Source organism: Rhizobium sp. BK512 (genome assembly GCF_014194915.1).
GTDB lineage: Bacteria > Pseudomonadota > Alphaproteobacteria > Rhizobiales > Rhizobiaceae > Rhizobium.
The window spans coordinates 169,674-332,022 of sequence record NZ_JACIAS010000009.1; the positions used below are offsets into that span (position 1 = coordinate 169,674).

At 60.2% G+C, this 162,349-nt stretch carries 154 protein-coding genes and 2 pseudogenes (1 of these 156 running past the window's edge); 82 read left to right on the plus strand and 74 right to left on the minus strand.

Annotation, left to right across the window (positions count from 1 at the left end):
• The 4 genes from FHX06_RS28340 to FHX06_RS28350 all read left to right on the plus strand — a co-directional run.
• Positions 1-56 carry the end of a flavodoxin family protein gene (locus FHX06_RS28340; RefSeq protein WP_183881667.1) on the plus strand. 1,036 nt of this gene lie to the left of the window's left edge, so the window shows 56 of its 1,092 coding nt (coding positions 1,037-1,092); its start codon lies beyond the left edge, outside the window; it ends in the stop codon at positions 54-56.
• 3 nt (positions 57-59) lie between these two features.
• The gene (locus tag FHX06_RS28345) at positions 60-1,340 is read left to right on the plus strand and encodes a cation:proton antiporter (protein WP_112543663.1); all 1,281 of its coding nucleotides are present in this window, start codon (positions 60-62) and stop codon (positions 1,338-1,340) included.
• A gap of 493 nt (positions 1,341-1,833) precedes the next feature.
• Entirely contained in the window at positions 1,834-1,965 is a 132-nt protein-coding gene (locus FHX06_RS36105) for a hypothetical protein (protein ID WP_281413458.1), read from the plus strand.
• Positions 1,966-2,059: 94 nt separating this feature from the next.
• Positions 2,060-2,206 (plus strand): hypothetical protein, encoded by a 147-nt coding sequence (locus tag FHX06_RS28350; RefSeq protein WP_162728617.1) that lies wholly within the window; start codon positions 2,060-2,062, stop codon positions 2,204-2,206.
• A 235-nt stretch (positions 2,207-2,441) separates the two neighbouring features.
• Here FHX06_RS28350 and FHX06_RS28355 read toward each other — a convergent pair whose 3' ends face one another.
• Positions 2,442-3,614: an SMP-30/gluconolactonase/LRE family protein gene (locus FHX06_RS28355; protein ID WP_183881669.1), complete on the minus strand. Its 1,173-nt coding sequence runs from the start codon at positions 3,612-3,614 to the stop codon at positions 2,442-2,444.
• A 430-nt stretch (positions 3,615-4,044) separates the two neighbouring features.
• Between FHX06_RS28355 and FHX06_RS28360 the strand changes: the two genes are divergently transcribed.
• Positions 4,045-4,230 (plus strand): hypothetical protein, encoded by a 186-nt coding sequence (locus tag FHX06_RS28360; RefSeq protein WP_112543666.1) that lies wholly within the window; start codon positions 4,045-4,047, stop codon positions 4,228-4,230.
• Here the strand turns inward: FHX06_RS28360 and FHX06_RS28365 are convergent.
• Positions 4,208-5,275 carry a PAS domain S-box protein gene (locus FHX06_RS28365; protein WP_183881671.1) on the minus strand — a complete coding sequence of 356 codons (1,068 nt, stop codon included), beginning with the start codon at positions 5,273-5,275 and terminating at the stop codon, positions 4,208-4,210. The two genes, FHX06_RS28360 and FHX06_RS28365, sit on opposite strands and share 23 nt — an antisense overlap.
• A 150-nt stretch (positions 5,276-5,425) precedes the next feature.
• Between FHX06_RS28365 and FHX06_RS28370 the strand changes: the two genes are divergently transcribed.
• On the plus strand, positions 5,426-6,874 hold the full coding sequence (locus FHX06_RS28370; protein ID WP_183881673.1) for an ATPase domain-containing protein: 1,449 nt from the start codon (positions 5,426-5,428) through the stop codon (positions 6,872-6,874).
• Positions 6,875-6,892: 18 nt separating this feature from the next.
• Positions 6,893-7,249, plus strand: coding sequence for a response regulator (locus tag FHX06_RS28375; protein WP_112543669.1), 357 nt, complete (start codon positions 6,893-6,895; stop codon positions 7,247-7,249).
• Positions 7,250-8,815: 1,566 nt separating this feature from the next.
• On the opposite strand, the gene FHX06_RS35735 is transcribed toward FHX06_RS28375, so the two are convergent.
• The 5 genes and pseudogenes from FHX06_RS35735 to repA (FHX06_RS28395) all read right to left on the minus strand — a co-directional run bounded on the left by FHX06_RS35735 (position 8,816) and on the right by repA (FHX06_RS28395) (position 18,241).
• The gene (locus FHX06_RS35735; RefSeq protein ID WP_112543819.1) at positions 8,816-11,497 is read right to left on the minus strand and encodes a GAF domain-containing protein; all 2,682 of its coding nucleotides are present in this window, start codon (positions 11,495-11,497) and stop codon (positions 8,816-8,818) included.
• A 51-nt stretch (positions 11,498-11,548) separates the two neighbouring features.
• A pseudogene (locus tag FHX06_RS35740) lies at positions 11,549-14,161 on the minus strand (response regulator); the annotation flags it as partial.
• A gap of 373 nt (positions 14,162-14,534) precedes the next feature.
• Complete coding sequence (gene repC, locus FHX06_RS28385; RefSeq protein ID WP_112543671.1) at positions 14,535-15,824, minus strand: plasmid replication protein RepC; 1,290 nt, start codon at positions 15,822-15,824, stop codon at positions 14,535-14,537.
• 155 nt (positions 15,825-15,979) lie between these two features.
• Positions 15,980-16,960: a plasmid partitioning protein RepB gene (gene repB, locus FHX06_RS28390; protein WP_112543672.1), complete on the minus strand. Its 981-nt coding sequence runs from the start codon at positions 16,958-16,960 to the stop codon at positions 15,980-15,982.
• 72 nt (positions 16,961-17,032) lie between these two features.
• Positions 17,033-18,241, minus strand: coding sequence for a plasmid partitioning protein RepA (repA, locus tag FHX06_RS28395; protein WP_112543673.1), 1,209 nt, complete (start codon positions 18,239-18,241; stop codon positions 17,033-17,035).
• A gap of 371 nt (positions 18,242-18,612) precedes the next feature.
• On the opposite strand from repA (FHX06_RS28395), the gene FHX06_RS28400 reads away from it, so the two are divergent.
• From FHX06_RS28400 to trbI, 11 genes are read left to right on the plus strand one after another with little or no spacing between them, the layout of a single operon-like run.
• Positions 18,613-19,242 (plus strand): acyl-homoserine-lactone synthase, encoded by a 630-nt coding sequence (locus tag FHX06_RS28400; RefSeq protein ID WP_112543674.1) that lies wholly within the window; start codon positions 18,613-18,615, stop codon positions 19,240-19,242.
• Positions 19,243-19,252: 10 nt separating this feature from the next.
• Positions 19,253-20,212, plus strand: a complete 960-nt coding sequence (gene trbB / locus FHX06_RS28405) for a P-type conjugative transfer ATPase TrbB (protein WP_112543675.1) — start codon at positions 19,253-19,255, stop codon at positions 20,210-20,212.
• A complete protein-coding gene (locus FHX06_RS28410; protein WP_183849198.1) occupies positions 20,202-20,573 on the plus strand; it encodes a TrbC/VirB2 family protein in 372 nt (123 codons plus the stop codon). Before trbB ends, FHX06_RS28410 begins: the two co-directional genes overlap by 11 nt.
• Positions 20,570-20,869, plus strand: coding sequence for a conjugal transfer protein TrbD (locus tag FHX06_RS28415; protein WP_112543677.1), 300 nt, complete (start codon positions 20,570-20,572; stop codon positions 20,867-20,869). Before FHX06_RS28410 ends, FHX06_RS28415 begins: the two co-directional genes overlap by 4 nt.
• A 6-nt stretch (positions 20,870-20,875) precedes the next feature.
• Positions 20,876-23,308 carry a conjugal transfer protein TrbE gene (locus tag FHX06_RS28420; RefSeq protein ID WP_112543678.1) on the plus strand — a complete coding sequence of 811 codons (2,433 nt, stop codon included), beginning with the start codon at positions 20,876-20,878 and terminating at the stop codon, positions 23,306-23,308.
• Positions 23,295-24,086 (plus strand): P-type conjugative transfer protein TrbJ, encoded by a 792-nt coding sequence (trbJ, locus tag FHX06_RS28425; protein ID WP_112543679.1) that lies wholly within the window; start codon positions 23,295-23,297, stop codon positions 24,084-24,086. The genes FHX06_RS28420 and trbJ overlap by 14 nt, the downstream gene beginning before the upstream one ends.
• A gap of 29 nt (positions 24,087-24,115) precedes the next feature.
• A complete protein-coding gene (gene trbL / locus FHX06_RS28430) occupies positions 24,116-25,282 on the plus strand; it encodes a P-type conjugative transfer protein TrbL (protein ID WP_183881774.1) in 1,167 nt (388 codons plus the stop codon).
• Positions 25,283-25,292: 10 nt separating this feature from the next.
• Entirely contained in the window at positions 25,293-25,952 is a 660-nt protein-coding gene (gene trbF / locus FHX06_RS28435) for a conjugal transfer protein TrbF (RefSeq protein WP_183849190.1), read from the plus strand.
• Between the two features lie 14 nt (positions 25,953-25,966).
• On the plus strand, positions 25,967-26,794 hold the full coding sequence (trbG, locus tag FHX06_RS28440; RefSeq protein WP_183881677.1) for a P-type conjugative transfer protein TrbG: 828 nt from the start codon (positions 25,967-25,969) through the stop codon (positions 26,792-26,794).
• 1 nt (position 26,795) lies between these two features.
• Entirely contained in the window at positions 26,796-27,224 is a 429-nt protein-coding gene (locus FHX06_RS28445) for a conjugal transfer protein TrbH (RefSeq protein ID WP_183849186.1), read from the plus strand.
• Positions 27,225-27,234: 10 nt separating this feature from the next.
• Positions 27,235-28,548: an IncP-type conjugal transfer protein TrbI gene (gene trbI / locus FHX06_RS28450; protein ID WP_112543684.1), complete on the plus strand. Its 1,314-nt coding sequence runs from the start codon at positions 27,235-27,237 to the stop codon at positions 28,546-28,548.
• Between the two features lie 269 nt (positions 28,549-28,817).
• On the opposite strand, the gene FHX06_RS28455 is transcribed toward trbI, so the two are convergent.
• Positions 28,818-29,516, minus strand: a complete 699-nt coding sequence (locus FHX06_RS28455) for an autoinducer binding domain-containing protein (protein ID WP_162710059.1) — start codon at positions 29,514-29,516, stop codon at positions 28,818-28,820.
• A gap of 125 nt (positions 29,517-29,641) precedes the next feature.
• On the minus strand, positions 29,642-30,343 hold the full coding sequence (locus FHX06_RS28460; protein ID WP_112543686.1) for a response regulator transcription factor: 702 nt from the start codon (positions 30,341-30,343) through the stop codon (positions 29,642-29,644).
• Between the two features lie 199 nt (positions 30,344-30,542).
• Between FHX06_RS28460 and FHX06_RS36215 the strand changes: the two genes are divergently transcribed.
• Positions 30,543-31,241, plus strand: a complete 699-nt coding sequence (locus FHX06_RS36215) for a winged-helix domain-containing protein (protein WP_162710060.1) — start codon at positions 30,543-30,545, stop codon at positions 31,239-31,241.
• A gap of 15 nt (positions 31,242-31,256) precedes the next feature.
• Positions 31,257-32,648: an amidohydrolase family protein gene (locus FHX06_RS28470; protein ID WP_183881679.1), complete on the plus strand. Its 1,392-nt coding sequence runs from the start codon at positions 31,257-31,259 to the stop codon at positions 32,646-32,648.
• Between the two features lie 459 nt (positions 32,649-33,107).
• Here FHX06_RS28470 and FHX06_RS28475 read toward each other — a convergent pair whose 3' ends face one another.
• The 3 genes from FHX06_RS28475 to FHX06_RS28485 form a co-directional block, all read right to left on the minus strand.
• Positions 33,108-33,440 (minus strand): hypothetical protein, encoded by a 333-nt coding sequence (locus tag FHX06_RS28475; protein WP_112543689.1) that lies wholly within the window; start codon positions 33,438-33,440, stop codon positions 33,108-33,110.
• A 197-nt stretch (positions 33,441-33,637) separates the two neighbouring features.
• Complete coding sequence (locus FHX06_RS28480) at positions 33,638-34,984, minus strand: MmgE/PrpD family protein (RefSeq protein WP_183881681.1); 1,347 nt, start codon at positions 34,982-34,984, stop codon at positions 33,638-33,640.
• Positions 34,972-36,048 (minus strand): ornithine cyclodeaminase, encoded by a 1,077-nt coding sequence (locus FHX06_RS28485; RefSeq protein WP_112543691.1) that lies wholly within the window; start codon positions 36,046-36,048, stop codon positions 34,972-34,974. Before FHX06_RS28485 ends, FHX06_RS28480 begins: the two co-directional genes overlap by 13 nt.
• Before the next feature lie 632 nt (positions 36,049-36,680).
• Here FHX06_RS28485 and FHX06_RS28490 point away from each other — a divergent pair.
• Positions 36,681-36,944 carry a DUF982 domain-containing protein gene (locus FHX06_RS28490; protein WP_112543692.1) on the plus strand — a complete coding sequence of 88 codons (264 nt, stop codon included), beginning with the start codon at positions 36,681-36,683 and terminating at the stop codon, positions 36,942-36,944.
• A 65-nt stretch (positions 36,945-37,009) separates the two neighbouring features.
• On the opposite strand, the gene FHX06_RS28495 is transcribed toward FHX06_RS28490, so the two are convergent.
• From FHX06_RS28495 to FHX06_RS28525, 7 genes are all read right to left on the minus strand, one after another.
• The gene (locus tag FHX06_RS28495; RefSeq protein ID WP_183881683.1) at positions 37,010-37,903 is read right to left on the minus strand and encodes a carbon-nitrogen hydrolase family protein; all 894 of its coding nucleotides are present in this window, start codon (positions 37,901-37,903) and stop codon (positions 37,010-37,012) included.
• Positions 37,900-38,553, minus strand: coding sequence for an RraA family protein (locus tag FHX06_RS28500; protein WP_183849176.1), 654 nt, complete (start codon positions 38,551-38,553; stop codon positions 37,900-37,902). The genes FHX06_RS28495 and FHX06_RS28500 overlap by 4 nt, the downstream gene beginning before the upstream one ends.
• A gap of 24 nt (positions 38,554-38,577) precedes the next feature.
• A complete protein-coding gene (locus FHX06_RS28505) occupies positions 38,578-39,441 on the minus strand; it encodes a TauD/TfdA dioxygenase family protein (protein ID WP_183881685.1) in 864 nt (287 codons plus the stop codon).
• Between the two features lie 112 nt (positions 39,442-39,553).
• Positions 39,554-40,636 (minus strand): ABC transporter ATP-binding protein, encoded by a 1,083-nt coding sequence (locus tag FHX06_RS28510; RefSeq protein WP_113207821.1) that lies wholly within the window; start codon positions 40,634-40,636, stop codon positions 39,554-39,556.
• A complete protein-coding gene (locus FHX06_RS28515; protein WP_112543697.1) occupies positions 40,633-41,436 on the minus strand; it encodes an ABC transporter permease in 804 nt (267 codons plus the stop codon). Before FHX06_RS28515 ends, FHX06_RS28510 begins: the two co-directional genes overlap by 4 nt.
• On the minus strand, positions 41,433-42,332 hold the full coding sequence (locus FHX06_RS28520) for an ABC transporter permease (RefSeq protein ID WP_409564439.1): 900 nt from the start codon (positions 42,330-42,332) through the stop codon (positions 41,433-41,435). Before FHX06_RS28520 ends, FHX06_RS28515 begins: the two co-directional genes overlap by 4 nt.
• A gap of 9 nt (positions 42,333-42,341) precedes the next feature.
• Positions 42,342-43,388, minus strand: a complete 1,047-nt coding sequence (locus tag FHX06_RS28525; RefSeq protein ID WP_113207823.1) for an ABC transporter substrate-binding protein — start codon at positions 43,386-43,388, stop codon at positions 42,342-42,344.
• Between the two features lie 374 nt (positions 43,389-43,762).
• Here FHX06_RS28525 and FHX06_RS28530 point away from each other — a divergent pair, with 374 nt between their 5' ends.
• Entirely contained in the window at positions 43,763-44,461 is a 699-nt protein-coding gene (locus FHX06_RS28530) for an autoinducer binding domain-containing protein (RefSeq protein WP_113207824.1), read from the plus strand.
• Positions 44,462-44,489: 28 nt separating this feature from the next.
• Here FHX06_RS28530 and FHX06_RS28535 read toward each other — a convergent pair whose 3' ends face one another.
• The 3 genes from FHX06_RS28535 to traF are packed head-to-tail and all read right to left on the minus strand — an operon-like array spanning position 44,490 to position 46,870.
• On the minus strand, positions 44,490-45,098 hold the full coding sequence (locus tag FHX06_RS28535; protein WP_210300651.1) for a conjugal transfer protein TraH: 609 nt from the start codon (positions 45,096-45,098) through the stop codon (positions 44,490-44,492).
• Between the two features lie 16 nt (positions 45,099-45,114).
• Positions 45,115-46,275, minus strand: coding sequence for a conjugal transfer protein TraB (locus FHX06_RS28540; RefSeq protein ID WP_183881776.1), 1,161 nt, complete (start codon positions 46,273-46,275; stop codon positions 45,115-45,117).
• A 25-nt stretch (positions 46,276-46,300) separates the two neighbouring features.
• Complete coding sequence (gene traF, locus FHX06_RS28545; protein ID WP_113207826.1) at positions 46,301-46,870, minus strand: conjugative transfer signal peptidase TraF; 570 nt, start codon at positions 46,868-46,870, stop codon at positions 46,301-46,303.
• Between the two features lie 372 nt (positions 46,871-47,242).
• Here traF and FHX06_RS28550 point away from each other — a divergent pair, with 372 nt between their 5' ends.
• Both FHX06_RS28550 and traG read left to right on the plus strand, forming a co-directional pair.
• Positions 47,243-47,383 carry a hypothetical protein gene (locus FHX06_RS28550; protein WP_162735839.1) on the plus strand — a complete coding sequence of 47 codons (141 nt, stop codon included), beginning with the start codon at positions 47,243-47,245 and terminating at the stop codon, positions 47,381-47,383.
• Positions 47,373-49,283: a Ti-type conjugative transfer system protein TraG gene (gene traG / locus FHX06_RS28555; protein ID WP_113207827.1), complete on the plus strand. Its 1,911-nt coding sequence runs from the start codon at positions 47,373-47,375 to the stop codon at positions 49,281-49,283. The genes FHX06_RS28550 and traG overlap by 11 nt, the downstream gene beginning before the upstream one ends.
• 105 nt (positions 49,284-49,388) lie before the next feature.
• Here the strand turns inward: traG and FHX06_RS28560 are convergent, their stop codons facing one another.
• The 3 genes from FHX06_RS28560 to FHX06_RS28570 all read right to left on the minus strand — a co-directional run bounded on the left by FHX06_RS28560 (position 49,389) and on the right by FHX06_RS28570 (position 51,224).
• A complete protein-coding gene (locus tag FHX06_RS28560) occupies positions 49,389-49,700 on the minus strand; it encodes a DUF736 domain-containing protein (RefSeq protein ID WP_113207828.1) in 312 nt (103 codons plus the stop codon).
• Between the two features lie 707 nt (positions 49,701-50,407).
• The gene (locus FHX06_RS28565; RefSeq protein WP_113207829.1) at positions 50,408-50,686 is read right to left on the minus strand and encodes an HU family DNA-binding protein; all 279 of its coding nucleotides are present in this window, start codon (positions 50,684-50,686) and stop codon (positions 50,408-50,410) included.
• Positions 50,687-50,939: 253 nt separating this feature from the next.
• The gene (locus FHX06_RS28570) at positions 50,940-51,224 is read right to left on the minus strand and encodes a hypothetical protein (RefSeq protein ID WP_183881687.1); all 285 of its coding nucleotides are present in this window, start codon (positions 51,222-51,224) and stop codon (positions 50,940-50,942) included.
• A gap of 273 nt (positions 51,225-51,497) precedes the next feature.
• On the opposite strand from FHX06_RS28570, the gene FHX06_RS28575 reads away from it, so the two are divergent.
• The gene (locus FHX06_RS28575; RefSeq protein ID WP_162735823.1) at positions 51,498-51,698 is read left to right on the plus strand and encodes a hypothetical protein; all 201 of its coding nucleotides are present in this window, start codon (positions 51,498-51,500) and stop codon (positions 51,696-51,698) included.
• 458 nt (positions 51,699-52,156) lie between these two features.
• On the opposite strand, the gene FHX06_RS28580 is transcribed toward FHX06_RS28575, so the two are convergent.
• The gene (locus FHX06_RS28580; protein ID WP_113207832.1) at positions 52,157-53,986 is read right to left on the minus strand and encodes an EAL domain-containing protein; all 1,830 of its coding nucleotides are present in this window, start codon (positions 53,984-53,986) and stop codon (positions 52,157-52,159) included.
• Positions 53,987-54,740: 754 nt separating this feature from the next.
• On the opposite strand from FHX06_RS28580, the gene FHX06_RS28585 reads away from it, so the two are divergent.
• Positions 54,741-55,655, plus strand: coding sequence for a recombinase family protein (locus FHX06_RS28585; RefSeq protein WP_113207833.1), 915 nt, complete (start codon positions 54,741-54,743; stop codon positions 55,653-55,655).
• Between the two features lie 755 nt (positions 55,656-56,410).
• On the opposite strand, the gene FHX06_RS28590 is transcribed toward FHX06_RS28585, so the two are convergent.
• Entirely contained in the window at positions 56,411-57,037 is a 627-nt protein-coding gene (locus tag FHX06_RS28590) for a BA14K family protein (RefSeq protein ID WP_113207835.1), read from the minus strand.
• 63 nt (positions 57,038-57,100) lie between these two features.
• Positions 57,101-57,499: a DUF1236 domain-containing protein gene (locus FHX06_RS28595; RefSeq protein ID WP_112543709.1), complete on the minus strand. Its 399-nt coding sequence runs from the start codon at positions 57,497-57,499 to the stop codon at positions 57,101-57,103.
• Between the two features lie 478 nt (positions 57,500-57,977).
• On the opposite strand from FHX06_RS28595, the gene FHX06_RS28600 reads away from it, so the two are divergent.
• Positions 57,978-58,181, plus strand: a complete 204-nt coding sequence (locus FHX06_RS28600; RefSeq protein ID WP_112543710.1) for a cold-shock protein — start codon at positions 57,978-57,980, stop codon at positions 58,179-58,181.
• Positions 58,182-58,275: 94 nt separating this feature from the next.
• Here the strand turns inward: FHX06_RS28600 and FHX06_RS28605 are convergent, their stop codons facing one another.
• From FHX06_RS28605 to repA (FHX06_RS28615), 3 genes are all read right to left on the minus strand, one after another.
• Positions 58,276-58,569: a DUF2934 domain-containing protein gene (locus FHX06_RS28605; protein ID WP_113207836.1), complete on the minus strand. Its 294-nt coding sequence runs from the start codon at positions 58,567-58,569 to the stop codon at positions 58,276-58,278.
• Between the two features lie 678 nt (positions 58,570-59,247).
• Positions 59,248-60,255 carry a plasmid partitioning protein RepB gene (repB, locus tag FHX06_RS28610; protein WP_113207838.1) on the minus strand — a complete coding sequence of 336 codons (1,008 nt, stop codon included), beginning with the start codon at positions 60,253-60,255 and terminating at the stop codon, positions 59,248-59,250.
• A 4-nt stretch (positions 60,256-60,259) separates the two neighbouring features.
• Complete coding sequence (repA, locus tag FHX06_RS28615) at positions 60,260-61,453, minus strand: plasmid partitioning protein RepA (protein ID WP_112543714.1); 1,194 nt, start codon at positions 61,451-61,453, stop codon at positions 60,260-60,262.
• 833 nt (positions 61,454-62,286) lie between these two features.
• Between repA (FHX06_RS28615) and FHX06_RS28620 the strand changes: the two genes are divergently transcribed.
• The 7 genes from FHX06_RS28620 to FHX06_RS28650 all read left to right on the plus strand — a co-directional run bounded on the left by FHX06_RS28620 (position 62,287) and on the right by FHX06_RS28650 (position 69,810).
• A complete protein-coding gene (locus tag FHX06_RS28620) occupies positions 62,287-63,042 on the plus strand; it encodes an ImuA family protein (protein ID WP_183881690.1) in 756 nt (251 codons plus the stop codon).
• Positions 62,963-64,477, plus strand: a complete 1,515-nt coding sequence (locus FHX06_RS28625; RefSeq protein WP_183881692.1) for a DUF6504 family protein — start codon at positions 62,963-62,965, stop codon at positions 64,475-64,477. Before FHX06_RS28620 ends, FHX06_RS28625 begins: the two co-directional genes overlap by 80 nt.
• Positions 64,474-67,740 (plus strand): error-prone DNA polymerase, encoded by a 3,267-nt coding sequence (locus FHX06_RS28630; protein WP_183881693.1) that lies wholly within the window; start codon positions 64,474-64,476, stop codon positions 67,738-67,740. The genes FHX06_RS28625 and FHX06_RS28630 overlap by 4 nt, the downstream gene beginning before the upstream one ends.
• Positions 67,741-67,856: 116 nt before the next feature.
• Positions 67,857-68,222: a VOC family protein gene (locus FHX06_RS28635; RefSeq protein ID WP_112543719.1), complete on the plus strand. Its 366-nt coding sequence runs from the start codon at positions 67,857-67,859 to the stop codon at positions 68,220-68,222.
• A gap of 105 nt (positions 68,223-68,327) precedes the next feature.
• Positions 68,328-68,591, plus strand: a complete 264-nt coding sequence (locus FHX06_RS28640; protein ID WP_183849156.1) for a DUF6894 family protein — start codon at positions 68,328-68,330, stop codon at positions 68,589-68,591.
• Between the two features lie 77 nt (positions 68,592-68,668).
• The gene (locus FHX06_RS28645) at positions 68,669-68,950 is read left to right on the plus strand and encodes a hypothetical protein (RefSeq protein ID WP_183849154.1); all 282 of its coding nucleotides are present in this window, start codon (positions 68,669-68,671) and stop codon (positions 68,948-68,950) included.
• Complete coding sequence (locus FHX06_RS28650; RefSeq protein WP_183849152.1) at positions 68,950-69,810, plus strand: alpha/beta fold hydrolase; 861 nt, start codon at positions 68,950-68,952, stop codon at positions 69,808-69,810. The genes FHX06_RS28645 and FHX06_RS28650 overlap by 1 nt, the downstream gene beginning before the upstream one ends.
• Before the next feature lie 31 nt (positions 69,811-69,841).
• Here FHX06_RS28650 and FHX06_RS28655 read toward each other — a convergent pair whose 3' ends face one another.
• Positions 69,842-70,039, minus strand: coding sequence for a hypothetical protein (locus tag FHX06_RS28655; RefSeq protein WP_183849149.1), 198 nt, complete (start codon positions 70,037-70,039; stop codon positions 69,842-69,844).
• Between the two features lie 187 nt (positions 70,040-70,226).
• On the opposite strand from FHX06_RS28655, the gene FHX06_RS28660 reads away from it, so the two are divergent.
• Entirely contained in the window at positions 70,227-70,604 is a 378-nt protein-coding gene (locus FHX06_RS28660; RefSeq protein ID WP_112543722.1) for a response regulator, read from the plus strand.
• A 17-nt stretch (positions 70,605-70,621) separates the two neighbouring features.
• On the opposite strand, the gene FHX06_RS28665 is transcribed toward FHX06_RS28660, so the two are convergent.
• Positions 70,622-70,903 (minus strand): hypothetical protein, encoded by a 282-nt coding sequence (locus tag FHX06_RS28665; RefSeq protein WP_183849147.1) that lies wholly within the window; start codon positions 70,901-70,903, stop codon positions 70,622-70,624.
• A 210-nt stretch (positions 70,904-71,113) separates the two neighbouring features.
• On the opposite strand from FHX06_RS28665, the gene FHX06_RS28670 reads away from it, so the two are divergent.
• The 9 genes from FHX06_RS28670 (at position 71,114) to FHX06_RS28710 (ending at position 83,389) form a co-directional block, all read left to right on the plus strand.
• Positions 71,114-71,398 (plus strand): hypothetical protein, encoded by a 285-nt coding sequence (locus FHX06_RS28670; protein WP_183849145.1) that lies wholly within the window; start codon positions 71,114-71,116, stop codon positions 71,396-71,398.
• 122 nt (positions 71,399-71,520) lie between these two features.
• Entirely contained in the window at positions 71,521-71,928 is a 408-nt protein-coding gene (locus FHX06_RS28675) for a response regulator (protein WP_183881695.1), read from the plus strand.
• Between the two features lie 158 nt (positions 71,929-72,086).
• Complete coding sequence (locus FHX06_RS28680) at positions 72,087-75,293, plus strand: maltotransferase domain-containing protein (RefSeq protein WP_183881697.1); 3,207 nt, start codon at positions 72,087-72,089, stop codon at positions 75,291-75,293.
• 1 nt (position 75,294) lies between these two features.
• A complete protein-coding gene (treS, locus tag FHX06_RS28685) occupies positions 75,295-78,588 on the plus strand; it encodes a maltose alpha-D-glucosyltransferase (protein ID WP_112543727.1) in 3,294 nt (1,097 codons plus the stop codon).
• Complete coding sequence (glgB, locus tag FHX06_RS28690) at positions 78,585-80,819, plus strand: 1,4-alpha-glucan branching protein GlgB (protein ID WP_183881699.1); 2,235 nt, start codon at positions 78,585-78,587, stop codon at positions 80,817-80,819. The genes treS and glgB overlap by 4 nt, the downstream gene beginning before the upstream one ends.
• A 184-nt stretch (positions 80,820-81,003) precedes the next feature.
• On the plus strand, positions 81,004-81,714 hold the full coding sequence (locus tag FHX06_RS28695) for a Crp/Fnr family transcriptional regulator (RefSeq protein WP_112543729.1): 711 nt from the start codon (positions 81,004-81,006) through the stop codon (positions 81,712-81,714).
• 59 nt (positions 81,715-81,773) lie between these two features.
• A complete protein-coding gene (locus FHX06_RS28700; protein WP_112543730.1) occupies positions 81,774-82,004 on the plus strand; it encodes a DUF6894 family protein in 231 nt (76 codons plus the stop codon).
• Between the two features lie 111 nt (positions 82,005-82,115).
• Positions 82,116-82,985, plus strand: coding sequence for a TIGR02587 family membrane protein (locus FHX06_RS28705; RefSeq protein WP_113207927.1), 870 nt, complete (start codon positions 82,116-82,118; stop codon positions 82,983-82,985).
• An 8-nt stretch (positions 82,986-82,993) separates the two neighbouring features.
• On the plus strand, positions 82,994-83,389 hold the full coding sequence (locus FHX06_RS28710) for a hypothetical protein (RefSeq protein ID WP_113207855.1): 396 nt from the start codon (positions 82,994-82,996) through the stop codon (positions 83,387-83,389).
• A gap of 85 nt (positions 83,390-83,474) precedes the next feature.
• On the opposite strand, the gene FHX06_RS28715 is transcribed toward FHX06_RS28710, so the two are convergent.
• Complete coding sequence (locus tag FHX06_RS28715) at positions 83,475-85,016, minus strand: sensor histidine kinase (protein WP_183881701.1); 1,542 nt, start codon at positions 85,014-85,016, stop codon at positions 83,475-83,477.
• Positions 85,017-85,242: 226 nt separating this feature from the next.
• Between FHX06_RS28715 and FHX06_RS28720 the strand changes: the two genes are divergently transcribed.
• Together FHX06_RS28720 and FHX06_RS28725 are read left to right on the plus strand one after the other, a co-directional pair.
• The gene (locus FHX06_RS28720) at positions 85,243-86,904 is read left to right on the plus strand and encodes an alpha-amylase family protein (protein ID WP_112543732.1); all 1,662 of its coding nucleotides are present in this window, start codon (positions 85,243-85,245) and stop codon (positions 86,902-86,904) included.
• Between the two features lie 127 nt (positions 86,905-87,031).
• On the plus strand, positions 87,032-87,421 hold the full coding sequence (locus FHX06_RS28725) for a response regulator (protein WP_112543733.1): 390 nt from the start codon (positions 87,032-87,034) through the stop codon (positions 87,419-87,421).
• On the opposite strand, the gene FHX06_RS28730 is transcribed toward FHX06_RS28725, so the two are convergent.
• The 3 genes from FHX06_RS28730 to FHX06_RS28740 are packed head-to-tail and all read right to left on the minus strand — an operon-like array spanning position 87,418 to position 91,067.
• Complete coding sequence (locus FHX06_RS28730) at positions 87,418-88,425, minus strand: sensor histidine kinase (protein ID WP_112543734.1); 1,008 nt, start codon at positions 88,423-88,425, stop codon at positions 87,418-87,420. The two genes, FHX06_RS28725 and FHX06_RS28730, sit on opposite strands and share 4 nt — an antisense overlap.
• Positions 88,412-88,870 (minus strand): response regulator, encoded by a 459-nt coding sequence (locus FHX06_RS28735; RefSeq protein WP_112543826.1) that lies wholly within the window; start codon positions 88,868-88,870, stop codon positions 88,412-88,414. The genes FHX06_RS28730 and FHX06_RS28735 overlap by 14 nt, the downstream gene beginning before the upstream one ends.
• Positions 88,863-91,067 carry an ATP-binding protein gene (locus FHX06_RS28740; RefSeq protein ID WP_183881703.1) on the minus strand — a complete coding sequence of 735 codons (2,205 nt, stop codon included), beginning with the start codon at positions 91,065-91,067 and terminating at the stop codon, positions 88,863-88,865. Before FHX06_RS28740 ends, FHX06_RS28735 begins: the two co-directional genes overlap by 8 nt.
• 243 nt (positions 91,068-91,310) lie before the next feature.
• Between FHX06_RS28740 and FHX06_RS28745 the strand changes: the two genes are divergently transcribed.
• The 5 genes from FHX06_RS28745 (at position 91,311) to FHX06_RS28765 (ending at position 97,113) form a co-directional block, all read left to right on the plus strand.
• Entirely contained in the window at positions 91,311-92,378 is a 1,068-nt protein-coding gene (locus FHX06_RS28745) for a YihY/virulence factor BrkB family protein (protein ID WP_183881705.1), read from the plus strand.
• A 97-nt stretch (positions 92,379-92,475) separates the two neighbouring features.
• Positions 92,476-94,188: a circadian clock protein KaiC gene (gene kaiC / locus FHX06_RS28750; RefSeq protein ID WP_246715664.1), complete on the plus strand. Its 1,713-nt coding sequence runs from the start codon at positions 92,476-92,478 to the stop codon at positions 94,186-94,188.
• Between the two features lie 11 nt (positions 94,189-94,199).
• On the plus strand, positions 94,200-94,496 hold the full coding sequence (locus FHX06_RS28755; protein ID WP_113207929.1) for a circadian clock KaiB family protein: 297 nt from the start codon (positions 94,200-94,202) through the stop codon (positions 94,494-94,496).
• A complete protein-coding gene (locus FHX06_RS28760) occupies positions 94,493-95,974 on the plus strand; it encodes a sensor histidine kinase (protein ID WP_183881707.1) in 1,482 nt (493 codons plus the stop codon). The genes FHX06_RS28755 and FHX06_RS28760 overlap by 4 nt, the downstream gene beginning before the upstream one ends.
• A 338-nt stretch (positions 95,975-96,312) precedes the next feature.
• Positions 96,313-97,113, plus strand: a complete 801-nt coding sequence (locus tag FHX06_RS28765) for an SDR family NAD(P)-dependent oxidoreductase (protein WP_183881709.1) — start codon at positions 96,313-96,315, stop codon at positions 97,111-97,113.
• Positions 97,114-97,147: 34 nt separating this feature from the next.
• Here FHX06_RS28765 and FHX06_RS28770 read toward each other — a convergent pair whose 3' ends face one another.
• Complete coding sequence (locus FHX06_RS28770; protein WP_112971358.1) at positions 97,148-97,873, minus strand: endonuclease/exonuclease/phosphatase family protein; 726 nt, start codon at positions 97,871-97,873, stop codon at positions 97,148-97,150.
• A gap of 84 nt (positions 97,874-97,957) precedes the next feature.
• Here FHX06_RS28770 and FHX06_RS28775 point away from each other — a divergent pair, with 84 nt between their 5' ends.
• Positions 97,958-98,920 (plus strand): lysylphosphatidylglycerol synthase domain-containing protein, encoded by a 963-nt coding sequence (locus FHX06_RS28775; RefSeq protein WP_183881711.1) that lies wholly within the window; start codon positions 97,958-97,960, stop codon positions 98,918-98,920.
• Here the strand turns inward: FHX06_RS28775 and FHX06_RS28780 are convergent, their stop codons facing one another.
• The 5 genes from FHX06_RS28780 to FHX06_RS28800 all read right to left on the minus strand — a co-directional run bounded on the left by FHX06_RS28780 (position 98,921) and on the right by FHX06_RS28800 (position 104,216).
• Positions 98,921-100,357 carry a phospholipase D-like domain-containing protein gene (locus FHX06_RS28780; protein ID WP_112543741.1) on the minus strand — a complete coding sequence of 479 codons (1,437 nt, stop codon included), beginning with the start codon at positions 100,355-100,357 and terminating at the stop codon, positions 98,921-98,923.
• Between the two features lie 939 nt (positions 100,358-101,296).
• Positions 101,297-103,081, minus strand: coding sequence for a thiamine pyrophosphate-requiring protein (locus FHX06_RS28785; protein ID WP_113115997.1), 1,785 nt, complete (start codon positions 103,079-103,081; stop codon positions 101,297-101,299).
• Positions 103,082-103,167: 86 nt separating this feature from the next.
• On the minus strand, positions 103,168-103,434 hold the full coding sequence (locus FHX06_RS28790) for a hypothetical protein (RefSeq protein WP_113115998.1): 267 nt from the start codon (positions 103,432-103,434) through the stop codon (positions 103,168-103,170).
• 30 nt (positions 103,435-103,464) lie between these two features.
• Complete coding sequence (locus FHX06_RS28795; protein ID WP_112971355.1) at positions 103,465-103,731, minus strand: hypothetical protein; 267 nt, start codon at positions 103,729-103,731, stop codon at positions 103,465-103,467.
• Between the two features lie 32 nt (positions 103,732-103,763).
• Positions 103,764-104,216 (minus strand): hypothetical protein, encoded by a 453-nt coding sequence (locus tag FHX06_RS28800; RefSeq protein WP_112543744.1) that lies wholly within the window; start codon positions 104,214-104,216, stop codon positions 103,764-103,766.
• A 185-nt stretch (positions 104,217-104,401) separates the two neighbouring features.
• Here FHX06_RS28800 and FHX06_RS28805 point away from each other — a divergent pair, with 185 nt between their 5' ends.
• Entirely contained in the window at positions 104,402-104,884 is a 483-nt protein-coding gene (locus FHX06_RS28805) for a pyridoxamine 5'-phosphate oxidase family protein (protein WP_112543745.1), read from the plus strand.
• Positions 104,885-105,237: 353 nt separating this feature from the next.
• Here the strand turns inward: FHX06_RS28805 and FHX06_RS28810 are convergent, their stop codons facing one another.
• From FHX06_RS28810 to FHX06_RS28825, 4 genes are all read right to left on the minus strand, one after another.
• On the minus strand, positions 105,238-105,738 hold the full coding sequence (locus FHX06_RS28810) for a ferritin-like domain-containing protein (RefSeq protein ID WP_112971354.1): 501 nt from the start codon (positions 105,736-105,738) through the stop codon (positions 105,238-105,240).
• A gap of 211 nt (positions 105,739-105,949) precedes the next feature.
• Positions 105,950-106,222 (minus strand): hypothetical protein, encoded by a 273-nt coding sequence (locus FHX06_RS28815; protein WP_112543748.1) that lies wholly within the window; start codon positions 106,220-106,222, stop codon positions 105,950-105,952.
• Between the two features lie 154 nt (positions 106,223-106,376).
• Positions 106,377-106,712 carry a hypothetical protein gene (locus tag FHX06_RS28820; protein WP_113207873.1) on the minus strand — a complete coding sequence of 112 codons (336 nt, stop codon included), beginning with the start codon at positions 106,710-106,712 and terminating at the stop codon, positions 106,377-106,379.
• A 758-nt stretch (positions 106,713-107,470) separates the two neighbouring features.
• Complete coding sequence (locus tag FHX06_RS28825) at positions 107,471-107,866, minus strand: CBS domain-containing protein (RefSeq protein WP_246715665.1); 396 nt, start codon at positions 107,864-107,866, stop codon at positions 107,471-107,473.
• 227 nt (positions 107,867-108,093) lie between these two features.
• Between FHX06_RS28825 and FHX06_RS28830 the strand changes: the two genes are divergently transcribed.
• Positions 108,094-108,687 carry a cysteine hydrolase family protein gene (locus tag FHX06_RS28830; RefSeq protein WP_281413465.1) on the plus strand — a complete coding sequence of 198 codons (594 nt, stop codon included), beginning with the start codon at positions 108,094-108,096 and terminating at the stop codon, positions 108,685-108,687.
• Positions 108,688-108,750: 63 nt separating this feature from the next.
• On the opposite strand, the gene FHX06_RS28835 is transcribed toward FHX06_RS28830, so the two are convergent.
• Entirely contained in the window at positions 108,751-109,281 is a 531-nt protein-coding gene (locus tag FHX06_RS28835) for a DUF4142 domain-containing protein (protein WP_112543752.1), read from the minus strand.
• Between the two features lie 113 nt (positions 109,282-109,394).
• On the opposite strand from FHX06_RS28835, the gene FHX06_RS28840 reads away from it, so the two are divergent.
• The 8 genes from FHX06_RS28840 to FHX06_RS28875 all read left to right on the plus strand — a co-directional run bounded on the left by FHX06_RS28840 (position 109,395) and on the right by FHX06_RS28875 (position 116,674).
• On the plus strand, positions 109,395-109,640 hold the full coding sequence (locus FHX06_RS28840; protein ID WP_112543753.1) for a hypothetical protein: 246 nt from the start codon (positions 109,395-109,397) through the stop codon (positions 109,638-109,640).
• A gap of 38 nt (positions 109,641-109,678) precedes the next feature.
• Positions 109,679-109,942: a hypothetical protein gene (locus tag FHX06_RS28845; RefSeq protein ID WP_112543754.1), complete on the plus strand. Its 264-nt coding sequence runs from the start codon at positions 109,679-109,681 to the stop codon at positions 109,940-109,942.
• Between the two features lie 27 nt (positions 109,943-109,969).
• Complete coding sequence (nadE, locus tag FHX06_RS28850; protein WP_112543830.1) at positions 109,970-110,797, plus strand: ammonia-dependent NAD(+) synthetase; 828 nt, start codon at positions 109,970-109,972, stop codon at positions 110,795-110,797.
• Between the two features lie 132 nt (positions 110,798-110,929).
• Positions 110,930-111,241, plus strand: coding sequence for a hypothetical protein (locus FHX06_RS28855; RefSeq protein WP_112543755.1), 312 nt, complete (start codon positions 110,930-110,932; stop codon positions 111,239-111,241).
• A 309-nt stretch (positions 111,242-111,550) separates the two neighbouring features.
• Positions 111,551-111,739, plus strand: a complete 189-nt coding sequence (locus tag FHX06_RS28860; protein ID WP_112543756.1) for a hypothetical protein — start codon at positions 111,551-111,553, stop codon at positions 111,737-111,739.
• A gap of 498 nt (positions 111,740-112,237) precedes the next feature.
• On the plus strand, positions 112,238-115,303 hold the full coding sequence (locus FHX06_RS28865) for a DEAD/DEAH box helicase (protein ID WP_246715666.1): 3,066 nt from the start codon (positions 112,238-112,240) through the stop codon (positions 115,301-115,303).
• A gap of 19 nt (positions 115,304-115,322) precedes the next feature.
• Complete coding sequence (locus tag FHX06_RS28870; RefSeq protein WP_246715667.1) at positions 115,323-115,589, plus strand: SemiSWEET family sugar transporter; 267 nt, start codon at positions 115,323-115,325, stop codon at positions 115,587-115,589.
• Between the two features lie 2 nt (positions 115,590-115,591).
• Positions 115,592-116,674: an exo-alpha-sialidase gene (locus FHX06_RS28875; RefSeq protein ID WP_112543758.1), complete on the plus strand. Its 1,083-nt coding sequence runs from the start codon at positions 115,592-115,594 to the stop codon at positions 116,672-116,674.
• Between the two features lie 21 nt (positions 116,675-116,695).
• Here FHX06_RS28875 and FHX06_RS28880 read toward each other — a convergent pair whose 3' ends face one another.
• On the minus strand, positions 116,696-116,914 hold the full coding sequence (locus tag FHX06_RS28880) for a hypothetical protein (RefSeq protein ID WP_112543759.1): 219 nt from the start codon (positions 116,912-116,914) through the stop codon (positions 116,696-116,698).
• A 281-nt stretch (positions 116,915-117,195) separates the two neighbouring features.
• Here FHX06_RS28880 and FHX06_RS28885 point away from each other — a divergent pair, with 281 nt between their 5' ends.
• Together FHX06_RS28885 and FHX06_RS28890 are read left to right on the plus strand one after the other, a co-directional pair.
• Positions 117,196-117,729: a response regulator gene (locus FHX06_RS28885; protein WP_112543832.1), complete on the plus strand. Its 534-nt coding sequence runs from the start codon at positions 117,196-117,198 to the stop codon at positions 117,727-117,729.
• A 499-nt stretch (positions 117,730-118,228) separates the two neighbouring features.
• The gene (locus tag FHX06_RS28890; protein ID WP_112543760.1) at positions 118,229-118,549 is read left to right on the plus strand and encodes a hypothetical protein; all 321 of its coding nucleotides are present in this window, start codon (positions 118,229-118,231) and stop codon (positions 118,547-118,549) included.
• A gap of 270 nt (positions 118,550-118,819) precedes the next feature.
• Here FHX06_RS28890 and FHX06_RS28895 read toward each other — a convergent pair whose 3' ends face one another.
• On the minus strand, positions 118,820-119,023 hold the full coding sequence (locus tag FHX06_RS28895) for a hypothetical protein (protein WP_183881719.1): 204 nt from the start codon (positions 119,021-119,023) through the stop codon (positions 118,820-118,822).
• 487 nt (positions 119,024-119,510) lie between these two features.
• Between FHX06_RS28895 and FHX06_RS28900 the strand changes: the two genes are divergently transcribed.
• Complete coding sequence (locus FHX06_RS28900; RefSeq protein WP_112543762.1) at positions 119,511-119,870, plus strand: response regulator; 360 nt, start codon at positions 119,511-119,513, stop codon at positions 119,868-119,870.
• A gap of 530 nt (positions 119,871-120,400) precedes the next feature.
• On the opposite strand, the gene FHX06_RS28905 is transcribed toward FHX06_RS28900, so the two are convergent.
• From FHX06_RS28905 to FHX06_RS28915, 3 genes are all read right to left on the minus strand, one after another.
• Positions 120,401-121,009, minus strand: coding sequence for a general stress protein (locus FHX06_RS28905; protein WP_112543833.1), 609 nt, complete (start codon positions 121,007-121,009; stop codon positions 120,401-120,403).
• A 29-nt stretch (positions 121,010-121,038) separates the two neighbouring features.
• Positions 121,039-121,350 carry a PepSY domain-containing protein gene (locus FHX06_RS28910; protein WP_112543763.1) on the minus strand — a complete coding sequence of 104 codons (312 nt, stop codon included), beginning with the start codon at positions 121,348-121,350 and terminating at the stop codon, positions 121,039-121,041.
• Between the two features lie 382 nt (positions 121,351-121,732).
• On the minus strand, positions 121,733-121,888 hold the full coding sequence (locus tag FHX06_RS28915; RefSeq protein ID WP_183881721.1) for a hypothetical protein: 156 nt from the start codon (positions 121,886-121,888) through the stop codon (positions 121,733-121,735).
• Between the two features lie 211 nt (positions 121,889-122,099).
• Between FHX06_RS28915 and FHX06_RS28920 the strand changes: the two genes are divergently transcribed.
• Positions 122,100-124,100 (plus strand): putative bifunctional diguanylate cyclase/phosphodiesterase, encoded by a 2,001-nt coding sequence (locus tag FHX06_RS28920; protein WP_246715668.1) that lies wholly within the window; start codon positions 122,100-122,102, stop codon positions 124,098-124,100.
• 257 nt (positions 124,101-124,357) lie between these two features.
• Here the strand turns inward: FHX06_RS28920 and treZ (FHX06_RS28925) are convergent, their stop codons facing one another.
• Together treZ (FHX06_RS28925) and glgX are read right to left on the minus strand one after the other, a co-directional pair.
• Positions 124,358-126,160, minus strand: coding sequence for a malto-oligosyltrehalose trehalohydrolase (gene treZ / locus FHX06_RS28925; RefSeq protein ID WP_183881723.1), 1,803 nt, complete (start codon positions 126,158-126,160; stop codon positions 124,358-124,360).
• Positions 126,153-128,246 carry a glycogen debranching protein GlgX gene (gene glgX / locus FHX06_RS28930; protein ID WP_183881725.1) on the minus strand — a complete coding sequence of 698 codons (2,094 nt, stop codon included), beginning with the start codon at positions 128,244-128,246 and terminating at the stop codon, positions 126,153-126,155. The genes treZ (FHX06_RS28925) and glgX overlap by 8 nt, the downstream gene beginning before the upstream one ends.
• Before the next feature lie 152 nt (positions 128,247-128,398).
• On the opposite strand from glgX, the gene FHX06_RS28935 reads away from it, so the two are divergent.
• Together FHX06_RS28935 and FHX06_RS28940 are read left to right on the plus strand one after the other, a co-directional pair.
• Positions 128,399-128,572: a hypothetical protein gene (locus FHX06_RS28935; RefSeq protein WP_183881727.1), complete on the plus strand. Its 174-nt coding sequence runs from the start codon at positions 128,399-128,401 to the stop codon at positions 128,570-128,572.
• Positions 128,573-128,609: 37 nt separating this feature from the next.
• Positions 128,610-129,260 (plus strand): annotated as a pseudogene (locus FHX06_RS28940) (Crp/Fnr family transcriptional regulator).
• 60 nt (positions 129,261-129,320) lie between these two features.
• On the opposite strand, the gene FHX06_RS28945 reads toward FHX06_RS28940, so the two are convergent.
• Positions 129,321-129,887, minus strand: a complete 567-nt coding sequence (locus FHX06_RS28945; protein WP_312866602.1) for a Crp/Fnr family transcriptional regulator — start codon at positions 129,885-129,887, stop codon at positions 129,321-129,323.
• Here FHX06_RS28945 and FHX06_RS36220 point away from each other — a divergent pair, their 5' ends adjacent.
• Positions 129,888-130,118, plus strand: a complete 231-nt coding sequence (locus FHX06_RS36220) for a hypothetical protein (protein ID WP_312866603.1) — start codon at positions 129,888-129,890, stop codon at positions 130,116-130,118. It abuts the gene before it with no gap.
• Between the two features lie 75 nt (positions 130,119-130,193).
• Here FHX06_RS36220 and FHX06_RS28950 read toward each other — a convergent pair whose 3' ends face one another.
• The 3 genes from FHX06_RS28950 to FHX06_RS28960 all read right to left on the minus strand — a co-directional run bounded on the left by FHX06_RS28950 (position 130,194) and on the right by FHX06_RS28960 (position 131,803).
• Positions 130,194-130,499, minus strand: coding sequence for a hypothetical protein (locus FHX06_RS28950; protein ID WP_112971342.1), 306 nt, complete (start codon positions 130,497-130,499; stop codon positions 130,194-130,196).
• A 134-nt stretch (positions 130,500-130,633) separates the two neighbouring features.
• A complete protein-coding gene (locus FHX06_RS28955) occupies positions 130,634-130,918 on the minus strand; it encodes a hypothetical protein (RefSeq protein ID WP_162733332.1) in 285 nt (94 codons plus the stop codon).
• A 15-nt stretch (positions 130,919-130,933) separates the two neighbouring features.
• Positions 130,934-131,803 carry an SDR family oxidoreductase gene (locus FHX06_RS28960; protein WP_112971340.1) on the minus strand — a complete coding sequence of 290 codons (870 nt, stop codon included), beginning with the start codon at positions 131,801-131,803 and terminating at the stop codon, positions 130,934-130,936.
• A 105-nt stretch (positions 131,804-131,908) separates the two neighbouring features.
• On the opposite strand from FHX06_RS28960, the gene FHX06_RS28965 reads away from it, so the two are divergent.
• On the plus strand, positions 131,909-132,802 hold the full coding sequence (locus tag FHX06_RS28965) for a LysR family transcriptional regulator (RefSeq protein ID WP_113116002.1): 894 nt from the start codon (positions 131,909-131,911) through the stop codon (positions 132,800-132,802).
• Between the two features lie 695 nt (positions 132,803-133,497).
• Here the strand turns inward: FHX06_RS28965 and treZ (FHX06_RS28970) are convergent.
• Positions 133,498-135,468, minus strand: a complete 1,971-nt coding sequence (gene treZ, locus FHX06_RS28970; protein WP_183881729.1) for a malto-oligosyltrehalose trehalohydrolase — start codon at positions 135,466-135,468, stop codon at positions 133,498-133,500.
• Positions 135,469-135,522: 54 nt separating this feature from the next.
• Positions 135,523-137,184, minus strand: a complete 1,662-nt coding sequence (locus FHX06_RS28975; RefSeq protein WP_183881731.1) for a glycoside hydrolase family 13 protein — start codon at positions 137,182-137,184, stop codon at positions 135,523-135,525.
• Positions 137,185-138,146: 962 nt separating this feature from the next.
• Between FHX06_RS28975 and FHX06_RS28980 the strand changes: the two genes are divergently transcribed.
• The 3 genes from FHX06_RS28980 (at position 138,147) to FHX06_RS28990 (ending at position 141,131) form a co-directional block, all read left to right on the plus strand.
• On the plus strand, positions 138,147-138,671 hold the full coding sequence (locus FHX06_RS28980) for an RNA polymerase sigma factor (RefSeq protein WP_162710063.1): 525 nt from the start codon (positions 138,147-138,149) through the stop codon (positions 138,669-138,671).
• 414 nt (positions 138,672-139,085) lie between these two features.
• A complete protein-coding gene (locus FHX06_RS28985; RefSeq protein WP_183881733.1) occupies positions 139,086-140,714 on the plus strand; it encodes a putative bifunctional diguanylate cyclase/phosphodiesterase in 1,629 nt (542 codons plus the stop codon).
• 3 nt (positions 140,715-140,717) lie between these two features.
• The gene (locus FHX06_RS28990; RefSeq protein ID WP_183881735.1) at positions 140,718-141,131 is read left to right on the plus strand and encodes a BLUF domain-containing protein; all 414 of its coding nucleotides are present in this window, start codon (positions 140,718-140,720) and stop codon (positions 141,129-141,131) included.
• A 656-nt stretch (positions 141,132-141,787) separates the two neighbouring features.
• On the opposite strand, the gene repC (FHX06_RS28995) is transcribed toward FHX06_RS28990, so the two are convergent.
• From repC (FHX06_RS28995) to repA (FHX06_RS29005), 3 genes are all read right to left on the minus strand, one after another.
• Positions 141,788-143,005: a plasmid replication protein RepC gene (gene repC, locus FHX06_RS28995; protein ID WP_112971333.1), complete on the minus strand. Its 1,218-nt coding sequence runs from the start codon at positions 143,003-143,005 to the stop codon at positions 141,788-141,790.
• A 155-nt stretch (positions 143,006-143,160) separates the two neighbouring features.
• The gene (repB, locus tag FHX06_RS29000) at positions 143,161-144,138 is read right to left on the minus strand and encodes a plasmid partitioning protein RepB (protein WP_183881737.1); all 978 of its coding nucleotides are present in this window, start codon (positions 144,136-144,138) and stop codon (positions 143,161-143,163) included.
• Positions 144,135-145,370 carry a plasmid partitioning protein RepA gene (gene repA, locus FHX06_RS29005; RefSeq protein WP_183881780.1) on the minus strand — a complete coding sequence of 412 codons (1,236 nt, stop codon included), beginning with the start codon at positions 145,368-145,370 and terminating at the stop codon, positions 144,135-144,137. The genes repB (FHX06_RS29000) and repA (FHX06_RS29005) overlap by 4 nt, the downstream gene beginning before the upstream one ends.
• 538 nt (positions 145,371-145,908) lie before the next feature.
• Here repA (FHX06_RS29005) and FHX06_RS29010 point away from each other — a divergent pair.
• The gene (locus FHX06_RS29010; RefSeq protein WP_112971330.1) at positions 145,909-146,355 is read left to right on the plus strand and encodes a hypothetical protein; all 447 of its coding nucleotides are present in this window, start codon (positions 145,909-145,911) and stop codon (positions 146,353-146,355) included.
• A 32-nt stretch (positions 146,356-146,387) separates the two neighbouring features.
• Here the strand turns inward: FHX06_RS29010 and FHX06_RS29015 are convergent, their stop codons facing one another.
• The 5 genes from FHX06_RS29015 to FHX06_RS29035 all read right to left on the minus strand — a co-directional run bounded on the left by FHX06_RS29015 (position 146,388) and on the right by FHX06_RS29035 (position 150,326).
• On the minus strand, positions 146,388-146,996 hold the full coding sequence (locus FHX06_RS29015) for a J domain-containing protein (protein WP_112971329.1): 609 nt from the start codon (positions 146,994-146,996) through the stop codon (positions 146,388-146,390).
• 405 nt (positions 146,997-147,401) lie between these two features.
• On the minus strand, positions 147,402-147,932 hold the full coding sequence (locus FHX06_RS29020) for a lipocalin family protein (RefSeq protein WP_183881739.1): 531 nt from the start codon (positions 147,930-147,932) through the stop codon (positions 147,402-147,404).
• Positions 147,933-147,961: 29 nt separating this feature from the next.
• Positions 147,962-148,504, minus strand: coding sequence for a hypothetical protein (locus FHX06_RS29025; RefSeq protein ID WP_113116006.1), 543 nt, complete (start codon positions 148,502-148,504; stop codon positions 147,962-147,964).
• Positions 148,501-149,544, minus strand: a complete 1,044-nt coding sequence (locus FHX06_RS29030; RefSeq protein WP_183881741.1) for an SAM-dependent methyltransferase — start codon at positions 149,542-149,544, stop codon at positions 148,501-148,503. The genes FHX06_RS29025 and FHX06_RS29030 overlap by 4 nt, the downstream gene beginning before the upstream one ends.
• Positions 149,541-150,326, minus strand: coding sequence for a DUF1295 domain-containing protein (locus tag FHX06_RS29035; RefSeq protein WP_113116008.1), 786 nt, complete (start codon positions 150,324-150,326; stop codon positions 149,541-149,543). Before FHX06_RS29035 ends, FHX06_RS29030 begins: the two co-directional genes overlap by 4 nt.
• Before the next feature lie 163 nt (positions 150,327-150,489).
• Here FHX06_RS29035 and FHX06_RS29040 point away from each other — a divergent pair, with 163 nt between their 5' ends.
• From FHX06_RS29040 to FHX06_RS29050, 3 genes are all read left to right on the plus strand, one after another.
• Positions 150,490-151,875, plus strand: coding sequence for an NAD(P)/FAD-dependent oxidoreductase (locus FHX06_RS29040; protein WP_183881743.1), 1,386 nt, complete (start codon positions 150,490-150,492; stop codon positions 151,873-151,875).
• A 237-nt stretch (positions 151,876-152,112) separates the two neighbouring features.
• Positions 152,113-153,345, plus strand: coding sequence for an SAM-dependent methyltransferase (locus FHX06_RS29045; protein WP_112971324.1), 1,233 nt, complete (start codon positions 152,113-152,115; stop codon positions 153,343-153,345).
• Positions 153,346-153,369: 24 nt separating this feature from the next.
• Entirely contained in the window at positions 153,370-153,741 is a 372-nt protein-coding gene (locus FHX06_RS29050) for a DUF2147 domain-containing protein (RefSeq protein WP_112971323.1), read from the plus strand.
• A gap of 573 nt (positions 153,742-154,314) precedes the next feature.
• Here FHX06_RS29050 and FHX06_RS29055 read toward each other — a convergent pair.
• From FHX06_RS29055 to FHX06_RS29075, 5 genes are all read right to left on the minus strand, one after another.
• Complete coding sequence (locus FHX06_RS29055) at positions 154,315-154,749, minus strand: hypothetical protein (protein ID WP_162728622.1); 435 nt, start codon at positions 154,747-154,749, stop codon at positions 154,315-154,317.
• 210 nt (positions 154,750-154,959) lie between these two features.
• A complete protein-coding gene (locus FHX06_RS29060) occupies positions 154,960-155,406 on the minus strand; it encodes a transposase (protein ID WP_112971321.1) in 447 nt (148 codons plus the stop codon).
• A 164-nt stretch (positions 155,407-155,570) separates the two neighbouring features.
• On the minus strand, positions 155,571-155,882 hold the full coding sequence (locus FHX06_RS29065; RefSeq protein ID WP_112971320.1) for a DUF982 domain-containing protein: 312 nt from the start codon (positions 155,880-155,882) through the stop codon (positions 155,571-155,573).
• Between the two features lie 773 nt (positions 155,883-156,655).
• A complete protein-coding gene (locus FHX06_RS29070) occupies positions 156,656-157,054 on the minus strand; it encodes a type II toxin-antitoxin system VapC family toxin (RefSeq protein ID WP_183881744.1) in 399 nt (132 codons plus the stop codon).
• The gene (locus tag FHX06_RS29075; protein WP_112543314.1) at positions 157,051-157,302 is read right to left on the minus strand and encodes an AbrB/MazE/SpoVT family DNA-binding domain-containing protein; all 252 of its coding nucleotides are present in this window, start codon (positions 157,300-157,302) and stop codon (positions 157,051-157,053) included. Before FHX06_RS29075 ends, FHX06_RS29070 begins: the two co-directional genes overlap by 4 nt.
• Positions 157,303-157,791: 489 nt before the next feature.
• Here FHX06_RS29075 and FHX06_RS35755 point away from each other — a divergent pair, with 489 nt between their 5' ends.
• The 5 genes from FHX06_RS35755 (at position 157,792) to FHX06_RS29100 (ending at position 162,225) form a co-directional block, all read left to right on the plus strand.
• The gene (locus tag FHX06_RS35755) at positions 157,792-158,592 is read left to right on the plus strand and encodes a transposase (protein WP_183881746.1); all 801 of its coding nucleotides are present in this window, start codon (positions 157,792-157,794) and stop codon (positions 158,590-158,592) included.
• A gap of 1,209 nt (positions 158,593-159,801) precedes the next feature.
• Positions 159,802-159,945, plus strand: a complete 144-nt coding sequence (locus FHX06_RS29085) for a hypothetical protein (protein ID WP_162738570.1) — start codon at positions 159,802-159,804, stop codon at positions 159,943-159,945.
• 105 nt (positions 159,946-160,050) lie between these two features.
• Complete coding sequence (locus FHX06_RS29090; protein ID WP_183881749.1) at positions 160,051-160,635, plus strand: hypothetical protein; 585 nt, start codon at positions 160,051-160,053, stop codon at positions 160,633-160,635.
• Positions 160,636-161,469: 834 nt separating this feature from the next.
• Positions 161,470-161,643 (plus strand): hypothetical protein, encoded by a 174-nt coding sequence (locus FHX06_RS29095; protein WP_183881751.1) that lies wholly within the window; start codon positions 161,470-161,472, stop codon positions 161,641-161,643.
• Between the two features lie 216 nt (positions 161,644-161,859).
• Positions 161,860-162,225 (plus strand): hypothetical protein, encoded by a 366-nt coding sequence (locus FHX06_RS29100; RefSeq protein ID WP_162738572.1) that lies wholly within the window; start codon positions 161,860-161,862, stop codon positions 162,223-162,225.
• The last annotated feature ends 124 nt before the right edge of the window (positions 162,226-162,349 follow it).

Consider the following 162,349-nt stretch of genomic DNA (forward strand, 5'->3'; position numbering starts at 1 on the left):
AGGACGGCAGGCAGTTTGCGGCCGGATCGCGCCTGAAGCAGGCGAGAGAGAAGTAGGATTTGAATACCTATGTCGTCACGCTCTTCATTCTCGGCGCCGTCATCCTCCTGACCGCATGGCTGCCGATGGCGTTGCGGCGTCTGCCATTGTCGCTACCGATCTGCTGTGTCGGGATCGGCGTCCTGTTGGCATGGTCGCCTCTCACGCCCCTTCCGAGGATGAACCCGCTCGACAATGGCGCAATCACCGAGCATCTGACGGAGTTCGTCGTCATCGTGGCCTTGATGGGCGCGGGCCTGAAGATCGATCGGCCGCTCGGCCTCCATCGCTGGGCAACAACCTGGCGGCTGCTTGGACTAGCCATGCCGATCTCCATCGCTGCGATCTCTTTTCTCGGTTGGCAGTTCCTCGGCCTGAACGCGGCGTCGGCCCTGCTTCTGGGTGCCGCTGTCGCGCCGACCGATCCCGTGCTCGCCGCCGATATCCAGGTCGGGCCTCCCAAGACCGGCGAGGAAGACGACATCCGCTTTGCTTTGACATCGGAAGCCGGCCTCAACGATGGTCTCAGTTTTCCCTTCGTGCTGGCGGCGGTCGCACTTGCCTCGGCCGGCGACAGCCCATTCGGGTGGACCGCCCACTGGCTCGTGTTCGACGTCTTGTGGAAGCTTGCATCGGGCATCGCCATGGGCTGGATTGTCGGCAGGGTCCTCGGCTACTTCACGTTCAAATTGCCGAAGGCGGGCCGTATCGCCAGGACGGGTGACGGCCTGGCGGCGCTTGGATTTACCTGCATTGCTTATGGCGCAACCGAGATCGTGCATGGCTACGGCTTTGTCGCCGTCTTCGTAGCGGCGCTGACCCTACGCAACGTCGAGCGCAATAGCGACTTTCACGGCGAACTCCACGACTTCGGTGAACAAATCGAGCGGATGCTGACCATGGTCCTCCTGGTGTGCTTCGGCTCCGTCCTCGCAGAGGGCACGCTCCTTGCCCATGTCGACTGGCGCATCGTCACCGTCGCCGTCGTCGCGCTTGCCATCGTCCGGCCGGTGGCAGCCTGGACGAGCCTTATCGGCTGTGAACGCCCTCAGGCTGAAAAGCTTATCGTGTCAGTGTTCGGCATTCGCGGCATCGGGTCCATCTATTATGTCGCCTACGCGTCCGGGCATGCGTCCTTCGACAAAGCTGAGGTGGTATGGGCGACGGTGTTCGTCATCGTCTTGATTTCTATCGTGGTGCACGGAATTGCTGTCACACCGGTCATGAATTGGATCGACCGGCGCCGCGGCGTCGACAGCGATAGACCAATGGAGACGACCGAAGTGGGCGGATCCGGCTGAGGTTCTCCCGACGCCGTCAGACAGAGACGGACCTATCACGCTCGCCAGCACGACCTGATTTCCGCTCGACCGCCTCGCCTTGATGGTTGCGCCGAAACAGGTGTCTCTCAAGACAGTACCAAACCCGGGAGAAACCAGAAGACGTGTCGATCGATTCAAAATCGTGTTGGTGGTGGTAGGCTTGAGCGGGCCATCAGGAACGATCCAGCTTGCGGATGATTTCAAGAGCCCAATTAATGGATATCACTTCAGCGGTCTGATCTTAGACCCATCCTTGTTGTTCCTGACATCTCGGGCAAGGTCTTTCACTCTGATCTTTTCCCTCGGTTCGACATCCAAGCCCGGAACAATTCGGCGCGAAGGAAATTGATTGGCGGACAGAACGATTTCAGGAAATCCGTCACGCAAACCGTCGTGATTGCGTTGCTGCCTAAACGATCTGTCAAATTTTCTTTGATATAGCGCACGATCGGTTACCTCAGGGTAGGACAACATGAGCATTCATCGAAAACTGTTTGCCGCGTCCGCATTGGCGATCTTGGCCGTATTGGTTGCCATCAATCCGTTCGGCAGGAACCTTGTCGACGTCCGCCCCGTGCCGTCCATGGTCGAAACCGTCCATTAACGGTCACGTATGCGTGCGTTCCCCATCGCATCGTAACGGTCCGTTAAGCGGGGTGGCCTAGCCTTTCGACTTTCTTGGATCTCGGGATGCCGAAATGGCCGCCAATGATAACAGACCTGCTTGCTTGCCCCTGGATGCGAAAGAGGTCGAAGACATTCTGGCGAAAGCGCGAAGCATAAAGGAAATGCTGGAGATCGCCATCGCCACCGCAAAGCAGCATTTTCAGGGGCAGCGTCGCTAACGCCCATTGCTGACTGACGGCCGCTGGCCTCGCACGGGATTGCAACCGAGCCTTTGCCGAGAGCGTTCGATAGCCGGGGGGGACGAAAGGCTGGGCTTGGCCGTAACGTTGCCTTGATCCGCCGCCTTATTTCAAGTCAAACGACAGAAGGATGATGTGGGCGACGCAGAGGCAATCGATAGGCGGCAACACGTCTTGCTGCTGCCGCCAACCCGTTTTCCCAGACCAACCAGCCTCACTTCGGAGGGGCGAACTTGAACAGCGTGAACGACGTGTCGGTCCAGCCCTCGTTGAACCAGGGCGAATCCTGGATGTGGGAGGCCGTGATGTAGAGCGCACCATCCGGGCCCTGCGCGAATGTATCTGGCCAGCGCAGCCGGCTGTCTTCCAGGAAGGGCGTGACCTTGCCGTCCGGGCCGAGAACCTTCACCCCATTATTCTCCATCGTACTGAGATAAATGCGATTCTGATCGTCGATCCAAAGACCGTCGGTCGGCTCGGTATCTGCGAATTTCTCCGCTTTGACTGCGGCAGGATCGGTTGCTGCCTTCTCAAGGGCATCTGTCGAAACCTTGTACATCGTCTTGCCCGTCAGCGCCTGGAAGTAGAGCGTCCTGTCGTCCTTGGAAAGGGCAATCCCGTCGGCGTTGAACTGTGGCTGGCGTCCATCCGGTCGGCGCAGCGGCTTGCCGTCGGTGTGGATGACGACCTCTTTTTCGAACTGCGTCGAGGGATCGTCGCTGAGTGCCCGCCACGCCTTGCCCGAAATGAGATCGAGAACGACCAGGCCGCCTGGCGAGCCGGAATCGGTAATGTAGGCGAATGCGCCGTCAGAGGCGATGCGGACGTCATTGAGATAGCTTGCCGGCCCGGCGACGTCCGGGGTAAAGGGGTAGACGCGCTTGACTGCGTTCGACCCGAGATCGATCTGCACGAGCTTCGGGCCGTCCTTGACGGTTTTCTCGCTGTTTGGTGCCGCCGGGTCAACGACCCAAAGCGAGCCCCTGTTGTCGGTGACGACGCTTTGGACGGTGACGAAGTGATCTTTCGGCGAGATCTCGTTCATCCTGGCGTTTCGCCAGGCATTCCATTCCTTGTTCGGGTACGGCTTGATAGAACCATCCTTCATGACCTCGGCGACGGAAACGGGCACGTCCTGCGACCAGCGCGGGAAGTTGACGAAGATGCGTCCATCTTGCGAAACGGTGACGCCGGTCACCTGATGGTCGAAGGTTGCAACTGTCTCGAGACGATCATCGGTCTTGCCCGTGATCGGCGCGACGAGCTTCCTCGCCTTGTTGGCGAGATTTTCCATCGTCTGCGTGTGGCCGATGGCGGGCTGCAGGACTGCGATAACGGCAGCGGCCGTCAGGAAGGTGGAAGTCTTGCGCGGGTGCGTGTTCATCATGGCCTCTTTGATGTTTAGGCTTTGAACAATGACGCCGTCGAAGTTCCTGCGCGAAACCGCATGGGACCAATATGATGCGCATCAGGTTGCCTTTGCTGATAGCCAGCCTCGATGAGCACGAATGGGCCATTGCAGTCGAAGATCGGACAATGGTGGTCATGCCATGCTGGACGGGTGGCCCGATGACGCATGACCCGAATGCTGCGACATCGCGTCTGAAGGGCCGGGGTCGGCGTCACTGTCGAAACAGGTTCTCTTCTTGATTGTCGCAGGTTTTCGAGGGCCATTCGATCGCACAGGTACGAGACCAGACACGAAACTCCTCGACCTCATGAACTTCAGATCGCTTGGCAGGGCCGATTGCTTTGATCGCCGCGAACGGTTCGTGCCGACATTTGGAACCAGCATCGCTTGATCAAGTTATAGTGGCATGACCGTACCCGCTGAAGCACTCGCCAAGTTGATCGCCCATTACGCCACGAACGAGGCGGCCTCGCGTCAAATGCGCAGGTTGCCAGCGTTTGCCGTTCCGCAGGAGGGCAATGATCGTCTCGGTTCCCTGCTGAAAAAGCTGGATGAAAAGCAAGCGGCTCTTACGGCTGCTGCTCAAGCCTGACGGAAAGGGTTAAGCAAAGCCCGTCCGGCAACCACTCCCGATCGATCTCTCCCGCCAGGCTGCGGGCTACCGTCTGCTCCAGCCGAGTGCCGAAGCCGACATGGGTGGAAGCCGGCGACTGCCCCGGCCCATTCTTTTCCAGCCAACGGAGCTTTAATGCTTCGCCGGTAACATCGACTTCGATCTCCAGCCGGCCATCAGGGACCGACAGGGCCCCATATTTTGCGGCATTGGAGGCAAGCTCGTGAAAAAGAAGGGCGAAGTTGGTGACGTCCTTGGCGGCAATCTCGAAGTCGCTCCCTTTCAGCGCCCAACGTCCCTCCCCCACCTCGGAGAACGGCTCGAGGATGGTGGACAGCAGCTGGAGAAGCGTCATTGCGCGCTCTTGGAAAGCATCATCTCCCGTGAAGCTTGGAAGCGTCATCTCGTGAGCACGAGAAAGCGATACCAGCCTGTTCCGCATGTCTGCGGCGAGCGCCGCTGCAGACGTGGCGTTGCGAGCCGCGACCGTAATGATGCTGCTTGTGATCGCAAACAGGTTCTTGACCCTATGATGCATTTCGCGAAGAAGCAGATCCTGGTGCTGCGCCGCCCGTCGCCGTTCGGAAATGTCCCGAGCTATCTTCGAAGCGCCAATGATCTTGCCCTCACGGTTCCTGATCGGTGAGATCGTCAGCGAGATGTCGATCAGGGACCCGTCCTTGTGGCGCCGAACGGTCTCGAAATGCTCAATCCGCTCGCCGGCGCGGATGCGTCCGAGGATACTTGGTTCTTCATCAAGCCGGTCATCCGGGATCAACAGGGTCACGGGTTGTCCAACCGCCTCGGACGCAGGGTAGCCGAACAGTCTTTCCGCAGCCTTGTTCCATGTCGTGATAATGCCTGTCAGGCTCTTGCTGATAATGGCGTCCTCGGACGATTCCACAATGGCGGCCAGGAAAGCTGCCGCATCATGACCGGGGCGCGCATTCCTTACGCTTTCCTCGAGCTCCAGGAAGCGTCCTTCAAAATCTGGATGATGGGATTGGTCGTTGAGAGCTGGCATTCAGTCATTGCCTCATGGCCATGGTTTGGAATTACGAAACAGAGAAACTTTAGCGTCTTATAACAATGATGGTAGCCCTGAGGCGATAACCAGTTGCAAAATTACGTGACGATCCTACGGTGCGCCTTCCACCAAGACAGGGCAGTCGCTTTGACACATACGCTTCCACGACTAACCACCGGAATCACGGGCCTTGACACCATCCTCGGAGGAGGATTGGTGGAAGGTGCTTCCTACATCCTTCAAGGCCATCCGGGCGCCGGCAAGACGATCTTTGCCAACCAGATGGCCTTCGCCAGCGTCACGAACGGCCGTAAAGTACTTTACGTTACCCTTCTGGCCGAAACCCATGATCGCCTTTTCCAGGCGCTCGGCACGCTCGATTTTTTCGACCGGGCCTGCCTCGGGACGAGTATCTCCTATATCAGTGTCTTCCAGACCTTGAAGGAAGAGGGCTTGCCGGCTGTCGTCAAGCTCATCAGGCAGGAGATCAACCGTCAGGGCGCGACCCTTCTCGTTTTCGACGGGCTCCTGAACGCACGAGACCGAGGCGAGACCGACATCGACGTCAAGACATTCATTGCAGAGGTGCAAAGCCAGGCGGCCTTTGTCGGCTGTTCCGTCTTGTTTCTGACAAGCACCAGGGTCGCCGAAGACAGTCCCGAGCATACGATGGTCGACGGCGTGATCGACCTGCATAACGAGCTGGTCGGGGTCCGTTCGGTGCGACGCCTGCAGATACGCAAGTCGAGAGGCACTGCTGCGCTTGGTGGTCACCACCAATTTGAAATCACGTCGGCGGGTATCGTCGTCTATCCGCGAATTGAAGCGGTACTGGCAACGAGCAGTGTCATCGATCAAGGGTCTTCCGATCTCATCGCATCGGGAACCGAAGGGTTGGACGCTGTTATGGGCGGCGGGCTGCAGGATAGCTCGGTGACACTCGTTTTCGGCCCCTCCGGCTGCGGCAAGACTTCGCTTGGCGTTAATTTTCTGGCACGGGCCAGCCAAAGCGAGCCGGCCTTGCATTTCGGGTTCTATGAAACGCCTGCGAGGTTGATGAGCAAGGCTCGCGCGCTCGGCGTCGATCTCAATGGCCCCGTAAGCTCGGGAGCGCTCAAAGTCATCTGGAGCCCGATGACAGAAAACCTGCTCGACAAGCTCGGGCATCGGCTCCTCGACGAGGTGCGCGCGCAAGGTACAAAGCGCCTTCTCATGGATGGATTGGGTGGTTTCGAGCGAGCTGCCGTTTACCCGCCCCGGCTGGTCGAATTTTTTGCCGCGCTCACGAACGAACTGCGCGCGCTTGGCGTTACGACAATTGCGACATGGGAACTGCGCGACCTTTTCGGGCCGACGGTAACGGCTCCGGGGTCGGAAATCTCCAGCCTACTGGATAATCTCGTGATGCTGCGCCATGTAGAGATCAATTCGCGCTTCAAGCGCACCATTTCAGTTCTCAAAGTTAGGGACAGAGCCTACGAGCCGGTCATTCATGAGGTGGGGTTTGGCTCGAACGGGATGCTGATCCAGCAGCCGCTGGAACCAGTTTCCGGCGCGGCGACGGGAGTGGCAGCCCCGGTCGAACGAGAGCATTAAAAGGGAAGCATAAACCGCATGCCACTCATCGTGATCGCAGAGGACGAATACCTCATCGCCGAAGTTCTGGTCATGATGCTGGAAGACGCCGGATATGAGGTTGCGTCGGCTCCGCACGGCAAGGCCGCGCTGGCGCTTGTGCGGGAGAAGAGCCCTTCCCTGGTGGTGACGGACTTCATGATGCCGCTGATGACGGGACTCGAACTGGCGCAGACGATGAGGTCGGACAAAGATCTCGCAGGTATTCCAATCATCCTGGTAAGCGGTGCTCAGGGTAGCATTGGTCGAGCTCATCCCGATGTCTTCGACGCCGTATTGGACAAACCGTACAACGAAAAAAAGCTGATTGAGACGGTCTCTCGCCTGATCCAATAGTTGTAGGGTTTAGTGGCGGGAAGGACGGTTCCTAAAATTTCGGCCGCTGCCGAGCTCTTCAAGTTACCAAGGCGGGCTCGGTGGAACCCGGCGATTGACCTTACGGTGCCCCCGAAAGGCCCCCGACAAAACTGCCGGGGCTCCACGCAGAAGGCTTGACCATAAGGCTGCTTCTTCTACGCGTTTGCCGCAATCGTCAGCGCCTTTCCTTGCTGTTCAAGGAGCACGGCTTGGACGAACGGATCTCTAACTGAACCCTGCTTGCGCGAAACGACGGTAGATCAAGTACCGGCTCTCCGAGATTTGGACTCACGGGTTCAATGTGACAATGATCCGCGATCAAGACATCTCGAAGCCGGCCACTATCAGGCAGCCTCAAGGCCCGTTCGGGCGACTGCGGCTGCAGTGTGGGATGGCCGATATCGTCGATCCCCATTGACCGACCCCGAGGTGGCAACCGACCGGCGTCTTGATGGAACAGGCTGTTTCCCAAAAAAACTTTAGCATTCACAAAAATAAAAAAATATCTTTCGATAAACGTTGATATGGTGCATCTGTAGAATAATTTTTTAGCGGAAGAAAATCATGCAATATTATTTTCCAGGCCTTACGGGAAGGCAAATCGCGATGTTTCTCATCGAGACATCGGTCCTTACAGCTGCGCTAGCTGCCATCCTTGCCGTTACCATACCTATGATCTGAGCCAAACGTGCACGAGCGCTAAGATGTTTCGGCGTGAGCAAAAAAAGGTCAGGGCAGTTATTCGGCCGAGTTCACTTGCTCGGCTACTCATAGCGGAGCAACTTCAACTTCGATCCAGCAACCGGCGTGGACAATATGCCGGATAACGAGCTAGATCGGCTGCTCTTTGATCGAATTTGGGCTATGGGCGCAAAGGCAGTGCACGACAATCACATATGGACGCTCGCCGGTGCCACCCTCAGCACCCCTACCTTTGAAGAATATCAGAGTAGCGGCGGCGAGCGGTTGAGCGATTTGATCGAGATCGTTAAACTCGGAATCGCGCAACTCCGCTAACGCCTATTGCTGATCTTGGTATTGAGGATCAGGCCAAGATGCTCCCCAGGAACCGATGGAAGTGATCGCACGTGGGGCCTGGTCCGCGTGTTCAGAAACGCATCGCCAACTCATCCTTTCTTCCAGTCAAAGCAGGAGGTCGTTCGATGAATGAACGCAGTCAGATGGCTTTCTCAGCAATCAAGCAGGCGAAAAATCACCGTCGCCAAAAGAAAGATCTAAGGTTCGCCGAAAACAGGGTCGACAAGATAACCCGGATGCTTGTCACTCAGACGGCGATTGTCAAAGCACGCCAGGCCAACCGCGCTTCAGCCACTGATGACCGGCCTCGAGCTTGCTCAGGCGATGCGCAGGGATGCCGCTCTTTCTTCCATTCCGATCGTGCTCGTGAGTGGCGGGCAGGCGAGCATTGGCCGAGGGCGTCCACAGCTGTTCGATGCGGTCCTAGATAAGCCATCATGAGAAGATACTCATCGCTACCGCTCCAGGCAATCGGTGGCGCCTGACCACTCACTCAAAGAGCTCCCCTCAGACTTGACGCGACTGCTTGGAAACGCGTGCGAGTGCCTGCCGCAGATCCTCCACGCGGAACGGTTTCCTGAGCAAGGTAGCCGTCGACGGACCTGGAAGATCAGGCGCCTTATCCCTTCCTGTGGCAAAGACGATCGCGACCTGCGGCCATCTCTCGCGCACGCGAGCACCCAACTCTTCGCCGGACATGCCCGGAAGGCCGAGATCCGTCAGCAGGATGTCCACGTTCTCTTTCTCCAAGATCGCCAGAGCCTCCGCGCCGGAGTTCGCTTCCAGAACCTCATGCTGCAGCTCCTCCAGCATATCGACCGTGTTCATACGTATCAGAGCATCGTCCTCAACAGCGAGGACCCGCAGACGCGACGCCTCTTCGGGCGAGGCCGACACAAGCTGAGCCGGGGCGGGATTGACTGTCGAAGTTGAACGCTGCTTCTGGTTACTCAGTACGTGACGCAGCTTTCTGGCAAGCGCATCACGCGTGTAAGGCTTGGACAAAAGTTCGACGCCGGCGTCGAGCTTTCCACCATGGACGATCGAGTTCTCGGTGTATCCGCTGGTAAAGAGCACGGCGAGGTGCGGCTGGCGCACCTTCGCCTGTCTTGCCACGTCCGCGCTCTTTAAGGCGCCAGGCATCACCACGTCGGTGAAGAGAAGATCGATGTGGATGCCGCTTTCGATGATCGTCAGCGCTGCAGCGGCGTCTTTGGCCTTCAGGACGCGGTAACCGAGATCGACCAACATCTCGACAACGGTATCGCGAACCTGTTCGTCGTCTTCGGCGACGAGAATGGTTTCCGACCCACCTGTCACCGGCCCCGTGTCAGAACCTGCGAGTTGATCTTCCTGCTGATGGACCCGCGGGAAGTAGAGCTTGATCGTCGTTCCGTGACCGACCTCGCTATAGATCTTGATGTGGCCAGCGGACTGCTTGACGAAGCCGTAGACCATGGATAGTCCGAGCCCGGTTCCCCTTCCAACCGGTTTCGTGGAAAAGAACGGCTCGAAGACCTGGTCTATGATCTCTGCGGGCATGCCGGAGCCGGTATCGGTCACGGCAAGCATGACGTACTGGCCCGCCTTAACGTCGCTCTGGAGGCGCGCGTAGTTGTCGTCCAGGAATGCATTGCCGACCTCGATGGTCAACTTCCCCTGCCCTTCCATGGCATCGCGGGCATTGATCGCGAGATTGAGGATGGCGTTTTCGATCTGGGTCGGATCGACCGAAACATTCCAAAGCCCCCCGCCACGAATGGTCTCGATTTCGATCCCCTCGCCCAGCGTGCGCCTCAGCATGTCTTCGATGCCGGAGACAAAATGACCAATATTGACAACCCTCGGCTCGAGCGCCTGTTTTCGGCCGAAGGCCAGGAGCTGGCTGGCGAGCTTTGCGCCCCGCTCGACACCTGCCAGGGCGTTTGTAATCCGCCGCCTTGCGTGCTCGTGACCCACCAAATCCTTTGACAAGAGCTGGAGATTGCCCGCGATCACCTGCAGGAGGTTATTGAAATCATGGGCAACGCCGCCCGTGAGCTGGCCGATCGCCTCCATCTTCTGAGCCTGGCGAAGGGCCTGCTCGGTTTCGGCGCGCCGCGCGATCTCCTCGGCCACCTGTTCCTCAAGATGCGCATTCAGGAGACTGAGCTTTTCTTCTGCCGCCCGACGCTGATCGATCTCCGTCTGGGCCGTGCGGAACAGCCTTGCATTGTCAAAGGCAATCGCAGCTTGTCCGGCAATGCCGCCCATCAGTGTTTCGTGATGTGCGGTGAACTTGCCCGTATCCGGATGGCCGAAGAACAGTCCTCCAATCACCTCGCCGCTGCCAAGGGTAATCGGCACGGCAAGATAGCTCCTGACCGGCAAATGTCCCTTCGGCATCCCATGGTGCGGCGCGCTTTGTCCGTACCGGGGATCGGCCATGATGTCGTCCGATCGCACGATCCCCTCCCCCCCGAATGTCGGCGCGAAGACCTTCGTGTTTCGCGGCATCGGGAACTTGGAGAATGCCTCGCGGGGCACACCCGACAGAGTATAGAGCATGTAGCTCTCGCCGGCATTATCAACGACGTTGTAGAAGAAGGCGCCAAACTGGGCGCCTGTCAGCTCGACACCGGCATCCGTGACCGTCTGTACGAGGCGCTCGAGGTCTAGCTCGCCGGCAAGGGCTTCACCGGTCCGGTTGAGGGCCTCAAGCCGTCTCGTCTGCTGTCTGAGCGCCTCCTGCGCGTTGCGCCGCTCGATGATGAGCGCAGCCGATCCCGCGACGAGATCAAGCAGATCGCGGTCCGATGACGGGGCTTCCAGCGCATGGGGGTAGTAGAGCGCGAATGTGCCGAGGACCTCTCCCTCGGTCGACAGGATCGGCGCCGACCAGCAGGCGCGCAGACCATGTGACAAGGCGAGATCGCGATAGTCGGCCCATAAAGGATCGTTGGCGATATCGTTGACGTAAACGGCCTCTTTCCGGTAGGCCGCGGCGCCGCATGAACCGACGTTCGGACCGATCTCGATGCCATCGACAGCGTCGTTGAAATCTGCCGGTAAATTTGGCGCCGCGCAGTGGCAAAGCCGGCGTCGATCAGGATCCGTGAGCAAGATTGAGGCGATAACGCCATGGGAAGAAAGACCTTCCACCATGGTGACAAGGCTCTCCAGCAACCCCTGCAGCGGCACGTCCTGCATTGCCGCCTCCAGCAACCGTGCCTGCGCGGCCTGCAATCCCTCCGTCCGTTTCCGATCGGTAATGTCGATGACGGATCCGACGAACCCGAGGAAAGACCCGTCCTCGCCAAAGCGGGGGGCGCCGGCATCAAGCGCCCAGCGATATTCGCCATCGGCCCGCCGCAACCTGTATTCGAACCGAAAGGGCTCGCGTCGCCGGTTCGCCTCCAGGAAAATCCGCTCGGCTTGCGCCACGTCATCGGGATGGGTCGCTCGTAGCCAGCCGAACCCAAGCCCATCTGCCTCCGTCTGACCGGTGAACTCGTACCATATTCGGTTAAGGTAGGTACACGCCGCCTCCTCGTCGGTCACCCACATCATGACGGGCGCATGATCGGCCATGTTTCGGAAGCGCGCCTCGCTTTCGCGAAGGGCTGCAGTGGTCTCCCGACGCAGTCTGGACAGTTCGAGATTTGACTGGACGGTGGCGACAAGCTCTCTGGCTGAAAATGGTTTGACGAGGTAATCGTCAGCCCCTGCATCGAGGCCCTCCACACGGGCTTCCTCACCTGCCCTTGCGGAGAAGGCGATGACCGGAAGATCACGAAGCGCGGGGTCTTTCCTGATCTCTCTGATCAGGCCGAAGCCATCGAGCCGTGGCATCATGATGTCGGTCAGGACGAGATCGGGACGCTCCCGGCGTATGGCCGACAGCGCGGCTTGTCCGTCCTCGACGGCATCGACCTGATATTGCGCCGACAGCAGGCGCCGCACATAGGAGCGCATGTCTGCATTATCATCGGCCAGAACGATCCTGATCGACGATGTGCCGGTGGCCGTTGCCGGTTCTGGTTCAGGTTCGGGGGCGGCGACGTCAGGGCCGTTGTCCTCTTCCTCCGGAAGCCACCGCAGTGCCTCCTGCACGTAGGAGTCGGCACGAACCGCCGTCAGCGCGATCGGCCGCTCTTGTAACGCGTCGGACGCGCTCTGCCGTGGATCGTCGAGCGGAATGGTCACGATGAACTCGGTTCCCTTGCCGAGTTCGCTCTCGGCTCGAACGTCTCCGCCGTGAAAGCGTGCCAGTTCCTGGACAAGAGCAAGCCCGATCCCTGATCCCTCGATCGAACGGCCATGAGCTCCCTCAACCCGATGAAAACGCTCGAAAAGTCGCGGAAGCTCCTCCTCGGGTATTCCAGTTCCCGTATCGCGCACGCGCAGTATCGCATTGCCACCGGCTTCGGAAAGTTCAACGGCGACTTCACCTTCAAAAGTGAACTTGAACGCATTTGAAAGGAGATTGAGAACGATCTTTTCCCACATCTCGCGATCGACACATACTGCCCGGGAAAGCGGCGCGCAGTTTACGCTGAAGGTCAGACCAGCCTTCTCGATCGCAGAGCGGAAGTTGCTCGCGAGCTCCCGTGTCAGAACGGCCAGATCCGTTGGCTCGACATTTGCCTGGGTCCGGCCGGCTTCGATCCTTGAAAAGTCCAGGAGGGTGTTTACGAGCTTCAGGAGACGCAGCCCGTTCCTGTGGATCACCTCGATCCGTTCGCGCTCGCGCGGGATCAGATTGTCACGGTCGGCAAGTGCATCCTCGATCGGTCCGAGCATAAGTGTCAGCGGCGTGCGGAATTCATGACTGACGTTCGAAAAGAAGGCCGTCTTGGCTCTGTCGATCTCTGCAAGAGCCTCGGCTTTTCGCCGTTCCTCCTCGTAGGCGCGAGCGTTGGCAAGGGCGGTACTCACATGCGCGGCGGCACGCTCCAGGAATGAGACATATTCGGTATCGAGCTCGCGTCTCGGGCTGATGCCGCAGGTAAGAAAACCGAATGGGGCGTGGGCGCTGGCATTCACGCCGATCGGTATCATCAGAGCCCGCTCGACCGCTTCCGGCCAGGCGCGGCTTGCCGGCTTGTTCCGGAACAGGTCGTTGACGTTATCGACGATAACAGGGACTTCGCTCGCAACCAGCCTGTCTATCGACCAAAGTGCTGCGCTATCGCCGGCGGCAATAGCCGAGGGCGCGTAGGCTTCGACATCCAGGCCCGCCCTTGCAACCAGTTCAGCTTGCGAGCCGTCCCCCTTCAGCCGGTAAAACAGGCAGAAGGGTACGTCTTCTGGGCGTTTTCCCAGGACTTGTGCCGCGAGCGTCATAACGTCTTCCTCGGACCGAGCCGACGCGATGCGCTCGGCAAGCTCGCGCAGGGTCTTTTCCCGGCGCTCCTCGATAACCCTGTAGGTGGTTTCGACAACGGCATTGAAGATACCTTCGACCGTGCCGTTTTCGCCGCGAATGGGACTGAAGGTGAAGTTGAAGTAACATTCCTCGGTGTAACCGTGACGGTTCATCGGCAGGAGCTGGTCTTCCTGCCACACGCCCTCGCCTGTCCGCTGGACCGCCTCAAAGAGCGGCCCGATCGCGTCCCATATTTCCGGCCACACCTCGCGACCCGGGCGTCCCATCGCCCAGGGGTGTTTTTCGCCCGGAATGTCGCTCCAGGCATCGTTATAGAGAAGTGCAAGTTCTGGGCCCCAGTAGATGGCGATCGGGAAATTCGTACCGAGACAGATGCTGATGGCCGATCTGAGGCTCTGGGGCCACTCCTGCGGCAGGCCAAACGGCGTATGTTGCCAGTCAATCTGCCTCATCAGGGCGCCTGCAGTACCGCCACCGAAGAACATGTCGAAATCGAGACCCTGGTCTGAAGTGGTATCGGTGTCATTGGTGGTATTGGCGTCAGTCACGGTCACCTCTAACGGCAGAACTCAATGCTTTCCTACCAAGACGGCGGAAAGACATAGCGCCCATAACTAGATGACCGCTCAAACAGGACAAGGGGATATGCCTAACCAAGACTTACCCGTTGCAGAGCAGATACAGCGCGGCATCCGTCGAGCTGGGCTACTCAACAAAATTCCCGGGCCGAACTCGCTTACGCGCCACGATCCCCCGCCTGCGCAACGACCTCAACGAAGTTTTTTCTCCGCTTTCCGTCTTTGCCAGACTCCCAGGCGGTATTTACCTTGCCCAGTTCGAGAGGCCGGATGACGGCGGTTAACCATACGGGGGCCTGTTCCGGCCGTCATCTACCTGGAACGCGGAAGGCTGCGCGCATCCGCCCCGCCTTTTGTCGCCGGCACTGCGCCCCGCGGCGTTCGAACGATAGAGCGCCATCAGCATCGCGGCGAGCGAAAACTCACCGCGCGCCGCCTTGCCAGTCAGGTCGCGGAGGTAACCGCCGGGCGAAGTGATATGCGCTGCCCGCTCCAGGATACAGGCCATTGCAACGGCTGCATTTTCAGGCCCCATGATCTCGCAGGCACGCTGATAGGCCGACGGGCTGACCCCTAGCATGGAGCGCACGATGATGCCGGCCGCCATAATTTCGCGCCAGCTGCCGATACTTCCCCCTCCTCCTGGAGCGTAGTCGGAAATGGTCGGGCAGGCCTGCAGCACCAATTCAAGCGGGAAGACTTTCATCGGCTTGGCGGATGGCCTCATATCGGTTGGGTTTGGCCCCTCCTCCCTTTCGCAAGCGGGTTCAAGTTCATGGCTGGATTCGGTATCTGAATTCTGTAGGTGGCGGCCAAAACGGACAGCATTGCCATCCGGCTTTCCGGAATTTCCTTTCAAATCCAGCTGGTTGAGTATTTCCTCACGCAGCATTTCCATGTTCTCAAGTATCGGTTCGAGATCGGCAAGGAGCGGCGTGCGCGGAATGCGGGCAAGAAGGGCGCGAAACCGGCTCTCGATCAGCGCCCAGTCCCCGTGAACCCCCTCCTGGATCGCCATGCAGATCAGCTTGCGGATGTCGCGCCGGCAAAGCGACAGGTTCTCCTTGGCGATCTGAAACCTCCGCCGCTCGGCGGCAACCGACTGGGCAAGCTCCGCCAGTTCCTCGGCACGCGACAGAAGCGGCGCCAATGAGAAACCAAAGGCCTGTTCGAGCTTGCCTGTCCGGCTGCGTCTTGCGTAGCGCTTGCCGTTCGGGCTGTCCTTGCGCACGATCAGACCGGCCTCGACAAGCGCTGCCAGGTGACGGCGAAGTGTCGTGCCGGCGATCCCGTGGGCCCTGACGCTGAGTTGAAGGTTGGAGGGAAAAACCACGAGCCCGCCCTCTTGCGTCAGTTCGTTGCACGGCAGGAAGGTCAACAATGCATCGAGCACGGTCAGGGCACGGTCGGGAATGCCGATCGTCGACCGCGCCTGGCAGACGTCGCGAAACACCTTCCATTTGTCTATCGATTTGCCCTCTTTGATCGAGGACGTCTCAAGCTGCCCTTTCACCAGGGCAAGCGTCATCGGCCGCCGCCCGAAAGGCGTCGTGATCCTATGCGTCTGCATTTTCCTTCACCTTCTGTCAGGCAAAAGAAAACCGTCCACCAAAACGGTGCCAAACTGTCTTGACTGTGATTCGAGGAAGTGCGATTCTCGGGCTGCTAGACTTCGAGAGAGGCTTCCACGACGGCGACGTTTAGGGGGCCTTTTTCTTTTGCGGTTCAGTCTCCTTTGTTTCCCTCGTCCTCGGCCAGGAATTGCTCATAGAGCGCATCCAGTCGGCTGGAGAGGAATTCACCGAAACGGCTGGCATTCTTTGCCTTCATCGACATCGAAAATACCTTGCCGCTATTCTTGATCTCGGCCTGAACGGCCCGGTCGCGCGGTTGCCAGCTCGCCTTTCCGGCTGCCGGCTCGACTTTGCGGACCGGCCTTGCCGATCTGTTGAGAGCGCCATAAAGACGCGAGAATCGCTCATCCGAGGGCAGCTCTTCGAAACCCGCAGAGTTCACGACCTCGGAAACCCTTGCGCCATTCGACGCCTTGCCGACGAGCAGCGACAGCTCGATCCAGCGCTCGCGTCCGACGCCTGGTGCGGCACCCAGTTTCTGAATCGTCGCTGCCGGAATGCGTTCGGTCACCGTCATCATCTTTGAGATGGAAGCCGCGTTAGCGGCGAGCGCCGCCGCAATCACGTCGCGGTCGTATCCGAGGTCGTCCAGGCGCCGTGCAAACAGGGCCCGCTCGATGAAGGTGAGATTGGCGCGAGCGGAATTTTCCTGTCCCTGCGCGATCACGTGGGTGCGGTCGTCGATCTGCTTGACGACCGCCTTGATCTTCAACCCGAGATCGCGGGCAGCTCTGAGACGCCGATGGCCGAAAACGACCTGATAACGGCCGTCGACAGACGGGTGGGGACGAACGAGAATGGGGCTGTCCTGTCCGCGGGCGCGGATCGCTTCCTTGAGCTCCTCGAATTCCGCTTCGTCGCCGAGGATACGGTCCTGAACGAAGGAGGCATCGACCTGATCAGGATCCAGCTCGACGATGACCTGGCCTTCCAGATACTTGTTGGCCTGTTGCGCCAGATCGTCGAGCGAGCGGACCATGGACTTGCCGGCGCCACGCATCGGATAGGACGGGCTCGTCGCCGGATCGCTCGGAAGATCGGCCAATCCCGTCAGCAGGCCTTTTCGCGCCATCTCACGGCCTCCACTTGATGGTTAGAGAATTGAATTTCCGATGGAAAAGTCGATTTTTGTCGGCTGACAACTTCAACGCCCCCATGATTGGTGGATCAGAGCGGCGATTTCGCCATTGACGGCGTCGAGCGAGTCGAGCGCGCGGTCATAGGTTGCGCGGTTCATGGTAGCGCGGTCGACCTCGTAAAGCGTCTGCTTGGTGATGCCCGCATCGGAGACTGCCGTCGACTTCAGCATCTCGTTCTTCAGCATGAACTCGTGAAACATGGTCCGCATGAAGGCGACCATCTGCGCCTGCGGCACGTCGCCTGGTTCATAACGCGTGATCAGGTAGCGATACCAGGACAGATTGACCTCTGCGCCGGCGTTGCGGATAGGCTTCAGGATGCCGCCCAGCATCAGGAGGAACTGACCCATCGACATGACGTCGAGCATCTGCGGATGGATGGTGATCAAAACGCTTGTCGCTGCCGTCAGCGCCGTCAGCGTCAGATAACCAAGCTGCGGCGGGCAATCGATGACGACGACATCATAGCGATCGTCCACGTCTGCGAGCGCCCGCGACAGACGGGTGAAGAAAGTCTTGCCCTCGTTGGACGACTTGTCCGCCATCGCCAGCGGCGTGTCGTATTCATATTCCTGCAAATCGAGATTGGCCGGCACGATGTCGAGGCCTGGAAAATTCGTGGCACGAATAAGGTCCGACAGAGGCTTCCTGTCGCCGTCGTAGCGAATGGCCTCATAGAGCGAGGAGGCCTGATCGAACTCCGGCTGGAAGCCGTGCAGGGACGACAGCGACGCCTGCGGGTCAAGGTCGACGGCAAGGACGCGGTGGCCGGTCAGCGCAAGGTACTGGCCAAGGTGGGCTGCCGTCGTCGTCTTGCCGGAACCGCCCTTGAAATTGACCACAGCGATGACCTGCAGCTTCTCGCCCGGCCGGCGATGGGGAACATACATGCGGCTTTCCGAACGCCCATGCGCATCGAGATGCTGTCGCAGCTCAAGCATCTGCTCGGCGCTATAGGAACGGCGGCCGGAGGACGAGGTCCTGGGGGAGGGGCCTTTGCCCTCCAGGTGTAACTTTTTCAGCGTGCTCTGGGAGACGCCGACATAGGAGGCGACCTCGGCAAGCGAAAAACTGCGCAGGGTCTTCTGGGCGTTCGGCGGAAATCGCTGCACGCTCAAAAGGTGTAGCTTCTGCGAAATCAGATCTCCCTGTTCGAGAATCTGATCCTCGAAACTGACAGGCCGATTCGCGGAAGGCATCGAATTAGCGTTCATGGCGATCGATCTTCCAGATAACGATTTTAGGGCTAAATTCCCCTCATAACCGTTATTATCTCCGATTTCGTTCAGCCAGCAAGGAGTTTAAGGTTAACAGAGTTTTAACCGGGCTGCCGAAACAGCCGGAGGGGTCGATCCGTCTCTGCCTAAATCATGTGATTTCTTAGAGATTTAGCCTGGGGGCACGATCGGGCGCGTGGCAATTTTTCGCCCCCCTTATCGACCGGGTCTTCGAGGCTAAAATCAGCGTTTGTCGCCGACCGTTTCCGAAAACAGTGCGACTCAGTGCCCCCCCGCATGCGGGGGTCTGACAAGACGCGTGCTTCATGCTCACCATAGCGCATCTGAATTTGGCGCGGAGAACGACCATGTTTGTAAGGGCGATTGGACCTGCGGATAGAGCATCGCACGCTTCTCTTCTCGACAGCATGTTCCGTCTGAGGGCGCGCGTTTTCGCCGGCCGGCTCGCATGGCGCGTCTCGGTCGAGGAGGGGAGGGAGCGCGACCGTTTCGATGCGTTCGATCCCCATTACATCATCGTTGTCGGCGACGATGGCGAGGCGATCGCCTCAGCGCGGCTGCTTGCCGCCTCGGGACCGACCATGTTGGCAGATGTCTTTTCGGTACTGCTTGCTGGCAATCCCTTCATGGCCCATCCCGACATGGTGGAAAGCTCGCGCTTCTGCGTCGACACGCAGGCGGAGGCTGCAAAGCGCGGATCGTCCGGCTTGAACGAGGCGACGCTCTTCCTGTTTGCCGGTATTCTCGAATGGTGCCTTGCAAACGGCAAGACAGAGATCGCAACGGTGACCGACGTCAGGTTCGAACGCATCCTGAAACGCGTGTCCTGGCCGCTGCGGCGCTATGGCGAGCCCCGTCTGATCGGCGAGGTCAGGAGCGTGGCGGGATGCCTGCCGGTCTCGCGGGAGCTTTTCCAAGCCATACGCCCGCCCGCCTACCGCTCGAACCTTTCGCACAGGTTTTGCAGTGCCGCCTGAGGGGGACGACATGAACGCCCTTTCTTTACCCCGGCTCGTGCGCAAGCTGGAGGAGGCGCTCGGCCCGCCGCTCATGACGGCGCTCTCAGACCCGTCGGTCATCGAGATCATGCTCAATTCGGATGGTCACCTGTTCATCGAACGCCTCGGGGCCGGCATCGTTCATGCCGGCAGCATGGCCGAAGGGCCGGCCGAGATCGTAATCGGGGCCGTCGCTCACGTCCTCGACACGCAGGTCGATCGCGCTCACCCCATCATTTCCGGGGAGCTGCCGATCGGCGGCCATCGGTTCGAAGGCCTGCTGCCTCCCATCGTTTCGGCGCCTTCTTTCTCGATCCGCCGACACGCCGGACGGCTGATTGCGCTCGACGACTATGTGGCCTCCGGCATCATGAAGGAATGCCAGGCGGAGATCTTGCGCCGGGCCGTGCGCGCGCGGCTGAACGTCGTCGTCTCGGGCGGTGCCGGGTCTGGCAAGACGACGCTGTCGAACGCAATCTTGACTGAAATCGCCGCTCAATGCCCGCAGGAGCGGCTTGTCATGCTCGAAGATACACGCGAGCTGCGCTCTTCATCGGCCAATGTCTTGTCGTTGCGAACGAGCGATCACGTCGACATGGCGCAGCTGCTTAAAAGCACCCTGCGGCTGCGGCCCGACCGCATCATCGTCGGCGAAGTGCGCGACGGCGCGGCACTTACGCTTCTGAAGGCCTGGAATACCGGTCATCCGGGCGGCGTCACCACCCTTCACGCCAACAATGCGCGCTCGGCACTCCAGCGCCTCGAGCAACTGACCGGCGAGGCCAGTCGTCAACCGATGCGGGAGGTTATCGGCCAGGCGGTTGATCTCATCGTCTCGATCGAACGCACGAGCGCCGGACGACGCATTGAAGATCTCCTTCATGTGAAGGGGTTTTCGAACGGCAGCTATCATCTCCAATCCGAAACGGAGGAACCTCATGCAGCCTAGTTATCGTGTCGGGCTCGCCGGCCTCGTCGTTCTGGCAGGCATCAGCCTTTGCAACCCGGTCCTTGCAAGCAGCGGCGGCGGTCTTCCATGGGAAGCGCCGCTCGAACAGATCCAGGAATCGATCACCGGCCCGGTTGCAGGGTTCATCGCGCTTGCCGCGGTTGCGGTTGCCGGCGGCATGCTGATCTTCGGCGGCGAACTCAACGATTTCGCGCGACGCCTCATGTATCTGGTTCTCGTCGCCGGCGTCCTGCTTGGCGCCACCCAGATCGTTGCCCTTTTCAACGCTACGGGCGCCTCGGTCGGACTGTCGATGTCGATCGATCAGAAAGCAGCGGAGAGGGGAGGGGAGCGCTCATGACCGCCACAGTCCCTGCACTTGACGTCAATCGCATTCATCGTGCGCTGTCGCGGCCAAACCTGCTGATGGGTGCTGACCGCGAGCTCGTCCTCATGACCGGACTTGCGGCCATTATCCTCATCTTCGTCGTTCTGACGGTCTACTCGGCCATTATCGGCGTTGCGATCTGGGTTACGATCGTCGGTATGCTGCGCCGAATGGCGAAGGCCGATCCCTTGATGCGCAAGGTCTATCTGCGCCATCTTCGCTACCGCGCCTATTACCGCGCAACCTCCACGCCGTGGCGAAGGAGCTGAGGGGCCATGGTAGCGCTTCGCTCTTTCCGCCACGCTGGACCATCCTTTGCCGATCTCGTCCCCTATGCCGGTCTTGTCGCAGACGGCGTCCTCCTGTTGAAGGATGGCTCATTGATGGCCGGCTGGTATTTCGCCGGTCCGGATTGCGAAAGTTCGACCGAGACCGAGCGCAACGAGATTGCGCGCCAGATCAACCAGGTGCTGGCACGGCTCGGCTCCGGATGGATGATCCAGGTCGAGGCCATTCGCCTGCCGACGGACGATTATGCACCCGCCGGCCGGTCGCATTTTCCCGATCGGGTGACGCGGGCGATCGATGAGGAGCGGCGACGCCATTTCGAAGCCGAACGCGGTCATTTCGAAAGCCATCACGCCATCATCCTGACCTACAGGCCGCCCGAGCCCCGCCGCTCGACGCTGAGCCGATACGTCTATTCCGACGCTGCCAGCCGCAAGCAGAACCATGCCGACATCGCCCTTGCCAGTTTCCAGACGGCGGCCCGGGAGATCGAGCAATATCTTTCGATCACATTGTCGATCCGCAGGATGAAGACGCAAAGCGCGTCGAACGACAGCCATGATGGCGCCCGATATGACGATCTCCTGCAGTTCATCAGGTTCTGCATCACCGGCGACAATCACCCGGTCCGCCTTCCGGACGTGCCCATGTACCTCGACTGCATCGTGACGGGAGAACTGCAGCACGGTCTGACGCCGAAGATCGACAATCGCTACATCGCGATCGTGGCGATCGACGGGCTGCCGGCGGAAAGTTCGCCGGGCATCCTCAACAATCTCGACCTGATGGGACTATCCTATCGCTGGTCCTCTCGCTTCATCTTCCTTGACGCCGGCGAGGCGAGGGATCGTCTGGAGCGCACCAGAAAGAAATGGCAGCAGAAGGTCAGGCCGTTCTTCGACCAGCTGTTCCAGACGCAGAGCCGGTCCATCGATCAGGACGCGCTGTCGATGGTGGCGGAGACAGAAGAGGCGATTGCCGAGGCTGCCTCAGAGCTTGTCGCCTACGGATACTACACGCCGGTCATCGTGCTCTTCGACGATCGTGTCGAGAGGCTTGAAAACAAGGCCGAGGGCGTTCGCCGCGTGATCCAGGCCGAAGGCTTCGGCGCCCGGATCGAAACGCTCAACGCCACCGACGCCTATCTCGGCAGTCTGCCCGGCAACTGGTATTGCAATGTTCGCGAGCCGCTGATCACGACGCGCAATCTTTCCGACCTCGTGCCGTTGAATTCGGTCTGGACGGGCGATCAGAACGCACCTTGTCCCTTCTACGACAAGAACGCGCCAGCCCTGATGCAGGTTGCCTCCGGCTCGACGCCGTTTCGCCTCAACCTGCATGTCGATGACGTCGGGCACACCCTGATCTTCGGACCGACCGGGTCCGGAAAATCGACATTGCTCGCTCTGATCGGCGCCCAGTTTCTGCGCTACAGGCAGGCGCAGCTCTTCGTCTTCGACAAGGGCGGCTCGATGATGCCGCTCACGCTTGCGGCAGGCGGCGATCATTACGAGATCGGCAGCGATGGGGAGGTCAGGACGCCAGGTTTTTGCCCGCTGGAGACGCTTTCGAGTGAGTCCGACCGCGCCTGGGCCTGCGGCTGGATCGAAATGCTGGTCGGCCTGCAGGGTCTTGCCGTCACCCCGGACCATCGCAACGCCATTGCCCGCCAGGTCGGGCTGATGGCCCGCGCACCCGGCCGGTCGCTGTCGGACTTCGTCAGCGGCGTGCAAATGCGCGACATCAAGGAAGCGCTTTACCACTTCACCGTTGATGGTCCGCTCGGACAGCTTCTCGATGCCGAGAGCGACGGACTGAGGCTCGGGCATTTCCAGACATTCGAGATCGAAGAGCTGATGGCAATGGGCGAACGCACCCTGCTTCCCGTCCTGACCTATCTCTTCCGGCGCATCGAAACGCGGCTGACGGGAGCCCCGAGCCTGATCATTCTCGACGAGGCCTGGCTGATGCTCGGCCACCCGACCTTTCGCGAGAAGATCCGCGAGTGGCTGAAGGTGCTGCGCAAGGCCAATTGCGCCGTCGTGCTTGCGACCCAGTCGATCTCGGACGCAGAAAGATCGGGCATTGTCGACGTCCTGAAGGAAAGCTGCCAGACGAAAATCTGCCTGCCGAACGGTTCGGCCCGCGAGCAGGGAACGCGCCAATTCTACGAGCGGATCGGCTTTAACGAGCGCCAGCTGGAGATCGTCGCAACGGCAATCCCCAAACGCGACTACTACGTCGTCTCGCCCGAGGGCCGGCGCCTCTTTGACATGGCCCTCGGCCCCTTGGCGCTCTCCTTCGTCGGCGCTTCCGGCAAGGACGATCTGAAGCGGATCCGCGCCTTGGCCGAGGAGCATGGCAGCGCCTGGCCGTCGATCTGGCTCAAGGAGAGAGGGATATCAGATGTCACGATCTAGATACCGACTGGCCATCGTCCTTTCAATCCTTCTTGCCGCCGGCAGGCCACTTCCGGTCGCGGCAGGGGCTGCGACCGGAGCTGCGACCGAATTCACGCAGCTTGCCAACAACGGGGAGCTCATCAAGCTGCTCGAAAGCTCAGGCGTTCAGGTCGACAACCAGCTGACGCAGATCACCCAGCTTGCCGAACAGATCGAAAACCAGCTGAGGATCTATCAGAACATGTTGCAGAACACGGCCCTTTTGCCTGCCCATGTCTGGGGCGAGGTCGAGAGCGACCTCAATCAGCTGCGAGGAATCGTTGCGGACGGCCAGGGCGTTGCCTTCTCCATGGCCAATGCCGATGATGTCCTGCGGCAGCGTTTCCCGAGCTTTGCAAGCCTGAAGACGAGGATTGCAGATGAAGACAGCTTCTCGACCAGCTACCAGGCCTGGTCTGACACCAATCGTGACACAATCGCCGCTTCTCTTCGTGCTGCCAGCCTCACGGCCTCGCAGTTCGATAGCGAGGAAGCGACCATGGCAACGCTTCGCGCGCTGTCTGAAAGCGCAGATGGCCAGGTGAAGGCGCTTCAGGTCGGCCACGACATTGCCGCCCAGCAGGTCGCCCAGATGCAGAAGCTGCGCGGGCTCGTCTCCCAGCAGATCACGATGATGGGAACCTGGCTTCAGACCAACCAGACCGACAGGGATCTGGCGCAGGCGCGTCGCGAGCTATTCTTCCGCGGCACCGTTCCGCCCTTGAGTGGCGGCCGAACCATGGAGCCGCGCTGGTGAGCCGCCCATCTTCTCTCGTAACGCCTGCCATGACGCGGCCTGCCGTTGCGGCAATGGTAATCTTGGTGCTTCTCGTCGTTCCGGTTCGTGCCCAGGAAGGCGCCCTGATCACCACCTTGCAGGACGAGATCGCCAGGGCGGCGCAGGGGTGGGAGCAGACGGTCCTGAACGCGGCGCGATCGCTCTTCTGGATCCTCGCCTCGATCGAGATCGGCCTTGCTGCGATCTGGCTCGCGCTGCAGGCGCCGTCGCTGCAGGAATGGTTCGCAGAACTCGTGCGGCGCATCATGTTCGTCGGCTTTTTCGCGCTCCTTCTCGATCAGGGGCCGGCCTTTGCCAGAGCCGTCGTCGACAGTCTCTTCCAGATCGGCGCCTCGGGCGGCGATGCCTCGCCGGCCGATATCTTCAATGCGGGGCTCGCTGTCGCAGCCAAGATGGCAGAAAAGATCCGCTTTGGCCTCTTCGAGGACAATGTGTGGGCGATTGCGGCCGCCTTCGCGATGATCGTCGTCGTCATCGCCTTTTCGCTCGTCGCGGCGATCTTCGTATCGATCATGGCGGAGATGTATATCGGGCTACTGGCCGGCATGATCATGCTCGGGCTCGGCGGGTCATCCTTCACCAAGGATTTCGCCATCCGCTATCTGGTCTACGCCTTCGGCGTCGGCATGAAGCTGATGGCGCTGGTGATGATCGCCCGCATCGGATCGGAGGTGCTGATCGGGCTTGCCGGCAGCCCGGAGATCGGTGAGCAGTTCCAGACGCTGCTTGCCATAGCCGGCATTGCCGTCGTTGTCTTCGTCATCGCGATCTATGTGCCGAACATCATCCAGGGCGTCGTCCAGGGCGTCTCGGTCGGAAACGGAATGGAGGTGATGCGTCATGGCGGCCAGGCTGCCTCCTTTGGCCTGGGCGCCTTATTCCTGATGATCGGCGGCGCTGTAAAGGGGGCGGAGGCGGCCGGGTCCGCGCGGGCCCAAGGCGCATCGATCAGCGAAGCCGCCATGCGCGGCCTGACGGAAGGTATAGGCGCCGCCGGGTCTGCCACGGCTTCGGCCATGAAGGACAAGGCGATCGGAGCCCCTGGCGCGCATGCAAGTTCCCTGCTTGGTCTGGCCAATGCCAAACTGGACCAGACAAGGCCAGGGGCGGCCGGACCGTCTTCGTCGTCGCTCCGGTCGGGCCAATCGAAATGAGGATTTCGCCATGACGCCAGACTCTTCGGAAAATCCTTATCTCGCCGCGCGCAACGAGTGGAACGAGCGGTATGGATCATATGTGCGGGCGGCAGCAGCCTGGCGCATCGTCGCCATGCTTGCGCTTCTTCTTGCAATCGTCGGGGTGGGCTATGCCTTGTTCCTCAGCACGCAGGTCAAGCTTGTTCCCTATATTGTCGAGGTCGACAGATTGGGCACGCCGGTTTCGGCGGGCTTTCCCGAACATATCGAATATGCCGACGCCCGTGTGGTGCGCGCCACGCTCGGTGGTTTCGTCACCAGCTTTCGTTCGGTTACGCCCGACGCGGTCGTTCAAAAGCAATATATCGACCGGACCTATGCGCTGCTGCGCACCGCCGATCCGTCGACCGAGAAAGTCAATGCCTGGTTTCGCAGCAATTCCCCTTTCGAGAAGGCGAAGGCCGCCACTATTGCCGTCGAGGTGAACAATATCGTCGCGCTGTCGAACCAGTCCTACCAGATCGACTGGACGGAGTTCGAACGCGACCGGCGCGGCAAGGAAACCGGCACGCGGCGTTTTCGCGCGATTGCCACGGTGACGATCACCGCCCCCCAGGATGAGGCAACGATCAGGCTCAATCCGATCGGGCTTTATCTCAAGGATCTCGACTGGACCGCACAGCTATAGAACGAGGACACGCCATGAGACACGTGACATATCGAGCGGTCGCCGGTTGCTGCGCGATGCTCGCAACGCTCGCCTCCACAAGGATCGCGCCGGCCCAGTCGATGAGCGACAACGAGACGAAGGCGACGCGCCTGTCTTCGCAATGGCGCGACGGCGCCGGCCTCGTCACCAAGGGGGCCGACGGAAAAGTCATCTTCCTTTACGGCCAAAGCCAACCCTTTGTCGTCTGCTCGCCTCTGCAGGTGTGCGACATCGAGCTCGAGACCGGGGAGGTGGTGCGCGACGTGCTTGTCGGCGACACGGTCAGATGGAAGGTCGAGCCGGCAACCTCCGGGCCAGTCGGTGGCCAGGCAATCCATCTGATCGTCAAACCGGCAGAAGCCGGCCTGTCGACATCGATGGTAGTGACGACGTCGCGGCGAACCTATCATATCCAGTTGAAGTCCCATTCGAGCCGCTACATGGCCCGGGTCGGCTTTTCTTATTCGCAGGACGTCACCGAAAAACTCGCCGAGGCAAACGCGCGCCTTGACTTCAGGGGAGCGCCCGGCACGGCAACGCCTCCCGACCAGCTCGACTTTTCCTATTCGGTAAGCGGCAGCGCTGCCTGGAAGCCGACACGCGTCTATTCGGATGGCCTGAAAACCTACATCCAGTTTCCTCGCTCTGTGGCCGGAGAGGATGCACCCGTCCTCTTCATCGTGTCGGGGGGCAAGAACCGTATCGTCAACTATCGCATGACAAGGAACATGATGGTGGTCGACTACAATGTCGATCGCGCCGTGCTCGTCTCGGGGGGCGGGTGGCGACGCCAGAAGATCACGATCCGCCGGAGCAGCTGAGATGGGCCGCCTTGTTCTTCTTATCCTTTATTGCGCCTACCTCTGCGGCTGCCAGACGTCGACTGCGGGAGGAAGTGCCGACGCGCCAGCTGCATCGCTGCCGGCCGATGTCGCCGCTTTGATTGCAAGCGACATGGCGAGCCGCCTGAGCGAACAGCTTCCCCGATCGTCCGGCCCGCTGAAGCTTGCAGACGAGGCCTCAGATTTTGCCATTGCGCTTGCAACATCTCTCAAGACATCGGGCTATCGGATCGCAAGCGGCACGCAGCCGCAGCCACAGACAATCGCGCTCGCCTATCGTCTTGATCGATCGGGCTCAGAGCTTCTCGCAAGTCTTTCGACGCCGCGGCTGCGGCTTGCCCGGCTCTATCTCGTCTCAGGGTCTCAGGCCACGCCGGCAAGCCCACTCTCCGTGATGATACTGCAATAGGAGGCCTCGCATGGCCCAGTCGCTGCAACTTGGAAGCCCGCAAAGCCAACAGGCGCAGACCATGCGTCGTCTCAACAGGTTGCCGATCCTGATCGCGATCGGCCTGCTGGTCCTGTTTTCTGCGGTGATCATTTTCGGTCTCTCCGGGCGCGGATTTCCCTTCAGGCAATCCGCGCCGGTCACGGGCGCCGGTCTTCCGGCATCGACCTATGGCGACCAGCTGAAGCGCGGCATTGAAGACGGCATCATCGGTGAGGCTCAGCCGGTCGGTCCGTTGGAGCCGAAGGCCGCCGCCGACCCGGCACCGGCGCGCGAAACCTTGTCCAGCCGGCCTCCCGAGCAGCCAGGCCTTGCCAACCCTGTGGGGCAGGCGCTGCCGGAGGTCGATTTCGAAACCCGGCTCGCCAGAGAAGGGCGCGAACGCTATCTGCGTGAACTGCAGCGTCGCAGGATGGCGCGCCTGCAGGCTGCCGACGCCGCATTGGATTCGCCGCTTCAGGTCGACATCAGTCACGCCGAGGCCCGTGACGCGCCGGCCGATAACTCTGCCCCATCAGGCGAAGGCGCCAAGACAGGGCCGCTCGATCTTTATCAGGCCGCGCTGCAGGCCGGGTCCCTCGCACAGAACGCCGATCCGAACGGGCAGGTCTTGAAGGAGGATTTTTTCAACAAGGACATTAAGGAGCTCGGCTATCTGCCAAACAGGGTCGTGCCGCAGATATCGCCCTTCGAACTCAAACGCGGTTCGGTCATACCGGCGACCTTGATCTCGGGCATCAATTCCGACCTTCCTGGACGCATCATCGCTCAGGTCAGCCAGAACGTCTACGACAGCACGACCGGCTACCGGCTCTTGATCCCCCAAGGGGCCAGGCTTTTCGGGCGTTATGATTCCAAGGTCGCCTTCGGCCAGGCACGCGTGCTGGTCGTCTGGACCGATCTGATCTTACCAAACGGCCAGACGCTGCAGATTGGCGGGATGGCAGGTTCGGATCCGGAGGGCTATGGCGGCTTTCGCGACCGCGTCAACAATCACACGATCCGCACGTTCACCGCGGCCGCTCTCATCGCTCTGATCGGCACCGGCATCGATGCCTCCATGCCGGAAAGCTCGACCAGGGCGACCCAGGACACGGCCTCGGACGCGGCAAGGCGTAATTTTGCCGAAAGCTTCGGTCGCGTGGCGGAGCGGACGATCGACAGGAACCTCAACGTGCAGCCAACCCTCGAAATTCGCCCCGGCTACAGGTTCAATGTCCTGGTCGACCAGGACATCATCTTCCCCGGAGCCTATGTCGAGCGCGACGGAGGGGTGAGCAGATGACTCGATGTCCAGCTCTGACCTCTAGGTTGTCTTCGAGATGAATGGCGTCCAGCCAAACCTCATACACGAAAGGCACTGAGAGGCGATCGCAAGCGGCTGGCCGTTTTCTGGTCAGACCAACGCGAGAAGGTCGTTGATACCGGCTTCTGGCGACTGGCCGAATATAAGGCGTCTGGCAGGCGTTCCCCGGCGAACGCAACATCCAGCCGAGGTTTCGGCGCGATACCCATGGCCGGCATCACGCTGCCTTCAAGACCGCGGCCAATGGCTCAGATCAATCCATGGCGCGCCGCCAGATAGACTGCGTTCACCGTGTTGTGGGCACGCAGCTTCCGCCTCGCCTTGCCGAGGTAGTAGCGAACGGTATGGTGGTTGATGCCGAGGATGTCAGCCGTCACCGGTATGGTTTTGCCGAGCGCGGCCCAGTTGAGGCATTCCTTCTCCCGTCCCGACAACTGGACCCGTGGCCTGGCCATGACGCTTCGGCCCTTCAATTTGGCATGGACGAGTGTCGTGGCCGTGATCGCCTGTATGTCGTCGATTATTCCCTCCCCTTTAAACGCGGGCAGGTGCGAGGCGAGCGTCAGGATGGCGGTTCGACCGAAGCCGATGCGTATCGGGATGGAAAGGCCGGACACGATCCCGTACCGACTGGCGTGCTTGTAAAATTCGCGCTCTTCCGACATGGGCTCGGGGCGCTGGGGCGGGGCTGACCAGTAGAAGGGCTTCAAGGCGCGCCTGGCTGCCGTGACGACCGGATCAATCCGCTGGTAGTCGTTGGAAAGATAGATCTCCTGCCATTCCTGCGGGTAGTTGGAAAACGCTTCCGTATCGCCGTAGCGCAGGTTGACATAGGCGAACTTCTCGAAGCCGCATTGCTGCGCAAACGTCAACAAGGCCAGCCGTATTGAGTGTTCATCGGACGAAAGGCTCAAGACGTCAATCAGATGATCCAGTCTCTTCTTCAAGACACATCGCTCCCTTAAACGGCCGCGACGTTCAAGCGAGGTCGGCGACCGAAGCTGAAATCTCAACGGACATATGCATGCGGCTCCAAAGTAAACACCTATGAGAAGCAAATTGGAACCCTTACTTATTCAGGGTTGATTGGCGAAACGAGAACATAGCCGCCAAGACGCACGGTCTGGATCAGCTCGCCCCCGTTGCCGGCCTCCGTAAGCTTGCGGCGAAGCCGGCAGACGTGGACATCGACGCTGCGTTCGAGCGGCCTGCCAAGACCGATATGGGTTGCCTCCAGCAGCACCCGGCGAGAGAGTACTGTTCCAGGGCTCCGGCAGAAGGCGACCAGGAGATCGAATTCGGCAGCGAGCAGCCTGACCTTCGATCCGTCGGGCGCCGTGACGGCGCGGCGATGGGTATCAACGCGCCAGCCTTCGAAGGTCAGCACGCGCAGTCTTTGCCGCTCGCCGCGCTCCAGTCCGCGCAAACAGGCGCGAACCTCGGCCATCAGATGGTGAGGATTGGCACTGCCTGGCAGGCAATGGTCTGCACCGGTATCGATCCCGGCGAGCTGGCGAACATCCGGGGCAAGGAGAATGATCGGTATCGCGCTCGATTTGCGGATGTCTCGACAGAGATCGACGCTCAGATCGCCTGAATCGCCAGTCGCAATGACGAAGATAAGAAAGCCGTGATCGGCGCTGACCTGATGCGCTGCAAGAGCGGTTTGAACCACCCTGCTTTGAAAGTTTGCAACCTCCAGCGCATCGACGATCGGCTTGGCGAGCGTGACGTCCTCGGTGACGACCAGAATGGCTGGTTCTCGTGTTTCCATCGCGGGAGAAAAACACACTAGACCACCGCTTCAAGTCACAGATCTGGGAGGATGTTCCTCGCTGTGCGGGGAAGCGGAGACCCCGCCCGTCAGGAAACGAAATTTAACATCATTGCCTTTGCGGTCCCACGCTCTCCGTGGCATCCTGCAGCCATGAGTTGTCGAACTCGAGAGCATGTCGATTTGTCGTGGTTGCGTCGTGAAACCCACCGTCGTCATAAGTTCGCTTGATGCCGACTTCTCGCTGTCTCTTCGACATATACTTGAGGCAGAAGGCTTTGCCACCGACCTTGTCATGAGCTCGGCAGAAACGGCTGCGGCGATTAGGGACAAGATGCCCGTCGGGCTCATCGTCGACGGCAGGAGCGCGTTTGCAATCGATTTGTGCAGAGCGCTGAAGGAGGATGCGGCGACAGACCATGTTCGTATTGTCACGCTTGTCCCTGTCGAGGCCGAACACCGCTTTGAAGCCTTCTTGAGAGCGGGCGTCGACGAGGCCTTTATGCGACCGATAGCGCCCGATCGCTATCTGCGTGCGCTAAACCGTCTTCTCGGCACCGAGGCGCGCCAGATGCCGCAGCAGGAGCGGCCGGAGGTGCTCCACCATGATGGATTGAGCATCGATGCCCGCGCCCATCGCATCATCTATGACGCGCGTGACGTCCATGTGGGTCCGATCGAATTTGCCCTTTTGCACCGGATGATGAGCGAGCCGGGTCGCGTCTTCCGCCGTGACGAGCTTGCTCGCCTTGCCTGGCCGAATGGGGTCTTCGTCGATCCGAAAACAGTCAATGTCCATATCGCCAGACTGCGCAAGGCGCTTGGCCTGGTCATGAAGACAGACATCGTGCGCACGGTTCGCGGCATTGGCTATGGCCTGGAAGCCGGAAAGGATTAGAGAAGGGTTGAACGCATGAGCCAGATCCGTCCGATCGCCATCATCAATGCAGCGTGTGTCATCACCGGTGACGGTGTCACCTCGCTCGAACGGGCGAGCGTGCTTCTTGCCGAGGGCCGCATCGAGGCTGTCGTCCAGACGGAGAGGCCGTCGCTGTCAGAAGACTATGCGCTGATCGATGCTGCCGGATGTACGGTTCTGCCAGGCCTCATCAATGCCCACGCCCATGGCTGCGTCTGCGGCCCGACGATGCCGAGCGGATCCGCCTCCTTCGACCGTCAGGAAATCGACTATCAGAAAAACCGCCATCTTCTATCCGGGACGACGACCCTTCTCAACGTTTGCGGGCTCGCCCTTGCCGAGGACGTCGACGACATCGCGCAACATCCCCATCCGCTCGACATCCATATCAGCACGGCCCATACGCCGGCGAGCCTTGCGGCGGCGCAGGCGGCCGATGGAAGCGGGCTTTCACCCCGTCACCTCGCCGCAAGGATCGACCATCTGCTCGAAGCTGGTGCCAAGGCGCTCGGTGAAGCGGGCGGCGGCCAGACACTCGGCGGCGGCGCCCAGGACTACCGGTTCCTGCCGGAGGCGATCGAGAAAGCCAGCGGTCTCGTCGTCCATCCCAATCTTGCGCGAAAGCTCAAGGAGGCTGCACTCGGACGCAGGCTGGAGGCAAACACCAATCCCGACGGCGCAACCCTGTTGTCGCTGTTGAAGGAGAACGGGCTTGAAGGGCATTTTGCGATCGAGAGCATAACAAGCCTCGTGCGCAAGACCGTAATGACGTCCGTTGCGCTTGCCCGTCAGGGTCTTGCCGAAATCGCCGCGGAAGCTGCGCGCACCGGCATGCCGGCGATCTTTCACAATGCCCCGCCGACGGCAGCCCAGCTCATCGAACTTGCCGGAAGGTTTCCAAGGGCAAGAATGGTCGCCGGCCACAGCAATCATCCGTCGTTCACGCGTGCCGAAGCGGTGGAAACGGCTGCCGCGCTTCGCACCCTCGGCGTGGGCATTGATGTCTCGACACTCGACTGCATCGCGACCCGCTGGCGCAACGGCCCCGACAATCTTGACTGCCTCATCGATGCAGGGCTTGTCGATACGATTTCGACCGACTTCGGCGGCGGCGATTGGGATATGATCCTGGAAGCGATCCACCGGATGATTTGCCGCAAGCTCCTGACGCCGGCCGCTGCTATCGCCAAGGCGACGGGGAACGTCGCAAGGATCTTTCCGGAGCTCGCTGGCGACCGTGGCATGATTGAAAGCGGAAAGCGTGCCGATATCGTTATCAGCCAGTCCCACAATCTTGCCCGCGTCCGTCATGTCATTTGCCGGGGCAGGATCGTTGTCAAGAACGGCAGTATCGTTGTCGCTCCCAGACCAGAAACGGATCGCTAGCGAGCCCGGACTTGCTCCAGGCCCGCGATGACGAGAGACGCTCGGCTCTTCAGGCCGGCACATGCAATTTCCAGATCGCCTCGCGCCCTGTTTTCCCGTGCAGATCTTTTTCTCGAATGAGACAAGCGACGCAGGCCGGAGGTCCAACCCCTCAGATCAAAGAAAAAAGCCCGCCGAAGCGGGCAATTTAAGGGGTGCAACGGGAACTGGATCGCGCGATTTCTGCGGGGCCGCAGGATTGAACTGTCGCGCGATCCAGGCCTCCAACCAGGATGCGGAAGAAATGTTCCAGGCTAATTATCGCCGCTTTCGGCGCCGGCGCGCTGCGGTCGAGATTGGTCCAAGGGCAGGGCCGGAGAGGATGCCGAACGACACATGCAAGAAAGATGCGCCTTGTCGCCGACCAGCAAACGAGCCGCAGTGGCGGGCCAGGCGTGGCTCTCCTACTGAGGATGGTGTCTATCGGTGATCCGTGCTGCCAAATTGGGTGGAGAGCACATCACTCGCTTGCGACTGCGCCTGGCAATGCACGTCCTTCAACCTGTCGTAATGTACCTCAGCCATGCGTGAGGCCGCTCGCGCTGTCTCCGCCCACCCCTGCTGCGGCATGACCCTCCGTCTCACAAAGGAGGCAAAACCGCCGTTCCAGCGCCATAAGCCGGTTTTGGTCGCAGTGGTCGTGTCCAACCTGACGCGGCCCACAATTTCCTTTCCGTCATAGCCGACGAAATCCGGCTTGCCCTCGCCCGGCCAGGTTTCGCGCCACTTGTATCGGGGTTGGTCGTTGGTCATGGGCCACGCGATGCGATTGGACGTAGGACAAGGCGGAACCTCACGGCCCACCTGTACGTCGTTCTCATTATGTTCTTGCAAGGATCAGAGTCAAGCGCGCAAAGATTCGTCGATTGCAACGTATCGAGCGCTGATGGCCAGGATGACGCTTGTCCTCAACAGGCCCGTCCGTTGGACGGCACCGTTTTCGCCGCTTCTCATGCAACCGCGCTTGCGGGCTCAAGTGCGGCGATCAGCGCCGCCGGAGCGCCGCAGGGCAGGGCCGAGACCGCCTCGATGATCCGGCGCTGTTCTTGCTGCCGCAAGCGATGACGCGTCACAATCTCGAACTTGTTGCAGATGGCCTTCCAGTCCATGGGCCGCGTCTTTTCGCCCCGTGGTGTATGAACGGCAGACCCAAGCTCGAGCGTCCTGGTGCGAAGGATCACCCGCGCAAGCGTCTGCGCGGGAAAGGACCGGTCGAGGTCAGGTTCGATGCTGATCCTGACCTTGCCCGCCAGCATCTGCAGCTCCCTGCGCCCCAACACGCCTTCATCGACCGGCGCAAGCGCCTGTGGGCCGTCGACCGCAATCAGTGCCATGCAATAGGGCAGGCTGTATTGCACGTCGACCAGGGTCTGCGGATCGGTACGGTTGGCCAGTCTCCCCGCCCAGGCGAAAGTCTGGACCTCGATCTCGAGGATGTCATCAGCACCGATCATATCGTCGCCCGCGATTTCACGATAGGCGTCCAATGCCGGATGGATATAGCGGCAACAGCCGTAGGGCTTGAAATAGGTGTCGGCTATTTCCCAGCGCTGGCCGAGTGAGCCGACGATCCGGCCGGAGTAGTAATAGTCGCCATGGTCGAGGAGGTCTACCGGTCCGGTGAAGCCGCTTTCGGCAAGTCGTGCGGCCGTCAAGCCAAGAACGCTCGCCCAGGCGATACCTTCCTTCACATCGTTGCCGGTCATCCGCGAATATCCCGAACTTCCGTTGGCAAGCTGGTTTGGCGCAAGCACGCCGGCGATCGCCAGGGCGTGGGCGAGGCGACCTGGCTCGAGCCGAAGTAGGCGCCCGGCCGTTGCGGCGGAAGCAAAGGATGCCCATCGCCCCGACTGACGGGTCCGGATGCCCTCGGCCGTCTGCGCAGCCGCAATCCTGACGCCGACGTCATAGCCGCAGATGATCGCGTTCATCAGGTCGCAGCCTGTGGCGCCGAGCTCGGCGGCAAGCAGGAGTGCGGTCGGAATGACCGCTGCTCCGGGATGCCCCCTGGCTGCGCGATGCCCGTCGTCGATGTCGAGCGCGGTTGCCGCCATCACGTTGCACAATAACGCGCCGCCCGGCGCACTCGTTGCGCCGAGCCATATGCGGGCATTACCGGCTCCGAAGACGGGCCCAACCATATTGCATGCGGCAACAGCGCTTGCCCTTTCGGATCCGGCAATTGCCGCGCCGACAAGATCGAGGACGCAGCGCCGAACCATATCGACGAGATCGGCGGAATGATCGCGTGGGCCGGCAAAGACGTGTTCGGCGAGCATTTGGGTCAGGGGAGACATGCGGCGATCCGATCGCGATCGGCGTTGATCCGGCAGTATTTCTCGTAGCTCGCCTCGGCGACGAAGAGATCGAGGACGCCAAGACCAACGCAGGTAATGCAGGTCGGGCCGTCGACAGGCTCGTACCACTCCTTGGGCTCGGACAATGAGCGGATGCCGATCAAGGGGCCAATGCTCTCCAAGGAGAGGCCGTTTCGCGAAAAATGAAGAGCGATGCTTTGCGAGTTGCGGCGCGAAACCGTCGCAAGGTCGTCGCAGACGACGAGGCCGGTCCGCAGACAGCGCTGCAGGTATGCGCCCGGGACTTCGTCGCCACCGAGATGAAGCGTGGTCGCATGTCTTTCCAGCTCCTCGTCGTCAAAGACCGGCTGGCGCGCGTTCGTGGCAGTGATGACGAGCGAGCAGCTGGCCATCATCCGGTTGTCTTCGACGCAGGAAAGCGGGATGCTTGTCTCTTCTGCCAAAGCGATTGCGAGCGCTCGGGCATTTTCGATCCTGCGACTGCGGATGAAGATCTGCTCGATCCTGTCGCCACAGGAGCAGGAAAGCGATCGGATGACGCTACGGGCGACCGGCCCGGATCCGATCAGGAAGACGCGGGCCATGCCGGCCTTGGCAAGGCATCGATCGGCAACGATCGAGGCATAGGTTCCGGTGCGTGCCGCAGACAGCCCGGTTTCGTCCAGAATGGCGATGGGCCGCAACGTATATTTATCGAGAAGCAGGAAGGTGGAGGTCGACCTCGGCAGACCGAGACGTCGATTGAAGGCATTCGCTCCGATGATCTTCACCCCGCCATGCGTCGAGCTGACGCTGTAGAGGGATGACAATTTCCAGCCGAGCCGTTCGTCGGCAAATTCTTCCCTGAAGGCGGCAAAGTCGGGCGTCGACCAGAACTCCTCTTCGCCAAGGGAAAGCACCGCCTTTCCGCCGCGCGCTTGGCCAGAGCGGATTTCGGTCCAGGCGCGCGATACGGCCTGATGAATTTCTCCCATCGTCAGCGCCTGCTGGGTCGCCTCCAGATCGGCTGCCTTCAAATAGGTTATGTTGGCGGTTGCATCCATCGTCGTCTCCTCCTCTGCTCGACCCTGGTGTAGGAGCGTGCAGTCTATGGATTTAAGCGACTTCTGCGGGTGAATATTCGGAGACGTTTGGGTTTGCCGCCCGCTTGTTTGGCAACAAGCGGGAAACAATTCGATGACGTTTGCGTCCGCAGCCGCAAACAGGTGACACGATATGTCTGCCGCCCGTCACGTGGACAGGAAACTGGGCCACTCGCTTCGACTGGCTTCAGGTCCGTGCGGCAAAGGCTTTGGCACCTAATCATGGCAGTGACATGTGTTGGGCGTCGGCGCCCTATGATAGGAAAGTGGTCGCCGTGAAGACCCCGGCCGCCGACATCGATCACCGTCCAGCTTTCATCAAGACACTCGCCCTTTGTCAAAGCCAGGCACTGGTGGGGGAACATGGGTGGACGTTAGCCCCTTTGGATGAATTGATATCGAGCATTCGTACGCTATCCTGACGCTCGCCCGAGCTCGCTTCAAGGCTTGAGACCCATTTCAAGAGGCTCGCGCATTGAGCCACCCTTTGCTGGCTCGCCATTCGAGAGCCGTGCAATTTGAAACCCGTCGTCATGACCCTCGATGAGATCGTGGCGTGGGCTCGAGCAGTATTGCGCTTCGGAGAGAGAGCCATGACCTGGAACAGGATGACGGAGTTTGCTCCCATCGGCCTGGTTTTCGCAGACCGTCGACGCAGCAGGATCATTCGCACCCTTGGTGATGCGGCAGCCACTCTCCTTCGAGACTGGCCGTCCGACGACGGCGAGGAATATAAGACTGCGGTCAAGGCCTGCGCGGACGCAATCAGCGGCGAGATCGAGCCGGCCGAATTCCGCAAACGTCTTATTCGCGCCGCCGGCGAGGCGGGCATTACGGCATTTTCGATCGTCCATTGATCCGCGTTCGGCGGGTTGCTCCGCAGAAGTTCCGATCCAGACGCGTCACCGGGACTGGATCGGTTCTAAGACTTGTCTTGCGTTGCGACCAACAGTTCGCGCTTCGGACCGGCCTTGGCCGTCGCAACCGGAAAGACGTCAAGATCGAGACGGTGTGCCTCCATGGGAATCCACGATCGCACCTGCCGCAAGCGGTCAGGGTCGATTCGGGCACTGAAGACGCCGGGCGTGTCCTGCGCTCGCACCAGGATCTGTCCCCAGGGATCGCAGATCATCGAATTCCCAAACATGTGCCGTTCCTCGCCCGCAGGCGTCGTGTAGGACCCGCATTGACCGCAGGCGACCATGAAAGCCTGGAACTCGATGGCGCGCGCGCGGCAAAGGACCTCCCAATGAAATTTCCCGGTCTGTGTCGTGAAGGCTGCCGGCAGGATGAAGACGTCTGCTTTCTCGGCTGCCAGTCGATCGAACAATCGCGAGAAACGCAGATCATAGCAGATGCAGCAGGCAATCCTGAATCCGCGGAGCTCGTAGATCAGCAGCTGGTTGCCGGGCGCAACCGTCTCCGATTCGGCGTAGCGTTTCCCATCCGGGGCGATGATGTCGAAGAGATGGACCTTCCTGTATGTTCCGATCTGGCTTCCATTGGCATCGAAGATGACGCTCGTATTGAAGATCCGGTCATGGCCCGGCACGCTTTCCAATATGCTGCCGGCATGGATCGCAACCCCATGTTCGGCAGCGAAGCGCTGGATCATCTGGTGGGCCCGCCCGCCGGGCACGAGATCGGCAGCGGCCGTCTTCTCGGCCACCGTTCCCCCTGTCCAGTCGAAATGTTCCGGCAGCACGATCAGATCCGGTTTTTCCTTCTGGACGGCCTTCAGCATCAGGCGCCGGGCCTCGGCGAGATTATAGGCGCGGTCGGGGCGGGAATTCAGCTGGATCATCGAGATTTTCATGCAAGGTCCTCATGCTCGAAGGCAAAGATGGAGCGGCCGGCGGCAAGGTGCTTGCGCAGCACAGCCGACCGCCGCTGGCGGGCAATCGCCAGGTCCGCCAGTTCGCGCATGCGCTCGACTTCGGCGGCGAAGACGCCTTCACTATCGGCGAGAACCGCATAACCGGGCAGGATTGCCGCCGTCCCGCAGGCGATCGGAACATTGATCGAGCCGCCGACGGAGACGGCCCGGTTTGTCGTGCGCGACGATACACCGCGGCACCAGACGGGCAGGCCGAGCGCAGCGATCTCCTCGATATCGGTACAGGGCCCGTCGATGACGATACCGCTGGCGCCTTTCGCCTTTGCGGCCGTCGCCACGCCGCCGCCGACGCAGGCGATTTCGTCGCGATCGACCCGCGAAATGACCAGCATGTCTCCCGGTCTCAGCATGTCGATTGCCCGGTAGATGATGGTGCCGTCGCGGCCTGGCGCCGCGACGGTCAAGGCCGGGCCGAACGCCCGGCAGGGAAAGACGGGACGGACATTGTCACCCACGAAGCCCAGATGCTCCACATGTCCGATCGTGGCGGTTTCGACGGCCGGAAGCATGTCGAGGAGATCCGGGGGTAGGCTTAGCAGGTGTTCATGGGCCCGGTAGAAGGGTGTCATGTCACGGTCTTTCCTGAAACGATGTCAGATGGGGCGTTCGCCGGACGTGGTCGTGCGGTGCATGATGCGGATCGACGCCGGGTCGAAGGAATCGCGCCGATGCATCGTGCATCGGTTGTCCCACATCATGATGTCGCCCTCCTCCCATTGCTGAACGAAGACCTCCTGCTCATTGGTGGTGTGATCCCAAAGCTCGGCCAGCAGCGCCTCGCTCTCGTCGAGCGGCATGCCGACGATCCAGGCCTTGTCGGCGGTGCCGCCGAGATAGAGTGCCTTTCTGCCGGTTTCGCCATGGGTGCGCACAAGCGGATGGACCATGCCGCTCCATTCGCGGAAATCCTTGCTCGTCGGCTCGGTCTTTCCAAGCCTGAGCTTGCCGGTCTTGTCATAGACGTTCTGGAAGAAGATCTGCCGGCCGTCGACGAGCTTTCGCAGGGCAGCCGGCAACGTCTCGTAGGCCATGTAGGTGGAGAGGAAATAGGTGTCGCCCCCCGACGGCGGGATCTTGACGGCACGAAGAATTGCCCCGGCAGGTGGCCTTTCGTAAAACCAGGTATCGGTATGCCAGGTCGCCTCGCTGTTGCCCATGGCGCCGGTCGGCTTGCCGTCCTGCGTCGCATTGCTGATGACGAGGATTTCCGGATGGGTCGGATGGCCGCCTTCCTGGAGCTGCTTCGGGTGAATGACGAACTCGCCGAAATTACGCGAGAAGGCCACCTGGTCGGCATCGGTGATGCGTGTGTTCTTGAAGCGCAGGACACCATATGTGAGCCAGTAGTGGCGCACTTCGTCGATATCATGTGCATCGTAATCGTTAAAATCGAACCCCGCGATGTCGGCGCAGACATTACTTTGCGCCTGCTCCGCCTTCAGTCTTTTCTTCAGCATTTCCATTCTCCTTCTGTTGCCCCCTGTCGAGGTCATCATGACGCTACGTCTGCTCAGTGCCGGGCTCCAACGTCATTGCCCGGTGATTGATGGCGACGACCGATAGATGCCCTCAGACTGCCAGGAGGCGCACATCGGACGGATTGACGGCGAGCGTCACCATCTGACCAGGTGCCAGAGCGTGTCCGGCGGCGATCGGGGGATGCTGCAGGACCAGCCGGTGCCCAAGGCCGATGACGACCTCCAGTTCCTGATGGGCACCGAAGTCCGTCACCCGCCGCAACGTGGCTTCGAGCCGGTTCATGCCGGGCGGCACGTCGTCGACGCCGACCAGCCTTACATTCTGGGGTCTGACCGAGCAGAAGCCGACAGAGGCGGGACTGTCAGCGCCCGCGCCGGCGAGGATGACCGGACCACCTTCTATCGAGAGTTTGTAGCCCGCCGCTGACCGGGAATAGGCCGATACCGGCAGGATGTTCGACTGCCCGATGAATTCGGCAACGAAGCGTGAAGCGGGATGGCGGTAGATGTCGCCTGGTACGCCCTGCTGGGCGATCGTTCCACCCTCCATGACGACGATACGGTCGGACATGGCCATGGCCTCCTCCTGATCGTGCGTCACATAGACGAATGTCATGCCGAGCCTTTCGTGGATCTCCTTGAGTTCAGCGCGCATGGCCTCCCTCAGCTTGAGGTCGAGATTGGACAGGGGCTCGTCGAGCAACAGCACCGAGGGCTGGGGCGCGATCGCCCGGGCGAGCGCAACACGTTGCTGCTGTCCGCCGGAGAGCTCCCTGGGATAGCGGTCGGAAAAACCCTCGAGATGGACACTGCGAAGCGCGCTCTCGACAATGGCCTTCATCTCGGGACGGGCGACGCCACGCATGCGCAGTCCGAAGCCGACATTTTCGGCGACGGTCATGTGGGGAAAGAGCGCGTAGTTCTGGAACACCAGGCCGAGATTGCGCTTTTCCGGCGGCACCTTCATCTGGCTGCGTCCGCGGATGCGGATATCGCCGCGACTGGGCATGCTGAAGCCGGCGATCATGTTCAGGGTGGTCGTCTTGCCGCAGCCCGAAGGGCCGAGAATACTGACGAATTCGCCTTTGGGGATCTGGAGGTCGATATCCCGGACCACAGAAACCTGACCGAAGGACTTTCTCACCTGCTGCAGTTCGATATCGAATTCGCTCATTTGCTTCCTCCATGAAGTTGCGCCGAAAAGCCACCAAGTTTTTCGAAGGCCAGGATCACCACGAGGATAAAAACCATCGAAGCGACATTGACGGCCGCCATGATCGGATCGAGGCTGTATTCGAGGTGATTGATGACGGCGATCGGCAGAGTCGTGTCTCCGGGGCGCACCAGGAAGACCGACAGCGGAATGTTGTTGAACGAGATGATGAAGGCGAAGGTCACGCCCGACAGCACACCCGGCTTGATCAGGGGCAGGACGACATAGAACAGCCGCTGGGCCCTGCTTGCACCGAGGATCTGTGCCGCCCGATCGAGATTATCGTCAAAGTTTACGAGCGCGCCAACCGCCATTCGCATCACGAAGGGCAGCGCGAGCACGACATGGGCTGCAATCAGGGCCGGCGTGCCGAGCAGGTTCTGCAGGCCGATGATCGACAGGAACAGGACGATTGCCACCCCCTTGACGATCTGTGGAACCGAAAGGGGCGATAGCAGCGCCGCCATGATGACGCTCGAGCCCGCAACCCGCTCATAGACGAGGGCGAGGGCTGCGAGGGTTCCAAGCACCCCGCTGATGGCTGCGACGAGCACGGCGATCCTGACGCTCAACAGGAAAGGCTGGACCCAGCGCTCGTCGAAAAGGCCGCCATACCAGATCGGCGTCCAGTCCCATGGCCGAAAGCTCACGGCCGCGGTCGGGCTCAGCGACGCCGCGACGACGACAACGAGCGGGAGCGTGATGAAGGCCAGCACCAGTGCCAGCGTGAGCCAGAAGCCGAATGCGATTGTCCTGGTCATTTCCCGTCTCCCTCTCGTTGTGACCGGCGCTTTTTGAGACGCGCCTCAAGGCCGAGTCCGGCAAGCGAAACGGTGAGCATCATCGCCAGCAATGCGATCGCCATGACGCTTGCAAACGGCCAGTCGATGTAGAACAGGACCTGTTCCGAGATCATCGTCGCCAGGACCTTGAAACGCGCGCCGCCAAGCAGAGCCGGCGTCGCATAGGCGCTGGCCGCCATGGTGAAGCTGATCAGCAGCGAGCTGACGATGCCGGGCACCGACAGCGGCAGGACGATATGGCGCATAACGGAGGCCCTGGAGGCGCCCAGCATCTGCGCTGCCCGTTCCAGGTTGACGTCGATGCCCTGGATGCTTGTCATCAGCGACAGGATGCCAAAAGGCAGCACGACATGGGTAAGCCCGACGACGACGGCAAACAGGCTTTTCGACAGGGGAAGAGGCGCCGTTATCAGGCCGACATGGATCAGGACATCATTGATGAAGCCGCGATCTTCCAGAATGATCAGCCAGCCATAGGTGCGCAGGACGACGCCTGCGAGTTCGGGCGTCAGCGCCAGGGCAAAAACGAGCGTGCGCCAGCGTGATCGCGAGCGGGCGAGGAAATAGGCCACGGGATAGCCGAGAAGCGTAACGGCGACGGCAACCAGGGCGGACATGACGGCTGTGCGGGCAAATCCGGCGAGAGACAGGCCATCAACGAAGAAGCGCTCGTAGTTTGCAAATGTTGGCGTCAGCGAACGGCTGTCGAGAAAGCTCATGCCGATCATCACGCCCATTGGAAGGGCAAAGAAGACCGTCAGCAGCAGACAGGAGGGGGCCAGCAGCATCGGTGCCGTGGCTCGGACGGAAAGACGCCCGGGTGAGGGCGGGGCGGTTGCGACAAACACTGTCATGACACGTCCTCACCGGGCCTGCGAGACGACGTCCCGCTCCCATCGTTGGCCCCATTCGGCAAGCCTGTCGCCCAGCACCGTCAGATCCGGCAGCCGGAGCGATCTCATGGCCTCGGGGGTTGTGACCTGGCGGCTGCGAAGTGCCTCGGGCACCTCGATATCCATGCGCGCGCTGCCGACCTTGTAGCCTGCTACCCAGGCCTCCTGGCTGGTCTTTTCGAGAAAGAAATCGATGAAGGACCTCGCTGCCGCCTTGTGTTCGGAGCCGGCAGGTATGTTCAATGTCGCCAGAAGCGGGATCGTCCCTTCCTTCGGCCGGACATAGTCGACCGGCAGGCCCTCGTCCACCAGCAGCTGGGCGCGACCATTCCAGAACGGCATTGCCCAGACGGTTGCGTCCTTGATATAGCTTTCGAGAATGGCGGAAGACTGCTCGAAGCCGATCGACTGCCCGGAAAGCTTGGCCATTGCCGCAAAACCGGGATCGATATTGTCGATGAGTCCACCGCCCTCGGTGACGGACATCATCTCCAGGAGGTAGACGGCCATGATGTTCTGGAAGGTCGGCAGAACCACCTTTTTCTTGAGATCGGGCGAAAGCAGATCGGCCCAGGACGTCGGCGCAGCGGCCAATTTGTCGGTCCTGTAGAGCAGCGCCATGTACTGGACTTCATGCACGGCGCCGCAGGGGCCGGCGGCGTTCTGAAGGCTTCGCGTCAGCGACCCGAGATTGGGGATCTCGGAGACGTCCAGCTTGTCCAGCAAACCGTCGCGGCAGCCCTGCAGCGACTGGGAGGCCGTCATGACGACGACATCGAAACCCGGATGTCCATCGCTCGCCTTGATCTTGGCGTAGTCCTGGGAAGCAGAGCCGACAGCATCGTAGACGACATCGATGCCGGTCTTGCGTTCGAAGGGCTCGATAATGGCCTGCCGGATGATCGCTTCATAGGGGCCGCCATAACTGTTGACGACAAGTGTCTCGGCATTGGCAAGCTCAGGCAGGCAGATCGCCAGGGCTGCATAGAATATGGCTGAGGACTGGATGGTCGGCACGTCTGTTCTCCCGGTTGGATGAGTTCCCGGAAAAAGAGTGACGGTACGGACTCCACTGGTCTAATCGGAACCGCCAGGAATTAACGGCTGATCTCCATTGATAACAGAGGCTCGAAGCAGCAGGACTGCGGCCGAGCGCCCCATGCGGCGAAGAAGAACGCAGCCTGTGACATCACATGAGCATCCCCGCGTGCTTCCGCCTTGAGCGGACAACAGCCGTCGGCGTCGCGCGACGCAGGCGGTGGTGACGGGCCCGTCGAGCTTTCAACGCCGGACTGAGGTCTCCCCCTCGGTATCAGAGGTTGCAATTTTGACGAAAAACATCCTATGCTGTTGCAAGGGGCCCGGGTGCAGCGTCAGTGAGGGACGCGACGATGGAGATCTGGTTCGACAGGTTGACGGAAGGGCTTTCTCTTGCCCGTGACGAAGTCAGTGCCACATCGGTCCTTGCGCGGCTGACCGCTGAGGCGGGCTTTACTTTATATTCCTATCTCGTCCTTCGTGCCGATCACGCGGCGGCGCTTTCCAACTATCCTTCCGAATGGCAAAGGCGATATCTCGAGCGATGTTACGCCCATGTCGATCCGGCGATCCGGGGCGCCAGAGCAGGGATGAAAGCCTTCCGTTGGTCGAGCACGACCTTCGACGGTGCCAAAGAGCAGCGCCGGTTCATGGCCGAAGCGGTCGAGTTCGGGATCCGGTCCGGCCTCACCATCCCGGTGCATACCGGCTATGGCGGTCTTGCATTGTTTACACTGGCCTCGGGCGAAGGCGACGCCAGTCAGCTACCCGGCCTCGATCCCGTTATCGCCGCCGCAACGATCGCGCAGCTCCACGTCCGCCTCAGCATGCTCAAGCTTCACACTACGACCAGGCCCGATATCAGGCTGAAGCTCGAAGAACTTTGCTGTCTGCGCTGGTCGGCGGAGGGCAAGTCGATGGAAGCAATCGCCGTCATCGAGAACATGGCCTACGCCAATGTGGTCTTCCATCTTCGAAACGCCAAGGCAGCACTGGGGGCGACCACGTTGCCGCAGGCAACGGCACTCGCCAAGGAATTCGGATTGATCTGAGGCACGAGCCCGTGCCCCAAGATGGGCTCTAGCGTCTTTCGTCAAGCCTGGAGAGGTCCACACGCATGACCGCGCCACCGATGTCGCCCTCACGCAGAGGATCATCTGTCGGCGCCAGGGGAGGGGCCGGTTGGCGACTGGCGTCTTCGTCGGGAGCGAGTGCTTTTGCCGGTGCACGCTCGGCTGTTTTGACGCCCTCGAAAACCTTCAAACCCTCGAAATATCCGGATTTCCACGAAAGCACCGCGTCCTCGAAGATCAACCGGGACGCTTCCCTTCCTTGCGGATTTCCATACCAAGCCGCAACGACGCGCATCACATGGCTGAAAAGGCCCGAGCCGCGCTTCAGGTTCTGGCACGGGTCGAAAAGATCCGCATCGATCTCCTCGACCTGCCTCGCGCCAAGTCCGGCCGGCATCTGCGTTACGCCGACCCTGACGACGGCGTGACCGGCATACTGGCGCACCAGGGATATCGCCTGGCCGATATCGGCCGGCTTTGGCAGCACCAGTAGCCGGTCTCCGGACATGACCGTGACCGCGAGCGGATCCGCAGATCCTGCTGCCGCCAGAAAATGCTCGACGACGGCAGGTGTCAAAGTAGGGTCGGCACATTGCGCAATCAGGCTGGCGTCCATGATGACAGTCCCTGAATCATGTGTTGAAGGAAAAGAGGGCCGGCTTGCCGAAGAGCCTCGCCCAGGCCAGGATGGTCGCGCGCTGGACTGCAACGATCGACGTGCCCGACGTCCACCAGCCGTTGCCGATCGCCACCACCAGATCGGGGTCGGACCACATGGACTGCAGGATCGGCCAGATCAGCAGCTGTTCGTAGCAGATCAGGATGGTCACGCGTTGACCGGCTACCGTCTGCTCGGCCTTCCCAAGCATATGTGCATGGGCGCCGCCGCTTTCTCCCATCCAGCCTCGCCAGGGTGCCCACATGGCAATCGGCACCGGCATGCGCTGGCGGTAGACGACGCGGCTTTCGGCCTTGCCGATGCTGACGACGACATTGTCGTAGCCTGATGCGTCGGCGAGGGAGGCGCCGGCAAGGACGGTGACGTTCCAATCGGCAAGCGCGTTGCGCCACAGGTGATCGACGGCCGGCGTCCAGAAGCCCAGCGCGCCTTCCGGCAGGACGACGACGCTGCTGGCGCCAGCCTGCGCCTTGCCAACCGTCGCGATGAGATGCCGCTGCAACGGCAGAGAGAGGTCGCGGCCGAGGGCAGATCCCAATTGCAGGTCGACGCCCTGCCAGCCCACCGGTACCGGCCTGTCCTTCCAGGTAGAGGCCGACCAGAGCCAGGCACCGGCAAGCACGATCGCGCCGAGCGGGCGAAAACGCGTGGCAAGAACCGCAAGACCGGCAGCGCCGGCCACCAGCCCCGCAAGGCCCCAGCCTGCAAAGAGAACTCCGGCCGCGGTCAACGGGCTCGCCCAACCGCTGATCCCGAAGGGCGGGACCATCATGAGGGTGGTGGCGAAAAGGTAGCGGCAGGCTCTCCTCCATCCTGACGCCTGCGTCCAGGAGAGCATGTGGATGCCGACGAAGAGGATCGAGGCTGCAAGCCACAGGAAAAGTCCCGGCCAGAGGTCGGTTGCGTAATAGGTTGCCACGCCTTGCGGCAGGGCGCGCGACGCCGACAGGAAATATAAGCAGGATACGGCGCCGGCCTGCCGGCGGTCGCGGCAGAGCGACCAGATCGCCGGAAACGCCATGGCCGCAGGAAGCATGTCGACGGCACCGCACCAGCCGATCCAGCCCGCCGCGATAGAGGTGACGACGAGTAGGGGAAAGCGCAGCGGTTCCATGCGCGAGCGCAAGCGGCGCTTTCGGTCAGGGCGCACAGGTTGCGACCTCTCTTGCCAGCCCCAGAATGCCTGAGGCCGGGACCGGCCCGAAATAGCGCGAATCAAAGGAGGCTTCGAAAGGCGAGTGGAGGAAGACCTGACCGGCCGGCACCGGCCCTCCCGGCCAGGCCGTCAGGGGCCTGCCGCGTCCATCGGCCGCCATCGGCCGGGATTGTTCGAGCAGGGCGCCGTCGATGACGACGCCGCCGCTGAGCTTGATTGTCTGGCCGGCGGTTGCGACGACAGACTTGATGAGCGGCGCGTAGCCTCCAGGGCACGGGCCTGGCCGCAGGTAACCGCGCCTTCTGGCCTCGCGCATGTCCGCGCGCTGCGGCGGGCAGATGAAGACGCGCGCGCCGGCGAGCGCCTGCCTGTCGAGCGGTGCGATACGCCAAAGGCCGATCGGCTCGCTCGGGGTCAGATTGAGCCGCAGCCCGAACTGATGGAGAAGGGCGAGACCCGCGGCCAATCCGACGAACACCGAAATTGCGTGGATGCCACGAGCCCATGCGATAGGAAAATTGTGACCGCCGATCGACCTTGCCTCCTGGGTCATCGTGAACCTGCCTCGGCACCTCGCAGGATCTCCTGCCCTAAAACGCTGAGGCGGCGTTCGGTGCGCGGACTGTCGTCACCGGACACCGCGTCAGGTCGGGCAGATTTCATCATTCCGGCTACCATCGGTTAAGCCTCCTTCTCCGACATGAGTTCGTTCCAGCTGACGGGCTTTCTCGGCGCGATCCTGACTGCGACAGCCGCAAGACGGCATTTTCGGTCAGTCTGGCGCGCCCTTTGATCTGTCCCTTCGCTACGGTCCGGATCATGGCCAAAGCGGTCGACTGGGCCAACTCGCATTTCTGTCAGTAGATGGGCGGGCCGATCTGAAGGATCGTCGCAGGGTCGAAACTGCCCGACAGGAGCATCTCGAATGAGGAGGCCATCCTGCACGATCCGCGCCGCGGTTGCCGGCCTGCGGAACGATGTGAAACAAGCCGCGATCGGCAAAGACGAGGGCATCGGCCGTCTTGCGGCGGCAATCGGCGGCAAGGTCGTCTGCGATGGCACATAGGATCATCCTGCCGGTTCTTGCCCTTGGGCTGATGCTGAGCGCAACGCTCCTGACGATGGGGATGGATGTGACGCTTGCCGATTTGGGCAAGACCGGCGCCAGCCGGCGCGCTCTGGCAGGCATCGGCCTGGCTCTGCCCTTTGTCTCTGCCGCGGCGACAGGTCTTGCCCTGCTCTTTGCCTGTGCCGGGTCGGCGGCAATCCGGCACGCCGGCGCGGGTGTCGTTACAGGCGCCATGTCGAGCCTCGCTATCGCAGCGTTCGAGCAGGCCGCGCGACACGCCACAGTCATGCCATCAGCCAGGTCAGTCGCATCCTATATCGATCCCCCGACGATGATCGGCGCTTGTGCGCTTCTGCTCTCGGCTGCTTTCGGCCTACGGGTCGTGGTTGCAGGCAACGCAGCTTTTGTCCGCCCGATCCCGAGGCGGACGCGTGGCAGACGTGCAGTTCACGGCGAGGCCGAGTGGATGTCATTGTCCCAAGCGCAAGCGCTCTTTACCCCGACCGGTGGCATCGTCATCGGCGAATGTTATCGCGTGGATCGGACCGACGTTGCCGGCCGGCCATTTCAGGCAAGCGACAAGGAGAGCTGGGGTCCCGGCGGCAGGCAGCCCCTTCTCTGTTTTGATTGCTCGTTCGGTTCGACCCATGGAATCGTCTTTGCCGGATCCGGCGGTTTCAAGACGACGTCGGTGACCATCCCCACCGCCCTCAAATGGGGCGGCACGCTCGTCCTGCTCGATCCTTCCAACGAGGTAGCCCCGATGGTAGCAACGCACCGGCAGGCAGCAGGTCGCCGGATCAAGATCCTCGATCCGCATCAGCCCGCTGTCGGCTTCAACGCGCTCGACTGGATAGGCCGCTTCGGCGCGTCGAAGGAGGAGGATATAGCAGCGATCGCCTCCTGGATCATGAGCGACAGCGGACGGAGCGGCGGCCTTCGCGACGATTTCTTCCGCGCATCGGGGCAGCAGCTGCTGACCGCAATGATTGCCGATGTCTGCCTGTCGGGGCAGACCGACGGGGACCGGCAGACGCTGCGGCAGGTGCGCGCCAATCTTGCCGAACCCGAACCGCAACTGCGCCGGCGCCTGGAGGGGATCTACGAGAGGTCGGGTTCCGAATTCGTGCGAAGCAACGTCGCCGTCTTCGTCAACATGACGCCGGAAACCTTTTCCGGCGTCTATGCCAATGCCGTCAAGGAAACGCATTGGCTTTCCTATGAAAATTACGCAGCCCTGGTGTCCGGCTCGAGTTTTTCGACCGATGAGCTCGCCTCCGGGACAACCGACGTCTTCATCAATATCGACCTGAAGACGCTCGAGACGCATGCCGGACTCGCGCGCCTGATCATCGGCTCCTTCCTGAACGCGATCTACAACCGCGACGGCGTCGTGAGCGAACCTTCGCTTTTCCTCCTCGATGAGGCGGCCCGTCTCGGCTATATGCGCGTCCTGGAAACGGCAAGGGACGCCGGCCGCAAATATGGCATCACGCTGGCGATGATCTACCAGTCGATCGGCCAGATGCGGGAAACCTATGGCGGTCGGGATGCTGCGAGCAAATGGTTCGAGAGCGCGAGCTGGATTTCGTTTGCGGCGATCAACGATCCGGAGACCGCCGACTATATTTCGCGCCGCTGCGGCATGACGACCGTGGAGGTCGACCAGGAAAGCCGCAGCGTGCAGGCGAGGGGATCGTCGCGCACGCGCTCGAAACAGCTGGCGCCACGCCCGCTGATCCTGCCTCACGAAGTGCTGCAGATGCGCGCCGATGAGCAGATCATCTTCACAGCGGGCAACCGCCCGCTCCGCTGCGGGCGAGCGATCTGGTTCCGAAGAGCCGACATGCGCGTCTGCGTGCACGAAAACCGTTTCCACAGAAACACGCCGCGATAGTTCGGGGGCCGTTGGCCGTTACCAACGAGGAACTGCTGACGCGATCGCCGCTTCGACATCCTGATGGTGCAGGCAAGGCCCCGCCTTTCGGCGGGGCGCTCGGTCTCAGTCCTGGCTGACGCGGCGCGACCAGATCAGCTGGTATCCCCCTTCCCCCTCGATCTCCGAGAGCGTTGCGTAGATCGGAGCTGAGAAGCTCGGATCGTCGAGCTTGACCGAGAGATAGTCGCGGCCCTGTTCGGAGGTTTTCTTCCAGGCGGCGCCGAGTTCGACGGGACCGGCCAAGACGCGGTAGTGCGGGCCCTTGTCTGTGGGATTGTCGATCCGGGCGATGCGGGCCTTGACGTTGAGGGCGAGGGTGCGGATCGAGCCGGAGAAGCCATTTTCGATGCTGGTGAAGGTACCGATGCTTGCCATTTTCCTGTTCCTTTCGCTGTTTCGGGCCGCGCCCATCGCGGCCTCGATGGCTGTCGAAAAGACCGGGAACGAGCGGACCGCACCCATAGGGCCGAAATGCAATGGAGGACGGCAAGTCGCAATTTTGTGAGTGGGTGCGAAATGACGGCGATAGCCGGCAGGGGTCAGAAAATTGCGACTGCCGTTGCGGCTGGACGATCGAGGCGTAGCCGCTTTCCGGTCAGACAGGGGCATCGAGCCCGCGCATGGGGCGACAAAAAACAATCCGGCAACGGGCATTGGCAAAGCCTGCGCCTGCGCCTGCGCCGAAGCGGCGCGGCGGCAGCACCAGATACGCTCGACAGCAGAGAGGCAGCCTCGGCCGACCCTTCCCGTCACAAGCCTGCGTTGCCCGCTCCTGGCTGATCGGCGCAGCGGGGCTGCGTCTGACGTTAGAGCAAACGACACCCCGGCCAGTTTCGACGCGCTACGGCTAACCTGTCGGTCTCATGCGGCGGACACGGGAACGAAAACTCGGAAAGGCAATGGATGACGCGATCGGCTTCAGATGGCGATTTTCGATCGCATTGCCTAGTCGCAATGCGGTGGATGCTTGACGCAGGACGGCAGCAGCGGCTGCTGTCAGCTGGAGTGTCTGGGACGAAACGGTGCCTCTGCCCCCGGCATTGCCGCGGGCAGAGGTGGCGCGTTTGCCCCTCAGGCTCGCATCACTTGTTCATCGCATCCTTGAGGGCCTTGGCCGGCTGGAAGCTCAGCTTCTTTGCGGCCGCAACCTTGATCGTGGCGCCGGTCGAGGGATTGCGCGCCTCGCGTTCCGGCGTCGCCTTTACCTTGAACTTGCCAAAGCCAGGCAGCGATGTCTCGTTTCCGGCAAGGGCCGCCTCGGTGATCGAAGCCAGGACGGCCTCGACGATCGCTTTGCCCTGGACCTTTGTCAGGCCGTGCGCGCCGGCGATCTTGTCTGCGATTTCATTTGTCGTCGTCATGTCGGTCTCCGCGTCATCTGTGGGACAAGATCTCTGCCATCGGCAAATCTCTTTGTCATGAGGCCGGGGCTGATCCTTAGGCCGGCAGCCGGATTTTCCACAGCTTCCGGCCCATGCGTCGTCGCCAGCTGTTCGTGTCGCATGGCCGAAAAATATGGGTGATGATGCCCGACCGGCCGAAGCCAAGGAGCGAGCGCCCCCAAGAGGAGGTTTTTCCCTTGCGAAGGAGGCGATCAGGATAAACCCCGTGGTCTCAGTTATGCTCATGCGCCATGGACAGCATGTGGCGCCAGCGTATGACGTATCCGGCCACGATAAGATGATGCAGCCCCGCCAAGATAAGCCGCCTAGACAGGAAATCGGGGTCGAAAGTGACCATGGGCGTCTCGCGGGTGTAGTGCCGTAGCGTGAAGGTGAACATTTCCTCCCAGCTGCGGCGGACAGCAGAGGTCTCGCAGGCAAGGCCCGGCCGGTATCGATCCATCAATTCTCCGAGCGTCACTTCGCGTCCTCCCGATCGTTGCGGCATCAAAGACATGATACCAATCCAGGTAAGTTGTCCCGCGGCGCTTTCTGGCGGGCGATCCTTACTCAGGCAGCTTTTCCCAACCTTGACGATGAGATCGTCATCGCTGGCTATCATTGGTCCGTCACGTGACTCTGAGGGCCATCGCCGTCGCCGCCGTCAGTGGCGTCTTTGACAAATCCGGCGCACCCAGCCAAGCTGGTCTGGCCATATCGGACTGAAGTCCGGGGCCGGGAACGAACCGGTGGCTCTGGTGTTGATCACTTGTCACGTCAAGGAACCAAAATGCCCGCGTCCGACAAAAACGACCTGGATCTAAGGACGACACCGCATCGACTTTATGGCAAGCGCGCGGTCTGGTGGTCGTTGCTTGCAGTCCTGATATCCGTATTGATCGTGGCCTGCGCCTATTATGAGCTGCGACCGATGATCAATGGGCAGCCGGCGACGCCGGCACCCGTGGAGAACCCGACGGCAAACCAGTGAGCTGCCTCCTCATCGCCTGACTGGTGCTGCAAAGCTCGGATGCGACATTTCGCGTCGGCCTTCGCGGGCCTGCAGCGGGGGACCGTCAGCGTATCGACAATGCCCTGTGCCTGTACGTGACTGGTTTTCAGAAGGCGGTAGAGGTCTTCGAGCATCATGGGAGGATCCCCCTAATCGATAGGGCAGCGTCAGCCTGACTGTCGGCCGACAGATGTTACTCGCGAAGTTCGACATGTAAACTCAAATGCGCCTATACCGAGCGCGGGGGAGTCTTGCGCGGGCGTCGAAAGAGCGATTCCTTTGCACTTGCATGCCGCCAATCAGCGAGCGCAGCGATGCGTCGCGAACTGAAGCTCTTGGCCATTGCAGATCAGGCCTGATCGGCGTCTCCCGTTGGAACGCTTACCGCTTCAGTTCCTCGCAGCCCGCACGCATTTACCGGCTCGCTTGTGGTCAGGCTAGACAGCCGTTCCGTCATGATTGCCTTTGGCGAACCCGGGTCGCTGCGCCGAGGTGCTCAGCAAATGCTTTGCGGTTAGCGGGTCGACAGCCTTGGAAAAGAGATAGCCTTGGCCGAGCAGGCATCCGAGCGATCGCAGATGATCGGCCTGGGCCTGTGTTTCGATGCCCTCGGCGACCACCCGGATGCCGAGCTTCGTCGCAATCGACATGACCCCCTCGACGATGACTGTGCCCGCGTCGGCCGGTACCAGCCGATCGACGAACGACTTGTCGATCTTGATAATGTCTACCGGCACAGTCAAGAGATGGGTCAGAGACGCAAAACCGGTTCCGAAATCGTCGAGCGCGACGCGAAATCCCATCGATCTCAGAACCTTGATCTCGTCGGCCACCACATGGTCTCGTTCGCCGAGATAAACCGACTCGGTCACCTCCAGGATGACGTGACGAAGCGGCACGCCGGCAGCGGCAAAGGCTGCGGTCAACCGGGAGTGGAGATCGTCGGACCGGAAGTCGGCCGCAGACAGGTTGATCCCGACATGCTGCAAAGGCAATCCCATGTTGAGCCATCGTCGCATATCCGCCGAGACCAGGGACAGCATGCGATCGGTCAGCTGTGCGGCGACATGGGCGTCGAGCGTCGCTTCATGAAAATGAGCCGCCGACAGTCGCTCGCCCTTACGGGTTCGCATGCGTGCGAGCGCTTCGAAGCCAACGATTTCTCGCGTATCGAGGCGCAGGATTGGTTGATAATGAGCTTCGATCCTGTTTTCCGACAGTGCGACACCGACATCCCGGATGGCTCGGAAACGGCGGGTGAGGGCCGTCCCCATGCCGACAAAATAGCCGGTATACTGGCCACGGCAGCGCTCCTTGCCGTGATAAAGCGCAATGTCGGCATCGCGCTGCACCTGACTTGCGGAAACGGCGTTTGCCGCCAAGGCACCGCCGATCGTTGCTGCCGGAAAGACGACATGGCCATCGCACTCAGCCGGGCGCTTGATCTCCCGGATCAACGCTTCGGCCTTCGCGGCGAGAGCCGGCATATCGTCTGCATCAACGATCGCCGCAAATTCGTCGCCGCCCAGCCGGAAGCTGTTTTCCATCGAGACGGCAGTCGCCAGTCTGCGCGCCACGGTCTGGAGAAGGGCGTCGCCGGCTGCGTGCCCGAACGTGTCGTTGACAAGCTTGAGATTGTCGAGGTCGGCGAGAAGCAGGCCCCAGGGCCGCACGCCGTTTGCGCCTTCGGACAATTTCCTTTCCGCCAAAACCTTGTTGAAACGGGCCCGGTTGGCGAGAGCCGTCAGCGCATCGGTATAGGTCAGCCTTTCGCGTTCGCAAACACGCTCGTCCCGTTCGATGGCGATCGCACAGAGGTGGACACATGCATTGACGATCTCGCGTTCGCCGTCCGTGGGCTCCCGACCCTCCCGGAAATAAAAGGCGAAGGTCGCGACGACCTTGTCTGCCGCCACGATCGGTGTCGACCAGCACGCCTTGAAGCCGATCGGCACAACGAACTGCTTGTAGTGTTGCCATCGAACGTCGATCTCGATGTCGGTCACGGTGACGGGGATCCCGTAATAGGCGGCAGCGCCGCAAGACCCGACCATCGGACCGATCGGGACGCCCACAAGCCTGCTGGTGTAGCTGGCCGGTAAAGAGGGTGCAGCGATCGGATAGAGTTTTGCGTCCCTGACGGACAGGACGGAGCAGGCAATACCTGGAAAGCGCGCCTCCACCCGCCGGCACAGGTCCTCGATCGTGGCCTGCAATTCTTCGCCCCTGGCGATCATCTCGAGAATGGAATTTTGAAATTGGAGCATATGACCTACCCGCGTCCGATCGCAAGGTTCCCAGATTCGGGTTCATTTGTCGTTTTCGCAATTGCTAAATTTCTAATTTAAACGTGTTGAATTCCGCTCAGGGCAACCCGCACATCGGCCACGAAATCCTTTTCGTACGCTGGCGTACCTTGGCTCGACAGTGTCGCAGGGGACGTTAGATCCGAATGGCTGATGCTGCATCATCAGTGGGAGAAGGGGCTTATTCCATCCTGTTGCGGCCCCTTCTCTATTCCACCTCCGCCTGTTTCGCGCCCGCGGCGGCGCTGTCACTGCAACGCGTTGCCTGCAACGGCCCGGCTCGGGCTTGCCAATCGATCCGACGCTTTTTTTGCACAAGACAAGTGACGGGTATCCAACGGCTATTTCCGCACATGGAAGTTAACTAGAGGATTACTTCTCTCACACGACGGGAGCCACGATCTGGCTTTCTCGAATGGTAAGTCCGCAATGTACTTCGGTAAGACACTAGCAGGATAACGTGCGTCTGCCAAAAAGGCTTGATGAGCTCTTCCCGGAACCCTTTCGGCGAATACTTCTACATACTGCCATTGTTCGCTGATTTCCGGCACAGAAGCCCGCTGACGGGCATGGAGTAACTGGAAGGCTAGTTGCTCGCGGCTGGCCGAACTTCACCTCCGGCGGCCTCGCATTGCGACGATAAAACACGCTTGCAAATGGTCATTTTCTCCTGCAGTTCTTGTTTGTACAAGCGACTGCGAACGGACCGTCCAACATGGTAAAAACATTCGATGGCGTACGGCCGCCCCCAAGCCGGCTCATCGGCTACGCCCGCGTCTCGAGCGAGGATCAGGTCCACGACGCACAGGTGGAGGAACTGCGCGCCGCAGGCTGTCATCGGATCTACGAGGAACATGGCTCCGGCGCATCGCAGGCGCGACCGGTGCTGACAAGGCTGCTTGGCGAACTCACCGCCGGGGACGTGCTCGTAATTGTTCGTCTTGATCGCCTGGCGCGCTCGATAGGCCATCTGATGACGGTGCTCGAGAATCTGGAGAGCCGCGGCGTCTATTTCCGGTCGATCGGCGATCCGATCGATACCGCAGCGCCTCAGGGCGGGTTTTCCCTCCAGGTGCTCGCCGCGGTGGCGCAGCTCGAACGCGCGCTGGTCTCCGAACGGACCAAAGCCGGCATAAAGGCGGCAAAGTCGCGGGGCAAGCGTCCCGGGAACCCCGGCCTGCGAGAGCGGCGCCCGGAAGCGATCAGGGCCGTCTCGCAGGCGAGACAAAAACTTTACCTCGACGAACTGACGGCATCCGCGCAAACATGGCTGCCAGTCGTGCGGCAACTTCGGCCCCAGCACAGCTGGGACAATGTCGTACAGGTACTCAGTCGCCGCGGCCAGGACTGGAGTGTGGAACGCCTGCGTCGCGCCGTGCATCGCATGGTTGGCGAAAAACTGGCAGAACAGGAACTCCTGGCGCGCGCTCCCCGCCGGCCTGCAGAGGACCGTCTGATGAAGTTGGTCGCGGCGATTGCGATCGCTGACCCGGATCTCTCGCTTCGAAAGATCGCAGCGCAGCTCGATCAGATGGGGGAGCGCCCAGCTCGCGGTGGCCAGAAATGGCAGCCGTCCTCGGTTCGCCATTTGCTCGACGAAGCCCATCGGTTCGGCCTCATGCCGCGCTGAAGGCAGCCTCATCGATCGACCTGTTGCACTCGCTTCTCAGGGAACGAGCGCAAGGGCGGGCTCGTGTTGTTTCTCATGTCCCGCAGGCTTGGAACCTGAAGCATGCCTGGCAGTTAGAAACCCCTGTCTCGCAGGAGGATCGTCGATGCATGTTCGCGAAATGATCGAAAACCACCCTAATGTCCACGGCCGATCGGCAGACGCTCTGCTCAGGTGCATCCAAGAATGCTACGCCTGCGCTCAGGCTTGCACGAGCTGCGCGGATGCCTGCCTTGCAGAACCATCCCCGGCCGGACTTGCCCAATGCATACGCCTCAACCTCGATTGCGGCGATATCTGCGCGACGACCGGCATGATCGCATCTCGGATGACCGGCTCCAATATGGAGGTCGTCCACAAGCTCATCGATACCTGCGCCGAGGCATGTCACGCCTGCGAGAGCGAATGCAACGAACATGGCGAAATGCATCGACACTGCCGGATCTGCGCACAGGCATGCAGGCGCTGCTACGAAGCCTGCTTATCCGCCCTGCCGCTTGCGCATTGAGTTTGGTCCAGCTGCAATTGAAAAACGGAAAATTATAAGCGTTCAGCTGCGCGTCCAATCTTGGGCGCAGGCAGGCCGGATCGAGCTTTTAGGAGTTGCATGCCGTTCGAGCCGATCATTGATGAAGCCCCGCGCGTCGCCTGCCTTCAGAGAGCGCCGCCGTCCTCAAGCCTGCAGGATCTTTGCCCTGTCAGCCCGGCGCTCGGTCTCAGTTCGACGCCAATGTGCTTGCCTCATTCCCGTTTGAACCTGCCGTCGAGGCCACGACCTGCCGCGTCGGCGGCACACAGGCTCTACGCGGCCCGTCATAGGGCTGGTAGCTGTTGTCCTCGGCGCGATAGGACTGGTAGCGGGCGGCACACCATGCCGCCGCGGCGCTATCTGCACCATTCGATACCGCCCCGGTCGCGACAACCGTGCCTGAAGAAGCGGCAAAGGGCGACATACAGGTCTTCATCTGTCCGCTATAGGCCCGGTAACTGTTGGTGGCGGCATCAAAAGAGCGGTAATGGCCGGCGCACCAGTTGAGATGCTCCGCCGAAAGCGTCGGCGCCGTTGCCTCGGGTTCCTGGGGGAGCGTCGCCTTCGCGCGAGACGCCACCGCGACCTTCGGCGCGTCGGTGACATAGCTGGAATAGACGGCGGGGATGCGCTCGTAATTCTGGTGGGCAATGTCGACACGAACCGGTTTGGTTGTCCAGAGATCGGGTTGCGAGAGGCTTTCGAACGTGTGAGTCTCGGAATTGGCCAGCACAACGGAGGCGAGCGAGCCGGCTGCAATGCATATGCCGATAGAGCTCGCAATGCCGAACGCGGCGGAAGCGATGGCCTTCATGATCCAATATCCTGCTTGTTTGGAAGGAGATGGACGCGGCGCAAGCCGCGTCCTGGCGCCAGATCAGTTGATGACCTGAATGACCTTGCGGGAAGACGGTTCGACGATGACGCGTTCGTCGTTCACGATCGCATAGGCGTATTTCGGGTTTTCGGGCACTGGCGTCACGACCACCGTTTCGGGCAGCGCCTGGCCGACAACAACCTTCTCCTTGACGACGACTCGCGTGGACGGGGCCGGCGCTTCCTGGACATAGGTGACGACCTTCTGCGGCGGCGGGTCGATCGCGGTACCGACGATTGCACCGGCCACGCCGCCGACGGCTGCGCCGACCGGACCGCCGACGATCGCGCCGGTGACCGCACCGCCTGCTGCCCCATTGACGGTAGACGACTGGGCGAAGGCTGCGCCCGACATGAGGGCAGCCGACACGGCCGCACCGATCATGATCTTATGAAACATCTTATCCTCCTTTGACTGATACCGGTCTGGCGACCGTGGTCAAAGAACGGGCCAATGCTCACCCTGTTCCACGTATCGGACTTTAGTCCGGGGTGAAAATCGCTGCTTTGCCTATCAACCCAAATATCTGCCTTGCCTGCTCTTGCAGTCACTTGCACTGACGGCCCGCTTCTTCGCCGGCTTTGCGGCCGCACGCAAAGCGGCATACCGAGAAAAGATTGACAAGCCAGAGGCTTGGTCAGGGAAAGGTCTATTTCTGACGACCAGACAAGACGGCGCTGCAAGCGGGCACCTGAGTAAACGCTGCGCAACCCCTCTGCGTCCCATGAAGCGTTGAGCCATGGCAACGACCCGCCTGCGCCATCCCCCCTCCGCTGGTTATGGCTTGCAGACGGGCCCAACCTGCGACAGGTCCGGTTGAACAGGGCGTGTTTGGTTGCTAGGCTGCCTCAAGCAACGAGCAGCCAAGGGTACCGTCATGCCGACTGGCACAGTAAAGTTTTTCAATGCCGACAAGGGGTTTGGCTTCATTACCCCGGAAACGGGCGGACCGGATATCTTCGTCCATGTGACCGCCTTGCTATCGGGAAACCTCCTCAAGGAAGGCCAGAATGTCTCCTATGAGGTTGGGCAGGATCGCAGGACCGGCAAGTCCAAGGCCGAAAACGTCAGATTGCTGTAAAGCGTCCCTCAAGGACGTTTTCGGAGCGCCCTGTCGTTGGCGCGCTCCGCCCACACAATCGCCGCCAATCGGCCAGCCGCTCAAGAGCGGCTTGTCAATGCTTGGTCGCGCCGGTCGTCGTTCGCGTTGTTTTTTCCGGCGGCTTTGTCATCGTTGCGCTCTGGGCGCCTGCTTTTGACGTTCCCGCCTGTTTGGCCTTGCCGGATACGTTCGGAACCGCTGCCTTCTTCGTCGCTTTCTTCCTGACCGCCTGACCGCTCGTCGCAGCGCCTGCGGCAATTTCCTCAAACGCCTGCAGCCAATGTTTCATGTCCTCCCCGTGCGGCCGACCCTCCTGCTCCCAGATTTCATAGGCCCGTTGTCTGATACGATCTTCATTCGCTGCCATGCGTCTTCTCCTCGGTAAACTCTTTTCGAACGACGTAAATGGCGCGATCAGACATAACGACAACGGTATGGTCGTGTTTTTGGTGATGGCGCGACTTCGAAGCCCAATGCAGCTTCGCAATGGCAGATCCGCCTTTCTCTCTGGCCCGCCGCCAACGGCCTGTTTCCTTCACCTAAGGAGGAGCGCGAACGTCATGTGTTCTTGGGGGAACGCGTCTTCTCGAGAGGAAGGCGCAGCTTGGAACCCGAAGCCCCCGGTCCGCATTATCAGCCAACTTCACGGGGATATTTTATGGATCACGAGACACTTCTGGCAACGACCTTCGCCTTCGCCTCCTTTGCTCTCGTCTGGTGGCAGATCAAATTCTGAAACGACTTTCCCAAGAACCGGCCAAAGCCGGCGCCCGCGCCAACCCAGGCCCTGGCGGGCATGTCGTCTATTGTCCTCGGCCCAGTTGCCGCTTGCCCGCCGTTTGTGCGTAAAAGCGTCGTCCGCCTCGCCTGCGGCTTCATGATCTGCCAGTCATTGAGTTGAAGCGCTGCATCCGGCCTTACGCGGGGCAACAACCGCGCTCATCAGGCGCTGGCGTGAGATGCAAGTGCGTTCATAGAATGCGATTGCCGATCTTATCGCGCAAAAAGCTCGCACGCCTGAAAGGTAGGAGAGCCTGCCTCGGGCCTAACCCGCGTCCCGTTCCTGCCGGTATTGTGCATAGAGGCTCTCCAGTCTCTCCTGCACGAATTCGTCGAAACCGGGCGCCACCTTGTTGTCGAAGACAAAGGTGGCGGTTGTCGGCGTGCGTTTGAACTTCACTGGAAGATCAGCGATCTGTGCGGCCGAACTCGCCTTCAGGGCAGCTTGCTTTGCCGTTGCGAAGGCAAATGCTCGCTGAAACCGGTCATCGCTCGACAATTGGCCAATGTTGTCCGCGGACAACATCTCGATAAGCGCATCGATGTCGACCTTTTCCAGATGCTCACCAAACTGCATCCATCGGCGGCGACCGATCGCCGGCGCAGAGCCGATTGCGGTGATCAGAGCAATCGGGACCTGGCGTGTGACAGCGCGCATTTTGGCCAGCGCCGCCCTGTCTATATTGAGAGCTGCGGTGATCACGGCCCCGCCGAAGCTCTTCTCCTCCAGCCGATGGGCGAAAAGAGCGCGCTCGATATAGGACAGATCGGCGCGCGCATTGTTCTCCTGGCCCTGGCTGACGACGAGCTGCTCGTCGGTCAAGGCGCGCACGACTGCCTTGATCTTGATCTTGAGCGCCTTGGCCGCTGCCAGGCGCCGGTGACCGAAGGCGACCTGATAGCGGCCCTTGGCCTGCGGGTGCGGCCGCACCAGGATCGGAACCTGCTGTCCGTGTTCCCGGATCTGCTCCGTCAGCTGCGCAAGCTCCGCCGCGTCGATATCGAGGCGGTCGGCGACAAAGGAGGCATCAATCAAGGCCGTATCGATTTCGACGATTGTGCGACCCTCGGCGAGCTGGCGCTCCAGATCGTTGGCCCGCTCGACCTTTTCGGTGATGCTGCCAAGCGTCTTGGTAATCCCCCCGACGAGGCCCGCACTCCTTGTCTGCGGGATGAAGCCGGCGATCGGCCGGCTGTCGCGCGCTGGCGACACTGACGGATCGGGCCGGGCTTCGTTCGCGTTCGAGATTTCGATGAGATTTTTGCGCGCCATTGAGCTATCTCCTGCCCCAGGTAGAACGGATATGCGCCTCGACCTCGCCGTTGACGAGGTTCATCGATTCCAGGGCGCGGTCGTAGGTTCCTCGAATAAACTGTGCCCGATCGACCTCATAAAGCGTTTGCTTGGTGACGCCGGCGTCCGAGATTGCGGTGGATTTCAACATCGCGTTCTGCAGCATGCGGTTGCCGAAGATCGCCCGCATGAAACCGGTCATCTGGCTCTGCGGTCCGTCATTGGGTTCAAAGCGGGTCACGAGGTAACGCATCCAGTCATAGCTCGTGCGCCCGCCCGCCCGCTCGACGACCGACATCAGTTCGCTTGTCATCGTCAGGAACTGCGACATCGACATGACGTCAAGCATCTGCGGGTGCACGGTGATCAGCACGGAGGTCGCAGCACAGAGCGCCGACATCGTGAGAAAGCCGAGCTGCGGCGGGCAATCGATGACGACAATATCGTAAAGACTTTCGATATCGGTCAGCGCCTGACCGATCCGGGCAAAGAACAGGGATTCGGCAGTACCACCCGCCATGGCCTTCGGTGTCTCATGTTCGAACTCCATGAGTTCGAGATTGCCGGGAATGATGTGAAGGTTCGGCGTATAGGTCGAGCGCACCACTTCCGAGATCGATACCGGGCTCTCGTAGCGGATGGCGCCGTAAATCGTTTCTCCCTCGCCGACGTCGAGTTCCGGCTGGTGGCCGAAGAGCGCCGATAGCGACGCCTGCGGGTCGAGATCGATGGCAAGCACGCGGTAGCCGCGCAGTGCCAGATATTGGGCGAGATGCGCTGAGGTCGTCGTCTTGCCGGATCCGCCCTTGAAATTCATGACGGAGACGACCTGCAGTTTTTCAGCGCCACGTCGCACCGGTACATATTTCGGCGTACCGTTGCGTTCGTCGAGTGCCTGACGGATGCGGTTCATGTCTTCGGCACCATACTGCCGCCGGCCGTTGGCAAGGGGGTCCGGTCCGTGGCCCTCCTTGGCGATCTGGCGGAGATAACCCTCGCCGATGCCGATGAAGCCGGCGGCTTCCGTGGGGGAAAACAGCCGCATCGTCTTTCGAGACAGCGGCGGGAAAATTTTCGCCTGGTGCTGCTGGAGCTGATAGGCGAGCTCCTGAGCATCCGCTGCCAAAAGCGACGGAAGGTGCTCTTGATCGTCTTTCAGAACTGGATTCGCTAGCATCGTGGTTTCCAATCGAACTGCGCAATTTTCGATAATGAGAGGCCAACTGCGCAGTTATATTATCGCCCGATTCGTTACAGTTTCACAAACCCTTAACCACGCGCCTATCCACAGGGACCTGTGACAGGCACCTTACCTGGCGATTGCCGCTGCATTGCCCCGCAGCTGCAGCGCATAGCGGCGGGCATCTTCCAGCCCATGCCGGATTCGAACAGTGTCGGACGCGTTGTCCGCGCTGGATCGACGGCATGTGGATGCGCATGGGCGATCATCCTCACCAACAAGGGGCGGCGGAAATCTTCGATCAGCGCGGTACAATGTTGTCCGCGGACAACGTTGCGAGCGTCATTTTCCAGCCAGGGTCAGAGCAGCGGAGAGGATCGACTAAGACTTCCGATCCGATCCGGCGGAGGTGAAGCCGGGAAAATGGGTTCCGCAACGGTCGACGCCGTCCGGTTCGTGCATCCTTGCACATCCCATCGCCATCCGCCGGCGCAATGCGTGAAAGGTCAGGCCCGCACCATGCCGCCTGATCAGCGCCTGTCGGTCAAAAGCGCCGTGACGATTGCAGATGAGACAGGCGACAGTGATGGAAGGCTGCCGGACGAGGCGCAGCGTCAGCTCATCGGTGGCATATGTCGATATTTTTTTTCGGTCCATCCATTGTCCGTATTTGGCTGCGTTCGTTGATTTTTTATCCTTCCGGCAATGTGGACAGCGCATCCTGTCGAAATCCCGTTCGAGACCATGCGCGTTGACTCACATTCCAATTAGGAACAAATAAAGAACATATCTGCTTTTCTGCACTCTGCAAACCTTGATGAAGACCGGACATGGCTCGCCCAAATGCAAACCCTGTGATTTCTGAGCTTCGGGCGCGCATTCAGCACCTTGATGGAATGGCTGCCCGTCCCAAGAACGTCCTTCCCTTCGGCGTCTGCGAGATCGACGAAACGCTACCAGGTGGCGGACTTGCCTATGGTGCAATCCATGAATTTGCCGGCGGTGGGGCCGGCGCCGTCAATGGGGCGGCAGCCGCGCTTTTTGCCGCCGGCATCGCTGCCCGCACGCGCGGCAGCGTCGTCTGGTGTCTGGCGCGAGCGGACCTTTTTGCTCCTGCGCTGGCGCAGACCGGTCTGCATCCGGACCGGGTCATCTATGTCGAGGCAATCCGCGAAGACTATGTGCTTGAAGCCTGCGAGGAGGCCCTGCGCTTCGGCGGGCTTGGCGCCGTCGTCGCCGAGACGGCGCGCCTGCCTATGGTCGCGTCGCGGCGCCTTCAACTGGCGGCCGAAGCCTCCGGTGCGCTCGGCCTCATCATCCGGCGCTGGCGCCGTCCGGCCGAGGCCGGCGAGTTCGGGCGCCCGACGGCTGCCGTCTCGCGCTGGCGCATATGCGTCCTGCCGTCGGAGCCGCTTCCGGTTCCCGGCATCGGCAGGACGCGCTGGCATGTCGAGCTGATCCGGATCAAGGCCGGCGAAAGTGCAGAATTCATCCTCGAGGCATGTGATGGTCAGGGTCGTCTCCGTATTTCTTCCGACGCTGCCGACGGATCGCATCAGACGCGCCGATCCGTCCATTCCCGCTGAGGCGCCGCTCGTCGTCGTCGCCCGCAGCGGTTCGAAGCGGTGGCTGTCGGCCGTCGATGCCAACGCCGCAAGGCTCGGCCTGCGAAGCGGCATGCCGGCGGCCAAGGCCCAGGCGCTGGTGCAGGGTCTCGTCATGGTCGATGCCGATCCCTGCGCTGATCAAGCTGCTCTGGAGCGCATCACCTGTTGGGCGCTCTCTCAATATTCGCCAATCGTTGCGGTCGACCCGCCTGACGGCATCGTCATGGATACCGAAGGGGCCGACCACCTGCAGGGCGGGGAAGGGCCGATGCTGTCACGCCTCGTCAACAGCTTCCGCGCCAAGGGCCTGCCCGCGCGCGCCGTCGTTGCCGACAGCTGGGGAGCGGCCCACGCATTGGCGCGCACGATCGCGCAAGAGACACGGGTGGTCGCCAAAGGCAAGACGGCTGACGCCGTCATCGATCTGCCGATCTCATCGCTTCGTCTCGACACGGAGATCATCACCGGCCTGCGCGTCCTTGGGTTTGGCACCGTCGGCGAGCTTGCTGCAACGCCAAGGGCACCGCTGACGCAGCGCTTCGGGCCGGAAATCGTCCGCAGGCTCGACCAGATGTTTGGCCGGTTGGCAGAACCTATCGATCCGCTTCGCGCGCCCGAATGGGTCGAAGTCTCCAGGTCCTTCGCAGAACCGATCGGTGCGCCGGAGACGATCGCCAAATATATCGCCGTTCTGGTGCGCAGGCTCTGTCATGGTCTTCAGGAAAAGGGTCTTGGCGTACGCCGCGCCGATCTCATCGTCCACCGGGTCGACAATAGCGTCCAGGCTTTGCGAGCCGGTACCGCCAAGCCAGTGCGCGACGTTGCCTGGCTGACGAAGCTTCTTCACGACCGGATCGAGCGCATCGAGCCGGGCTTCGGCATCGAAAAGCTCTCGCTTGCCGCGACGCTCGTCGAGCCGCTGGAAGACCGGCAGATCGCCTCCAACCTGATCGATGATGACAAGGTCGACATCGCCGCCTTCGTCGATATTCTCGCCAATCGCGGAAAATTTCGGATCTACCGGGTGGCACCGGTAGCAAGCGATGTTGCCGAACGATCGCTGAAAGCCATCTCGGCGGTCGCAGAAGAGCAGGGGCAGAACTGGCCGCTGATCTGGCCGCGTCCGGTCCGGTTGCTCGATCGCCCGGAAATGATCGAGGTCATGGCCCTCATGCCGGATCATCCTCCCGTCTGGTTTACCTGGCGTGGCAAGCGCTACCGTGTCAAACAGGCCGACGGGCCTGAGCGCATCTTCGGAGAATGGTGGCAGCGATCGTCCGAATGGCTCGCCGTGCGCGACTATTTCACGGTCGCCGACGAAAATGGCGAACGCTACTGGATCTATCGCGCCGGCGACGGTGTCGATCCCGAGACTGGATCGCATCGCTGGTTCCTGCACGGAACCTTCTCATGACCTATTGCGAGCTGCAGGTCACCACGCATTTTTCCTTCCTGCGAGGCGCCTCCTCGCCCGACGAACTGTTTGCGCGGGCCAAGGCGATGGGCATGGCGGCGCTTGGCATAACCGACCGAAATTCGCTGGCAGGGATCGTTCGGGCGCTGGAGGCATCGCGCGCCACAGGACTTCGCCTCGTCGTCGGCTGCCGTCTCGATCTGAGCGAGGGCATGTCGATCCTGGCCTATCCGACAGACCGCGCTGCCTATCAGCGGCTGACGCGATTGCTGACGCTGGGAAAGAGCAGGGGCGGGAAAGCCAAGTGCATCCTGAGCCTCGACGACGTCTCCCTCTACGCAGAAGGGCTGATCGGCATTCTGGTGCCGGATCTTGCCGACGAGACCTGCGCCGTCCGGCTGAGAAAAATGGCCGAGATATTCCAGGACCGGGCCTATGTGTCTCTCAGTCTCCGCCGCCGGCCGAACGACCAGTTGCGCCTGCACGAGATTTCCGCCATGGCGGCCCGCTACAAGGTCCGCACCGTCGTCACCAATGACGTGCTGTTCCATGAACCGTCCCGCCGTCAGCTGCAGGACGTGGTAACCTGCATCCGCAATCGCACGACGATCGACGATGTCGGCTTCGAGCGCGAGCGCCATGCCGACCGGTACCTGAAGCCGCCGGAGGAAATGCAGCGACTATTCGGGCGTTACCCTCACGCACTTGCCCGCACCGCGGAGATCGTCGCGCGCTGCACCTTCTCGATGGAGGAACTGACCTATCAATACCCGCAGGAGGCAATCGTTGCCGGTATGGATGCCCAGCAATCGCTGGAGCATTATGTCCGGCAATATATTCCGACACGCTATCCCGAAGGATTGCCGCAAAAGGTGCTGCGGTCGATCCGCCACGAGCTCGATCTCATCAGGGAGATGCGCTACGCGCCGTATTTCCTGACGGTCTTTTCGATCGTGCGCTACGCCCGCAGCCAGAATATCCTCTGCCAGGGGAGGGGGTCGGCCGCCAACAGCGCCATCTGCTACATCCTCGGCATCACCAGCATCGATCCCGATACAAACGATCTGTTGTTCGAGCGCTTTGTCAGCAAGGAGCGTGACGAGCCGCCCGACATAGACGTCGACTTCGAGCACGAGCGGCGCGAGGAGGTCATCCAGTGGATCTACAAGACCTATGGGCATCACAAGGCGGCACTCTGCGCTACGGTCACGCGCTACCGCACGAAGGGCGCCATCCGCGACGTCGGCAAGGCGCTCGGTCTGCCTGAAGACCTGATCAAGGCGCTGTCGTCGGGCGTCTGGGCCTGGAGCGAGGTGGTCGGCGAAAAGCAGGTCAGGGAGCTCAACCTCAATCCGGAGGATCGCCGCCTTGCCTTGACCCTCCAGCTTGCACAGCAGCTGATGGGCGCGCCACGCCATCTCGGCCAGCATCCCGGTGGCTTCGTGCTCACCCATGACCGGCTCGACGATCTCGTCCCGATCGAACCGGCCTCGATGGTCGACCGGCAGGTAATCGAATGGGACAAGGACGATGTCGAGGCGTTGAAATTCATGAAGGTCGATGTTCTGGCACTCGGCATGCTGACCTGCATGGCCAAGAGCTTCGCCTTCCTGCGCGAGGCAAAGAACATCGACCTTGACCTTGCCGATATCCCTCAGGAAGATCCGGCGACCTATGCCATGATCCAGAAGGCGGACACGCTTGGAACCTTCCAGATCGAGAGCCGGGCGCAGATGTCGATGCTGCCGCGCCTGAAGCCGGAAACCTTCTACGATCTCGTCATCCAGGTGGCGATCGTCCGCCCCGGCCCGATCCAGGGCGACATGGTCCATCCCTATCTGAGACGGCGGGAGGGCAAGGAAAAACCGGACTACCCGACACCGGAACTCGAAACGGTCCTGCGCAAGACGCTTGGCGTGCCGCTCTTCCAGGAAAGCGCCATGAAGGTCGCCATGGTCTGCGCCGGCTTTACCGGCGGTGAGGCCGACCAGCTCAGAAAAAGCATGGCGACCTTCAAGTTCACCGGCGGCGTCAGCCGCTTCAAGGACAAGCTGATATCGGGCATGATCGGCAACGGCTATACGCCCGAATTTGCCGAAAAGACCTTTGGCCAGCTCGAAGGCTTCGGTTCCTATGGCTTTCCGGAAAGCCATGCCGCCAGTTTTGCATTGATCGCATATGCCTCGAACTGGATGAAATGCCATCATCCCGATATTTTCTGCGCCGCACTGCTGAACAGCCAGCCGATGGGCTTTTACGCGCCGGCGCAGATCGTGCGCGATGCGCGCCAGCACGGCGTTAGCGTGATGCCCGTCTGCGTCAACCGCTCGCGATGGGATTGCACGCTGGAACCGATCGATGGGCGAAACGATCGGTTTGCGGTTCGGCTCGGCATGCGCATGGTCCGCGGCCTGGCGACGGCGGATGCGGCCCGGATCGTGGCCGCGCGTGCCGATCAGCCCTTCGAGAGCGTCGACGACATGTGGCGGCGCGCCGGCATCCCGGCTGCCTCGCTGGTCGAGCTCGCCGAGGCGGACGCCTTCGGGCCGTCGCTCGGACTGGAGCGCCGTGACGCGCTCTGGGCGATCAAGGCGCTGAGAGACGAACCGCTGCCGCTGTTTGCCGCTGCAGGAATTCGCGAGACGAGGACCGTTGCCGAGCAACAGGAGCCGGATGTCGAACTGCGGCAGATGACGCAGGGCCATAATGTGGTCCTGGACTACGGGCATACCGGACTGACGCTTCGCGCTCATCCCGTCACATTCCTTCGCCAGGACCTTGCGAAGCGTCGCATCGTCACCTGCGCAGAGGCAATGTCGGCACGGGACGGTCGCTGGCTGATGGCGGCGGGACTGGTGCTGGTGCGCCAGCGGCCCGGATCGGCAAAGGGCGTCATCTTCCTGACGATCGAGGATGAGACGGGCGTTGCCAATGTCGTCATCTGGCCGACGCTCTTCGAGCGGACGCGGCCGATTGCGCTCGGCGCCTCGATGATGGCGATCAACGGACGTATCCAGCGGGAGGGCGACGTCGTCCATCTCGTCGCCCAGCAGCTTTTCGACCTCTCTGCCGGTTTGAACGGCCTTGCCGATCGGGATATCGAATTCCGAGCGGCAACGGGCAGGGGAGACGAATTTGCGCATGGTTCGCCCGGACGACCCGATACGCGCGAACCGCCGGCAACTGCAATCAAGGCACGCGACATCTTCATCCCGGATCTGCATATCGACAGCCTGAAGGTCAAAAGCCGAAACTTCCACTGAGGTCGGAATTTGTCGCCCGGTTGCGCGCAAGGGCAGGAACATGCGCCGGCCCCACGCTATTGACGCCGTCACGATCCGGGACATGTCCACAATCTCGTCCCAACGGAGCTACAACCATGACCGATCCGCATAGCGAACTGATCGACCACCTTCATCTGCGCGTGGCCGACCTTGAGGCCAGTCGTCGTTTCTATCGTGCGGCGCTTGCTGCCCTTGGCCGGACGTTCACCTCGCACAGCGACAGGCATTTTGCCTGCGATCCATTGTGGGTTGACACGGCCGACGGACAGGTCTCCAGGGTCCATTTTGCGTTTCGGGCCGCCGACCAGCAGGAGGTGGACCGGTTTTACGCAGCAGCCCTCGATGCGGGTGGAACAGACCATGGCGCGCCCGGCTATCGCGACTACCATCCCGGCTATTATGCAGCCTTCGTGCTCGACCCGGACGGCAACAATATCGAAGCCGTCTTCCATCGGCGCTAGATCCTTTCCGGCACCGGGCCTCTCGTTCTCTGAAGCCAAATCTCCTCGGCTGCCCTTTGCGGGAACAAAGAGACCGGCTTGATGTTTTCGGGCAAGGAGGTGCACATGCCGAAATTCTTCTTTCAGGTCATCGACCGTACGAGCCCGGAACCGACCGAACTTGCCCATGAGTTTCCAAGCCTCGAAGAAGCCAAGAAGGAGGCACGGCTGGCGCTTGCCGAAATGGCGTGCGAGGGCCTGCCGGAAGCTCCGCTCAACATGATCTCGGTCGAGCTTTTCGACGAAGACAGGGTTCCGATCGCGGAATTCCGGCTGCTGCTCGAGGAAATTCCCAAGATGGCGCAGGCGAGATCGGCTGACGGGGCCTGATCTGGCAGTGACGGTCGGCCGCCATTGTGACGGACAAGCCCGCCCCGCACAGGACCCGTTATCGGACAGGAGTTCCCGTGAATACAGCAAATCTTCAATTGGAAGGCATGGTGATGGCTCTTGCAGCGCTGTGCCAGGCGCTTGCCGAAAAGCAACTGCTCAGCCACGAGGCAATAGACGCGGCCCTGGCGCAGGCAAGAGACGCTGTCGAAGGCGATGACAGTCACCATCTGTCGGAGGCCAACCAGAACGCGATCCTGTTTCCGATCCACCTTCTGCGTCTTGCCAACCAGGCGCACGAACGGGGCGAACGCTTCACTTTTTCCGACTATGCAGCGCAGATCGGCAGGCTGACGTGATGTTTGACGGCTTCGCGCTGGATTTCGTGCAAACGCGATACGGGTCGATCCGCGTCAGGCACGGGGGATCGGGTGATACGGTGCTGTTGCTGCTGCATGGTCATCCGCGCACCCACATGACATGGGGCGGCGTGGCGGACCTGCTTGCTCCCTCCGTCAGGCTCGTCTGCCCGGACCTGCCGGGTTTTGGGCGCTCCTACCTGCCTGCCGATGCACCTGAAAGCCGTTTCTCCTCAAAGAAAGCCAAGGCCGAAGCGCTTGTCGACATGATGAACAGGCTTGGCCACGAACGCTTCGTGGTCGCCGGCCATGACCGCGGCAGCCTGACGGCCTTCCGGATGGCACTCGATCATCAAGACGCCGTCAGCAAGCTCATCATCATCGACGGGCTGCCGGTGCTCGAACATCTGGAGCGTGCCGACTGGTGCTTTGCCAGGGATTGGTATCACTGGTTCTTCTTTGCGCAGCCCGACAAGCCGGAACGCGCCATCAACGCTGATCCACTTGCATGGTACGATCAGGTCGTTCCCGATCGCATGGGACCCGCCGCATACCAAGACCTGGTCGCTGCCCTCTGCGACCCGGCGGTCGTCCATGGCATGATCGAGGATTATCGAGCCGGTCTTCGCATCGACCACGTGCATGAGCGCCAGGACCGCGACAGTAACCGTCTGGTGGAAGCACCGACCCTATGTCTGTGGTCGCTCAGGGACGACCTTGAACAGATCTACGGAAATCCGGTTGCCATCTGGCGCCGTTGGGCACGCCACGTGCATGGGTTTGGAATCGACAGCGGCCATCATGTCGCCGAGGAAAATCCGGCAGCTTTGGCACGCGCGATTGCCGATTTCATCGCCTGAGATCGCCGCGACGCGACCCAGGTCGCTGGTCTCAACCGGATCCCGGCATGACGGATTTGTCGTCATTTTCGGGCAGTGCTCCACTTCCCGGCGTCTTCGCCTCGTCTGTCAGCGCCTTCTTCGCATGCGGCCCGGCAGCGGGCAGCGCGCCTTCAGTTGGCTTGTCGAGCTTGTCGAGGTCCGACCGAGCCTGTTCCACCGCCTCGCGCGCTTGCCTGTCTTGACCCATCGCCTGTCTCCGTTCGCGTCGATCTTTGGACCGGCATAACTTTCCTCCAGCCCGAATGGTTCCGGCAATCGGCACGTCCGGGTGACGGATCGACAGCCGCGCATCAAGGTCAGGGCAGCCATGCAGACAAGCGCCATGGAAAGTCGTGACTTGGGCGCCATGTCCTGTTCAACTGCAGGGAGGCGATATGCACGAGCAACGCGTTGTCGTCCTGATCGTCGATGACGAGATCATGGTACGCATGGCATTGTCGACAGAGCTTCAGGACGCAGGTTTTACAACGATCGAGGCGATGAATGGCGCAGATGCACTCAAGCACCTGAACGAAGACAAAGATATCGATGTCGTGGTCTCCGACATCAGGATGCCGGGAGCGATCGACGGTTTTGCTCTTTCCAGAGCAGTTGTCCGGACGTGGCCAGACAAGAAAGTCGTGCTGATGTCGGGAGACCGCCCCTTACGGCCCGGCGATTTGCCCGGGGCCGTTCGTTACATCGCAAAGCCTTATGAGATCCGCCAGCTTGTCGCTCTGATCCGGACGCTCGTCTATGGCTACTCTGATTGACGAAGGCTCTACGCTCCTCATAGCGAAGAGGAGGGGACCAGGCCGATCGGCCTTGGCTGCTGACCAAGCTCTGGCGCAAAACCCAAAGACGACCCCTGCAGGAGATCCCTGACTTCGTTTTCCTCCCACCCGGCAGAAACGGCGGAGGCGACAAGCGCGGCGTTCTTTTCGGTCTCGCTCGCCCCGCAGGTCTCGTCGAGACGCCGGCGGGCAACATCAAGACATTGCTTCAAGTTTGTTTTGCGCGAAGCTGCGTCGGGCCAAAAGGTCGGCGATGCAACATAGGTCGTGAATGTCATGGTCAATCCTCCTGATCAGTTGATCGATGAACGCGGCTTGGCGCGCACCGTTCCACACATTCTCCTCAAGGCGCCGGCAAAGGGCAGGCATCGCCGTGCCAGTGGCCTTGTCGCCTGTATCCACCAAGCCGCCGGCCGACGAAGGCTGTCCATGACACCCGGAACTTCGACGGATTGCCGGCGTTAAGCGGCCAACAGATGGAGAAAGACATGAGCCAATCCAAATCACCCGCCGTTCAAGCTTATGAACTCGACAAGGCCAACAGGCAGGAGCGGGAAGCCAAGGGCGAGCTCGACCAGGCGCTGGAGGATACGTTTCCAGCCTCCGATCCGGTATCGCACTCAATTACGTCGGTGGCCGGCGCGCCGCAAAAAAGCGACGCTGCCGAGCGCGAAACCTTTGTCGAGGGCGCGCGCGGCTTCATCAAGAAGAACCCAATCGCAGCTGTCGCCATGACTGCCGTGGTGGCATGGATCCTCGGCGCCACGCGGTGAAGACCAAGCGCTGCCTCCGGCTGTTAACCCTCTCTTCACCATAAAAGGAGACGAACAGCGGGCGGCTGTATCGATTTGGGACAACAGGCGTTCCCTTCCTGACTGAACAGAAAGGTGCGGGAATGGCAAAGGTCCTGATCGTCGAAGATGAAACACTGATCCGTTTTTCACTTGCCGACGCGTTGATCGACGCGGGTCACGTGGTGGTCGACTGTGGGAATGTGCTCGAGGCCGTGGCAGCACTCGCCAGGCATGACGATATTGCCGCGGTCGTGACCGATGTCGACATGCCGGGTGGCCTGAGCGGCCTCGATCTTGCCGCCCTCGTCAGAAAGACCAGGCCTTCTGTCCCGCTCATCGTGACCTCTGGACGCGTGATCGACGTCTCCGCCCTCGAAGGCGCCGCCTTTCTTGCAAAGCCTTATGATTTTGCAGCGCTTGCTCGAAGGCTAAGCGAACGTCTTGAACAAGGCGGGCAAAAGACAGGCTTGCGGCCTGCTCTTTCGTCGGCGCGCTGCCGCACCCTTTGACGCGCCGGCGCGTGGCGCCGCCTTTCATTCCGGCCCCGGTGCTTGGCCCACGCGCATCATCTGAGGCGGCGCCAGGGAACAAGTAAAGCGCTTGAAGGTTCATCTCCGCAACCTTCAAACATCGTTCATGGACCGGACGCGCGGAGACAGACCGAGTGATGACGACAGCATCCCCTTCGACCGCTTCCCTTCACGTTTCGCGGATCTACTATGTCAACCCGCTTTTATTGTCTGGCCGGGATCGCTGGCTGGAGGTCTTCGATCACGCGGCCTTCCTCGGCTTCGACACCGTCCTGACGGCCCCTCCTTTTCGAAGGATGGCAGAGAGCCTGTTCTCAACCGTTGATTATGACGCTCTCGACCCGGCGCTCGGCCTTGAGGGGGGAGCTGAAGAGGCGCTTGCCGGGTTGGCCACAGAGGCTGAAAGCCGTGGGATCAGCTTCATGCTCGACCTTGCGATCGGCGCAGGCGTCGCAAACGACGATGCCCGCCTGCTATCTCTTGATCCGAGACGGTCGCCTCTTATGCCGCTCGTTGGGTCGCCCCCATCCGGCGATGTCGAGGCATCGCAGGCGCGGCTTTTACGTCTGGCTGCTGCTGGAATCAGCGGCTACCGGGTTATCGGCCTCGACAGGCTCGCGGCCGGTCAATGGCAGCAGCTGATCGCAGGAGCAAGGGCCGCAAATGCGGCAACGCGTTTTCTTGCCTATACGCCCGGGACCGACTTTGGGCTGCGAAATGGCTTGCGGGAGTGCGGGTTCGACGCCACCTTCACCTCGCTTGCCTGGTGGGACTTGCGCGAAAGCTGGTTTATCGAGGAGTACCGGCTGCAGCATGGGCTCGCACCGCAGATCGCCTTTCCCGAGGCCCCCTTTGCCAGACGGCTTGCGCATGGCACCGAGAGCAGGGAGATCCGCGAGCGTCGCTCGCGCCGGGCGCTGCGACTGGCGGCGGAAATCGGCGATGGTCTCCTCGTGCCGATGGGATTCGAATTCGGTGCCGGGCTGCCGCTCGATCCAACGCATGGGCACGGCGAGGGGCTGCGCAGGCTAAGAGCCGAAGGCGCCTTCGACCTGACGAGCGCACTGCGTGAACTGATGGCGGTCCGTAGCAGCCAGGCGATGCAGCTCGTCAATTGCGATACCACGAGCCAGGTGAGCATCCTGTCGCAGGCCGATGCGGCTGATCTTCGCACCGCCGCCACGGTGAGACTGATCGCCGTCAACAGGGACCTTCGTCGATCGGCATTGCTTCCCGAAACGATCCTCAATCGCGCCGTTTCTCCATTCGTGCCGGTTGACCCTGGCGCCTCCGGCCAGCGCCTGGAGCCGGGCGAGGTACGCCTGATACCAACGCGGGCGCGCGCCTCCGTCACGGCAGAGCAGGGAGATCTGCCGCTTGCGGAGGCGACGAGGTCAGCGCGCATCGCCATCGAAAAGATTGCCCCGCAGGTCGACGAGGGTCGCTTCCCTGTCAAGCGCATCGTCGGCGATACGATGGTCGTCGAAGCCGACATCTTTGCCGATGGGCATGACCTTCTGGCGGCAGCCCTTCTCCACCGTCCGCGTGGCGAGGTCGAATGGCGCCAGGAACGCATGACGCTTGCCGAAAACGATCGATGGCAGGCAAGCTTCGTGCTCGATCGGGTCGGCCGCTTCGAGTTCTGCGTCGAGGCGTGGAAAAATCCTTTCGCGATATTTCGCTACGAACTGGTCAAGAAACATGAAGCCAGGCTCGACCTGCGTCTGGAATTGATCGAAGGCGAGGCACTGATCCGCGCTGGCGCAGCCGATCCGGCCGCCGCGATGATTGCTGAGGAGCGGGCGGAGCTCGACGCGCTTGTTGCCGAACTGGAGCGCCGGGAAGGCATGTCCAAGCTCGACATCCTGCTGGCGCCGCGCACCGCCGAACTCATGGCCCGCGCCGACCGGCGCCCGTTTGCCACGCGCAGCGGCACCTATGGCGTCGAATCGGAGCGGCGCGAGGCAGGATTTGCGAGCTGGTACCAGATCTTCCCGCGTTCACAGAGCGGAGACCCCAATCGTCACGGCACGTTCGAGGATGTGATCGCACGTCTGCCGGCCATTCGCGACATGGGGTTCGACGTCCTCTATTTCCCGCCCATCCATCCGATCGGCCGCACCAACCGCAAGGGCCGCAACAATTCGCTGAGCGCGGCACCGGGCGATCCGGGCAGTCCCTACGCCATCGGTTCGGAAGCCGGCGGCCATGACGCCATTCATCCCGAGCTCGGTGAGTTCGACGATTTCGAGCATCTGGTCGAGGAGGCGCGAAAGGCAGGTCTGGAGATCGCGCTCGATCTGGCAATCCAGGCCTCTCCCGATCATCCCTGGTTGAAAGAACATCCCGGCTGGTTCGACTGGCGGCCGGACGGCACCATCCGCTATGCCGAAAACCCGCCGAAGAAATACGAAGACATCGTCAATGTCGACTTCTACGCCAAGGATGCGATACCGGACCTATGGGTCGAACTGCGCGATATCGTCGAGATGTGGGTCGAAGAGGGCGTGCGGCTGTTTCGTGTCGACAATCCTCACACCAAACCTTTTCCATTCTGGGAGTGGCTGATCGGCGACATTCGCGCGCGCCGTCCCGACGTCGTTTTCCTGTCGGAGGCCTTCACGCGGCCCAAGGTCATGTACCGACTTGCCAAGATCGGCTTTTCGCAATCCTACACGTATTTTACCTGGCGCAACGAGCGCTGGGAGCTCGAACAGTATATGAGCGAACTCACCACGAGCGAGGCGCGCGAATTCTTCCGGCCGCATTTCTTCGTCAACACCCATGACATAAACCCGGATTTCCTGCAGAACGCGCCGCGCCCGGCCTATCTCATCCGCGCCGCGCTCGCAGCCACCCTGTCGGGCCTCTGGGGCGTCTATAACGGTTTCGAGCTTTGCGAGGGACGGCCTGACGCCAAGCGCAAGGAATATGCCGACAGCGAAAAATACGAGATCCGCGCCTGGGACTACGATCGCCCGGGCAATATCAAGGCGGAAATCGCCATGCTCAACCGCATCCGCAGGGACAACGCCGCCTTGCATTCGCATCTCGGGCTGACGCTTCTGCCCTCGTCGAACAGGAACGTCATGTTCTTCGAAAAAGCCGACAGCGGGCGTCATAACGTCTTGCTGATCGCCGTCAATCTCAATCCGCACGGGATCGAGGAAAGCAACGTCGAGTTTCCGCTCTGGCGGTTCGGCCTCGGCGACGGCGCGACGCTCGCCTTCGAAGACCTCGTCAGCGGCCAGAATTTCAAGCGCAGCGGAAAGTGGCAGACGATCAGGCTGGACCCGGCCTCTTTGCCATTCGCCATATGGCGGGTCAGGGCAGGAGAGACCTGAAATGGACATAGCCTTCATCGAAGACAAGAAGACGATCGCCGAGGACCTGCTCTGGTACAAGGACGCGATCATCTATCAACTGCACATCAAGTCCTTCTATGACGCCAATGGCGACGGCATCGGCGATTTCGAAGGCCTCTACCAGAAGCTCGACCATATTGCCGCGCTCGGCGTCACCGCAATCTGGCTTCTGCCCTTCTTTCCATCGCCGCGCCGCGACGACGGCTACGACATTGCCGACTATCGCAGCGTCAGCCCGGATTACGGCACCATCGAGGATTTCCGCAGGTTCGTCGCAGCCGCCCACGAGCGCAATATCAAGGTGATCATCGAGCTCGTCATCAACCACACGTCCGACCAGCATCCCTGGTTCCAGCGCGCCCGCCAGGCCCCTGCCGGTAGCCCCGAGCGCGATTTCTACGTCTGGTCCGACAATGACCAGAAGTTCCCGGAGACCCGTATCATCTTCCTCGACACCGAAAAGTCGAACTGGACCTTCGATGCCGTCGCCGGCGCCTATTACTGGCACCGCTTCTATTCCCACCAGCCCGATCTCAACTTCGACAATCCGAAGGTGATGGAGGAGCTCATCGACATCATGCGCTTCTGGCTGGAAACCGGCATTGACGGCTTCAGGCTCGATGCGATTCCCTATCTCGTCGAACGTGAGGGCACCAACAACGAGAACCTGCCGGAGACCCACGCGATCCTCAAGCAGATCCGTGCTGCCCTCGATGCCACCCATCCGGGCGTCATGCTGCTTGCCGAGGCCAATCAATGGCCGGAGGATACGCGCGAATATTTCGGTGACGGCGACGAATGCCACATGGCCTTCCACTTCCCGCTGATGCCGCGCATGTACATGGCCATCGCCAAGGAGGACCGTTTCCCGATCACCGACATCATGCGTCAGACGCCAGACATTCCCGACACCTGCCAATGGGCGATCTTCCTGAGAAACCATGACGAGCTGACGCTCGAAATGGTGACTGACGCCGAGCGCGACTATCTCTGGGAAACCTACGCCTCCGACAAGCGGGCGCGGATCAATCTCGGCATCCGCCGGCGCCTGGCGCCACTGATGGAGCGCGACCGGCGGCGCATCGAACTGATGAACGGCCTGCTCCTGTCGATGCCCGGCACGCCTGTCGTCTATTACGGCGACGAGATCGGCATGGGCGACAACATCTATCTTGGCGACCGGGACGGGGTGCGCACGCCCATGCAATGGTCGCCCGACCGCAATGGCGGCTTTTCGCGGGCAGACCCGGCCCGCCTCGTCCTGCCGCCGGTCGCCGATCCGCTCTACGGTTTCGAAGCGCTCAACGTCGAGGCCCAGGTCGCCGATGCCCATTCGCTGTTGAACTGGACACGGCGCATGCTGGCGCTTCGCGGCCGGCACAGCGCCTTCGGGCGCGGTTCGCTGCGCTTTCTGGCGCCAAGCAACCGCCGCATCCTTGCTTACCTGCGCGAGCACGGCGACGAGGTCCTATTGTGCGTTGCCAACCTGTCGCGCCTTCCCCAGGCCGTCGAACTCGATCTGTCGGCCTTCGAAGGCCGCATTCCGATCGAACTCACCGGCATGTCGCCCTTTCCGCCGATCGGCCAGCTCACTTATCTCCTGACCCTGCCGCCCTATGGCTTCTTCTGGTTCCAGCTCAACAAGGAAGCCGACGGTCCGGCGTGGCGCACGGCGCCGCCCGAGCAGCTGGCCGACTTCGTGACGGTCGTCGTGCGGCGCAGCCTGAGCGAACTCGTCGAACAGCCCCAGCATGCTTCCATGCTCAGCCGCGACATCCTGCCGGCCTACCTGTCGAAGCGGCGCTGGTTCGGCGCCAAGGATCAGCCGCTTCAGGAAGCCCGCCTGATATCTGCGACACCCATACCCTTTGCCGAAGGGGTCGTTCTTGGCGAGCTCGAGGCGGTCCTTCCCGACCATGTCGAAAGCTACCAGCTGCCGCTTGCCGCCGAATGGGACGACACGCCGCCGAACGTGCTCGGCCAGCAGCTGTCGCTTGCGCGCATCAGGCAGGGGCGCCGCGTCGGCTTCCTCACCGATGGTTTTGCCGTCGAGACAATGGCGCGCGGCATCCTGCGCGGCCTGCGCGACCGCTCGGTCGTCAGCGGCCGCACGGGCCAGATCGAGTTCATCGGCACCGACCAGCTCGACGGCCTGGCTCTATCCGACGACATGCCGATCCACTGGCTCTCGGCAGAGCAATCCAACAGCTCGCTGATCGTCGGCGACGCGGCGATGATCAAGCTTATCCGGCACATATTCATCGGCATTCATCCCGAAGTCGAAATGACCCGCTATCTGACGCAGCACGGCTATCAGCATACCGCGCCATTGCTGGGCGAGGTGGTACGCACCGATGGCGAGGGCCGGCGTTCGACCCTGATCATCGTCCAGGGCGCCATCCGCAACCAGGGGGACGCCTGGAACTGGATGCTTTCCAATCTCAGGCGTGTCGCCGATGAGATCGTCATGACGGAAGCCCCCGTCGAGGCCGCTGACGAGGAGCTGCAACCGCTGCTCAATTTCGTTTCCATGGTCGGGGAGCGTCTGGGCGAACTCCATGTCCTGCTTGCCCAGCCATCAGAAGACGAGGCCTTTTCACCGCGCCGGGCAGGTGCGGCAGATGTCGAAACCATTCGCAAATCCGTTACCGGCGAAATCGCCTATGCCTTCTCCAAGCTTGCCGATCTTGGCGCGGAGGTGGACGAGGGCATGGCGGCAAGGGTCGCATCGCTTCTTGAACAACAGGAGGCAATCGTCGCGCAGGCAGGCACGCTTGCCGAGGGAGCGAGGGGAACCTTGCTCACCCGCGCGCACGGCGATTTCCATCTCGGCCAGATCCTGGTGACGGAAGGCGACGCCGTCATCATCGATTTCGAAGGAGAACCTGCCCGCAATCTTGCCGAACGGCGGGCCAAGACCAGTCCGCTGCGCGATGCGGCCGGGCTCTTGCGTTCGCTCGATTACCTGACGGCGACCGCCATGCTCGAAAATGACGCGATCTCCGATCATCACGACACCCGCCGGCGCGAAGTCATCACCCGCTTCGGCGCGACAGCCGAAGAGGTCTTTCTCAAGGCCTATAGCGAGGCACTGTCGCTGTCTGCGGACCTGCCCAGCTCGGCCGGCGACATCAGGAAGGTCCTCGACATTTTCCTGCTTGAGAAGGCTGCCTACGAGATCGCCTACGAAGCGCGCAATCGTCCCAAATGGCTGCCGATCCCGCTGAACGGTTTTGCCAATATCCTGACCCGCCTCTCGGAGAGCCGCTCATGACGACAGACTTCGCCGACATCTTCTTCGGTGTGGAGCCGGATGCGGTCCAGGCCCTCATCGAGGGACGCCATGGCGATCCGTTTTCAATCCTTGGCCCGCATCGGTGCGCGGACGGCCGCTATAGTGTCCGGCTGTTCCTGCCCGGCGCGTCCTCCGTCGAGCTCGTTGCGCGCGAGACCGGTCTGCATCTGGCGTCTGCCGAGCTCGTCCATCCGGCCGGCCTGTTTGGCGCAATCGTCCCGGAGCCTTCTTCCTACGGTCTGCGGGTGCGCTGGCCCGACGCGGTCCAGCTGACCGACGACCCCTACAGGTTCGGCCCCTTGCTCGGCGACCTCGATCTCCACCTCGTCGGCGAAGGCACGCATTACAACCTGACACGCGCGCTCGGCGCCAATCCGATGACGATCGACGATATTGCAGGCGTGCGTTTTGCCGTATGGGCGCCGAATGCCAAGCGCGTCTCCGTGGTCGGCGACTTCAACAGCTGGGATGGTCGGCGCAATCCGATGCGATTGCGGCCCCAGGCCGGGGTCTGGGAAATCTTCATCCCGCATTTGACCGTCGGCGAGCGCTACAAGTTCGAAATCCTCGATCAGCACGGCAATCTTCTGCCTCAGAAGGCCGATCCGGTGGCAAGGGCGGCCGAGCCGGCACCATCGACGGCCTCCGTGGTCGCCTCCACCGATCCCTTCGACTGGTCCGACGCGGCCTGGATGGAGGGACGGCGCGCCGTCGACAAACAAGCCGAGGCGATCAGCGTCTACGAGGTGCATGCCGGCTCTTGGCTGCGTGACATGGGCGATGGCGCGCGCATGCTGAACTGGGTCGAGCTGTCGCAGCGGCTCGTTCCCTATGTGCGCGACATGGGCTTCACCCATATTGAGCTCCTGCCGATCATGGAGCACCCCTTCGGCGGGTCCTGGGGCTATCAACCACTTGGCCTGTTTGCGCCGACCGGCCGCCACGGCACCCCGGAAGATTTTGCCTATTTTGTCGACCGCTGCCATGGCGCCGGGATCGGCGTCATTCTCGACTGGGTCCCGGCGCATTTTCCGACCGACGCTTGGGGACTGGCACGGTTCGACGGAACCGCCCTTTACGAGCATGAAGATCCGCGCGAAGGTTTCCACCAGGACTGGAACACGCTGATCTACAATCTCGGCCGCAACGAGGTCAAAGGCTTCCTGATCGCGAGCGCCCTGGAGTGGCTCGAGCACTATCACATCGACGGACTGCGCGTGGATGCGGTCGCCTCCATGCTCTACCGCGACTATAGCCGGGCCGAGGGTCAATGGATTCCCAATCGTTACGGCGGGCGCGAAAACCTCGAGGCGATCGAGTTCTTCAAGCATCTCAACAGCATCGTGCACGAACGATTTCCGCATGCGCTGATGATAGCGGAGGAATCGACGGCCTTTCCAAACATTACCCGCTCGCCGGAGGAAGGCGGGCTCGGCTTCGACATGAAATGGAACATGGGCTGGATGCATGACACGCTTCATTACATGTCTGACGATCCCGTCTATCGCCAATATCACCATGGCTCGATGACATTCGGGATGATCTATGCCTATAGCGAGCATTTCATCCTTCCATTTTCCCACGACGAGGTCGTTCACGGCAAAGGATCGCTGCTCGCCAAGATGCCGGGCGACGCCTGGCAGAAAATGGCCAATCTGCGCGCGCTCTTCGGTTTCATGTGGGGCCATCCCGGCAAGAAGCTCATCTTCATGGGATGTGAGCTCGGCCAGATATCGGAATGGAGCCACGACGCGTCGGTAGAATGGGATCTGATCGATGACCCGATCCATGCCGGCCTGCAACGGCTGGTGCGCGACCTCAACCGCATCTACGGCCATTTCGCCTGCCTGCACTATGGCGACAGCGAGCCCTCCGGTTTCGAATGGGCCGTCGCCGACGACGCCCATAATTCGGTTCTTGCCATGCTGCGCTATGACCGCGAGCGCCGCCAGACAGCCCTCGTCGTGTCGAACTTCACGCCGGTTGCCCGCATGGATTACCGGCTCGGCGTCCCCTTTGCCGGCCATTGGCGAAAGATCCTCGATACGGATGCATCGATCTATGCGGGCACCGGCACGGACAGCGGCGACCGCCACAGCGAAGAGATCGGCGCACACGGGCGCAACCAGTCGGTCCGCCTTGATCTACCGGGACTGTCGACGATGATCTTTCTGCATGAGGAGACCCCCGGGGGCCAGGCGCCTGGTTGAACAGGCCCGGGAACACCGTCGTTGCGGCTGCGGGCCGCCTGAGGCATCGGGTTTTCCAGCGTTGACGCTTCAGCCTTGATGGGAAAGCCGATGCTGGATCTCTTCGGCATGCGGAACCAGAAGCTGCAACGATAGTTCAATGGGTACAATTGCCGAAGCTCGTCAGGCAGTGTGGGAGAGGCATATGGCGCCAAGTCAGACACAGATTTCGAACCGCATGTTGACCGCGCTCGAGCCGCAGGACTTCGCGCTCCTGGCCCCGCACCTGGAGCGGGTCGATCTGCCGGCGCAATTCTGCATCGCCGAGCCGCGCAAGAAGCTCGATCACGTCTATTTTCTCGAAACGGGTATCGGTGCGGTGATGACGGTCTCCGCCAACGGCCAGACCGCCGAAGCAGGAATGTTCGGCTGGGAGGGCTTCGTACCGACGGCCACCATCGTCGGTGACGACGAAGTTCCCTACAGGGTCGAGATCAACGTCGCCGGCTCCGGGTACCGGGTGCCGATCGAGGCGATGCGTCAGGCGACCATGCAGAGTACCTCTTTCCAGGTGCCGCTCATCAAATACATGCATGTCTTTGCCACGCAGGTTGCCTATACCGCACTCGCCAATATCCGCTATCTGCTCGATCAGCGCCTCGCGCGCTGGATCCTGATGTGTCACGATCGCCTTCGCAGCGACGAGATGGCGATCACCCATGACTATATTGCCTTGATGCTCGGAGCCCGCAGACCCGGCGTCACCACCTCGCTTCACGTCCTGGAAGGACATCGTCTGATCCGTTCGGTGCGCGGATCGATCGTCGTCCTCAACCGCGCCGGCCTCGAAAAATTCGCAGCCGGCTCCTACGGGGTTCCGGAGGAGGAATTCGAACGGCTCATCGGAGGCCGCTGAAGCAAGCAGACGACGGCATGAGCGCGCAGGAAGCAACAGACAGTATTTGATGGTGACGCATGCGATATTATTTCAACATTCGTGACGGCAAGGACCTGATCCTGGATCCCGACGGGAGTGATTGCGCCAGTCTGGCGATCGCCATCGAGGAGGCCAAGGCCCATGCGCGAGAACTCATGGCGGAACGCCTGAGGTCCGGCCAGGAGCTCGACGGGCAGGCTTTCGAGATCGTCGATGTCGCCGGCGCGCTGGCTGCCGTCGTTCGTTTCAAGGATGCCCTGCCGTCATGAGCTGCTATGCTGCCGCACCCGCAGCCGGCCCGAGCCAAATTGGATCATCCTGGCCTGGTTGCAATCCTTCGCGCACTGGCAAAGCAACAGCGACCTCCTAATTTCAGGCCGATGATGGACCAGCGCGCGCAGCAGACCAGGAATTTTGACTTCGACGGTTGGCGATTTGCCGCCGGCCTTGGCCGCGGCTTTGCCGGGGCATTGATCTTTGCCTTGCCGATGTTCATGACGATGGAAATGTGGGAGCTTGGCTTTTCCATGGATCGAGGCCGGCTGCTGCTCTTGCTGATCGTCAACATCCCGCTTCTGGTCCTCCTGTCGAACGAGGTAGGCTTCGAAGCCACCTACACATGGGGCGACGCTTTGCGCGATGCGGCAATCGCCTACGCGATCGGCATTGTCTCTTCTGCAACTATCCTTGCTGCAGTCGGCGTCCTGCAATTTGATCAACCCTTCATCGAGATCGTCGGAAAGATCGCCGTGCAGGCCGTCCCGGCCAGCATCGGCGCGCTGCTTGCCCGCAGCCAGCTGAACGGCGACAGCGACGAAGATGACGAGGACGACGAGGATCCGGTGCAAAATGGTCCGCGCGACTACGCGCGCGAGATGTTCCTGATGGCGATCGGGGCGCTGTTTCTCGGGCTGAATGTCGCCCCGACAGAGGAGATGATCCTGCTCTCCTACAAGATGACGCCATCGCATGTCCTTGCAGTCCTGGTCATGTCTCTGATCGTGATGCATGGCTTCGTCTATGCCGTCTCGTTCAAGGGCGGGCACGAGATCGGCGAGGATGTCGCCGCCTGGCATATGGTCATCCGTTTCACGTTGCCCGGATATGTCATCGCCCTTCTCGTCAGCGCCTACGCGCTGTGGACCTTCGAGCAGTTCGGCGATTCTTCCCCCTGGCCGGTGCTTGCGACCGTCATCGTCCTCGGCCTGCCCTGTTCCATTGGCGCGGCTGCCGCGCGGCTGATATTGTGAGGGTGCGTGTGAGCGATAAACCGAACAAGGCCAGAAACAGATCCCATCCCGTCGAATGGGTTGTCGGGTTGACGAGCACGGTGCTCGTCGCCGCCCTGATTGCGTCTGTGGCCTATCAGGCAGCCAGCTATTCAAGCCTGCCGCCCCGCCTGACCGTCAAAAGGATCGATGCTCCCACGGCAGACCACCAGGTGCGCTTCGAGATCAGGAACCATGCCGACAGGACAGCCGCCTCGGTCCTCGTCCATGGCGAGGCGAGGAAGCCCGACGGTAGCGCCGAAGTTGCCGAGACCACCTTCGACTATGTGCCAGGCCGCTCGCGCACCACAGGCGCCCTGATCTTTTCGACCGACGTCACCGATGCCGACGTGACGATCCGGCCGGCCGGCTACATGGATCCCTAAGAAGACGCCACAATGGCAGCAGAAAGGGTCCCACGTCCAAGATCCGCAATCCGGAGGAACCGGCGGGTTCACCGGTCGCGCTTCTTCAGGCCAGCGCTCGCGCCAGCGCCAGCTGCGCCGTGAACACCGTACCGTCGACACGCGCAATGGTAAAAGATCCACCCATTTCAGCAACCAGGGCCTTGATCAGCCGGCTGCCCATGCCCGATCTTGCAGCCGCCGGATCGTAGCCGATCCCGTCATCGGAAAGTTCAAAAAGCACGGTGTCGTCTGGCTGCCGCAGGAGGCGGATCCGGATCAGTGCCTGCTTCCTGCCGGCAAAAGCGTATTTCATGCTGTTTGTCAGCAACTCGTTCAGCAGAAGCGTAAAGGGCGTCGCCTTTTCGGCATCGATCTTGATATCGTCAAGTTCGAAGACGAGATCGACAGCTTGCTCGTGCAGCCCGACCAGCGTGCGCGAAAGGGTCGGCACGAGCTGGCGGGCGTTGACGCTGTCGAACTGATCGAAGCCGTACATCTGCTCGTGCACAGCCGCCATGGCGAGGATCCTGTCGTTCAACCTCTGGACCGTTTCAGGCTTCAGCCCCTGCAGTCGTATGAGCCCCATCACGGTCTGCAGATTGTTCTTCACGCGGTGGTGGATCTCGCGCATCAGGACCTGGTTCGTTCGCAGCGCTTCGGCAAGCTCGGCCGTATGGCGGGCATCCGTGCGCGCGAGACTCAGGATTTTCAGTCCCGCAGCAACAGTGGCGGCCGATACGAGCGCCGTAACGAGGAGCGCGATCGCGACATCGTTCCAGAACGGTTTCAGGATCAGGCCGATATCGGCCGAAGCGATCGCGACGAAGGGCGTACGCTCAACGATGCGATAGGCCACCAGGCGCTTGACCTGGTCGACCGGCGAAGTCGATAGATAGGTGCCCGACGTCGCCTTTCGCATGTAGTTTGTAAACAGCACATAGTTGCCGAGATCGACCATGTCCGGCGGCTCGGGGTGACGCGCGATCAGCTTGCCGTCACGCCGGAAGAAACTGACGGTCGAGCCGGGGCCAAGCGGCGAGGCGTCCCAGATGGAACGCAGCATGCCGATGTCGAAGGCAAGCACCGCCACGCCCAGAAACCTGTGATCACGCTCGATGCGGGCGGCCGAAAGAAATATGCGTCGTCCGGTATTGCCCATCTGCGTCATTGCCGACGTATAGGCGTCCGCCCCGTTGGCGAGCCGGCGGAAATAGGTCTGATCGAGGATATCGGCAGGCGACCCCTCTCGGTCGGTCGAATAGATGAGCGTGCCGTCGGAGGCAATCACATAGGCGGTGGCGTTCGTCGGAAGTGCTGCAGTCGCCTGGTTCAGCCGCCTCGACAGGTCGCGATCGTCGGGGTCGATCGCCGAGCCGAAGGCATTGTCCATGCGATCGAGGGTCTGACGCGCCAAAGAGTTAATCCAGACTGCGTTTGCCGCGACGATCTTTGCAGTCGCAACGACCTGTTCCTCGCCGCGCCGGACCGCGGAGGAATAGCTCGAATGCAGCCAAACAGCCAAAACGACGCAAAAGGCGGCAAACAGGCACACGATTGCGGCGATGGCAGCCCTGCCGACAATCGTAAAGCCTCTGGTCAGGTCCATGCGACCCTCATGATCCGACACAATCGGACTGTCGGATAGCAGGCTATCGGTGTCAAGGATCAGTACGGTAGGAGTCCTTCGGGCACGCTCGGCGCTCAGGGCGCTGCAAGGCAGGGCAAGCTCCCCACCGCGTCCCGACAGTCGGCGCTTGCGGGCAGGGCGCTGTGGCTTGCGGAACAAATCGACCGCACGAACCATTTGCGTCTCCAGCACAAGGGAGAAACGGATGATCAACGATCTCTGGTACAAGAACGCGGTCGTCTATTGCCTGTCAGTCGAGACATTCATGGATGGAAACGGCGACGGCGTCGGTGACTTCCAGGGACTTGCCAGGCGACTCGACTATCTCGCCGGCCTCGGTATCACCGCGATCTGGCTGATGCCGTTCCAGACGTCTCCTGGCAGGGACGACGGTTATGACGTTTCGGATTATTACAATGTCGATCCCCGCTACGGCACGCTCGGCGACTTCGTGGAATTCACCCATGGGGCCAAGCAGCGCGGCATCCGCGTTCTGATCGATCTTGTCGTCAACCACACCTCCGACCAACACCCCTGGTTTCAGGAGGCGCGAAAGGACGAGCAGTCGATCTACCGCGACTGGTATGTCTGGTCGAAAGAAAAGCCCGACAACGCCGATCAGGGAATGGTCTTTCCAGGCGTTCAGAAAACCACCTGGACCCGCGACACGGTCGCCGGTCAATATTACTTCCACCGCTTCTACGATTTCCAGCCGGACCTCAATACCTCAAATCCCCATGTGCAGGCCGAGATCCTAAAGATCATGGGCTTCTGGATCCAGCTCGGTGTCTCCGGCTTCCGGATGGACGCCGTTCCTTTCGTGATCGCCGAAAAGGGCGCCGGCCTGAAGAAGCCGCGCGAACAGTTCAACATGCTGCGCACCTTCCGCGAATTCCTGCAATGGCGCCAGGGCGACGCCATCATCCTTGCAGAGGCCAACGTGCTGCCGAAGACGGATCTCGACTATTTCGGCGAGGACGGCGACCGGATGCACATGATGTTCAACTTCCAAGTCAATCAGACATTGTTTTACGCGCTTGCAAGCAGCGACTGCGCGCCACTTGCAAAGGCGCTCGAGGCGACCCGCATGCGCCCGCAATCGGCACAATGGGGTCAGTTCTTGAGGAACCATGACGAGCTCGATCTCGGCCGCTTGAGCGAGACCCAGCGCAAGCTCGTCTTTGCCGCCTTCGGACCCGAAAAGACCATGCAACTTTACGATCGCGGCATCAGACGGCGGTTCGCGCCGATGCTCGACGGCAACCGAGACCGTCTGCGCATGGCCTACTCGCTGATGTTTTCGCTGCCGGGCACGCCGGTGCTGCGCTACGGCGACGAGATCGGCATGGGCGACGATCTGTCCCTGCCCGAACGCAATTGCGCCCGCACACCGATGCAATGGTCGACGGAACCGCAGGCCGGCTTCACCAAGAGCGAAAAGCCGATCCTGCCGGTCATCTCGGGCGGCCCCTACGGGTATGAGCATATCAATGTCGCCGACCAGCGCAGGAGCCCGCAATCCATGCTGAACTGGATGGAGCGCCTGATCAGGATGCGCAAGGAAGCTCCAGAAGTCGGGTGGGGAGACTATAGCGTCCTTGACGTTGAAGAGAGCGGCATCCTTGCCATCCGCTACGACTGGCGCAACAACGCAGTCCTCATCGTCCATAACCTCAACGAAAACCCGGTCGAGGTCACGATCGATCCCGGCCTTAAGGACGGTGGTGACCTCTTGATCGACATTGCCGATGGCACCGACAGCCGGGCAGACGCGGCCGGTCGCCACTGCCTCTATCTTGATGGATACGCCTACAAATGGTTTCGCGTCGGCGGCCTCGATTACCTGCTCAAGCGCACGGAGGTCTAGAGGAATGGCAGGGCCGGTCCTCACAGGTTCACGCCCGTGGACACTTTGCCGGCGCCGCTATTATCCGACGCTTGACTTTCATTCGCAGACAAACAGTTAAAGGCCGCACGGCATTATTGAGGTACGTATGACGTTAAGAGCAAATTCCGAAACACGCGTGCTGCTCGTCGAGGATGATCTTCTTCTGGCAATGGACATGGAAGATTTCCTTGTCGATCAGGGCTATCAGGTCGTCGGTCCGTTTGGCCGACTGGCGCAGGCCCTCCAGGCGCTCTCAGGACAGCCTGTCGATCTTGCGATCGTCGATCTCAACCTTGCGGGCGAGCTATCCTTTCCGCTCATCGACACCCTCAGGCGCCGGGAAACACCTATCATCGTCTGCAGCGGTTATGCCGAACTGCCGGAGATCCGCTCCAAACTCGCCGACCTGCCCCTCATCGCAAAACCATGGTCGCCACAGGCGCTGACCAGACGCATCGACGAGGCGCTGAACACGCGCATGACCGAAAGAGGCTAGAGCGGAAAGCTGATGGAGCAGGTGAGCCCGTCGGCCAGATAGTGCAGATCGACTGCCCCTTCCAGCTCATATTGTACGGAGCGTTCGATCAGCGCCGTTCCAAAACCGGCTGCCTCAGGCGGGACCACGATCGGACCGTTGCTTTCCCGCCACTCGATGTCGACCACATCGACCCCGGCGTGATCGGTATGCTGGCGCCATTTCAGGCGCACTTGACCGGCATCGTTCGATAGCGCCCCATGCTTGCTGGCATTCGTCACGAGCTCGTTCAGCACCATGCTGACGGCAAGGGCGCTCTTCGGGCCTAGCGTGACGTCCTGGCTGCCGCCGAGGTCGAAACGAGCGTTGCGGTCATGAGCAGCAACGATGCGCTCGACAATATCGGCAAGGCGTGCCTCTTCCCAATTCGACTGGAAAAGAAGTGCGTGCGCCTGGGCCATGGCATCAAGCCGTTGCAACAAGCTGTCGGCATAATCGTCGACGGAGAGGCGCCCGCGGGCCGTTCGCCGCACGATCGACATGACCATCGCCATCGTGTTCTTCACCCGATGGCTAAGTTCGCGTACAAGGATCTCGCGCTGCTCCTCGGCATGGCGCCGGTCGCGCCGCTCGCGCGCTTCTGCAAGGGCCCTGGAGACGGCGGCGGGCAGGCGGATCAGGCGCTGCTTGAGGACATAATCGGTCGCTCCCCGCCGGAAGGATTCGATTGCGGCCTCCTCGCCCAAAACCCCCGACACGAAGATGAATGGCACGTCGGGACAGGCCTTGCTGGCGATATCGAGGGCCGACATGCCGTCAAAATCGGGCAAGGAAAAGTCTGCCAGAATAATATCGAAACCACCTTGCGACACCGCTGCAATGAAATCTGCCCGGCGTGCGGCGCGTATGATCTGCGGCTCGGGCTGCATGGTGCGCAGCTGCTCAGCGACAAGCTCGGCGTCAAGCGGGCTGTCTTCCAGAAGAAGAACTGTGGGCGTAAGGGATATCAATTCAGCTGTAGCCATTTCCACGATGTCCAGGAGGTGGTTCGTTCAGCAACGCCCAGAAGACGCCGAGGTCCTGAATTGCCTTGAAGAACTCGTTGAATTCCACGGGCTTGACGACAAAGGCATTGACCCCGAGCTCATAGCTCCTCACGAGATCCTGTTCCTCGCGAGAAGATGTCAGCATGACGATCGGGACGTGGCGCAGGCCTTCGGCCCGCTTGACTTTGGCAAGCACTTCCAGGCCGTCTATCTTCGGCAGCTTGAGGTCGAGCAGGACGACGGCCGGATCGCCGCTTTCGCGTCCGGCATGCGGCCCGGTGGCAAACAGGTAGTCGACGGCTTCAGCGCCATCTCTTGCCACGATGATCTCGTTGGCGAGCTGGCATTTTTCAAGGGCGGCCAGGGTCAGTTCGAGATCGCGGGGGCTGTCTTCGACCAGGAGGATCGGACGCAATTCAGGCAAGGATGTCATCCTTTTGTTTTTCGAGCGGCAGAGCAAATGAGAAGCTGGCACCTTTGTCAACCTCGCCGGATGCCGACACCGTGCCGTCATGACGTTCGATGATCCGTCTGACAAGCGCCAGTCCTATCCCGGTGCCCTCGAAATCTTCTGCGCGCTGCAGTCGCTGAAAAACACCGAACACCTTGGAGACATATTGCATGTCAAAGCCAACCCCATTGTCAGAGACGCTATAGACCGTCTGGTCGGAGAAAGATTGGCCGCCCACGACAATTTCAGCGCGTTTGCGCGGGCGCGTGTATTTGACGGCATTTTCGAGCAGGTTATACCAGACCTGGCGCAGAAGCGTCGCATCGCCGAAGCCTGGCGGCAGGTCGGCCACCTGGATGTCGATGTCGCGTCCTTCCTGTTCGGCCTTCAGGCTGCGAAGAACTTCAAGGACCAGCTTGTTCATGTCGACGGGTTTCTTGGAGAGGGCGGTTCGCCCAAGCTGGGAAAAATTCAGGAGATCATCGACGAGCTTGCCCGCCGCAACGGCCGCGTCCGAGATGGTCTGGAGGTAATGCAGCGATTTTTCGTCAAGCGTCGTTTCGCGGCTGCGCAAGAGTTCGGCAAAACCGACGATATGGCGAAACGGCGCCCTCAGATCATGTGAGACCGAATAGGAAAAGGCCTCGAGCTCCTTGTTGGAGCGCTGCAATTCGCCCGTCAACTGCGCAAGTTCCTCAGCCTTGCGAAGCACGATGCCGACGATGGCGCCGCGCAGGTTGCGGGCAGCGCCGATCTGACTTTGCGTCCATGGCGCTGACTGGTCGCGGACCTGCTCGCGCCATGTATCGAAGGACTTGCGGGGATGGATGCGGCCTGCCTCACGCACCAGCTTGTGAGGATCACCGCCCCATTTTACGGTCCTGACGATTTCCGGGCGGAACCAGACCAGCCAATTCGAATGAAGACCCGACAGACTGATTGCCAGCATGCCGGCGGCGGCGATCGGAGAGGACAGATCTTGCGGAAGATCGGCGGCAAGGCAGCTCGAATGAAAAAACTCCTCGCCGCGCGACTTCAGCCAGTCGGTGATTCCGGCAATGTGAGCACGCTCCGGCACGCGGCCTGCCGTGACGATCTGATCGTCCGTGCGGATGGCAGCGCCCTCGGCGCCCACCAGCTGCAGGAGATCGTCCTGCGCAGCCAGCAAGTCGACGTGCCAGCTTTGTGCCTGGCTCATTCGGGTCAGCAGGCGTGAGTGGACCTCTGCGAGCTCGACACTTTCGGCTGCTGCTTCGGCCCGTTCCAGGGCGCTTATGCGCATCGCAAGTGACTGTACGACGAAGTCGCAGGCATCGCGGACGGAAATTGAAACGCCATGAGGCGCAGCGCCGTGACAGGAGACGAGGCCCCAAAGCGCGCCGTCGACGATCACCGAGACCGACATCGAGGCGGCCGTTCCCATATTGCGCATATATTCAAGGTGGACGGGCGAGACGCTGCGCAATTGCGACAGCGACAGGTCGAGGTGGGCACGTGGCTGCTTCCCGTCGGCGCGAACAATCGGAACCGGCTGATAGGATGCATCCGGGATCATGCGCACTCGGTTGATCGTGTAGAGGTGGCGCGCCTGTGCGGGGATGTCGCCACTGGGAAAGCGCAGATCGAGATAGGAGGGAAGCCCGCCATTGTTGGCCTCGGCAACGACATGTCCGTTCCACTCGGCGTCGAAGCGGTAGACAAGGACACGATCGAAGCCGGTCAGCTCGGCCACGAAGGTCGCGCAGGCTCGCAAGCTGCCGGCAATGTCGTTCTCGCCCGAAAGCAATTGCGCAAAGGAGCCGAGACGGGAAACGAGACTGTCGGCTCCGCTCCTCTCGATCCTTTCGAACTCGACGATGAAAACGGCGTCGGATCGGTGGGCAATGGCGACGAGTGCCTGCTCTTCCAGCCTGACCTGCAGTGACGGGCTGCGCTCCGGGCTCCAGGCGGCGAGCGCGCTGTCGAGATCTGGCAGGCTAGCGGCAAGGACCCCGTCTGCCGCCAGGTCCAGGCCGGTAAAGGACAGCAAATTCTGGCTCGCCTGAAGGACGGCACGAGTGTGCATGTCGAGGACGAGCAGGGCGCCGTGCGGCTGAATTGCCCCCGGAAGATGGATCGGCTCGCTCGCGCAGCTGTCGAGGTCCGCAGCGGAAGCCGTCAAGACATGCATCTGTTCAAGTCCTTTCGCGTAGCGCTATCTGCCGCTGCGTAAAGATAGGCGCGGGCGCGGGCCTGTAAACTGCAAAAGCCGACGTTCTTTCGACATGAGGCGATTGGAACAAATCGCGCTTTCGCACGATTGCGCCTCAACAGTGCAATGCACGTTGCGCGCAGGCCCGAAACCGCAGCCTCCGACCATTGCCGGAGCCTGCCGATTGCCGGCGGGCCGATCGCGGAAGATGGAGAAACGATCATGGAAATCCAGCGGCCGACCTCTTCCAGAGCCGTGATCAGCTTGATGGCGATCGCCGGCCTTGCGCTGGCACTTGCAGGATCGAAAGGAAAGTCGCCGCCGAAGGCGACGCCGCCATCCGATGACGAACGGGGCCGGAGCGCGCAGGTCCCGGAAGAGATCCCGGTGCGCGGCCTGCGCGACGTGTTCTGGCGCCTTGTCGAGGAAGTCAGTGATGACAGGGTGATGTTGATTGCGGCGGGCGTGACCTTCTATCTGTTGCTCGCCCTGTTCCCGGCTCTCGCCGCGCTCGTCTCCCTTTATGGGCTCATCGCCGATCCGATGACGATTGCCGACCACCTGGCAAAGCTCTCCATCCTGCTGCCGCCAGGCGCCTTCGATATCGTTGCCGAGCAGATCCGCGCGCTCGCCGGGCGTCGGGAGGAGAGCCTTGGCATCACCTTCTTCGTCGGTCTGGCCTTCGCACTCTGGAGCACCCATAGCGGCACACTTGCCCTTTTTGATGCAATGAATGTCGCCTATGAGGAAAAGGAACGCCGCGGTTTCATCCGCCTCAACCTGATCGGCCTCGTCTTTACTCTTTGCGCTGTCGTCGGCGCGATCGCGGTTTTAGGTCTCGTCGCAGCCATACCGGTTATCCTGTCGTCCGTCTGGCTCGACGCCTATAAGGAAAACCTGGCTTTGATCGGCCGCTGGCCACTGCTGCTCATCATCGTCGCCGGCGCAGTGATGACGATCTATCGCTTTGCCCCGAGCCGGGAGCCGGCAAAGCTGCGCTGGCTCACCTGGGGGGCGGCGCTGACGACGATCGCCTGCTCGGCCATGTCGCTCGGTTTTGGCTTCTATCTCGAGCATTTCGCCAATTATAATGCCACATACGGCGCGCTTGGCGCGTTGATCGGCCTGTTGGTCTGGATCTGGCTGTCCGTGACGATCCTGATCGTCGGCGCCGAGCTCAATGCCGAGCTCGAGCATCAAACAAGGAAGGATACAACGACCGGTGCGCCCGAGCCGATGGGTGCACGCGGTGCCTATGTCGCCGACACACTCGGGCGCGCGGTCGACTGAAACGACCGACATTCCAACGCTTTGGTACGCTGGAGTACAAAGCCGGTCATTTGCCATTCGTGCCTCATTGCGATATTCGATCCCTTTAAGGCCTACGATGGCCAGGAACGGGATCAACTACGCCATGTCCGAGCCGAAAGGCATCTCCAAATCATTGACCGGGATCGTTGGTTTCGACGATTTGACGCTTGGCGGGCTGCCAAGCGGGCGCCCCACGCTCGTCTGCGGCACCGCCGGTTGCGGCAAGACGCTCTTTGCCTCCACGTTCCTTTTGAACGGCGCACGCGATCACGACGAGCCCGGGGTCTTCGTCACCTTCGAGGAGCGCCCCATCGATATCGTCAACAATGTCGCCTCACTCGGTTTCGACGTGCAGGGGCTGATCGACGAGGGAAAGCTTTATATCGAGCACATCGCCATCGATCCCTCCGAACTGGAGGAAATCGGCGACTACGACCTTGAGGGCCTCTTCCTGCGGCTGGAACTTGCCATTGACCAGGTCGGAGCCAAGCGGATTGTGCTCGACACGATCGAAAGCCTGTTTTCGGCCTTCACCAATCCTGCCATTCTTCGCGCCGAAATCCGCCGCCTGTTCGACTGGCTGAAGGACAAGGGACTGACGACGATCATCACCGGCGAGCGCGGCGATGGGTCCCTGACGCGTCAGGGCCTGGAGGAATATGTTTCCGACTGCGTCATCCTGCTCGACCATCGCGTCCACAACCAGATCTCGACGCGCCGGCTGCGGATCGTCAAATATCGCGGCACGGCCCACGGCACGAACGAGGTTCCCTTCCTGATCGACCAGGATGGATTTTCCGTCCTGCCGGTCAGCACGCTCGGCCTTTCCCATAAGGTCTCCGAGGAGCGCATTTCCTCCGGGATCGCGACCCTCGACGAAATGTTGTCCGGCGGCGGATTTCATCGCGGCACGAGCATCCTGATCAGCGGTGTGGCCGGGTCCGGCAAGAGCTCGGTTTCCGCAAGCTTCTGCGCTGCGGCCTGCGCCGCCGGCGAACGCGCGCTCTATTTCTCCTTCGAGGAATCGCTCGACCAGACCGTGCGCAACATGCGTTCGATCGGCACTGATCTCAGGAAATGGGTCGATGCGAAATCGTTGCATTATGTCGCGGTCCGCCCGACCTTCTACAGTCTGGAAATGCATCTGGCGGTGATGCTTCGCGAGATAGCCCGCTTCAATCCTTCCCTCGTCGTTCTCGATCCGATCTCGGCCTTCATGGGCAGCGGTGACGTTCTCGAGGTCCAGTCCATGCTGTTGCGCATGGTGGATTTTCTGAAATCGCGCGGAACGACTGCCGTCTTTACCCATCTGATGCATTCGCAGGATGGGACGACGGAGACCGACGCAGGCCTTTCTTCGCTGATGGATGCCTGGATCCTGCTTCTCAATCGGGAGATTGGCGGTGAGTTCAATCGGGAACTCTACCTCCTGAAGGCCCGCGGCACCGCCCATTCCAACCAGGTGCGCGAATTCGTCATGTCCAAAGATGGAATTCGATTGCTCGCGCCATATATCGGCGATGGGCGGGCCTTGACCGGCACTCTCAGACAGTCGGAGGAAGCCAAAGCCCGACGCTCGGAGGTCGAGCGGAAGGCCGAGGTGGCACGGCGGGCCGAACTGCTCAAGCAGAAGCGCAGGAAGGTCATGGCGCAGATCGAAGCGCTGCAGGCCGAACTGGAGTCGGACGAGGCCGAGCTGACCACTGTCCAGGACGCGGAAGCGGCCTATTTGAATCAGGCGGCCTCTGATCGGGCGGCCATGGAGAAAAGCCGCCGTTCGGCGCAATGACGATGGGTGAAATGGAAAACGAAACAGCGGGCGCACCCAAGAAGTTGGTCCTTTATGTCGCCGGTCAGACACCGAAATCACTGGCGGCCATCCAGAACCTCGAGCGCATCTGCGCCGAAAGCCTGCCGGGCAAATATGTCATCGAGGTGATCGACCTTCGAAAATCGCCGCAGCTGGCGCGCGAACACGGGATCGTCGCCATTCCGACGCTGGTTCGGGAATTGCCGACGCCGATCCGCAAAATTATCGGCGACCTGTCGAATACCGAGAAAGTTCTCGTCAATCTGCAGGTTGGAGAGGGTGAATGAGCCTCGAGGCAGTTTCGCGAGCAGAGGCCCTGAACGCGGATCTGCGCCGGCGGCTCGAGGAGGCCGAAGAGGTCATCCGGGCGATCCGCGAGGGCGAGATCGATGCGCTGGTCGTTCGCAACCAGAAGCGGGAGGAGGAGATCTTCACGCTCGAGGGAGGCGTCGAATCCTATCGCTCCTTCATGGAGGCGATGGATCTCGGCGCTGCTGCCTTCGATGGCCACGCCAACCTGCTTTATGCCAATCAGGCGCTTTGCGATCTCTTTGCCGTTTCCCGTGACGCGCTGGACGCAAAGCTGCTCTTTGAGGCAATCGGTGCGGAGGCTTCCGCCGTCATTGCCGCTTTGATCGAAAAGCCGACGTCAGGAGCGGCCGGGGTGCAGATCAAGCTCGGACAGGGCGAGGCGGCGCGTTATTTACAGATTTCGGCAGGCCGGATGATGCTCGGGACGAATCCGGGCATCGCCATGAGCTTTACCGACATCACCGCGCGCATCCGGGCCGAAGAGCGCAAGGAAGCCGAGCGGACCGTACTCGCCATCCTGTCGTCTGCGGCAGAAGCGGTCGTCGTTTGCGATCTCGCCGGAATCGTCACGCATGCCAATACGGCGGCCTTCGGCCTTGCCAACGGCGACCCGATCGGATCGCCCTTCGACAAGGCCTTCGCACTTGACGTGCGCGGTGCGACCGGGCTCATGCAGGGCGAAGATTTCCTGGCCGTGGTCGTCGAAGGGCAGTCCATCCAGGGAATAGAGGCAATCGCGCCGAAGAGCCGCGGCGGCAAGGACGTCCTCGTCAGCGCCTCGCCGCTCATCGTCGGCGACGGTAAAGTGACGGGCACGGTTGTGACCCTCGTCGACCTTTCGCGCCGCAAGGCAGCGGAAAAGCAGCAGCTTCTGCTGATGGGCGAACTCGATCATCGCGTCAAGAACACCTTGGCCCTGGTCGTGTCGATCTCCAATCGCACCGCCTCCACCGAGGATACGATTGAGGGTTTTCGCAAGGCCTTCTCGGGTCGCATTCATGCGCTGGCGGCCACCCACAACGTGCTTGCCGACCGATCCTGGTCCTCCATTCTGCTGACGGAGATCCTCGCTGCAGAGCTTGCACCCTATGTCAGCGACCTCGGCGCCAAGCTGAAGATCAGCGGCGAGGATGTCGAGATCCTGCCCCGCGCAGCCATCGCCTTCGGTCTTGTCATTCATGAACTGGCGACCAATGCCGTCAAATACGGCGCGCTTTCCAACGATCACGGCCGGATAGAGATCGCCGTCAAGCGCGAGGCAGCCTCCATCGAGGTCTGCTGGACCGAGATCGGCGGTCCGCCGGTCACGCCGCCGACACGGAAAGGGTTCGGGGACACGGTCATCAACCGCAGCCTGCAATATTCTCCGAATGGCGGGGCCAAGCTCGAATTTCATCCTGAGGGCCTGCGTTGCGCCATCCGCGTGCCGGTAGAGGATGTTGCGACTGTCTGACCCGGTCCGGTAGGACCCATTAAACTGGGCCGCGGTCGCCCCGGCGCAGGTGCGCCAGCGCTATCCAGATTTGAGCATTTACCGGGCTCGATGCTCGCACCATCCGCACGGTAAACCGTGTGGATCGACCCGAGCAACTGACGGCCCGGCCATGCCCCTGAGCGGCATCACGGACGAGCCCCAGCCTTTGACAATTCGGCCCTATCTCGTTTGATCGCTCCAGCCCGACCGCGCGCTTTACCGGCGCCTGTGCGCTATCGGCAAAGACGTTGGGAACAACGGGGCAATAGCGAGGTTTGCCAGCGTTAGCCCTCTTCATTTCAAGCCAGGAGAAGCACATGTCTGACAACGCACCCGCAAACGGCCTCGCCGTTATCACCGGAGCATCAACGGGCATTGGCTATGAACTCGCCAGATGCGCCGCACAGGATGGCTACGATCTTGTCATCGCCGCAGATGAGAGCCGCATTGCGCAAGCGGCCGACGATCTGCGGCAAGTCGGCGGAGCCGTCGAGGCGGTCGAGGCTGATCTGTCGACCGTTGACGGCGTCGACAGGCTGATGGAACGCATCGAGGCCGACGGCCGTTCGGTCGACCTTTTGATGGCGAATGCGGGTCGCGGCCTCGGCAAGGGATTTCTTGATCAGGATTTCGCCGAAGCGCGCAAGGTGGTCGACACCAACGTCACCGGCACCATTTATCTTGTTCACCAGATCGGCAATCACATGCGGGCGCGGGGAAAAGGCCGCATTCTTTTGACCGGCTCGATTGCCGGCTTCATGCCGGGCTCCTATCAGGCAGTCTATAATGGCACGAAAGCCTTCATCAATAGTTTCTCCTTCGCGCTGCGGGAGGAGCTGAAGGATAGCGGCATTTCCGTCAGCTGCCTAATGCCCGGTCCGACCGAAACCGAGTTCTTCAAGCGCGCGGACCTCATGGACACATCGGTCGGTCAGGCCAAGAAGGACGATCCGGCCGAGGTGGCCCGCATCGGCTACGACGCGATGCTCGACGGCGAGGGCGATGTCGTCAGCGGCTGGAAAAACAAGTTGCAGGCAGCCGTCGCCAATGTCACCCCCGCCAGCATGCTCGCTCACCAGCATGCCAAGATGGCTGAGCCTGGCTCGGGCGCGAAATAGGCGCTTGCCGCCTGGCGGGCCGACTGCAGCTCGCTCATCCGGGCAAGGAAAGGACCGAGACCAAGGGAAGATGGTCAGAGGCCACTCTGGCAAGAGGATCGTCGAGAACAAAAGTTTTCGACACCTCGATGTCCGCGGTGACGAAAATATGGTCGAGCCGCAGGATCGGAAACCGCGATGGAAAGGTCGGGCGATAGCCGGCGGGATTTGCGCGCTGCGCATCGCCAAGCGTTCGCGTCGCCGCTCGATAGGCTGCCGAGCTCGGAACTGCGTTGAAGTCACCGCACAGAACCGCGCTGCTTTTCCGCTCGCCAAGCCAGCCCGCTCCCAGCAGTGTATTCACCTGCTGGATGCGCTCGCGCCCCCGCAGCCCGAGATGGGTATTGATCACCAGCAATTCATGACCAGCGACTTGGATCTCGAGCGCGATCGCGCCTCTCGGCTCGCCGATCGAGGGAAGGGCGTCGGCCTTAATCGTGCCGGTCGGAAGCGCCGTGATGATCGCATCGCCGTATCGCTCCTCGGCGACGGTCATGCTCGGGTGGAAATGGGCCTGCATTTTCAGAAGTGAAGCAATGGCTTTTGCTTGGTCGACACCGCCAGTTCGGGATCGAAAAACGTCGACTTCCTGAAGCGCCACAATATCGGGCCTCGCCATCGCGATAACCGCGGCGATGCGCGCCGGATCAAGTTTTCGATCCGTACCAATACAGCTGTGGACATTGTAGGTGAGGAGGGTGATCGTTTGACGTGACGGCATTTCATGGCCTCTGACCAGCAAGGAACACAACAAGCCTTCATTCGTTCCACCTCAATGTTCTCATTCGCATTCAGGTGAAATCAAATGAGCATGAAATCATTGCTTTGGAAGGCGATGTTCGTGGCTGCGCTCGGCCTCGCCGGCTTCCTTCTCTACCGGATTTTCCATCAATATAGCGCGAACCAGATCCTCGAATCCTTTGCACGTATCCCTGCTTACAACCTCCTTCTGGCCGCACTCGCTGCAGCGGGCTCCTACCTCTGCCTCACAGGCTTCGATTTCCTGGCGATCCGCTCCATCGGCAAGAAGATCGCCTATAGGCGCATTGCCCTTGCATCCTTCGTGAGCCTGTCCCTTGGACACAATATCGGCTTTGCCGGCCTGAGTAGTGGCGCCTTTCGATATCGCTTTTATTCGCGATGGGGATTGTCGAGCGAGGACGTCGCGAAGATCATCCTCTTTTGTGGCGTGACGGTGGGCATGGGACTGGTTGGCCTCGGCGGTATGGCGCTGATCGTCAACCCCGCCGACGCTGCGGCGCTGTTGGGCCTGTCAGAGGCAAGTGCCAGGGTTGCAGGCCTGGGCCTGCTGTTGGTGCTGATGGCTTATGTGGTGGTCGCCGCGCTAGTCAGGGCGCGCCTCCATCTCTGGCGCTGGTCGCTTCAGCTGCCGTCGCCTGGCATTGCCATCCTGCAGGTTGCCGTCGGAACGTTAAATTTTGCCTTCGTATCGGCCTGTCTGCACGCGCTTCTCGCAGCCTTCGGCAATGTCGCCTTTCTTCAGTCTGTAACGGCCTTCGTACTGGCCAATTCTGCCGTTTTGGCAACTCATGTCCCTGGCGGACTCGGGGTGCTGGAGACGACCGTCCAGCATGTTGTTCCCGATGCCGCCTCGATCGGCGCGTTGATCGCCTTCCGGGCGATCTATTTCGTCCTTCCTCTTATCCTGGGAACGGGCCTTCTTTTTATCTGCGAATTTATCCCGGGCCGTTCCCGCCCCGGGAAAGAACCGCAAGCAGGAAAGCCTGCGCAGGCGAGCTCAGCCTGATCAGGCTGTCTTCGGATCGAACAGCGCGGTTCCGATAACAGGGCAAAGCGGCCCGGGACCAACATCGGCATCGAGAGCCTTCAACCGTCCGAGCCCTTCATTCAGCGCATCGATTGCCCGAATGAGCGAGCCCGCTTCATCCACCTTTGCGGCGACGATTTCCGTCGAGGTACCCAGGTGCTCGGCAAGGAGCTGGCAGCGCAGCTTCGCGATCGCCGCGAAATGGTCCGGCGTCGTCGCATCCAGACGCATGTCGCATTCCGTATCCAGACCCTCGGACCGGTGGTTGAGGTTGGACGAGCCGATCCGCAGACTTTGGTCATCGGCGATCAAGAGTTTGGAATGAACGAGGACCTCGATCTCGCTGGTGTCATCGGGGACCACCGGATAAAAGACCCGCAATCGATCATGGCGATCAGCCTGTTTCAGCCGGCGGATCACCCTGCGGCGATTGCGCCCCATGACGAGCTGCTCGATGAAGCCATGCGAGCTGCGCGTACAGATGATCACGATCTCCGGCCCTTCATCTTCGAGGAGGCGGGCGGCCAGGGCCTTTGCGATGGTCTGCGAGGCCAGATATTGCGTCTCGATATAAAGATGCCGGCTGGCCGATCTGATGATGTCGAGCGTCATTTGAAGGCCCTCGCTGACACCGCCACGGGCCAAGTCTTCCCGCTGGGTCAGCGCGAAAGCTGCCGGCATGCGACGTGCCGCAACCGGACTGTGAAGCAAACGCTGGCCCGGCGCTCGGCCGGGGGCGGGCGCGGGGACAAGATTGCTATCGCCGCCCCATTCGATCCATCGCCGCCGAATGATTTGTCCGATCTGTCGGGCAGCCTCGCCGGTGACCATCGTCTGGACATCGTGGAGAGGATCATAGGAGCGACCGCTCGTATCGCGCCGACGGCTGTCTGAAGGTGCATGACGTCGATCGTCAAACCGTCGCGACGTCAGGTCAATACCGCCAATGAAGCCGACAGCGTCATCGATGCAGACCAGCTTTTGATGATGCGAGGCATGCCATGCATCATGGCGGGCAAACAGCATGCGGATACGCGGATGGGCCGGAAAATCGCGCCGAAAAAATAGCCTCAGCGACTTTTGCGAATAGATCGGTCCCATCGCCCAGACCAGGATCCTTACCTCCAGGTCGGGATTGGATCTGACCGCGGCCTGCAGCAGGTCACCGAGGCTTTCACTGGACAGACCGGGCTGCAGCAGGATGTCGGGATTGAAGTCCCACCCGACGACGAGGATCGAATTGCGCGCCTGACGCAGGGTTTTAGCAAGAGCGGCGAAATAATCCTGACCGTTGACGAGAAACGCGACGGCGTCCGCCTGGCCCTGAAAGGCGAAGGATGTTTGAGGATGGCCATGTGACAGATCTTTGGGCGAAGTCTCATGCGAGGCCAATGCGGTCGGAAAGCTGGTATCCATGGTCAACAAGCGTCCTGATCAATTTGATCCACAAACGCGAGCGTGGCCGCGCAGGTTCCACAGACCTGCTGTTCGGTCGAATTGGAATGAAGCGTCAAGGCTCCGCTTCCGCAACGGCCGATCTTTGCCCTGGGCAAATCCGCAATGCAACCGAAGGAGCCCGCGCCAGGACTTCGAGCCGGCGTCGTTCAAGCGATGTGACCGCCAGCGTGCTCCAGGCGCAAGGCGACGACGTGCGAGAGCTGGCCCCGAGACCGAAATGATCGAGCAGAGTGATCGGACCGCGTCCGTGCCGCACCGCCAAGGCAGGTCGCACCGATTGGCAAGAGCTGGAAGAGGCTGAACCCTAAGACCGAGATCCTGGGCGCCGGCCGATCCGGATCGCGCGTGATCACCGTGGGACCAAAACCGGGTGAGCCCTGTTCAGGCTGCCGTTCGCAGGGAGGCAGAACGGATGACGGAAAACCTTGCACATGTCGGCAAGACGCGGCTTATGTTGAGGCTTCCCGATCTGCGTCAGGATCTACGGCGTCTCTTCGACAGCCACGGCTGGGTGCAAGAGCTTTGCGAGGCCCATGAAGAGGCTTGTCTGATGCGACTGCGGCCAAGCATGTGATGTGCCTGATACTTCGCAATTGATAGAATATCGCATGTGCTGCCAGGACATTGAGGAACAGCCGAGACATATGCAGCCGCCGTCTCGCCGCGGGCTGGGCCCCGCCAGCAGGGTGTCTATCGTCAGGGCGTCAGATCCTCGAGAGCCAAGAAAGGCATCGGCACGAAGAGCTTGGCAGAGGCGGACCTGCAGCATTTGCCAAAATCATCGGTTCGTCGCTCAAGGGCGCCTAAACCGGCAAATCTGGCGCAGGCTACCTCCTCACGAGAAGGCAAGTAAGTCCTAAGCAGGCACCCGCCAATGTCCCCGGCGAGGCCCGATCGCTAAGGGCGCGACAGAATGCCCGAGAAGAGCTGGCGGAGCATGCCGGCCATCATGCCGGTCTCGTGGGGATCGCCTGTCATGAGAGCAGACGTGACGTTGCGCATCTGCTCGAAGGTGATGTGGGGCGGAAGCGGCGGCACCTCCGGATCGGTCTTTACCTCGAGGATCACGGGGCAACCGGCCTCGAGTGCCGACTTCCAGGCAGTGCCGAGGTCGTCAGGGCGATTGACGAAGATGCCGCGAAGGCCGATCAGCTCGGCGAATTTATGATAGGGCATGTCGGGGATCGTCTGGGATGCGGCGAACTTCGGATCACCTTCCATCACCCGCTGTTCCCAAGTTACCTGGTTCAGGTCCTCATTGTTGAAGACACAGATGACGAAGGTCGGGTTGGCCCAGGTCTTCCAGTATTTGGCAACGGTAATCATCTCCGCCATGTTATTCATCTGCATTGCGCCGTCGCCGACGAGCCCGACCACCGGCCGATCAGGCTCTGCGAACTTCGCCGCAATAGCATAGGGAACTGCAGCTCCCATCGAGGCGAGGCCGCCCGACAAGGACGCCTTCATGCCGCGGCGGATCTTCAGATCGCGCGCATACCAGTTGGCGCAGGATCCGGAGTCACTGGTAATGATCGCGTTGTCCGGCAGTCGCGGCGACAACTCGGTGACGACACGCTGCGGATTGACAGGATTTGCGTCCACCCTTGCGCGCTCGTCCAGTGTCTTCCACCAGTCCGCGACGCTGTTCGCAACCGTCTTGCGCCAACTGTTGTCAGCCTTCTGTGTCAGGAGCGGCAGCAGCGCAAGCAACGTCTCGCCCGCATCGCCGGTGAGGTTGAGCTCCATCGGGTAGCGCAGTGACAGCATGTCCGGATCGATGTCGATCTGCACGCCGCGCGCCTGGCCTTCCGCGGGCAGAAATTCCGAATAGGGAAATCCGGATCCGACCATGAGCAGTGTGTCGCAATCCTGCATCAGATCCCAGGATGGCTTGGTTCCGAGAAGGCCGATCGAGCCGGTGACCCAAGGCAGGTCGTCTGGAAGGGCAGCCTTTCCAAGAAGGGCTTTTGCCGCACCTGCCTGCAGGCGGTCGGCAACGGCGATCACCGCGTCGGTTGCGTTCAGTGCGCCGGCGCCGACCAGAATCGCCACCTTTTTACCGGCGTTCAGGATGTCAGCGGCGGCCTGAAGATCGTCACCATGCGGGAAGATGCGTGGACGGCTGTAGCCCGGTCCTGAATGCACTGTCCCATGTTTGCGCGGCGGCTCCTCATAGGGCATCTCCTGAAGGTCGTTCGGCAGGATGACGGTCGTCACCGTCCGGTTGGCGAGCGCGATGCGACAAGCCCGGTCGATCAGATGGCGGACCTGCGCCGGGGTCGAGGCTTGCTGGACGAAATCACCGGCGACGTCCTTGAAAAGGGAGGCAAGATCAAGTTCCTGCTGATAGTGGCCGCCTAGCGCATGTCGCGCCTGCTGGCCGACGATTGCGAGCACTGGCTGATGATCCATCTTGGCATCGTAAAGACCGGTGATCAGATGCGTGGCGCCTGGTCCCGATGTTGCGATGCAGACACCGAGCTCGCCGGAAAACTTCGCGTGGGCGCTCGCCATGAACGCTGCCATCTCCTCGTGGCGTGCCTGGATGAATTCTATTTTTCCGGACGCGCGTTGGAGGGCGCCGAAGACGCCGTTGATGCCATCGCCGGGGTAGCCGAACAGGCGCCGTACGCCCCAGTCCTTCAGGCGCGAGACGACGAAATCGCCGACAGTCTTTGGCATCGAATCTCTCCATTCCGGACGGCGCCTGATCGCGCCGCTGTTGCCAACCGCCGTCGATAAGTCGATTGCGGCTGGAGCTTAGGCTGTCAGACAACCAGGTCGCCCCAAGCGCGATCCCATTCGACCCCCTCGGCAAGTTCAATGAGAATAAGGTGATCGTCCCGCACGTGGCTGCGTGCGATTTCGAACGCGGCGGCCGGGCTCATCTCCTCGCCCGGGAAGACAGCATCGTCGTCTTTCGAAGCGACAACCTTGCGGACATAGCCGCGGATCTCTTCACCGGATCGGTAAAACTTGATGACGAGGTCACCCTCGTTTTCCTGTCCCTGGCTATAACGATGATAGGGTGTCACGGCGATCTCCTGTCAAATCTCGGACGGGTGTCAGCCCGCAGGTATGAAGGGCAACGCTTCGCAACCGATATCGCTGTAGAGCTGTCCCGAGACGATCAAAGACTGCCGCATAGCCTGGACGCGCCTCTCGGCGTCATCCAGGGAATAGGCCCAAATTTCAGCAGCCCAGGTCTTATCTTTCCAGTGGTACTGCAACGCGAACTTGTAGATTTCCTGCCCGTTCTGGTCGATCGACACGTAATCGTGGTCCGGCCGGTCTGCAGCGGCAGGCTGCGATCGGAAGTTGATGATCTGCATGATGTCCTGCGCCTTTCCGAAGATGGCTGGCCTTAATCCAGCTGCACCGGCTTGATCGTGGCAACGGAGATCTCGCCCTCGACCACGCCGCGTATGAGGTCGCTACGATTGCGCTCGACCTCGACGACCGTATAGAGTTTGTCGTCGCGAAAAGCGCTTGCATTGATCGTGGTGACGTCTTCGGCGGGCGCCGAATCCACTTCCATGAAATCCAGTTCGCGGCCCGAGGCTACGATACGGGCATCACCGGGCGTGCGCGCTGCCACCAGGACAATCCCGTGATTGAGGCTATTGTCCCATCGCGGATCATCCGGAGCGGCGATCGGCTCGAGCCTATAGAGGTTCAAGGCTTCGTTCTGATCGCCGGCAGCCGCCTCCGCTTGCGCGTCAAGCATCTGTGCAAGGCTTTCCACGGAGCGACCGAAATGGGTGGTACTCGTGGCATTGTTGACGGCATCATCACCGCCACGCAAGACATTCGACATGCTTATTCTCCTCGTTCGGGAACACAACCAGCATCGGCGGAGTTGGTTCCCGGTAATCGAGCCAGCGTGAACATCCGCCGCGTGATGCCTGTTTTGGATGCGGAGGGCTGCGCGCACTATCCCGGCGCTTTCCGCGTCGACCAGGTTTCCACGCGGTCAGCCCACATTGCCAAATTGGAGGTAAAATGCCCGATCAAGTTGACGAACAACAAAAGCTCTGGGATCTCATCGAAAAAATCGGCTTTTGCATGCTGACGACCCATAATGGCCTGGACCTTAAAGCGCGTCCAATGTCGGCCTATGTCGAAAGGCTGGAAAACGCCATCTACTTCCTTACCGATGTTGCAAGCCATAAGGATGAGGAAATTGCTCGATACCCGCACGTCAATCTGGCCTTTGCCGATCCTGGCCACCAGAAATATGTCTCCATCTCTGGCACAGCCGTCATCCAGAACGACCGCGATAAGATCCGCGAGTTCTGGGCAACGCCCGCCAAGGCCTGGTGGGACGACGCGGATGATCCGTCCATCCGCATTCTCAAGGTGACACCATCTTTCGCCGAATATTGGGACAGTCCCGGCACGCTGGTCAGTTATATCAAGATGGCCGCCGCGGCGGTCAGCAAAGCGCGACCGGATATGGGGGATCACGTCGAGGTTGATCTCTGATCGCATGGCCGGGGAAGCGATCAGTCGGGAACATCGCGCCTTGCTGCATGTTCCTGACACAGACGAAATCGGACAGCCCACCCATGTTACAGATCGCTCTGTTGTTGATCCTTGCCGTTGCTGGCAGACCACTCCTCTACGCCTGTCTCGGCTACGCCGATTACTTCCTGGAACAGGCCCGGAAAAAACGGCAATTGCGCGAAGCGTTCAGACGCCGGCGGGACTAAACATAAGGCGTCGCCGGCACCTGTCGGGAACAATCCGCATCATCTGGCAGAGGTGCTGTTTGTCGCCCAGAGCGGCGGGCACAACGAAAAAGGCCGCCCGCCGGGCGACCTTTTGGTGTGCTTGCCTTAGGCGACCTTTTGGCCCTTGGGGTTGGCCTGCGCCTGCGCAAGCTGCGTCAGCTTCTTGTCGGTCGCTTCCTCTTCGGAAAGATTAGCCTTGAGAAGAGGAACGGCATCTTTCAGTCCAAGCTGGTTGGCCCAGGCGATCAAGGTGCCGTAGCGCGCGATCTCGTAGTGTTCAACGGCCTGCGCCGAGGAGATCAGCCCTGCATCGAGCGCAGGTGAGCCCTTGAACTCCTCCATGATTTCCTCACCTTCCGCGATGATGCCCTGGATCGCCTCGCAGGTCTTTCCCCGCGCCGGTTTTCCGACAAGCTCGAACACCTGCTCCAGGCGCTCGATCTGTCCTTGGGTCTCGTCTCGATGCTGGATGAAGCCGGCCCTGCCTTCTTCGGACTGGGCTGCGCGCGCCATCTTCGGCAGAGCCTTCAGGATCTGCTTTTCGGCAAAGTAAATGTCCTTCAGAGTGTCTAGAAACAGGTCATCCAATGTCTTAGCGGTTGCCATAGTGGCTCCTCCTGTCAAATGGGTTATCGCTCCTTGCCGACATTCGCCGCCGTACGAGGGCCTTGATCAATGCGCGCCCTGCCTTGATGTTCCCGTACGCCGCCGTACCGGAACACAAACCGGTGACACACGTTTTAGTTGGTTGGTATGGCCGAGCACTAAGCCCTGTTCGATCGCAGAAAGCTTTTATCGCAGTGATCAAAGTTTGCCATCAGGACGCAGTTGTGAAGCGCCAGTGAATGGCAGCCGGATCTACCGAGCTGACCCGATCCGGGCGGGCTTCGAGGAGCCGCCTCACAGGCACCAGCCTGCGAGGATCGCCGATCTCAGGCGGCACTGTCAGTCCCGCATTGAGATAATAGAGTTCCATTTCCTGCCGCAGGGCTCGGATTTCAAAGCCAGTTCGTCCTTGCCCCATCCATTCCGTCAGGATGACGTCGCAAAGGATTGCTGGGCTTATCATTTCGCTGTCGAGATTATCCATGCGTTCGGCACCGGCTTTTGCGAGGCATGCTTGCTGATCTACGGCGACCAGCCGCCAAAATACATAGCATGCAACGCCCGTTCATACCCAACCGATTTCGCAGCTCGGCATTTGCCGACGGTATGTGCATGGTCTGGCTTCGGAGGACGCGCGCTCAGATCTCGGGGCATCCCCTGACATTGGCAAAGCTCATGCGGTCTGGCCTGCCGCTTCGGGTAAATCCCTGAACCGTAATGCTGCGCGGGGTCTCGCGGATGATCTGCGCCCGGCGAAGTCCCGCATCGCGGGCGTTGTCCAGCGCATCGCGCGGATCGCAGCGGCGGCGCGGGCCGCGCTCATAATAGCGATCATCGTAACGGTCCCGATCGTGGTTCTGGACCTCGACACCGCCAGGACCGAGACGCAGCTCGACCTGCGCATCGGCGATCGATGGTGCGGCGAAACTGGCAATCACCGACGATAAAAGCACTGCTTTGAAACCGATATTCATATTCACCTCCATGGCGCTGATATCCGAACTTGCAACATTAATTTTGGTTCCATCGCATCCGGGTGGCGCTCCCTTGCCACTGGTCGCTGCGGCAATCCTGCGGTGCGGGCCCATTTCCGCAGGGCGCGTTTTTTCTTCCGCGAATTTCAACGCTGAGCAAATCGCTTCGGATACTTGTTTGGTGGCAAGGTCACGATCGTTGCCGCATTTGCCAAGCCGCGCGTGCCGCGATCGCTTTTTGTTGAGTGGGCCCCGTACCGATAACCGATCATGGCGATCGCACGGAAGGTGCGTCCTCACTCAGCTGCCGTCCGGCGGCAAGCCAGGCCAGGTGCTCGCTTCCTCGGATCGTCCCTTCCAAAGGGGAAGTCCTGTGCCCGATCGGGCGCGGGCCCTGCCACCCCAACCTGGCCGATTTGCGGCGATACAATCCGTTTTCTGATCAGCCAGATCGGGAGGACCCCTGGCGTCAACGCGCCAGCAAGTGTCAGTCCAGCGTCATCCGGATGTCTCACCAGGGCAGATCTCTTGAATTTGTTCATGCCAGCAACTCCTCTTCCCATTTCGAACGTCGAGGTATCGTTGCGGTTCCGGCGCGCGCTCGAAAAGCGAGTGACTGCCAGCCGAGCGATCATGGCGAATGAAACCTTGCTGGGGCGTCCTTAATCGGCGATGGCCTGGCCGCGGCTCGGCAATGAGATGGCGATGGCAGGTTTGGCAAGCGCTTGTAGCTCCAAACGAATGCTGACCCGTCGGCGCTAGTGGCTCTCGTCGTCGGAAATATCTTCCAATGTGACGCCGGCAAGTTCCTCGTTCAGTTTTGCTATGTCGCCGAGCGACAGGATGCCGGTGATTTTTCCACCATCATCAAAAACCAAAAGGCGGCGCATCTGAAGCTCGGACATACGGTGGGCCGCCTCGCGAAGCTCGGTGCTTTCCAGGCAGCTTTCGATCCCGCTCGTCATTATTTTCGAGATTGGCCCGGCGATATCGACGTTTTCGGCGACGGCGCGAACGACGATGTCCCTGTCGGTGACGATCCCGAAGACCTCATTCCCAACGACAGGAATGACACCGGAATCAATTTCCGACATGAGCCGCGCAACATCGCGGATGCTGACATGAGGCGCCACAGTCACTACCTGTCTCGTCATTACGTCTCTTACTTGCATGCTGGTCTCCTGGCTTGGCCCCCGAATCAAAACACCCGGGCCAGCTTCGTGGTTCCACTCAAGCGCCTGTTCGCTTCATGGAGACCGGTCGGCTGTGCACGGATATGACCGGCACTTCTGGATGCCGCGGCACGTCTCCAGCGCAGCGGGAACCTGGGCCCCCGAGCGAAGTTCAATTCTTCAAAAGGCCAAAGCGAAAGACGACGATTTTGAACCCAAACTGGATTCATTTGTGCATCGACATGCAGCGGATGTTTGCCGAAGAGACGCCCTGGCATGTTGCCTGGATGGCAAAAGTCTCTCCTGCCGTCGCAGAACTTGTCGCACGTCACCCCGAAAGAACTCTCTTCACGCGTTTCATCCCGCCTGCGCGCGCCGATCAGATGCCAGGTGCGTGGCAGGCTTATTACCGCAAGTGGGAGGATATGACGCGTGAGCGCATTGGTGAGGATATGCTCGATCTCGTCCCGGAGCTTCGCCGGTTCGTACCGCCTGCCCGAATCTTTGACAAAATGACCTACTCGCCATGGATAAGCGGCAAGCTGCATGCAGCGCTGCAGGCAGAATCCGTCGATACACTCGTGGTCACGGGCGGTGAAACGGATGTATGCGTGCTAGCGGCGGTACTGGGCGCGATCGATCTTGGATATCGCGTGCGCCTGCTGACCGATGCGGTCTGCAGTGGCGCTGACGACACGCACGATGCCTCGCTTGCCTTGCTCGGAGACCGTTTCTCGGTGCAACTCGAGCTCCTGGAAACCGAGAGTTTTCTGAGGGACGCATCAAGGGTCCAGTTGCGATGAGGCGCGCGCCTTGGATGCAGCGGGGCGACCCCGCGGAGATCGTCTCCACAGGGTCAATCGAGATTACTTGTTCAGATCCTTTGCCATCTGAAGATGGTGTTCCAACGCAGGACGGGTTTTTGCGGCCCAGGCCTTGAGCTCGGGATTGTCCCCCTCCTCGCCATAGCGCTTGAACAGATCGACGGCCTCCTCGTGCACGTCTTCCTGGTCGGAATGATAGAGTTTGGTGAAGTCGTCGCCCTGGAGCTTGCTGAGATCATCGAGCATGCTTTTGTGTGACGATGTCATGGAGGCCGGGACAGCTGCCTTGACCTTACCGCCGGCAATCATCGCCTTCAGTTCCTCGGAGGTCTTTTGGTGATCCGCCACCATCTGCTGGGCGAATGTCTTCGTCTTGTCATCGGCGCGTTCGAGCGCAAGCTTGCTGGATTCGATTTCGAACATGTCACTGCTGGCTGCTTCGAGTACGAAGTCTTCTGTTTTCGGCGCCATTCCCATGACCGAGTTCACGCCGGTTTTCTCGGCTGCCGATTGTGCAAAGACCGAGGTAGTGGCGGCGGCGAAAATGATCGAAGCGGTTAGAATGTTCTTCATGAGGACCTCCTTTTGGACCGGGATGCAAAACAAGGATCGGTGCTAGTTGTTCCCGGGCGCGAGGAACAATGCGACGCAAGCGAAGTTGCTTGCCAATCAGAAAGGAGCCGCGAATGCCCGCCATCGACATTTCCACACGACCGGTTGAAGAGATTGCATCGCAGCTTTCGGCCATGAGCATCGAAGAGGTTTTCCTGGCGATGCGGCAGCTGGAGACCGCCAGCGAGGCCGTCGACGTCGCCGGGCGCGAGCAGATACTCTCGCGCATCGCGCTGGTGGAGGAGGAAATCGAAGCCCGGTTTCCAGGACAGCTACTTGCCCCTTATCGAAACTGGAAGAAAACCCATCCACTCTTGTAGATGCACTCGCGCATCTTCTGCAGCCAGAGGAGGCTAACATGAGCAGTTCTGACAGGACCACCGATCACCAGACGATCCGTGACTGGGTCGAGGAGAGAAAAGGCCGTCCCTCTGTCATCCGCACCAAAGGTAAAGGAGGCCTGCTTCGCATCGATTTCGGCGAAAAGGAAGAGGCGTTTGAGGAGATCGGCTGGGACGAATTCTTTCAGATCTTCGACGAAAACAAGCTGGAATTTCTTTATCAGGAGGAGACGAAGGATGGCAAAACGAGCCGGTTTGCCAAATTCGTTGAGCGAAACTAGACTTGGCGTCTGGCCTTGATCGGAACGGTGACGATGAATTTCGATCAGCAGAGAGAGATTGCCGAGCGGCTTGGGGTAGCAAATCGGTTCGATCAAGCCACAGAGGCGCAACGTCGCATACGGTTTCTCGCCGACTATGCCCGCACCGCATCCTGCCGCTCCCTTGTGCTCGGCATCAGTGGGGGCGTCGATTCCCTCGCCGCAGGTCTGCTTGCGCAACACGCCGCCGCCTCTCTTCGCGACGTTGGATACAGCCTCCAGTTCATCGCAGTGCGCCTTCCCTACGGCAAACAGGCAGACGAGGATGATGCGCAAAAGGCACTGGAGGTCATTTCACCGGATCGGGTCGTGACCATCGATATCAAACCTGCCGCCGACGCCACGCTTGATGGCGTCAGGCGCGAGGCGAGTGATCTCCTCGAACAGAAGCGACTTGATTTTCACCTTGGAAATATCAAGGCCCGCCAGCGCATGGTGGCTCAATATGCGCTCGCCGGAACGACGCGCGGCCTTGTCATCGGCACGGATCACGCGGCCGAGGCGGTCATGGGCTTCTATACCAAATTCGGCGACGGCGCCGCCGATATCCTGCCGCTCGCGGGCCTCACGAAACGGCGCGTGCGAGCGCTCGCAGCGCATCTCGGTGCACCGGATGATCTGGTCTTCAAGATCCCGACCGCCGACCTTGAATCCGATGCGCCTTTGCGGCCGGACGAGGATGTCTATGGCGTGACCTATGATGAGATTGACGACTTCCTGGAGGGCAGGGACGTAACGCAGGCGGCTGCGCAAAAGATCCTCGCTGCCTATCAGGCAAGCGAGCACAAGCGCCAGCCGCCATTGTCGCCGGGCTAAGGCTGGTCCATTTGATGCGACCTGGTGTTCCACTGATCGTACGCTGGATGACGGAGAGCCTAAGATCGGACCATGGTCCGTATTGCAAGGAGGGGGGCGATGATATGTCTCGATCTCATGGTGGGAGATCGAATGAGAACACCGCTGCTCGCCGATATAAGGCATGCAATAAGCTTTCTGTCCTCTCTGAATGAGATAGAACGCCGGTCCCTCGTCCTGCGGATCGTCGGTGAACTGGTGCGCCATCGCGAAGGCGTGCTCGGGCATTCGCCCGCAGCCGACTGCGTTTCGATCGACCGGCTTATCGCCGCCATGTCAACCGCAACCAGCGAAATCGCTGGCATGGACGATGACCACCTTCGGCTACTCCTGGAAGAATGCGAAAACCTGGTGGCAGCGCTTCAGAGCATTGCAAAACAGCGCGCGGTGACGACCCTGCACTAACGCCGCGGTGGGCGTCGACGGGTTCGCTCAGACAGGCGCCTTCATTGATGGTGTCGGATCGCGCGCGCTCATCAAGATCTGCCGGCTCGATCCTCGTCGCCTCCCGGCGACCCCAACATCGCCAGTATCTCCCATTTTTCTCCTGCTCTGGGTTCAAAAGGTATCCAGCCGCGCGCGCGTCTTGGTCGACAAGCGCCGAGAATGCGAACAACCAGGAGAGGTTGGCGTTTGGTCCGCTAGCGTACAGGCATGCATCAATCGCGCGTTTGGAGCGTTTGCAGGTCATCATGACTTCTTGGGAGAGCTCAGATGGCTGACGATACTGCCGCGCCGCGACCACGCCTGTCCACATCGGCCAAACAAAGACGGGAAGCCTTCGAGGAAACAGATCGTGTGGCGCGCAGCGCAGTGGAGGAGGAAAGCCGGCGCCGCAGCGAGAAGAGCGCCAAATTGAAAGCGGCAAGACAGCAGGCCCAACAGCAGGGTTCGGACCCATGATGGCAGCCAGCCGGAAGGCTCGGCGGACACGAAAGGATGCCACCTTCAGGACAAGCCGTGCCATCGCCATTCTACCGTCGCCATTTTTAAGGCGCCTGGCTGAACCACACCTACCAGGAAGCGATACAATGCCCACCGACGCGGGCGGGGCATGCGCTGTCGGAGGTAAACGGTGGCCTCAATCTTAGAGCGGCGATCCGAGTATCGCCTTGCAAAGGATGATTTTTGTTGCGAACGACCGATCAGACCCGGGGTGCCCCGCTTACACGTGACCCGGCCTTGGAAAAGACCTCACGTCCGCCAGCTGCATTTATCGCCGCTCGCCTTTTGGTCGCGGCAGAGCAATCCGAAAAAGGACTAATCTATGTTGCATCGGGCGAGGGCAGCGCACGCGCGATCTTTGATGCGGTAGCCTGCCTTGCGCCAGACCTGAAGCCTGTCTTCTTTCCTCCCTGGGACTGTCTGCCATTCGACCGGGTACCGCCCTCGCGGCAGTCGATGGGACTGAGAATGGAGGCGCTATGGCAATGGGTGCACGGTGACGGATCAAGATTGCTGGTAACGTCGCTCGATGCGCTCCTCCAACGCGTGCCGCCTCAAGCGGTGATCGAGGCAAGCCGATACGAACTCAGCGTGGGTGAGCCATTTGACCGCCTCGCCTTTGAGCGTTTCCTGCAGCGAACGGGCTATATAGAAGACAGTGTCGTTGACGATAACGGCGAATACGGCATTCGTGGCGAATTGATCGACATCTTCCCCGCCGGAGGGGAGCATCCTGTGCGGGCCCTGCTCACGCACGGGGATAGGATCCGGGAGTTGCGCAGCTATGATGCGCTGACGCAACGGACGCAAGGGAGCCTCAACACGATCTCGTTGGGACCAGCCTCCGAAGCGATACATCGCGACGGGCAGCCCGAAGGTACCGAGAGTGCGCCGTCTCCATCGCAGTCCGACATCGCACGGCACCTGTTTGGTCTTTATGGCAACCTTCAAACTGCGTTCGATGCGCTCGGCGAGGTGCCAATGATCTTTGCAGCTGGTTCCGAGGCGCGCGCCAAACGTTACCTCGCCATCATTGACGACGCCAGGCAGGCCGAGCGTGTCTTGCGCGCAGGGACGCTGGCAGAAGCACAATCCCTCTATCTCGACGAAAAAGAATGGCAGGCGGTGAGGGGGAAGGTCGCGCTACAGGAATTGGATCTTCGGGGCGGCGAGCCTGTCCCGAAATTCTTCGAGACGCCACGTCCCCGTCGGGCAGTTGCCGAGTTCATCGAAACTGCGCTCGCCCATGAGCAAAAGCTGGTGCTGGCAGGGCGCGGGGATGTCTTCGACACCCTGCGCAGGCGCGCCGAACGGATTGGAAATCTCCGCGCCAGGCCCGTTCTGCGATGGTCCGATGTTGAAAACGCCCCGCCTGGATCTCTGCTCACAGTTGCCGGCGACCTGGAGCAGGGCTTCGCCTCCGCCGCCGATAACCTCGTCGTTATCGGACTTGGCGATGTCCTTGGATTGCGATCGCCCGCAGGCGCACAGGCGCTTTCCGAGCCCGAACTGCAACTGGGCGATGCGGTGGTTCACGAGGATCACGGGATCGGTATCCTGGCTGACCTGGAGAGCTTGCAGATTGATGGGGAGGTCCAGGACACAGCCCGGCTCGAGTATCGCGACGGCGCATCGATCCTCGTTCCGATGAAGGATTTCGGCAAGATCTGGCGATATGGCGGCCAGCCGGAGGCCGTGCCGCTCGACCGCCTTCACACGGAAGCATGGGCCAAGCGCCGGCAGACGATCGCTCGCGATATCGCCCTTACGGCCCGTCACCTGCGCCGTCTCCAAAAGCAGAGACAGGAGGCAAAAGCGCGTTCCTTCGTGGCTCCTCTTCGCGACTACGAGCAGTTCGTCTCTCATTTCCCCTACATTTTGACGCGCGATCAGTCTGAAGCCATCGATGCCGTTCTGACAGATCTCGCCTCGGGGAGGCAGATGAGCAGGCTCGTGTGTGGCGATGTCGGTTTCGGCAAGACAGAGATTGCGCTGCGGGCTGCAGCAGTTGTGGCGCTTTGCGGCGCACAGGTCGCCATCGTGGCGCCGACAACCGTTCTGGCGCGCCAACATTTCGAGACATTTGAACGTCGTTTCGCGCGGACCGGGATCAGGATCGCCATGTTGTCCAGGCTTGTGTCCAGGAAAGAAGCGGCAAGGATCAAGGCCGGACTGGCAGACGGTGAAATCGACATCTTGGTGGCGACCCATGCGATTCTAGCGCGAGATATCAGATTTGCCGATCTCGCACTGCTGGTCATCGACGAGGAACAACGCCTGGGAACACGCGCCAAGCAGAAAATGAATAATCTTTCGCCCGGGCTTCACCGGCTCACCATGTCGGCAACGCCCATCCCACGCACCCTCCAGGCTGCGATGGTTGGCATACAGGATGTCAGCCTGCTGAACATACCCCCGGCGCGCCGCAGGCCCGTGAGGAGCCATCTCATCGAGGCCGACCCAGTCGCCATGCGCACGGCGCTCCTGCGCGAGCACCGGCGAGGCGGGCAAAGTTTCGTCATCGTTCCACGCATTGAGGATATCGATCATCTTGCCGGGATGCTCAAGAAGATCGTTCCCGAATTAACGGTCAGGATCGCGCACGGAAAGTTGCGTGCCACAGCCCTTGACCGGGTCGTGGTCGATTTCGCAAATGGCGACGGCAACGTTCTTCTGTCGACCAACATTATCGAGAACGGCCTTGACGTACCGCGGGCCAACACGATCCTCATCTGGAATGCCGATCGCTTCGGTCTGTCTCAATTGCATCAGTTGCGGGGTCGGGTCGGTCGCGGCCAGGCGCAAGCCGTGGCCTATTTCTTGACAGAAGCGCAGCATCAGATTGCGGAGGAATCCCGCCTTCGGTTGTCGGCCCTCGTCGAACACGATCGGCTGGGAGCGGGGCTGTCGATCAGCCTGCAGGATCTTGATATCAGGGGCGGAGGCGATCTAACCGGTGAGGACCAGGCCGGCCATATAAAGGCGATCGGCATCAGCCTCTATCAGAAACTTCTCGAAGACGCGATCGCCGCAGCATCGAAGAGGTCGTCTTCGTCAAATGGGCCGGTTTCGACGGCGCTCGGCGAGAGCGCGTCGATACCCGCCGATTATATTCCCGATCCAACATTGCGCCTGAACCTTTACGCTCGTCTCGAAAAAGCGTCGTCTGTCGGCCAGATCGATGAACTTGCAGAGGAGTTCGAGGATCGATTCGGCGAGCTGCCCCCGCAGATCGTGACCCTCTTGCGGCTCGCCAAACTCAAGACCGTTGCCCGAAATTGCGGTATCGAAAGGCTGGAGGCCGGCCCGACAGGACTGGCGGTCGGCTTTCGCACCAGGCCCAAACCCAGCCTTCTGAAAGTCCTGTCGCGCGGAAGGGACGCTGCGTTGCATCCGGATCGCATCGTGTTTGCGACCCCGACGAACTCGGGCAATGAGCGAATTGGCTTTTTTGAGGATCTGTTTGCGCCTTTGATGATGTCGCCACCGTTCGACAAGGCAGATTCTCATCGTCGGAGGTGATGACATGGATATGGTAACAATGATCGGCTATGCGGCCTCTTTATGTTCGGTAGCAAGCTTCGTGCCGCAAGCGCTCAAGATCGCGCGCAGCCAGGAGACGGCGGCGATTTCGACAAGAATGTACCTTCTGACCGTCACAGGCTTTGCCTTGTGGACACTGTTTGGTCTGCTCCGCAACGAGCTGCCGATCATCCTGGCAAACGCAGCCTGCTTCTGTCTCTCGACCTTTATACTTGGCGTTAAATTGTACGCGCGCAAAGCGCCGGCAGTGAAAGCCGCATCGTGAGGATGGAACACTACGAGATCTATCGCCGAAAGGGCCGATTTGCAGCCTGGCCGGCCAACTACGGAGCTTGGGCCTGGGACGCGGAAGTGCTTGCAGTGTTTGCCGCAGGATGGAAAGGAACCCAGGGAAGATTGCATGCCCGAGACAAGAACAGCCCCTTTCCACCGCTGCAGGCCCGCAGTCTCGATGGCGGTCGTACATGGGCGATCGAGCCCTTCAACGCCATCATTCCCGGCGGCGAAAGCTTGTCGGCTGACGAGCATCTTTCTTCGCGGCTAAAGGCGGGAGTGCATTTCGATGGCGCCGTGTTGGGGCCTCTTCGGACCCCGGTAAATTTTCTCGATCGGGAAACGATCGTCATGGCCGCCCGCACGGGGCTTGGCGGGAGTGCACTCAGCTGGTTTTACGTCAGCCGTGATCGCGGCAAACGCTGGGATGGCCCCTATGCCTTCAACGGATTGATGAAGGACGGTCTTGCTGCACGCACCGACATCGTCGCTCTTTCGGAAAAAAAAGCCCTGTTCATGTTGACGCGCGCCAAGGCTGACGGAACGGAGGGGGAGACCTTTTGTGCGGAGACGTGCGACGGTGCAAGACGCTTCCGCCTGGTCGGAACGCATGTCCAAAACCCCGAAGGCTACGCGATCATGCCGGCAAGCGCCAGCCTTCCTGACGGAAGCATCCTGTCAATCCTGCGATGTGGGCACGGCGTCGACAGTCGCGGCTGGCTTGATGCCTATCGATCTTGGGATGGCGGCTGTACATGGCATCGCCTGGGTACGGTCGTCGACAGCACGGGCAAGGGCGGAAACCCTCCCAGTCTGGCTATGTCGGCGGAGGGGCGCCTGTTCTTGGTCTATGGTGTCAGAGATCGGCCTTTCGGCCTGCGCCTGAAAACAAGCTCGGATGGCGGCAGGACCTGGTCTTTGGAACACATCATCCGCAACGACGGGCGCCTGCCCGATCTTGGCTATGTACGTTCGATCCTGCGCACCGACGGAAGCCTCGTCTGCGTCTACTACTTCAACGAGGGCGACGATCGTTATATCGCCGCCTCCATTATCGATACGAGCGAGCTTATATGAGATGCCGGCGCCGCAACAGGCTCAGTCAGAACGCGGATCGGGACCTGCCCAGACGATGCCGGATCGAGTTCCTGTCGTGGCTTCCACGTGCCACTCGATCTGAAAGCCTATCCGTTCCAACGCAGCCAGAATGTCCGCCCGATGGTCCGCTCCCATGGCACCAAGGGTCGCATTCAAAGCGGTAAGCCCGCCCTGCCTGTAGATTTCGATATATTGGTCAATGATGATCGGTGCTTCCATCGCCGTCGCCACTCCCTTCGCTGCAAGAACACCCAAACGACACGCAAGTTCCAGGCCTCGCGTCGTTCTGATGGTCGTGATGCTTCGCACCGAGCATCGAGGCTTACATCGACGGACGGACGAGCCAAAGGTCGCGTCCCCAGCGGGTCCGTAACCTCGCTATTTTCCGGAGACAGCGCTGCAATGTCTGCCATCGTACAGACGCTCATTCCAAGCCATAGCCTGGGAACTCGAGCGGTCAGAAAACGTTTGATAGCCGGGTCAAAACAGGGATGGTACCGATGAGCAACAATCGCAACGAATGGATCGCCGAGCGTGCCTATTCTCTTTGGGAGGAGGCTGGCAAACCCTTTGGCCAGGATGAGATCCATTGGCGCCAAGCCGTACTTGAGCGCGACCTCCTGGAAAAAACGCAGGCGTCCGCCGACGGCAGGGAGGTGATAGAGCGTCCGAGGCTGGCGCTATCGCAAAACGAGCCGCGCAGCGTCCTCGTTGTCGAGGACGAGCATCAGCTTCGCTACAATATTGTCGACTTTCTCGATCAAGCCGGCTTCCGGACCCTGGAGGCTGCCAATGCCGATGAGGCGCTTGTCCTTCTGAAGAACAACGTCATAGACACGCTCTATACGGATATCGACATGCCTGGAAGCATGGATGGCCTTGGGCTCGTTGCCAAGGTGCGCATATCCTGGCCGTCGACGCGGGTAATCGTGACGTCAGGGCTGGTAAAGCTCTCGCATAAGGATGTCGCCGCCGGCGTCACCTTTGTCGCGAAGCCGACGGCAGGGTTGGAACTTCTAAAGCTGATGGCCTAGCAAAACGGCGTCAGCCATGACTGCTGCTTGCGAGCATCGAGATCTGTGGTTTCGGTGCTCTCAAGATCAACCGGCTCAGCGACAGATGCCGAGCATCCCGTCTTTTCTTCCGGCAGGTCTCGCTGGTCGGATGATAGGAGGGATATCGGGAAGCACACCGGCAAAAAACCTTCTTCACGCCCCGAGAACCGGGACGCAGGAGCCGCTGTCGTCAGATCAGGCTGTGGCGCAGTCCCGGTGCTGAACGCCCGAGCCTGATGCATGGGCCAAGCATTGTCATCAGCGCGGTTGCAAGGAGCAACCGATTGATCCTGGATAACATCAGAACCAGTCCTCGTTCGAACGCAGCGACAGAGCTGAACTTGGTTCCGAGGCGCCGCCTGCGTCTGACTAAACCGTGAGATTGGCTGCCCCGCATTCGTTTTGGTCTTAAGGCGGAACAATGAGCCCAAATCGAGGTTGACACCTTGCAACCAACGCAAAACCCCTGGAGAATCACATGCGTACGAAAATCATTATCGCGTCTCTCTTCGCTCTCGGCCTTGCTGGTCCGGCCCTGGCCCAGTCCAATCCGGCGCCGACAGGAGCCACCATCGACCGCAACACGAACGATGCCGGCGGCGGCGCGTCCAGCGACGTCAAGAAGCCCATGTCTACCGATAACACCACAACCGGCAGCACGAGCTCCAATGGTTCAGCCAACGCAAACTGCAACGGCAACGAAGCTGCCAGCAGCACTGGCACCGGCAACCTGCAGACGCAGGGCGGCAGCAGCAACGCAACGCCGATGGACGAGGCCTGCTCGGCGCACAACAATTAACCTGATCCAGCTGGAGGAGCAGCCTGCTCCTCCAGCTGATTTGCCTTCTCTCAAGGCCATCGGCCACGCCCAGGTCTTCAGATCCTCGTTTCGATGTCATGAAGGCTGCCGGTTCGATCAGGGGCACCTCCAGCCGTCACCCCACGTCCTTCATCGCTTATAATAAAGCCGAACGGGTCTCCGACGCTCGAGTGCAAGGAGTATCCACACCAACGCACGTTCCTGCCCGAGCCCGAGCGACAAGCTATACCATTGCTGGCGAGGCACCGTTCAAAAGGATCTGATGTCGAGAATGGCGCCATCAGGCGTAGTGCTGTCGATCAGGGCGAGTGCGCTTTCGACTGACGAGGCCGGGCCGATGACGATTGCCCCGGCGCTTTCCAAAGCGCGTCGCGTCTCGTCGGCAATGAAATAATCATCCTCGACGATCAGGACGCGCTTGCCGTTCAGAAGGCGATCGATTTCGGCGCCCATTGGCTTTTAACCTCGTCTCGCTTCAGTGCTCGAATTCTAAAACTCGTACCGAATCTCACCTTCTGTCCTTTATATCGCAGCCACAAGGCCGATAAGCGCCTAATCCGGAAAAGGGTAAGAAGTTCCTCCGCGGGCCTGTGAGTGCGATGAGCGCGCGAGCCGCGACAGTCGGCAAAATCCGATCAAGCTCCTGACATACAGCAAGCGCGGCGCTCCGACAGCTCTGGCGCCCAATAAAACAGCTTTCATCAAGCCGCCATCCAACATTTTGCGACATGCCGATCCACGTTCGCCCCTCAAAATTATCTCTTTGAACGCTCGAGGAATGGGAACAGTCAATGGCTGTGCAGGTTATGGATCCGTCGCCCGCCGACTGCCGTGAGAGGGTGCGCCGCTATAAGCTCGAGCCCCGCTTGGGGAGGTCCATCGTTACGGATGCCGTGACGGGAAATGACGGGACGGGCGGCGTGAAGTCAGGGAGGAAATATTGCGCGTTCTTATCGTCGAAGACGAGCCGATCATTGCCGCGGACCTTGAACGGATCGTGTTGGAGGAGGGGCACCAGGTCGTTGGGCTCGTTACGACGCTGGAGCAGGCTCTTGCCCATGCTCCGCGTACGGATGCCGCACTTGTCGACCTTAGTCTTTCGGACGGACCAAGCGGTGCTGCATTGGCGCGCCGACTGATCGACCGTTTCCAGATCAAGGTAATCTTCGTCACTGGCGCGCCAGGGGCCGTCGGCTCTGGCCGCGAAGGGTCGCTCGACGTCATCGTAAAGCCCTTCTCCGACAGCGCTGTCCGCCGAAGCCTGGCGAGAGCGTTTGCGCAGCGCTCCGCGATCGAATAGGCATAGACAAGACCGGTCCCCGCCGAAGAAGCTGAATGTCCAGAAAGGCAGGATGCGGATCATGTTTGTCCAAGACCGGGCAATGATCTGGACATGCCGGCTAGCCTCGGACATGTCATCTTCGGCCCTGCCAAAAACACGCGGACGGGCCGCTCTCCCGTCCAAGGCACTCATTGACGTTCAGCCGGCTGATGGTCCTGCGATTCTTGAAAAGAGGCGCGCCTATCGAGACATGGGACGCCGTCATATGGAACCGGCATGCCTGAGATCGTGCTCGAGACGAAAGCCGGCATCGGCGACGTCATACCCGCGGCAAAAGATCGAGGCACTCGGTTATGCCATAGAGGCGGAAGGGGCGGGAGGAGTTGTAGCTGAAACGTATTTCGCGGCGCCTGAAAAGAAGCGTCGGCTTAAACAGAGGGCGAAGGCGTTTCCCGTGATCTGGATTCCAGGCACGTTCGGCACCGTGATCTTACCCGAAATGATCTGGCGGCCGCAACAGCCGCCAGATCTGGAAAATGCGTTATCGCTTATACGCGGTTCGAGCCGTAACGCTGACGCTCCGCATCGATCTGCTCGCGCGTGTAGGGCTGCGCGGTCTCGTCAAAGCGGCTCCAGCCCTGCGCCTGATAGCTGGCTCGGCGTGCGTTATAGTCGACCGGCCGAGACTGATGAAGGATCGTCCTGGCTTCAGCAAGCCGAGTTTCGTCCACTCTTGCGGTAACGACCGAGCCGCCGCGGCGGACGCCTTCGGCGTAGAAGTTCGCTTCTTCTTCGGGAACACCCTCTTTGATCATTGCCCCGACCATCCCGCCGACCGCGCCGCCGGCAATTGCGCCTGCAGCTGCACCAGCGGCGGTGGCCACAAGCCAGCCCGCAGCCACCACTGGTCCAACCCCCGGTATCGCCATCAGGCCCAGGCCTGTAAGTAGACCACCCGCGCCACCGGCCACGGCACCGACGCCTGCGCCTGTGCCCGCGCCTTCGGCAGCATAGCTTCCCTGTCCCTCCACCTCGGCACCATTGGCCTTATTCGTCACAATGCTGATATCATCCGAAGATATGCCAGCATCCTCCAGCGCCCGAACGGCCGCCCTGGCATCGTCGTAGCTGTCATAGAGTCCCGTAATCGTCTGCATGTTTGTATCCTCGATCTGGTTCTTCAGTGTCACTTGGCCATTGTCACGTTGCCCTGGAAGTCCAGAGAGACGCCGGACTCCTTGCCGTCCTTTTTGGCACTTGCCCGCCATACGCCCTGGTCATCGAGCTTGAGGCCTGAAACATCGGTATAGCCAGCCGCTTCGATCCTGGACTTGGCCTGGTCTTCGGTGAAACTATTCTTGCCAGCGACGGGCGCGCCAGGATTGTGTTCAGTGTTGACGGCCGGCGTGGTCTGCGACGTCGCCGGGGTTTCGCTCTGGGCGAAGGCGGCGATTGGCGAAAGCAGCAGGCCAAGCGAAACTAGCGCGATCTTATGCATGATGGTCTCCTCGTTTGCTCAACACAAACTTCAAGAAAAGCAAAAGGTTCCAGATCTTAGGCGATTGATTGCACAGCGCTTTGCAGGGTAGCGCGGCAAAGGCGGAAGCATTGAGCGGGCGGCAGCGACGGTAAGGGAACGAAGGCCTTCGGAATGATCTGGGCTACGCTCGTGGCATCGAAAAAGTGGCGGTTTCCGGTGCCACGGCCACGGGTCGACCAGACAATCGCTGCTGCGTGCAATGGACTTGCCGAGATATCGGGTTCGGCAGTAAGGCATGCGGGAAAGTCATTCGGTTTGAGGCCGCCGATCCTGTCCTCGCACGAGCTGGACAGCCTTTGGCAGGGCACTCAGGCATTCCGGTGCCGCTCGTTCCTGAGGATCAGCGGGCAACTTCATTCACGCTCTGCGCGACAGGGGTCGGTTCCCCGGGCGTGAAAAACAGGAGATAGGTGAGTGCGACTAGGATCGCGATGATGAAGATGGTGAGCACGAACTTGATCATGCTCCGGCTGGTCTTTACCTCGGTATTGCTCATGCCAGCGTAACTATTGATCAAACGAAAGGTTGCGCCGGCAAGGAAAAACGCCGAGTCCACCCGGCAAAGGCCGAGCTCGCCTCAGTTGTCATCTCGCCCTGCGGCTTGTCGATCCTTGCGTACGCTTTCGTACATTAGTATTTTCCCATATTTTTAACCGATCGCGGTTACTGCTCTCGTCACTGGGATGCGAGCGACAGCAATGCAATTCATGAAGACCCGTCTGCCGATGCGGATCGTCCTGCCGAGCTTGCTTGCGGGCGCGATCCTGGGCTCAATCTATGCCACGATGCTGTGGGCCACCAGACAATCTGACCAGATGTCGATTGCCCGCCAGGAGCGGCTTGTCGATGTGACTGTCGGAAAACAGCAAGCGGCGATCGCTCACGACCAGGAAAGCGCCACGGTCTGGGACGACGCCGTGCGCAAGGTTGCCGCGCGCGACCAGGAATGGATCAATGCCAACCTTGGTCGGTGGATGCAGACCTATTTCGGCCATGATGGTGCCTTCGTCCTCGATGCGAGCGGATCACCGATCTTCTCCTATCTTTCCGACGCACCTGGCGCGGCCGAGGCGTTCTCGAAGGTCGATACCTATGTCGTCCCCTTGGCCGAAAAGCTCCGGCAGAGATTGGCTCGGGGAGATGAGCAGGGCAAGACAGAACAGACGTTGAGTATCGGAGAGTCTGAAATCGTCGCCATCTCCGGAAGGCCGGCCATCCTGAGCGCAAAACCTGTCATATCCGACACCGGAGATCTGGCGCAGGTCCAAGGCACCGAAGCAATCCATATAGTGCTGCGCTATCTCGATGGTGATTTCGCTCAGACGATGGGCGCAGAATATCTCTTTGCGGATATGCGTTATGAGCGAGCCAAGGGTAGTCACGCCGAGCGGCTCTATTATCCCATCAAATCGACCGCCGGCGATCCCCTCGGCTTTTTCAGCTGGACGCCGTTCCGGCCGGGAACGCGTGCGCTCAGGCAAACGGAACCCGTCTTTGTCGCAGGTGCGCTGCTCCTGCTTGCCGTGGTGTCAGGCTTTGCGCTGGTGCTGCACAAACGTTCCGAGCGTCTCATGGACAGCCAGAGCAGGCTATTTCACCTTGCCCATTTTGACAGCCTGACGGGTTTGCCAAACCGCGCCTCGTTTACCGCGGAAGTATCACGGCGCCTGGCGGCGGGGCAGGCTGCAGTGCTGTTCCTCGATCTCGACCGTTTCAAACAGGTCAACGACACGCTTGGACACCCGACCGGCGACAAGCTCATTGCAGAGGTGGCGAAGCGCCTGAGCGCGGTTGCAGGGGTTGATGTCTTCTTGGCGCGCATCGGGGGCGACGAATTCACGGCCGTGGCGCCGGCCGAACAACGAGACGCCGTCGAGGCGCTTGCGGAGAAGCTGATCGGCGCGATTCGCCAGCCCTTCGAAATAGATGGGCAGCCGATCCTGATCGGGCTTACGATCGGTATTGCCTTCGCAGAGCCCGCGGCCAGCGACGCACAGGCGATCGTTCGCCAAGCCGACATCGCACTCCATCAAGCCAAGGCGGCAGGACGAAACCGCTACGCGATCTTTGGGCAGCACATGGAGGGCCTTATCAGCGCCAGACGCGCATTGGAGCAAGACCTGCGCACGGCCCTTTCAGAGGGCCGTCAGATCGAGGTCCATTACCAACCCGTCTACCTGGCCGGCGACAACAGGATGATCTCGGTGGAAGCCCTTGCCCGCTGGCGACATCCCGCCAAGGGGATGATTTGCCCAGACGTCTTCATTCCGATTGCTGAAGAGGCGGGGCTTATCGACCGGCTGGGCGACCTCGTGCTTCAAACGGCACTCCATGCGGCCAAGCGCTGGCCGGACCTCGGTTTAGCCGTCAATGCATCCCCAATCGAGCTTCGCCATGACAATTATGCGCTGCGTGTCACCGCTGCGCTGAACAGGCACGCCTTCGATCCCCGCAGGCTTGAAATTGAAATTACCGAGAGCGCCGTGATCGACGATGACGGAACATGCCGACGCAATATCGAGGCCTTAAGGCGGCTCGGCGTGCGCTTCGCGCTCGATGACTTCGGCACCGGCTTCTCCTCGTTCGGTCGGCTTCAGGCGCTCGACGTCGACCGGATCAAAATTGACAAGTGCTTTATCGATCAGATGGGTGATGCCGGCAGCAACGAAGCAATCGTCCACGCGATCGTCGACCTGGCCCATGCCTGAAGACCACGGCCGAGGGAATAGAGACGGCGTGCCAGAGCAGACGACTGGCCGAGCTTGGCTGCGACGAGATCCAGGGGTACTTCCTGTCGAGGCCCGTTGAATCCGCCGGGATCGACGCGATGGTGAAGACGCCGGCAATCGAGGGATCCGATATGGCGCGTTTAACGGGCCTTGCCTGATCCAACGGTGGATCTTGTGACTGTCGTCCAAGCAAAGACAGGCCGCGGCGAGGCAAGCGCTATCCAGGCTGCCATCGCTCATTCCTGCATATTCGGGACCTGGGGCGACGAGACCAAGGACCAGACGACCGACCATGGAGCCAGCCGACCCGATACGAACGAGCCGAACTGGAAGAAGATCTGCTCGTCGGCTGCCGCTTCATCGGTCTTGTCAGCGTGTTCGCTGAGGTTGGCACGAAGCTGCAGCTTTCGCCCATCAAAGAGTTGCCACTCGACTTTCAGGCCGCCCCCGTTCGACGCGCGATATCGCCCGCTAACGCTTGCCCCTGTCGCCATCGGCGCGATATGCTTCCGGCGCAACGCAATCAGGCCACGATAAAACTCCAGCCACTGTCTGCCTCTGTCCGTTTCGCGTTTCGTCCAGTCGAGCTTCGCCGAGGCGAAGGTCGCCTCCGCTGTCGGATCCGGCAAGTCGTCGGCGTCGAAACCGGGCAGGCGGGAGAGTTCCTGGCGGCGGCCGGACCTGACCTTCTCGTTGAGATCGTCGTTGAAGTCACAGAAATAGGGAAAGGGTTCTTCAGCACCCCATTCTTCTCCCATGAAAATCATCGGCACTTGCGGACACAAAAGGTAGACGCAAGCAATTGCCTGAAGCACGGCGACGGGCCGGCTGGCGACCATGCGGTCGCCAAGAGCCCGGTTGCCGATCTGATCATGGTTCTGAATGAACGAGATGAATGCGGAGGGCGGCAGATGTTTGCTGATCGTTCCCCGTTCGTCTCCGCGATAGGGCATATGCTCCCCCTGGAACACGAAACCTTCCGCCAAACCTCGCCCGATCTTTTCCGGTTCATCCGCATAATCGGCATAGTAGCCGAAAGTTTCTCCGGTCGCGGCAACGTGCAGGACATGATGGACATCGTCGTTCCACTGCGCCGAATAGAACCGTGGCCGACCCTCGTCGTCGCGAACGAGAAGCGAAGCATCATTGTCTTCATTCTCGACGACGAGATGGATCTTTCGTTCACCGGCTGCCGAGCGCACGCGCCGCGCCAACTCGTGGAGCAGGTGCTCCTTGGAGCCATCCTTGATCGCGTGAACCGCATCGAGGCGCAGACCGTCGAACCTGAACTCGCTGATCCAGTAGATGGCGTTTTGAACGACGAACTCCCGGATCAGCCGGGAGCCTTCCCCATCATAATTGACGGCGTTGCCCCAGGGCGTCTTATGATGGTCCGTAAAAAGCGGCGCCATGAGCGGCAGGTAATTTCCATCCGGGCCGAAATGGTTATAGACCACGTCCAGGAAAACACAGATGTCGCGCGCATGGGCTTCGTCGACGAGCCGTTTCAACTCTTCGGGACGGCCGTAGCTGCTGTCGGGCGCGTAAGGCAACACCCCATCGTAGCCCCAACCGCGACGACCGGGAAAATCGGCAATCGGCATGATCTGTATGCCCGTCACGCCGAGCGATTTTAGATGGTCGAGGCGATCGATGGCAGCGGCGAAGGTTCCTTCGGGGGTAAATGCGCCGACGTGCAGCTCGTAGAGGACGAGATCCTCCAAGCTGCGACCAATCCAGTTCCCGGTTTTCCATTGGAAGCCGTTTGGATCGACGACCTCGCTCGGACCGTGTACATCGCGCGGCTGGTATCGCGAAGCCGGATCGGGAACGGACACACCGTCCTGCAGGATGAAAGAATAGGCGGTCCCGGGCGTCGCGCCTTCGATCTCGCATCGGTGCCAGCCATCGTCAAGGCGCGTCATCGGAACTGTTTCGCCACCTTCAATCGCCAGAAAGACCTCGGCCTGGAGTGGCGCCCAAAGGCGAAAATGCACGGCTTCCCCGGCGATACGGGGGCCAAAGTCGTATTCAGTCATGATCGCCACCGATGCCTGCCTTCAGGACCACGAGGCTGCGTGAGGTGAGAACGTAGTTCGAGCCGTCGACCGGTCGGGCGTGGCCGTCCGGATCGGCCGTCTCAAGCACGACCGTCCAACCGATGTCGATTTGCGGAAGCAAGAAGGAAACATCGCCATCATGTGGGTTGAACAGGATCAACACGTCCTCCCACAGTCCGCTGTCTCGTTCTGTCTGGCGTCGCTCCAGCCTGAGGCCGATGGTCGTGCTGCCCGCATCAGCCCACTGTTCGTCGGTCTGCTCCCCGCCACCGGGATTGAGCCACGAGACGACCATGCCATCGCGCCAGTTCTCGCGTCGCAGGATCGGCTGTGCATGGCGCAATGCAATCAGTTTTTTTGTAAATTCGCGCAGCGCTTCGGCGCTTGCAGGCAGGCCGTCCCAGTGCACCCAGCTGAGATCGCTGTCCTGGCAGTAACCATTGTTGTTCCCCATCTGACTGCGGCCGAATTCGTCGCCGGCCAGCAGCATGGGCGTTCCGTGCGACAGGAAGAGCGTGGCGAGCAGGTTGCGTTTCTGTCGCTCTCGGGCGAGGTTGATACCCTCGTCCTCGGTCGGTCCTTCCACGCCGTAATTGAAGCTGCGATTGTCGCTGTGACCGTCCTGATTGTCCTCCTGATTGGCCTCATTATGCTTGTCGTTATAGGAAACGAGATCGTTCAGCGTGAAGCCGTCATGGGCGGTGATGAAATTGACGCCGGCCCATGGTCGTCGTCCGCGCAGGTCGTAGACATCGCCGGAGCCGAGAACGCGCGCGGCAAAGTCCTGCGTGGTTCCATCCTGATCCTTCCAATAGTCACGAACGGTGTCGCGATATTTGTCGTTCCACTCCGCCCATCCCGGCGGGAATCCCCCAACCTGGTAGCCGCCAGGGCCAATGTCCCAAGGCTCGCCGATCAATTTGACCTTCGCCAGGACCGGGTCCTGGCCGACGGCGTCGAAAAACCCTCCGCGCTGGTCGAAACCTTCGGGCTCGCGACCAAGGATGGTGCCGAGATCAAAGCGAAAACCGTCGACATGCATGTCCTGCGCCCAATAGCGCAATGAATCGGTGACCATCTGCAGCACGCGGGGATGTGAGGTGTTGACTGTGTTGCCGGTTCCCGTGTCGTTGATGTAGTAGCGCGGCTCGTCCGGCATGGTGCGATAATAGGAAAAGTTGTCGATGCCCTTGAAGCACAGGGTGGGACCCAACTCATTGCCTTCGGCAGTATGGTTGTAGACGACGTCGAGGATGACTTCGATGCCGGCGTCATGAAAGGCGCGGATCATGTCACGAAAACCGGCAATGCCTTGCGGGCCGAAATAGCGGGAGGCCGGCGCGAAGAAACCGAGGCTATTATAGCCCCAGTAGTTTCTCAAACCCTTGTCGAGAAGATGGGCATCATCGGCAAACCAGTGGACCGGCAGCAGTTCGATCGATGTGACGCCGAGGCTCTTTACGTAGTCAACGATTGCCCGCTGCCCGAGCCCTTCGAACGTGCCGCGAAGCTTTTCGGGCACCGCCGGGTGCAGTTGCGTAAATCCCTTGACATGTGTCTCGTAAAAGATCGTCCTGGCCCAAGGGATCGCTGGCCCGGTGTCATTTCCCCAGTCATAAGCGGAGGGATCCACTACCTTACATTTCGGCATGAATGCGGCGCTGTCGCTTTCGTCAAAGGAAAGATCCTTTTCGTCGCTGTCCATCTGGTAACCGAACTGGGCTTGCCCCCAGCGGATGTCCCCGACCAATTCCCTTGCATAGGGATCGATCAACAGCTTGTTGGCGTTGAAGCGATGACCGTTCTGGGGCTCATAAGGCCCATGCACACGCAAACCGTATAGGCTACCTGGTTTCAGTCCGGGGACGTAACCGTGCCAGATCTCATTGGTAAATTCCGGCAGAACAAGGCGCTCGACCTCCGACTTTCCGTCGTCCGAAAAGATGCAGAGTTCAACGCGCTGCGCATGAGCGCTGAACACAGCGAAATTGACGCCCTCGTCGTCGCAATTGGCGCCAAGACGCGTATGCTCGCCCGGCAAGATTTCCAGCTTTGATTGTGTCATGTTTCCGCCTCGTGGTGTTGCGAGCCTCTAAATCCGCACGGGGCTCGATAGTTCCCGGCCTGTCCTGTTTCGTACCGGTAACTGTTGGAGGCCGGTTCTGCGATTTTGCCGCAAAGCCCGGAACTTTCGCGGTGGGGCGCGGTTGGAGCGCCATGAAAAAAACCACTCGTCAAAACACCGATCGCCGCGCTTCAAACGGCATGCTGTCATTCATTGTGGTTCTGTTTATCGCCGCCCTGGCGATCGCGGGCCTCTACTTCTTCGTGTTCACGCCGGAAAAGCAGCAAGGACAACCGGCTCCTCACGCGATCAACCAGTCACAATGATGGTGCGATCGGCGCAGATACTGCCGAAGGAGAAACCGTGGGCCTTCCCAAGCAGTCCCTGATGCGAAACAAGCTTCTGGCCTTGTTGCCGGAGCCAGATTATGCGCAGCTTGCGGCTGAATTCGAGCACGTCGATCTGCCTCGCGGGCTGAAGCTGACGAGCGCTGGCGGCTTTATCGATCACGTCTGGCCTCTTTGGCTTTGACGGCTTCGTGCCGACGAGCGCTGCTGCTGGCGTGGCGTTAAGCGCGCATGACGTTCTGTCCAAGTTCAAGGTGAGGGCTATCGGATCGATTCCGCCCGATTTTGCCAATGGATGGAGCAGAACCGAAACTTCGCCAGGCTGCTCGCTCGATCGACCGAGGCTTTTTCCATCCAGGTGGCCTATACAGCCATTTCCAATGCGATTCACGATGTCAACCAAAGGCTCGCCCGCTGGCTGCTCATGTGCCACGACAGGGTTTCCGGACACGAGCTGGCCCTTACCCATGAGTTTATCGCTCTCATGCTGGCGGTTCGCCGCCCGAGCGTGACGACATCCCTTCACATGCTGGAGGGTAACGGTCTTATTCGAGCCGATCGCGCCATGATCACCATTCGAAACAGGTCCGGGCTAGAAGAATTCGCCAAGGATGCGTACGGCAGACCCGAGGAAGCCTACCGTCGCCTGATGACGGGTGTCTTCTAACATGCGTGCCTTCTTGCCGTCTGGAGCAAAGGGGACGACCGGCGCGGTGGGTGCTGAGGCCTAGATTTCGCCAATGAGCCGTCGGTATTCCTGCTCCGGCTTTCCATAGGCGCCGCCGGCAAATTCTTCGAGCCCCTTTCGATCCCGGATCGTGATGCGACCGCGCTCTGCAAGGATAAGCTTCCTGCCCTCCAGGACATGGATCGCGTTCGTTACGCTCGGCCTTCGAACCGACAGAACGAGCGAGATGAAATCATGCGTGAGCGTGATTTCATCTCCATCCATGCGATCGTGACACATTAGCAACCAGCGGGCCAAACGTTCCCCGACCTGGTAATTGGCATTACAAAAAGCTGTAAAGGAGATCTGCGAGACGAGACTTTGAATGAATCGCGCCAGGAGATTGGCAAAGACCGGGTTTTGATTAATCAAGGAATGCATAGCTGCAAGCGACATTCGAAAACCGGATCCGGAGACCTGGATCAGGACCTCGTGAATGCTGATCGTGCCGCCCACCCCGGCTGATGTCGGCGAGAAGCCTTCGCGACCGAACATGCCCGCTTCTCCTCTCAGCCCGTCCGCTGAAACCGCGACGACCGATCCGATGCCGCGACAGAGGAAGTACACGTGATCGATGACGCGCTCGACGCCGACAATGACGGTGCCGCGTGGCAGATCAACCGGGTGAAGCGCTGGCGCTATATTTTGAATTTCATGGTCGGGCAAGCGCGCGAGAAGGCGATTGCCATTGTAAGCGTTCTCAGAAATGTGCATGGCCTCGACTACGGGCGCAAGCGAATGCTGCGACCGCCCAGCCCTGTGCTTTCCCCGACGGCTGCCGATTCTATAGCATTATGATTTTGCAGATGTTTTTCTGTACGCTGGCATACGCTTCGGCGCATTCCTGCAGATCGTTGAGGAGAGCAGGTTTACCTATGTCCCTGCGGATTTGGCGGATTTGGCAGGTAAAGAGCCCCGCACGTCACCAGAATCAGCTCTACAATGCGAGCTGGAAAGAAATCGCATATCCTCGGAAAGCCATTTATGGACGCTCATGGCGGCCCGCAAGGCGGGGAGCGTTCTGTGACCCTGACGGAACAGGGTCATGATAGCGGCGGCGGCGATCTCGTATTCAGGGGCTTGACGACTGACCCCTGTTTTAACCCGCCACTCCTCCAGTGCATCGGCGATCACCGCAAGTTCCAACGATCCGAATGTGGCATTGACAAAGTCGCGCATGGTTGTCCTCTGGGTCGGCGGCGGTGAAATGGCTACTCGACGCCTCGGCGTCAAGGTCGCCACATCAGTCCTCGCCTGGCCGCCTTGATCATTCGGCCAGATCAGGCACCGCGGATCCACCGTACCGTTCCCTGCTACGCCATGGAACATTTGTGCGCAGGCGCCGTTCCCATGGCCGATACCACGGCTGTCGTTGCCGAAGGTTTGCCCCGCGGAGGATAGATGCGCCAGACCAGACCGTTCATCGTCGAGATCAGGCAGAGCAGGAAATCAAAGTCGCTGACGCACAAAACATCGATCTGGGGCGATGTGGATCTCAGCCAGGATCGGGATCTTGCCCAAGCGACGGCAGCAAAGGGGGCTGCGAGCCCTGCGGAACGCTGGCGTCTGCCGCCAGCGCCGAGAGTATCGTCCAGCATCGTGCCTGCAGCGTCTCAGGCTGCGGCAATGATCTCACCTGCGAAGTCGCGGTAGGAATGTAACGGGCGACCTAGCATGCGCGTCAGTCGCTCGACATCACCCTCGTTTGGTATCATGCCGTCGCTGACATAGCGCTCGGCCATGAGGCGCATCTCGTAGGCTGTCCAGCTCGGCATGCCGGCAGAAAGTCTCTGCTCGAATGGACCCGGGTCATCGCCTGCATAAACGATCTGGCGCCCAAGCAGGTCGGACCAGATCGACGCCACGTTCGCGCCAGTAAGCGTGTGAGGCCCCACCAGGTTGATCGTTTCAATCGGCAATGTCTCGGGGCCTTGCTCCCGTCGGATCAGTTCCATCGCGGCTACCTCGCCGATATCTCGGGTATCCACCATGGCAATACCCTTGCTGCCGATCGGCATCGGGTAGATACCGTGCTCGAGGATAACATCCCTGATCATGACCTCGTTATCGATAAAATAGGTCGGGCGCAGGATCGTGGCGCTGAAGTTCATATCATGGAGCATGCGCTCGGCACCCCACTTGACCGCAAAATGCGGCACGTTGACCGCGCGATCGGCGTCGAACACCGACAGATAGACGATCCGACGCACACCCGCTTGGCGGGCGATGTTGAGCGAGATGATCGCCTGGGCGAATTCATCGCCGGTGACGGCATTCAGCAGGAAGAGCGTGTCAATGCCATTCAAGGAGCTGCGCATGGCGTCAATATCAAGCAGGTCTCCGTGGGCGATCTCCACGCTAGCCGGCAAGCGGGCGTTCAAGGGGTCGCGGGTGAGGACGCGGACGGTGGCGTTGCGGGCGAGGAGTTGGTCGACGACGCGGCGGCCAACCCGACCCGTGGCACCGGTAACAAGTATGGTCATGGTTTGACTCCAGTTTGGTTTCCGTTGACAGAGATCAGCATAACGATCCACATTCGCACCGATAGACGCCAATTCTGGACAAACCGTCTCGCAGGTGGAACGCACATGGACCTTGTCGCAGTCTCCGATTTCAACCTGGTTGCCCGGCACGGAGGGGTCGGACGCGCTGCCCGCGCCACCGGCCGACCCAAGGCCACGCTGTCACGACGCGTCACTGATCTCGAGGCGCAGCTTGGTGTGCGCTTGTTCGAGCGTGGCGCGCGCCTACTGACGCTGACGGAGGAGGGACGGGCACTGTTTGCGCGCACCAGCGCTCTGCTGACTGAGCTCGACGAAACGGCGAAGGAGATCGCATCAGGCGCGCAGACACCGCGCGGGCACTTGCGCATCAGTGCGCCGCTTTTGTTTTCGCAGACCGCAATGGGAAAGCTTGCAGCCGGGTTCATCACAAAAAATCCCGCCGTTCACCTTCAGGTCACGACGGAAGACAGGGAGGTGGACATGGTCGAAGAGGCTTACGACCTGGTCATCCGCGTCAATCCGAAGCCGGACGAAAGCCTCGTCGGGCGCATCTTCCTGCACGATCGCCTCGTCGTCGTCGCCAATCCGGCCCTTGCTCGGCCGCGCACAGGCGATGCTGTTCCCGCTATCGTTCGTGGACCGATGGCTGGCGCCGAAACGTGGGACGTCATAACCCCGGATGGATTGTCGCAAATCGCAGCAAGGCCGATCCTCAGCCTTTCCTCATTCTTCATGGTGCGCGACGCTGTTCGCGCAGGGGTCGGCGCCGCGCCTCTGCCGCTCTCGTTCGTCAGTTCCGAGATCGCGGCCGGTACCCTTGTCGCGTGGGGCGAGGTGCAGGGACATCGAACCAGTCTCTGGGCACTCTATCCGACGCGGCGGCTCCTCAATCCACGCGTGTCGGCATTTCTGGAGCACCTGAAGGCCGCCTTTCCCGAAGGATCGCCCGAAGAGCTTGCCGGTTATATGGAAAGATGACGCAGATTGGCAGGCCCGACAGGACAAGGCCGGCCAGACCCCACCACGGCCCGAACAAAGCTCCACCCGCCGATCTTGGAAGTTGACCGTCGCGACATAGATAGGCACACGGATCCTGCGGCCGGAATGCGTCCACTTGCTGCACGAGGAGACATTACTTGTTTTAATGGGAATGGTGAGAGACGTGATCAAAACTGAGGCAGCAGCGGCCGATCGGGCAGTTGAGGCGGAAATGGACTGGCAGTCGGAAGGCGTCAGCGTCCCGCATGGGTCGGAAGCCCGGATGTCTTATATGGCGGGGAGGCAGAGGTTCGTGGGCTGCTTCCTCAACGGAAAACTCGTGGTCAATGGTCGACACTTTACGACGCTTTCGCAGGCGGCAAGTGCATTGGCAGTCAACCGGATGGGACGATCACCGAACCTGAACGGATGGGCTTACTGGCAGGTTCGTTTGCCCGGGACAGACCAATGGATCCCGATGGCCGCTCTGAAAAAGTCCGGCCGTCGAACCGGTCTGGACGCCTCCCGTGAGTGCGGGACTGGCTTATAAAGTCGATCGGTCTTCATCAGCTCGCCGAACTGATCGGGCAAAATCGTGTCGTGGCGGCCGGTCGAACTGAAAGAATGCCGGCTGCGCTGACGCTGACGTCTTGCCGCACGTTCTATTGCTGACGCCTTGCCGCTTCGAGGCGCGGTTAGAGATAAGACACGGATTTTTGCCAATGCCGCAACGACTTCCCGTCAGGCGCAGACTTCCCTTCGCATTTTCGTGGTGCGAAGACTATCGCGCTATCGGCGTCAAGCACCCATCGTCGTTGGAGGTCTGCCGGTCGTATGCCGCTTCCACCATATGCAAAGTCTTCGCTCGACCATTCCACGAACCACTGGCAATCGAGGGGCGGCGCAAAAAGCGGGTCTGCAACGCTTTGGACCGGTAGGCTTTTGCCGAGATTGAAAAGGAGCAGGCGCTCCTCCTCCGGGTCTTGCGTGAAATAGCGCAGAAGGAAGGCCGAAGTGCCAAGCACACTTCCATCGACTTGTGTGCGGGGGCAGGATCGCGATGCTCCGGCGATGGCAGGTGTGCGTCGCCGTAGAGCAAGCAGATCGCTGTGAAGCGCAAGCTGAGCATGGTTCCGTTCGCGTTCGCTCCAGTCAAGCTTACAAGCTTGAAACGTGGACGGCTCGGCTGGGTCTGGCATGGTGGTGCCGAAGGCCTCGTCCTGGAGGTTCGGAAACTGCCGCAGGAAGTCAAGCCGCCCCTTGCGTACAAGCGATCCCAACTCGTCAGGGTGGTCCGCAAAGAAAAAGAACGGCGTTGATGCGCCAAATTCCTGTCCCTGGAACAGCATCGGAATTTGGGGGCTGAGGAGCAGGAGCGCCGTCATCGTCCGCATGCGCGCGGCCGACGCGAGCCAACCGGCGCGTTGGCCCGTTCCCGAATTCGCGATCTGGTCGTGATTCTGCAGGAAATGAATAAAGTGGCGGGCCGGCAAATCCAGGCCTGGGCGGCCCCGGCTAGCGTCCTGCCAATCGTAGCGTTGACCCTGGAACAAATATCCATATTTGGCCGCCGACACGAACTCCTGCGCGCTTCCGCTATGGTCATGATAATAGGCATCGCTTCGGCCCGTGAGGGCGACAGTTGCGGAATGATGAAAGTCGTCGTTCCACACCCCATCCAGCCCGCACCCGCCGCTGGCATGTGCCATGACCAACCGGGTGTCCTGAGGCTCGTTTTCCGCAATGAGATAGATCGGTCTCAGCTCGGCCGCTGCCCGCGCCTTTCGCGCAATATGCGCCACGATATGCTCGTCGCTGCTGTCAAAGAGGGCCTGGGTGGCGTCGATCCTCAAGCCGTCAAAATGATATTCGTCGATCCAGAAGGCCGCATTTTCGGCAATGAAGTCGCGAACGCCTGCACATTCCTCGCCGTCGAAATTGAGCGATTTGCCCCATTCGTTCGTATAGCGGTCGGTAAAATAATGGGGTGTGAACCGCTCGAAGCGCTCGCCGGCGCCAAAGTGGTTGTAGACGACGTCGAGAATGACGGCGATACCTTGTCGGTGGGCCTCGTCCACAAAAGCCTTGAGCTCGTCTGGCGTGCCGTAGGTCCTCGTCGGCGCATATGGCAGAACGCCGTCATAGCCCCATCCGAATTCGCCGAAGAACTCGTTGACCGGCATCAACTCCACACACGTAATGCCGAGCTCCGTCAAAAGCGGCAGCTTGCTGGCAGCAGCCCTGTACGTGCCTTCGGGCGTGAAGGTGCCGATATGCATCTCATATAGGACCTGTCTGCCCGGTTCGACTCCCGCCCAGGCGCCGTCCTGCCAGGAATAGCCCGCGGCGTCGACAACCATGGACCAGCTATCCGGGCCATGAGGCTGGAACCGGGAGGCAGGATCGGCCAGCAGATCCTCGGCCTTGCCAAGCCGGAAGCCATAGAGCTGCCCGGGGCGCACCCCGTCAAGATCGAGCCGAAAATAGCCGCCGTCCTCGGGCTGCATCGCATAGTCGCCTGCCTGATCAAGTACAAGCCGGACCTGCGAGTGTGCAGGTGCCCATACCCGAAAGGAAACGGCATCGGCCAGGCATTCGCTACCAGCCCCATAACGCCGTTCCCGTCGCTTGTGAAAATCGCCTGTCTCGCGTGATGATCCTGACATGGCTGTCCTTCCGGCCCGGTGGCGTGAGAACCTCGGTCTCAGGCTTTTGTTCCGTCAGGACCTGCTCTGCGCCAGAATCGCAAAGGCTTCGTATGGACGAAACTCCATTGCCGCATCCACCTTATGGACCGGATCGTAATTGCTGATGAGGCAGCGGCCCGAACCCTGCAGTTCGTTCGGCAGATCAAGGGTGATGGTACGAGCGGAAAAGTTTGCCAGTACGGTCAGCCGCTGCTCGCCCAGCGTACGGGTGTAGGCAAAAATGTCTGGATGCTGATCGAGATAGGATTGGAAACGACCGTAGACGATGATCGGATGGGATTTTCTGAGCAGGATCAGCCTTCGGTAGTGGTTCCAGATCGAGTGTTCGTCGGACATCGCGACCTCGGCATTGATCGCTATGTAATTTTCATTGACGTCAATCCAGGGAATGCCGGTGGTGAAGCCGGCATTGGCGCCGGCGCTCCATTGCATCGGCGTCCTTGCATTATCGCGACCGTTTTCATTTGCGCCCCTGATGAAATCTTCAGGCGAGAGGCCGGCCTCAAGATGAAGCCGGTGCATGTTAAGCGTTTCGATATCGCGATATTGTTCGATCTTGGTGAAGGGAGCATTGGTCATGCCGATCTCCTCGCCCTGATAAACGAAAGGCGTGCCTTTTAGAAGATGCAGGACCGTGGCCAGCATCTTGGCAGACTCCACCGGATAACCCTTTACGTCACCGTATTTGGAAACGGCGCGGGGAAGATCGTGGTTGCCCCAGAACAAGGAGTTCCAGCCATCCTCGGCCAGCGCATACTGCCACTTGCCGAGGATCGATTTGAGCTTGACGAGGTCGAAGGGTTGGGAGCGCCATTTCCCGTAGATCTCGTCCCATTGCTGCGTCACGTGCTCGAACTGGAAGACCATGGAAAGTTCTTGGCGAGCGCGCCCGGAATAAAGCAGCGCGGAGCCAGGCGTGGCGCTCCAGGTCTCCCCGACAGTTATGACGTCCCGGCTACCGAAGGTCGCCCGGTTCATCTCCTGGAGATAGTCATGCAGATGCGGCCCGTCCGTCACGATGTTCTGATCCACCTGCTTGCCGATATAATCAATGACATCCATGCGGAAGCCGGCGATTCCTCGTTCGAGCCACCAGTTCATCATCTGGTAGATCTCGTGGCGGACGTTTGGATTGGCCCAGTTGAGGTCCGGTTGACGGCGCGAGAAAAGATGCAGGTAATATTCGCCGGTCCGCTCGTCGAGCGTCCAGGCCGGTCCCCCAAAGGACGACGTCAGTTGGTTTGGTGGACCACCGCCCTCGGCGGGTTTGCGCCATATGTAATAGTCGCGATAGGCGCTCCGTCTTGATGCGCGCGATTGGACGAACCAGGGATGGGCATCGGAGGTGTGGTTGACCACGAGGTCGAGGACAACGCCGATGCCTCGCGAACGGGCCTGCGCGACAAGGTCGTCAAAATCGGCCAACGTTCCGAATTCCGGCGCGATAGCCTGGTAATCGGAAATGTCATAGCCGTTGTCGTCCATCGGCGACGCGTAGACGGGCGATAGCCAGATCAGCTCTATGCCGAGTGCCTTGAGATATTCAAGCTTGGACGTGATACCGGGCAGGTCGCCTACGCCGTCTCCGTTACTGTCCGCGAAGCTGCGGGGATAGACCTGATAGACGGTCGCCGTGTGCCACCACGCGTTGCGGCTCGTTGAAGGTAATTCCATGCGAACGTCCTTGTGCAAACAACCTTAGGGCGCCACGCGCGTTGTCGCGCCGTTGGTGTGAACGCGCGTTTGCCACTCCCCGTTCCCAAGCACGCTGTCGCGGCTGGCGAATGCAATGGCCGCTTCTGTCGGCCTCAAGTTCCATTTCCGGTTTCATTGGCCGAGCAGGACAACGCGCCAGGCGTTTGAAACAATACTCGCTTCAAGACGTTTCCCGCGCGAGGCGTAAGGAGAATGAAAATGAACCGTCATGATCGAACGATGAGCAGCCGCTTTCCTCGGGTGCGGAGCCTCGCTGCCTGGGCACTTCTCGCAACGTTGATGGCTTTTGTGTATATGACGTCGACGATCGTGATCTGGTGGCCGCGATAGGACTTTGAGGAATCTTGGAACTAGGTTCGGATGCAAGGTTCGGTCAACACCAGCGCAGATGAACAGATCCGAGCCGTCCGCCGCCTGCGGGCCGAGGGCAGGGCGTGAGCGAACGCAAGTCAGCGAGGGAACTGACCGACACATACGAAATCGACACGCGATCGGCCACAGGCAGAAGAGGACGCGAGCGCGATGATTAGACGACGGCAACCTGGCCAATCTCACATTGCTATGAGGCCGCACGCCGTGGACCGACAGCTTCATCGTCAAAAGAGACGTTTGGCATGCCGGTCAGTGCGAGGCTACGCCAGGTCTATCGGAGCAACCTGCGCGCAACCATCGACTTGGAACCATTCTTAGCGAACGTTGCGGAAACGACGTTTCCCCGAAGAGACCAAGGGTGCGGTACGATCTCTGCGTTGGTGATTTTCCTCCTTCCCCACCCTGGTCGAACCGCTCGCAAGAAGGACGCCGGATATACTGCACGCAGTGCGAGCTACCGATCGGATAACTCGGTACGCTATAGGACAGGGGCGGAACTCCCTTTGCTCATGGTCATTGTCGATGGGTCGGTCGGAGGAGATCCCGCAATGAACACAGCAGTCAATGAATCCCTGCAGGCGGAAGTCTTGACATTGGTTCCTGCAATACGGCGATTTGCATATCGCTTCGAGAGGGATCCCGCAGATGCCGAAGATTTAGCCCAGGAAACGTTGTCGAAAGCATTGGGCCATCTCGATCAATATACGGTCGGGACAAGTCTCAAAAGCTGGTGTTTTACCATTATGAGAAATACGTTCCTCAATAACGTCAACCGCCGCAAACGTCATGTGCTGGTTGCCGAGGTCGACGACAGCTCGACAACAACCGGATGGTGTAACCAGGAGGCCGGACTTTACGCAACGCAAGTCTGGTCGGCGCTCTCCACCCTGCCGCTTCACCAGAAGAACGCGCTGCTGATGGTCCTCGACGGCCTCACCTACGAACAGATCGCGGCTGCATTCGAGTGTGAAATGGGCACGGCAAAGAGCCGAATCGCGCGCGCAAGATCCGCGCTGGCAGCGATACTGGGTGAGATAAATCCTACGGCTGCGGCGACAATTCCAATGGCATAGGAGATCCTCGCGAGGCGTGACCGGCGAAATTCGCCTCATCCGCAACCTTCTTACCCGGAATCGGCAAGCAGACAGCTGCCTAGAGATCTAAAACGGGTCTCCACCAGGCAATTAAAGCGCCGGCACGGGCAATCTACCCGCTTCATCGCTAAAAATATGCGAAACCTGTTGGCGTCACTCCGCCCGCGTAACCGGACTTTGCAACCTGCAGCAGCAGTTTCAGACCCTGGCCGGGCGCCGTAAATCGCAGCCTGCCCGTGTGCAGCAGGCAGAGTTGCTGCCGACTGCGACCTGCACCTGGGGAGCCCATCTTCGTGTTCGCACCTATGCCGACCTGTCGTGATATCCACCGTTGGCCTTTATTAAGGTCTTTGGTGACAAATGGCTTTTGGCCGTTACACATAGGTGTTCCCGATGACTGCTATTGCTGACAAGAGATGCTGGCACGACGCCGACGTCTCTGGAACCTTCGAAGCGCCCGGATTGAGGCTCCGATCGGATGGCAGGATCGTAGCCTTCAGCGGTCCGGCGGTCCCGTTCTTCGCCGGGCGACTTCAAGTCGGCGCAATGCTGAATGACGTCCTGGCAGGCTGTGAGAAAAGCGGTCTGACCAAGGCCGGCTCCACGGGATCGATCATGGCTGCGGTCGCAGGCGGCGACGATCGCCACCTCTTCGAAATGGGGGACGGCAGGACCATCCTGATAGAATTCGGCGAAAGTCATGCGGGCCGTAGTCTGCGGTTCGTGGATGTCTCCTATGTGGTGGAAATGACCGTCAGCCAGCAGCGAGACCTCCTGACAGGTCTTGCCAGCCGCGCGGCCCTGCTGCGCAGGCTTTCTGAACTCGGTGACGGCGCCAGCTCCCGTCAAGGATCGGCCGTGCTCTATGTCGATCTCGACAGGTTCAAGGCGGTCAATGACACGCTTGGTCATGCGGTTGGTGACCTGCTTTTGAAGCGTGTCGGCGACCGCATCGCCAAGATGATCGGGCCAGGCGATCTTCTGGCTCGCGTCGGCGGCGATGAATTTGCGCTTGTGCAGGGCTCGGGCACCCAACCAGAGGCGGCCCAGTCGCTTGCGGCTAGAATTATCGAAATCGTCAGCCGCACCTACCTCATCGGGGGCCATTCGGTCCAAATCGGAGCCAGCGTCGGTATCTCTTTGAACGACGATGCCCCAGATGAGGTGATCCGCAAGGCCGATCTTGCATTGTTCAAGGCCAAGTCGGACGGCAAGGGAACCTATCATTTGTTTTCCGCCGCACTCGACCATGAGGCGCAGAGACGCCGGGAGCTCGAGGTGGCGCTCCGGCGGGCTCTCGTGCTGAAAGAGTTTTCGGTCGTCTACCAGCCCCAATACAGGATTGCAGGCAAGATCCTGGCCGGTTTCGAAAGCCTGGTCCGCTGGACCACGTCAGATCGCGGCCCCATATCGCCAGTCGAGTTCATACCCGTGGCCGAACAGGTCGGCATGATCGATCAGCTCGGAGAATGGGTATTGCGCACCGCCTGTACCGAAGCGGCCGGCTGGCCGGACGAGCTCACCGTCGCCGTCAACCTCTCGCCGGTTCAGTTTAGAAACAGCGGCCTGATTTCCGCGGTGGCTTCCGCATTGGCTTTTTCAGGCCTTCCTCCTTCCCGACTGGATCTGGAAATCACGGAGGGCGCGCTCATAGAGGACGCGGATCTAACCCTCTCGATTCTGCGAGAGCTAAAAGCGATGGGCGTCAGGATTTCGATCGACGACTTCGGTACAGGTTACTCGTCGCTGAGCTACTTGCAAAAGTTTCCGTTCGACAAGATCAAGATCGACCGGTCGTTCATCACCACGCTGGAAACGAACACCGACAGTGCGGCAATTGTGCGGGCCGTGACTGCGCTCGGCGCAAGCCTTGGCATGGTGACCATCGCCGAAGGGGTCGAGACTGAAGATCAGCTTCGGTTGGTCGCGCGCGATGGGTGCACCCAGGCGCAAGGCTACCTGACCGGACGACCGTTGTCGGCAAGCGACGCCATGTCTCTGGCCAAAGCAACGAAAGGCTAGGAAATGTCTCTCTACAGGTTGGCTTATCTCAGCTCCAATCGACTTGAACGCGAACCGGCGTTGTTTCGCAACGAGATTGATCGAATACTTGCGGCTAGCCGACGAAACAATCCAGCCGTCGACGTCACCGGTGCCCTCCTTTTCAGCTCAGGCTTTTTCGGACAGGTTCTGGAGGGACCGCAAACTGCGGTAGAGGCGACTTTCGAGAGGATTCAGCAAGATCAGCGTCATAGCAACGTGGCGCTGCTGGATTGTGTTCCGATCATTGGTCGCACGTTCGGCGACTGGTCCATGGCCTATGTCGGCAGTCCTTCGATCAGCTTCCAGTCGGATCTCGTTCTGGATCCCGAGCTACTAACAGGCGATGCTCTGGTCTCGACGCTGCGTTCACTAGTCCTGGATGGTGTCGGAGCGTAATCGGCCGGCCTCTCCGGTCTGCTTGTGCCTGGCTGATAACGCCGGCAAATGAGGCGCATCCCAGCTCCGGCCTCGCCGTCGATTGCCGCTAATCGTGACAAAACACACGCGTCGTCCGCTAGCGGTTCGCAAAACTGCCGAGAAGTCTATTCCTCACCAGGAGGAGAGACTCCGTTGCGGCTTCGGGGCACAATCGTGGTCCTTGCAGTGCTGACTCTACCGCGACGCAGGGCATGAACGAAAATGCAGCGCCCTTGGCTCGCCCAGCAGCAGACGCGATCGCTGTCGATCTGGTTGCTGACAAGGCACGGGAACATCCCGATGACAGGGAAGTTTTGTTTTTAGACGCGACGCCAAGCCTCTTGAAGTGTCACGAGAGATGTCGCGTCTCCCTGCACGACGCTCTCGGTCCATAAGGACCGGGGGCGTTGGTTGAGTGAAGTGAGCCCGGGTATTCTGGAGGCTCCACCTGTCCTCACGCAGACTAGATCCCTGAAGGCTTGTGGGTTTGCTGGTGCAGACCGCTCAATGAGAAGCAAGGATGACCGCACATCGTTCTTAGGTCACTCGGCCATGCGGCAGATCATAGTTGTACAACGCACTGGAGACGCGCCGACCATCGCAGCCCTATGAGCTGTTTGCAGCTGCAAACAACCTCAGCTTGCCCGCAGATCCCCATGTCCCTGAGATCTCAACAACGCCATCAACATCGGCCCCAAGGAGAATTCGCCGCGCTCGGTGCGCTTGGTCAAGTCTCGAAGATAGGCCCCGGCGGAGTTGATCATGTTCGCGCGTTCCAGAATGCAGGCCACAGCCACGGCCGCGTTTTCGGGACCCATAATCTCGCAGGCATCCTGATACGCAGACGGGCTCACCCCGAGCATCGATCGCACCACGACCGCCGCCGACATCAGATCACGCCAAGTTGCTATTCCCGCGCCACCTTGTCCGTACTGACCGATCTGCGGGCAGGCCCTTAGTACGACACCGAGAGGGAATGCCTTTAGCGGCTCCCTCCGAGGCCCCCGATCTTTCTCTGCCTTTTCGCCCAGCTCTTTTTCAGAGCTAGGTTCAAGTTCAGTGGATGGGTCGGTGTTTGAATTCTGTAAGTGCCGCTCGTTCTGAGCATCATTGCCGCTCATATTATCTGCGAGAGCCTGTGTTTCCAGGCGATTGAGAACCTCGTCCTTCAACATCCTCATCTCATCGAGGATGTCCGCCACAACGGCAAGTGTCGGGACGCGCGGAATTCGGCTGACTAGCGCAACGTACATGCTTTCCACCGACTGCCAGTCGCCTTTTGCCCCTTCTTCCACCGCAGCCGAGATCAGCTTGCGGATATCACGCCGGCAAATCGTCAGGTTCTCCTTGACCTTCCTGAGCGCAATGCGTTCAGCTATGACCTGCTGTGCCAGCATTGCAAGCTCTTCGGCGCGGGCGAGGAGAGGGGACAGGTCGAATCCAAAGGCATTTTCGATGTCACCGGCGGCGTCCTTGCGGGCATAGCGCTTGCCGTTCGCGCTGTCTTTGCGAACGATAAGGCCAACGTCGACCAGCGCTGCAAGGTGACGGCGAAGCGTGGAGCTTGGCATGGCGTGCGCCCGCAAAGACAGCTGAATGTTCGAAGGAAAGACGATCAGTTGCCCATCCTGACGCAGCTCATTGTCGGGGTAAAAACTCAAGAGTGCGTCGAGGACGGCAAGGCTGTTCGACTGAATGCCGAGCAGGTCCTTGGCCGCAGAAGCGTCTCGGAACACTTTCCACTTTTCGACGGTTTTATCTGCCTTGATCTCGGCAAGGGCCTGTTGCCGCCTCACGAGCGCGAGCGACATCGGCCGCCGCCCGAAAGGCGTCGTCACATTTCCGGTTTCCATCGTTTCTCACCTGTCGGCAGGCAAAAGGAAAGCGCTCATCAAAAACGATGCCAAAGACTCTTGACGATGATTCTCGGAAATGCGAATCTGGATGTGCTAGAAACAGATCAGGGCTTCCGAGACGGCGACGTTTTGGGGCTCTTTTCTTTTGCGGGTTACACGTCCTTCTTGTTGCGCTTGGTCGTCTGATGCGCCTCAAAGAGCGCAGGCAGTTGCTCTATCAAGAAGGCAGCGAAATCCGGCGCCGACTTCTTGTCGATTGTGATTTCGAGTTTCGACCGGCTGTTCTTGATCTGCGCAAGCCGGCTCCCGTCGGGTGTCGACAGCATATTGTAACTGCCCACTTCCACATTGATTGGTTTCAGATGTGCCAGGGTCTGCCTGAAACGTTCCTCCGAAGCCAGGTGGCCCAAACCCTCCGCATAGGTGCAGACCTCAGAAGGCTCCTCAACCTTGTCCATGAAGGCTGCGAGTTGCTGCCAATTTGGCCGCCCAACGCCGGGAGCAGGGCCAATGGCTTCGACCAGCTCGGCTGGCAGCAGATCGACTATTTGAAGCATGATCGAGAGCGTACTCTTGTCCAGCGACATAGAGGACATGATGACTTCCCGCGAAAAGTCTTCCTTAAGACGGGCGGCAAACCGCGCCTTCTCGATGAAGGAAAGATCTTGGCGTTCGTTGTTTTCCTGGCCCTGGGCGATGACCAGTTGTTCATCCGTCAGATCGCGGACAACTGCCTTGACTGGAAGGCCAGCTTCGAAAGCTGCGCGAAGACGCCGATGACCAAATGCAACCTGATATCGGCCAGGCTTTTCCGGATGAGGACGCACCAGGATCGGGACGTGCTGGCCCTGCTCCTTGATCGATGAGACAAGCCCGGAAATATCTCCTCCCATGCGGTCCTGCACGAAGGAGGGCTCGATCAGTTGCGGATCGAGCTCGATGACGGTTTGACCTTCCGCCAGCCGCCGTTCGATCTCATTGGCGCGTCGGCTGCGGTCATTGAGGTCGCCAAGCGATTTGCTAACGGCCGTCATGGGCTTCGACTTGCCGGCATCCATGAACGGTCTGGAATGTGGCGGCGGCGTCGTGCTGTCACCGTGCAGGGAGGAGAGGAGGTTCTTCCGGCTCATGATCTCCCCCACGTCGCCTTGATAAGGGACTCGATCTCGCCGTTGACGTTGTTCATCGATTCCATGGCGCGATCATAAGTCGAGCGCGTGAACTGCGTTCGCTCGACTTCAAACAGGGTCTGCTTGGTTATTCCGGCATCCGAGACCGCCGTGCTTTTCAGCATCGGGTTGACGAGCACATCCTCGCCGAACATCGAGCGAAGAAACGCGACCATCTGGTTCTGTGGACCGTCGGTAGGCTCAAAGCGGGTAATGAGGTAGCGCATCCAATTGTTACGGTCTTCGGCTCCAGCTTCGGCAATTTCCTCAAGCAGCGCGCTCATCATCGAAAGGAACTGGTTCATCGACATGACATCCAGCATCTGAGGATGAATCGTGATCAGAGCCGATGTCGCCGCTGTGAGGGCCGATAGCGTAAGAAATCCCAGCTGCGGAGGGCAATCGATCACGACGACGTCGTAGGCGTGCTCGACTTCCCGGATGGAGGCCTGTAACCGGGCAAAGAAGAGAATGTCGTCCGGCTTGCGTTGAAGAAGCGCCTTTGGCGTATCGTGTTCGAACTCCATCAGCTCGAGGTTTCCCGGGATGATATGGAGATCAGGGATGTACGTCCCGCGGACAATTTCCTGAATCGGACGGCGCTCTTCGTCGTACCGGATGGCACCATAGATCGTCTCGTTCGGACCAACGTCGACTTCCGGCTGGTTTCCGAACAAGGCCGACAGGCTAGCTTGAGGATCGAGGTCGATCGCCAGAACCCGATATCCCCTCAGCGCGAGATATTGTGCAAGGTGCGCCGAGGTCGTTGTCTTGCCCGAACCTCCCTTGAAGTTCATGACAGAAATGATCTGCAGTTCCTCTCCGTCACGTCGATGAGGCAGATAGCGACCGCTTGTTCGACCTGGGCGGTCGAGATAGGCGCGAATTGCTGAGATTTCCTGGACGCTGTACATGCGCCGACCGCCGGCAACGGCGGGCCTGAATTCGATGCCCCCTCCTTCGGAAGCCTTCTTTTCGAGGTCGACGGCCACGGTTCGCAAATATCCTTCAGCGACACCCAGCAGCTTGGCAGCCTCAGACGGCGTGAAGGCCCGGATCCCTTTACGAGCATGGGGCGGAAAGATATTTGTTTGATGTTCCTGCAGCTTGGTCGAAAGCGACGAGGCGTGCTCCGCAATCGTGAAGCGGAGAGAAGAGTTTCGGCTTTCCTTTGCCTTTGCGGTGTTCATCATATTATCGCCTGCGGGCCTCACATGCGGAAAAAAGCCAACCAACGAGCTGACACCGCAGATAAGGAATAAGACCCGATTCCCCTCACAGGGCAAGACCATTGGGTTAACAATGGGTTACACGAACGGTAAGCGAGCAGCCTGTCAAACGGAAAAATTGCCAAAACCCAAGCAAAATTAATGGCTTCAGGGGCGCATGAGCGCTCGACCGAGGCCTTGAAAAATGAGTCGATAACAGCCCGAAATCGAGGCATCCAGCCCATTGCACCGTCCCGCCGATCGTTTTGCCCTCTTGCGCGAGACAATGAGGTGCGACTCAGTGAGCGATATGGGCGGCAGGCACGCGGCCGCTTCAGGTCACTAGCCCGACGCCCTCTGCAGGAGCTTAGCCCCCTAAAACAGGCAATAGAGGAGCAGCGTCGACTACATTAAATGTGCTTTTTCCGCCAGCATTTCGCGCCTGCGGGCGAGTGGACCGGGCAAGGGATTTGGCTTAGACTTTTTTCAACGGAATCAGTGTTTTCAAAGGGAGAGCGGCAAAATGTTCGGCTTCTTCAAACGAAAGAAACACAGTTCTTTCTCTCCCGAGGTCCAGTTACTTTGGTCTGAGGTAGAAAAGCTTCGGGTTCGGTTTCGAAGCAGGGGGACCTCGATCGAAAAAGCCATGGATTCCGTTTCTCAAGAGCTTTCCAGGCAGCTGTCTACTGAGGGCTCCTTTGCCACGGACTTGATCCTCAAGCGAGGATGGTCTGTCAGCGACGCGGCGCATATGATGATTGCCGAGCATGTTTCGGCTGCGCTCCTCAGCGAGCGGACACAGTCCGACCAACGGACTCCTGGCGACAAAGCCAAGGCGTACCTACAGCTATTCAAATGGTGCTCGGAAAGAATGATCAGTTCCGGACGATTGCCAGCCGAGCGAGCTCAGGCCGAAATTCAGGCATTTGAGGAGGAAATCGGCTATCGCGGCGCGGCCCACGCAGGCTGAAAAGTGAAGGTCGCGCGGGCCGACCACGGACCCTAGCAGAAGCCGTTGATCTTGAGGATCTTATGGGCCTCGATAATCGCCCTCAGACGATCCTCCGACGCCCGATCTCCCTGATTGGCATCAGGATGATGTATTTTGACCTGTTCCTTGTATTTTTTTCTAATTTCTGCAGGTTCCGCGTCGTCGGCAAGGCCGAGCGTTTCGAATGCCTTGGCTTCAAGTACCTTGAGTTTTCGCAGGCGAAGATCCGCTTTCTTCTCCTGCGATGTCGCGGCCTTTTTGCGCAAATTGATCGCTTTGGCCGTTCCGGAACGGACGGACGAGGGGAGAGGAACCTCCAATGCAGCGGTGGCACGGGTTCCCCAGGTGGGCAGCGCGCCGCGCGCCGCTTCGCGCTGATAGCGAGCAGTCACCGGGTCGGAAAGTTTCGTAATGTAGTTGTATCCCTTGGTATAGGCGCTCAAATGGGTGGAGCAGAACAGAAGATAGAGACCCTCTGCATCGGCTCCCACTGGCGCGCGATGCGGCCCATCCTTGTCGCAGCCGTCCCATTGGCATTTCGGACCAACGCTCTCACGCTGCTGGCCCACTTTCTTGCGCGTCGGTTTCAAACTGACGAAAATCTTCGGTACATGGCTCATCTCGGCATTTATGGCCCAACGAGCGTCTATGGCAAGACAGGTAAATCGCGGGCAAGATCTGCTCAAGCCCGGCGTGATGCGACCATTGGAACGGGCGAGGGAACGTCGAACGCATCGGCCTCGAAACCAATTCGAAGTGGTCGTCAACAACGCTTTCGTTGCGGGCAATACAACGCATTGTACGGCGGAAAGACTTCATCCGGACGCGCACGCTCTTTCAGCGATCGCCTGAAGCCCGCTTCAATGCGATGCCCGCCGCTCGCGTCATCAATCAAGGACAACCCGCTGGTCCACGACCGCTTCCTCACTGAAGCCGACATCGGCACCGGCGCGAACCAGGACCGATCGTTACAGACAGGAAAGCCAGCACTATGCGATGAGCGCGCGCGCCTCGAGCATCGTCGATCACTGAGCAGGGAATTCGAGCTTGCGAACATCATAGCCGAGGTCGGCGGCTTTGCGCACCATGCGACGAAGGTTCGCCTTTGAGGGAATAGTGCGCGAGTAGATCCAGAGATCGGTCATTGACGGGTTGGCGCTGATGAACCAGGCCTTGTCAGGCGACTTGTAGAGAACCCAATATTTGAATGTGATGAAGAACGGGTAGCGGACACGCATCTTCGCATTCGTTGTTCCAAAATCCTCGATCTTGCCGGTTCCGTGAATGGTCTTCAGGCGCCCCTGTGGCGTATGAACGTGACATCCGTCCTCAACGAGAACCTCGTCCGGCACCTGGCCCTTCCGGTAGGTCGAATAACCGGCAACGCAGCCATCGGTCAGCGACATCGGTGTCCGTCCGATCTCGAGCCAAGTTCCGGAATAGTGGTCCGGTCCAACGTTGACGACGGCCGGCGCGGTAGCAGCCTGCGTTGCAAAGCCGACGGTCAAGGCGAGCGTGGCGGCAAAAACGGCCGAAAAACTACAAGGTGATGACATGATGGCGTCCTTCCGATGCAACATATGCGTTAATGGTGATTGGGCTGGGTCATGATCCCTGCGTAGCGAACTGCGATCAACGCCATGAGGCTTGCGACCGCAAAGCTGTTGAGATTGAGAAGAATGGTCAGATCCGGATCGCTCCACACATGCAGCGGCTGACCGAGGCCATAGCGAGATAAAACGAAGGCCAGGAACACGAAGACGGCCATGCTGCGTTGCCACCATATTTCCTCGGCGCGAAATGAGAGAGCTGCCAGCATGATGCAAGGGGCCAGAAAAAGCTGCGTGCCGGAGCCGGTACCAAAAAGCTTTGTCTCAAAGAGCGTATCGAGCGTGGCGACCAGCGGCAGCGCGATCCGGGCGGCCAGAGGTGCAAGGTGGGCCATGAAGGCAATGATGATGAACAGCGGGGCGGCAAGCAGGGTGGCCAGCGCTGCCGTCGTGCCATTGCCGACCAGATACCAGACGTAGAGCGGATAGAAGGGTTTGTTTATCAAGATAACCCACACGATCGCCACAGTCGCCTGTGTCTGGGGGTCGAGATGGCGCCGCTCGTTTTTGGCCGTCATGCAAAATACTCGGTCGAAGCCGGGGACAGGAGATAGTGGCCGACCCCCCAGACATTGCCGTTCTCGTGACCGAATAGGCCCGCGGTCGCGAGGAAAAACAGTCGCCAGCGGCGCTGCCAGAGCGAAGCGTCCTTGCCATAGACCTCGCGCAAGATTGGCTGGATGCGATCGATTCTTTCATCAAAGGAGTTGAGCCAGTCGAGCGCCGTGCGGCGGTAATGCGAACCCGACCAGCGCCACTCCTTCTCCACCTTGAAGAGACTGGCGAACTTGTGGGGCAGGTCATGCGCCGGCATAATGCCGCCAGTAAAAAAATGAAGTGCAATCCAGTCGGCCGGATCGCCATGGTCGAAGCGATATGAGCGATCCTTGTGCGTAAAGACGTGCAGAAAAAGCTTCCCGTCCGACTTTAGCCAGGCTCGTACGCGCTCCAAAAGCACGCTCCAGTTGGACATGTGCTCGAACATTTCTACCGAGATGACGCGATCGAAACGCTCATCCGTGGCAAAATGGTTCATATCGGCAGTGATGACTGTGAGATTGGTGAAACCGTATCTAGCTGCGACATCCAGAATATAGGCGCGCTGTGACGCGGAGTTGGACACCGACGTGATCCGGGAGTTGGGGAATTGCTGGGCAAGGTAAAGCGAAAGCGAACCCCAGCCACAACCAAGTTCAAGAATGTTCATGCCGTCCTCGATCGCGGCGTGCTCCACCGTTTCGGAGAGGGCATAAGTCTCTGCTTCCTCGAGCGTCGCGGTCGACGTCGGATAGAGACAGCAGGAATATTTGCGCTGCGGCCCGAGCACCAAGGCGAAGAACTCCGGCGGCACTTCATAATGCTGGCGATTGGCTTCGTGGGGATGAGCCGCGACGGGAAAATGCATCATCGTGTCGACGAAAGCCTGTTCATCCGAAGCCGGGCTGGCAGCGAGCTTTCGCCTGGTGCGGCTGCAGAGGAAATCGATGCCGGCAAGCGTCATGCCATCGCTCAACGGCGTGCGCTCAACGGTATTTATGGCAAAAGCCAACATGTTCATGGCAGTTCTCCGTTTCGACGGGGTCCCGGAAAGAACGCGTTGACGCGCCTCTGAAGGATGCGGAACTTGTCTCCGCGCGTTCGCAGCATGTGGTCTTCGAGCGGCGGGATTCCCGAAACATGCACCAGGAGCCAGTACATCAGCGCCGGCGCCAGCAGCGAGGCAAATGTCGATACGGACGAGCTCAAGGATAGAAGTGGCCAGGCGCACCAGAAGAGCCATTCGAAGAAATAGTTGGGATGGCGCGAGTAGCGCCACAACCCGATTTCGCAAGTCTCGGTCTTGGCCGCAGGGGTCCGACGAAATTGGGCGAGCTGGCGATCGGCGATTGTCTCTCCGACCAACGCAACGACGGCGATAAGGATTGCCACGACATCCACCGCGCGCGCGAAGGGCGCGTCATTGGTTGCAGCCATATGGACGGCCAAGACAAGGATGAAGGCGGCGAGCGCCTGGATTTGTAGAAACAGAAACAGCCTCCAGGCGGCGGTCTCACCCCATTCCTGGATTAACCTGGCGTAGCGCGGATCTTCTTGGCCGCCACGGGTCCGCGCGCCGATATGACAGGCAAGCCTTGCCGCCCAGGCGCCTATCAGTGCCAGCACCGTCATGCGCCGCCAAAAATCTCCGTCGGCTATGAGCACGGCAGCAATGCCGCCAGACCCGACCGCAAGTGACCAGACCGTGTCGATCCAGCCGCTCAGGCCCGTGACGCGCTGCACGCCCCAGGCGGCGGCCATGGCAAGCGATAGGCAGACTGCGATGGTGAGGAAAACCTCCATGTCCGTCCTTCCACTATCGTTTAACTTCGCAGTCGTCATCTACGGTCTGCGCGGGTCAGCGGTTTTCGTCATTTCTGAAAAAATAATTTCGCCGATCACGAACCGAGCCGAGCGAGCTTTCGTACCTGCCTTGCGGAGCAGAAGGCGTCGACGAGAGGAATTGATGACATTTTATCAGCGGGTCCCGGGCGAACGGCGCCTGAACATCGCAATCGTGGGCAGCGGGATTTCCGGGCTTTCCGCCGCATGGCTACTTTCGCACCGCCACGAGGTCACTGTGTATGAGGCGGCCGATCGGATCGGCGGGCACAGCAATACGATGGAATTCGAAAGCGCGAGCGGGCCCGTCGTGGTTGATACCGGCTTCATTGTCTACAACGAACTGACATATCCTAACCTGACGGCACTCTTCCATATGCTGCAGGTGCCCACGGCCGCGTCCAACATGTCTTTTGCGGTCTCGATGGACAACGGCGCGTTCGAATATTCCGGGGGGACCGGGTTGGGGCTGCTTGCGCAACCGATCAACGCGGTTAGCCTGCGCTTCTGGTCAATGATGCGCGATCTTCTACGCTTTTACCGCAACGCGCCGCGCGATCTGGCGACGATGGACGGCATCTCGCTCGAGCAGTATCTCGACTTAAACGGCTATGGCCGCGCATTCCGCTATGATCACCTTTACCCGATGGCGTCCGCCATGTGGTCGACGCCGACCATGGATGTCGCGGCCTATCCCGCCGCCGGTTTCGTGAAATTCAGCTGTAACCACGGCCTGCTCAGATTGTGGAACCGACCGACCTGGCGCACGGTGGAAGGGGGAAGCCGTGAATATGTCAGTCGCATGAGCCAACGCTTCTCCGACAAGATCCGGATCTCGACACCGGTTACGGTCATTCGTCGCGAGGAGGGGCGGGTTATAGTTCATGATGGTTCCGGTCAGCAGCAGGCATTTGATGATGTGGTCGTGGCTACGCATGCCGATCAGGCGCTTCGCATGCTTGCCGATGCCAGCGATGAAGAGCGGCGCGTCCTCGGCGCTTTCCGTTATTCGCGCAACGAGGCTGTGCTTCATGGCGATACTGGGCTGATGCCGAAACGGCGCGCCGCCTGGTCGAGCTGGAACTATGTCGTCGACCGTCGAACGGACGGGTGCGACGAGGCGCAAAAGCCCTCGATTACCTATTGGATGAACAAGCTGCAGCCCCTCGGCACCGCGCCACCGACATTCGTCACCTTGAACCCGCAACGCGAGCCACGTCCGGATAGCATCCTTCGTCGCGAAGTCTGCGACCATCCCGTCTTCAACCTTGAAACCGAGCAGGCGCAACAGGAATTATGGTCGCTGCAGGGAAAGCGCAACACGTGGTTCTGCGGAGCCCATTTCGGCGCGGGCTTCCACGAGGACGGCCTTCAAGCGGGGCTGGCCGTGGCGGAAGAGCTCGGCGGATTGCGGCGACCCTGGCAGGTGGCGCAGGAAAGCGCGCGCATCGTGCGCAAGCCCCTGACCCGGCCGGCAGAGCGCCCCGTCGAGCTGGAGGTGCTGGCATGAGGACAAAAGCTTGGCCGGCCGTCCTCGGCCAGATGTTGACATTGCAGCGGACGTCAAAGACGCGGCGGCCCGTGAACATATCATGCGCGCTAACTCGCGACATCAGTGTCGGGACGTCGGCGATCCGGGTGGCGCGCGTCCGCAGCCTGTCCGGCCGCCGCCGCCTGCCGATCACGCGTGGCTCGTTCCTGCGCCCAACGCCCAACAAATCATGCTTGAGCGGGAGGACGGCAAGCCATGAGCCAGCCTGACGATTCCCTTGGCGTTCCACTCGCTCCTTCCGGCAACACAAAGAAGCTTGGCCCTGGCGGCCGTCTCGTAGCGCGGCTTATTTCGGAGATGAGTTTTGGCCGGCTGCGGATCGTGCTTCCGAATGGCACTGTCATCGAAAAAGTCGGACCTGAACAGGGGCCGGATGCGATGCTCATCATGCGGCGATGGCGGATGTTATATCATCTGCTCACGGCCGGCGATGTCGGCTTTGCGGCGGGTTACCTTGACGAGGACTGGACGACACCGGACCTGACCGCGTTGATCGGCCTGGCGGCGAGGAATAGCGACGCGCTTTCGCGCGCGATCAACGGCAACATCCTGATGCGGCTATTCAATCGGATCGGCCATCGGTTCAATGCCAACACGCGCAGGGGAAGTCGCCGCAATATCGAAGCGCATTACGATCTCGGCAACGACTTCTATCGGGAGTGGCTCGACAGCATGATGCTTTATTCCTCGGCGATTTTCGACGACACGACGCCCACACTGGAAGCCGCCCAGCAGATGCGGCTTTCGCGCATCCGCGAGAAACTTGCTCTTCGAGGTGGCGAACGCGTTCTCGAGATCGGCTGCGGGTGGGGCGCCCTTGCCGCTGATCTCGCCACGCATTCTAACGCGCAGGTGGTCGGTTTGACGCTCTCGCCCGCGCAACTTCGGTGGGCACAAGAGGTAGCCGTGGCGAGCGGCAGGGGCCAGCAAATCGATCTGCGGCTGCAGGACTACCGCGACACGGACGGACAGTTCGATCGCATCGTGTCGATTGAAATGTTCGAGGCAGTCGGGGAAGCATATTGGCCGAGCTACTTCGAGACCCTTCGTCGATGCCTGGCGCCGCAGGGCCGTGCGGTTCTGCAGATCATTTCCATTGAGGACAAGCGTTTCAGAAGCTATCGCAGCAGCATCGACTTTATCCAGAAATATATATTCCCAGGGGGATTCCTGCCGTCCGAGCCAGCGCTCGTCGCTGCGATCACCTCGTCCGGGCTCAAGCTACAAGAGGTAGACCACTTCGGGAAATCGTATGCAAGAACGCTGCGGGAGTGGCGCAAGCGGTTTCATGCCCGCTGGCCCGCCATCGCAACCCTTGGCTTCGATGAGCGCTTCAAGCGGTTGTGGCACTATTACCTCTGTTACTGCGAGGCAGGTTTCGAAGAGGGCAGTATCAATGTTGGGCTCTATACCATCAAGCATTCATAGGTCGCGCAACCAAGGAGAGCACAGATGACACCAATGATCCCGGCGGCCATGGCTGTCAACCTTTGTTTGTACGGCATGGCAAATGCCACCGATATCGAAGGTCGGTGGGCGCGAGGCGACGGGAATGCCAGCGTAAGGATCGCGCCGTGTGGCTCCGATCTCTGCGCAATCAACACGTGGATAAAGCCAGGGACTCCCAAGGAAAAACAGGGCGACAAGCTGGTCATGACCATCAAGAGGGGCACGAGCGGGGTCTATTCCGGCACAGCTTTTGATCCACAGCGTGACTTAACCTACAGCCTGACGGTAACGGTCGATGGAGACAAGATGGTCACGAAGGGATGCATCATTGCCGGCCTCCTGTGCAAGGGCGTGGAATGGGCGCGGATTAAGTGAGGATTGACGCTCATGCTCGCTTCGAAGCCGGTCGGGCAGGGCGGGATCGCACAGTTTGAGGTTAGGGTGTCGAAGGTTGGCAAACACCCGCCGCGCGATCCCGCTCCGACAACTTCAGAAACGCATAATTGTTCCTACCTACTGCCTAAGGCAGGCCAGGCGTCTCTTTGCGGACGTTAACCACGTAGAAACGTTGATTCATCGTGGCGCATTTTTTGCGGGAACTTTACCTCGCCGCCGGGCTTCATACGCGGGCCGTGCAGCCGGGGGACTGAAGCCCTGACCCCACTAAAGTCGGCTGTACGGTCCACCCTCGTATGATGATCCGGGCTAGTACGGGAACCCGCCAGGATATGCAATGCATAGCCTGATCCTCTCAAAGTCTCTCGCCCAGTTTCACGCGCGAAGTGGTCCCTGGCGCATCTCGCAAATGCTATCGGCCGCGCGGCCTGCTCTTGCCGCGAGCGCTTTGAAGCGCAGCCTGTCTAGGAGCTCAAGTTCCCCGATGAAGGTGGCCATCCCGCCGGCTGCCAGCTAGGTCGCGAACGACTTGTTGGGCCAACGGGCCGCCGTCTAAATCCGGAGAGAACGCTCCACATGTTCGGCACCGAACCGCTTCAGCATCGATCTCAGCTCGGCATTTTCCTGACGAAACTTGACGATCATCAGCCTCTTCAACCGGCGGTTCTCCTCCTCGAGCGCGTTAAGATCGTCCTCGCCGTTATCGTGGACAAAGCCTTCGAGGCGTCCCCCGACTACGCGCTCCGGGAAAGAGGCGCGATTGTCAGGCTTGGAAGAACGAACAGGCTTAATTGCTATTGGCGGATTGTCATGCGCCGCGGTCGTATCGATGGCCGGAAGCTCATGGTCCAGTCCTTGCGGGGCTAAATTATGCTCGGTCAGGATCGTTCCGGTCGGAACACAAGGCTCCATCGAGGACGTACTCGCTAAGCCGGGAACCACAGCATTGGCAATAGGTTCCGCGTCTGCCCCGTCGATATCAGGCAAGACGCCATCAGTTTCGATCTGCAGCGCAACGGCCCGCAGATCGAGGTTGCCCCAAATGGATGGAGATCGAACTTGGGCCTGCCGCCGATTCTTGTATTCGACGACGAAGTTGCGCTGTGTTGTTCTCATCGTTCCCCAGCTTCACATCAATTGATCGAGCGCAGTGCCCACTGCCTCGTTAGTGAAGTCATCTCAAACATGAAGCCTTGGCTAGTTCATACCTAGCCGCTTGCGCAGCGAGGTATTTTCGTCGCGAAGTTTTTCGGCGAGCAACTTCCGCAGCCTGCGATTTTCTTCCTCGAGCTGGGCAAATTCAGCGAGTTCGTCGTCCAACGTGGCAGTGTTCGCGGACGCTCCGGGAGGCGCTACAGCAAGGGCTTTCTTCCACGTGTAGTAGGTCTGGTCGGATATCGCCACGGCCTTCACGGCATCCTTCAATGTTTCGCCACCGGCAATGGCAGCTTCAACTTGATTGATTTTCCCGCGCTTCTCGTCATCACTCAATCCGCGCGCCTTGGGCTTTGCCGTCTTTTGAATGGTCGAGTCAGCCTTTGCCGCCGTTGGTTTCTTAGACCTCGACCGCTTGCCGCGAGCGGACTCCGCTTCAGTCTTTGTTGTGATGTTATCAGACGGTGCAAGGAGTTCTTCGTCGGCCATCGATGATCCTCATGTTGTTCCACGCGTTTTCGACCAGGTCGGGGCTGGAGTCAACGTCGCGGCATCGAAAACCCCAATGAGCCCGCCTCCACCGAAGGAGTGCGGCAGACAGATTGCCAGCGGCCTGAACTTCTTGTGGTCGATCGGAGCTTCGAAATTGGACGTCAATTGCACTGTTGGGAAGACCGGCCAGGTTGAGGTCGCTCCAGTTCATGATGCACGACCGTTAGAGCGGTAATTCCGGCCTCATTGGCAGCAAGCAAGAAGATTTCACGAAATTGATCTGGGGAAATTTCTCCGGTAATCGCGTCGACGCAGGCTTTCACGGCAGCGACATACTCCTCGCCGTCATCAGACGGCCAATCTTTCATGAGGAGATGGGCTGCATCCCCCAGCGTCCGCACAACCCTTCGCGTTGCTGTACCGTGCCGCACAATGCCGATCGGCGTAAATGTCGATGACGTATCCCAGGACATGGCCCTCAACCCAAAGGCATTAAATTCCGTGCAACATACGCGCGAATTATTTAATTTAAAATTGAATATTTCTGCAGAACCAACCTTCGTTGAAGCTGTGCGTCACAAAAGCAAGGGCGCTCAACGACCATGCGTCGGAGCGCCCTAAGCTGCGATCAACCGTTGTTGCGACGTGGACGAAGGCAGCGATAACGAGATGCGAGGATTCGTAGTTGAATGCAACCGGAGGCGTTCAATCTGGTATCGGGCGACTGCGCATATCACCGCTATCCGAAAAGGTATTGTGGCGGATCAAATTGAGCGCGCTCGACGCGCTCGGGTATTTCTACCCTTTTACCTCGCCTGGCTTGTTAATTGTTTGTGAACGACAATCCATGCGGGCAGAACGCCCTGAGAGGCATCATGACGATCCCGTTGGTTTCAGGAATCTATCGCAGTACGTCATGACAAGTATTTTGACTAAAGCTGTTATGGCATTACGCGAGGTGACAAGATAACGGTCGTCCTTCAGGAAGGCCTCGATCAGGTTGATAGCGTCGTCAGGTAATCTTCAGCCAGCGGCAGCTGTAAATGCCGATCGACGGACGACGACCATTGGGCGACATCCTTCCGACGGTAGATCTTACCGGACCGCAGGTGCTTTTTTAGTTCCTGTAACTTCGTCCTGTGATAGCTCCGGAACTCACAAGTGGCTGGTTCCATAATACATATTATGCGATCCACCACTTATAGTTGTGGTTTTCAAGACTTCTCGCCCGCGCGGCGAATTTTATTTAGCTCAGCAGAAGCGTTTGCCGACCCTGAAGCTTAAGCAGATCAGTCGCTTTTCGGTCGAATGACACGAAGGTCTCCCCGCCAAGCCACGCTCCTTCATGAGCGATGACGCCATCGGCGAAATCGCCGCCGGCTTCAAGGACAGCCAGACCCGCTTCGACGGCAGGCCTGTCCATCGACACCTTCGCCGTGACCAGAAGATCGCGAATTGTCTGAGCGATATCGTCTTTGGACAGCTTCGCGCCGCGCCGCAAGATCCAGACCAGCTCGCAAAGACTTGGCAATGAAACAGAGATTAGTGTGGCTTCCTCAAGAAGCTTTGCAGCTGCCTTGCCTTGCTGCGGATCGTCCTGCAGAACCGCCCGCGCCAGGACATTTGTATCGGCCGCGATTTTCACGCGTCGTCGCTCCAGCCCTCAGCAGCTATCTCGTTCATTTCCTCGATGGTCAGCGCCTTTGTGGACTTGCCGGCGTGCCGTCCGATAAAACTGCCGATCGTGCCGGTCGCCCGGACAGCGCGGATTCGTAACTCGCCGCCAGGCAGCTTTTCGAATTCTATCCGTTCTCCGGGTTTCACACCAAGATGGGCAAGGAGGTCGCGCTTAAGGGTAACCTGGCCTTTCATGGAGAGAGCAACTGAAGGCATGAAAGTTCTCCGCACTGCTTTTGCGATAAAGTAATGTAAATTTTTCTTACTTTCAAGCGATGAATGGAAATGTCGCGCCAGTAAAGCTGGGAATCATGGCATGGTTCCAATCTCTCCATGCTGGGGCGACGGGCGTTGGCAGGCAGCCACGTTGACGGCTTGCCGCTTACTCGGCGTTTGTCGTCGATAGCAGCGCGCGAGCGCCCCTGATGAGGTCGAGCGCCCGAGGTGTTTTCAGCAAGATGCTGAGCACTGCGGATCTTCGATCAAGAGGTCATCAAGCGAAAGAGTTGGTGCTGCCCTTGTAACTTTCCTTTATCCGCTATCGGCGCTGTAATGCCTGTGGCGGTGGTGGATGGAAGACCGATGCACCTTTGGGACACCAAGCCCGTGGGAAAGCTCGGGTCTCCATCCGCCGTTCCATTGAACCCGAACAGTCGCCAGGGCCGCTTGCGAAAGCAAAGCCCGCTTAGGCAAGGATGGGATCAGATGGAGACGATCGTTGGCATCGATGTTTCGAAGAACCGGCTCGACGTGGCAGTCCTGCCGCAGGGCGAGGCCTTTGCTGTCGGCAATGATCATGCCGGCATCGATGAACTGATCGGCCGGCTGAAGACCATCGGTGCCGATGCGATCGCCCTTGAGGCTACAGGCGGCTTCGAGACGTTGGCGGTGGCCGGGCTGTCATCGGCGGGGTCGACGGTGCTGGTCGTCAATCCGGCGCAGGTGCGCGCCTATGCCCATGCCATCGGCCGCAGCGCCGAGACCGACCCGATCGATGCCGCCGTCATCGCCGCCTTCGTGCCGGCGACGAAGCCCGAGATTGACGGTGGCGATCTGCTGTACGGAGGCAAGCAGCAGTGCGCCAAGCACCGGTCCGGCCCAACTCCTTGTGCCGCCGATCATGCTTGCTCAATTTCACCGAATTTCTCAGCAACGAGAATGGATTCCAAGCTCACTTTATGTAGCTCTATTGATGTATTTCGTGCCCTTGATATTGTTTTCCACGGAAGTGGGGGGAGCAGCATGCTGCGGAATAGAAAAGCCGCACTCGTGATTTGGCTTCGGCCCGTTTATATTAATTTTGGTGGCGGCACGCTTGAGGCGATTGACGGACCGGCGGAAGCGCTTGAATATATGTCTGAGAGGTGGCCTGTCGAGAGTGGCCAGTATTTCAAGCTCGCGAAGCTTGGATGCGTGGGTGCCCTTGAAGGATATCAACCCGCGGCAAGGGCTCGCCAGACATTCGTCGAGGCCGCTCGCGAGGCAGGCGTCCTGTTCCTAGCCTAAGACTATTATAGTATCCGGGATACGTACATTGAAAAATCGACGGGCCCTGCCCTTCCTCCCACAATAGGTGAAGCGCTTAGAGTTGGCGGAACCTGCTCGCACCTGGCCCGTCTCGCGTCCGGCAGCAGATCGCTTCTCATCTATTTAATTTCCTGTGCGTGTGGCGGAAGGGTTAAGCCCGGTGGGCGACTGGCCTGGGTGAACTCGTCCGTATCATATTCCCGCCCCGGCTCCGCTTTGGACCAGTCGACGCCACACCCAACAGTCGCTGGTGCGCGGGGCCGGTGCCCCCCGGGGGGACTGAAGACGGTGGGGAGCGCTGTCAAAAAAGCGCGCGGATGACCGCACTCCCCTTTTGCTCTCGGGGCGAGAGCAAAACCATCGTAGCCTTGCGGCTCCTGCTCGCCGGGCGCAAATGGCCACAGCGCCGGAAGGCACTGCATCTGTGGGCGGTGTTGTGGATCATAGTGTCGATCTTCATTTGCTATGAAGTGTCCGTATCGCCCGCGTTATGATGGGGCGGTTGGGTCTTAACGATTTCTGAACTTTTTCTGGCATTTGCTGCGCCGCAAGGTTTATGCGCAATTTGCAACCTGATAACTGAGGTCGCTGGTCGCCTCGGGGACCGGCAGGTATGCCAGACCGTCCAGCATTGCCGCGAACGTTAGCGCCACGCCCAGCGCCTGCCATTGCGGCTTGTTGCGCTCGGCAAGGTTCGTCGACAGCGCGGCGATGGAGGCCCGAGTTTCGTTCGCAAGCGACGTGACGACTAGGTCAATGTTCTTGAGGCCGGATCGAACCTCAGTCTCGAGATCCGTCTGCCGGCGCCCGAGATTGGTGACCCGCTCGCCGAGCTGGGCGGTGATGGCATCGGTATTGACCCGATGGCGTCATTGTTGTTGCTCATGTCGTCTGACATCCTTTTCCTTGCCCTGCCCTTTCAATGCATTTCGACCGGACGCGCGTGCATGCGGATAGTGGAAAAACCGCCCAATCGGACGGCCGGGAACTCTTGCTTAAAATGCTAGTTGAAGCGCTGGATCGCATGGTGAAACTGTCTCCAACAGTGCCCTCCCTCGCCGCGCGGTCCACTTTCCTGTTGTGACCCCTAACTCGCCCGCTTCGGCGGGCTTCTTTTTCCCCTCATATCGGCGACTGGATCGCATGCCGAGGACCGTGCTGTTCTCCTGTCAAACAGGAGGCAAAGCCATGAACTGGATCAATTTGGTTGTGCAGCTCGATCGCCGGCACTGGCTGGTAATCTTCATCCATCCGAATGGCGTCCACACCGTGATGGACAGCCACAACTTCATGGATTTTATAGCCAACGAGGCGAACATCACCGATGACTGAAACCCATCGATTGACGACGATGGGGCGGCTAGTTGCACCGAGTGCCTTCATTGTCTTGCTATTTCCGAAATGTTATCCCGGGCGACTTGTTCATGGAAAAGCGAGATGAATGACAAGACAGAGGAAGAAGTATTCGACGGCCTAGCCGAAGAGTTGGAAGCAGAAAAAGCCATTAAGAACCGGTGGGCGCGCGTCGTGCTCGCGATGTTAGCAATTTATTCCATTTTGGTTTTAATCGCTTACTTCTTTCTCGCGAAAAATGCGGCTGTCAGCTGCGCGTTCGTCGACAGCAAAATACTGATGCAGTTTTGGCCACCAAACACGACAATCATGAACGCTCTGAATGTCAGCCGCTATTCCCAAGCAGATCGATGCTTATTTGTTGCAACGCGATCCTTCGCAAGCATGACAATGCTACCCGCTGTGTTAGGTCTGTTTATTTCGCAACTGTTCTCATCCGACAGGTCCTACATCAAAGGATACGGAGCTTTTTTTATCCTCCTAGTGCTCGGCTTCTTCGTGACAGGATTTATTGGTCCCAGCGATACCAACTCACGCTATGGGATGAACTTCACCTCCTCGATAGGTCGGAACATCTGGGTGAGCATGATCCACATCTTCGGCTGTTATGGCGCCGCGTTTATGGCTGCTTTCCAAATTCCGGCCAGCATTAGGTCATTCTTTCGCTAGCGCCGGCGGTTAAGTCCCATCGAATGATGAGGGGAGGACCGATAGCCGCACGACCTTTGACTAGAGACGAGATCCGTTCGGGGCAGTCACGCTCAAATCACGCGCGTACACTCCGAGACGCGTTCCCCAACCGCGTACGACAATGCGGTTGCCCGGTGAAATGGTTGATCTGATGCTCTCAGGAACATTGCACACCCGAGCGACAAGAAAAGGCATGTCTTCCAAGTGCACAGGAGCGCGGCAGATCCCTCCACCGTGATCGGTTGCTTTCTGTACAGTAAAAGGAAGCGCAACTTCATGGCCTGCGAATATTGAGAGCAGCATCGGCCAAATCAACAGCATATTGCCTCCCACAACGTAACCGACAAACGGACTGGCTATCGTAAAGACGACTCGCTTCAGTTTGCTCACCCCAAGCCGTCCGCCGCCTTTCCAAAAAACCCAAACAAAAAGCGCCGCAGAGAGGGAGCCGGCGATGGTCCGGAGAAGATTTGTCTCTGCCAACCAATCGGCAGACGGAACGAAATTGAAAAACCCCGCCATAATGAACGACAAAACGCAGATTAGAAACCAGGAACAAATAAAAATAGCTAAGGGCAGGGGACCAGCAATTTCCGTGCCTTGATAGAAACGTGCACAGGCGCCTCGCAGAATCGATCGGCCAATTATCTTATCTAGTTCATAGCCCGTCCCCGGTTTACGAAGCAAATGGTGATGGGCGGCGGGTTACTGCCGCTGATGACAACCGACTAGGCTCGGTATACCTTGCGCTAATTTTCTAGCGGATGTGATGAATCGCTGTACCCGTAGTTGCGCGAAACCAGGGGGCCGTCCATGAACAATGACAAATCTCCGAGTAACTTCAAGCAAACGGTTGTATTGGTAGTAGCCGCGTTTGCGAGCGTTATTGGTTTGATGTTGTTCCTTGGTTTCGGACTGTTGGCTCTCGTTGCATGGAGCGATTTATTCCGATCGAGGCTGTTCGGAGGCACCGGGCCAGCAATGTGATGATGCGCAGTACATGATGACTTACCCAGCGCTGCATTCGGCTGCGGGTCTAGTCTTCGTTCTTCTCGCAGGATGGAACACACTGAGGCTTTTTCACCGGCTGCAACAAGTGGCGGACGCCCGATGATGATGTGGCGGTGGTGTGGTCGGCTAGCCTTCTCATTGCAACGCGCTTGAGAGATTGTACATTGCCGCGAGAGCACATTGGGGGCGATATTGAGTCATTGGAAGTTACGGTTTACCGGGGTTTTGATTGCAACCTCTATTGGACACGCTGCGCAGGCTCAGTTGGACAAAGAACAATTGGATGCTGCCGAGCTGTTTAGCGCGTTGATCGCTTATGCCAAGCCCTGCGGGTACCGACTTAGCCAGGCAGGTTTAGACCGACTCTACAAAGAGGCGCGGCTGACGACCGCAGAAGCGAAAAAGTTGGTTGAGGAAGGGGTTCGGGACAAAGAGAGGCAATCGTTTAACCGGGATATATGTCCCCATTTGGAGATAGGTGCTGAAGTGAACCATGTCCTTGTCGGAAAAGGTCCGCTCCAGAAGTCAGATGAGGCACCCAAAGCTCATTCCAAGTAACTCATCTGATGATAGGGCGGTGGGCCATCTGAACCGCGCCGGCTTTACCGGAGACCGTTTGGTTTAAGTTATGCGGCCAATGCTGGTGCGTCCAGCATGGCATAGTATCGTTCTTCAGCCTCGG

What these genes read in the sequence shown, in the direction of transcription:
- FHX06_RS36105 (WP_281413458.1), top strand. Translation starts at nt 1,834, where the DNA reads ATGAGCATTCATCGAAAACTGTTTGCCGCGTCCGCATTGGCGATCTTG.
- FHX06_RS28350 (WP_162728617.1), top strand. Translation starts at nt 2,060, where the DNA reads ATGGCCGCCAATGATAACAGACCTGCTTGCTTGCCCCTGGATGCGAAA.
- FHX06_RS28355 (WP_183881669.1), bottom strand. Translation starts at nt 3,614, where the DNA reads ATGATGAACACGCACCCGCGCAAGACTTCCACCTTCCTGACGGCCGCT.
- FHX06_RS28360 (WP_112543666.1), top strand. Translation starts at nt 4,045, where the DNA reads ATGACCGTACCCGCTGAAGCACTCGCCAAGTTGATCGCCCATTACGCC.
- FHX06_RS28365 (WP_183881671.1), bottom strand. Translation starts at nt 5,275, where the DNA reads ATGCCAGCTCTCAACGACCAATCCCATCATCCAGATTTTGAAGGACGC.
- FHX06_RS28375 (WP_112543669.1), top strand. Translation starts at nt 6,893, where the DNA reads ATGCCACTCATCGTGATCGCAGAGGACGAATACCTCATCGCCGAAGTT.
- FHX06_RS35735 (WP_112543819.1), bottom strand. Translation starts at nt 11,497, where the DNA reads ATGCAGGACGTGCCGCTGCAGGGGTTGCTGGAGAGCCTTGTCACCATG.
- repC (WP_112543671.1), bottom strand. Translation starts at nt 15,824, where the DNA reads ATGCAGACGCATAGGATCACGACGCCTTTCGGGCGGCGGCCGATGACG.
- repB (WP_112543672.1), bottom strand. Translation starts at nt 16,960, where the DNA reads ATGGCGCGAAAAGGCCTGCTGACGGGATTGGCCGATCTTCCGAGCGAT.
- repA (WP_112543673.1), bottom strand. Translation starts at nt 18,241, where the DNA reads ATGAACGCTAATTCGATGCCTTCCGCGAATCGGCCTGTCAGTTTCGAG.
- FHX06_RS28400 (WP_112543674.1), top strand. Translation starts at nt 18,613, where the DNA reads ATGTTTGTAAGGGCGATTGGACCTGCGGATAGAGCATCGCACGCTTCT.
- trbB (WP_112543675.1), top strand. Translation starts at nt 19,253, where the DNA reads ATGAACGCCCTTTCTTTACCCCGGCTCGTGCGCAAGCTGGAGGAGGCG.
- FHX06_RS28410 (WP_183849198.1), top strand. Translation starts at nt 20,202, where the DNA reads ATGCAGCCTAGTTATCGTGTCGGGCTCGCCGGCCTCGTCGTTCTGGCA.
- FHX06_RS28415 (WP_112543677.1), top strand. Translation starts at nt 20,570, where the DNA reads ATGACCGCCACAGTCCCTGCACTTGACGTCAATCGCATTCATCGTGCG.
- FHX06_RS28420 (WP_112543678.1), top strand. Translation starts at nt 20,876, where the DNA reads ATGGTAGCGCTTCGCTCTTTCCGCCACGCTGGACCATCCTTTGCCGAT.
- trbJ (WP_112543679.1), top strand. Translation starts at nt 23,295, where the DNA reads ATGTCACGATCTAGATACCGACTGGCCATCGTCCTTTCAATCCTTCTT.
- trbL (WP_183881774.1), top strand. Translation starts at nt 24,116, where the DNA reads ATGACGCGGCCTGCCGTTGCGGCAATGGTAATCTTGGTGCTTCTCGTC.
- trbF (WP_183849190.1), top strand. Translation starts at nt 25,293, where the DNA reads ATGACGCCAGACTCTTCGGAAAATCCTTATCTCGCCGCGCGCAACGAG.
- trbG (WP_183881677.1), top strand. Translation starts at nt 25,967, where the DNA reads ATGAGACACGTGACATATCGAGCGGTCGCCGGTTGCTGCGCGATGCTC.
- FHX06_RS28445 (WP_183849186.1), top strand. Translation starts at nt 26,796, where the DNA reads ATGGGCCGCCTTGTTCTTCTTATCCTTTATTGCGCCTACCTCTGCGGC.
- trbI (WP_112543684.1), top strand. Translation starts at nt 27,235, where the DNA reads ATGGCCCAGTCGCTGCAACTTGGAAGCCCGCAAAGCCAACAGGCGCAG.
- FHX06_RS28460 (WP_112543686.1), bottom strand. Translation starts at nt 30,343, where the DNA reads ATGGAAACACGAGAACCAGCCATTCTGGTCGTCACCGAGGACGTCACG.
- FHX06_RS28470 (WP_183881679.1), top strand. Translation starts at nt 31,257, where the DNA reads ATGAGCCAGATCCGTCCGATCGCCATCATCAATGCAGCGTGTGTCATC.
- FHX06_RS28475 (WP_112543689.1), bottom strand. Translation starts at nt 33,440, where the DNA reads ATGACCAACGACCAACCCCGATACAAGTGGCGCGAAACCTGGCCGGGC.
- FHX06_RS28480 (WP_183881681.1), bottom strand. Translation starts at nt 34,984, where the DNA reads ATGTCTCCCCTGACCCAAATGCTCGCCGAACACGTCTTTGCCGGCCCA.
- FHX06_RS28485 (WP_112543691.1), bottom strand. Translation starts at nt 36,048, where the DNA reads ATGGATGCAACCGCCAACATAACCTATTTGAAGGCAGCCGATCTGGAG.
- FHX06_RS28490 (WP_112543692.1), top strand. Translation starts at nt 36,681, where the DNA reads ATGACCTGGAACAGGATGACGGAGTTTGCTCCCATCGGCCTGGTTTTC.
- FHX06_RS28495 (WP_183881683.1), bottom strand. Translation starts at nt 37,903, where the DNA reads ATGAAAATCTCGATGATCCAGCTGAATTCCCGCCCCGACCGCGCCTAT.
- FHX06_RS28500 (WP_183849176.1), bottom strand. Translation starts at nt 38,553, where the DNA reads ATGACACCCTTCTACCGGGCCCATGAACACCTGCTAAGCCTACCCCCG.
- FHX06_RS28505 (WP_183881685.1), bottom strand. Translation starts at nt 39,441, where the DNA reads ATGCTGAAGAAAAGACTGAAGGCGGAGCAGGCGCAAAGTAATGTCTGC.
- FHX06_RS28510 (WP_113207821.1), bottom strand. Translation starts at nt 40,636, where the DNA reads ATGAGCGAATTCGATATCGAACTGCAGCAGGTGAGAAAGTCCTTCGGT.
- FHX06_RS28515 (WP_112543697.1), bottom strand. Translation starts at nt 41,436, where the DNA reads ATGACCAGGACAATCGCATTCGGCTTCTGGCTCACGCTGGCACTGGTG.
- FHX06_RS28520 (WP_409564439.1), bottom strand. Translation starts at nt 42,332, where the DNA reads ATGACAGTGTTTGTCGCAACCGCCCCGCCCTCACCCGGGCGTCTTTCC.
- FHX06_RS28530 (WP_113207824.1), top strand. Translation starts at nt 43,763, where the DNA reads ATGGAGATCTGGTTCGACAGGTTGACGGAAGGGCTTTCTCTTGCCCGT.
- FHX06_RS28535 (WP_210300651.1), bottom strand. Translation starts at nt 45,098, where the DNA reads ATGGACGCCAGCCTGATTGCGCAATGTGCCGACCCTACTTTGACACCT.
- FHX06_RS28540 (WP_183881776.1), bottom strand. Translation starts at nt 46,275, where the DNA reads ATGGAACCGCTGCGCTTTCCCCTACTCGTCGTCACCTCTATCGCGGCG.
- traF (WP_113207826.1), bottom strand. Translation starts at nt 46,870, where the DNA reads ATGACCCAGGAGGCAAGGTCGATCGGCGGTCACAATTTTCCTATCGCA.
- FHX06_RS28550 (WP_162735839.1), top strand. Translation starts at nt 47,243, where the DNA reads ATGAGGAGGCCATCCTGCACGATCCGCGCCGCGGTTGCCGGCCTGCGG.
- traG (WP_113207827.1), top strand. Translation starts at nt 47,373, where the DNA reads ATGGCACATAGGATCATCCTGCCGGTTCTTGCCCTTGGGCTGATGCTG.
- FHX06_RS28560 (WP_113207828.1), bottom strand. Translation starts at nt 49,700, where the DNA reads ATGGCAAGCATCGGTACCTTCACCAGCATCGAAAATGGCTTCTCCGGC.
- FHX06_RS28565 (WP_113207829.1), bottom strand. Translation starts at nt 50,686, where the DNA reads ATGACGACGACAAATGAAATCGCAGACAAGATCGCCGGCGCGCACGGC.
- FHX06_RS28570 (WP_183881687.1), bottom strand. Translation starts at nt 51,224, where the DNA reads ATGTCTTTGATGCCGCAACGATCGGGAGGACGCGAAGTGACGCTCGGA.
- FHX06_RS28575 (WP_162735823.1), top strand. Translation starts at nt 51,498, where the DNA reads ATGCCCGCGTCCGACAAAAACGACCTGGATCTAAGGACGACACCGCAT.
- FHX06_RS28580 (WP_113207832.1), bottom strand. Translation starts at nt 53,986, where the DNA reads ATGCTCCAATTTCAAAATTCCATTCTCGAGATGATCGCCAGGGGCGAA.
- FHX06_RS28585 (WP_113207833.1), top strand. Translation starts at nt 54,741, where the DNA reads ATGGTAAAAACATTCGATGGCGTACGGCCGCCCCCAAGCCGGCTCATC.
- FHX06_RS28590 (WP_113207835.1), bottom strand. Translation starts at nt 57,037, where the DNA reads ATGAAGGCCATCGCTTCCGCCGCGTTCGGCATTGCGAGCTCTATCGGC.
- FHX06_RS28595 (WP_112543709.1), bottom strand. Translation starts at nt 57,499, where the DNA reads ATGTTTCATAAGATCATGATCGGTGCGGCCGTGTCGGCTGCCCTCATG.
- FHX06_RS28600 (WP_112543710.1), top strand. Translation starts at nt 57,978, where the DNA reads ATGCCGACTGGCACAGTAAAGTTTTTCAATGCCGACAAGGGGTTTGGC.
- FHX06_RS28605 (WP_113207836.1), bottom strand. Translation starts at nt 58,569, where the DNA reads ATGGCAGCGAATGAAGATCGTATCAGACAACGGGCCTATGAAATCTGG.
- repB (WP_113207838.1), bottom strand. Translation starts at nt 60,255, where the DNA reads ATGGCGCGCAAAAATCTCATCGAAATCTCGAACGCGAACGAAGCCCGG.
- repA (WP_112543714.1), bottom strand. Translation starts at nt 61,453, where the DNA reads ATGCTAGCGAATCCAGTTCTGAAAGACGATCAAGAGCACCTTCCGTCG.
- FHX06_RS28620 (WP_183881690.1), top strand. Translation starts at nt 62,287, where the DNA reads ATGGCTCGCCCAAATGCAAACCCTGTGATTTCTGAGCTTCGGGCGCGC.
- FHX06_RS28625 (WP_183881692.1), top strand. Translation starts at nt 62,963, where the DNA reads ATGGTCAGGGTCGTCTCCGTATTTCTTCCGACGCTGCCGACGGATCGC.
- FHX06_RS28630 (WP_183881693.1), top strand. Translation starts at nt 64,474, where the DNA reads ATGACCTATTGCGAGCTGCAGGTCACCACGCATTTTTCCTTCCTGCGA.
- FHX06_RS28635 (WP_112543719.1), top strand. Translation starts at nt 67,857, where the DNA reads ATGACCGATCCGCATAGCGAACTGATCGACCACCTTCATCTGCGCGTG.
- FHX06_RS28640 (WP_183849156.1), top strand. Translation starts at nt 68,328, where the DNA reads ATGCCGAAATTCTTCTTTCAGGTCATCGACCGTACGAGCCCGGAACCG.
- FHX06_RS28650 (WP_183849152.1), top strand. Translation starts at nt 68,950, where the DNA reads ATGTTTGACGGCTTCGCGCTGGATTTCGTGCAAACGCGATACGGGTCG.
- FHX06_RS28655 (WP_183849149.1), bottom strand. Translation starts at nt 70,039, where the DNA reads ATGGGTCAAGACAGGCAAGCGCGCGAGGCGGTGGAACAGGCTCGGTCG.
- FHX06_RS28660 (WP_112543722.1), top strand. Translation starts at nt 70,227, where the DNA reads ATGCACGAGCAACGCGTTGTCGTCCTGATCGTCGATGACGAGATCATG.
- FHX06_RS28665 (WP_183849147.1), bottom strand. Translation starts at nt 70,903, where the DNA reads ATGACATTCACGACCTATGTTGCATCGCCGACCTTTTGGCCCGACGCA.
- FHX06_RS28670 (WP_183849145.1), top strand. Translation starts at nt 71,114, where the DNA reads ATGAGCCAATCCAAATCACCCGCCGTTCAAGCTTATGAACTCGACAAG.
- FHX06_RS28675 (WP_183881695.1), top strand. Translation starts at nt 71,521, where the DNA reads ATGGCAAAGGTCCTGATCGTCGAAGATGAAACACTGATCCGTTTTTCA.
- FHX06_RS28680 (WP_183881697.1), top strand. Translation starts at nt 72,087, where the DNA reads ATGACGACAGCATCCCCTTCGACCGCTTCCCTTCACGTTTCGCGGATC.
- treS (WP_112543727.1), top strand. Translation starts at nt 75,295, where the DNA reads ATGGACATAGCCTTCATCGAAGACAAGAAGACGATCGCCGAGGACCTG.
- glgB (WP_183881699.1), top strand. Translation starts at nt 78,585, where the DNA reads ATGACGACAGACTTCGCCGACATCTTCTTCGGTGTGGAGCCGGATGCG.
- FHX06_RS28695 (WP_112543729.1), top strand. Translation starts at nt 81,004, where the DNA reads ATGGCGCCAAGTCAGACACAGATTTCGAACCGCATGTTGACCGCGCTC.
- FHX06_RS28700 (WP_112543730.1), top strand. Translation starts at nt 81,774, where the DNA reads ATGCGATATTATTTCAACATTCGTGACGGCAAGGACCTGATCCTGGAT.
- FHX06_RS28705 (WP_113207927.1), top strand. Translation starts at nt 82,116, where the DNA reads ATGATGGACCAGCGCGCGCAGCAGACCAGGAATTTTGACTTCGACGGT.
- FHX06_RS28715 (WP_183881701.1), bottom strand. Translation starts at nt 85,016, where the DNA reads ATGGACCTGACCAGAGGCTTTACGATTGTCGGCAGGGCTGCCATCGCC.
- FHX06_RS28720 (WP_112543732.1), top strand. Translation starts at nt 85,243, where the DNA reads ATGATCAACGATCTCTGGTACAAGAACGCGGTCGTCTATTGCCTGTCA.
- FHX06_RS28725 (WP_112543733.1), top strand. Translation starts at nt 87,032, where the DNA reads ATGACGTTAAGAGCAAATTCCGAAACACGCGTGCTGCTCGTCGAGGAT.
- FHX06_RS28730 (WP_112543734.1), bottom strand. Translation starts at nt 88,425, where the DNA reads ATGGCTACAGCTGAATTGATATCCCTTACGCCCACAGTTCTTCTTCTG.
- FHX06_RS28740 (WP_183881703.1), bottom strand. Translation starts at nt 91,067, where the DNA reads ATGCATGTCTTGACGGCTTCCGCTGCGGACCTCGACAGCTGCGCGAGC.
- FHX06_RS28745 (WP_183881705.1), top strand. Translation starts at nt 91,311, where the DNA reads ATGGAAATCCAGCGGCCGACCTCTTCCAGAGCCGTGATCAGCTTGATG.
- kaiC (WP_246715664.1), top strand. Translation starts at nt 92,476, where the DNA reads ATGGCCAGGAACGGGATCAACTACGCCATGTCCGAGCCGAAAGGCATC.
- FHX06_RS28755 (WP_113207929.1), top strand. Translation starts at nt 94,200, where the DNA reads ATGGAAAACGAAACAGCGGGCGCACCCAAGAAGTTGGTCCTTTATGTC.
- FHX06_RS28760 (WP_183881707.1), top strand. Translation starts at nt 94,493, where the DNA reads ATGAGCCTCGAGGCAGTTTCGCGAGCAGAGGCCCTGAACGCGGATCTG.
- FHX06_RS28765 (WP_183881709.1), top strand. Translation starts at nt 96,313, where the DNA reads ATGTCTGACAACGCACCCGCAAACGGCCTCGCCGTTATCACCGGAGCA.
- FHX06_RS28770 (WP_112971358.1), bottom strand. Translation starts at nt 97,873, where the DNA reads ATGCCGTCACGTCAAACGATCACCCTCCTCACCTACAATGTCCACAGC.
- FHX06_RS28775 (WP_183881711.1), top strand. Translation starts at nt 97,958, where the DNA reads ATGAGCATGAAATCATTGCTTTGGAAGGCGATGTTCGTGGCTGCGCTC.
- FHX06_RS28780 (WP_112543741.1), bottom strand. Translation starts at nt 100,357, where the DNA reads ATGGATACCAGCTTTCCGACCGCATTGGCCTCGCATGAGACTTCGCCC.
- FHX06_RS28785 (WP_113115997.1), bottom strand. Translation starts at nt 103,081, where the DNA reads ATGCCAAAGACTGTCGGCGATTTCGTCGTCTCGCGCCTGAAGGACTGG.
- FHX06_RS28795 (WP_112971355.1), bottom strand. Translation starts at nt 103,731, where the DNA reads ATGCAGATCATCAACTTCCGATCGCAGCCTGCCGCTGCAGACCGGCCG.
- FHX06_RS28800 (WP_112543744.1), bottom strand. Translation starts at nt 104,216, where the DNA reads ATGTCGAATGTCTTGCGTGGCGGTGATGATGCCGTCAACAATGCCACG.
- FHX06_RS28805 (WP_112543745.1), top strand. Translation starts at nt 104,402, where the DNA reads ATGCCCGATCAAGTTGACGAACAACAAAAGCTCTGGGATCTCATCGAA.
- FHX06_RS28810 (WP_112971354.1), bottom strand. Translation starts at nt 105,738, where the DNA reads ATGGCAACCGCTAAGACATTGGATGACCTGTTTCTAGACACTCTGAAG.
- FHX06_RS28815 (WP_112543748.1), bottom strand. Translation starts at nt 106,222, where the DNA reads ATGGATAATCTCGACAGCGAAATGATAAGCCCAGCAATCCTTTGCGAC.
- FHX06_RS28820 (WP_113207873.1), bottom strand. Translation starts at nt 106,712, where the DNA reads ATGAATATCGGTTTCAAAGCAGTGCTTTTATCGTCGGTGATTGCCAGT.
- FHX06_RS28825 (WP_246715665.1), bottom strand. Translation starts at nt 107,866, where the DNA reads ATGACGAGACAGGTAGTGACTGTGGCGCCTCATGTCAGCATCCGCGAT.
- FHX06_RS28835 (WP_112543752.1), bottom strand. Translation starts at nt 109,281, where the DNA reads ATGAAGAACATTCTAACCGCTTCGATCATTTTCGCCGCCGCCACTACC.
- FHX06_RS28840 (WP_112543753.1), top strand. Translation starts at nt 109,395, where the DNA reads ATGCCCGCCATCGACATTTCCACACGACCGGTTGAAGAGATTGCATCG.
- FHX06_RS28845 (WP_112543754.1), top strand. Translation starts at nt 109,679, where the DNA reads ATGAGCAGTTCTGACAGGACCACCGATCACCAGACGATCCGTGACTGG.
- FHX06_RS28855 (WP_112543755.1), top strand. Translation starts at nt 110,930, where the DNA reads ATGAGAACACCGCTGCTCGCCGATATAAGGCATGCAATAAGCTTTCTG.
- FHX06_RS28860 (WP_112543756.1), top strand. Translation starts at nt 111,551, where the DNA reads ATGGCTGACGATACTGCCGCGCCGCGACCACGCCTGTCCACATCGGCC.
- FHX06_RS28865 (WP_246715666.1), top strand. Translation starts at nt 112,238, where the DNA reads ATGGGACTGAGAATGGAGGCGCTATGGCAATGGGTGCACGGTGACGGA.
- FHX06_RS28870 (WP_246715667.1), top strand. Translation starts at nt 115,323, where the DNA reads ATGATCGGCTATGCGGCCTCTTTATGTTCGGTAGCAAGCTTCGTGCCG.
- FHX06_RS28875 (WP_112543758.1), top strand. Translation starts at nt 115,592, where the DNA reads ATGGAACACTACGAGATCTATCGCCGAAAGGGCCGATTTGCAGCCTGG.
- FHX06_RS28880 (WP_112543759.1), bottom strand. Translation starts at nt 116,914, where the DNA reads ATGGAAGCACCGATCATCATTGACCAATATATCGAAATCTACAGGCAG.
- FHX06_RS28885 (WP_112543832.1), top strand. Translation starts at nt 117,196, where the DNA reads ATGAGCAACAATCGCAACGAATGGATCGCCGAGCGTGCCTATTCTCTT.
- FHX06_RS28890 (WP_112543760.1), top strand. Translation starts at nt 118,229, where the DNA reads ATGCGTACGAAAATCATTATCGCGTCTCTCTTCGCTCTCGGCCTTGCT.
- FHX06_RS28895 (WP_183881719.1), bottom strand. Translation starts at nt 119,023, where the DNA reads ATGGGCGCCGAAATCGATCGCCTTCTGAACGGCAAGCGCGTCCTGATC.
- FHX06_RS28905 (WP_112543833.1), bottom strand. Translation starts at nt 121,009, where the DNA reads ATGCAGACGATTACGGGACTCTATGACAGCTACGACGATGCCAGGGCG.
- FHX06_RS28910 (WP_112543763.1), bottom strand. Translation starts at nt 121,350, where the DNA reads ATGCATAAGATCGCGCTAGTTTCGCTTGGCCTGCTGCTTTCGCCAATC.
- FHX06_RS28915 (WP_183881721.1), bottom strand. Translation starts at nt 121,888, where the DNA reads ATGAGCAATACCGAGGTAAAGACCAGCCGGAGCATGATCAAGTTCGTG.
- FHX06_RS28920 (WP_246715668.1), top strand. Translation starts at nt 122,100, where the DNA reads ATGAAGACCCGTCTGCCGATGCGGATCGTCCTGCCGAGCTTGCTTGCG.
- treZ (WP_183881723.1), bottom strand. Translation starts at nt 126,160, where the DNA reads ATGACTGAATACGACTTTGGCCCCCGTATCGCCGGGGAAGCCGTGCAT.
- glgX (WP_183881725.1), bottom strand. Translation starts at nt 128,246, where the DNA reads ATGACACAATCAAAGCTGGAAATCTTGCCGGGCGAGCATACGCGTCTT.
- FHX06_RS28935 (WP_183881727.1), top strand. Translation starts at nt 128,399, where the DNA reads ATGAAAAAAACCACTCGTCAAAACACCGATCGCCGCGCTTCAAACGGC.
- FHX06_RS28950 (WP_112971342.1), bottom strand. Translation starts at nt 130,499, where the DNA reads ATGCGCGACTTTGTCAATGCCACATTCGGATCGTTGGAACTTGCGGTG.
- FHX06_RS28955 (WP_162733332.1), bottom strand. Translation starts at nt 130,918, where the DNA reads ATGCTGGACGATACTCTCGGCGCTGGCGGCAGACGCCAGCGTTCCGCA.
- FHX06_RS28960 (WP_112971340.1), bottom strand. Translation starts at nt 131,803, where the DNA reads ATGACCATACTTGTTACCGGTGCCACGGGTCGGGTTGGCCGCCGCGTC.
- FHX06_RS28965 (WP_113116002.1), top strand. Translation starts at nt 131,909, where the DNA reads ATGGACCTTGTCGCAGTCTCCGATTTCAACCTGGTTGCCCGGCACGGA.
- treZ (WP_183881729.1), bottom strand. Translation starts at nt 135,468, where the DNA reads ATGTCAGGATCATCACGCGAGACAGGCGATTTTCACAAGCGACGGGAA.
- FHX06_RS28975 (WP_183881731.1), bottom strand. Translation starts at nt 137,184, where the DNA reads ATGGAATTACCTTCAACGAGCCGCAACGCGTGGTGGCACACGGCGACC.
- FHX06_RS28980 (WP_162710063.1), top strand. Translation starts at nt 138,147, where the DNA reads ATGAACACAGCAGTCAATGAATCCCTGCAGGCGGAAGTCTTGACATTG.
- FHX06_RS28985 (WP_183881733.1), top strand. Translation starts at nt 139,086, where the DNA reads ATGACTGCTATTGCTGACAAGAGATGCTGGCACGACGCCGACGTCTCT.
- FHX06_RS28990 (WP_183881735.1), top strand. Translation starts at nt 140,718, where the DNA reads ATGTCTCTCTACAGGTTGGCTTATCTCAGCTCCAATCGACTTGAACGC.
- repC (WP_112971333.1), bottom strand. Translation starts at nt 143,005, where the DNA reads ATGGAAACCGGAAATGTGACGACGCCTTTCGGGCGGCGGCCGATGTCG.
- repB (WP_183881737.1), bottom strand. Translation starts at nt 144,138, where the DNA reads ATGAGCCGGAAGAACCTCCTCTCCTCCCTGCACGGTGACAGCACGACG.
- repA (WP_183881780.1), bottom strand. Translation starts at nt 145,370, where the DNA reads ATGATGAACACCGCAAAGGCAAAGGAAAGCCGAAACTCTTCTCTCCGC.
- FHX06_RS29010 (WP_112971330.1), top strand. Translation starts at nt 145,909, where the DNA reads ATGTTCGGCTTCTTCAAACGAAAGAAACACAGTTCTTTCTCTCCCGAG.
- FHX06_RS29015 (WP_112971329.1), bottom strand. Translation starts at nt 146,996, where the DNA reads ATGAGCCATGTACCGAAGATTTTCGTCAGTTTGAAACCGACGCGCAAG.
- FHX06_RS29020 (WP_183881739.1), bottom strand. Translation starts at nt 147,932, where the DNA reads ATGTCATCACCTTGTAGTTTTTCGGCCGTTTTTGCCGCCACGCTCGCC.
- FHX06_RS29025 (WP_113116006.1), bottom strand. Translation starts at nt 148,504, where the DNA reads ATGACGGCCAAAAACGAGCGGCGCCATCTCGACCCCCAGACACAGGCG.
- FHX06_RS29030 (WP_183881741.1), bottom strand. Translation starts at nt 149,544, where the DNA reads ATGAACATGTTGGCTTTTGCCATAAATACCGTTGAGCGCACGCCGTTG.
- FHX06_RS29035 (WP_113116008.1), bottom strand. Translation starts at nt 150,326, where the DNA reads ATGGAGGTTTTCCTCACCATCGCAGTCTGCCTATCGCTTGCCATGGCC.
- FHX06_RS29040 (WP_183881743.1), top strand. Translation starts at nt 150,490, where the DNA reads ATGACATTTTATCAGCGGGTCCCGGGCGAACGGCGCCTGAACATCGCA.
- FHX06_RS29045 (WP_112971324.1), top strand. Translation starts at nt 152,113, where the DNA reads ATGAGCCAGCCTGACGATTCCCTTGGCGTTCCACTCGCTCCTTCCGGC.
- FHX06_RS29050 (WP_112971323.1), top strand. Translation starts at nt 153,370, where the DNA reads ATGACACCAATGATCCCGGCGGCCATGGCTGTCAACCTTTGTTTGTAC.
- FHX06_RS29060 (WP_112971321.1), bottom strand. Translation starts at nt 155,406, where the DNA reads ATGGCCGACGAAGAACTCCTTGCACCGTCTGATAACATCACAACAAAG.
- FHX06_RS29065 (WP_112971320.1), bottom strand. Translation starts at nt 155,882, where the DNA reads ATGTCCTGGGATACGTCATCGACATTTACGCCGATCGGCATTGTGCGG.
- FHX06_RS29075 (WP_112543314.1), bottom strand. Translation starts at nt 157,302, where the DNA reads ATGCCTTCAGTTGCTCTCTCCATGAAAGGCCAGGTTACCCTTAAGCGC.
- FHX06_RS35755 (WP_183881746.1), top strand. Translation starts at nt 157,792, where the DNA reads ATGGAGACGATCGTTGGCATCGATGTTTCGAAGAACCGGCTCGACGTG.
- FHX06_RS29085 (WP_162738570.1), top strand. Translation starts at nt 159,802, where the DNA reads ATGAACTGGATCAATTTGGTTGTGCAGCTCGATCGCCGGCACTGGCTG.
- FHX06_RS29090 (WP_183881749.1), top strand. Translation starts at nt 160,051, where the DNA reads ATGAATGACAAGACAGAGGAAGAAGTATTCGACGGCCTAGCCGAAGAG.
- FHX06_RS29095 (WP_183881751.1), top strand. Translation starts at nt 161,470, where the DNA reads ATGAACAATGACAAATCTCCGAGTAACTTCAAGCAAACGGTTGTATTG.